Raw genomic sequence first — 230,686 nt, forward strand, 5'->3', positions numbered from 1 at the left:
TGGTAGGGTATAATAGCGGGAACGGCAGCTTTATTCCTGGCACACCTACCTTCGAGGGCGGATTTCGTCCTGCCGGCTCGGGTACTGTATCTGCAATAGACATGGCACATTTCATGATCGCGCATCTGCAGAACGGGAAATATGGCAACGGGCAGATTCTGAAGCCTGAGACGGCTGCATTCATGCATTCAACGGCATTCCAGCTCGATAAGCGCCTGCCGGGAGTAGCTCTCGGATTCGCAGAGAAGCGGGTGAACGGGGTGAGATTAATCTCTCATGGCGGCTCCGATCCCATGTTTAATACGGAATTGTATCTCGCACCAGCCAAGCAACTGGGGATTTTCTTATCCTACAATGGCGGTCAAGGCAGCGAAGCTGCGACCCATCTGGTCCAGGCCTTGTTCAACAAGTACTATCCCGCTCCTGAAGTGAAGCAGCCGGAGTTCTCCGCTTCCGCGGAATCCGTACAGAAATATGCCGGCTCTTATCAATTTACACGCCGCAACATAAGTGATATTGACAAGTTCTTTAACTTTTTTGCCCAGCTGAATGTTACGATTGTGGATAACAAGATATCCTTGGGAAGCGGTAGTGAACAACAGCTGTACAGAGCAGTCGCTCCTAACCTGTTCCAGCTGGAGGAAGGGACCGACCAGATCGGCTTCCTGACGGATGAGTCCGGCGCAGTGACACATATGCTCCTGGACATGGCTCCGGAGATGCCGCTGGAGCGTACGCCGCTTTTGGATCAAAGTAAGTTTTGGCTTATCCTGCTTGGTGTCTTGGGATTCATTTTCCTCACGGCATTGCCCGGACCTATCTTCTTCAGACGCAGGTTCAAGGCGATGACGCTCCCGGAAAAGCGGGCCATCCGATTATCTGCGGGAACTGCCGTTTGGGCGCTGTTGTCTTTTATTACTCTGTTTATGATTATTATGTCCATGGACATTATGCAGAAGCTCAGCAGTATCAGCCTTTTACTGTCTGTCAGCTTGGTTATGCCAATCATTATGGCGGGCTTGACCTTAGCAATGCTGGTCTCAGCTATACTGGTATGGAAAAATAAATATTGGACCGCCCTCAGGCGGGTGCATTACACATTAGTGATGCTTTCAGCTGCCCAACTGACTTTCTTCTTCTACTATTGGAATCTGCTCGGCTGGCAGTTTGGATAACGCTTAAGAGAGAAGGATGATCGTGGCTACTATACTGATCGCGGATGATGATGACAATATCCGGAAGCTGATGTCTCTATATCTGCGCAAAGAAGGGTTCGGCCTCGAAGAAGCCGGGGATGGTACCAAGGCGATGTCCATCATTGAGAACTCGCATGTCGATCTTGTGATTCTGGATATTATGATGCCGGGACTGAACGGCTGGGAGCTGTGCCGGAAATCCGGCGTACGGATGCCAACCTGCCCCTTCTTATGGTGACGGCCAAAGCGGAATCGGCCCACAAAGTGAAAGGATTTCAGCTCGGAACGGACGATTATCTGACCAAGCCCTTTGATCCGGTTGAGCTGGTCATGCGGGTAAAAGCACTGCTCAAACGCTCACTGGTTGTCACTTCCCAGTCCGTACAGCTTGGCAATGTGGTGCTTAACCGCCGGACTTTTCAGGTTACACGCGGTGGAATGCCGGTCACGTTACCTTTGAAGGAATTTGATCTTCTGTTTTTGCTGGTCAGCCACCCCAGGCAGATCTTCACCAGAGAACAGCTGATTCAGCAAATCTGGGGTTTGAATTATGAAGGGGACGGCAGGACTGTGGATGTGCATGTCAGCCGGCTGAGAGAGAAGTTCAGCGGCAATGGCGAGGGTTTTCATATCGAAACTGCCCGCGGTCTGGGCTACCGCCTGATTCCTGAGTCATGATCAAGACACTGTATGTTCGGGTCATACTCACATTTCTCGGCATCATTGTCTTTAGTCTGATCTGTTCCTTTTTCATCGGCTTGTATGTATTTCAGAAGCAAATAAGCTATGAGGGACAGAACGAGATGATTACAGTGGGCAGGGAGATCATTCACCGCTATGATGACGCCAGGCCTGAAGATACGGACGAGTTCCTGAATAGTATGGTTAAGGTATCAGCGCATCTTATCCATCTGTACGACCAGTCGGGGGAACATACTTTTTACGGGCTCGCGGATAGTCCGGCTGTTACCATCACTCCCGGGGCTGTCCGGCAAGTGTTGCAGGGGAAGGTCTATCGTTCTTCCACGGAAGATAATGATACGTTCATTGGAATGCCCTTTATGCTCAAGGGGGAGTGGCGTGCGATGTTCCTGCAGTACTCAGCCGAGAACGAACATATCGTCAACCGTCTGGTACTATTTGTACTGTTACTCGTGCTGTTGCTGGGAAGTGTAAGCATTCTTATTGCTGCCAGATACCTGGTGGAGCCGATTAAGGCTTTGACGAATGCTACCAAAAGACTGGCCAAGGGTGACTTTGAGGTAGATCTTAAGATGAACCGTGTAGACGAGATCGGAGAGCTGACACAGAGCTATGTGGAGATGGCGGGGGAATTGAAGCAGCTGGAGCAGATGAGGCAGGATTTCGTCTCTAATGTCTCCCACGAAATCCAGACACCGCTTACCTCCATTTCGGGTTTTGCCAAGGCGCTGCAGAACAATGATTTGATTGCGGAAGAGGAGCGTAAGGACTATCTGGATATCATCATTGCGGAGAGTGGACGTCTGTCACGGCTGAGTGATAATCTGCTGAAGCTGGCTTCCCTGGATTCCGAGCATCACCCCTTCTCGGCAGTCTCCTTCCGGCTTGATGAGCAGATTAGAACCATCGTGGTGACCTGTGAGCCGCAATGGGCAGCCCGAAGCATCGTTATCGATCTGGAGCTGCCGGAAGCGGTCTATATCATTGGCGATGAAGATCAGCTGAAGCAGGTGTGGATGAATCTGCTGGGCAACAGCATCAAGTTCACGCCTGAAGGCGGGAAGATCAGCATCCGTATAGACCACAGTGCAGCAGAAGTTGCGGTCACGATCAGCGATAATGGCATCGGGATCTCCCCGGAAGAGTGGGGTGCGGTATTCCAAAGATTCTATACCATAGACAAGTCGCGGAATGGAAGTAATAACGGGAACGGTCTGGGACTGGCCATTGTCTCAAAAATCGTCTCCCTGCATCAGGGCAGTATTGAGCTGGACGGTGCGGTAAAAGAGGGAACAACGATTATCGTCAGGTTGCCCGCACGCCAGCCATAATGAAATCCTTGAATTGCCGGTCCGCTGCCCGGTCTTCCTCCGTAACGGAACCGCCCCGCTGATGAGACAGAATTACGGATTTTTGTAAATACATGAAATACAGGTGGGTGGACTTCTGCAGAAGATCCAGCCACTTTTTTTGATACTCTGGAGCCACCGCTGCTGTCTCAAGGTTGATGTACCGGGAATACCAGACCTCCATAGCTCTCTTGAAATCAGGCAGCTCCGCCGGATTCTTGGACAGGGTGCTGTAGTAGACTCCAAAAATGGCATCATAATAGATCAGTGCCTCGTGATGATCTTTTAATGCCAGATATTGATCCAGAATCTTCTCCAGGGAGGGAACAGGCCGGGCAAAATCGAAATCAAACAGCAGCCTGCCAAACATCCGCTCCAGATTATCCACATAGAGCTTAGCGGCTAAATCTTCCTTGTCCTTATAATGAAGGTACAACGTTCGGCGGGAGACACCGGCTTGTCCGGCGATCTGTGCCATATCCGTACGTTCGATCCCTTGAGTACAGAATAGGCCCAGTGCGGCCTCCTTAATGAGCTCTTTGGTCATTTGCATTTGCTTTTCACGTAAATTCAATGATCTTCTCTCCTATCTTCCTGCGAAAATACCGCTGCTGCAGGAGCTACTCCTGAGCAGGTGCTGTTGTCCCCAAGAACTCGCTGCCTACCGAATAGCGCTTCTGCTGATTGACCGCATCCCCCAGCCACTTCACAAGCTTCACACCATCCTGCTCCGCCTGATAGAAGGTCTCCCGGGTGGAAAAAGTGTGCGGGGTTGTCCCGTTCTCAGCGTTCAGCCCGTAATCCGTCAGATAGTAATAATAATTAGGAACCGTTGCCGCTAGAGCAGCTACTGATTGCCGCATTTCCTCTGACCACTCTTTAATAAGTTTCTGGTCCCGTGGTCCGTTGTAATCGTTAATCTTGTTCTGAAAGTGGATCAGAATCTCATCATATACCGAGTAGGCTTGTAAAAGCACCGTACCTGCAGGCAGCAGCCGGCCATTCGCGCGAAAAGCAGCCCCGATGATATCTGCCTCCGGCGCATACCCGAAGGTTGCAGTGAAATCCGAGTCCCATTCCTGCTTCATCACCTGCGGCCACTTGTCTGACTTCAGGAAGGAGCTGTCTGCATATTGGAAAATCTCAGAATCCCGGTAATGTGAAGCAATCTCGGGCGCCCAGAAGGCGGACCCGAATCCCCCGGCGCTCTCGCCTGCAATCAGCAGCTTATCTGGCTTAGCCACGTTCGCATAGATCCAGTCAAGGCTGCTGCGCACATTAGTACGCCCGTTATACCGCATGGTGAAGGTGCTCCCGTCCTCTCGCGGATACGTAACGGTGCGGTTACCAATGTGGAAGTCACCTGTGGAATAAGGGAGGTAGACCACATTCCAGCCGTGAAACGGATTATCCGGGTTGTCCGTATCCATCATCCCGCCCAGCAAAGTCAGCATATAGAACGGAATGTCAGCGAAATAGTTGCCTGTATCCCCGCCTTTAATAAAGTTCATAATTTTAATAGGATGTGCAGCGCTCCGGGCATCCCAGCTGACCCCGCCGCCGGAAAAGAAGATGATCCAGTTGTTGCTCTCACCGGTCTTAGTCCATATGAAATACTCTGATCCATCACTGGAAAGGGTATTCCCGCCCAGCTTGATCTTATTCCACTCGTAGGGCTTCGCTTCTGCGATTACGGGGGTAGTGGTCACCGGCCGCTGGATTACGAAGGCGTAGACCGCAACAATGGCTATGACAACAACGCTCAACAATCCAATACCCGTAAATATCGTGATTTTCTTCATTCTGCTCATCTCATCGCCCCTTTACTAGAAGTATACGTCTAGTTAACTCATTGCACAAGGTGTATACTTAAATCTGATGAGACAAGCTGAAAATAAGCTTTTGGCGGACTGTTAAATCTATGATTATCAATATAAAAGCTTTAATTTAGATATTCCAAATATAGTATTTTATGATAGTATTATCTACAGTTCTGTCGGCCGATAGATCAATACTCCAAGAGGGATTTGAAAAAGTGAAAAAAATGAAATTGAAATCGCTGTCAATTCTGTTTAGTTCGATAATCTCCGCTTCTCTATTTGCAGGCAGCGTATACGCCGCTTCTGGAGCCCGTATTCATGACGTAACCTCCCAAGTACAACAGGGAAGCTATCTGTGCTGGGCGGCTGTATCCAGCATGGCTGGACAATATCTGGGGAAATCCAGCGCCACCCAGCAAAATATAGTGAAGGCTGCAAAGGGCATATACATGGACACGGCCGGGACGGTCTACGATGCCCAGGCAGGACTTGCCGCCTATGGCGTAAGCTCATCTGCATCACTAAGTGTGCCGTCGTACAATAGTTTAGTCAGCAATATAGATAATTACTCCAATGTTCTTGCGTTCACGAGCAAGGCTGGCTCGAGTATTGGCCATGCCTTTGTAGTTAAAGGGTATTACTACAACACCACTAACAATATTCAGAACTTATATTATATTGATCCGGCAGATGGTTCGAGCAACGTTCAAGGCTATTCTACGTTCAAGAGCAATTCCACTTATAAGTGGGTTAATACAGTAAACAATATTAATTGAAATTAATGATCTAATACAAACAACAATTGGAGGGCTTTTTTTGAAAATTCGTGCGTTGCTATTAACCGCTGTCCTGGCTCTATCACTGGTTGGAAATGCGGCATATGCCGATGCTGGTCTTGAGAAGGCTGGGGCAGAGATCAAAGGGGCCATTGAGCAGGAATATAAAGAGTATTATGCGGATAGCCTTGAAGCCCAGAAGGATAACTTTCATGGTACGGGCAAAACAAGCTTTCATGAGGCCACTCTGGGGGAAGGAATCCCCTATTACCAGTTGAATGTCCATGACAACTTCATTTCACATGAAATGGCAGGTTATAAATTTCCTCTTTATCTGGAAGAGGCCCAGGTTGGAGTGATCGAAGCTACACTGGAGTCAGGGGCATGGACCATCTATAACATCAGTAATCATAATGATTTTGACAACACCGTGAAGCGGCTGGAAGCAGAGTATGCCGGAAAGGGCACTGTAGAGCTTATTGACGACAAACGCTACGAGCTGGATTATCTCTATATAAACAATGAGGTTAACGAGACCTATATTGATTTAACGAATGAGCAGAATATCAGTCCTTCAGAGGTTAGGGATGCGGTTAGCGAATCGGCAGATGCCTTGAATTCTATGAACCGCAATTCCAATGAAGGGGCAATCCTGGTGGGTGGTGGCCATCATGCCGCTTCTTCTGACGGAGGGCATAACTCTTTAATTACAGCTATCGTCCTGTTCGGACTATCTCTTGTCTTTGCTGTCCCGCTTGTAATCTCCGCTGTCCAGAGAAGAAGAGCCTCAGACGTATTGCAATGAGATTGGGACGAAACGAATGAACCGGCTCATAGGATTATTCCTAATGCTTAGCCTGGCACTGCTGGCCATAATGGGATGCAGCAACAAGGGGGGCGCCGCCGAAGGTGAGACTGACGAGCAAATCGCCGCCAGATATGTTGAGACTCTTGGTTACAGGATCGTTGACCCTGCAGGAGAAGTTGCCCAATACACATTGGATCAGACCATGCTTGAGAATCTGGATTACATGCAGCTCTGGTCGGTGCAGAAGCAAGAACCTGATGCCTATTTCGGCAAAAAAATCATAACTTACCGATTCCTCGTAGAGAATCATCCCCTGGAACAGCAATATCCCCCGGACGAATACAGGATTGCCGTAAATGTCATGCTTGCAGATCATGAGGTCATAGGCGGAACCTCGGGTCCGCTAAGCATAATCAAGAATCTCATCGTGGCCGGCGGAGAGTACTCCATCGAAGGGAAGACGCTGAAGGAGATCAAAGGGCTGGATTATTCGCAGTGGCTGGAGCATTGGAAGGAGAGCTATGGGACTGAAGTGAAGTGAAGATAGTAAAAGGGGCTGTCCCAAAAGCCATGAAATGGCTGCTTGGGATAGCTCTTTATTTTGTAGTAGGATCAACGTGAGCACTTGGGTGGACGCTGCGCGAACGGACCGTTGTTCCAATCGCTGTGGTCTCCAGATTTTTTTCATTCCCCTTAGCGGTGAAAATCCGGAGACCAAGGCGACCGCTGCCGCTTTTACACAATCGTTCCGTCCTCTCCGCTGTTTAAGTGGGAAAAGTTTCTTCAAAAAAAGAAACCTCTCTTTTGTTAAAATGGAGTTACCACACAACCATTTCAAAGGAGAGGTTTCTTTGTACATTCAATATACCATGGACCAACTTTGCTTGCCAATGGATCTGGAAGAAGATATCCCGAAAAATCACCTCGTTCGCGTCGTGAATGCCGCCGTCAATCGGCTGGACAACGCCATTTTTGACGCGGCCTATCCCGGCGGCGGCCGTGACAGCTACCATCCTAAAATGCTCACCAAAGTCATCATCTACGCTTACACTCAGCGAATCTATTCGTCTCGCCAAATCGCCAAAGCGGTCCGGGAGAACATTCCCTTCATGTGGCTGGCCGGACGGCAGCGACCCGACTTCCGCACGCTGAATCGCTTCCGTTCCCAGCGGATGAGAAATGTCCTCGAAACGGTATTTACCGCCGTGCTTCAGTTTCTGGCTAACGAAAAATACGTGTCTCTGGAGCATTATTTTGTGGACGGAACTAAGATCGAGGCGAATGCCAATCGCTACACCTTTGTCTGGAGCAAAGCGGTCAGCAAACACAAAGCGAAACTGCAAGATAAGGTGCAGGCCCTATTCGCTGACATTGAAGCAGCGGAAGAGCAGGAAGAACAAGAGAACCAGGGCAAAGATCTGGCTGAACTCAGCACGGGTTCGGAAATGGACAGTGAGAAACTCGAACAAGCCGTGCAAAAGCTTGAAGCTCAGCTTGCCGAAAAACCGAAAGACAAGCCCCTAAACAAGACGGTTCGGACGTTGCGTAAGGATTTGCTCCCTCGACTGCAGAAGTACGAACAATATCAAAAGCTGCTTGGGGACCGGAACAGTTTCAGCAAGACCGACCCAGAGGCAACGTTTATGCGGATGAAAGAAGATCACATGCAAAATGGCCAACTGAAGCCAGGTTATAATCTACAGATTGGGACCGAAAACCAGTTTATTGTGGCCTACAGTCTCCATCAAAGACCGGGTGACCCCCGCTGTTTAGAACCACATCTGGCAAAAACAAAGCAATTCCTCGGAAAACTTCCAAAGACGGTCATTGCAGATGCCGGCTATGGAAGTGAAGAAAACTACGCCTATCTGGAAAAGAGCGGGATACAGGCCGTCGTGAAATACAGCACCTACCACAAAGAAAAGAGCAAAGCCTGGAAAGCCGACGTCGGAAAAATCGAGAACTGGACCTACGACGGATCCGAGGATCGCTGGACGTGTTTAGCTGGACACCCGCTGTATTTCCAACGAGAGAGCAAGGAAACCACAGAGAGTGGATACGAAATTAAGAAGCGTCATTACCAAAGTCAAAGCTGCGGAGGTTGTCCGCTAAAAGAAAACTGCACGAAGGGAAGCGGAAACCGGGAAATCGCAGTCAGTTTGGAGCGGCTTAGATACCAGAAACAGGCGAAAGAAATCCTCCGAAGCGAGGAAGGCTATCTATTGGCCGTACGTCGAATGACGGAGCCGGAAAGTGTATTTGGACAATTAAAGAATAACCGGGGCTTCCGGCGCTTTCTGCTTCGCGGCATGGAAAAAGTGACGCTAGAGGTCGGTTGGCTTTCGCTTGCTCACAACCTGCTGAAGCAAGCAGCGAATGACCAGAAACGCAAGGGAGCGATCCTCCAATAACGGAGAATCGCTCCCTTTCTTACAAATTCATCTTTTAAGAAGGCATGGGATTTTTCCCCACCAGTAGAGTATCTACTTTTGGGACAGCCCCTTTTAAGTTAATGTATTAACGAGTTCCACCTCAGCAATCTCTTGAATTGTATAGAAATCATTTGATTAAAAAGTTTTACTCAAGGCCGGAGTGAATTTAATATGGCGGTTTTTATGACTTCCTTGTTTAAATTACGATATAATTATCCCTAAGATTACCAGTGGAATGATAAGAACCTGGAGGGATTGTATGACACTATCCAAATGCCTCAAGCTTCCAATGATATTGTTATTTGTCTTGATCTTATGTACAGCCTGCCAAAGTCATAAGGAGCCAGGAACGAGCGGCTATATTTCGTTAAATGAATTAGAGAGCTTAGTGGACAAGGGAGCCGCACTGAATTGGAGCGATTTTGACAAGTATCCGTATGAGGATATCGGTTCAGGAGTGTATATCAGAAAGTACGAGATCGAAGGGGAAGGACAGTTGTTAGTTAGGGGGAAAAGTCTGGAAAATCCGCCTGAGCAAATTTCTATTGTGGATCAAAAGGGTGAGGAGCAGGATGTGCTGCTATGTGTTAATCCGATATGACTCATGCGGAGTTGAACCTGGCTGGAGCATTTTTATGACTTAGGTTCAATTGGCGTTCTCAATCGCACTTATCTATTCCTTAGTATCATAACCATTTGCCCATTTTTCTGTACGGGAGATTCACTGGGATTATGACATTGCTGCAGCGGGCTCCACTTGGTATGTGGCTGTCAGACTGTCGCAACCGAGCAGCAACAGCGTTGGATCATACGTACTGCCAGACGAAGAGAAGCACCGGATGAAGAGAACAAGGGTCCTTCCCCCAATTTATATCCGTTATCATTCCTGATCAAATTCTTCGCCAATACATTTCACGGAAACTAAAATGTACACGAAGCCACATGCAACAGTTAAAAACCTGCCTACAGGTGTAGAAGAATAATAAAATCCGATAAATCAACGGCAGTCTGGGACTTTTTAGTTCAAGACTGTTGTTGGTTTTTATCTTGCCATCAGGAGGGGTTGGAGAAAATATGAAGAAGAAAAACTGGATTTTAGTAATTTTATTAGTTTCTCTATTCGGAAATGCTGCATTATTTATGGATCGTATACGAGTCAACAGAAATGAAGATTTAAAATATGAAATATTGAATGCTTATATTCAACGAGATCTAGTTCAACTTGAAGAAACTATACAGTATCAACAAGATAATCAATGGAAAAATGAAACGCTTGTTACACAGAAACTAGATAATGCCATCGATTCAATTATCTTACACAGTGGTATGGAAAGAGATAAGGATAAAGAAGATATTCTTATGAAATTGTACGATTACATGAATGAGTACAAGGTTGGTGATGGTACTTTTGATGTTAGCCTAAACGATAAGCAACGTGCTGATTACATCCATTTAGCTCAAAAGCTGCGTTCTAACGGGTGGAATTATGGTGTAGGGTATGATACAAGCTGGGATTCTTTTGCATCAAAAGTAAATAAGTTCGTAGGAGAGTTAAATCTCTATTAAGATATTCCCTCAATCGCTTGAACAGCCAGCCTCAAAGCCTTAATTCTCCGCTCCAAAAGCGTTCTTTGTGGACTGCCCGCCTTTGACTTGGCATAACTGTTCTCCACGGAAGGGGTTAAACCAGTGAGAACCTTGCCGGCCTCTGCTAAATCTTCATGTGTATATGAATGAGGCTTTTGATTCCAGACATTTTCCAGAACTGCTAAGCCGATGGATACAGCATGGAGCCGTTTGGTTACCAGGGTAGTATTGGCGCCACTTTGAGTCATTTGGGACAAAGCGCTCTCAAGTTTTTTGACTGTGGATTGCATAGAGGTTATGGATTCCAATTGATCTGCATTAGATACATTTTCCATGTACACTATCCTTTCGTTGCTTCTGAATTTATAATTCATGCGAGTTTTTATTTCATAAGCTCATCGGGATAACTCAGACTATTAACCGACTCGCCGTCGCCTACAGGGTGACCGTGGATCATTTGATCGACATCTATTTTTTGTTGTGTGTTTTTCCCATTAACCTGCTTGAACGAACATTCCCGAAAGATGGACTTGCGAAGGACGTAACGTCACAGTCTACTATAGACATCATAAGAGGTCTTATTAGAGAAAAGCAAAGGAGGGTATTCGTTGGAGCTTACAATAGGGAAATTCGCCAGCGCTGTCAATACAACGATTAGGACACTTAGACATTATGAGCAACTTGAGCTGCTTGTTCCGGGTAAGCGAAATGAATTCAATCAGAAAATATATACCAGGGATGAATTGAAGAGATTCTACAATATCCAGCTGCTCAAAAGCTTGAACCTGCCTTTAGACGAAATTAAACAAAGGCTTGAAGAGCCGGAGTATTCTTTTAGCGACATGTTAGAGGTTCAAGAAGCAATGCTTCTCGATAAGAGAGATAGAATAAACGAGTCTCTCGATATGATAACCAGAATCAAGAATCTAATCCATGAGGCCGGTGACTTAACTACTGAAGATCTTATGTTACTTATGAATGCTATCCGGTTAGAAGAAGATCAAAGAGTGATATTAAATCAATATTTCTCTGCAAACACGGTAGATACTATAATACCAAAAGGTAAAGCTCAACAATCCGAATTAGATAGGTTGAATAGGAGACTGTTATCTTTCTTCCGAGCAGCAATCCAAAATGAACTAACCCCCGAAAGTCACGAAGTACAGAGAGAATTAAAAGGACTGTTAGAAAGGGTACCTGTATCTATAGATAAGCTGTCAAATTCAAATCAGTACCTGGAACAAAAGCTGGACATCTATAAAAGCTTATTGTCTGTTGATGTGGTGGAGTTTGCAGGACAAGCGATCCAAGTGTTTTATAAAAAGGGTAATGAATAAAGGGGGGACTTTAGGTATGAGTTCGTTAAGTTCGAGACAGCATTATAAGCTATTGCTGCAAATCTTGCTGGGATTAACACCATTTTTAATATTGGGTCTGATCCTTATTGGGATTTTTAGGTGGGGAGAGATCATGCCCTTTATGGTTTCGCTGTTTGTCCCGGATGAGTTCTCTTATCTTTCAGTCACCTTACTGGGCTTGATCGTCGGTACGACTATAGTATTAATTAGCATAGGTCTCATCATAAAAACAAACACAGAGCTTCCTCAATCAGGAGGCGCAGAAATGATAAATACAATCATAAGGACTCCAAGCGGTATTGCCGTTAGTTCACTGGGGGGAAGCTTTTTTGAAGAGTTTTTCTTCAGGGGTGTATTAATAGGGTTGTTTATTGGTTATAGCCCGATCATCGACGGGGTCGTAATTCTTATAAGCTCCTTTCTATTCTGGATCATACATGTACCGCAATATAAAGGTGTTTATGTAGCCTACGCGATCGTATTTATTAATGGGCTGGTCTGTGCTTTATTGTTTTATTATACGGGTTCCTTGATTCCTGCCATCCTTGTGCATGCGATTTACAATCTTGGAATAGGGATTTATTTTATAAAAAGAAGCTATTAGGTTTACCATTCATTCTCCTCTTCAAATTCCCTTTGATTACAATAAAAGGATGTTTAGTAGGGTTAGAGATTAAATAATCCATTACATAAAAGAAACACATTTATAATTTAGAGGGCAGGTGAATTAATGCGGAACTTCATATGCTCATTGCCGGAAGGAGGGTATGATTTTGAAAGAACGCTTTTTGATCCTATTCTCGAAAGGTGCCGTGCAGATTAATGAACAGGGATGAGTTATTTTCGCATGTCCAAAAATTTTCTGAAGACCAGTACTCCAATGAACACCGCTTGAATGCAAGAATACAGTTGTATCAGTATTGTGAACATAAGAGGGATTGGCATGAATGGGTATTTGAGCATTTGGGACTTACCGAGGGTTTGAAGATTGCAGAAATCGGTTGTGGGACCGGTGTGTTGTGGGAAAAAAATATGAGTAAATTACCATCCAAATCGGAGATTGTCTTGACTGATGCTTCAAGAGGAATGGTAGAGACGGCAAAAGGGAGTATCAGTGATCCCCTAAATCGGTTTCACTATGAAGTCGTTGATGCTGAGAAGATGCCTTGGCCGGATCATTCATTTGAGGTTTTGATTGCGAACCACCTGCTGTACCATTTTCAGGACCACAGGAAGATTTTCTCTGAAATCAACCGCGTATTGGTTCCTAATGGAACGGCGTACGCCTCAACTGTAAGCGCGAACAATTATAGAGAACTATTGCAGCTCATATTAGAGTTTGACGGCAGACTGTCTTTCTTTAACGAAGCTGTTAAGAACTTCAACCTGGAGAATGGCCAGGATATCCTTGGCAAATATTTTAAGGTAACAGCCCAATACGTATTGCAAAATGATATTGTCATACAATCGGCTGCGCCGCTCATTTTATATGTGGCCTCCTATTTTAGCGAAGACCAATTACATATCCTGACCGACAGGTTCAATGAACTCTGCGATTATTTACAAGGGACTCTTGAACGTTCGGGAGCAATGCGTATCACCAATCGAAATGTTTTATTTCAATATCAAAGAGTTTCAACAGGATAGTCAGGATCAGGAGTGTTTTTAAGCTCAGCTTCTGTTCCTACAAAAAAGCTCTGCACCGTAGGCCCCTCGATTGTACCGGAACTACTAACCGACTCGCCGTCACCTAAAGTGTGACCGTGGATCATTTGATCCACATCTAATTTTTGCTGCTTATTTTGTTCATCATAGTAATAAAATTCTTCGAAAGATATCCCATATTCAACATCTGGAGTGGATGTTTCTAATACTCCAGATTCAGGAATGGTAAAAATGTTTCTCCCATTATCCTGTTCGATAGCGTTAAATCCCTCTTGATTATAAATAATCTGTACCCAACCCACATAATTTTTTGGAATAAGATATGTATTTAGATTGCTTTTATTCGAGCTGCAGGATGCAAGTATCAAAATTAACGGTATTAGTAGCGAAAGTGTCTTTTTCAATTTTTTTACCTCCGGAATTTAACATTAATATATAAGATTCATAGGGAGAACCCGAAAATTATAAGTGAAGGAAAAAAATCAATTTAACAGATGTTCTTAATTGGTTGACGAGTAACCTCGTCAAAGGAGAATACAATGAAAACGAGGATGCCACAACGCTACCTTGTACCTAATACAGCATCAGATTTAAAAGGATGGATAAGCTTGTGAAACCCTATCAACTCAAAATATAACGGACCAGAGATCTTATCCCCGCGAAAACGCCACTTTTTGCAGCTTAACGGACTCAGGCGACCTTAGTGTCTCTCTATGAGACGTTTCGGAGCCGGAGTGCTAAGGATAAGGCCTTTGAAGTCCGTTACTCGCCCAAATGACGAATTCCTTCCCGAATAAGAGCGCCTCAGTCCGTTACGCCAAGCCAAGCGCCTCTCCGCATATCCGGAGGGGCGCTTGTCGTTTATAGATTAATAATAACCTTTACTCCTCAACCACCTTAGAAGAACTAGGCGTGTTCTTATTCTTATACACCCACATCGCGTACTCCAGCGGGCGGACCAGGGCTTTGCGGTAGGTGCTGCTGTCACCGGAGCGGGCGAAGACCTCGCGGGCGGGCTTAGGGTTGACTTCCAGCACGTAGATCTTGCCCTCGCGGTCAATGGCGAGATCCAGGGCCAGCTCGCAGAGGGCGCCGAAGCTGTCTTCGAGATAGGCGGCAGCCTCGATCCCCAGCTTCTCGGCAGCGCGCATGGCCTTGTCAGCCCGCTCTTCGCTGCCGAGCCACTGCTTCAGCAGCGTCTCTGCCTTCATCGCATGCCCGCCGCCATGCAGGTTCGAGGTGACGCTGCGGGCGGCACCGACCCGGCCGGCCATGCCGGTGAACTCCCAGTCGCCCTGGCCGTTCTTCTGCACCAGCATCCGGTAATCGTGAAACCGGCCGCTGGGCAGCCGCAGCGGGATGCCCTGCTGGACGAGGAATTTACCGCTGATGCACCACTGGCGGACGATGGTCTCCAGCCGATTCAGCGATACCATGCGTGGGGCGATGATCTGGCGGCTCTGGCGGCGTCCCTGGATATCGAAGAGGGACTTGCCTTCACGCTGGCGTTCGATCCGCAGGATGCCGCGCCCCCCGGTGCCGTTAATCGGCTTGACGTAGACGACGGGGCTTACTTTCAGCATCCGGTGCAGATCGGCAGAGGACTGGTAGAGCAGCGTCTCCGGCATATGGGGCCGGAAGCGGCTCCGCTGGGAGAAGGTCTGATGCACCGTCCATTTATTGCGCAGCGGGCGGTTCAGGAAGGTCAGATGGTCGTACCGCGCACGGAAGCGCAGCAGCTGCTGGAAGCGCTGGCTGCGCTGAATCCGGCAGCGGTCATAGATCATATTCGGGAAGGAACGCCATTTCCGCGACCATACTCCGCTTTTGACATCATAGACCATGGCATTGATCAGATCCTTGCTGACATGTACATCTGCCGGGGTGAACACAAAGACATCCAATCCAATCCGGCTGCCTTCAATAATCATCCTCCGGTACACACTCTTCTCTTCGAGCTGCTTGGCGTCGTTCAGATACAGGGTGAGGATGCCTAGGACGGGCTCTGGCACAGGAGTTCACCTCCTTGCGGGAGAATGGCGGGATCAACTGCGCTCCCCGGGGAACGCAAGAGCAGGGTGGGCTTGCCTGTAGGGCCGGTGACCAGATCAACAGCGGAAAGGCCGATGTTGAAGCACATCTTGAGGCTGGCTGCATTGTCGCAGGCGACATGGCATTCCAGCTGCCCGAGGCGCTCCAGCTGTGCAGCAAGCAGGGCTGTGCCCGTATGCCTGTTCCGGTACAGGGGATGGACGGCGACTACACAGGCCTCCTTGCCGAAGCCGGACACGAAGCTGACGCCTGCGAGCTGGCGGCCGTTCTGACCCCGCACCGTGGCAACGAGCAGGGAGACCCCCGGCAGGGCGAGCTGATCCGGTGTCAGCCGGGCCAGCCTCCTGCATCCGCGAAGTGTAATCCGCTGCTCCCCATACTCCCTCAGGAACTCAAGCAATCCGTTTCGCCTGGATTCCCACTGTACGGGATTGCTGTCGTAGAGTGAGGATATCTGCATGGTGTCACTTCCTTTGACGGGTAATGGATTATTTGGATTGGCGGGATAGATGATTGCCGTATTGGAAAATGCGTTCGAGTGACAGCTTGCGGATTGCCGGCTCGTCGAACTTCATCGGGCGGGAATTGGCTTCAAAAAACCATACTCCGCCTTCTTCATCGACCCCGAGGTCCATCGACATCTCGCCCAGCATGCTGGATGAAGCCCGCTCAATCTGCCGGGCCACCAGCAGCGCCGTGGTAGAGACATTCTTCAGGATAACCTCTGCCTGCTCGGGCCCGAAGGTTCCCTCCAGCATGCTGGAGGGGTCTTCAATGCTGCCGCCGCGCGGAACATGGGTGGTGATGCTGCGGGCCCCGGCCAACCGGGCGCCGATACCGGTTACCGCCCAGGCACCCCGGCCGTTCTTCTGCAGCAGCACCCGCAGATCGAAGGGGCGGCCGCGGTGTCCGGCAAGCACGATGGCTTGCTGGACAATATAGCGGGCGGACCCTTTTTCACGGCCGATTCGGGCCCATAGCCTTTCGACAGACGCTGCTTTGTAGGTGGTGTTTTTTTTGCCGCTCTGAATCTGCAGCCGGTAGGGAAGGAGAGTGTCCGGCCGGTATCCCAGCCGCATGATGCCTTTGCCCGCCTTGCCCTTCTCCGGCTTGAGATAGAGGCTCTCGTGATTCTTAAGCATCGCGGTAAGGGTCGCCGCGCTGCGCAGGCGGCGGGTTTTGGGCACATGCCTCGAGGTGGCCTTGGATTCCTTGAGCCACTCGAAGAGATTCCATTTATTGAAGAAGCTCGGATTGTACAGCGAGATCTCGGGATGCTCCAGGCACTCGGCAATTTTGCGCGCGACCGGTGCCTTCTCCTCTTCCTCGCGGTTGGGAATCCGGTTATAGATGACCTGCGGCAGCGGAACAGGAATGGCATACCAGAGCTTTCCGCTGGCGGAGGGCACGTAGCCGGTCACGGTCTGTTCATTCAGCTTCAGGTCACGGACCGTGATGACATAGACCATATAGCCCATTTCTCTGCCGGTACGGATAATGTCGCGAAAGTTATTGCGGTTACCGCGGAACTGCTTAAGCCGGTCACTGGTGGTCAGAATGGCGATTACGGGCTTGCTGGGATCGGGTATCCGGCTGTTCACAAGTCATCCCTCCTGCGGAATTTGCTGAGATACAGACAATGCTCCAGGATGTGCTCAATGGAAGCTTTGCCCTCAGCGCGCAGGGAGGGGTGGCGGAAGATAGAGCGTCCCGGTTTGGCATTGGCCTCGAACATCCAGATATCCTCATCCTGGTCAATGCCGAGGTCGAACCCGATCTCGCCGAGCAGATGGCGGTGCTGGATCTCCAGAGATTCTGCTAGCTTGACGGCAGTGGTCTTGGCGCGCTGGAGGACTTCATCTGATCTGGCCCCGAATACACGGCCGAGGGCCTGCTGCGGGGTCAATAGCGCTCCGCCGTTCTTCAGATGGGTGGTAACACTGCCCCGTCCGGCTTTTTTGGCCCCGATTCCGACGACGACCCATTGATTGCTGCCGTTCTTGTGCATGTGGAAGCGGAAATCAATCGGGCAGTTGTCAATCTCAATAAGGCGGATACCCTGCTGGACCACATAGTTCTGCATGCTCTGACCATGGCGTCCCCGCAGCATACGCATCAGGCTGTCGAAGCTGGTGAAGCGCAGCAGCACATTCTTGCCGCTTCGGCGGTACCGGGCGAAATATCCTTTCTTCGGCAGGTAGGTCAGGCGGTAGATGCCGTGTCCCAGGCTGCCGGCCGAGGGTTTATAATAGACGAAGTGGTGACGGTCGAGCATATCCCGCATTTGTTCAGAGCTGGGGTTACTGTGCGTTTCAGGCACGAAGCGGTTCGCTGCCCCGTCATTCTCCAGCAGCCGGTAGACATCCGATTTGTTGAAAAAGCTCCAGTTAAAGTACGGAATCTTCTTGCGTCCGAAGCGCTCGCGCAGCTGGTTGATGTAAGGGGAGGTCTCAGCTCTGCGGCTGGGCAGGCGGTTATAGACGACATCCGGCAGGGGCACCAGCTTGCGCTCGAAGCGGCCGCTTGCCGTCAGAAAATATCCGTTGACCTGTTCCTGCTGCCAGTCGATATCCCGCGGCATGAAGGCGAAGATGTAGCATTTGTTGCTGCCTTCGCGCAGCAGCTGCTTGATGAAGCCGGTGCGGGAGCCGAAGGGCTGCGCAGCAGAAGCGGGTCCGTCTGAGAGCACACCGACCAGCGGCCCGAGCTGCACCTCGTCATTCTGCAGATTGCGCAGGTAGATGCCGCCGGACTTCGGGACCTTGATGGCGCTTTTGACGCCCGAGGCCAGGAAGAGGTGCTTGCCGGCACGCTTGATCGGCTTGATCGTGGCCGGGATGGCATCTTTTCCGAGGCGCAGGCGGATATTTTTCTTGCCGGATAATTTCAGGCTTCTCATCAGTTCACCCGAGACATATACTACTCGATCAGGCTGCTTGGTGAAATGGACATTGCAAAAAGTGAGACCCATTTATGAATCCTCCTTTGGAACCATAGATATCATTCTCCCGTGTGAACGGAGCTGCCCGGGAGGCAGCTTGTGATGGCTGCTTGAGCTAAGCAGCAGATGGCGCGCATAGCGCAGCGGGTTCTCGGCGGCGAGTCTAGCAGCCCGGCGGTCGCCCGTCAGCCGGAACACCGTGCGCCCTGGCTTGGAATTGGCTTCCAGCAGATAGATTCTTCCTCCGGCATCGATACCAAAATCCAGGCCCAGCTCTCCGAGTCTGCCGCAGGATTCTTCCAGCAGCGGAGGCAGGAGCGCAGACGCCAGGGTCAGCTCCTCCAGCAGGTCTCTTCCTGCCGCGCCGTATTCGTCCAGCAGGAAGGGGAGAGCAGGAACGGCCGTGCCTCCGCCGTGCAGATTGGAGGTCAGTGATCCCCGGGTGCCGAGCCGGACGGCCATGCCGGTCAGGGTCCAGGCACCAGTGCCGTTCTTCTGCATCAGCACACGTACATCGAACGGCTGTCCTCCGCTGCCGGTGAGATGCAGGTAAGGTTGTATGATATAGCGGTGCTGGCCGATGAAGCGGCCGATCCAGTCCAGACCTTCGTCCAGCGAACCGAAAACATATTGAAAAGGTTTGTTATCCCGGTCTCTGCCCCGCACCTTCACTCCGCCGCCTTCGCTTCTGCCGAGCAGTACAGCGTGCAGGGTGCGCTTGCCGTGGGAGCCGGTCCGGGGCTTCAGAAAGACGCCGTATTCCCTTCCGGCGAGCATATTGCCAAGCGCTTCGCGGCTGCTGTATAACTCAGTTTCCGGCAGCAGGGGGGCGGCAGCGGGGCTGCGCCGCAGAATCTCGTAGACTCCCCATTTATCAGGAAGCCCGCGTGACCAGGGCAGACAGCGGGTCAATACAGACAGGGCAGCGGAAGCTGCCCTTTTCTCCTCCGGTGTCCGGTAGAAGCAGCGGTTATAAAGAATGTCGGGCGGCGGAGCCTGCGCAGGCTCCCATTGTCCGTTCTGCCATTGATATCCGCGGACATAGGAGCCGTCCGCAGCCACATCCTCCGGATGAAAAACAAGGACCTTCAGCTCATACAGCGGGGCCGCACGGCAGAGATGACTGCAGAACTCCGGCTCTGCGATGGGAGGAATCCCGTGGCGACGGCCTGTCATAATGCCAAGGAACCCCATTGCTGTTGTGGTCATGATGTCCTCCTTATAATCCGGCCAGATAACGGCAGTATAGAATCATTTGTTTGACTGAGGGTCTGATTTTCTGATCATTCAGGGGTGTGTTGTCGTTCTTGGACGGCTTGGAGTTGACCTCCAGCAGCCAGATCCGGCCGGATTGGTCAAGTGCAAGGTCGATGCCGAGCTCCCCGAAATGGGCGGGAATGTAGGTCTCAACCCCTCTTGCAATGGCCAGCGCCGCTCGGGGCAGCTGAATCTGGGTGCTCTCTTTGACACCGGCCGGAAGACTGCTTTTGCCGACGGCTTCCTTGACCGTACTGAGCGTGCCGCCGCGGGCAAGATTGGAGACGAAATGATTGCTTCCGGCGGTCCGGGCCACGATGGAGGTGACGCCCCATTTGCCGGTGCCGTTCTTCTGTACCAGTGCCCGGAAATCGACCGGCCGCCGTCCAAGCTCCATCAGGGAGAGACCCTGCTGGATCTGGAAGCGGGTGGTTTTCATCTTGGGGGCAATGGACTGAAATAGCTTCGCCAGGCTGGAATAGCTCTGCTTGCGAGTGCCCATAGGAGTGGTGGACAGCAGCCGGTAGCCGCCGCCTTCCTCCTTGGAAATGCGCAGAATGCCCTTGCCCAGGCTGCCGCGTACCGGCTTCAGGAACACGCTGGAGTAGCTGCTGCACATTTTTTTGAGTATGGCGAAGCCGTTCAGGGCATGCGATTCGGGCAAGTACCGCTGCAGGGCGGGGTCCAGAGCCAGCGCCTCGAATACCTCTGTCTTGTCTAGGAACTTTTCGTTGAAGAAGTGAGTTCCGTAGCGGGATTTTACATCTGCCAAAAAATGCTGTACGCTAGGTTTATTCTCTACCTTTCGCGTGGTCAGCCGATTGTTGATCACATCGGCAACAGGAAGACTCAGCTTCCGCCAGCCCTCATCGTAGACCCAGCCCTGGATGGTAGTGGTGCGTGATTCCAGCGCTTCCGGGGTGAAGAAATAGACATAGGCGCCTTGTGCATGGCAGGCATGAGTCAGCTCCCGGCAGAACATGGTGATCTGGCCGAAGACCCGCTCCGGCTGTTCGGGATGGTCCCGGCTCACCAGGACGCCAATCATCGGCCCCAGACGCAGAATGCGGCTGCCGGTGCTGTAGGAAGCGTTAAGCGTCAAGCGCTGTCTTAAGCCAAGCCGCCGGCCGAGTGCCTCACTTACACGCAGGCTGTCGGATTTGGGGACAGGAATTACGGTAACCTCCTGCCGGAAAGAGCCGAAGTTCAGCTGAATGGTTCCGTGCGCCGGTATTTTGAGCCTCTTCATGGATTTGTCGCCTAGCATTACAGCATTTTCCTGCAGGATGCCCGAGTGGACCGTTTGAACCGGGATCTTTAGCTTAGACATCGTGAATCTCCTTCCGGTAGGCAAGCATGGTGCCGGCAATATGAATCTTGAGGGTTACATATCATTCATCATATGGAGACATCTGACCCTTGGTGATTGACCTATTCCCGAAAAAGCCGTGCCGGGCGGATTAATATCGCCGGCAGCCAGGGGGCTGGCAGGCGCACCCTGGACCGGAGGGCGGGAGCACAGAAGGAAGTAGGCGTTCCCGGGAGGAACTTGCGCGGCTGTCAAATTTGGGCGCGTACAGCCCCCGGGCTGGCTGCTGGACAGGCATAGATCCGCTGCCTGCTGAATGAGCGGGGGCTTTTGAAGCGAAGCAGAGACGAACATTATTTGGAGGAGGAAATAGAATGAACGTGATTGACAAGGCGCATGAATTGGCGCGTGCCATTAAAGACAGCAGTGAGGTATCTGATATTACCAGTGCAATGAAGGTGATCGAAGCAGATCCGGAGAGCAAGCAGATGCTCGACAACTTCCGCCAGAGCCAGATTGAGCTGCAGCAGCGGATGATGAGCGGGGACATGCCTCCACAGGAGGACATGGAGAAGATGGAGAAGCTCTTTGAGGTGCTTAACCTGAACCTCGGCATCCGCCGTCTGTTCGACGCAGAACGCCGCCTCAGTGTAGTCATAGAAGATGTGAACAAAATCATCACAGACAGCCTGTCCCAAATGTACGGCGCACAATAAGCACCGGCAGCGCATCGGGGATTCTCTGATACAGAAAAAGGGTGATTTCAGGGCCATACGGCTCTGGAATCACCCTTTTTATACAGGCAGTTATAGTTTCCTTTTGTTGTGGAGTGACTTGGTTGCTGAATGTATGCTGAAAACCGGGTACAATCGGCTGGTACAGCGGCATATGGGCCGAATGTATGCGAAAAACGACATTCAATGTGCTGGCGTGCAGGTAATCTCATTCATCCGGTAGGATGATTTTAGTTTGCCGTTCCAGCATTACAGCGGGCTACAGTCTGTTAATCCTGCTTGCCCTCTACCAGACAGAGCAGAGTGGCAGCGGCCATTCCAAGGCACCGGTCTAGCACACCCTGGCGGTCATCAGAGAAGTCCGCGATGATTTTGGTGACGAACGGGTTGAAGTTCTGCCGGAAGGCATGCAGGCTAGAATCTGCCAATAATTAAGAACCGCCCTGCAGAAAAATTACGCAGCTTGTCTCATATTTCAGGCCGCAGGTTCATAGAATAGAGATATAGATTCATTCTAACAATCCTGTAGAGCGAAGGAGCGGTCCTGCAATGAGAAAAAGAAGTAAATTCAAACATTCCGTGTATCTGCTGGTTGCCCTGGCTATGCTGTTATACGCGCTGCCGAAGCTGTCTTTTCAGAATGGTTCCGGCTGGGTGCTGGGCTTCGGTCTTGTCTGGTGTGTCTTCGCGTTTCTGGTTATTGCCTCACATCTGCATTTTATTATCGGAGTGGATGAAGAGAAGCAGAAACGCCTGGATGCCGTCCGCAAGGCCAAGCTTGCACAGTGGCAGGGCCAGTGGAACGAAGAAGGCCGGGTGTCGCAGAGATCATAGTTCCGGGATTAAGCTAACGGTGCAAAAGTACCCCCGGTTTGCCTGTGCGGCGGACCGGGGGTTACCTGTGCGTGCCGCTCCTGCCGGAAGTAAGGTACGCGGTGTTATATATATATTCCCGGCTGTACTCATTGATGTCATTCCTGGGAAGGCCCGTTCTTTCCGCATACCTCCCATACATTTATAGTTGCTTGTCATAGAGCTGTCATAACTTTTGAAAGATACAGTGTAACCTGTTGTACTCCGGTGCGGACAGCATGTATAATGGGTACAGAATAGTACAGATCGGGGTATGGGGGTGTAACAGTTGGAAGGTCAAGGAGATAATATTACAAAGCATGAACAACTGCTGCAGCACATTGAGAGTCTGAAGGTGGGAACCAAGATCTCCGTCCGCAAGCTGGCGAAGGAGATGGGGGTCAGCGAAGGTACGGCTTACCGTGCAGTGAAGGAAGCGGAGAACCTGGGGATCGTCATTACCAAGGAACGGATTGGTACGGTCCGGGTGGAGAAGAAGCCGCGCAATATTTCCGAACAGCTTACCTTCGCGGATGTGGTGGATATCGTCGAGGGGCATGTGCTTGGCGGAGCAGAGGGGCTGAACAAGCATCTTCATAAATATGTGATCGGTGCGATGAAGGTCGATGCCATGATCCGGTACATCGATGCGGACAGTCTGCTGATCGTAGGGAACCGCGATGATGTGCACTCGCTTGCGCTGGAGCAGGGGGCCGGGGTGCTTGTAACGGGAGGCTTCGGCACCAGCCGCGAGGTCAAAGCGCTGGCCGATGAGCTGGATCTGCCGGTGATTTCGTCCAGGCATGATACGTTTACGGTGGCTTCGATGATTAACCGTGCGATCTTTGACCGGCTGATCAAGAAGAAGATCATGCTGGTAGAGGATATTGTGGAGGGCAAGCTGCGCCTGAATACACTCAAAATCTCCAGCACTGTAGGCGAGCTGCGTGAACTGTCGCAGGCCAGCGGCGAGCAGCGGTTTCCGGTCACGGATGAGTGGAACCGGGTTATCGGAATTGTAGGCCGGCGTGATGTGGAGGATCTCAGCGAAGGGCAAATTATTGAAAAGGCGATGGTGCGCAGTCCGGTCACCGCTGCACTCCAGACCTCGCTGGCTTCGGCGGCGCAGATTATGATGTGGGAGGGGATTGATTTTCTGCCCATTGTGGACCGCAACCGTAAGCTGGTAGGGTCGGTCACCCGGCGTGAAGTGCTGCAGAGCCTGCGCGACGCCAGTAATCAGCCGCAGCTTGGAGAGACGTTCGATCATCTGATCTGGAACGGGTTCGCGGACGAGCGGGATGAGGAGGGAAGACTATTCTTCCATGGCTTCATTACCCCGCAGATGGCAACTGATCTGGGGACGATCTCGGAAGGGGTTCTGTCCACCCTGATGACCCTGTCCGCCTTCAAAGCAGCCAAGGACATCACCGGGAACGACTATGTATTGGACAATATGTCCACCTATTTCATCCGTCCGGTACAGATTGAGCATTCCATTACCGTCATGCCGAAGCTGCTGGAGATCAGCCGCCGCACCTGCAAGCTGGAGATCGAGATCAGCTATATGGATACCATTGTTGCCAAGGCCGTTCTGATGCTCCAGTCGATTGACCATGGGTAGCGGGGATGAGCGGCTGACGATGAGCGGGTAATGCTGGGTGAATAACGATTTTCGCGAAAATATCAAAATAGACCAGGGCTGTCCTGCAGGCGATCAGGAGGGGCAACTGGTCTATTTGTATGGGCGGCGGCTGAACCCTCAGCTTCCGCTGCGCATCCTGCTGTAGTAGCTGAAGCTGCGCAGTCCCGAGAAGATATTGAACAGGCCCAGCAGCAGAAAAGCAGCCTCAATGACCACGTTAAGCGTTGAGCCGCGGAAGATGAACATTGACATTAATGAAAGCGTGACCAGCATTCCGCCCAGCAGCATATTCATGATTGAACGCCTAGTGCCTTGTATGAGCGGGTCGGCGGTTCTGCGGGAAGAGATGCTGTACGCAGCGGCGCACACCATGAAGATAACGAGCAGGGCAAACAGCAGATACTTAATGAACATAATCATGAACGGACAGCTCCTTTGTGGAAGACCGGGCAGTCAGCGTAGCCTCAGCCGGGCACTCTGTATCCTGTGATTGTGATTTGTCCACTATTGTATCATGATTTGCGCCTCAGCTGCGCTTATAAGGGCTGATTTCCACCCAGATTTGCAGCACGCCCTCCATCACCAGCATGGTGCGGATTTTGACGGTGTATTCCTTCTCGCGCGCCAGATAGATTTTGCTGTCCAGCAGCAGGCGCGCCAGCTTGCCGTCGGAATCGATATCGAACATGCTGCGCCCGCGCAGCGGCTCCAGATCGCCCGACAGCTTGCTGAGGACCTCCTTGGCTATCACCGGGTCCAGTGTCGCCGTATTGTCCTTGACCTTGCCCTCGGTACGCACCTTAATCTCACGGATGACGGTGGAGGTGTTGTTGTATTTTTTGAGCGTCAGAATGTCTTTCCGGTTCTGTTCAATCTCCAGCCGTAGAGCCTGGTTATTGACCCAGAGTATGTTATAGCCCATATGATAAATGGCGTTGTACAGGGCGGCTCCCACAATCATCCCGAGGACAAATACAGCAGCAATCTGCGAGAAACGGCGGTAGCGGTCAAACGGCGGAAGTCGCATGTATCTTTTCACCCCTTGATCTATAGGCATTTGGTTGGAGGCGTGATGGTTCTACTTGCCGCAGACCCACTTGACCAGCTCACTGCCCATATGAGCGCCCAGGAAGGCGAACACCAGATAGAGAATCTGCTTGATCGCCGGGGAGAGATTGCCTCCCAGCATATTGCTCTCAATGACCCTCATCGGGTCGATGGTTCCGCCTACAGCAGCAGCTAGTGCCCATATCTTAATCCGGTCTGCGATTTCCACCATGGTATCGGTTGGCGGTTGAAGAGAGACGACGGCTCCAATTCCGCCCAGCATCGCTCCGCCCAGCACTATGCCGAACGCGATGAAGAAGTCGAGGACGGCCTTGCTTAAGAAAATATCCATAAAAAGCTCCCTCCTTAGATCAGGCGGCGGCCTGGCTTTTGCCTGTCCATATGCTCTTAATCCATTCTATGGGCGGCTCCCCCTCTAATATGATAAAATAGTTTCATCTTATGTTTTGATTTGGAGCTGAAGGGAAGTGGGGAATATGAGCCCATTCGTGCATTTGCATGTGCACAGCGAATACAGTTTACTGGACGGGGCGGCGCGCATTACAGATCTCGTGCGCCGGGCCGGCGAATACGGCATGACATCGCTGGCGCTGACGGATCATGGTGTGATGTACGGGGCCATCCCTTTCTATAAAGCCTGCCGGGCGCAGGGAATCAAGCCGATTATCGGCTGTGAGGCTTATTTGACCGCAGGCTCGCGCCGTGAGCGGGGGAGCCGTAAGGATCAGCCGATCTATCATCTGATTCTGCTGGCGAAGAATATGACCGGCTACCAGAATCTGATGAAGCTGATTTCCATCGGCCATCTGGAGGGCCAGCATTACAAGCCGCGCATTGATATGGAGGCGCTGGCCGCACATTCCGAAGGCATTATCTGCCTCAGTGCCTGCCTGGGCGGTGAAGTACCGCAGCATCTGCTGCACAGCCGGGAGGATGAGGCGCGTAAGGCGGCGCTGCGGTATAAGGAGATTTTTGGAAGCGACTTCTATCTGGAGCTGCAGGATCACGGGATACCGGAGCAGAAGCGGGTGAATCCGCAGCTGATAGCACTTGCTGAAGAGCTCGACATTCCGCTTGTAGTGACCAATGATGTCCACTATATGGACAAGGAGGATGCTGAGGTCCAGGATGTGCTGATCTGCATCGGCACGGGCAAATCCGTAGACGATGAGGACCGGCTGAAGATCGGAACGGACCAGCTGTTCTTCAAAAGCGGAGAGCAGATGGCTGCGCTGTTTCCGCATGTGCCGCAGGCGATAGAGAACACGCAGCGGATCGCTGAAGCGTGCAATCTGGAATTGACGTTCGGCCATCATATTCTCCCGGAATTCTCGCCTCTGCCGGAAGGGCTGGATGCCGCTGCTTATCTGCGCGAGCTGTGCCGCAGCGGGCTTGCGCAGCGCTACGCGGATACTCCGCTCTGGGAGTCGCCGGAGCAGAAGGAGACGGCCGAGAAGCGGCTCGACTATGAGCTGGGAGTCATTGAGAGCATGGGGTTCAGCGATTACTTCCTGATCGTGTGGGATTTTATCGCTTTTTGTCACCGCAGCGGTATTGTTACAGGTCCGGGCCGCGGTTCCTCTGCAGGAAGTCTTACCGCGTACACACTGAAGATTACCGATGTGGACCCTCTGAAATATAATCTGCTGTTCGAGCGTTTCCTGAACCCTGAGCGGATCACGATGCCCGATATTGATATCGACTTCAGCGACGAACGCCGCGATGAGGTTATTGCCTATGTGGTGGACAAGTACGGTAAGGAGCATGTGGCGCAGATCATCACCTTCGGTACGATGGCGGCCAGGGCTGCTGTCCGTGATGTGGGCCGGGCGCTGAATCTGCCGTATAACGAGGTGGACAAGGCGGCGAAGCTGATTCCGGGCCAGCTCGGCATCAGCATCACCCGGGCGCTGGAGAGTACACCTGAGCTGAAGGCGCTGTATGAGACGAATCCGAAGACCAGAGCGCTGCTGGATACGGCGATGAAGGTGGAGGGCATGCCGCGCCATGCTTCGACGCATGCGGCTGGCGTGGTCATCTCCAAGGGGCCGCTAACCGATGCTGTTCCGCTCCAGGCGGGCAATGAGAGCACGGCGCTGACCCAGTACTCTATGGAGCATCTGGAGAGCGTTGGGCTGCTCAAGATGGACTTCCTCGGGCTGCGGACCTTGTCGATTATTGAACGCTGCATGAAATGGGTGAAGGAGATGACCGGGAGCGTGCCGGATTTCCGCTTCATCCCGGATCATGATCCGCTAACCTATGAGATGCTTGGGGCAGGCGAGACCACCGGCGTATTCCAGCTGGAATCGGCAGGCGTACGGCGGGTGCTGAAGGACCTGAAGCCGAGCGGGTTCGAGGATATTGTCTCAGTGGTAGCGCTATACCGTCCGGGTCCGATGGAATTCATCCCGAAATTCATCGGGGGCAAGCACGGGGAGTTCGAGGTCGTCTATCCGCATGCGGATCTGCAGCCGATTCTGGCCGATACGTACGGCATTATCGTCTACCAGGAGCAGATCATGCAGATTGCCTCCCTGATGGCCGGCTTCTCGCTTGGCGAAGCAGATCTGCTGCGCCGTGCAGTATCCAAGAAGAAGCGGGAGACACTCGATCAGGAGCGCAGCCACTTCGTGGAGGGCAGTCTGAAGCAGGGCTACAGCGAAGCGGATGCCCATGCGGTCTATGATATGATCGTGCGGTTCGCCAACTACGGCTTCCCGCGCGCCCATGCGGCTGCTTACGGGGTGCTGGCCTTCCAGACCGCTTATCTTAAGGCGCATTATCCGGTGCAGTTCATGGCCGCGATGCTGACTGCTGTGATGGGGAGCCACCGCAAGGTGGCGGAATATGTCCTGGAATGCCGCCGGTCCGGGATTGGCGTACTGCCGCCGGATGTCAACGAGAGCGGAGTGCTGTTCACTCCGGTGCCCGGCGAAGGCCGCGGGCATATCCGTTTCGGGCTGGCTGCGGTGAAGAATGTCGGCACGCAGGCTGTAGAGAACATTATGGCAGTCCGCAAGGAGCGGCCGTTCGACAGCCTGCTCGATTTCTGCCGCCGGGTCGATCTGCGGGTCTGCAACAAGCGCGTGATCGAATCGCTGCTGCAGACGGGGGCGTTCGATGCGCTGCCCGGACACCGGGCGCAGCTGCTGGCGATGCTGGATGAGACGGTGGACGCGGCGGCCAAATGGCGCAAGGAGCGCGATGAGCTGCAGATCCAGCTGTTCGATGACCTGATCGAAACGCCGAACTGGGAGATCCGCTACCCGGATATTCCGAGGTTCAGCGGAACCCAACAGCTGGAGCTGGAGCGTGAGCTGCTCGGGCTCTATCTCTCCGGCCACCCGCTGGATGACCATGCGGGGCTGCTGGAGGAGCCGGGAATGCAGAAGCTGATGGATCTTGGCGAAGCAGCGGATGAGAGTATGACCGTGACGGCCGGTATGGTCGTGTCGCTGAAGGAGATCACGACCAAAGCCGGTAAGGCGATGGCTTTTGTGGAGTGGGAAGACCAGATTGAGCGCTGCGAGGTCGTACTCTTCCCGGAGGTGTGGAAACGCAGCCGCGCCCTGATTGAGAAGGGCGCCCTGCTGGCCCTGCGCGCCAAGGTGCAGCAGGAGGATGAGGGCTTCAAGCTGCTGGCCGAGGAGGTAGCTCCGCTCACCTCGGACAGCGTGCGCGGCCTGCTGCAGCGCCGCAGCGCCGGGTCCCGGCCCGCCTACGGCGCGGGCCGCAGTGCCCCTGCAGGAGCGCCTGCGGCCGCTCCTGCAGCCCGCACGGGCGCCGGTGGCCCCGGCGCCCGGCCCGGCGGTGCAGCTGGCGCCGCCGCTGCACCGGGCACGCGCACACCGGCGGCACAGCCGCCCGGTGCGCGCGCTTCCGCGGCGGCTGCGCAGGCCGCGCCTAAGGTCCCGGCCGCGTCAGACGCGCGGCCGGGGAGCTCTGCCCCACTGCGCACGGGGCAGGAGCAAGCGCCTGGCGCCCAGCGTGTCTTCATCAAGATCACGCCGGGCGCTGAGCTGAAGGGTCTGCTGCCGCGCCTCCAGGCGCTGCTGCAGACCCATCCGGGACCCGCAGCGACGCTGCTGTTCTATGAGCGCAACCAGAAGGTGCTTGCGCTGAGCGACAGCTACCGGATCGAGCCCTCGGAGGAGCTGTTCGCAGCCATTGAGGAGATGCTGGGTGCCGGAACCGTCCGCCTCAGATAGGAATAGCCAAGCCATCGTAGTGCAGCGTCAGAATTAAATTTATGGATTGAATCAGTACAACGATACCACCTACAATTGTGTTCGGTTTTTCGATTACATTTGGCTTACGCTACTAACCCGGTCCAATTGCGTTTGGTTTTATGTTAAAATTTGTTAATTATATACAAACAGACGATGTTCTGTTTTTTAGCCACGCTGCTCATTTTCATGCTGGAGTTGTGCCTTGAAAGACATGTTTGTTTTCGCATACATTTGTCCCAATCCCTTCACTTTTTTAGTCGTTCAGGCCTCATCATGCCGACCCGCTTTTTTAATCTGATGCGCTACTAGGAGCATGTTCAAAGCGAAAATTCACATAGGTGTATTATGTGCAATTAAAAACCGTGAAAGGGACGGCTTTCCTCTCCTAACTGTAGTCTGTACAACTAAATCTGCCCGAATAGGTGAGAACCCGCATATAGAGGCAGTTTAGTTGTATCGATTACAGCTAAATGGATAGTCGGCAGTAAATCAGACGATTTAGTTGTACAGAATGCACTTGAGCATACCCAATGCACCATAATCGGGGCATGGCAACACTGATCTTTTTAGCACATTTGCCCCCTCTTCCGCATACATTAGGGAACCAATAGAGTGAACTTATGAATCTGTCAGGCTTCACTCTCAAGTTCAGCTAAATCATAGCGGGGCATTGTCCCGTGCGGAAGGGGAATGACATCATGTCCTATCAAATGGCGGAGGATCTGCTGGAGCGCCGGGGAGTATCACTGGATTCGATCGCAGAGATCGTCTATATCCTGCAATCGGTCTATTATCCCAGCTTAACGCAGGAGGAGTGCCTGAGCAGTGTCAAGTCGGTCTTGAACAAAAGAGAGGTCCAGTATACGCTCATGACGGGGATTGCGCTGGATGAGCTGGCCGAGAAGAAGCTGCTGCCCCAGCCGTTTCAGGCGGTAATGGAAGCAGATGAGTCGCTCTATGGGGCGGACGAGACTCTGGCGCTGGGCATCACGAGCGTGTATGGAATGATCGGTCTGACCAGCTTCGGCTACCTCGATAAAATAAAGCTTGGAATTATCGGCAAATTGAATGATGATAAGGGGAGCATTCATGTATTTCTGGATGATCTTGTGGCCGGAATTGCGGCTGCAGCTTCAGCCCGGATCGCCCACGGGCATGAGGGTGCGAAGGTCTATCCCCATGTGACCGGGACCGAATAACGGCTGCTCCTGATGCGCTGTGTGCGGCCTCCCGGGCCTGAGTCCTTCCTGCCGGGCTTGCTTGCGGGAAAAAAGAAAACTGTGTTATCATAATTTCATTATATTCAGGATACGGCTGGATTCGAGATTAGGGAGGCCTTGCAGGGCATGTGGACGGTAATCTATATAGCGCCGACCGCCAAAGTGGCGGAGATGATTGAGAGGAAGCTTACGGAAGAAGGATTTCTGATTAAATGCCGTCCCATCAATATGTCCAAGCAGCAGTTTGAGATTCTGGTTCCTTCGGGAGAGCTTGAAGAAGTGCAGGAGGTCCTCAATCTGATCCTGCATCCCTGAAGAGTATGGCGTAGAGATTCAAGAACATTCATGACAGCGGCAAGCTGCTATTTACGCAAATAAACGGCTGAAGAGGTGCGACCCTTGTTCAAAGATTTATTTCAGAAAAAACGGAAGTACGCGACTATTCCTTCAGAGCGTCTGGAGCGAAGCGGCGGACCGGCAGAAGGCGAGCGCCCCAAGCGGGAGATTCCCGAAGGCCTAATGAGCAAGTGTGCCAAATGCGGAACAATCCAGTACAGCAAGGAACTGGAGAAGAATTTGAAAGTATGCCCGTCCTGCGGCTATCATATGCGTCTGAATGCAACCGAACGGATTGCGATGATACTTGATCCGGAAGGGTTCATTGAGTTCGACAGCGAGATGGCGTCCATTGATCCGCTGAAGTTCCCCGGCTATGCTTCCAAGCTTGAGCAGCAGCAGTCCAAAACCGGACAGGTTGAGGCTGTAATCACCGGCCAGGGCAGCATCGGCGGACATCCGGTGATTGTAGCCGTGATGAACTTTGAGTTCTTCACAGGCAGCATGGGATCTGTGGTTGGAGAGAAAATTACTAGAGCGGTAGAAGAAGCGACAGAGCGGGGACTGCCGATGCTTATTTTCTCCACCTCCGGCGGGGCCAGAATGCAGGAGAGCATTCTCAGTCTTATGCAGATGGCGAAGACAAGTGCCGCGCTGGCCCGGTTCAGTGAAGCGGGCGGCCTGTATATCTCCGTCATTACTGATCCGACCACCGGTGGGGTATCGGCGAGCTTTGCCAGCCTGGGCGATATTATTATTGCCGAGCCGGGAGCGGTCTTCGGCTTTGCCGGACGGATTGTCATCGAACAGACGATCCGCCAGAAGCTGCCGGAGGATTTCCAGACGGCAGAGTTCAATCTGCAGCACGGACAGCTGGATCTGGTCGTGCACCGTAAGGAAATGCGCTCCACACTCACGAAGCTGCTGGAGCTGCATGATGTGAAAGGGGGATTTTAGGTTGGCAGGAGAGATGCCTTTTGAAATGCCTCTGGTAGAAATGCGCAAAAAAATCGCCGAGCTCAAGCAGTTCGGCGAAGAGAAGGGCATTGATTTCAGCGATGAGGTAGCCCGGCTTGAGGAGCGCTACAGCGAGCTGGAGAATGAGATCTATTCCAATATATCCCCGGCCCAGAAGATGCATCTGGCCCGGCATCACGTACGCCCGACCTCGCTGGATCTGATCGGGCTTATCTTCACGGACTTTATCGAGCTGCATGGTGACCGCCTGTACGGTGACGATCTTGCTGTAGTCGGCGGAATCGCCAAGCTGAACGGCCGGCCTGTAACTGTCATCGGTCAACAGCGCGGCAAGGATACGAAGGAGAATATTCTGCGCTTCTTCGGCAGCGCCCATCCGGAAGGCTTCCGCAAGTCACTGCGCCTGATGAAGCAGGCGGAGAAGTTCGGCCGTCCGATCATCACCTTTGTGGACACCAAGGGGGCTTACCCGGGCAATACCGCAGAGGAACGCGGACAATCGGAAGCGATTGCCCGCAATTTGTTCGAGATGTCCCAGCTGGCCGTTCCGGTCATCTGCGTGATTATCGGCGAGGGCGGCAGCGGCGGAGCCTTAGCGATGGCTGTCGGCAACCGTGTGCTGATGCTGGAGAATGCGATCTATTCGGCGATCTCCCCTAACGGTGCAGCGTCGATTCTGTGGAAGGATGCCACCAAGGCGGAGCAGGCCGCAGAGGCCATGAAGATTACGGCCACCGATCTGCTGGAGATGGAAGTGATCGAGGAGATTATTCCGGAGCCCAGAGGCGGTGCACACCGGGATTACGAAGCTGCGGCGGAGGCGGTTAAGGACACAGTCTGGCGTCACCTGCAGGAGCTGTCCGGTATGGATGCGGCGGCGCTGAAGGAAGACCGTTACCTGAAATTCCGCAAAATCGGCGAGTTTTCCGAGGCGGTGCTGGAGCAGGATGCCGATCAGGATGAAGCGCAAATTGTAGAGTAAGCAGGAGATGCTCTCCGGGGAATTAGCGGCAATGCCGGTACCGCCGGTTTGCACTTTTTAACACATTCCAGCTTATTCCAGGCCGCGAATAGGACAAGACCGGTTATACATTTATTCCCATTCTAATCATCCTGCGCTTCTTGCGGGATGGTTTTTCTTTTATCGGCCATCCTATATTATTCGACTTTAATTTACAGCAAAAACAGGCACTAACATTGATTTTGTGTTCAACATGCAGTAATATTCATAAGGGCGCAATAAAACGTGCATGTCTTTACATGTGATAAAGTTCCTATACAAAGAGCAAGCCTTATAGTAGATTTTGTAGTTGGAAAAGATGAGACAGAGAGAACGAAAAAACGGAGGAAAACCTAATGCGGAAAAGTAAAATTGTATGTACGATCGGACCTGCAAGTGAATCGTTGGAGAATATCAAAAAATTGATTTTGGCTGGTATGAATGTGGCCCGTCTGAACTTCTCCCACGGCGATTTTGATGAGCATGGAGCCCGGATCAACACGATCCGTCAAGCATCCAAGGAACTTGGCAAGACTGTTGCCATCCTGCTCGACACCAAAGGACCGGAGATTCGTACAGGCAAGCTGGAAGTAGAACCGATTGAACTGGTTCAGGATGAGTATCTGACATTGACTACGGAAGAGATCCTTGGCGACCACAACCGTATCTCCATCACTTACAACAACCTGCCTAACGATGTTCAAGTAGGATCGACGATCCTGATCGACGACGGCCTGATCGGCCTTACAGTTGTCGACATTCAAGGCACCGAAATCAAGACCCGTATTGTTAACGGCGGTACGATCAAGAGCAAGAAGGGTGTTAACGTACCAGGAGTATCCATCTCCCTGCCGGGTATTACGGAAAAAGATACCAATGATATCATTTTTGGGATCGGACAGGACATTGATTTTATTGCCGCTTCTTTCGTACGCAAAGCCAGCGACGTTCTGGAAATCCGTGAACTGCTTGCGAAGCATGATGCTTCCCACATCCAGATCATCTCCAAGATCGAGAACCAGGAAGGTGTCGATAACCTGGATGAAATCCTGGCAGTATCCGACGGCCTGATGGTTGCCCGTGGCGACCTTGGTGTAGAAATCCCTGCTGAAGATGTACCTTTGGCACAGAAGCTGATGATTCAGAAATGTAACATCGCCGGCAAACCGGTAATCACAGCTACCCAAATGCTGGATTCCATGCAGCGCAACCCGCGCCCAACCCGCGCTGAAGCAAGTGACGTAGCGAACGCAATCTTCGACGGAACTGATGCAATCATGCTGTCCGGTGAGACTGCTGCCGGGAAATATCCGGTTGAATCCGTACTGACTATGTCCCGTATTGCTGAGAAAGCAGAGTCTGCTCTGAACCACCGTGAGATCTTCATGAAGCAGCAGATTGCTCAAGAAACTACTGTAACTGAAGCGATCAGCCAATCCGTAGCGATCTCCGCTCTGGATCTGAATGCTAAAGCGATCATTTCTTCAACGGTAACTGGCCACACTGCACGCGTGGTTTCCAAATATCGTCCTAAATCACAGATCATTGCTGTTACCACCCAGGAAAGAACCATGCGTCAGCTGGCGCTGGTATGGGGCGTAACTCCTGTATTCGGCCCTGAAGCTCATTCTACTGACGAATTGCTGGAAACAGCTCTTAACGGCGGTAAAGCTTCCGGTCTGGTTAAAGCTGGCGATCTTGTAGTCATCACTGCAGGTATCCCGCTTGGACGTTCCGGTTCCACTAACCTGGTGAAGGTAGATACGATTCCAGCCGACTAGGATTTGGAAGAGCTTCTGCAGCACGAATAAGATATAATGATAAGAGCAGTGGCGCTTGATTGCCGCTGCTCTTTTTTGATATCGATCATGCAAATGGATATATTGGACCTGAGTGTCTGGAACAGGACGGCAGGTCAGGGAGTCGTATAAATAGGGTTCCTGGAATACACAGCAGGAGGACTTTTATGATAGATTCGTCTGACCGAAAAGGCGCTTCCGCAAGAGCGCGGAGGAGAAGGCACGGCCAGCAGCTTCTTATTCTGGATCATAATGCCGCCGTCGGAGACCTTTAGTCTGGGGCTGCGTCCATTGACCTGGCAACAGGTGAAGCAGACTGTGGAAAACTTGGACAGCGGAGCGATATCGAACCCCACCTGCGGCGCTTCGACAATCCATTCGGCCGAGCTTTGCGGTCCGTTATAGCGCTGTACGGTACGGAAGACCCAGCATTTGCTGAGATTGCGCAGGGTGATGCACCATTTCCCGGAACTCAGCTTGACGATGGAAGCGCGCATATGGTTGCCGGGAGAGACGGGAAGAGGAATTACGGTTTCGGAGGCGGGGAGAATCTCCCACCAGGCATAATACCGGACTTTTCCGTTCACCGACTCATGGCCGGTGCCCGTCTGAATCAGGCTGCTGTTCTTGAAGCCGTCGATGCCGATCCAGGCCGAGGAGAACGTAGGTTTTACCGTAGGCTTTACATAAGGGACGATCCAGTCGGCGGATATCTGCCGGTAGCTGCCTTTTTTGCCGGAAATGGCATAACCGCTCCAGTTGCTTGAGGTCCAGCCGAAGCCTGAACTGGCGGCTCTGCCCGTATTAAGTTTATCCTTCAGACAGGGTTTGCTTCGTGTTAATCTATTGACTTGGCCCACTTGTCCACCGCCTCATAATAGGTTGTGCTCTATTTAATGCAGCAGGCGGCTATGAAGGTTGGGTATTCTGTTAAAAAGAATGAGAGAGGACTTGTAATCCCCATGGAAAAAATAACAAAGCTGCGCGGGTTCTATCTATTTTTGGGACTGGCCGGAGGCTCCTTCGGCTCCTACCTCTCGCTGCTGCTGAAATCGAACGGACTTGAAGTCAGCCAGATCGGCGTGCTGATGGCTATAGGTACGTTGATCGCCATCTGTGTCCAGCCCTTATGGGGAATGGTCTCCGACCGGTATAACCAGGCGCGGCTGGTGCTGATTCTGAGCGTGGCGGTTCCGGCGGTGCTTGCGGTCCTGTACCGTTCGGAATATTTCATCGTGCTGATGCTGGTGTACACCGTGTCCACGATCTTCTCCTCTACACAGGCGCCTATAGCCGACTCGTACGCCATAGCGGCTGCGAACAGGGCCGGAGCCACTTACGGCAGCATCCGCATGATGATGAGCATAGGCGCCGCCGTAGGGGCCATTGCGGGGGGGCAGTATGTATCCAAGTTCTCTGTATCGACCATCTGGCTGCCGTTTCTGCTGTTGAATTGCGTCGCTGTAGTGATTGCTTTCACCCTTCCCAAGCAGGCGGAGGAGAATCATATGATGAGCCAGTCCTTCTCCCAGGGGATCAAAAAACTGCTCGGCAACCGCATCTTCCTGGCCTTCTTAGGCGGAAGCTTTCTGGTCAACCAGACCATGACGGCCTTCGGGACTTATTTTGTCATTGCCTTCCAGTCGGTCGGCGGATCGACCGGCACTGCCGGAATCGCCCTGTTCCTGGCGTCGATTACCAATGTGCCTTCTATGTTCTTCGCCTCCAAGGTGATACGCAGAATGGGGATGGAGCGGACGCTGCTACTAGGTGCGCTGATCTATGTGCTGCGTTGGGGGATTCAGGTGGCTTTCCCGTACCCTTCCGTCATGATCGGCGTACAGGTGCTTCACGGCCTCTCCTTCGGGTTCTTTTATATCGCGGCGGTTGAATATGTATCGAAGATTACCTCAGCGGAGATGCAGGCGACCGGGCAAAGTGTGTTTAACATCGTATTCTCCGGGTTAGCCGGGATTCTGGGCAATTTGTTGAACGGGATGCTGCTCAATCAGGGCGGGGTCGGACTGATGAACCTCTCCTGTATGATTAGTGCAGCTGCGGGCGCAGCCCTTCTGTTCTATGTTGCCCGAAGCTCCCGCCGCAAGCTGCCGCTGAAGTCTGCATCCGGCGGTGTCGGCGCTTAGCGGACTGCTGGCTGCCGGGTAGACTGTATTTTTAGAAAGGAGCATGAGTATGAATATGAATCCGCATCAACCTGGATGGGCCAGCCGCTGGCATAGTACCTCCATCCGTGTACGTTATCAGGAGACCGACCAGATGGGCGTCGTCTATCATGCCAACTATTTGATCTGGTTTGAGTGCGGCCGTACGGAGATGTTCCGTGAGCTGGGCTTCGACTACAAGAGGCTGGAGGGACTCGGTCTGCTGCTGCCGGTAACCTCTGCAGATTTGCAATTTAAAAGCCCCGCGCGATATGATGATCTTATTACCGTGTATGCGCGGTTAACGACCTTCTCGGCTCTGAGGGTTGTGTATGAATATGAAATCTGCAGGATGGCGGCGGGTCAGGAAGAGCAGGAGCGGACCGCAGGCGAGCTTCTGGTCAGCGGCTCGACGAGCCATGTCTGGCTGAACGGGGAATGGAGGCCGGTGCGGATCGACAGGGCACAGCCTGAGCTGTTCCATACCATCCTGGCTGCGCTGAAGGAAGAAGAATAGCGTTAACGTAAAGAAGAAGGAGGAGCAGTATGATCAGGAACAAATGGCTGTGGGCTGCCCTATTTGCAGTCCCGGCCGTGGAATTATTCGGTTTCATCTATGTCTCAAGTTTTCTTGGAGCGCCCAAGACGCTGCTGATCATGCTGGCTACTTCAGTCATCGGTTTGCTAATGATGCGGTTCGAAGGCAAGAAAGTGCTGCAGGACAGCAGAACACATATGCAGGAGGGACGGGTGCCCGGACGGACCATGCTGGACGGCTTATGTATTTTCTTCGGCGGCCTGCTGTTGATTCTGCCGGGGTTTGTCACGGATCTGATCGGCTTTACTCTGGTATTTCCGCTGACCCGGCCGCTTTACCGGGTTTTTCTGCTGAAATGGATCGAGAAGAAGATGAAGAACGGCACGTTCACCTTTTACCGCAGGTAAGCGGGTAGAGATGCAGAGCAGGCGGGCGGTTGCTGGCGGTACGAAGGAATAGTAAGCAGTGTAAGGTTACTTAGGAGCACTACGGAGTAATCAGGTTTGTCAGAAGGTGTTCAGTTGCAGGTGCTGCGGCTGGAGGCCTTTTTGGTGTCAGGGAGTTGTGTGGGAGGAGCAGCAACGGTCGCAAACAGTTGGATATTGTACACTTACTGATGTGCGCAAGAGGCATTCTCAAGTATTAGTTGGAAAAACAACACTTATTAGTCTGAAATTTTTCCCAGGGGCGGATGTTCGTAAAATTAAGTGACGGTATTCCAACTGCTACCCCAAAAAGCTCTGAAATCTCCCAAATAAGATACGTTTATCCAACTAATAGCTCACCAGATTTATAAGTGTGAGAATTATTTTTGAGAATTGCTTACTGAGGGTTTACCACGCCCCGATTAGGATGCAAGAGGTAGGCTTAATTGCAGACTATACAACTAAATCGCCGGATGTACCAACGAAGCTCTGTTTAGCTGTATTTCGTACAATTAAAATGCCTCTATACCTGGATTTTTGCCCATTTGGGCAAATGTAGTTGTACAAACTACAGTTAGAAGCGGAAAGCCTTCCGTTTCGCTGTTTTTAGTTGCACAGACTACACTTATCGCTAATGATTCGCTACGCTCAACTAGTTTCGAACGCGGCCCCCTAATGCAGCCTGCCGCTGAGGATATAAGTGCGCAGGGCGCGGAATACGCCGGCGCGGGCGAATGCGTCGAGAATAACGAGCAGCACCGGGCCGAGAATCAGGCCGAGCATGCCCATCAGCTGAAGGCCGGCGAACATGCCGATCAGCATGGCGAGCGGATCGACGCCGATGCTGCTGGCGAGTACCTTGGGCTCCAGTACCTGACGGGTGATCAGGATGATGCCGTAGAGCACCAGCAGCCCGATGGCCAGCGCCATGTTCCCGGTCATGTATGAATACAAGGCCCAGGGCAGAATGACGATACCGACACCCAGATAAGGAATCAGATCGACGATACCGATGGTCAGGCCGATGGCGAAGGCTGATTTGACCCCCAGCAGCAGCAGGCCAATGATCACAATTACCGCCGTTACGGAGATCAGCACCAGCTGGGCGCGGATGTAGCCGAACAGCGCTTTGCGCAGATCCTTCCAGATCTCCGACACCGGTCTTAGCAGCGGGGCTGGGAGCCATGCAGTCAGCTTGGCATTATGCCGTTCCCAGCCGGTGCTCAGGAAGAAGGCGGCCAATACGATGACAATCAGAATGGTGCCAAGGCTCGGCAGCGAGGAGATCAGCTTCAGGATGATATTGAAGAATCCGGTGATCATCTGCGTGACGGCTTGGCCGACCGTTTCAGTGGTCCGGTTGATATTGCTGTCAATGGTGGCATGATAACCCGGGTTGTCGTGGTAAAACTGGTTGATTTGGTTAATAATATTCTGAATGCTGGCATTACGGCTCAGGGACAGCAGCAGTTCCCGCCACTGATCGGTATGAAGATCGAAGGTCTGGAGCAGCCCGATCAGCTCTTTGACCAGCCTTGTGATGAGTGCGGTCAGGACAAGAGCAATGCCTCCGATGTAGAACAGCAGCGAGAGGGAGACGGCGAGCCAGCCGGGGAGCTTCATCCCCTTAAGGATCAGGACCAGCGGATGCATTAGATAAGCCAGCAGCCAGGCGATCAGCAGGGGGTACAGGAGCGGCAGCAGTACATATACAGCCAGCAGAATCAGGCCGGCGGCAAGCACGACCCAGAGGCCGCGCAGCAATCTTTTAAGCACAAGTGTATCGATCTTAGGTCCCTCCTACTCTGGCGGATTCCAGAAACAACGGCTCGTCTTATATATATTCATAGGGGGTGTGAAAAGACTATTAACGCTAGAAAAGGGCAGACAGCGGGCATATCCATAACCTGGAAGCGCGTTCATGAAACAGGTTTTTCGTTCGTTTTTTTCTATCCCTCCGATAAAATCATTTGATGTCCTGTAAAGCTTCCACGTTGTTCACATAACCGTCAAAATCCGGTATGATAATTAAAGGTTAAAGAGCAGAAATTTAGTTGCAATCTTCTGAGCCGGTCCTGAAGCTTTTTTTCTGAGAGAGTTGAAATACTTGGAAATGTAAATGTTTACATGAGATTTGAAGCGGCACTATACACTCTTGTTGGCAAAGGAGAGAGATACTATGACAGCTACTAAAGGACTTGAAGGCATTGTTGCAACGACCTCCTCAATCAGCTCTATCGTAGATGGAGTGCTCACTTACCGCGGCTATGATATTGACGATCTTGCGGACCATGCCACATTTGAGGAGACCGCTTATTTGCTGTGGTTCGGCAGTCTGCCGACGGTGCCGGAGCTTGAAGCTCTGCGGCGCGACCTCAGCGCTCACGCTCCGATCCCGGAGCAGGTGCTCACCCAAATGAAGCTGTATCCCAAGGAAGCCAACACCATGGCCGCTTTGCGCTCTGCCGTATCGAGTCTGGCGCTGTACGATGAAGCCGCCGATGATATGAGCAAGGAAGCGAACCAGACCAAGGCGCTGAAGCTGCAGGCGCAGATTCCGACCGTAGTTGCCGCACTGGCACGTATCCGCAAAGGCCTGGAGCCGGTAGCTCCCAAGGAAGGCTTGACCATCGCCGAGAACTTCCTCTACATGCTGTGGGGAAAAGAGCCGGATGCGGTATCCGTCAAGGCGCTGGATACGGCGCTGGTGCTGCATGCCGACCATGAGCTGAATGCTTCGACTTTTGCCGGACGGGTAACGGTTGCGACCTTGTCTGACATCTATTCCGGTGTGACCTCAGCGATCGGGGCGCTTAAGGGGCCGCTGCATGGCGGGGCGAATGAAGCTGTAATGAAGATGCTTGAGGAGATCGGCAGCCTGGACGCGGTGGAGCCGTATATCCAGGGCAAGCTGGAGCGCCGCGAGAAGATTATGGGCTTCGGACACCGTGTCTACAAGAACGGCGACCCGCGCGCCAAGCACCTGATGAAGATGTCCAGCGAGCTGGGCACGATGAAGAATGATACCAGTCTCTATGACATGTCGGTCAAGGTGGAAGAGCTGATCACCAGCCAAAAGGGGCTGAAACCAAACGTCGACTTCTATTCGGCATCGGTCTACACACAGCTGGGGATTGAACGGGAGCTGTTCACCCCGATCTTCGCGATCAGCCGCACTTCGGGCTGGACGGCGCACATTCTGGAGCAGTACGAAGACAACCGTATCATCCGTCCGCGTGCGGAATATACAGGTATGTCCGACATGAAGTACGTCCCTGTAGACGAGCGATAACAGGACGGCAGGGAGGGCGGCCCTTGCGGGCTGCTCTACCCCTTTAGTACAATGAATGATATGAATGCTTATACATCATACTTTTAGGAGGAATATCTACAAATGTTGAAACTGGAACAATACGATCTGCCCACAGAAGGCGAACAAATTACAATCGAAGACGGCAAGCTGCTGGTTCCGGATCAGCCGATCATTCCATTCATCGAGGGTGACGGGACAGGCCGTGACATTTGGAAAGCCTCCAAGCGGGTGCTGGATGCAGCTGTAGAGAAAGCGTACGGCGGCAAGAAGAAAATTGCGTGGTACGAAGTGTTTGCCGGCGAGAAGGCCTTCAATACATATGGTGAATGGCTGCCGAACGACACGCTGGAAGCGATCCGTGAGTACATTGTGGCCATCAAGGGCCCGCTGACCACTCCGATTGGAGGAGGTATCCGCTCCCTGAACGTTGCGCTGCGCCAGGAGCTTGACCTGTACGTATGTCTGCGTCCGGTGCGCTACTTCGACGGCGTTCCTTCTCCGGTGAAGCATCCTGAGCTGGTGGATATGGTTATTTTCCGTGAGAATACAGAGGATATCTATGCTGGTATTGAATATCAGGAAGGCTCTGCCGAAGTGAAGAAGGTGATCGAATTCCTGCAGAAGGAAATGGGCGTGAACAAAATCCGCTTCCCGGAAACATCCGGTATCGGTATTAAGCCTGTATCCGAGGAAGGCTCGAAACGCCTTGTTCGTTCAGCAGTAGAGTATGCGATCAAGCACGGACGCAAGAGCGTGACCCTGGTACACAAAGGCAACATCATGAAGTTCACTGAAGGAGCCTTTAAGAACTGGGGCTATGAAGTGGCTGAACAGGAGTTCGGCGATAAGGTCTTCACCTGGAACCAGTACGATGTCATCAAGGAACGCGACGGTGAAGCGGCTGCGAATGCTGCCCAGAAGGAAGCCGAAGCAGCAGGCAAGATCATCGTGAAGGATGCCATTGCCGACATTGCGCTCCAGCAGGTATTGACACGCCCGACAGACTTCGATGTCATTGCGACACTGAACCTGAACGGTGACTATCTCTCCGACGCACTGGCTGCCCAGATTGGCGGCATCGGTATCGCTCCGGGAGCGAATATTAACTATATTACGGGACATGCTATTTTCGAAGCTACACATGGTACGGCACCTAAGTATGCTGACAAGGATGTAGTGAATCCGGGCTCTGTTATTCTCTCCGGCGTTATGCTGCTTGAGCATCTGGGCTGGCAGGAAGCGGCTGACCTGATCTACCAGGGAATGAGTACGGCGATTAACAACAAGACGGTTACTTACGACTTTGCCCGCCAGATGGAAGGCGCGACTGAGCTGAAATGCTCTGCTTTTGCTGACGAGATCATCAACCATCTGTAAGAGGCCGGGCCGGTAAATACTACAGATATAAGCTGCACATCCGTGTAGCTTATATCTATGTAGGCCGCCTTCAGACTATCATCAGGTTAGGAGGGCTACCGTGGCGATCAAACGTTCAAAAATCACTGTCGTAGGTGCCGGATTCACCGGCGCGACCACGGCGCTTATGCTTGCCCAGAAGGAGCTTGGCAATGTAGTGCTGCTTGACATTCCTCATCTTGAGAATCCTACCAAGGGCAAGGTGCTGGATATGCTCCAAGCGGGACCCGTGCAGAACTTCGATGCTCAAATTACCGGAACTTCGAGCTATGAGGACGCAGCGGATTCTGACATCGTTATTATTACCGCAGGGATTGCCCGGGGGCCCGGCATGAGCCGTGAGGATCTGGTCAATACCAATGCGAATATCGTCAGATCGGTCTGCGGGAATGTGAAGCGCGTGGCCCCAGAGTCCATTGTGATCATACTGACCAATCCGGTGGATGCGATGACATACGTGGCCTATCATGCGCTCGGCTTCCCCAAGAACCGCGTCATCGGGCAATCCGGGGTGCTGGATACGGCCCGCTACTGCACCTTCATCGCTCAGGAGCTGAATGTATCGGTAGAGGATGTGCGCGGATTCGTGCTGGGCGGCCATGGCGACGATATGGTGCCGTTAGTGCGTTATTCCAGCGTAGGCGGTATTCCGATCGAGACACTTATCCCGGCAGAGCGCATCGCAGAGATTGTGCAGCGTACCCGTGTGGGCGGCGGTGAAATTGTCAGCCTGCTTGGGAACGGCAGCGCGTACTATGCTCCGGCAGCATCCCTGGTCCAGATGGCGGAGGCTATTCTCAAGGACAAGAAACGGATCATACCGGTAATCGCTCTGCTTGAGGGTGAATACGGCTATGAGAACCTGTTCATGGGAGTTCCTGCGCTTTTGGGAGCGGAGGGCATTGAGCGGATTTTTGAACTGGAGCTTACGGCGGAGGAACAGGTGGCACTCGACCAGTCCGCTGATTCGGTCCGCGCGGTGACTTCCTCTGTAACCATGTAACCCCGGCAATCTGCCGAAGCCCTCACATTCAAAATTGGAGGAGATTACAATGGGTCATATTTTCTTTTTTCTGCACATGATCGGGACGCTGGCACTCGGTTTCTATCTGGTGCTGCCGTTTATCTTAAGCGGGACGGCTAAGCTGTCCTCCCCGGCGAAGGAAGGCACGCTCAGTGCAATCGGCGGATTCAACCGTTTTGCCCAATACGGGCTGGTGATTCAGCTGCTGACCGGCGGCTACATGATGACTAAGGGCGAGTATTCTGTACCTTGGATGATCATTGTTACGGTGCTTCTGCTGGCTATGTTCGCGTTCGGCGGGATTATGACCAAGCCACTGCGCCTTGCTGCGGCAGGCATGAGAGAGAACCGCGATGTCTCTGCGGAGACTGCCAAGATCCGTACCATGAGTCTGCTGCTGATGGTCTCGCTGGTCGTCATGATCTTTTTCATGGTCTACAACACAATTATCTAAATAACCTGCTGCCGGATGGGCAGTGTGATAACAGCTCTGGAAGCCTCGGCCTCCAGGGCTGTTTCGCATGTCTGGATGCACATGGTTGGATATTGTTCCCAACGGCTATGTATTCCGCTACACTGTGATTAGGTGCTTGGTTCATTTGGCATCACATACATACTTAGGAGTGAGCGCAGTAATGATAGGAAGAAAATTAGTAACGGTCGGGCTGAGTCTGGGCTTGCTGCTGGGTTCAGCCGGGCATATGTCTGCGGCAGCCGATTATGAAGGACACTGGGCGCAGAAGCAGATGAGCCGCTGGCTGGAAAAGGGATGGCTGAAGGGATTCGCGGACGGGTCAGTCCGGCCGGATCAGGCGATCACTAGAGCGGAATTTATCGCGTTAATCAACCAGTTGGCCGGGCTGACGGCTGAGAGCAAGGTGAAGGCTGATTTCAGCGATCTGCCTAAGACGGGCTGGGCATACGAAGAAATCTCGAAAGCGCTGGAAGTGGGCATCATCAAGGGTTACGGAGGCACGATTCGTCCGGGCGATCCCGTTATGCGCCAGGAGGCGGCGATTATGGTGAGCAGAATGATGTATTTTGAGACGGGAAGCACGGAGGTATTATCCATGTTCAGCGATAAGGATCAGATTGCAGGCTGGAGTGAAGCCGATGTCGCTGCACTGATCAATGACGGAGGAATGAAGGGGTACCCGGACGGGCGGTTTGCTCCAGAACAGGCGATGACCCGGGCCGAAGCGATTGCACTGCTGGATTACTACAATGTCACAAGCGGCGGCTTGCAGAGTGTAACTATCAGCCATTCTGAGGGGCTTGGAAGCTTTGAACCAGGAGCCATCAAATACTATAACAATGTCACTGTATCCGGCTATGATGTACTGCTGCAGAATCTGAAGATTTTTGGAGACCTGGTCCTGGAGGAAGGAATCGGCAACGGAGAGGTGAACTTGGACAGTGTTGAAGTACTAGGCAAGGTCATCATACAGGGCAGCGGAGATCCCTCAGTGCAGCTCAAAAACACAACCATGAACCAAGTGATTGTGCAGAAGAATAGTGGAACTGCCCGCCTGGTCACCGAAGGTACAACCTGGGTGAAGGCATTGTCGGTACAGTCCGGTGTAAATCTGGAAGAGGGGGAGGGTACCGGAGAAGGGTTCACAGATATTGATCTGCCATCCGGCCTTGCAGCCGGGATCGTAGTGACGCTTAACGGCAATTTCGGAGATGTGAACATTGAAGCCAAGGGACCCGTCCTCCACCTGCAACAAGGCTCCATACGCACGCTTAAGACCGCTGCCACTGCAACAGGGGGTAAGATAGAGCTGGATGAAGGGACAACGGTGATGCAGGCGATTCTGAATATGTCAACAAAGGTTACGGGTGCGGGTAAGGTTCAGGATGCAATTGTGAAGGAAGATGAATAGAGTTCTGGAAATAAGGCCGCTATCCCAAGGAGTGAGGTCTTGTCATGAGGGGCGATGTACTGCTATGAAGAGATATCGACCCGATGTATGCGAAAACAAACATGTCTTTCAAGGCGCAGCTCCAGCATGAAAATGAGCAATGTGCCTAAAAACAGAATGTCCACAATTGGACCGGACGCGCCACGTAGGCCGAATGTAATCGAAAAACCGAACACAATTGGACCGGGCGCACCGCGTAGGCCGTGCGTTTATCGTATCCCGGTAATCGCCCGGTACTCCCGATCCAGTATCGCATAAAAGTATTGGTTCACCCACTGGTTGTTCCAGTGTATTTCTTCCCGGAATACGCCTTCGCGGACCATGCCTAACCTGTCCAGCAATTTGATGGATGAGGTATTGTATTCATTGCACATAGCCACAACTCTGTGGGCCTTCCATTCTTCAAAAGCAAGCTTCAAGGCCAGCTGCGCCGCTTCGGTGCAATAGCCTTGCCCCCGGTATTCAGGGAAAAGGCTGTAGCCCAGCTCCCAGCTCTCGCGCTCTTTTACATACCAGTGTATACTCAGTTCCCCTACAGGGGTTGCTTCGGGAGTGGCTAGCCGGATCAGGAATTGTCTATGCCAGTCGCTCTGGATTCGTTCCGCCACAGTCTTCCGGACGGCCTCCTTGTCGGTTGGAAGCATATCCTCGAAGGGCCAGAGCGAAGCATTGGTTTCCAGATCTGTGATGAAATCGATATCATCCGGGGTGACCGGAGATAAGGTTATTCTTGCATTCATTGTGCGATACCCTCCTGCTAGTATAATTTCAATACGATCTTGCCGTTGTTCCCCACAAAGTATAGGTCATTCCCCTTAGCGGATATAGATAATATTCTTTTTGGAAACGTTCGTTACTCACTGACTATCGTTCCGCTATAGGAACCGTTGAACGAAGATTACTTGTTTGGGCGGCTGCCAAGTGTGGTAAGTAACATAACGTAGAGCCAAGCAGGCACACTGCCTGATGCATAAACACCAGACCTTAAGCCATGCTAACATGATTGATCAACAATACTGTGGACAGCGAAAGGAGAATGGATTATGCCAGACACTAGCAAGCAACCTGTCAAAACTTTACCACCGCAGGTGCAGGATCAGCGCCCCGGAATTGAGAGTGAGATGAACCCGCTTCCGGAGTTTGAGACACCAGCGTACAAGGCAGCAGGCAAGCTGCTGGGCAAGGCTGCGCTCATTACCGGAGGCGACAGCGGGATTGGGCGTGCGGTTGCCGTTCATTTTGCCAAGGAGGGCGCGGATGTGGTGATCTCCTACTTGAACGAGCATGAGGATGCGGAAGAGACCAAGCGCCAGGTGGAGCAGGAGGGCAGAACGTGTATTCTGATCGCCGGGGATATCGGGGACGAATGCTTCTGTCAGAGCTTGATTCGTCAAACCGTTGAAGGACTCGGCAAGCTTGACATTCTAATCAACAATGCGGCGGAGCAGCATCCGCAGGATCATATTGAGGACATTACGGCGGAGCAGCTGGAGCGTACGTTCCGGACGAATATTTTCTCCATGTTCTATCTGACCAAGGCCGCCATGCCTCATCTGAAAAAAGGTGCTACGATCATTAACACCACCTCCATCACGGCGTATCGCGGCAGCCCGCAGCTGCTGGACTATTCGTCCACCAAGGGAGCCATTCTCAGCTTCACCCGGTCACTGTCGATGAATCTGGCGGATAAGGGCATCCGCGTGAATGCGGTAGCGCCCGGACCGATCTGGACCCCGCTGATCCCGTCAACCTTTGACGCTAAGAAGGTCAGTGAGTTCGGCGGCACCCAGCCGATGAAGCGCCCGGGACAGCCTGAAGAGCTGGCACCGGCGTATGTGTACCTGGCTTCGGACGATTCCTCCTATGTGAGCGGACAGGTGATGCATGTGAACGGCGGCGAGGTTGTGAACGGATGATGGGTGCAGAATAAGATCTGGATGCAGATTCTTTAATCGACATCTTCAGAAAGCAAATGGAAACGGCTTTGCCGTCCTTTTAAAGGACAGTACCGTTTCAGCGAGAAATAGAAGGATAAGTTATCGTGTGCAACATATAAATTCTCTTTTAAAAAAGCCTAACCGCTTGCCGGCAGGCTTTTTTTCAGCGCTTGTAACTATTACAATATATTTCCGTCTATTTAGATAATTTGATATGAAAGGGGATTGGGATGCTTAGAAAAAAAGGATTCATTCTATCTGCAGCGGGGATTTTAGTTTTTCTGGTAGTGTTCATTTATTTGACTCCTTTTGCAGGGAGACTTGTGGCAAATACAAGATTGGAAGGAAATGCAAAAAGCATTGGGATTAGAATTACACAGGAATCGCCACCGCTACCCCTTGTTACTTCCGGAAAAACCCAAATTCCGGTTACCCAAGGCAGCTATTGCTGGGGAAAATTAGGATGTGCGGATTATACAGGAGGACAATCCATGGTACAGGGGGTTACTCCCACTGTTATAGCCCCTGAGGGGGGGATTGATGTTGCTTTTACTTATAAACCGGCACCCGGCGGGTTAACCGTTCAGCAATTTGTCGATGATAAAGAAGTGCAAATTCCATTGAAGAACGGCTCTTTTAATGCTCCAAAAGAACATGGCGTTTATTACTACGGCATATCAGCATTCTGGACAACCGAGGATGGTAAATTTTCAGAAGGGAGTTCATCCGTGGTTTTTGTAATTGAAGTAAAATCTACGAAAGAATAGCCCTGACAGAAATAATATGCTAATATACAACAAGCAAGACGAAACAACCGCATAGAACGATCACTAGGGGTGCCGCAAGGCTGAGACGGGCGTAAGTTGTCCGGACCCTTTGAACCTGATCTGGTTTATACCAGCGTAGGGAAGTGGAGAACGAATAATGCAGCGGGGGTATACGGCTAGTACCGGTATTCCTGCTTTTATTCCAGACTGCTTCCTTTACGGGGAGCGGTCTTTTTTGTGTTTGAAGGTAGGGATCAGCGTAGCGCTGAGGAGAGGAAGGTGGACGTGTTGCACGAAATTCATGTCATCTCAGACGGGCGGCTGCCGCCTGAAGCGCTGGCCGACTGGGCCGTGGCGGTACATTCTATAGTGGATTATATCCATCTCCGGGAAAAAGCCATGCCCGCCCGGGAACTGTTGGCGGCGGCGCAGCAGATGCTTCAGGCCGGGGTTCCGCCTTCGAAGCTGGTCATTAATGACCGGATTGATGTTGCCCTGGCCGCCGGGGCAGGCGGTGTACAGTTGGCCTGGCATAGCCTTCAGCCAGCCGCAGCACGCGGGCTTGCACCGGACCTGCGGATCGGCAGATCGGTACACTCGCGGGAAGAGGCGGCGGAGGCTGGAAGGCAGGGAGCAGACTTCTGCCTCTACGGGCATGTATTCCCGACGGCCTGTAAGCCCGGACAGCAGGCACGCGGACTTGCGCAGCTGGCAGAGGCCGTCCGCTGGAGCTGCATCCCGCTGATTGCGCTTGGAGGGATTACCCCGGACAATGCCGGAGTGGTGCTGGCCCAAGGGGCGGCTGGCATTGCTGTCATGTCGGGGATCTGTGGAGCCCCGGACCCGGTGGCAGCGGCCCGGGCTTACAGGGAAGCGGTCCACAGGGCAGCAGAGCTGGCTGAAGCGCTGGATATGGCTCAAACACAGGGCACAGCAGGAGGTGAACAGGCATGAATGTGACCGTTAACGGGAAGAGGCATAGAATTGAAGAGAGCTGCCGGACACTGGAGGATCTGCTGTCCCGGCCCGAGTGGGCCGGTAAGCTGGTGATTGTCGAGCTGAACGGTGAGCTTGCCGGCAGAGAGGTTTATGGAGAGACACTGCTCAGCGAGGGGGACCGGGTGGAGTTGGTTCATTTTGTAGGCGGAGGCTAAACAAGAAGACTTATTCCAGGAGGCGTTAACATGCAAGATCCATTGATGATTTGCGGAGTGACTCTAACCAGCAGACTGTTCATTGGTACCGGAAAATACAGCCGCAACACCCTCATTCCCGAGGTGATTACGCGATCAGGCTCACAGGTCATTACCGTTGCTCTGCGCCGGGTGGACCCGGAGAGCAGTGACAATATTGTCAGCCATATTCCTTCCCATATGACCTTACTGCCTAATACCTCCGGTGCGCGCACCGCAGAGGAAGCAGTACGGATTGCCCGGCTGGCGAGATCGGCGGGGCTGGGGAACTGGGTGAAGATTGAGGTCATCAACGACCAGAAATATCTGCTGCCGGATAATACCGAGACCATCCGGGCGACCGAGATCCTTGCAGCAGAGGGCTTCGTGGTGCTTCCGTATATGAGTCCTGACCTGTCCGCCGCCCTGCGGTTGAAGGCAGCGGGGGCTGCGGCCGTGATGCCGCTGGGAGCGCCGATCGGGTCCAACCGCGGACTGCAGACCAAGGAACTGATCCGGATTCTGATCTCCGAGACGAATCTGCCGGTGATCGTGGATGCCGGAATCGGCAGACCGTCCGAGGCGGCTGAGGCGATGGAGATGGGGGCCGCAGCGGTGCTGCTTAATACAGCGATTGCCACCGCCTCAGATCCGCTGCTGATGGCAGAAGCCTTCCGTGACGCGGTAGCCGCAGGGCGCAAGGCTTATCTCGCCGGACTGGGGCCTGTGGAAGAGACGGCGGCAGCCTCTTCACCGTTGACCGGGTTCTTGGCCTGACAGATGGAATAGGGAGGAGAGAACGGTTATGAGCTTTTATGAGACGATGACCCGGCTGGAGCAGCTTCCTTACGGGACGCTATGGAGCCGGTATACGGCAGAGGATGTGAAGCGCGCGCTTCGTGCTGACCAGGTCGATGAAGAGGGGCTGATGGCCCTGCTGTCTCCGGCAGCGGAGCCTTATCTGGAGGAGATGGCGCAGAAGGCGCACCGGTTAACGCGTACGCATTTCGGCCATGTGATGCAGCTGTTTACCCCGATGTACTTGGCTGATTTTTGCGTGAATCACTGTACGTATTGCAGCTTCAGTTCTATCTATGATTTTCCGCGTAAAAAGCTGACGCTGGAGCAGGTCGCCCGGGAAGCAGAGATCATCGCAGCCACGGGCCTGCGCCACATTCTGGTCCTGACCGGAGAATCCCGGAATGACAGTCCGGCCGGTTATGTGAGGGACTGCGTGAATGTGCTGCGCCGCTATTTTTCCTCCGTCAGCATTGAAGTGAATCCGCTCTCGACAGCAGAATATGCTGAGCTCAGAGAAGCCGGTGTGGACGGTCTGACGCTCTATCAGGAGGTCTACCACCAGGAGACTTATCGTTCGCTGCATGTAAAAGGACCCAAACGCGTCTACCGCAACCGGCTGGATGCTCCCGAGCGGGGCTGTCAGGCGGGCTTCCGTTCGGTAAATATCGGAGCTCTGCTCGGCATGTACGAATGGCGCCAGGAGGCGCTGGCAACTGCGTTGCATGCGAGGTATCTGCAGGACAAGTACCCGGAATGCGAAATCGGGCTGTCGACTCCCCGATTCCGGCCGTACTTAGGCGAATTCAATCCCGCAAGTGATGTAACCGACCGTGCACTGGTGCAGATCATTCTCGCCTACCGCCTATTTCTGCCGCGCTCCGGCATCTCACTATCCACACGCGAGCCTGCCGCTCTGCGCGATCATCTGGTCCAGCTCGGCATCACGAAGATGTCCGCAGGGGTATCCACCGAAGTGGGCGGACATTCCCTGGAAGGGGGAACACCGCAGTTTGAAATTTCGGACAACCGCAGCGTGAACGAGATGGCCGAGATGCTGCGCTCGCAAGGACTCCAGCCGGTATTCAAGGACTGGGATATCCTGTCCGAGCCGGTTGGCTTGAGGTAGGCAAGCTGATTTGGCTTAGCTGGATGTGTCCAAACTGAATGTAACTTAACCAGACTAGGCAAACCGAGCTTAACTTAACCTGATCAGACTAACCGAGGAGTCTAACTTAAGCTGACCATATGCAAATAACCCGCCATGGCGGGTTATTTGCATTGTATAAGGGTTATAGGCTACGCGTGCTGACTTCTCCTTCTATAGTGAAGGCACGTGGGCCGGAACGTACTCTATCTACTCTATAGATTCAGGCTCTCCGGCAGACTGTCCCTGACTTGCGCTGGAAGACAGCTCGTCCAGCGACATTTCGAAGCCCGGAGCCATGTGTTTAAGGAAATACTCCATCTCAGGCATCTCCAGTACATGCAGCTTCGCGGCAGTCTGCTCCCTGGCAGCGGCGAATTCGCGGTTGCCTGCGGCGACTTCCCAGACGCATTTCAGGTAAGCGTCCAGCACATCCGCGGCCTTGACGTAGCGGAGCAGTCCGGCATCCTCGGAGCCGGGCGGGCTGGAGTGCGGTTGCAGGAGCGGCGCATAGACTGCGCTCAGCTCCGGCGGGATCATGGCCGCCAGCCGGTCGGCGGCCACCTGCTCCATCTCGCGGAAGCTCGACAGCAGACGCGAGTTGTTATGCTTCACCGGCGTAGCGATGTCGCCGGTGAAGACCTCGGTGGCGTCGTGGAACAGCGCCATCGTGGATGCGCGGTCGGCGTTCAGCGACCGGCCGAAATGGGCATTGCCGATGGTGCACAGCATGTGCGCCAGCAGGGCGACCTGGAACGAATGCTGCGCCACGTTCTCCGGGGCGGTGCTGCGCATGAGGCTCCAGCGCTGGATATATTGCAGCCGGTAGAGATAGGCGGAGAAATGGTAGTTCAATTTTGAAGTAACCCCTTTCATGAGCAGCTTAATGTGCTATTATAGTAACTAATTGTACCAGAGTTAGGGCCGCTTGAACCAGATGGAGAGGAGACTGAAGGAAGATGCAGCATTTTGAAGAGAGCATTTATAATTTGATTGTAGAGACCTCCACGAACCTGCCGGGCGATGTGCGCCGGGCAGTGGCCAGAGGGCGGGCGCTGGAAGACCGGGCGACACGCTCCGGACTGGCACTAACCACGATAGCGCAGAATATCGGAATGGCGGAGCAGCAAATATCGCCGATCTGCCAGGATACGGGGATGCCGACTTTTATCATTCATACGCCGGTGGGCGTGAATCAGATAGAGATGAAGAAGGATATTCACAGCGCAATTATCCGCGCTACGAAGAACGGGAAGCTGCGGCCCAATTCCGTAGATTCGCTAACCGGCGAGAACAGCGGGGATAATCTGGGGGCAGGGACTCCGGTGATTCACTTCGAGCAGTGGGAGGAAGAGAGCATTGACGTCCGGCTGATCCTGAAGGGCGGAGGCTGCGAGAATAAAAACATCCAGTACAGCCTTCCGGCAGAGCTGGAGGGACTCGGCAAAGCCGGACGCGACCTCGACGGTATCCGCAAGTGCATCCTGCATTCCGTGTACCAGGCGCAGGGCCAGGGCTGTAGCGCAGGATTCATTGGTGTAGGCATTGGCGGCGACCGTACCACGGGCTATGAGCTGGCGAAGAAGCAACTGTTCCGCAAGGTTGAGGATGTGAATCCTAATGAAGATTTGGGCAAGCTGGAGCATTACATTATGGAGAATGCCAACAAGCTCGGAATCGGCACGATGGGCTTCGGCGGTGAAGTGACGCTGCTGGGCTGCAAAATCGGAGTAATGAACAGGCTGCCTGCCAGCTTCTTTGTCTCCGTAGCCTACAACTGCTGGGCCTTCCGCCGCCAGGGCATTCTGGTTCATCCGGCTACCGGTGACATTCAGGATTGGCTGTATGAGAGCGGCACCGGGATATCTGTTGAGGGGGAAGCTGCACCGCAGCCTGTTGCTGAACCTGTGGGTGTAGCTGCGGCAGACCGGACAGCTTCCGGCGTGGTGCCAGAGGATGCTACGATTCCTGCGGCACCGGCTATTGTATCCGGGACGGGTGAAGCAGCTTCGGATGCGGCCGTCTCAGGGAATGAGGCAGCATCTGAACCGGCTGCGGCAGCTTCCGCCGGCTCAGGCGGCTCGCGCGAGATCCGCCTGACCACACCGATCAGTGAGGAGGATATCCGCAGCCTGCGCGTCGGCGATGTGGTGATCCTCTCCGGCGAGATGCACACCGGCCGCGATGCCCTGCACAAGTACCTCATGGATCACGATACCCCTGTCGATCTGAACGGTGCTGTCATCTATCACTGTGGCCCGGTCATGCTGAAGGATGATGAAGGCTGGCATGTGAAGGCGGCTGGCCCGACGACCAGTATCCGCGAGGAGCCGTATCAGGGCGATATTATTAAGAAGTTCGGTATCCGCGCCGTAATCGGCAAAGGCGGTATGGGACCCAAGACCCTAAAAGACTTAGGGGAGCACGGCGCGGTCTACCTTAACGCAATCGGCGGTGCAGCGCAGTATTACGCAGAATGTATCAAGAAGGTCAACGCGGTAGACTTCATGGAATTCGGTATTCCTGAAGCGATGTGGCATTTACAGGTGGACGGCTTCGCAGCAATTGTGACCATGGATGCCCACGGCAACAGCCTGCATGCCGATGTCGAGAAGGATTCCGCCGCCAAGCTGGCCCAGTTCCGGGAACCGGTGTTTAAGTAACAGGACCTCAAACAAAGAAACAGCGTCAGCCATGGACGAGAGTAATGTCCATAGACTGACGCTGTTTTTAAATTTAAAATATATGAATTTATAGGTTGTACACAATAACTTATCCTTAATTTCCCGCTGATACGAACGCTGTCCTGTAAATGAGCAGTGCAGCCGTTTCTGCTTATTGAATTAGCGTATACCGGAATTTTTCAATATACGACTCTTTCTTGTGCTCTACACGCTGCAAATGGTCATAGAAGCTATGGGTGAATTTAAACACGTGACCATAATCCCAATCCTGCCCGCTATAGTCCTTTTGCCAAAACTTAATGTCGGTAGGCAATACGTCCGCACGCTCAGCCGGCTTCAGGGGCAAATGATCGACAGGTGAAACCAGCTTGACGGGTTCTCCAGGTACAAGGTTACGGCTGTGGCGCAGAACTTTAATCAATTTCATTAAAGGCGGTAACCCTCTTTGAAAAAAGGAGACATGGCCAAGGTCATACAGGATGTTTAACGCGTGGGAGAAAGTCAGCATATGACCTATCAGATCATGATGTGCTTCTGCCCGGTAAATGACAGGGAAATGAGCTAATTCTTCCAGCACAAGCGAAGAAAGCTCGCCGGGCGTCGAGATGACCGGAAAGCCGTCCTCGTCTGTAACCTCCATCCTCTTCACCTCGGAAGCAGAGAAGCCAATCCATGACCGCCCCGGAATTGTCCGCTCAAATGAGCGGATAAGATCGGTTATTCCTGCAAGATCCTCTGTACTTCCCCAGCCCTTAAGTTCTTGGATGGAGAGCAGACACGATGCGCTGTAAATCACATTATGACCGACCCAGTGTAACTCATCAATCGTTGTATCGAGGGCCTCAAGAATGGCAGTTACAGCTAGCTGCTCGTCACAGCCGGTACGATGTTGTATGCCGTTCTCCCCAATTATCCTTTGGATCATCGCTTCGGTCTGCAAAGCTACAAGTCGGGCAAGCTCTGGTGCCGGATTATTCGTTTTAATAAAAAAATAACTGCCAATAGCGGCAGCACCAAAGTGAGCCTGCCAGATATCCCCTGTGTCTTTTTTACATGAAGATATGATTCTTAATCCGTCCCGCAGAATGGATGGGCTCATTATAATATCGCTCCCTTATATTGCAGCATTTTTATTTTTCAGTCTAACACTATATTTTCTGGAGACAACCGCTTCCTGAAAAGCACCTACAGCTATTCAGCTGTGCCGAATAATATTTTTTTCATGTTTTGCAGAGTCGGCAGCCCCTATAGGATGCGGCTTGTGAAAGTTATAAATTATATGTCTTGACAGCGCATACATGGACATGTTAATTTTTAGTGGGGAAACCGGTTTCCCTATGTTAGAAAGATTGAAGTTATTGACGGCAGCTTATTCGTTACTGAAAGTGTATTGCATTCGGTTTACATGAGAGGGAGATGAGGAATGAAAAGTAAACGTACACGCCTACTTGTTCCCGTTCTAATCACATCTATGATACTGTCAATCGCGATGAGCATGTTCGTTCTGCCCCCGTCCAGGGCTGAAGCAGCGAGTATTGGTACAGTAACCGAGAATGACACGATTTATCAGATTATGGTTGACCGCTTCCATGACGGGGATTCTTCCAATAATGCAACAGGCGCGGCTATCCGCTACGGGGAGAACTCGGAGGAGGACTTCCGGTATATGAAGGGCGGGGACTGGCAGGGGGTCATTGACAAGCTCCCGTATATTCACAATATGGGCTATACCGCGATCTGGATCTCACCGGTAGCTGAGCCCCAGATGACTAACCGTGAGAACAACGGAACCGGGAAGAATACAGCGTACCACGGATACAATGTCAAGGACCCCAATAAGGCCAATCCGTACTTCGGTACCAAAGAAAAGCTGAAAGAGCTCGTAGACTCCGCGCATGCGCTCGGAATTAAGGTGATCATCGATGTCGTTCCCAACCACATCGGCGATTACATGCTGGGCACCCAGGCTTATTATGATATCCCTTCCTTGCAGCCTGCCGCTCCATTCAATAATCCGGCCTGGTATCACCACAACGGTGACATTAACTGGTCGCTTGCCGATGGACGGTACGATCAGTGGGCCCAGGATTATCTGGAGAATCATGATCTGGGTGGTCTGGATGATATCGACTTCGATGTTCCTGCTGCCAAGCAGGCCATCTTCAGCTCAATTAAGGGCTGGTTTGATTATACGGGGGCAGACGGCGCCCGGGTCGATGCGGCCAAGCTGATGAAGCCGACCGATATCGGCGAGCTGCAGAATTTACTGGGCGTGAATACTTTTGGGGAGAATTTCGACGGCAATGCCGAATTCGTCTCCCGCTGGGTCGGTACCAATAAGGAGTGGGGGATGCTCGACTTCCCGTTGTTCTTCTCCGTGCTGAACAGCTTCGCGTACGGGCAGTCTTTTGACGCGAATATTAAAGGCACCCTGGCTCAAGATTCCTACTACGGCGGCAACGCTAACCATATGGTTACCTTCATCGACAATCATGACCGCAACCGCTTCCTGACCGAGGCCGGGGGCAGTGTTGAGAAGCTGCAGAATGCTTTGTCCTTTATTTTCACCGTGCGTGGAACGCCTGTGGTCTTCCAGGGAACGGAGCAGAACAAGGGCAATGGCAACGGGCAGATCATGACGGGCGGCATCGCTGATACGTGGAACCGCTGGTCGATGGTGAAGCGGGATGCAGGCGGCAATGTGCTGGAGAATTATTTCAATGAGAATGCCAGTACCTTCAAGCATGTAGCCAAGCTCAATGAGATCCGCAAAAACAACCCGGCCCTGCGCACCGGCACCCAGCGCGAAATGTGGTCCGCACAGAATCTGTACGCCTTCTCCCGGCGGATTGACAGCGGAACGAATGTCGGCCAGGAGGTCATCTCCGCATTCAGTAATGCATCCGGCGGATCACAGACGGTAACGCTGCCGCTGCGCGCCGAGAGCACACTAACCGCAGGTACGATTCTGGTGAACCAGTTGAACCCCTCCGATACTGTGACCGTGCAGGCAGGCGGTGTTACCGGAAAACAAATTACAGTTACTCTAAGTGCCAATTCGGCCAAAATCTACTCCAAAACACAGCCGGTAACCGATACGCAAGCACCAAGTGTTCCGGGAAATGTAACGGCAACTGTACAGAATGCCTCCAGCGCGCTGGTGTCCTGGTCAGCTTCCACCGATAATGTCGGGGTGAGCGGGTACGAAATCTACCGCAATGGAGTGAAGATCGGGACTTCGGCTACGACCTCTTTTACAGATAACGGACTTGTAGGCAGTACTAATTATTCTTATACGGTAAAAGCGTATGATGCCGCCATGAATCTGTCGGCCTTCAGCGCAGCCGCTCTGATCGTTACCCCTGCCGGTAACAGTGTGACGATCTACTACAAGCAGGGTTACACCAATCCATATATTCATTACCGCCCGGTGGGCGGGACTTGGACGACATCTCCGGGTGTGGCTATTCCAGCCGCTGAGGTAGCGGGCTATAACAAAATCACCATTAACATCGGCGCAGCCACCCAGCTCGAAGCCTGCTTCAATAACGGCAGCGGCACCTGGGACAGCAATGGCGGCAGTAATTATCTGTTCGGCACCGGTACCTGGACCTATACGCCTACAGGCAATATCCAGGCAGGCGGTCCGGTGACGCCAACGGCAACGCCGACGGCTACACCAACCGTAGCACCAACAGCGACACCGACCGTGACGCCTACGGTGGCACCAACCGTAGCACCGACTGCTACACCAACTGTAGCGCCGACCGCAGCTCCAACAGCATCACCGACCGTAGCGCCAACGGCGACACCTGTGCCAACCGCCACTCCGGCGGGCAACACCGCGACGATATATTACAAGAATACAGCTTTCAGTAATTCGTATATCCATTACAAGCTGGATGGGGCGACAACCTGGACGACTTCACCGGGTGTGCAGATGCAGGCCTCTACTTTCAGCGGCTACAAGTCCATTACCATTCCGCTTGGCACTGCCACAGGACTAACCGCAGCCTTCAATAACGGCAGCGGCACCTGGGATAACAATGGCGGGAATAACTATCATTTTGGCACCGGTAGCTCCAGTCTGGTTGGGGGAAGCTTGACCTCCGGGGAACCGCAGGCTGATAGCGTAACCTTCCGGGTTAGCGTACCGGGGTCCACTCCGGCGAATGCTCCGGTCTATCTGACGGGTTCGTTCAACAGCTGGAATGCGGCAGATGCAGCCTATCTGCTGACCCGTGGCAGTGACGGCGTCTATTCCATCACCTTGAGCCTTCCGGCAGGCAGCGCCGTGACGTATAAGCTGACGCGCGGAAGCTGGGGCACGGTAGAGACCGCATCCAGCGGGGCGGACATTGCGAACCGGACGCTCACACCGGCAGGCGGAGCACAGACAGTGACGCTAAGTGTGCAGCGCTGGAAGGATCAGTAGCACTTGTAGCTTGTAAGTAACTAGCAGTAACGCCTTTTCTAAATGGTGCGGTCGCCATTTAGGAGGGCGTTTTCTGGTTGGTGAGGTAAGCGGATCAAATGTAATCGAAAAACCGATCACAATGCGCAGCGGCAGGGTGAGCGGACCAAATGTAATCGAAAAACCGATTACAATGCGCGGTGGCGAGGTAAGCGGATCAAATGTAATCGAAAAACCGATCACAATGCGCCGGTCGGGGGTAAACGAGCCAAATGTAATCGAAAAACCGATTACAATGCGCACGTGCTAGGTGCAAGGGCCGATTGTAGTCGAAAAACCGAACACAATGTGCGTGTGCGAGGTGTATGGGCTGAATGTATGCAAAAACCGAATACAATGGGCAGGCGTAGGTCTGAGTGTGCTGGATATGTTCGAGGGCCTAAGGTATGCAGGGTTTTCCTGTATCTCTCACCACTCAAACAGCGTAGCGGGCGGACTGATTGTGGAGAAGCGGTAGCGTTCGCCTTTGTGTCCGGATTTTCACCGATCAGGTAAAAATAATAAAAATCTGGACACAACAGCGATCGGAACAACGGTCCGTTTGCGGAGCGTCCATTAGAACTCCCACAACGGTCCGTTTGCGGAGCGTCCATTAGAACTCCCACACCGCTCCTCCCTCGACTTAATATCCCAATCCTCCCTGGCGCTTCCTCCCAGCCCCCGCATCCCGCTGAGCCCACATTTTACACCCCGTTGATAATCGCCGCCAGAACTGGTATTTTGCCGAAAATGCAGGTAGAGTGTTCTCATGGACATAAACACGAGGGAAGAGGACCGCCGCAGATGAAACCATTCCGCATTCGACTTACCATCATACTTATGGCACTGATAGGAATATCAATGACCGGGGCCGGGATCACCATGGCTCAGCTGTTCAAGGACTCGCATATTTCCGTGCTGGAAGAGAACATGTCCCGGGAAATAAAGCTGCTCTCCGGCACCTTCTCATTCATGGATACCAGCAGCCCGGATGCCCTGAACTACTATACAGAACAGGCAGAGAGGATATCCGTCTTGACCGGATCACGTGTCACCTTCATTACGAAGCAAGGCCGGGTCATTGGGGACTCGGAGAAGAATCCGCGTGAGATGGACAACCACTCTACCCGCGAAGAGGAGCTGCTGGCTGCGAAGGAAGGGATTGGCCGGGCGATCCGTTACAGCGATACATTAGACCGTGAAATGATGTATGTGGCGGGTTCCGTGTCCTCCGATCAGGGCTTTGACGGGTATATCCGGCTGTCGATGGGGCTCGATACCGTATCCGAAGGACTGAACCGGGCGTGGATGATCATGGCAGGGGGGCTGGTGCTGCTGTTCATTGCCGCAACCTTGGTGAGCTACAAGGTGGCTTCCAGTATGACCTCACCGCTGGAGCAGATCACCAGAGTGGCGCGGCGAATTACTGATCTCGATTACGATGCCCGGGTGCCGATGAAGCGCAAGGATGAGATCGGCCAGCTGGCTACAGCCATCAACGCTATGGCCGACAGTCTGCAGGCCCAGCTGAAGACCATCCGCGACAATGAGGACCTGCTGCAGAGCGTACTCGACAATATGACCGGCGGGATCGTGATGATTAACGCTGAAGGGGAGATTGCCCTGCTTAACCGGGCCGCCGAACGGCTGCTCGATGTGAAGCACAGCGAGATGACCGGACATTCCTACAAGGAGATTAAGCATCATTATGAGCTTACCCGGCTAATTGATGATGGGGTGTCCGCAGGTGAACCTATTCACGAGGAGCGCAGCATCTATAATCCGGTGGAGCGGATTGTGCGTCTGGATGGGGTGCCGATGATTCAGGACGGCTGTTCTCGGGGCATGCTGTTCCTGCTTCAGGAGGTTACAGAGATCCGCAGGCTCGAGAAAATGCGCAGCGAATTCGTCGCCAATGTCTCCCACGAGCTGAAGACCCCTGTCGCTGCGGTAAAAGGCTTCGCCGAGACCCTTCTCGGCGGTGGCGTTACAGATGAGAAGACGGCGCGTTCGTTCCTGCAGATTATTTACGATGAGAACGAACGGCTGAACCGCCTGATCGGCGACATCCTGGAGCTGTCCAAAATAGAATCCAAACGCGTTCAGCTGGAATGCTCCCCGGTTCATCTCATCGAGTTCTTCGACTCCGTGCTGGAAACGCTCAGCAAGGTAGCGGAGAAGAAGAAGATTACGCTCAGCTCGGATGTGCCTGCAGAGCTATTCATTGAGGGAGATGAAGACAAGCTGCGCCAGATCTTCATGAATCTGCTCTCCAATGCGATCAACTACACCCAGGACGGGGGGAATGTCAGAGTCACCGCAGTGAGCATCCAGAAGAAGGATGGCACCGAGAGCGTACGCTTTACAGTCAGTGATACGGGGATGGGGATTCCGCGCAAGGATCTGCCCCGGATCTTTGAACGCTTTTACCGGGTGGACAAAGCCCGCTCCAGAAGCTCCGGCGGAACCGGCCTCGGTCTATCCATCGTGAAGCATCTGGTTGAGCTGCACCGCGGGTCCATTAACGTTGAGAGCGATCTGGGCATCGGCAGCTCGTTCATCCTTGAACTGCCGCTGCTGCAGGAAGAGAATCTATAACCCTGCGGATCATAACGGATCAATAGAGAATAAATTTATGATTTTACACCAAGTTAACATTGTGGTGCTATGATGTGCATGTGTGCAGTTTTGTAAAATTAATAACCTATGAAAAGACGGGGGAACCTATGGCACAACGATTGCTTGTCATTGAAGACGAACCGACACTGGCCCGGCTGCTGTCTTATAACCTGACACAGGAAGGCTACGAGGTGACGGTGGAGGATCATGGAACGGCAGGATATGACCGTGCGACTAGAGAACCTTTTGACTTGATCGTACTGGATCTGATGCTGCCCGGCATGAACGGCATTGACATTCTGGATAAATTACGTGGACAAGGCATCCGCACACCGGTTATTGTGCTGACGGCCAAGAATGCGGAAGAGGATGTCGTCCGCGGGCTGAAGTCCGGGGCGGATGACTATATTACGAAGCCCTTCGGCGTATCCGAGCTGCTGGCGCGGGTCAGCGCTGTACTGCGGCGGATCTCCGGTATTGCCGAAGAAGCTCCGCCCGAGACGGCGGTGTCTGCATCGACGATTATTCTCGGACAGCTGGAGATCTACCCCGAGCGTTATGAAGTCTCGCTGGGCGGACAGAGCATCAATCTGCGGCCGAAGGAATTTGAAGTACTGCTGTATCTGGCCCGCAAGCCAGGCGTTGTCCTGACACGGGATGATCTGATGAATGCGGTCTGGGGCTTCGACTATATCGGAGGCCAGCGTACCGTCGATGTGCATGTCAGCTCCCTGCGCAAGAAGCTGGAGCTTGACCCTGAATCCGTGCATATCGATTCCATCCGCGGCGTGGGCTACAAGCTGGTTGTCAACAAGAAGAGAACACCGGTCATTTAACATGACGGTGTTCTTTTCTCACAAGATAAGCTTCTTCTCCTCCGGCATTGTCTAACTGTACAAGGATTTTTACACTGCGTTAACAATTCTCTGGAGCTCTATTTACACTGAAAGCTTATCATGGGGAACGAAGATGATGAGAAGGAGACAACAGAAACTAATGAAATCCATCATTGACATAGAGAAGCTAGATCTCTACTATGAGTCATTCCATGCCCTGAAGAAGGTGGATTTGCAGATTCCGGAGAAGCAGGTGACTGCGTTTATCGGACCTTCCGGCTGCGGGAAATCCACACTGCTGCGTACCCTTAACCGTATGAACGACATGATTCCCGGAACACGTATTGAAGGTAAAGTGAATATCGGCGGCAAAAACATCTACAGCGACGAGATTGAAGTGGAGAGTCTGCGCAAGCAGGTGGGGATGGTGTTCCAGCAGCCCAATCCTTTTCCCAAGTCGATCTATGATAACGTGGCTTATGGCCCGCGTCTGCACGGTGTGAAGAGCAAAGCCGAGCTGGATGTCCTGGTAGAGCAAAGTCTGCGCCAGTCTGCACTCTGGGAGGAAGTGAAGGATTTCCTCAAAAAGTCGGCCTTAAGTCTGTCCGGAGGCCAGCAGCAGCGTCTCTGTATTGCCAGAGCCCTTGCCGTACAGCCGGATATTCTGCTGATGGATGAGGCGACTTCAGCGCTAGACCCGGTGTCCACACTCAAGATTGAGGAGCTGGTCCAGGAGCTGCGGGATAAGTATACGATTGTAATGGTCACGCATAATATGCATCAGGCCGCCCGGGTATCGGGACGCACTGTATTTTTCCTGAACGGTGTTATTGTGGAGGCTGCGGACACGGAGCTGCTGTTCTCGAACCCTAAGGATTCCCGCACAGAAGACTATATTTCCGGCCGCTTTGGCTAAGAATGGCTGATTCGTAAGTCTAAGGTTCACTCTTGTTCACCCGATATGACCAAATGTTTGTGAGGAGGATCACTTTCGATATGATTCGCAGAAAAGAATTCGATAAAGATCTGGAAGAACTGCGCTCCCTGCTGCAGCAGATGGGCGAGCATGTAACGGATGCACTCGACGGTGCGATACTGGCCCTGCAGACCCTTGATACGGTACGGGCGCAGGAGATTGTCAAAGCGGACCTGCGGCTGAACGCTATGGAAGACCGGATTATGGAGATCGGCTCGCGGCTGATCATCACCCAGCAGCCGGTGGCGAAGGACCTGCGCCGCATTATTGTAGCCTTCAAAATCTCCAGCGATCTGGAGCGTATGGGCGATCTGGCACTGGATGTAGCCAAGGTAACGATGCGCATCCAGGGACAGCAGCTGATTAAGCCGCTTGTGGATATTCCGCGCATGGCTGAGCTTGTTACGATCATGACCACGGAGGCTATTCAGTCTTATCTGGACGAGAATACGGATCTGGCCTACAAAATGGCGCAGGATGACGATCAGGTCGATGGCCTGTACAGCGCGATGATTAACGAACTGTACACTTATATGGTTCAGAAGCCTGAGACAGTGAATCAGGCGATGCTGCTCACACTGGTTGGCCGTTACATTGAGCGGATTGCCGATCATGCCACGAATATTGGCGAGAGTGTAGTGTATCTGGTTACAGGTAAACGTCCGGATTTGAACCAATAACAGTATAGACTGCCAGAGGCAAGCCTTCATTCCGGGGGCTTGTTTTTTATTTTGGCATAAAGCGGCGATTCGTGGCAGAGCCATTTCGTCTTGGTGCGGAGCATATGTTACTATGTAAGGAGAAAGCAAGAAAAAGGCGAGGTGCTAGTGTGGACAAGCTGATACTCATTGATGGAAATAATATCATTTACCGGGCGTTCTTCGCCATGCCGCCGCTGACGAATACAGCGGGACAGCAGACGAATGCGGTATACGGTTTCACGACGATGCTGCTGCGTCTGCTGGAGGAGCATAAACCGACACATATGATTGTAGCCTTCGACGCGGGGAAGATTACCTTCCGGCATGAAGGCTATGAGGAGTATAAAGGCGGGCGCCAGAAGACCCCGCCGGAGCTGTCCGAGCAGTTCCCGCTGCTCAAGGAGCTGCTGAAGGGTCTGGGGGTTCCGCAATTCGAGATTGCAGGCTACGAGGCTGACGATATTATCGGCACCATCTCCAGGGAAGCGGATGCCGCCGGCCGTCAGGTGATGATTGTGTCCGGGGATAAGGATATGCTGCAGCTGGCTTCCGAGCATACCACCATCGCACTGGTGCGCAAGGGAGTAACGGAAGTGGAGCTCTACGGGCCGCAGCAGATCCGTGACAAATATGATCTTACCCCAGAGCAGATCATTGATCTGAAGGGGCTGATGGGCGATGCCAGCGACAATATTCCCGGGGTGCCGGGAGTCGGGGAGAAGACAGCGCTTAAGCTGCTCCAGCAGTTCGGATCGGTGGAGGGCGTGCTGGCCGGAACCGGTGAGCTGAAGGGCAAGATGAAAGAGAAGCTGGAAGAGCACGCGGACAGCGCCGTCATGAGCAAAAAGTTGGCGACGATCTACCGCGAGGTTCCGCTTGAGCATACGTGGGAGGATATGGTCTTCAGCGGGATTAACACGGACACGGCTGGGCCTGCGCTCGCCAAGCTGGAATTCCGCTCGCTGCTGGAGCGCCTGTCGCTGAGCGCCTATTCACATGCGGCGGACGGCAGCCTGATGGGTTCCCCCGTGGTGGAAGCCGCAGAGCTTAATATTACAATTGTTGACGAAGCCGGAATAGGCGAGCTGGTTCAGGCACTGCCGGGCATCTCCGCCCTGCATGTGGAATCTAACGGGGAGAACCCGCACCGTGCCGAAGTGATCGGTCTGGGGCTGTCTTCGCCGGAGCAGCATTATTTTGTGCCTTTTGCCCTGCTGAAGAGTAAAGCGGCAGCACCCCTGCGTGACTGGCTCGGTGACGGGCAGGCGCCGAAGAGCGGGTATGATCTGCACCGTGCCGATCTGGCGCTGCATTGGCAGGGGCTTGCTTTTGCCGGAGCCGCTAACGATGTTCAGCTTGCCGCCTACCTGCTGGACCCGACCGAAGCCAGCCAGAATCTGAATGACCTGACCACGAAATACGGCCTGCCCCGCTTGTCGCCGGATGAGGATGTCTTCGGCAAAGGGGCCAAATACAGAATCCCTGAGCTTAAGATTCTCGGTGAGCATGTCGCCCGTAAGAGTGCGACCGTGCTAGGCATTGTGCAGAAGCAGCAGGTGGAGCTGGACAAGACGGACATGACCGGTCTGTTCCAGGACCTGGAGATGCCGCTGTCACGGATTCTCGCCGATATGGAGAAGCAGGGGATTGCTGTAAACAAGGATGATCTCGTCCAGCTCGGCAAGGAATTTGAAGCCCAGATCTCCCGGCTGGTCACTGAGATCTACGCCGCTTGCGGAACCGAATTCAATCTTAATTCTCCGAAGCAGCTGGGCGAGGTTCTGTTCGTGAAGCTCGGTCTGCCGGTCGTGAAGAAGACGAAGACCGGGTATTCGACGGATGCCGAGGTACTGGAAAAGCTTGCGCCTTATCATGACGCTGTGCGCCTGATTCTGCAATACCGTACCATTGCCAAGCTGCAATCCACGTATGTTGAAGGTCTGATGAAGGAAATCTCGCCGGAGACCGGCAAGGTACACACTTTCTACCGGCAGACGATTGCGGCCACGGGCCGGCTAAGCAGCCAGTTCCCGAACCTGCAGAATATTCCGATCCGGCTCGAAGAGGGCCGCAAGATCCGTAAGGTGTTCGTGCCCTCCGAGCCGGGCTGGTCGATACTGGCGGCGGATTACTCGCAGATCGAGCTGCGTGTGCTGGCGCATATCTCGGGCGATGAGCGGATGAAGGAAGCTTTTGTCGAGGATATGGATATTCATACTAAGACCGCCATGGACGTATTCGGCGTTCCTGCGGAGAGTGTGGACAGCAATATGCGCCGCTCTGCCAAAGCGGTTAACTTCGGCATTGTGTACGGCATCAGCGATTACGGGCTGTCTCAGAACCTGAACATTCCGCGTAAGGAAGCGGCCCGGTTCATTGAGCAGTATTTCGAGGTGTTCCAAGGTGTGCGCCGTTACATGGATGATATCGTAGTCGAGGCCCGGAAGCAGGGGTATGTTACTACTCTGCTGGAACGCCGCCGTTATCTGCCGGAGATCAATGCGAAGAACTTCAATCTGCGTTCCTTCGCAGAACGTACGGCGATGAATACGCCGATCCAGGGAACCGCTGCCGATATTATCAAGCTGGCCATGGTTCATATGGATAAGGCGCTGCATGAGCGCGGCCTGAAGAGCCGAATGCTGCTCCAAGTACACGATGAGTTAGTGTTTGAGGTGCCGGAGGAGGAGCTGGAGCAAATGAAGCAGCTTCTGCCCGAGGTGATGGCCGGAGCGCTGCAGCTGTCTGTTCCGCTCAAGGCAGAGGTAAGTTATGGCAGCAACTGGTACGAAGCGAAATAGGCTCCCCGCACATGGCAGATATCCGGTATAATGGAGTGGAGGTGAGCCATGATGCCGGAATTGCCGGAAGTCGAAACAGTCAGAAGAACACTTAATGAGTTAATTACAGGCAAGCAGATAGAGCATGTCACCGTCCGGCTGCCGCGGATAATTCAGCGCCCGGATGATATTCAGGCCTTTGCCCATATGCTGGCAGGCCATACAGTGGTAACGGTTGAGCGCAGAGGCAAGTTCCTGCGTTTCGTATTTGACGGGCTGGTGATGGTCTCCCATCTGCGGATGGAGGGCCGTTACGGGGTGTACCGTGAGGGCGAGCTGCTGGACAAGCATACGCATGTTATTTTCCATTTCACAGATGGGACGGAGCTGCGTTATACGGATGTGCGCCAGTTCGGGACGATGCATCTGTTCCAGCCGGGAGAGGATCTGCAGCTGAAGCCGCTGAACAAGCTGGGGCAGGAGCCGCTGGATGCCGATTTCACGCTGGAACGGTTCAAGGAGATTGTCGCCAAGCGGAGCACCAAGATCAAGCCGCTGCTGCTCAATCAGGAATATATAGTAGGTATCGGCAATATTTATGTAGATGAGTCCCTGCACCGTGCAGGCATCCACCCGGAGGAGACCGCGAAGTCCCTCTCGGAGGATCAGCTGGCCAGACTGCATCATGCTATTGTCGCAACACTGACGGAAGCAGTGAATGCCGGAGGCTCCTCCGTGAAGTCATATGTCAACGGCCAGGGGGAGAGCGGGAGCTACCAGGATCAGCACAAGATCTACGGACGCAAGGATCAGCCGTGTGCCAACTGCGGCACGCTGATTGAGAAGAGTGTGGTCGGCGGACGGGGAACGCATTATTGTCCCAGCTGCCAGCCGGTACCTGTACTGATTCTTTAATATTTATTTAGAGTCAGCGCTGCATTTACAGCCCGTTTCCGGGCTAGTTACATCTGAGTTATAACCGTTATGTATAAAGGCAGGCACTTCCTGCCCGTCCCGCCCATATAATGTGTGAAGATTGCTGATTATGGCGAAACGGAGCTCTGGTAAGGATCATTAATCCACCGGCTCCGGTTCTTCACGGGAGGGATTGCGGGTGCTTAGCCCATTGTTGTCACTGCTGTTGCTTGCGTTTGCGCTTAGTCTGGATGGATTTGGTGTAGGCATTACATATGGACTGCGTAAAATGAAAATTCCCCTGCTCTCCATTATCATTATCTCGCTCTGTTCAGGGGTCGTCATTTATGGTTCTATGCAGGTCGGCGTGCTGCTGGCCAAGGTAGTCTCCCCGAATGCCGCTTCCAGTGTCGGAGCGGTTATTCTCGTCTTAATGGGCTGCTGGTCCCTGTTCCAGATGCTGACGCAGAAGGAGAAGGAGCAGGAAGAGCCTGCGCCGGCAGCCGATAAAGGCTATTTGGGGCAGGAGACCAGGCAGGAGACGGCTGCTGCCGCACAACTTGCTGAGACAGAGCTGAAGCCGGCCGTATTCTCGCTGGAGCTTCGCCATCTGGGCGTGGTTATACAGATTCTCCGCACACCATCTTCTGCGGATATGGATGCCTCGGGGAGCATCTCCTCCATGGAAGCCATGATTCTGGGGATCGCGTTGTCGCTGGATGCCTTCGGAGCCGGTCTTGGTGCAGCATTGCTCGGATTCAGCCCGTGGTCCACCTCGCTGATGATCGCTGTATTCAGCGGAACCTTTCTGCTGATGGGGATGAAGACAGGACTGAGATTATCAGGCAGCTACTGGATGAAGCATGCCGCTGCGCTGCCCGCGATATTATTAATTGTAATGGGTATAATGAAGTTATTATGAGGTGAGTACATGATTATAGGCTTAACCGGAGGCATCGCTTCGGGAAAAAGCACCGTGTCTGCACTGTTTGTCCGCAAGGGAGCTGCGCTGGTGGATGCCGATGTCATCGCCCGAGAGGTGATGCTCCCCGGACACCCGGTGCTGGCGGCAGCGGTGGAGGCTTTTGGAGACCGCATCCTGCTGCCTGACGGTTCGTTGGACCGGGCAGGTCTTGGCGAGATTGTCTTCCGGGACCCGGAGGCGCTTAAGACACTGAACAACCTGACCCATCCGGCAATCCGCAGGGAGATCAAGGACAGGATGTATGCGCTTGAACAGGAGAATCCGCAACGTCTCGTCATTGTGGACATTCCGCTGCTCTACGAATCAGAGCTGGATTCCTTGTTTGATCAGATTATTGTGGTCTATGTTCCGAGGAGGGTGCAGTTAGCCCGCCTCATGGAGCGCAGCGGAATGAAGCTGGAACAGGCGGAGGACCGGCTGAGGTCCCAGATGGATATTGAACTGAAGCGCAGGAAAGCAACATTTGTGATCGACAATAGCGGTGATCTGGAGTCTGCAGAGCTTCAGGTTGCCCGGCTGTGGGACAGGCTGGGCCTGATATGATGAAGTGGCTGCGTAAAAAAAGAGTTCTGCTGCTGCTGTTCATCGGCTTCACCGCGATCCTGTTTCTTGGTTCCAACTGGATGTCATGGTTTTATCCCATTTATTATAAAGCAGAGATCCGCCAGCACAGCCAGACGTATGAGATGGACCCATTTCTGGTGGCGTCCATCATCCGTGTGGAGACCAATTATAAGACCGGCCGCGAATCCAAAAAAGGCGCACTCGGGCTCATGCAGCTCATGCCGGATACCGCCAAGTGGGCGCTCGAAAAGGCCAAGCTCCCCGACGTGTCGCTGGAGCGGCTGAAGGAAGAGCCCTCCTCCAATATTGAACTGGGCACCTGGTATTTGTCTACGCTGTCCAAGCAGTTCGACGGCAACCGTATAGCGGTCATAGCCGCCTATAATGCCGGGCCTGGTAAGGTGCAGAGCTGGTTGGATGAAGGGCAATGGGACGGAACAGAAGCCTCTGTGAAGGACATTCCGTTCGGTGAGACGCGTCACTACGTGCAGCGTGTAATTTATTATTATGATCAATACACCGAGCTCTACAGTGAGTTTTAGGGTGTTTGTTACTTCTGCTGCTGTTATGTAAAAAGAAGCATCAAACGGCCGGAGGCCGTTCGATACTTCTTAGGCAAGCTTATGTCGCGCTTAGCAGGTTATTATTTGTACTGACCTGCCAATTGCTGTTCAGCCAGGGTTACAAGACGTTTAGTGATGTAACCACCGATCGAACCGTTTTCGTAAGAAGTTTTATTGCCTTGGTATCCGTCTGGGGAGAGGGTGATACCTAGTTCCTGGGCAACTTCATATTTCAGTTGTTCCAAGGCACCGCGTGAGTTTGGAGCTACCAGGTTATTGGAGTTGTTATTTTGGCTCATTGCTGTTCACCTCCTATCGGTTGGTAACTGTATTATGTGCCGGACATGTCAGATTCATAACAACAAATAAACGGTGTTTTCTGGAAATTAAATGATGCCCGCATAGCCCTTGTGTATCAAGGGGCGGGGCCTGACCATTCTAATGATGAGGAAGTGAAGAAGCTTATGAAATGTCCTTACTGCGACCACACCAATACCAAAGTCCTGGACTCGCGCCCGGCCAATGAGAATAAGTCCATCCGCCGCAGGCGGGAATGCGAGCTGTGCAGCCGTCGTTTCACCACCTTCGAGATGATTGAAGAGACCCCCCTGATTGTGATCAAAAAAGGCGGCAGCCGTGAAGAGTTCAGCCGTGATAAAATCCTCCGTGGCCTGATCCGTGCCTGCGAGAAGCGTCCGGTCCCTGTAGAGCGCCTGGAGGTCATCGTATCTGAGGTGGAGAAAAGCCTGCGCGGCATCGCTCTCGCCGAGATCGAGAGCCGCCAGATCGGCGAGCTGGTCATGGAGCAGCTCTACCCTGTCGACGAGGTAGCCTACGTCCGCTTCGCGTCCGTGTACCGCCAGTTCAAGGACATTAACATGTTCATGAAGGAACTGAAGGGACTGCTGTCCAAGACTGAGGAGCTGGACGGGCTGTAAGCTTCACCGCTTAGAAGTGAAGGATTCGATTGGGGTAGTGGGGCTGGCCTTGAGGTTGAGAGGTCAGTTCCCGGGTGGAGTTGTATCAAAATTAATTTCGGAAAAGTGTTGACACTGAAAGCAGATTTCTGTATTATATAGAAGTCGCCTACGAAACACATTGATGAATAAGCGACTTGATCTTCTCGCTCAGATCAGATTTTAGAATACATATTGTAATTCTAAATTAGTAAAATTGTAAAAAATATGGGGCCATAGCTCAGCTGGGAGAGCGCATCGCTGGCAGCGATGAGGTCAGGGGTTCGATCCCCCTTGGCTCCACCAATTTCATACGGACTCTTAGCTCAGTTGGTAGAGCAGTAGACTCTTAATCTATTTGTCCAGGGTTCGAGCCCCTGAGAGTCCATCACATGAAGAACGGCAGAGATGCCGTTCTTTTTTTGCTTTTAATAAGATGTTTATAAATTTTGTAGACGGTTAATATATAATTTGTATTCGTCTACACATCGAATTTATTTTGACGTATAATAAATACAGACATTGATGTCGTGACATTTCTAGTTGGGGGTATGCTTCGGATGGCTAATGAAATGAATCAGGCGGCAATTGTGAAGGTGAAATCATGGATGGCGGAGAACGGCAGGTCCATTCAGTGGCTTGCTGATCAAATCAAGGTTAGCAAGGCTTTGATGGGGCATATTCTGAGCGGTGAGCGTCAGTTCCTGCCTAAACGTATGGTGCAAGTCGCCGGTGTGATGGGAATTACTATAGAACAATTACTGGCTCCTGAACAAGCGGAAGAAAAGGAATATACCCTAAGTTTAAGGGGAAATGCGGATTCGCGAATTGCTAAACGGCATTTGAATATTTTAATGACTGCTATTCAGAATAGCCGTCATTTGGAAAAGGAATATGTGGAGGTCGGACGATAATGCCCTCCATAAAACAGCAGTCTGAACAAATGGGTGAAAACTTTGCATATGAAGTGCTGACTGAACAGATTGGAGCGCTAACCTTTATTGGGTCGGGAGTCGAAGAAAAATTGCGGGAACATGCCTCTGTGATTTATCAAAATATCCCGGACCCTCTTTTTTTTGGTGCTACTGTTAGTTTTGACGATGATAAATATGTAATGCTTAATACTTATCAGCCATTGAGAACCCGTTATTATACTGCTGCACATGAGCTTTGGCATGTTCTGAATTTTGAACAACTATTACCTCAGCAGCTGGATGTCGAACGGGCAGCAGATCGATTTGCAGCGGCTCTCATGATGCCTAGGCAGATTATTCGCTTGGTATGGCCGAAGCTTAAGAAGAAGTTCAAAGAGCCGAAAGCGATTTTGATGATTGCAGATATGGCTTCTGTCCCATATGAGGCTGTTGCCAGACGAGTGAATGAATTAGAGCTGCCTATCTCTACAGAAGTATTGAAGCTGACGGATACAGAATGGAAAGAGCAGCGCAGTGCGTCTTCATTGCCAACCAGTCCGTTTGATGAAGCGTACACCGAGGAGTCTTTTGAAAGATATACTAATGTTGTTGCATCTGTTCTTGAGCAAGGGAAGCTCTCATCCTTAGAGGCGGCTAACCTCTTGGCGCATATCGCTCCAGAGCAAGCCAGGGAATATCAGGAGGCTGCATTAACGCTGATGACGACTACTGAAGCCTCAGAGGATAAGGAAGAATGACGAGGCGCAATGCACATGTGTTTATTGATGCCAATATTATTAATTTCGCTGTGACTTACCAAAAAAGTGACATACTGAGCTGGCTGGATGAACTATACGATACACTGTACGTTCACTCTGAAGTTTTGGCTGAAATATTAATCCAATCCAATAAAAAGATTGTGCTGGAATATATTGATAAAGGGAAATGGATCTTCTTCGATCCAAACGATCCAGAGCAGATAACAGATGATGAATTTCCAATCTACGAACGAATTGTTAAATATATTGAGCAAGGCTTCAAGCGACTCGACGAGAAGAAAACGCTTCAGGGCAGACGTATAAAAGGAACGAGCGATACAGGTGAAATTCATTCTCTGGCAGCAGCGATATTCCTGTCGGTTGGCTATATATGTAGTAACGATTATGATATTAGAGAAGTAATACAGGACGAGCAGTTGCTTGTGGGTTCAGATGAAGCCCTTACTCCGGGATTAATCGTACAGGATACTCTAGAGGATTTATGCTTTTTGTGTGTGAAAGAGAATATCTCTACTAAAAGAGAGGTCCGTCAGTTTTTTAAGTTTGTGTATAATCAGGACCCTGATCATAAAAGGCAGATTAAGCTGACGGCGCTTGATAGAAGAATAAATTTTTTGATAGATGAATAACTTGATTCGAATTACTGAGGTCCATCAAAAGAATGGCAAGCCTATGAATTTAACACTAAAACTTATAGTCAACGATTTGTAGGCCCACAGACTTATCTGTGGGCCTGTTTTCCGTACCAAATTCCACCAAACTTATGATATAGTAGAGAGAATCTAACCGGAATTATAGAAGTTTTAGAAGAAAAATCAATTTTATTGTCGGAAAATTTGGGTATATGGTCCTTTGAATGGATCGAATGGTTTTACTACAACATGGGATGGATACAATTATGGCTAAAGCGTATTACGCAGAAGTTAAGCAGGTAGCTTATTTCCTGCGTGGACTGTTTATTATTGGAGGTTTGGGCATTTATTTTAGCATTCCTGGGTTGCACTGGGGATTTTTCTTGGGAATCCTGTTTGGTTCCGTTATTCTCGGTGAAATATTCGGCGGTACGTGGACGCGTAAGCGGCGAAGGGAGAAGATGGAAAGGAAATCCGCCGGCACGGTGGGTGGAGTAAGGCGAGTTAGCACAACCAAAGCTAAGAGTAGCGCTCACAACATTTCGGCAAAGACACCGATGAAGAAGTTGAGTGATGCGCAGATTCTAAAAGCAAATGTTAGGACATTATCCGGTACTGATTTTGAGAGGTTAATGGAGCTGTATTACATAGATCAAGGCTATACTGTACAACGAGTAGGCGGTTCCGGCGATCATGAAGTGGATTTGATCCTCAAAGGCAAAGAGGGGTATAAAATTGCCGTGCAATGTAAGCGCTGGAAGCAGGATGTCGGAAATGACATTGTATTGCGGTTAAAGGCCGGTAAGCAGGTTCATGGCTGTTATGATGCTTGGATTGTGACAACGAGTAATTTCACGAAGGCGGCGAAAGAAGGCTGCAGATAGGCTGAATATCAAGTTGATTAATGGGGTGTCGTTGGATGATAGGTTGAGAAGGTGGAAGTATTCTTGAGAAAGATTAGTTCGATCAGACAGTATAAGGATTTTAGCAAATGAATAATAAAGGGGAAGAGGACAAAATGTCTGTAGAGAGTAAATCAAATCATATATTAGAGCTTTCAAAAGAATTATTAGATGATCTCGAACTTAATAGATTAACAGGTGAAGCGTTGATACTTAAGGTGACTAGACTCTCAAGATACGTTGGTACTGAGGAGATAAGATCTTGGTTGAGTTATGAAGTCCAAGGTTACAATAATTCTGATTCTATAGCAAAAAAGTATTTGAATATGACTGGACGTTGGATTAATAAAGAAGAGGGGAAGGCTTATTATGGACCTTTAGCACAAATAGAGGCATTAATAGAGTCACAAAAATTAAAACTTAGTGTTATGAGAATACCGGATACTAGTGGTGATAGAGCACTATTAGCAGTTAGACATATGACTGAATCAATAAGCTTAGTTGGTAATATAATTCCTAAATTAAGCGGTGTACGTAGTAGGGTGTGGGGGTTGCTACATAAATTTGTATCCGAGGTATATTACACAAAAATATTTGATAGCTTAAGTGAAAGCATTTTCGATCAATATAAAAATGAAGTTGATTCATTAATCGCTGAGTATTGTGGTTCTGTTTTAGAACAAATTCCTTCAGTGGTTGATCGCCTTTCTGAGAATACTCCAGAAGCTGTGAGTCAGGCACTTATGACTTGTCGAAGAATTATTGATTCATTTGCGGATAGTATCTTTGCTCCTTCCGATGAAACAATGGAAATCGGAGGGAACATACTTTCATTAAAAGCGGATAAATACCAAAATAGAATCAATGCTTTCATTCATTTAAACTGTGACAGTACTTCACAGAAGAAGAAGTTGAGACAGAACCTTTCAAACTTATATGAAAGAGTTTCTACTGGGGTACATAGTGAAGTGACTGAAAAAGAGGCGAGAGCATTATTTTTGAATACTTATCTTATTTTAGGAGAAGTATTGAATTTAAAGGGATAGATAAGGGATAGATATGAGGAATTCGAAATTATTCTGAAAATATAAGTCTGGAAATATATTAAGGAGGATCGAATGAAATGTCGTTCTTTAATAAGCGAGATCTACTAGCGAAGGCTGATAAAGTTATTCAGAAAAGCTTCGGAAAATCCGCTTCCACGATACTAGAAAGTGCTACTGCGAGTTTTACGTTAGAGCAGGAATTTGATATTTTTCTTTCTCATAGCTATTCAGACGATAAGATTATACTGGGGTTAAAGGAAGAGCTTGAAGATCTTGGCTTTAGCGTCTATGTTGATTGGATCGTGGATCGTCAATTAAATAGAAGTAGTGTCAATAAAGAAACAGCTCGATTGTTGCGCACGAGGATGAATAAATGTAAGTGTCTATTTTATGCAACTTCTATTAATACAACAAACTCAAAATGGATGCCTTGGGAGTTGGGCTATTTTGATGGCATTAATGGAAACGTGGCAATTATGCCAATTAGTGAACTGCCGCAAACTTCGGAACAGTACAATGGTCAAGAATATCTTGGTCTATATAATTACCTTACTAAGGATACAATAAAAAATACTAGTATTATGACTTTATGGGTACATGAGTCTTCCAAATCTTACATTAAAATAGATAGTTGGTTGAAAGGCGTGCAGCCCACAGATAAGCATAGTTAGGAGGCGGAGGATTATGACGATATATTTTTTGCACCCTGAATTGACTATCGATAGTACTGATAATGCAATTCAATTCTATGAAAAGTGTCTCGAAGAGCTTCTGGAGCATGTAGATGCTGTTCCATTACTTAAAATTAGAGCTTTACGATCTACCCAACTGAATAACGATGATTCTATTATATTTTTTAATCGGTGTGACCAAGAATATTCCGAGGCACTTATTTCTTTTTTTCAAGACTCTTGTGAATATACAGTAGATGTTTTTCCTATAGCTATCGACAAAGATTATAGAATTCCACCTCAATGTTTTGAAAAAATCCAGACCTTCGATATTATAGAGAACCTACGACATAGGTCTTTAACGAAAGAGAATTTAGCTACAGTGGCTTATGCTTTAGCTAGAAACGTTATTGCAAAACTTCAGCCAACTCTCGCAAAAGATCGAATGCGGTTATTTATCAGCCATCGTAGGTTAGATGGAGAGGAAATAGCTTCGAGTTTATGCGCTGAACTTAGAAAACGTTCTGAAAACACATTTCGTGACCTAATAGATATTCATGTTGGGGAGGATGCTCAGGAAATAATTGAATCGAGACTTCGTAATTCAGACGCTGTTATCTTCATTGATACACCAAAATCGGGGGAGTCTAAATGGATTGCAAAAGAAATACAGATTGCCCTTTCTATGAATTTACCGATCGTATGGATAAAGATAGGAGTGAGTGAAGGACGAAAATCACTTACAGTAAGGCCTTATGACCAACCTCATTATACTTTTAGTGATATTGATCCTTTGACAGGTAGTTTTCGTCCGGAGATGGTTGATGAGTTTATCCGGAAAGCATTTCATCTTTCAAGAGAACAGGCGATCATTGTGTTTGATCAAATAAGAAAATTGAGGATGCTAGCAAAACTACACGGTATACAACTTGAAGAAATTAACCGTAAGAATATGTTATTTCGTATCCAGTTTCCACGGGCAGGGTTTCGTTATAACCAGAAACCAATGACACATCTGATTCAGATTTTCGGTCGATATCCTGGACCAACCGATACAGAGCAGATTGATCCGCTTGTTCGTAGTTATGGTTACGATCCACACCCGCTCTATGGCCCTTATTATGATTCCACTTTGCTTCTGGCACCTATTCAGGGGCAGGAGGAGTGTGCTGTCTTAGGGGAACATAACTATGTTGATTCGTTTGATGAATACTTATATAGTATGGAGAAATATCTCTCTATTCCCAAAATGAACAAAACCAAAAAAGCTGTTATAATCTCGGGAGCATTTCCAGATTGTGAGCCCGGGTATCAGCAGTATTTGTTGAACGCGTTACATTCGTTCACTCAAGTGTTTCTTGATATAGGAGCAACTGTTATATTTGGTGGACATCCAACATTTCAGCATTTGATTTTTGATATGGCTAAACGTCGAAGACCTAAAGATTATATTGAGTCTATTAAATTATATATATCAAAACTTTATGTTCCCGATATTTTGGTAGAGGAGATGCAGAAACAATCAACAGTTTTTGCAATAGATGCGGAGAATGATCGTGAGAGTAGTCTTACTCGTATGCGTGAGAATATGATTAATGATGCAGATGCGGTAGGATTGATAGTACTAGGTGGAAAAATACATGTTGGTGGACATATTCCAGGGGTCGATGAAGAGATTGAACTGGCTAAAAAACGAAAACTTCCAATTTTCTTAATTGGTTCTGTGGGTGGTAGAAGTTCAGAATTGGCAACAGAATATAAAAACAATGCGTGGAAGGACATTAATAATGGTTTGAGCAATCAAAGTAATGAGCAATTACTAACTAGTCTTGATTACAGAGTGTTAGCGAAACAGGTCGCTGAACACCTGAAATTATAATTTTAATTGGTGAAATTTAGGCCTTCATATAAGTTATGTGGAGTACCTCCAGGAGGAATAACTATGGCAAGAAAAGCATTTTACAGTTTTCATTACAAACTGGATAATTGGCGTGCGTCTCAAGTTCGAAATATCGGGGCTATTGAAGGTAATGCTTCTATTTCTGATAATGACTGGGAAGAAGTAAAGAAAGGGGGCGACAAGGCTATTCAGAATTGGATCGATAATCAGTTAAAGGGGAGATCTTGCACGATAGTGCTTATTGGAGAGGAAACTGCGGGGAGAAAATGGATAAAATATGAAATGGAAAAATCATGGAACCAAAGTAAAGGTGTTTTGGGGATTTACATACACAATTTAAAAGATAGAGATGGAAATCAGTCTAGTAAAGGTAAAAATCCATTTGACGACTTTACACTTAATGGAAAAAAGTTATCAAGTATTGTTAAGGCATATGATCCACCGTACACAACTAGTGTAAATGTTTATAATTACATTAAAGAAAATATTGAAAGTTGGGTCCAAAAAGCAATTGAGATAAGAAATAGTAATTAAACTATTTTTAATCACTCGTCTTAGGGGCAGTGCCCTGACCATCACGCCAGAGCGCATCGTTGGCAGTGATGAGGTTAGGGGTTCGATCCCCCCAGGCTCCACTAATTTCATACCGACTCTTAGCTCAGTTGGTAGAGCAGCAGACTCTTAATTTATTTGCCCGGGTTTGAGCGCCCCTGAGAGTCTATAACAAAAAGAATGGCGGTGATGCCGTTCTTTTTTGCTGTCTGGTAAGGAGTATATCTAGGGTCATTACTGAACAGGTACACGAAGTGAACGGATTGAAATCAGGTGACGGGTTTAGAAATAGCGAATTTGGATAATCTATATCTGTGAATGTTGATTTAATGTTGATTTATTGAGAGCTTTTTTTATTTAAATGTCATTTCTATGGTAAAATGGGGGAGAGGTGATGAGTATGGCGATACAGGATATTTTGGAAGTACGGGAACGTCAAGCAACGTATGCGAGCAATATTTTTTCTTCGCGTCAATTACGAGAGAATATTATTACCTACCAAATGCTATGTGATGCTGTAGAGGCTTCAGGAATCAAGATTCAACGCTTATCCGATGATGAATTACTTTCTCCTGAGAAATTTCTAGTCGGCCAGCAGGACATTGTTTACCAACTTACTCAAATTCAGCATTCCTCACAGACTGTCACCTCCAAGGTCAAGCATTATCCTACCAGGGAAGTAGCGCGTATGCTGGGGGTATCTCATCAGACTATTTCCCGCTGGATTGCCCAAGGACGGTTCGACGGTGTTACTCGCACAGAGCCAGGAAAACATGTGGATATTCCTGCCAATGCGATTTTGGAGTATCCGAGTGGTGAGACTGTAAAAATTAGTGAGGTAGCGGAGTCCTATCAAGCACGTATGCAAACTGCTGTAGAGACAGAGTCTGAAGATGAATTACAGTTTATAGCTCAAAAGCTTAGTGCTTACGAAGAAAAGTATGGACCTATTGAACGTTTCATGCATAAGAGTGAATCCGGGGAACTCGTTACTTCTGATGAAGATATTGATTTGGATGTATGGACCTATTTGCTAAAAAGAAAAGAGAGCCTGCTTGGCTGAGTTCACACAGGAAGTTTTCACCTCAAATCCAGGAAACATCAAAAACGTACATCCGGAAATCGTTTTAGATGTCACGCAAGATCATCCGTCTGCGTATAATCCAAAGTTTACCATCAAGCTTAATGGATGGAATTCTTATTTGAAATGTGAAGAACACGGCGATAAGCGAGGCAATCTACAGGCTTTTTTCTACAATTGGTATAATAAGGATCATTCATTAATTATGAAGTTTCATAATCATACCCATGAGAATTATCCCGATGCGGCTGAGGAGATTACCGAGTTCGATCCCGTTCACCTTCAATTTCCGTTACTTGGGGTAACTGATTATGAGGGGAAAGTCAGGGATCATAGCATCTATCAATCGCTGGATGATGTACTGAACTTTTTGCGTCATTTACAATGGATTGAAGCGAGGAAAGTGTAAGCTTTTGGACAGGTATTTAACTTCAATTGATTCAAACAGAGGGGACATATGACCATGAATCAACAAGCCAGATTATTCAAAGTAACCTTAAGCGACTGGAACGGTGCGGTGCGTGGTCGGCCTACCCGGAAGATTGCAATTTCTGCAAAGGCGTCTCTGTACGATCTTGCGGCAGTTACGATTGAATCTTTTGATTTTGATCTGGATCATGCCTTTGGACTCTATGATAATCTCAAAAACTGGACACGCTCTGAGGAAGGCTATGAATCATTTGCTGATGTGGGGGCGGGGGATAGGTTTCCTGGAGTGCAAAAAGCGAAAATCAGTAAAGTTTTTCATACCCCCAAACAAAAGATGCTGCTCCTATTCGATTATGGCGATGAGTGGAGAATGATTGTTCAATATCTGGGAGAGACAGAAGTGAAGCCGGGACAGAAGCTGCCTATGATTAAGGAGATCGAGGGAGAGGCACCGGATCAATATAGCGGTTTTGATGATGAAGACGAAGAGGATGAAGAGGTGTAACTGGATATAAGATCCAGATCGGACAGGTATTAAAATTACGGGGGCGGGAGCCGGAGAAATGATGGAGGAATTACTCCACGTTATCCGGAACATTCCGAGCCTTTTTTTATTTACACACTAATTTACAAACCGATGGTCGGTATGTATAATCAATAGTAATCATATTCTAATTTAATCTAATCTAAACTATGCAAGGCAGAAGAGGAGAATAGCGATGAAGAACGCAGACCGGCGGGAGCAGACGATCCGGCAGCTGCTGGAGGCTACCAAGCAGCTGCTGCGGGATAAGAGCTGTCATGCCATTACCTTGAAGGACATTATGGAGCAATCGCAATTGTCGAAGGGGGCTATATTTCATTACGTGAAGAGTAAGGATGAGATTTTTGCCTGGGTCCTGGAGGAGCGGCTTGACGCTGTGAATAATCGTTTTGAGGAGGAGGTGGCAGGCAGTCCGGATAAAGCTTTTGACGGGCCGATGCTGGCCATTGCCAGAAGTCTGGCTGGTCTTGAGGACAGCCATGAAGCGACCAACAAGGTGCTCCTATATCTGCTGGGCAAGGAGAATGAACCGGCGGTAGCAGAGGTGCTTGAGCATTTTCATGAGCGGTCGGTGTCAGTCTCCAGACAGTGGATTATCACGGGGCAAAAGTACGGGGTGATCAAAGACAGCGTTAATCCTGATGAGACGGCGGAGCTGTTCGTCCTGCTGTCGCTGGGTCTGCGGGTACGCACCTCCATGCGCGCCTCTTCCGAGTCCCTGTCAGCGAAAGAGGTAGCCGGCTTTATGGCGGGTATCCTGAAGAATTAATGGTGAAGGAGGAGTATACAATGGTTCCTTTTATAGCGCTTATCGTATCCTTTTTACTGTTCCGGATGGTTGGTCTGCTGGGTTTGACTTATTGGGATGACTGGCAGACATCTCTTCAATGGGCCGTATCCATTATGCTGCTATTGGGTGCTTCTGCCCACTGGGGACGACGGCGCTCCGATTTGGTAAGAATGGTGCCGCCTGCTTTTCCGCAGAAAGAATGGATCGTGACGGTTACCGGGATTCTGGAAATGGCCGGAGCTATAGGTATCCTGCTGCCCGCTTTCTCAGCAACTGCTTCTGTATGCCTGATCTTGCTTCTTATTGCCATGCTCCCCGCCAATATCTATGCAGCACGCACTCAGTTGACGATTGGCGGCAAGCCGGTCCCGAAATTACCGGTCCGCATAGGGATTCAGCTCGTTTTTATCACTGCAGTGCTGCTCGCATCCCCGTTACTCTACCTGCCTTAATCGTGGATAGGACTCCAGCTCCTCCTTTACAAATTGCATCAAAAGCTTCTTGGATGAAGATAGATACTCATCGTTACGTAATTGCAGCAGGCCTACGGGAATGGAGGCTTCCTTCAGCGTGACCTGGAGTCTCACCACATTCGGCGGTAACGGTGTAGATTCGAGGACGGCTCCTACAAAATCGATTTGCTGGACGAAGCACGCAATGGCAGAGATTTGACTTACGGTATGCAGAAAGGGAGTTTCGGTGTACCGGGAGAACTGCTTCGATAATTGGGAATGATATAGACAGGTAGCTCCCCCGGAAATGATTGGATAACCAAGCAATTCCTCGAAAGCGATCTCATCTTTTGCGGCCAAAGGGTGGTTGTTCCCTGCGATAAAAGATATCCGCTCCTGATACAAGGGTTCGAAGTGATATGAAGATAGGTCAACAGGCTCTCCACAGATGGCAAAATCCAATTGATTCTGAAGCAGGGCATGCGAGAGCGAAGCGGTGTTACCGATCACAAAATGGCAGGATACATTAGGTTTATGCTGCATGAACCGCAGAAGCGATTTTGGCAGTACCTTTTCCGTTAACGATTCCAGCCCACCGATACTAATCGTACCGATCTCTTCTTTTTGCAGAGCTTTTGCCTGGTCCGCAACATAGTTCCAATGTCGGATCAGACTGTCGATCTCAGCGGCAAATATTCGCCCCGAAGCTGTAAGCTCAGAATCCCAGCCCCGTTTGAACAGCTTGATGCCCAGTTCCTTCTCCAGACGTTGAACCTGATTGGTGATTGTGGATTGTGCGTAGTTCAGTTTGGCGGCTGCTTTAGAGAAGTTTCCTTCTTGCAGGATGGTTTGAAATGTAGTTAGTTCTTTTAGGTCCATTAGCAGATATCTCCATCGTATAATTTGAATTTACGTATCATTTAATTCAATTATACAGAATAAGAGGCGGGGAGTACAATGAAGTTACACCAGTAAAGGAGTGAAATGACATGCCTTTTGTCAGAGTCAGTTACTTGGAGAACAAATACGATGACCAACAGCTGCCTATCATTAGCCGCGAAATTATGAGTGCTCTAAGGGAATATTTTAACGTGCCGCAAGATGATTTCTTTCAAGTCTACCATGCCCATAAAGCAAGCGAATTTTATTACAGTCCGAATTATTTAAACATAGAGCGAACGGATGGGCTGCTCTATATTCAGATTACGCTCAAATCCGGGAGAAGCAAGGAGCAGAAAAGGGGCTTTTACAGCAAGCTGGCCGAGACGTTGTCGAGTACACTGGACATCAGGAAAGAAGACGTCTTCGTCGTGCTGGTCGATACAGAATTCGAGGACTGGACGTTTGGCAATGGCATCGCACAGATGATTGAATGAATGATCCTTGAAGGAAATGGAGGTTTTGGAATGAAGCATCGGAGAATTGCATCGAATGCCCTTGAAGCATTTGGAGACATTGCACCTTCGTTCGCGCGTTATTCGGAGGAAGTGCTCTTCGGGGAGGTATGGAGAAGGGCAGAATTATCGCTTCGGGAACGCAGTCTCCTGACGATATCGGCCCTGGTTGCCGGAGGGCTTACCGAGCAGTTACCCTTTCATATCCGTCTGGCCCTGGAGAACGGTCTATCCGAAGAAGAATTGATCGAGGCCATGACTCATCTCGCCTTCTATGCAGGCTGGCCGCGTGCCGCATCGGCGATACTGATTGCCAAGGGGATTTTCGAGGAAATATAACCACAATTGCGCATGTGAGCGAAAGCTCCGTGCGCTTTTTTTGGTTTAGACAATTTTTTTGATAAGAGGTTAGAAAATCGCTGTTTTTTCATTTTTTTTAGAGCTATACCCCAATTAGGTCCTGATGAATCGGTTTTTGTCGAGAATTGTTAAGAGTTTGTTTAGAGCTGTCTGATAGAATGGGCGCAGAAATGAAATTTTCTAAGGGGGCAGATGCTAGACTCCAGCAGAACTTGCAATATAGCGCACAGGATGAATGAACAAGGGGGAACGATACATTTGTTTAAGGGTAAGGGATTGAAAAAATATTTCTCGTTGTTACTCGTGATCAGCTTGGTTTGGACCGGAGCCTTTCCGGTATATGCGGGTTCAACAGACAATGGTGAGGCAAGCTGGGACAATGTTGGTCCGCTGCCAGACGACATCAACGTAAACGGAGTTGCTATAGGCTCAGATACTTTAGTTGCAGTGGGGAAAGCAGGGAAAATTGTTACCGCAAGCAGCCCTTCGACATGGGCTGTTCGTGATTCTGGTGTAAACGAGGATTTGAATAGCATTATTCATAAGGGCACAGGCGGCGAATTCGTTGCAGTCGGTGACAATGGGATCCTCCTAACGTCAACAGATGGCGTATCCTGGACACCCTCCGATGGATCCTTCGGTATGAACTGGAATGGAGTCAGTTACGGAGATGGAAAATTAGTTATTGTTGGAGATTCAGGATTTATCATGGAGAAAAGTGACACTGGCACTGACTGGGAGATAGTATATTCAGCAACTAATGAGAATCTGAACGCTGTGGCTTACGGCAACGGTACATTTGTAGCGGTGGGTGATAACGGTACAGTGGTAATGTCCAAAGATGGATCTGATTGGACCAAGATGACAAGTAAAACAACCAACAAATTGAACGGAATCATCTTTGGCGGCGGAATGTTCGTAGCGGTTGGTGCGTCTGGAACTATTATTACCTCTCCGGAAAGTTCGAAAGGCGCAGCAAAGGTCCTTGAATCGAAAGTGAACCTGAATGGAATAACTTTCGGAAACAGCGTATTTATGGCCGCAGGAGATGGCGGGAAAGTGTTCTCCACTACCGATCTGGGGCAAACGTGGAAGCCTGAGACTACAAACGCAACGGCTAATCTTAATGGTATCGTATTTTTCCAAGGTCTTAATCAATTTATCGCAGCGGGTGATTCCGGAGAGATCATTATGTCTTATGTCGTTCCCAACATCCCGCGGGTGCTCAGTTTGACTCCAGGGAATGATGAGACGGATGTAGATATAGATAGAAATCTGGAGATCATGTTTAATCAACCAGTAGAGGCGGGAACTGAAAATATTTATATTTTCAAGGCTGCGGATACATCTACCCCCGTTGAAACCATCCCGGCGGATGACACCAGCAGAGTAACAGTAAATCCAGCTACCAATACGGTAACTATTAATCCGGGTAAGGATTTTGATGCAGGGGCTAAATATGCCGTTACAGTTGACGCGAATGCTTTTACTAATGGTGCAAGCGGCAATGCAGCAATCACAGCGGAAGAGTGGAGCTTCACGACAGTTGCCGGGCCAGGAGATACGGAAGCTCCGACTGTAAGTGATTATTCTCCTGTGCCAGGGGCGGTAGGAGTAGCCATTGACACAAATCTGACGCTCACTTTCAGTGAGGATGTAACGACAGATAGCGGCAACATTGTGATTTATGACAGTATGGACGAAGGAAACCTAATGGTAATTCCGGTTAACTCAGCGGATGTTACGGTTAAGGATAACGTGGTAACCATTGTTCCGTATGATGATTTTAAGTACAGTACTACGTACTTTGTAAACATCGATGAAGGAGCTTTCAAAGATCTAGCAGAAAACGCTAACTCTTATGCAGGTATTTCGGACAAGGAAACCTGGCAGTTCACAACAGAAGAAGCACCTGATACTACACCGCCGGTGGTGAGTGGTTTTTCTCCTAAAGATGGAGCAACGAATGAAGAGATTGGCACCAACCTTACTCTTGCCTTTAATGAGGATGTACAGAAGGGTGAAGGCCAAATTAAGATAATCAACAGCACGAACAGCGAAGTTCCTCCTGTGACGCTCCCTGTTGATTCTGATGAAGTAATCATTGACGGCAAAGTTGTAACGATTAACCCGGAGGCTGACCTTGATTACAGTACAACCTACTATGTACAGATTGAGAACAATGCATTTGCGGATATGTCGGGCAACAGCTATGCGGGTATCACTAACGATACAACCTGGCGGTTTACTACTACCAGCGAACCCGATAAGACGGCACCCATCGTAAGCACATACTCGCCTGAGAATGGGGCAACAGAGGTAGCTATCGGAGCTAACCTGGAGCTTGCTTTCAGCGAGAATGTAGTGGCAGGGGAAGGCAGCATTAAGATCTACAGCCCTGACTCCGACAAAGCGGTAGCTACTATTGCTGCCAGTGATGCAATCATTCTGAACAATAAAGCAACAATCCATCTGGCTCAACATCTGGAGTATGGTACAAGCTACTATGTGTTGATTACTGAAGATGCATTTGCAGATTCATCTGGAAATTTCTTTGCGGGAATCTTGGACAGCACAACCTGGCAGTTCACCACCCCGGCTGCGCCGGATACAACTGCACCTGTGTTAAACGCGTACTCACCTGCGAATGGTGCAACGGGTGTAGCTATTGGGACTAATCTGGAGCTTACCTTTAGCGAGAATGTAAAAGCAGGGGAAGGCAATATCGTCATCTACAATAGTGCGAATCATGCACCGGCAGCGACGATTCCTGCGGCTTCCGGAAATGTAAGCATCCAGAGCAATGTAGTGACGATTAATCCTACGGATGATCTGAAGTATGATGCGAGCTACTATGTACAGATTGGAGCCGGGGCATTTACTGATCTCGCAGGCAACAGCTATGCCGGCAATGCAGAGAGCACAGTCTGGCAGTTCACAACTACAGATGCACCCGATCGGATCTCGCCAACGGTGATTACCTATTCGCCGGAGCCATGGGCCACAGAAATAGCAGTTAACGCGAATCTGACCCTTACCTTCAGCGAAAATGTACGGGCGGCAGCGGGTACTATTGAGATTTTCCGCAGCACCGATGACATTCATCCGGTCGTTACGATTCCTGCCCTTTCGGACATGGTAACGATCCTGAACAATGTCGTAACCATCAATCCGGCGGCTAACCTGGAGCATGGGACGAGTTACTTTGTACGGGTTACAGAGGGAGCATTTACAGATAACGCGGGCAACAGCTATGCCGGCATTACAGGTATCAACGCCTGGCGGTTTGTGACTACCAGTGCGCCGGATACAGCAGCGCCTGTAGTGACCTCTTACAGTCCGGCAGGCAATGCAACGCATGTACCTGTATCGGCTGCACTCACATTGACTTTTAACGAGAATATACTTGCGGGAAAAGGCAATATTGAGATTGTAAATGCGGCGGATAATGAGACTGTGACGACAATCGAAGCGGGAGATAAGGCATTTGTCGCTATTAAGGACGCAACCGTCAGTATTAATACAAGCGGTCTCCTCAAGCAGGGCGGCAGCTATTACGTGCTTATACAACCTGGTGCTTTTACAGATGAAGCAGGTAACAGTTATGCAGGACTTGCGGATAGTAAGCTCTGGAGTTTCACAACAGTTCCTGTTCCAGTCACGCCAACTGAATCTCCTACACCGGCACCGGGCGGCAGTGGTTCAGGATCAGGTGGGGGAGCCCCGGCTCCTGTTCCAACACCAAGTCCTCAGACAGAAAGTATTAACGCAAACGTTGAAAACGGGGCTGCTGAAGGCTCCATGGTATCCTCCATTGTCATTACCCGCACCAAGGATGCGAACGGTGTGAAGAGTGATACCCTTACGTTCACATTGGAGCAGGCGATCCGGGCAGTCAATGAGCTTAAGGCGGCCGGGTCGAATATTGCCAGAATCATCGTGCCTGATAAGAATGATGAGGTCGCTGGAACCAGATTGACGATTCCGGCAGCTTCCAGCAAGCAATTTGCTGATAATCAGATCACGCTGGATCTATTCACAGTGAATGTTGAGGTGAAGGTGCCGGGCAGCTCGATGGCTGGATTCGGTACAGATATTTACTTCAACCTCGTTCCACTGAAGACATCGCAGCAGAGCGCTGAGGTAGAAGCCCTTGCCAAAGCACAGGTGCAGAGTGTATCCCGCGCTGCCTCGGTCACGCTCGTAAGCCGTCCGGTAACGATTGAGACCAATCTGCAGAGCCGTCCGGTTACGCTGGTATTGCCGCTTGGCAACAGTTCGTTAACAGCAGAGCAACTGAAGGCACTGGCGGTCTTTATCCAGCACAGCGACGGCACCAAAGAATTGGTCAAGGGCGAGATCGTACCTTTCGGCCAGACCGGAAAGTCTGGTATTCAATTCAGTATCAGCAAATTTAGTACCTTTACCGTAGTTCTTGCACAAGATCCTGCCGTACAACTGAAGGCGTATATGACGGGTTATGCGGACGGCACCTTCAAGCCGGGGAATAGCATCACCCGGGCAGAAGCGGCCAGCATCATTGCCCGCACCTTCACCCAGTCTGCAGTCACTGCTGGTGTTGCGTATTCCGATGTTCCTGCCGGACACTGGGCTGCAGACGCAATCGGTCAAGTGACGCGAAGCGGCATCATGAAAGGTTATGGGGGCGGCAGCTTCAAGCCTAACCAGACGATTACAAGAGCTGAAATGGCGACGATCTTGTCCCGCTTGATTACAAGCGCTCAAACCCAAGCGGCCGGCTTCAGTGATATTGCTGGACACTGGGCTCAGGCAGCTGTTGAGCAGATGTCCCAGGCAGGCATCATCACCGGCTACGAAGACGGCACGTTCCGTCCAGACCAGACGTTAACGCGTGCGGAAGCCGTAACCATCGTTAACCGTGCCCTTGGCATCGCTCCGCTGACCAGCGCGGCCCAGAAGTGGACGGATGTCCCGGCGAGCTATTGGGCATTCGGCAGCATCCAGGCAGCTTCTGTAGATCATTCTGCAGAATAAAATAATTACAGCAAAACAGCCCTTCCATCCGTCTTTGACGGGGAAGGGCTGTTTTGTGTGCGGCTGAAGCTATAGGCTGCCACGAGAGCATGTGGGTCCAATGTAATCGAAAAACCGACCACATTAGGCCGGCTTGAAGCGAGTGGGCCCAATGTAATCGAAAAACCGACCACATTGGGCCAGTGTGAGGCGAGTGAGCCCAATGTAATCGAAAAACCGACCACATTGGGCCAGCGTGGAGCGGGTAGGCCCAATGTAATCGAAAAACCGACCACATTGGTCCGGCGTGGAGCGAGTGAGCCCAATGTAATCGAAAAACCGACCACATTGGTCTAGCAGAAGGTGGCTCAGCGCTATAGGCGGTATCACCCGCCCGCCAGGGGACGTTGTTCCTGATCATGCTGGCGGCTACTTACTCCCTACTTGCTGCCGGCCTCCCACCGCAGATTCCAGTGGTAACGCTGGTCCAGCTCCTCGTGCCCGCTGAAATACTCTACAAGCCGTTCCACGCTGAAGCTTCCATCTGGCTGGCTGCGGAGCATGGCGATGGCGCACATCCCCTTATCGTTGTTATGCTCGTCCAGCTGCACCTTGATATTCGGCCCGCCCTGCTGGCTGATGGTTATAACAGCGCCGGCTTGTGACCAGTTCGTAACGCCTTCATAGATAAAAGCAAAGATGACGATCCGGCTGATCTCGGACAGGTGATGGCCGTTAATCCGCAGATTCTCGCCTGTAGCGATGGAGCCGGTGCGGTCATCCCCGTCCAGCGAGATGTAAGGCGGGCGGTTCAGGCTTCCGAATGATTCGCCGAGCGCCTGGACCGTACCCTTCAGCCCGTTCTTCAGCTCGAACAGACAGCCCAGATCCAGGTCAATGCCTCTGCTTCCGAACCACCCGGAGGATGGAGTCTGAAGCCAGTTCAGATTGATAAGAATCTCTTCCGAAGTTCCTGCTCCCTGCTGGAGACGGAGGGTCTCCCCGTGCCGCTTGAGAACGATGGTGTCCGGGTTCAAGGGCGAAGCGGAAGGAGCGGGTGGTGCTGCGGGAGGCAAGGAATCGACCGGCTTAGGCCGTGAGCGCAGCTCCGGAAGAACAAAGGGGGAGTTGCGGGCAGGTTCGGCTGTTCTGGAAGCTTGAACAACGGGCAGGATGTCCTTGACCTGTATTCCGTAGCTGTGGCAGAGCGCGGCTAAGCCTCCCGCATAACCGGAGCCGACCGCGCTGAATTTCCATTCGTTCTGATATCTGTAGATCTCCCCTGCCACAATGGCAGTCTCCACGGAATAACCGCCGCCCAGGCGGTACTGGAGGAGCTCCGTTCCATCCGCAGCGTTCATAATGCGCAGATAGGGATCGGAGAGCAGCGAGAAGCTCTGCTGTCTTGATTCCGCCTCATAGATCGTCAGGGCAAAGGCAATCCGCTCAACCTCCGCAGGAATTAGACTAAGCTCTACAGCAATTTGTGTATCGTCAGCGGGTCCGCTATGGACTCGTTGCGCGGGTGGCAATATCACTACAGACTGGTCCGGGGCCGCAGGATTGCCATAGAAAATAAGATCCTTCTCTGTTGCAACCTTCTGCGACGCGGTAAGTAAAAAAACGGAGAAATCAATCTCGACCCCAGCCCTTGCTTCATTCCAGCCCATGCCTACGATGATGCGGCTCATGAGAGGATTGTCTTTGGTTAAGCTGCATTTTTGCCCCTTGATAAGCTCAAGTGTCATGAGAACCAGCCTTTCCTATGAGTAGTTCAAGCATGTATAAGTGCGGGTGGCAGACTCAGAATCTGCCCCGGCTTCCGGCATCCAGATTGGGACCATTCAGATCCGTCAGGCGCTCCAGGGATTGCTCGTAGATCCGTACAATATCCTGTATCTTCTGGAACTCGGGGTCCGAGGGGCCCAGGTTGTCCATGAACATGCGCTGTAGAATTTCTTGGTAAAAGGAGATACGGCTCCCCATCAGCTTGCATTCGTAGTCAATGACCTCTTCAATCGAGTGCTGCTGAACGAATTCCATCAGGTCGTCTGCAGGATTACCGCGTGACTCGCGTTCATTGCGTGCGGCAACCGGCGCGTTGACATTATCCAGATTGACGGTGGAGCGGATATCGGTGAACAGAATCCCTTCCTTGGCCAGCATCACCTGAAATGGCTTGTGCTTGAACAGCTCCTGCGCAACCAGCGTACACATTGCCTGATTCCTCAGCAGCATCCCGTCAAACGGATGTAGCACCCACCCGCTGTCATCCCGGAACAGGTTGAATGTAAAATATTCACCTCCATACTCATATCTCAAGTTGATAGCTGTCTCAGATGTAAGCTCGTATTGAAATGCATCCATTCTATTGCGCGCCTCCTGCTTCTACTTTGGATTTCTATTAGCATAGCAGAAAATGGGGAATCTTGGAGAGAGGATTTTAGCCTAAATGGAAGAACCTCTTGCGCCGCAAGAGGTTCTTCCATTCGTTACCAATCCGTCTTCACGCCAAAGGGGGAAACTGCAGGGTGGCCCGCAGTCCGTGGCCGGCGCTGCTCTCCAGAACAAGCTTGCCCTTATGGGCTTCGGCAATGCGGGCGACCATCGGAAGGCCAAGCCCGTGGCCCTGCCGGACGGGGCGGGTCCGCTTCCCGGAGTAAGGCAGCAGGATCAGCTCCGGCAAGTGCTCCGCCGGAACACCCTGACCATTGTCCGATACGGACAAGGCGAAACAGGAGTCTTCCCCGCTGCGGAGGATGCTAACCACAATCCCGCACCCATCCGGGTTATGCCGGATGCTGTTCTGGACCAGATTGCTTACTGCACGGTAGAGCAGCTTCTCATCGCCCATCACTTGCAGGCGCTCGTCCAAAATGCACAGGTCCAGTGAATAACGCTCCTCCAGGCCGTTATTCATGAAGTCGGATACCACGGTCCGGGCCAGAGCGGATAAGCGTACCGGCTTAAGCTGCAACGGTTGCATGTCATACTCCAGCATAGAGACGAGGTTCAAGTCGCTCACCAGCGACCTTAGCTGCTCGCCTTGACGGCGGATGATGGCAGCCTGCTGGCGTTGCTCTCCGGTCAGGTTGTCTTGTTCCTCCAGATTGCTCGCGTAGCCCAGGATCATCGAGAGCGGGGTGCGGATGTCATGGGAGATCCCGGCGATCCAGTTGGAGCGGGCTTCATCCCGTGATTTCAGCTGCGAGCTCCGGGTCTGCAGGGTAGCGGAAGCCGAATTAATGCTCTCGGACAAATCACTGAAGAGTCCGGCAGTCTCCAGGTTAACCGGCTTGTCTTTGGCCAGGGCATGAATGCTGTTGATCAGGGGCCGGATATTGCGGATCAGCCGGGTGCCGATGAACAAGGAGAGGGCCACGGCCAGTACCACATTGCAGATCAGGAGCAGCAGCACTCTTAAGGGAAGGGAGCGCAGCCAGTCCGTCATGTATCCGAGCTGATATTTTTCATATGAATATTTAGGATAGCCTACGACAATAAGTCCTTCTGGATGCTCCCAGATATACACAGGATATTCCAGCAAGTAGTAGCGTGAGAACTTCGCCACCTCTACGATGTTGTAAGCGTGCGGAATCTCCGGAGGCAGCTGCTCACTCCATGTCACCTTGCCTTCCGCGTTCAGCAGCATAGCCCAGGCCCGGTTCTGCTGAAGCAGGGCACCCCCCTTGGGATTAAGGGAATACTTGCCGTCAGACCCTTGCAGAGCTGATGATATCTCCCGCACAACCTTTTCCGGTGAAGCCTCCTGATGCGTTTCCTTGAAGATCAGGGAACCCAGCAGAATCAGATTGAACAGGAGCAGAAGCGTAGAGACCAGCAGGGTAGAACCTACGAATTTGCGTAAAATACGGACCGCGCTGTCCATTAGAGCGCCTCCTGCACCAAGAGCTTATACCCAAGCCCTCTGACCGTCAGCAATTGTACCGGCTTCGAGGGATCGGCTTCGATCTTCTCGCGGATACGCCGCATATGCACCATTAAGGTATTCTCATACCCGTAGCTGTCATCTCCCCATACCGCCAGGCAGAGAGCATCGCTGGTCACAATCCGGCCGCGGTTCTCATAGAGCTTGATCAGAATGGCGTGCTCTTTAGCCGTCAGAGGCAGCTCCTGGCCGTCTCTTCGTACCACAGCGCTGTTCAGATCCACCACTTGCTCACCTGACCTGAAGACAGGCAGCCGTTCTGGAATCGGCGAGGCATATACCCGCTTCAGCACAGCGCTCAGACGCAGCATTAACTCCCTCGGCAGAAAAGGCTTGACGATATAATCGTCGGCTCCCAGGCCCAGCCCGAGCAAGCGGTCCTCATCTTCGCCCCGTGCCGACAGGAAGAGTACCGGCATATCGGAGAAGGTCCGTATGGCGGAGAGAAGCGAGAACCCGTCCCCGTCCGGCAGCATCACATCCAGAATGGCGATATCCGGCTTTTCCTGGCGGCACATGGCGAGGGCACTGCTATAATCTCCAGCCGCATAGATGCGGTAATATCCTTCTTTTCGTAAAAAGAGCTCGATCATCTCACGTATTTTTGGCTCGTCCTCAACGATCATTATTTTGCGGTTCTTCATGTTATTCAATCGTCATCACCCATGAATTAGTATACACGATCAGGCGGTGAAGAATGGGAGGTACCGGTGTATTTAAGGTAGGCGTAAGGTTATCTTCAGCCTGGAGCAAGAGAAGGCCTCTATGCTAGGAAGCAAGAGCCAACTTGACAGAAATGGAGCTGAACTGAAAACCTATGAACACTCATCCAATTATTGAGACAAGACAATTAACCAAAACCTATGGGGGAACGCCCCGGGTGGATCAAGTAAATCTGAAGGTGCAGCAGGGAGAGATCTTCGGCTTCCTCGGTCCGAATGGAGCAGGGAAGACGACTACGCTCAAGATGCTGCTGGGACTGGTGCAACCCACCCAAGGAACCGTTAAACTGTTCGGCCAAGAGCTGCGGAACCACCGGCTGGAGATTCTGAACCGGACGGGTTCGCTGATTGAGTCGCCTTCCTATTACGGACATCTGACGGGCCTTGAGAATCTGAGAGTCATGCAGCGGCTGCGCAGCCTGCCTGCCAAAAACATTGATAAGGTATTGCAGATTGTCCGGCTGGACAATCACCGGCACAAGCCTGCCGGGCAGTATTCACTCGGAATGAAGCAGCGCCTGGGTCTGGCTATGGCCTTGCTGGCTTTCCCGAGTCTGCTGATTCTGGACGAGCCTACGAATGGGCTAGATCCTGCGGGGATCGGAGAGATCCGGGAGCTGATTAAATCCTTGCCTGCCCAGTATGACATGACGATTGTGGTATCCAGCCACCTGTTGTCGGAGATTGAGCAGACTGCTACCTCGGTTGGCATCATCAGTGACGGCAAGCTGCTGTTCCAGGGGGCCATGGCTGCGCTTCAGGCGCAGAACCGGGCGGCGGTTCACTTTCGGATCAATGATCCCGCCCGGGCAGTCCGGATACTGTCGGAGCACGGGTACAGGCCCATAATGCAGGAGCAGCAGCTGGTGTTCAGCGCCATGCCGGACTCTGAGGTGGCCCGGGTCAATGAGATTCTGGTGTCCGGCCAGATTGCTGTGAGCCGGATCGTGGAGTCGAGGAAGAGTCTGGAGGATATCTTCCTGGATCTCACCGGAAAGGAGCGGAGCCTGTGATGAAAGCCTTGTTCCTGGAATATTACAAAATCCGGCGGAGAAAGGTATGGGCGATGCTGACCCTCTTTCTGGCCGCCGAGCTGGGCTGGGCGGCCATGTCCATGAGCATCTCGATCTCGCGGAGTGCGGACAATGCCACCTGGGAAGCGCTGATTTTCAGCCTCTCGTCGATGAACGGGCTGTTCCTGCCGATTCTGTCGGCGATTGTAGTGTCAAGGATTTGCGACATGGAGCATAAAGGGGATACCTGGAAAATGCTGATGACCACTTCTGTCGGACGCCAGACGGTGTATGCCGCCAAATTCGTCTGTGCCGGAAGTCTGATCCTCTACGGCATTCTGGCCCAGGTTGTTTTTATTACCGGCTTCGGCATGTTCCATAGACTCGCAGAACCGCTTCCGGCAGGCCTGCTGCTGCAGTTCACTGCGGGTACTCTGATCGCCAGTCTGCTGATTATTGCGATGCAGCAATGGATATCGCTGGCGGTGAAGAATCAGGCATTTGCCCTGTGTCTTGGCATGCTGGGCGGGTTCCTGGGGACGACCGCAAGCTTGTTCCCTGCCGCTGTCCGGCAGTTGGTCGTCTGGTCCTATTATCTGGATCTCAGTCCGGTGACTTATGTGTATAAGGCTTCATCAGGAACCTATGTTACCGGAAGCATGCCTCTGATTCAGTTAAGTGCAGCTCTGATACTGACACTGGTTCTGTATGTTGCCGGGAATACCCATGTCTCCAAACAATCGGTCTAAGGAGGAGAATTTATGCTTAGAAGTGTTGCTGCCGAATGGCCCAAGCTGCGCCGCTCGCGGATGGGATTGGTGCTGGTCAGTCTGCCTGTGGTCAGCCTGATGATCGGCTGTGCTAATTTTGTAATGAACCGGGAGGCCTTGCAGGGAGAGTGGTATAGCTTATGGACTCAGGTAAGCTTATTTTATGGAGAGTTCTTCCTGCCGATTCTGATTGCCATCTGCTGCGCCTTTGTCTGCAGGCTGGAGCATGTGAACCGGAACTGGAACATGATCCTGGCTGCTCCAGTATCCATAACCAGTCTCTTTATAGCCAAGCTTGTTATTGTTGGCGTGCTGATTGCGGGAGCGCAGGCGCTATTCCTTCTAATGTACTGGGCAGCAGGACAGATGCTGTCTTTGACGGGGGATTTTCCAATGGACATCATCCTGTGGACCCTGCGCGGCTGGGTGGCTTCGCTGAGTATTGCTGCCCTGCAGCTCGGCTTGTCCATCCGTATCCGCAGCTTTGCCACACCGATCGGAATCAGTCTATGTGCGGTTTTTGTCGGGCTGGGCCTGTATGTGCTCAAGCTGGGGCTGCTGTTCCCATATTCGCTGCTGACCATTGGCATGGGCGTGCTTACCCAGCGCGGACTGACGGCTATGGAGAATCTGCTATTCTTCCTGATGAATGGAGTGTACCTCGTAGTTCTATCGGTCTGGTCGATCCGCAGATTGAGATATAAGGATATAGGCTGATGCGTGGCGGGCAGGTGTAAAAGCATTAAGCAGCAGTAAGCGGAGGCCGGGGGCCTCCGCTTATCTTTTTTTGAAATATAATGTATATGTTTCACGCTATATATTATCCTTCTATTTCTCGCCGAAACGATACCGTCATTTTAAAGGACGGCAAAGCCTTTTCCACTTGTCCTATTTGCTCATATCGTAATCCGGCATTCCAATGGTAGAGAACCACTGACGGATCTGCTCCTGGTCCTTGGAGAAGGTAAGGCCCAGCTGAAGCAGGATTCTTGCCTTTTGCGGGAGTAAATCGCCTGCACCGATGATACCTTTGGCGCCAGTGTCGTATACTGCCCCTGAGCCTGCTCTCGTAGCGCTTACGAATAGAACACCCTTCTCGATAGCCGCCGTACGGGCTGCTTGCTGCGCGGTAGAGATCCCGCCGGCACCATGGCCCGCCGTTACAATCCCTCTAACTCCTTCATTAGCCAAGGCTGTAATGGGCGCAGCGGAGGCTTCTGTATAGCTGTATACAACATCAACCTTAGCCAAATCCTCTGGCTGGATCGTACTGAGATCAAAAGGAGTTTTCCACTTCTCTGTTCCGGCATCCCTGACGCGGGCTGGCGCACGAACCGCACGAATCCGGTTCTCGTCTACCGTTCCCAGAGCGCCGTACCGGCCCCCGTCAAAGGTATCCAGGCGCAGCGCATCCGTCTTGGTAACTTCCCTGGCTGCAAAGAATTCATCATTCATCATCAAAACTGTACCATAGTAACTGGTTTTCTGACTTGCAGCCAGCCGGATGGCATTCAGCAGATTAGCTTCTCCGTCGAAGGAGATCGTATTGGATTGTCGCATGGACCCGGTGAAGATAACGGGCTTCGGGCTGCGGACGGTGAGATCGGTCCAGTAAGCCAACTCTTCCATGATGTTGGTGCCGGTAGTAACAACTACAGCATGAACAGCCGGGTTGGCCAGTTCCTTGTCAATAGCGATGGTAAGGTTGTATAAGTCCTTGGAAGTGGTTTGCGCAGAGCTGATATTGCTTAGCTCTGTACTGGTGACATTGGCTATTTTGGATAGCTCGGGCTGTAGTCTTTGGATAATTTCATTAATGGATACCTTTGGCGTGCCATACGTCTGAAACAGCTCTCTGGAAGGAGAAGTGGAGGTAATGGTTCCTCCGACACCGACCACTACGACATTGGGAATAATTCTCCCGGGTGTGGTGACTTCGGCGGCCTTCGTGATAGAAGGGAAGGATAACATGGTGAAGAGAACCAACAGAGCGGTAAAGAGACTTAGACTTCTTTTGTGCATAAGATTCATAAGTGACCTCCTCTTAATTTGATTTCTGTGTAAGTATATATGACATTTTTCATAATTGTCAAAATGATAATTTTACTTTTATGTAAAATAAATTCATAAATATGCATAAAAATTTAATAAAAATTAATTTTATGTGAATATACAAAACATATAAATGACACATACATTACATATAAGTCCGTAACGATGAGCGATCGCCCATCAGGTGTATAGAGGGAATTTCATCTGGAGCTGCAATTGCCGCACAAAAAGGCCGCCTTCATGTCTGGCCCCTCCTTAAAAAGTGGATGGGGTAAAGCATGAAAAGCGGCCGCTGCTTCACAACCTGCCTGTGGGAATGCGGTTAATCGTCCGGATGCCCATTGCTCATCCAGCTGTCCACACGCAGATCCCCAGTATAATCCTCGCGCGCAGAGATTTCAGCAAGCTTCTGCTCAGCTTCTTCACGAGTGGTGAAGCCGCCGATGACAGCAGCGAAATCACCAGAGGCTGTCTTCAAGAAGGTAACATCGTCATCCAGATAGATCTCTTCCAGGATAGCCAGTGATTCTCCCGGAGGCATTCCTTCACTGCGTACATAGTAGACTTCCTTAGATGCAGGGGCCTTGCCCTCTGCTGTCAGCTTCAGCTCAAGCGTACCCGGATTGCTGTACTCGGTAAGGGTATGGCGGGTACCTTCCTTCAGTTCAACCACGAACCGCATGGCGGAATCATCCAGAATGATATTTCTATACACATCACTGACCAGCGGAGAGGCCAGGATATCCTGCTCCAGCGCATCATAATCGAAGCTGCGGACACCGTTAAAGGTGAAGATCAGACGGTCCGGAGCCTCCCTCTGGTCGACTGTATAGGAAGGTACACTTGCGGCTGTATCGCCTTCCTGATCGAATACAATGCGGACGGTATCCTCTGCAGTAACGGTGCTCACGGCAGCTCCGTCGGTACGCTCGCCTCCAGTCCCGAATTGCAGCACCTTCACGATGCTCCCGACTACGGGAACCTTAGACAGGGCGTTTGCTACATCGGGAATATTAACGACAAGCAGGCAGGCAATGATGGCTGCGGCCAGCGAGCTGTATCGTTTCAGCCGGACTGTTCTTCTCCGGGCCACTGCCTTTCTCTGCGCTGCCTCCAGAATGTCTCCAAGCTGTGCGGGAATTTCAATCTGTGCATAGCGGTCTTTTCCTGTCATATTCCCTCGACCTCCCCATCCTTTAAGTGAGCCTTCAGTTTGCCGATTATCTTGTAGAACCTGGTCTTGACGGTGTTCTCCGGCAGCTCCAGAATGTCCGCCATGTCCCTGAAGCGCAGATCCTCAAAAAATTTCAGGATAATATAAGCCTTCTCTTCGGGCAACAGTCTGTCCAGAGCCTGGTACAGATCCAGCTTCTCTTCCAGTGGAACTGCATGCTCATCCCCAGTATAGCTCTGCGGGTGATCCTCCATGTAAGTCACCCGTTTGTTTCGGTTAAGATGGTCAATAGCGGTGTTGATGACAATCCGGGTCATCCAGGTCTCGAAATACTGCGGTGTCTTCATCCGTCCGAACGCAAGATACCCCTTATAGGTAGCCTCCGAGACAATTTCTAGCGCTTCATGCTCGTTTTTAACATAACAGTAGGCCTTGCGGAACAGGTTGTTCCGGCAGTCTTGAAGCTGTTCAGCGAATGGTTGGTATACTTGCGGCTGGGCTTTCAGTTCTTTCACTCCTTTATTGGATTCTTGAAGCATTTGATTGACCATTAGACCCTCAAGGGGTGAAAATAGTTTCAACATCCTGCAAAAAGAATAAACCTGCGGGCACAGAGCCGCAGGCTGTAGAAGCTTCTCGCTGAAACGGTACCGTCCTTTAAAAGGACGGCAAAGCCGTTTCCATTTGTCCCGAAGGATTACTTTGTCTCCAGATAGGCGATGCCCAGCGCTCCAGTGACCGGATTGCGGTAGGTCTCACACTCCACATCGAAGACCTCGCGGATTAATTCCTTCGTTAGAATATCCTCAGGGGCTCCGCTGGCCGCGACCCGGCCTTCCTTCATGACATACAGATAGTCGCAGTATTCAGCGGCTAGGGTGAGATCATGGAGGGCGGCGAGAATGCCGATATCCAGCTTTCGGACGATATTCAGAATCTGCAGCTGGTATTTGATATCCAGATGGTTGGTCGGTTCGTCCAGGATCATGAATTCCGGCTGCTGGGCCAGCACACGCGCCAGAATGACACGCTGTTTCTCGCCGCCGGATAAGGAGTTATAGCTGCGGCCTGTGTACCCCTCCAGATTGACCTTGCGGAGTGCGGCCGAGACAATGTCAGCGTCCTGCTGGCTGTCGGTTTCCAGCATGCCCTTGTGGGGCGTCCGGCCCATCGCGACCATCTCCCGTACAGTAAAGTCGAAGCTCAGCTCGTTGAACTGGCCGACTACGCCCAGCTTCCGGGCGACAAGCTTCGGGCTGGACTTGATCACATTAAGCTCAGAGAGGAAGACCTCTCCCTGACTGGGCTTGATGACTTTGTAGATGCTTTTGAGCAGCGTCGACTTGCCGCAGCCGTTCGGGCCGATCAGACCGACGAATTGTTTATTTTGAACCCTCAGCGAGACCTCCTGCACAATCTTCGCCTCACCGAAAGAGACGCTTAACCGTTCAACATTCAGATTCATCAGCTTTTCCCTCCGAAGGCGTAGCCTTTTCTAATCAGCATGTACATGAACATCGGCGCTCCAATCAGGGCGGTAATGATCCCGATCGGCAGCTCCACATTCGGGACGATGGTCCGGGCAATGACATCCGTCCAGATCAGGAAGATCGCCCCAAACAGAATCGACGCCGGCAGCAGCCTGCGGTGGTCCGAGCCTACCAGTCCCCGCACCAGATGGGGGATAATCAGTCCCACGAAGCCGATCATCCCGCAGCTGGCTACCATAACGCCGGTAATCAGCGCTGTGAGAATCATGTAGACTCTGCGGTAGGCACCCAGATGAATGCCCAGCGTAACCGCCGCCTCATCTCCTAGCAGCATGGCATTCAGCACACGGAACTGCGAGAGGAACAGGATAACGGCGAGGAGGACGGTGACCGAGATCAGCGGCAGCTTGTCCCAGCTGGAGGCGGCCAGGCTGCCCATTGTCCAGAAGGTCACCGTCTTGATGCCTTCGGCATTGTTGGCGAAATAGACGATAAAGTTGGCAAAAGCGGTACATAGAGCGTTAATGACCATCCCGGCGAGCACCAGCTTGACGGAGGTCATTTTGCCGCCCGCACTGGCAAGTGTGAGGACCAGCAGAGAAGCGCCAACCGCCCCTGCAAAAGCCCAAAAGGCGACTCCCGACTGGCCGAGCAGCCCCATCGAGCCGAAGCCGATCAGGATGGCGAAGGTTGCGCCCAGCGAAGCGCCGGAGGAAATACCGAGTATGTATGGATCAGCCAGGGGATTCTGTACCGCCGCCTGCATGATCGTCCCGCACAGCGTAAGTCCGGCGCCGATGAACATCGCCATCAGGACACGCGGAAAGCGGATTTTCCAGATAATATCAACGAAAGAACCGTTCGTCAGCTCCTGCATATCACCAATCTGGATGCCTGTGATGTGATGAAGCAGAATCCGGTAGGATTGGGAGACAGGAATGTCCACCTGGCCGAAGGAGACCGCAGCCCCGGCAGACAGCAGGGTGATAATGAACAGGACGCCTATAACAGCCATGAAGCCGTAACGGGAATGAATGAGAGATTGCTTAGGCTGTGAAGGTACGGCTAGATCGGTATGCATGACAATAGGAAGGCTCCTTTACATTAAAAGATTAGTATGGACTGACTCATCAGAAGACACTGTGAGCAGAATATCGTAACATGTTTTTAAATATAAAGGATATTGAGAACGATTGTCAATGATAATAATTCTCATTGACATGCTGTCCAACTTTCTATATTCTACGGAGGTATCCCCTGCAAGGCTATGGGCTTAATGCCCTACCCGCAGGATAACTAACATACATACAGAAAAGGGGACTCAAAGAATGAAGAAAATATTCAAACGATATGTACCGCTGCTGGCGGTTCTGGTGATGGCGGTCATGCTGGCGGCTTGTTCTTCCGCTACAGGCAATGAGAAGGACGCGGCGGCAACGGCTGCACCTGCATCGGCCAGTCCCGCAACGGCGGAGACTGCACAGGCTGCGAAGACTGTATATCCGCTCACGATAGAAAACCACACGAATAATGGGGAAGGCACCGAATGGACGGCTAAAGCGCAGACCTTCGATAAGGCTCCTGAGAAGGTAGTAGCGAATACCCAAGGTGCGGCGGAGCTGCTGATTAAGCTGGGGCTTACCGACAAAATGGTCGGAGTAGCGGCTCTCTACGGTGCAGGTGATCCGGCGGTTCAGGAAGAGTTTAAGAAGATTCCTGTGATTTCCCAGGACTATGCCAGCAAAGAGCTGGTTGTAGGCGCAAGTCCGGATCTGGTGATGGGGCGTGGCGGCCTGTTCGCGGATGCGGATTGGGGAGTAGGGACGGTAGGCGGACTCAATGAGCTGGGCATCAAGACCTTCGTGCAGAGCACCAGTCTGCAAGGGGCAACGCTTGACAGCCTGTACAAGGATATTGAACAGCTCGGCCAGATCTTTGATGTGCAGGAGAAGGCCAATGCCTACATCGCAGAGCTGAAGGAGCGTGCGGCGAAGCTGAAGGAGGGGGCGGCAGCCACAGGCGCCAAGACCTTCGCTTATGTATCTGATGGAGGCAACGGCGCAATCGCTGTCTATAGCGGGAACGTGGATACTTTTGCGGGAGATGTGCTGGGACTGCTTGGACTGACCAACAGCTACGCGGATGTGACCGGTGAGATCAGCAAGGAGCAATTAATCGCCACCAACCCGGATGTCCTGCTGATCTCGGTGTACACAGGCGGTATTGATGCTGACCAGTCGATAAAAGCGTTCTATGCCGATCCGTCACTGCAGAGTCTGAAGGCAATCCAGAACAAAGCGATCTATAAGATTGACTTCAACCAGTTCTGGGGATATAGCTATTCCATCTTTGACGGGGCGGAGAAGCTTGAGTCTGAGCTGGCTGCCAGCAAGTAAGACGAAGCTGCCTAATGGTTAATGATAAGCGTTACTTTGTCCATAAGTGCTAATAAACACCTGAAAAACAAGCAGCCTGAGCGGTCACGGTAAAAGTGACGTTTCAGGCTGCTTGTTGGTTTATGCTTGTGCACTCTCATAAATATTCATGACCACCTGCTGGATTGGCAGCTCCTTGACCGAAATATCCGAGAAGCCGTGCTTGCGGGAGATATTCTCCAGAAAATCGCTGATCGAGATGCGGGCGGTGTCCACCTCCAGCGTAACCTGGAAGTCTGACGGCCGCTCAACCACCTTGGTGTAATCGTTGTCGAAGGGGGTGTTCTGCACAGACTCTACAAAGGTAAAGCTGACCTGCTTCTTCTCTCCCAGAAAGACTTTGAGCCGCTGCAGCGAATCATCGAACACCTTCTCGCCATGGTTAATGACGATGACCCGGTGCGCCAGCTCCTCCACATCCTCCAGATCATGGGTAGTAAGGATACAGGTCATATTCAGCTTCTTGTTCATCTGGCGGATGAATTCGCGGATCTTGACCTTGGCGATCACATCCAGCCCGATCGTCGGCTCATCCAGGAACAGGATGTCCGGCTGGTGCAGCATGGCCATGACGAATTCGCATTTCATGCGTTCGCCCAGCGACAGCACCCGGGTAGGCTTCTCAATGACCTGGGAGATTTCCAGCAGCGCCGCGAGCTCCTCCAGCCGATGATTGAAATCCGGGGTGGAGATTCCGTAGATGGCCTTGTTCATATTGAAGCTGTCGACGGGCGGAATATCCCAGATGAGCTGGGATTTCTGGCCGAAGACAGCTCCGATTTTACCGACATACCGCTTCCGGTCACGGGCCGGGGAATAGCCGAGGACCGAAATCTCCCCGCTTGTCGGGTAGAGTGCGCCGCAGAGCATTTTGATGGTCGTCGATTTGCCGGCCCCGTTAGGCCCCAGCATGCCGCAGATTTCGCCCTGCTCAATGGCAAAGCTGATATCGTTCACAGCCTGGACCGAGACTTCTTCACGCTTGAAGAAGCTCCTGAAGGTCTGCCCCATGCCTGCGCCCCGCTTATAAGTGGTGTATGTCTTCGTTAAATGCTTCACATCTATAACCGGCATCAGCCGCCAACCCCCTCATATAATCTGATCATGTGCCGGTAGACCCAAATGCCTGCCCAGAGAAAGACAAAGCAGGGCAGTATCGCTGCAAAATCACTGGCTCCTACCCGGCCAAGCAGCGCCGAGGCCGGGAGGAAGCCGACCATGCCCACTGGAATGATCATCGTCGCTGCCGCCTGCACCGCCTTCGGGAAGATCGGCAGCGGATACTTGCCGACACTCAGTACACTGTCTGCCAGTTCAGAAATCCGCGAATTACCGACCCATTTGAAAGACATCGCCGCCATCATCAGTGATAATCCGGCCAGGACTGCCGTTCCGGCGAAGAACATGCCTGCGAATTGCAGCCAGGCTAAGGCCGGAATCGCGCCTACATGCCAGGCGGAGAACACGAATAACGCCGCGCCGCCCAGGAACAGCCCGGCACTTTCGGTGGAGAAGGTCGTAGCCACAAGGTAGAACAGCGGATTCAGCGGCTTAAGCAGCACTACCTCGAAGCTGCCCTCCCGGACATGCGACATGGTGGTCCACATGACCCCTCCGAAGACAAGGCTGGAGAGGCCGCTGGACATCGTGAATACGGACTGGATCAACAAGACCTCGTATAAGCTCCAGCCGGGGAAGCTGGTGCCTGCCCGGTAGATCAGCAGGGTCACCAGCGGAAACAGTATATTACCGATGAGGGTAATCAGACTGCTGACGATGAAGTTCATCCTATAAGCCGAAGCCGTCTGCACGGCGGAGTACATGCACTGCTTGTATACATCTACATACCTTTTCATGTCAAGAATGTTCCTTTCTTCGGGGCATTCATTCACGCGCCGACCGCGGTAAACTGCTTCATGGCCCGGCGGCGGACCAGCTCATTGCACCCGAACATTACCAGCACAGCCGCTCCCTGCATGCCGACAGCCTCCGGGATGGATAACTCCAGGCCGCCGAGTGAATAATGGCCGGTGAACACCATGGCAGGCATATAAGCAATGTATTGAAATGGCAGGAACAACTGGGTCACCTGCAGCCAGTGCGGGAAGAAATCCAGCGGAATGAGCGCACCTGAGAAAATCCCCGACACCAGCATGAACGCGCTACGTATGCCCCCTGACTGCACCAGCCAGAAGGAGGTGAGGCCAATCGTATAGTTGACATAGAAATTCATCAGAAAAGCGAGCAGCACGGACACTATGGTCCACGGCAGGCTTGCCGGCCGCATATCGATGCCGAAGATAAAGATAAAAATCAGCAGGCACGGCAGAAATTCAAACACGAAGCCGAGGAAGCGGTGTCCGAGCTTCTGGAACAGCGCGAAGGAACGGTGATCGACCGGACGCAGATGGAAGGTCAGAAACTTGCCGGTGCGGACAAGCATCGACAGATTCCAGTCGGCGAAATCCATGATCAGGTAGCCAATCAGCGCCGTTGCCCCGAAGTAGCGGATCATTTGCTGGAGATCAAGCCCGCCCAGTGTAGCCTGCCCTCCATAGACTGCGGTCCAGATGAAATATTGCACCATGAAATAGACAGGACCGACGATTACGGACACCAGGGAGTGGGTGCGGTAGGCACTCCACTCCTTATAGGTTACCGCCGCTACGGAGCGGCAGATCCTCCAGTTATGCTTGAGACGGTTCATCAGATCACGCCTGACCAGATAATATTGGTGACATTGAACAACGCCTCCGCGTACCAGTTATCGTCCTTGAACGGCACGAACCATACCGCAGCAAGCTGCTCGGCAGGGTCCATCACCATACAGCAGGCTCCGGCTCCTTCATGGAAATAACTGCCCTCGGAGTAAAAGAAGGCGGGACCCTTCCGCATATCCAGTCCAATGCCGTAGCTCCGGTCTTTGACATCATTGCCCCAACAGTAGTCGGGAACCCCGTAGAGTGTACGGGTGGTGAGCTTCTCGACGGCTTTGCGGCCGAGAATGCGGGTCTCGCCCAGTCGGCCCATGCCCAGCAGCATGTTGGCGAAGCGGATCAGGTCAGCCGGTGTGGAGGACAGCCCTCCGCCGGTGCTGGATACCGTCTCCCACAGCTTTTCTGCAGCAGAGACCTCGGGCTGGATGCCTTGGGCCAGCTCATTCAACTGCTTCTCCCGCATTTCGTTGCGGATAATGAAGCGCCCCGCCAGCTCCGACGTCGGCTCCCACATCGTATCCCTCATGCCGAGCGGCTTCAGGATGTTCTCCTCTATGTACTGCTCGGCGGTAACGCCAGTCACCTTCTTGATAATCTCGCCAAGAATACAGAAGCCGAAGGAGCAGTATTGCCATTCCTCGCCTACCTTCTTATTCACGCCGCAGCTCAGCGCGGCGGTGATCCAGTCCGGCTCCCCGTCCTCCGGCCTGTAGCTGTCGAAGTATTCGCCGATGAGCTGCCAATAGCTTTTGTGATAGGGAATCATGCTGCCCGCGCAGTCGGGGAACAGGCCGGAGGTATGGGTAAGCAGGCTGTAGATATCGATTTTGGCAAAAGGCTCCACGTTAAACGGTTTCAGAAAAGTGCCGACGGGAAGGTCCAGCCGGAGCACGCCATCCTCCACAAGCTTGGCTATGGCCACGGAGGTAATGGCTTTGGTGATTGAAGCAATTCTATGAACGGTAGTCGGCAACAACGGCTCCGTCCGCTCTTCGCGGTAGGAGAGGGGGCCGATGGCGCCGTGCATGAACGTCTTGCCGTATCTGGATATACAATATGAGGCGGCTTGAATCTTTTTGTCATCGATCAGTTGCTGGAAGTGGGTATGCAATACCCCGATTCTTGTAGCGTCATAATTCACCTCTGCCGGTGAGCAGTCGGTAATGCCTGGAGTGTACAGCATAAAGGTATATGCCTCCTCGAAGGTTGTGGCGCTGAGCGAACCAGCTATGCCCAGGGAAATACGCCCAGGCTTCAGTATATCTTCCATATAGTGTTAGTTACAATGGGGAGTTTGGTTTATAACCAATTTCTCCGGCTCAAAAAGAGGGGTGAACAGGACAAATAGAGAAATAAAAGCATGATAAATATTTCACAGAACGGAAGGACAATGAATCACATCATGACAACAAAGCTGTTAACCAAAAGTATTACGTTCATGCAAGCCCTGGCCCTGGTGGTCGGGATGATTATCGGATCGGGGATTTTTTTGAAGCCCGGAATTGTATTGAATAATGCGGGTAGCCCGTGGATGAGTATTCTGGCCTGGGGTGTTGGAGGGATCATTACCCTGGCTTCGGCGCTTAGTGTGGCGGAGATCGCTGCGGCCATTCCGAAGTCGGGAGGCCTATATACTTATTTAAGTGAATTGTACGGAGGGATATTCGGCTATCTGCTCGGCTGGGTGCAGGCGGTGATCTCTTATCCGGCTTCTGTGGCGGCGCTTGCTATTGCTTTTGCTACCTATTCCGGTTACTTTCTGCCGCTGAATGCATGGCAGCAGAAGCTGCTTGCCGTGGGCATTCTGGGCTTCATTCTGTTGATGAATGTTATAGCGACGAAGTTCGGCGGGATCATTCAGACGGTGGCCACGGTTGGAAAGCTGATTCCGGTGGCGGGCATTGTGGGCGTCGGACTGTTCTCGGATCTGGCTCCCGGCTTCGGCGGCATCGGTACAGCGGCTGCGGGTGCAGGCTTCGGGGCTGCAGTGCTCGGCACACTCTGGGCTTATGACGGCTGGATCAGCGTAACCAATATGGCGGGAGAGATCAAAGACCCGGCCAGGACGCTGCCGAAGGTCATTTCGATCGGTGTTATTTTTGTCATCGCCGTGTATGTATTGTTCAATATTGCGGTGTTCCAGGCGCTGCCCTATGACCAGATTGTGTCGTCCCTGACTCCGGGTGCCGATGCAGCAGAGGCGCTGTTCGGTAGCGGCGGCGGAGCCTTTATTACGGCAGGCATTATTGTCTCTGTGCTGGGTGCACTGAACGGTTATCTCATGACCGCAGCACGGGTGCCGCAGGCGATGGGGGAGCGGGGACAGCTTCCGTTCTCCCGGGTGCTGAGCAGCATTCATCCAAAGTTCCAGACACCGGCGAATGCGCTTGTTTTTCAGAGTATACTGGCCGTGATCTATATCTTCTCCGGGACCTTCAATACGCTGACCGATCTGCTGGTGTTTGTCCTGTGGATCTTCTTCACGATGGGCGTGTTCGGCGTATTCATTCTGCGCAGGAAGCTGCCGCGCGAGCAGGGCCGCTACCGTGTGCCGCTCTATCCGTTCACCCCGATTCTCGGCGTAGCAGGAGGACTCTATATTCTGGCCAGCACGATCATCAGTGATCCGCTGCGCTCACTTATAGGGATAGGCATCACGCTTGCCGGACTCCCCGTGTATGTGGTGATGATGCGGAAGAATCGCGTGTAGACAGCTGTTCATAGCCGGGTGTGAGAAACTTTTAATAAAACAGTTGACAGCGCCCGTTCAAAAAAGTATACTATGAAAGTACTTTTGAGCGGACGCAGTCAGCTTAGAGATCATCGTCTAGAAGAATCATACATAGACACCATACGGACTCTTAGCTCAGTTGGTAGAGCAGTAGACTCTTAATCTATTTGTCCAGGGTTCGAGCCCCTGAGAGTCCATCCCTTAAAAAACGGCAGAAATGCCGTTTTTTTGCTGTACAGGAAATTATAATTCCTCCTGTTGTGGACAAGGTGAGTCTACATTTGTAGAAAAGAGCTCTTTGAATGATTCGTAGAGTGACTTGGTTGCTGAATGGGGCTGAAGGGTCGCCGAGAGAGCAGGAGTGTATCTAATTTCATCGGTAAAAGGCTGAATGTATGCTAAAAACCGAGTACAAACGGCTGGTACAGCGGTATATAGGCCAAATGTATGTGGAAAACAGCATACATTCTGTTCACATGCAGGCGCGTGGGCCAAATGAGGAGCACTAATGCATCTCATTCGGCCCAATCGCAGGTTAAATCAGCAAATCAGGTACACTAGTGCTAGTCCGTGGATAGCAAGCCCATCCGAACGCCGTTACATATGCTCCGCAAGCTGCACCTCGAAGCCGTCCGGGTCCAGGATATAGAAGAAGCGGAGGCTGGGATTCGGCGCGATGGGGCCGCGGGCTACCGGGATTCCTTCCTTGCTAAGCTCCGCCATAGCCTCGTCCAGCGACCCGACCTCGAACCCTACAGACACTCCGCATTCCGGCTTCAACGGCGGATCACTTCCCTCTATGAGCTCAAGCTTGGGCTGCCCCTCTATCCCCAGCATGACGATCTGTTTCCCTCTGCTCTCGAATCTGCGCTCCACAGGAAGCCCTAGAATCCGTTGATAGAAATCAAGGGAGGCCTCCAGATTGCGTACCCTGAGTGTAATCCAATTCATCGTGAGCTCCATCATAATCCATCCTTTGCTGTATATTTCAATTGCTGCTAAGATAAGCTATCCGCATATTTTAACATATTCGATCAGGAGGTTATAACAATGAACATAACAACTATAGAAGCTGGCGGCACGATCATCGCTGTAGTGAGCGGCAACGAAGCCGTGGTGTCTGATGTCCAGAGTGCACTGGATCTTATGGCAACGGTACGCTATGAGACCGACTGTGACCGGATCGTGATCCATAAGGCGCTGCTGAGCGAGGAGTTCTTCGACCTAAAGACTCGGCTGGCCGGTGAGATTTTGCAGAAGTTCATTAACTATCAGGTGAAGGTAGCGGTAGCGGGTGATTTCAGCAGCTATACCAGCCGCAGTCTGCGTGATTTCATCTATGAATGCAACCAGGGGAAGGATATATTTTTCGTAGCGGATGAGCAGCATGCGGTTGAGCGGTTGAGTCGGGTCTAGAATTTCGTAGCGTCAGAGCAGGAGACTCCAATTCGTTAGTCCGGCCTCTATACAACCGGTAGTGGAACCGGAAACCCCGGATATGATAAGCTCATGGAATCAGGGCAGCCCTGAACCAAGGAGGGAAAAGTTATGAGCAGCTTAATATCAGGTGAGGTCTATTCCGGGTTTGAAGTCATACGCAAGGAGTACATACGGGAAATCGAATCCTCCGTATACACGCTGGAGCATCAGCAGAGTGGCGCACGGCTGCTCTATGTACAGAATCAGGATGACAATAAGGTGTTCAGTGTCACGTTCCGGACTCCGCCTGCGGACAGCACGGGAGTGTTTCACATTCTGGAGCATTCGGTCCTCTGCGGCTCCGGCAAATTCCCGGTAAAGGAACCGTTCGTGGAGCTGCTGAAGGGCTCGATGAAGACGTTCCTGAACGCTTTTACCTTTGGCGACAAAACGATGTATCCGGTAGCCAGCCAGAATGACCAGGATTTCGCCAATCTGATGGAGGTCTATCTGGACAGCGTCTTTCAGCCGAATATCTACAGTCAGCCGGAGATCTTCGAGCAGGAGGGCTGGCACTATGAGCTGCCGCATTCCGGAGATGAGCTGATCTACAAGGGCGTTGTCTACAATGAGATGAAGGGCTCGTATTCCTCGCCGGTGACGGTGCTGATTGACCGGATCAAAAAATCGCTCTACCCGGGTACGATCTACCGTCACTCCTCCGGCGGTGATCCGCAGCATATCCCTGCATTGACCTATGAACAGTTTCTGGAGGCGCACCGGAATTATTATCACCCCTCGAACAGTTATTTCTATCTCTATGGCGACCTGAATATCGAAGCACGGCTGCAGTTTATCCATGAGGAATACCTCAGCCGCTATACCCGCAAGGCTATGGATACTTCGATTGCACTACAGGCATCGACCGGCATGACCCAGCTTACGGCGGAGTATCCCATTCTGGAGACGGAAACGGCTGCCGACAAGACATACTTGAGCTTGAATTATGTAATGGGCACCTCTTTGGACCGGGAGCTCAATCTGGCCTTTGCCATTCTGAAAAGCATGCTGATGGACAGCAACGCCGCCCCGCTGAAGCAAGCGCTGCTGGAGAGCGGCCTTGGCAAGGATGTGGTTGCTTTTTATTCGGATAGCATGGCTCAGCCTATGCTGGGTATTGCACTGACGCATTCCAACCCCGGTGTCAAGGAAGAATTCGTGAATCTCGTCAGAGCTACCTTAAGCCGCCTTGCAGCGGACGGACTGGACGAGAAGCTGGTGCTGGCTGCGGTGAACAGCAAGGAATTTGAACTGCGGGAAGCCGATTTCAGCCAATATCCGAAGGGTCTCACCTACAACATGGAAGTGATGAAGGCCTGGCTGTATGACGGCTTGCCGTCCACGTATCTGGAGTATGAAGCAGCGATTACGGCGATCCGTGAGCAAAGTGGCGAGCGGTATTTCGAGCGCCTGATTGAGACCTACCTGCTGAACAGTAACCACTGTAGTGTCGTTGTCCTCCAGCCCTCTCAGACTCTTGCGGGGGAAAAGGATGCGGCCACCCGCAGCCGTCTGGCGTCATACAAAGCGTCTTTGGCCCCGGCACAGCTGGATGAGCTGGTGCTTAGCACGCAGAAGCTGCTGGCCCGGCAGAACACTCCAGACCCCGCAGAGGAGCTGGAGAAGCTGCCGAAGCTGACCCTCCAGGATGTTAACCCTATTGCCCCGGCCGGGGTACCCACAGTGGAGGTTGCGCTGGGCGGGATTAAGGTGCTGCATCATGAAGTGGCTGCCGGTGCCATCGCCTATATCAAGCTGTACTGGGACACCAGCGTGCTTGCCGCGCAGCAGATTCCTTATCTGGAGCTGCTGGCGAGGGTGCTCGGACAGCTGGAGACGGAAGCCTACAGTATTGAGGAGCTGACCAGTGAGATCGGGATTACTACGGGCGGCATCCGTTTTCAGAATGAGGTGTTCGGAGCCGGGAAGTCTGCGGAAGGAAGCTATCAGGCCAAATTCAGCGCGAGGATCAAGGTCATGCAGGGCAACATCGGCGGTTCCCTGAAGCTGCTGCATGAGCTGCTCTACGGCAGCAATCTGGATAACCTGTCCAAGCTGCAGGAGATTGTCCGCCGGGAAGCCTCCGGGATGGAAGCGACGCTGACCCAGAAAGGCAATGAGATTGCAGCCAGCCGGGTGCTGTCCTACTTCTCGGATCGGGGGATGTACGAAGAGCAGCTTAGCGGCGTGGCGTATTACCGCTTCATCAAGGAGCTGGCCCGCACCATTGACCAGCAGGCTGAGGGGCTTGCAGATACCTTGAAGGAAATCTGCGGGCTGTTGTTCAATACGCAGAATCTGACGCTCTCCATCACCGGTACGGCGGATTCGTACGCGGAATTCGCCGCACATGTGCAGGAGCTGAACCTGAGCAGACGGGTAGTAGAGTCCCAGCCGCTCTTATCAGCACAGGGGCAGGCGGTCAACGAAGGCTTCATGTCCGCGAGCCAGGTACAGTATGTAGTCAAAGGTTATGACTATAAGAAGCTGGGCTTCGCCTATTCTGGCAAGCTGCAGGTGCTCAAGAAGATCCTCAGCCTGACCTACCTGTGGAATACGGTCCGGGTCAAGGGCGGTGCGTATGGCGGCAATCTGCTTTTGCGCCGCGACGGGGTACTCCTGTTCACTTCCTACCGCGATCCGAACCTGCTGGAGACGCTGGAGGTCTATGACCGGGCTTCCTTGTTTGCCGGAGATTATGCAGCAGATGAAGCGGAGATGGAGAGGGCGATTATCGGGACCCTGGCCATGCTGGACCAGCCGCTGAGTCCCGGTGCTTCAGGCCGTCAGGCGGACCGGCATTATTTCGAGCAGATTACGGCGGAAGACCTTCAGCAGGAGCGTAATGAAATCCTGTCGGCCACAGCCGGGGATATCAGGAGCTATGCCAGTCTGCTTGAGGCGGTAACGCAGCAGAATTACTTCTGTGTCGTCGGAGGCGAATCCAAGCTGAAATCAGCCTCCAGCGCCTTTGGCAGCCTGGAGGAGCTGGTGAAATAAGCGGAAGCGGCTACGATTAGCCAGCTAACATACAATAGGGTGCCTCAAGAGCTGTTGACACAGCCGGGGCGCCCTGTTTGCTGCGGGTTAAAGTTTTCTTTGAATATTTGACTATTTAGTTTTAGAATATAAAGATTACTGACTTCTAGGAGGAACAATGCGTGGAACTTGGAATAAGCACCTTTGTCGAGACAACGCCTGATGTGAATACCGGAGTGACTCTAAGCCATGCGGAGCGGCTGCGCGAAGTGGTGGAGGAGATCGTGCTTGCGGATCAGGTGGGACTGGATGTATACGGCGTGGGTGAGCATCACCGGCCTGATTTTGCAGCTTCATCGCCTGCTGTGCTAATGGCGGCGGCTGTACCGCTGACGACCCGAATCCGCCTGACCAGTGCAGTCATGATTCTGTCCTCAGCCGATCCGGTGCGGGTATTTCAGGATTTCGCAACACTGGACGGAATATCGGGCGGCCGTGCCGAGATTATGGTGGGCCGGGGCTCGTTCACCGAATCGTTTCCTCTATTCGGCTATGATCTGAAGGACTACGAAGAGCTGTTTGACGAGAAGCTGGACCTGCTGCTCAAGCTGCGGGAGCCCGGCAAGGTGAACTGGAGCGGCAAGCACCGTCCGGCCATAACGAATCTGGAGATCTATCCGCGTCCGGAGCAGAATCCGCTGCCGGTATGGATTGCGAGTGCGGGAACTCCGGAGTCTGCGGTCCGTGCGGGTACCCTGGGCCTGCCCTTTGCTCTGGCGATTATCGGCAATGTGAATCCTTCCGATTATGCCATGCATGTACGGCTCTATAAGGAGGCAGCGGCCAAGGCCGGTCATGATGTGTCCAAGCTTCCGATTGCCTCACACTCTCATGGTTATGTTGCGGAGACGGACGAGCTTGCGGTAGAGGGCTTCTTCCCGTCTACACATGCGCGGACGAATATCCGGGCGGTGGAGAAAGGGCTGCCTTCGTATCAACGTGCGGATTACGATGCTGCCCGCAGCTTTGACGGGGCTCTATATGTGGGCGACCCGGACACAGTTGCCCGCAAAATCATCCACCTCTACGAGCATGTAGGGATCACCCGCTTCCTGCTGCATGTCCCGCACGGCTCCATGCCGCATGCTCAGGTAATGCAGGCCATCCGTCTCTTCGGGACAGAGGTAGCGCCTAGGGTGCGGGAGGGAATTAAGCGGTTGAAGCAAGTCGAATGACGTTACGAGCTTAGGCAACAGTTAACAGCCCCCGTGCCTTATGGCTCGGGGGCTTAAGTCTGCCAATCTATGAAACCAGAGAACAGGCAGCGAGCCAGAGGGCTTAAGTAATCGAAGCCTCATAGATGGCCTGGATCGACGCAGCGAGGGTGCGGCCAAATTCGTCCTCCGTCTGCTGATCGCTGAGCCCCTGGGACAAAGCGCGGGAGAAGCTGGCAATCACTCCATGCTGCCGGGCGAGCTTCTCGTTGGCTTCAGCCTGGGTATACCCTCCTGAGAGTGCTACGATCCGAACCACATGGGGATCTGCGGCGAGCTCGCTGTATAAATTATCCTCTGTCGGGATCGACAGCTTGAGCATGACCTTCACGCCATCTGGCAGCTCAGACAAGCGTGCGGCCAGTTCATGCTTCAGCAATTGCTCTGACTCCTGCTTGTCCTTGCTGAGGATGTCTACTTCCGGTTCAATAATCGGAACGAGTCCGAAGGCGGCGATCTGCCGGGCCAGCTCGAACTGCTGCTCCACGACCTGCCGGATACCCTCCGGGTTCGCCTCATGGATTACGGAGCGCATTTTGGTGCCGAAGATATGCTTGCTGACTGCCCGCTTCAGCAGATCATCGAGGGCGGGGATAGGCTTCATGAGCTGGACTCCGTGCTGAGGAGCGGCCAGTCCCTGGTCTATTTTGAGAAAAGGCACGACGCCCTTCTGCTCCCACAGGTAATCGGCGGTATATTGCCCGTCTATGAGGCGGTCCATCGTGTTCTCGAACAGAATTGCACCGAGAATATGCTCCCGGTTAAAGGCAGGACTCTGAATAATACGTGTTCTCATGCTGTGAACCATGGTGTACATCTCTTCGTCCCCTGAATAACGGTCTTCCTTAATACCGTATTGCAGCAGTGCTTTGGGGGTGCTTCCTCCGCTCTGATCCAGAGCAGCTATAAAGCCTTGGCCAGTGTGAATCCGGTCCAATTGTTCAGTATTCATGGTTAGGTTCATTCCCTTCTGCAAAATGAGATGGTTACTGTACCCTGTCTAGTATAGCACTTGCGCATAAGGACATACATGCGGGTCCGGCAGAGCTTTCCATTTGAGTTGAGAGATATGGTATGTTACCTTGTTCAATAGGATGGTATGATAGAAAGTGGGGTGAATTTAATTATGACAAACGAAACAACCAATGAGACCACGAATGAGCCGGTGAACGGTGAAGCGGAAGCTGCCGAGCAGGCCATGACCGAAGAGAATTGGAATGAGCTGCTCAAGGCTGTTTTTCATAACGGCATTGTAGCGCTCAAAATGAGCTTCAGCGATGTGGAAGGTCAGGTGCTGAACCTGGACAACTACGGGCCGGTATTTGTATTCCGTGTGAAGGATAAAGATAACGCTGATTATTACTGCGGCTTCTTCCTTCGTGAGCTGGCTGCCCGGTTCCAGTCCGGCAACAGTCCGGAGATCTGGATGGCCTCTTTCTTCCACGAGCTGATGAAGACCAAGGGAGGCAACTCCATGCCTAAGCCGCTCGCCAGTGAAGAGGAAGCCAAGGCCGCTGTCGATAATGTGCTGGTTCCGATGTGTATCGCCGCTGTAACGGAGGAGTTCGCACCGGAGCAGGTGCATGCCGGACTGGCCTGGAACGAGGAGCATGGACCGGTCTTTGAAGCAGGCTTCCCTGCAATTACGGACGGAAATAACGTATGCGCTATCCCGCTCCATCTGTTACTGACGCATCTGCAGCTTAACCGTGATCCTTCGGAGCTGCTCGTACAAGGGATGTACAAGATCCGCGAAGAGCACGGACTCGAGTAGTACGACAATCAAGGTATCATCTTTGCAAAAGCATGAACCGCCTCCGTTGGAGAGCGGTTTTTTGCTGTGGTTGGTCTTGATGAGGCAGTGTCTTACGAAAGGACGCCCCCTCCCTTTCCGCCAGGTTCGCTGAATTGTCAAATTTCTGGTTCTTCCGGGAAGCAAAAACGATATATATGGGATGTAGCAGAAGAAGGCGCTGCCAATGTCCATGTCCGAAACCGGTTGGGTAAGGTTTCAACTGCACGAACGTACGCGTGCATTGAAATAAGGCTGGCCATTTTGAAATCAATAGAGGAGGGCAATAATGCTTAAAAGAGGTAAATTCTTAAGTCTGTTCATGCTGTTCACGTTATTCATCGCACTGGTCCCTGCGGGGAGCGCAAGCGCAGCAACCTGGAATCTGGCCTGGAGCGATGAGTTCGACGGCTCCTCCCTGAACACCGCTAACTGGACGGCTGAGATTGGCACAGGTACCGGCGGCTGGGGCAACAATGAATTGCAATACTATACGAACCGTTCACAGAACCTGAAGGTAACCGGCGGGAACTTGGTCATCACGGCGCAGAAAGAATCCTATGAAGGCATGAATTATACCTCGGCGCGGATTAAGACACAGGGACTCAAGAATTTCACCTATGGCAAAATCGAAGCCAGAATCAAGCTGCCTTCCGGCCAAGGATTATGGCCTGCGTTCTGGATGCTCGGCTCCAATATCAACACCCCGCCCGGCTGGCCGGCCTGCGGAGAGATAGATATTATGGAGCGGGTAAATAATAACGCTGCTGTCAACGGTACGGTGCACTGGGATGCAGGCGGCCATGCCGAATTCGGAAGGGTATCCGGTAATCTGGACTTCTCCCAATACCATGTATACAGTGTGGAATGGGATTCGAAGTACATCAGATGGTTCGTCGACGGCAACCAGTTCAATGAATTCTATATTGAGAACGGAACCGGCAATACGGAGGAATTCCAGAAGCCGTTCTTCCTGCTGCTGAACCTCGCGGTAGGCGGTAACTGGCCGGGCGCTCCGAACAGCTCCACCCCCTTCCCGGCGCAGATGCTTGTGGATTATGTACGCGTGTATCAGGCGGGTGCGCCTTCGACCGGCATTGTCAGCGGCGGGGTCTACACCTTAATGAACAAGGCAAGCGGCAAGGTAGTGGATGTGAAGGATGTGTCTACGGCAGACGGAGCGAAGCTGCATCAGTGGACCAATTATACCGCAGCCAATCAGCAATTCAGAGTGGAGAGCACAGGAGACGGCTTCTACAAGCTTACAGCGATGCATAGCGGCAAACTGCTGGATGTGCCGAATGCCTCCACGGCAAGCGGAGTCCAGCTCCAGCAGGCGAATGACAACGGCAGCAACGCCCAGCGGTGGAGCATCGTCGATGTGGGCGGCGGATATTACAAGCTGATCTCCAAAGCCAGCGGGCTGGCCATGGATGTCTCTAACTCCTCTACCGCAGACGGAGCGGTCGTGCAGCAATGGACGGATAACGGAACCGATGCGCAGAAGTGGCAGCTGACCAAGATTAATTAGGGTGGAACGCTTATACTGCTGTAAAAGGGCTTAAGAAAGGGAGAAGCCCCGCAAGCCTGTCGGCGAGGCCACTGAAAAAGTCCATAAAGAACTGAAAGAGACATTCGACACAAAGAATGTCTCTTTTTCTCGTTACAATAAAAGAATTAAATCAAAGGCTGGTGGTCTTCATGCTTCCTAAGCAGCAAAGTTTTATCTTGAGCCCGTATATCGAACTTTACAATATACTCATTCCAAAAGATAACTTGTTGCGGCGCATGGACGAGTTGGTGGACTTCAGCTTTGTTTATGAGGAACTAAACAAAAGCTATTGCCAAGATAATGGACGAACCGCGGTAGACCCGGTCCGAATGTTTAAATATCTATTGCTTAAATCGATTTATGACTTGTCTGACGGCGATCTTGTGGAACGCACCAAAACCGATTTGTCGTTCAAGTTTTTTCTACATATGGCGCCTGAGGAAGAGGTTATTGATTCTAGTTCACTGAGCAAGTTTCGTAAGTTGCGGCTGAAAGATATGAAGTTGCTCGACTTACTTATTGGCAAAACGGTAGAGATTGCCATTCAGCAAGGAATCATTCGCAGTAAATCTATTATTGTCGATGCTACCCACACGAAAGCCCGCTATACCCAAAAAAGTCCGCAAGAGGTGCTGCGAGAACGTTCTAAGAAGGTACGAAAAGCGATCTATGCCTTAGATGAATCCATGAAAAGTTCCTTTCCAGTTAAGCCCGTTACGAATGTACTGGAAGATGAAATCGGGTACTGCCAAGATCTCATTGAGGTCATTGAGAAGGACGGACGTTTTACCGGACTCCCCAAGGTCAAAGAACCCTTCAATCTGTTGAAAGAAACCGTTGCTGATGATGTTGAACAGTTGCAGACGTCTACTGATCCAGATGCCAAAGTGGGCCACAAAAGCGCAGATTCCTCATTTTTCGGGTACAAAACCCATATCGCGATGAGTGAAGAGCGAATCATTACGGCAGCGACTATTACCACGGGAGAACGAAACGACGGGAAGGAACTGCAAACTCTCATTGAAAAGAGCGAAGCTGCGGGCATGAGCGTAGAGACAGTCATTGGAGACACGGCCTATTCAGAAAAAGACAATATTGCTTACAGTACGGAGCAGGGCATTGAACTTGTGGCCAAATTAAATCCACAGATTACGCAAGGAAACCGAAGGAAAGAAGACGAATTCGATTTTAATAAAGATGCGGGTATGTATGTTTGCCGAGCCGGGCATCTGGCCATTCGAAGAGCACGGCAAGGCAAAAAGGGACAGGGCAAAAACCAAAAAGAAACCTACTTTTATGATATTGAAAAGTGTAAACGATGTCCTTTAAAGGAAGGGTGCTACACAGAAGGTGCTCGGAGTAAGACCTATTCGGTAAGTATAAAGAGCAACGAACACGCCAAGCAAGCTGTGTTTCAGGAAAGTGAAGCCTTTAAGGTCAAAGCGAAAGAGCGCTACAAAATAGAAGCCAAGAATAGCGAACTCAAACACAGACACGGGTACGATGTTGCATCTTCCTCGGGTTTAGTTGGCATGGAGATTCAAGGCGCCATGGCGATATTCACTGTTAATTTAAAACGAATATTGAAACTCATGGAGTAACCAAAGTTGAAGAAAGTAGGTAAGAAAAAGACGACGTCCATTCGGAGGACCGAATAGCGTCGTCTTTTTGATACGTTTTTTTACTTTTTCTAAGAACGACTAGTTTTTCAGGAGCCTCCCTGTCGGCTGGGCGGGGCTTCTTGCTGTATTCTATTTCTTTGAGAACAACTCAATACTGTGCGTCTCCAAAATTGGATTCCAAATGCGTTCAACCGATAGGGTAAGCGGCTGCGGATAATCTGCAGCTTGACTGTCAAAAGATAAACTGATCTCACTGGTTCCCGTACCATCTCTAGAGATCATGGTGCCGCCGAAGTCGATTAGTGGCGTTTCCCGATTCGTTCTATTATGCACCTGGCCGTTCGCATCGGTGAATTTGTCAGCCAGTTGTGCGCCGATGTTCTCCGCCTGTACCGCCCCTTGCGAATCGGTGAAATAAGACAGATGGGTCACCTTACGCCGGAGCAGAATCTCTGCCGCTGTTGCATGATGTTCTTCCTTGGATGTGACCATTTCCCAATCGTTTGCCGGTGCTTCAATCACCTGCTGCTTGTTCAGATCGACCACAAATTTCATACGGTCCGGCTCCAGCGCCGAGATACCGGCAATCTTTAGCGTGGTGGAGTCCGGCTGGTTAAGCTCGGTATGCCTGAACACCAGCGTGGCCTGCGAGGTGTCTTTGTACACCTCGGAATTATCGGCCGTGATTCTGCCCGGATAAACTAATTTCTCGGTTTGACTCCCGGTTGTTGCGGTCAGAACAGGATTCAGCAGGCTGAAAATCTGTTTGGTGTTTGCCTTGTCATACTCCAGATCGACATAAGTATTGAACGGAGTATACTGTACTTGGCGCACTTTGATCTTTTGACCATCCACTGTAAGCGTGCGATTCACAGGCAGCGTGTGCTCCTGGTCTTTGAACCTGCCCGGATCAAGCTGAAACGATACCTCCAGGCCGGTCCGATACTTGCTGCTGCTGGAAGCGAGTGCTTGGTCGGATGTTCCAGTGAGAATTAAAGTGAACTTCACCTCCTTGGAATCAGGGATGGAAGCCGGATAATTAGTGGAATAAATAAAATCTTTGCTCCCGCCGGGTTGAATCCGGGAGTCGCCATCGTACGCCATTTCCAGGACTGCGCCCCGATGTGGATCTGGAACCTCGAAATCACCGAATTGAAATTTCGTATGCCCAGGATTAACTTCTTGATCCGTATCGTTGTGCACGCTGAACAGGATATACACTTTACGGCCATCCGTGACGGCGCCATCCACATCCATACGGTACCCATTGTTTGTTGCGCTTTGACGGACCGGTATGACCAGATTTCGTTCCAGGATGTCGCCAACCAGCGCGTTATTTAAGCGATGCTTGCGATAGTCCGCAAAATTATTCCAGCTTTTGGTGCTGGCCGCCTGCACTGAACCGCTGAGGCCGGAATCGTCTATACCTCCAGTTGGCAAGCCGATAGATGAGACAAGCACAAAAATGGCTGCGGCCGCGGCTAATACGGCGCCGGCCCCATAGGAATAGAAACGCCGTTTGCTGCGTTTTTTCCCTTGCGTCATTCCACTGCGCATAGCATTATAAATTTTCAATTCCTGAATCTCCTCTGCATGAAGATGGACCTCATGGGCATCCTGTTTCAGGACACGCTCTTCTTTTTCCAACATTTCTGTCACCTCCGATTTGCTCACAGATATTTCCGCAACAGCCTAAGTCCTTCACGCAGCCAGGTTTTGATCGTGCCTTCGGGCTTATTCAGTACCTTGGCAATTTCAGTGGTCGTCATATCCTGGTAATACTTGAGCATCACGGCATGCCGGTATTTCGGCTTGATCCGGCTCATCGCCCGCTCCAGATCGAGACGGTCGCTGCTCCTCATCTCCTGGGTCTCCTTCTCATCCAGCTTCTCCGCCAGCACGACGCGTTTTTTACGCCTTAACTCATCCATGCAGCAGTTGATGGTAATCCGGAGTAGCCACGGTGTGAAGGCCTGCTCGTTCTTAAGCTGTTTGCGCTTCATCCAGGCCCGGCACGAGGCTTCCTGCACCGCTTCCAGGGCATCTGCTTCTGAGCGCAGATAGCTGTACGCGAGCGCATACAGTTTACGGTGCTCACTTGCAAGCCGCTCGAAGAACACCTCTTCATCCATCAGCGCCAGATCTGCTGTATTGGCTTTTTTCATTGTCTTCCCCCCATTCACCATCCCCTCTTCCTTATTGTGTTGGTCTATGGAAGAAGTCGTCCTTTAAATATGTTTTCATAAGTAAGACGGAGCTAACCGGAAAAACGATTGATTTTTATTAAAACACATATCAGATTCCTTAGGAAATACACATTGAATTTTGAAAAGCTGTGTGCTACATATAAGTTGGGCTTACTTTAACTGCGTCTATGAACCAACCCAAGGGAGATGAAGCCGAAGTGGAAAAGAACAAAGTTACCTATGAAACGGTTGACCAATATATTGCGGACTTTGCACCGGAGATCCAGGAGCTTCTGCAGAGCTTGCGTAAGGTCATTTCGGAAGCCGCCCCGGAGGCAGTGGAGAAGATCAGCTATCAGATGCCGACCTGGTTCCTGCATAAGAATCTGGTGCATTTTGCCGCCTACAAGACGCATATTGGGTTCTACCCGGCACCCAGTGGAATCGAAGCCTTCAATGAGGAACTGGCGCGGTACAAAGGAGCCAAGGGTTCGGTGCAGTTTCCCATCAAGGAGCCGCTCCCTTATGAGCTCATTACCAGAATCGTCAAATTCAGAGTGGAAGAGAATCAGCAGCAGGCCGCAGAGAAGCGGAAGAAGAAGTAAGAGGACGGGCTCATGTCGATCCAATTTAAAATAAGGGGCTGTCCCGAAGCCGTGAACTGGCTACTTGGGACAGCCCCTTTATAGTTGACGCTGTGCTTGCTGGTGCATGGAAAATTAATTGTATCTGGTGTATGAATCCCAGTCCCTACAGCGCCTTATCGTCTATGCTGTTCAGCCAGCTCTCAATCTCACCGATGACGGAGCCGATGCAGCCATCCTCGAACGGGGAGGTTAATCCGGCAAGCTTCACCAGCTCCGTGAAGGAGCGGCTGCCTCCGGCCTGGCAGAGCTTCAGATAATCCGGCCAGGCCGAGGCGAAGTCCTCATTCGAGCGTTTCCAGAACTGGAAGGCGCAGAGCTGGGCCAGGGTATAGTCGATATAGTAGAACGGAAGACGGAAGATATGGGCTTGCTTGTGCCAGAACCCGCCCTGCTCCAGGTATGCGTTGCCGTCATAATCGCGGTGCGGCAGGTATTTCCGTTCAATATCCCGCCAAGCCTGTTTGCGTTCCTGCGGCGTAGCTTCCGGATGCTCGTACACAAAATGCTGGAATTCATCGACAGATACGCCATAAGGAATGAACTCCAAACTGTCCGCCAGGTGGTTGAAACGGTACTTGTCCGCCTCCTCCTTGAAGAACAGGTCCATCCATGGCCAGGCGAAGAACTCCATACTCATCGAATGAATCTCAGCGGCTTCGGAGGTCGGGAACGTATATTCAGGAACCTCCATATTCCGGCTGGAATACGCTTGGAACGCGTGCCCTACCTCATGGGTCAGCACGTCGATATCGCCGGAGGTTCCATTGAAGTTGGAGAAAATAAACGGAGCACGGTAGTCGCTGAAGAAGGTGCAGTAGCCACCGAATTCCTTGCCTTTTTTGCTGACCAGATCCATCAGCCCGTTCTCCTGCATGAAGCTGAAGAATTCACCGGTCTCCGGGGACATCTCCTGGTACATCTTCGCACCATTCGCCACGATCCAGTCCGGGTCTCCCTTAGGGGTAGCGTTACCGGAATTGAACTTAATACCCTCATCGTAAAATTTCAGTCCGTCCAGCTGAAGGCGTTCGCGCTGGCGCTGCTTCAGCTTCCCCGCAACCGGTACGATATGCTCATGCACCTGCTTGCGGAAGCCTGCTACCATCTCAGCATTATAATCGGTACGTCCCATCCGGTCATACCCGAGCTCCACGAAGCTCTTGTATCCCAGCTTGGCAGCGATTCCCGCCCGGACCTTCACCAGCTCGTCATAGATCCGGTCGAATTCGGGTTCATGCTCTGCCATGAAGGCATTACGGGCTTCGAATACGCCTTTGCGAACTTCACGGTCCGTGGAAGAATCGAACGGAATCAGCTGTGCCAAGGTGCGTTCTTCGCCCTGGAACATGATTTTGGCGGACGCGATCAATTGGGAGTATTCGGAGGACAGCTTATTCTCCAGCTGCAGATCTTCAATCACTTCAGGGCTGAAGGTACGCAGTGAGATTTCGGCCAGGCTTAACAGCTGTGTTCCCCATTCCTGCTCGAACTCGGCTCTGTACTTGGAGTTGACGAGGGCTCTGTAATAATCCGTGATGTACTCCTGGATCACCGGTCCGGTCTCGTCCATATAATCCTGCTCTGCCTTGTAGAATGCATCCTCCGTATCAATGGAGTGGCGGACACTCACGAGCGTCTCCATCGTATCGAAGCGGCTGCGCAGCTTATTGATTGCTGCCACGGCAGCTTTTTGCTCCTCCAGATTGCCTGTCTCCAGGTCCTTCAGCAGCGTGGTGAACTCCTGCTTGAATTGCTCCACATCCGGGCGTTCGTATACATATTCTGAGAATTTCATTTGCTGTATCGCATCCTTTCTTTACCATATAGATTCTATTATATAATCGGCGCCCGCAAAAAACTAATGTTCAGGCCGTAAAGTTTGATTATAGCTAATTGTGGGTGCAGCAGCGTCTAGTGGTTGAATGGACATGGGAATTATTCTAGAATAGAGGTAATCTGCACCAATTCCAGAATCCCGGGAGGTGATGACCCATGTTTCGGATGAGTCAGTATGTGAACGGCACGCTCCATGCAAAGCCTGTGAAATAACTAAGGCGAAAGCTTGGCATGGAGCGGATTTATTCGCCTGTAGTATGTTTTAAGAAATACAGTTATTTATACACAGGCTTTGCCCTTAAAAGATTAATATATTTTAAGGAGCGAGCCAGAGATGCAATGTATAAATGCAGCAAAGCTATTGCCAGAACACCTGCTGAAGGAGATTCAGCAATATATTCAAGGGGAAGCCCTGTATATTCCAACCTGCCCGAGCAAACGCCGAAAATGGGGTGAAAGCTCAGGAGCAGCCGATTACTATAAAGTCCGCAATGCTGAGATCCGTAGCCGCTTCCAAGAAGGTGCAGAGTTGTACCAATTGTGCGAGCAATACGGGTTATCCATCGACAGCATCCGCAAAATTGTATATTCCAAGAACCCGCAGAGCTGATCTGCGGGTTTTTTGCGGTTGGGGAGGGCGTGGCTGTCCGGGAAAAGTGCCAAGCGGATGCCGTGTATGGTCAAGTGTGCATCGGCTAAACTGCTATGGCCAAGTGTTCTAAGCGGCTGCGGACTGAGATTCCGCTATTGTGGATTTACAGGGCTATATGGACCTTTGGCGGACTGACAATCCGTTATTGCTGCACAAACAGGCCGTTTGGGCGATTTCGAAGGCGGATAGTGCACTCAGTCCGCGAACAAGCGAATAAGTAGCAATTTCGGCTAAATAGCGGATTCTCAGTCCGCGGCATAAGGCTCGTGCACCTCCGTAGTATCAGCCTCACGCCTCTCCGCTCCATCCGGCTCACACATATCCGTGCCATCCGGCTTAGGCGCCTCCGCGACACCAAGCCCACGCACCTCAGCTACCAAGCTCGTCCCCACAGGCTTATGCACCCCGCCCGCAAGGCTCAGCGTACACTAGACCCGGAGCTTATACGTGCGAACCCGCGCTGAACCACTGGCAACCTCCAGGATCTGGAGATCAACGAGATGGTGAAGAATGCGTCTGGCTTGACGGTCACACACCCTCAGGTGCGCGGCGAGCTCCAGCGGAGTCAGCGGACGCAGAACACGCCGGGCCAGACGGACGGTTTCTGCCTCCAGCCAAGATAATGATGCAGCTACATCAGTAGCAGTGAATCTGCCAATGAACGCAAGCACAAGCTGCTGGCAGAGCTGAGTCTCTTCAGTAATAGATGGATAGGCAATGGGCAAAAAGATCCAGCCGTCCAACGCCAAGAGACAATGCCGTCTGCATAAGTCTTTGAACCGCCTGACATCAAGGTCCCGTGCATGCGGACCAAAGCCTTGAATCTCAATGCCGCCCTTGGCACCGCCTGGCATATACGCCAGATCTAAATAACGGTAACCGTTGTTGAAGTCACGGACCTCCCACTCCGCATATAGAGACTTGAAATTGCCGACTGCGGGAAACCAGACGGATCGCAGAAATTCAATGGTCCCGTGCCCCAACCCCTTATTAAGAAACTCCAACCGTATTGAACCTGTCTCCGCATGAATCTGTTCCTGTAGCCATTCCTCAACATGCTGCTCGAATCTTGACAATAGAGCTTCCCCTTTACAGTAGATTGGCCATGAATTCGCAGTGAACCTGAACATAAGAAAAGCCGCCCCGATACAACGTGTCCGGAGTCAGCTCCAAACGAATGTTGTATCGGGGCGGCGTGTTCTTCACGACCTATACCGGTTATTATACTATATTTCATTGACCTGCCAAACCTGCAGCTTGAAGCCGCCAGAGTGCAGCTTGCGCAAAGGCCATTGTATAAGTCATTTTACAAAAATATACTGTAGCTGTAGGGAGAGAATGCAGGAGGCGGTGGCGGTGAAAATCACAATTGAACAGGTTCCGGAGGGCGGTGAGCCTGAAATTATTCTCAGGTGCAATGACCCGGATGAAGCCTTGCTGGGGCTGATCTACTCGGTGAACGCAGGCGCAAGGAAGCTGATTGGTATGACCGGGCTGCAAATGCACATCATCCATCCGCATGAGGTCTATTATTTCGAGGCGGTGGATCATAAGGTGTTTATCTACTGCCAGGAGAAGGTGTATGAGTCAAGGCTGAAGCTGTATGAGCTGGAGACGGAGTATGAGTCTGGTGATTTTTTCAGGGCATCCAAATCCAGTATTCTGAATGTGGCCAAGATCGAGTCGCTCCGCCCGGTGCTCTACGGAAGATACGAGGCGTTGCTGCACAACGGTGAGAAGGTCTACATCTCCAGACAATACGTCCCGGTGCTCAAACGGAAGTTAGGGTTATAGCTGTGCTGTCCAAACTTGACTAGGAGGAAAACTCATGATTACAACCAGAAAGTATGTGTCTTTATTCGTGAAGGATCTGCTGGTGGCTTGCGGGGGTCTGATGGTGCTCGCGGCGGTTGTGCTGGCTCTGAATGCTACGGAGATGATCCGGGGCTCGCTGCTGGTGCAATTGTTCCTGGGGGCTGCGGCATTTACCTGCTTCCGCTATGCGCTGGTGAATACGTATGAGGTTGATCCCAAAGTGCAGACGATCAGCTTCTACCTCTGCTTCATCCTTGCTGATGTATTGGTGATTCTCTGGCTATGGCTGTTCGCTGACGGTCCGCTGATGGATAAGGGAGTGCTGGTACCGTTCGTCATTGTCATTCTGGTGGTCAAAAGTATGGTGTACGCGATGATGCACATCGACGGGAAGCGGGAAGCCAAGCAGCTTAATCAGAAGCTGTATGAGTATAAGCAGGACGGGGAGCAAAAAGAAGAAGAGCTTTAGGAATCTCTGGTGATAGGGGTTATGAAAGCCATCTTGGAGGGGAAGCGGCCCGGGTGGCTTTTTTGGTGCTAAGTAAGGTTGGGGATTTCTGTTACCTTTTGCAGACTGAACCGTAATAAGCCAAATGCAATACATAATCTTCCATGGAGATGATCTTATGCTGCTTCACAAGGTATCCCTGACAGAAATGATGAGCCGGATTCACGAACCCGGATATTCATCCGAAACTGTGCTTGACCCGTACTTGGAGCGTTACAGACAGCTTGAGCCGCATATCCATGCATTTGTCCCTGAGGATGAAGCTGAAGGGCGTCTGGATTCGGAAAAAGCTCTGCTGCAACGTACCTACAGCGGAGATGAGCGTAAACCGGCCCTATTCGGCATTCCTGTGGGCATTAAGGATCTGCTGCATGTAGACAGCCTGCCGACCCGGGCGGGATCACAGCTACCCGCTGAGCTGTTAGCCGGTGCCCAGGGATCTCTGGTCGCTAAGCTGCGTGCCCTAGGGGCCGTGATTGCAGGCAAGACGGTGACCGAGGAATTCGCCTATAACGGGCCGATTGCTACGCTTAATCCGCATAATACCGGGCATACTCCAGGAGGTTCCAGTGCAGGCTCCGCCGCAGCGGTGGCTGCGGGGCTCTGTCCGCTGGCAGTGGGCACACAGACGCTGCGTTCGGTGATCGCCCCGGCGTCCTTTTGCGGAGTGGTCGGCTTCAAGCCCAGCTACGGGAGGGTTCCGCTGGATGGGGCGCTGCTGTTCTCGCCGTCTTTTGACACGGTAGGGTTCTTCACGCAAGACTTGCCAGATATGGAGGCAGCGGCAGCCTTGCTTGTCCCGGACTGGGAGGCTCCTGCTGCTCTAATCCCCCGCAAGCCGGTTCTGGGTATCCCCAAGGGAGTCTATATGGAGCTGATGAGCGCGGAAGTCAAAGGGGTGTTCGAGGCTCAGATCACAGGACTTAAGCAGCTTGGATATGAAGTCCGTTATCTCCAAATGCCGTGGGAGGATGAACTCATCTATGGAAATGCCATGCTGCGCTTCATTGAGGGGGAGCTGGCACGGGAGCATGAGCACAGATTCGCGGAGCATAGAATGGAATACGGCCTCCCCGTGCAGGAAGCGATCCTTAGAGGACAACAGATTCCGGAGGAGGAGCTGGAGCAGTACCGTACCCGGCAACGGGAGCTACGGCAGGGTCTGATGGAGCTTATGGAGCAAGAGGGAATCGATCTGTGGGTCTCTCCGGCCCAAGGGGGGACTGCGCCGAAGATCGAGGAGCGGAATACGGGCTGGGCAGGGATGCCTGCGGTCTGGGGCTTCGCGGGAGTGCCCACGGTCAGTCTGCCTGCGGCAACGCTTGAAGGCATGCCGCTCGGCTTCCAGTGTATAGGAAGATATGGAGAAGACGAGGAGTTGTTAGCTTGGGCAGGGCAGCTATGGCCGTGTCTGGCTGAGGAGTAACCGCTCCCCGTGAAATAAGAAGCGGTTACCGGTTGGTTACGGTGCCGGTTATTTTGTTTGGGGGTCCCCGCAAAGTACCTGAATATCCTTCGAAGCTAAAGTCTCACTTTGTGGGGTTTCTTGGGGGAGCAGCGGCGCTTCAGGAACCGTACGTCGATCTCCCCGCTGCCGCCGGTATTTGGCTTCAGACGGAGAGGGAAGGCGTTACGCTTCAGCAAGAGCTTCACCTGGCGCGGCGTGAGGCATGGGCGGAGCTGGAGCAGCTGCGCGGCGGCACCGGACACGATGGGCGTGGAGATGCTGGTGCCGGACAGCTTGAAATACCGCTTGCCGACCTTATTGCGCGGCAATTCACGGACCAGCTGGGAGCCGGGGGCACGCAGCGAGATCACTGAATCGCCGGGGGCGACCAGATCCGGCTTCACCTTGCCGCCGGGAGCGGGCCCGCGGCTGGAATAGACGGCAATCCGGTCATCCTTCTGCGTCAGCGTCCGGCGGTCATTGACGGCTCCGACGGTGATCGCGGAGGGGCTGATCCCGGGGGACTCAATAGTCCGGCGCCTGGGGCCGGCATTACCGGCGGCGATGACTACGGTGAGGCCGGCTTTGACGGCTTTTTCCACCGCTTGGACGAGAAGGTCATCCTTGACATGCGGAGCCACCGGTCCGCCGAAGGACATGGAGAGGATGCGCAGCTTCAGCTTTTTGCGGCGGGTGATGCAGTATTCAATCGCCTTGATGATGGTGGAGTCATAGCCGTCCCCATACTTATCCAGCACCTTGATTCCGACAATCCCCGCTTCCGGCGCGGGTCCCCGGTACTTGCCCCGGCTGGACCAGCCGTTACCGGCGGCATCCCCGGTGATATGCGTGCCGTGTCCGTTGTCATCATACGGGCATTTCCGGTGATTGATATAATCCTTGAACGCCAGAATGCGGTTCACCGGCCGGGTCAGATCGGGATGCGGATAGACTCCGGTATCAAGTACAGCGATGTTGATGCCTTTGCCGGTAAGCCCTCTTGAGCGTCTAACCGCTGTAGCGCCTATGGATGGAGTTGCAATGTTGAGCGTAGCCTTCTTAATGCCGTCCAGATAGACTTTATGGACTCCGTTCCAGCGGCATACATGCTCCAGACATTTCAGGGATACCTGTGAAGCCACGGCCTGGTGCAGCCGCAGATGATGCTTGACCGGGAGGACATGCCGTCCCAGATGCGTCCTTAGCTCGCGGAGTCCCGCCGGAGTAATCGGTTGTCTGAACTGTATGATCACCGGTATAGCAGCATTTGCAGCACTAGTGGAATAAGCTCTGCGGATCTTATGCTTCAGGGGCCGGTTGAGCTTGGCGGCGTGACGCCTGACCCATGATGGTACACTCTTCATAATGTAATCACCTCTATGAAGCAGTGTATGCGGCAAGCTGCCTCGTGGGTACGAAACCATGAATGAGTACAGCGATACATTTATGTAAATAACAGGCAATAGTGCGTTTCGGTTGATTCTTCTCTTGCATTTACTACTGTATTCCAATAGAAAGTGGTGAAGCAAATGAAAGAATCAGAGAAGAAGGCATTGCTGGCAAAACGTCAACTGATGGCTAAAAAAGCAAGAGCAGCGGCGGTAGTAAGACCCAAGAGACGGCGGATCAGACAGGTGCTTAATAATTTCATCGTGCTTGCAGTGAACAATAACAATGTCCCTTACGATACACAGGGCTGGACAGCTACACTGACCCGGAGCTCCGGCACTGTGATCACGGCTCAGTTCGATGAATTCGGCGTCGCCCAGTTTAATACGATCAGTACGCTGACAACAGTCAGCTACACGCTCCGAATTATCGATGCGGATAATGTGCAGCGCACACAGAAGTTCGTCCCGTCGAACCGCGAGTTTTTTGTAGCACGCTTCTAAGGCGGCAGACCTATTTATATTCTATGAACAGAGCAAGATAGAGAGCTAGATTGCATAGTGTAGCTGTGAATGACTGAACGAAAGAGCTGTTTCCGGGGCCAGAGGGCGATGGGGCAGCTCTTTTTTGAAAGAATTTATATGTTTTGGGTCCCCGCAAAGTATCTGAGTCATCATCGAAACTAAAGCCTCACTTTGTGGGGTTTATTTTGCGGATAAGTGTGAGATTATATTTCGTTTGTCAAGGGGGCAGGGGCGCTGGCGTTAAAATATTGGCTCAATGTACAATCCCGTCCGCAGAATTCAGCTCTTATGACAATAAACCTTCCATCAATATTCAAAAGTGGGGGCATACCCTATATAATATCGCCATAGATGTATATCAGGGATTATGGAACAGAATGCAAAGTGAGCAGCAGCTATGAGCTGGAGATGCCCCGGAAAGGTCTGAGGAATGATGAGCCTGGAAGCCTTGAATGAACGCGTGAACACGGATCTCGCTTATCTCGCCTATGGCGGCGCGGATTGGGTCCACCCTGTGGAGCATGATGAAGGCCATGTCTATGATGTCGTCATTGTGGGCGGGGGCCAGAGCGGGCTCGGTGCGGCCTTTGGCCTGCTGCGCGAACGGATCTCGAATCTGCTGATAATCGACGAGAATCGTGACGGGCTGGAGGGGCCGTGGGAGACCTATGCCCGGATGGTGACGCTGCGCACACCCAAGCATCTGACCTCGATTGATCTGGGAATCCCGTCGCTGACCTTCCGCTCCTGGTGGGAGGCTCAGCATGGAACGGCCGCCTGGAGTGAGGTGGACAAAATCCCGCGCGGTCAGTGGATGGAGTATCTGCGCTGGTACCGGCAGATTCTGAAGCTGCCGGTACGTAACGAGGTGCAGCTAAGGCTGGTCGAGCCTGGTGACGATGGAATCTACCGTCTGCAGATTACAGAGGCGGGTAAGCCGCCTGGGACACTGCTGGCCCGTAAGGTGGTGCTGGCTACCGGCATTCAAGGCGGAGGACAGTGGCATGTTCCGCCGATGATTGCAGATCATCTGCCGGAGCGCCTGTACGCCCACACCTCCCGGCAGATTGACTTCGCTGCCCTTCGCGGCAAGCGGGTGGGGATTCTCGGCGGCGGGGCGTCCGCCTTCGACAATGCCAATTACGCGCTTCAGGAGGGCGCGGCTGAGGCCCAGGTCTTCGTCCGCCGGGCGCAGCTTCCGGGGGTGAACCCGATCCGCCAGATGGAGGGCTCGGGAATGATTGAGCGGTTCCATACCTTGACGGATGCGGACAAATATGCAGTGATCTCGCATTTCTTCCAGTATAATCAGCCGCCGACAAGCGATACCTTCCGCCGTGCAGCGGCATGGCCTGGCTTCCGGCTGCATCTCGGCTCGCCGTGGCTGAAGGTGGAGGCCTCGGGAGAGCAGGCGGTAGTGACTACGCCCGCGGGAGAGTTCAGCTTCGACTATCTGATTGTCAGCACGGGCCTGCTTAGCGATCCTGCCCTGCGGCCGGAGCTGCGGCAGGTGGAGCCTCATATTGCCCGCTGGAGCGACCGGTACACCGCGCCTGCGGGATCAGCGAATCCGCTGCTGGATGCGCACCCTTACCTTAGCCCAGGCTTTGCACTTCAAAGCCGGGACGAAGCAGGCCGCAAGCTGCTGCATGGCTTATTCGTATTCAACTATTCCGCACTGGCCAGCTGCGGGTTATCGGCATCGGCCATCTCGGGCCTGCGGAATGCGATTCCTAGACTGGTCAGCGGCGTGGCTGACCAGCTGTTCCTGGATGACCGGCAGCAGATCCTACAGGCTTATTATGAGTACGATGAGATTGAATTTACAGGCCAGTAAGACGGCCGGAAGAGGCTGTACCTGAGGCGGGCAATGACCTCTGGTGCAGCCTCTTGGCGTGCAGAGCGAATAGATGGGGCCAGTGCCTGAGAGCTGACGGGGAGCCGGGTCAGGCAGTAATTCTGGCGTACAGCGCGAAGAACAGCGCCAGCTCGCCCATGATCAGGACATTCGGTACATGGACTATAAGATCCAGCACATAGAAGCAGGCCAGAATGACGGTCAGCCCTGCCAGCGGCTTCATTCCCAGCCGATGCTGCTTATGCCTGTAGACCTGGAAGACCAGTGTCGTGGAAGCGAAGTAGAGCAGCACCGAGCCGAACAACAGGTTCAGCATCTGCCCATAATGAAGCTGATCCAGGAACAATAGCTGGATTGACGCAGCAAGCATACATAGCGATAGATAAATGAACAGATGCCCGTAGATAATGGTCTGTCCGGCAGTCTGGATATGCATATCGACCTTCTTCTCCAGGTTGTCATAGTACTGCCACCATATGGCGATGATCAGCACAAAGGTGAGCGCAGCGAAGCCGACAGATTGTCCGGTCCAGCTGCTGGATTGCAACACGGCGAGGATGCTAACCACAGATTCGCCGAGCAGGATCAAGGCGAACAGGGAGAAGCGCTCCAGCAGGTGATGGGTATTGGGGGGCGTCTTCACCAGAATCCTCCGTCCCGTCAGCGGCAGAATGATGTCCAGCATAATTCCTGCGTACAGTACCGCATACCGCAGCCAAGAATCGAAGAACAGGGAGCAGGCCGAAATCGCAAGTCCAATCCAGAAGCGTGATCCCAGATAGCGGGCGGTGCTCCGCAGATGCCCGCTTTCTCTGGAATGGCTGTAATGATACTGGACAGCGGTCATGATCCGGAGTCCGAGATAGCCAATCAGAAACGGCAGATAGTTGGCATCGAAATCTACGGACAGGCTGGCTGTCATAATCAATACGAAGAACAACTGGATAATCAGAAAAATCCGGTGCATCACCGTATCCTGACCATAGCGGTTAACGAAGAGCGTCTGGCCGACCCAGGCCCACCAGATCGGAATGAAGATCAGTACGAATTTGCCCAGTGTCTCAAGGGACAGGGTCTCGTCTTCTACATGCAGCAGCACATGGCTGGCTTTGGAGACCGCAGCGACAAACAGCAGATCGTAGAAGAGCTCCAGCCAGGTTACCTTTTTGATGATCATTACGTTAGTCCCCTTTGCTTGCCGAATGTTTGCCCGGAGCCGTCCGGTCTACAAGTATAATAATGGCTCTCCACAGAAGAAGGCAAGAATATGTGTGACAACTGGAGAGGTTGTCCTGGCGGCAATTGACCTGACGGACACACTCATTGATAATAAAGAGGTTCATATTCTTGAGAGAATGGGAGTAGAAGCATGTCATATCGCAATATGGAAGAATGTATTATTGACCTGGAGAAGCACGGGCATTTAATTCGCATACATGAAGAGGTGGACCCGCATCTGGAGATGGCGGCGATACATATGAAGGTCTATGAAGCAGGCGGTCCCGCTCTGCTGTTCGAGAAGGTCCGGGGCTCGAAGTACCGGGCGGTCTCGAATCTGTTCGGAACAATCGAGCGCAGTAAGTTCATCTTCCGCGACACGTGGGATTCATCGCAGGCGGTCATCGCCCTGCGCAGCAATCCCATGAAGGCGCTCAAGCAGCCCTTTAGATATATCGGGACCGGCCTTGCCGCCCGCAAAGCGCTGCCAATTAAGAAGGGCAGCGGCGTGCCGGCCGGGTTCGAGGAGATTCAAATCTCCGATCTTCCGCAGATTAAGCACTGGCAGGGCGACGGCGGGGCGTTCGTCACGCTTCCGCAGGTGTATTCCGAAGATCCCGATAAGCCGGGCATCATGAACTCCAATCTGGGGATGTACCGTATCCAGCTTAGCGGCAACGAATACGAGCTGAATAAGGAAGTAGGCGTCCATTACCAGATTCACCGCGGCATCGGCATTCATCAGGCCCACGCGAACAGACGCGGCGAGCCGCTGAAGGTTAGCTGCTTCATCGGCGGCCCGCCTGCGCATACGCTCTCGGCGGTGATGCCGCTGCCGGAGGGCTTAAGTGAAATGACATTTGCCGGGCTGCTCTCGGGGCGTCATTTCCGCTATAGCTATGTAGACGGCTTCTGCGTCAGCAGCGATGCTGACTTCGTGATTACCGGAGAGATTCATCCCGGGGAGACGAAGCCGGAGGGGCCGTTCGGCGATCATCTGGGCTACTATAGCCTGACTCACCCGTTTCCGGTGATGAGAGTACACAAGGTTTACGCCAAAAAAGGGGCTATCTTCCCCTTCACGGTGGTCGGTCGTCCGCCGCAGGAGGACACTGCCTTCGGAGAGCTCATCCATGAGCTGACCGGTGGGGCGATCCGCTCGGAGATTCCCGGCGTGAAGGAGGTACATGCGATAGATGCTGCGGGAGTGCACCCGCTGCTGTTCGCGATCGGCAGTGAGCGGTATACCCCGTATCAGCAGCTTAAGCAGCCTGCAGAGCTGCTGACGATCAGCAACCGGATTCTCGGAACCGGACAGCTCAGTCTGGCGAAATATCTGTTCATCACGGCAGAAGAGGACAAGCCGGTCAGCACGCATGATATCGCCGGGTTCCTGACCTACATTCTGCAGCGGATCAATCTGCGACGTGATATTCACTTCCAGACGAATACAACGATTGATACGCTGGATTATTCCGGCACCGGGATCAACAGCGGAAGCAAGGTAGTCTTCGCAGCTGTAGGGGAGCAGAAGCGGAGCTTGTGCACGGAGGTGCCTGAGGTTCTTCAGCGGGTGGAGCAGGGCTGGGGCCCGGCGGCGATGATTATGCCGGGGATTGTCGCCATGCAGGGGAAGCCGTTCCGGGATTACGCCTCGGCGGCAGAGGAAATCTCCGGCCTGAGCGCTGCGATTGCAGCGCAGGGGGCGCTTGATTCCTGCCCGATGATTATTCTGTGCGATGACAGCAGGTTCATGTCGGAGTCGCTGAACAACTTCCTGTGGGCGACCTTCACCCGCAGCAATCCGTCCCATGACATCCATGGGGTGAACAGCACGGTGGAGCATAAGCACTGGGCCTGTGATAATGTGATCATCGATGCCCGGGTGAAGCCGCATCAAGCGCCGCCGTTAATTCCTGACCCCGAGGTGCAGCGGAGGGTTGAGCGGGTATTTAGTGAAGGAGCAAGCTTGGGTGGACTGCGGAGCCGTAAGGGGTGAAGCAGCACTTCTATAACCGCTGAAAAGAGGGGTTGTATGGCTGAGCTATTCGGGGTGCTTTTCGAAGTTATGCTGGAGCTCGTATTGGGCCGTAAGGACCGCAAGCGGAGGAGAGAACGAAGAAGACAGAGGAGAATAGAGCGGAGAATGAGAAGGCAGGGGCGTTTGTAGACGCCCTGTCTTTCATTTGGTGGCTGTTGGATGTTAGACGCATAAACGTCATTTATTATAATGATGATGTTTATGCGTTTTTTTGTCGTGGCGGAAAATGTATGCGAAAACAAACATGTCTTTCAAGACACAACTCCAGCATAAAAATGCGCAGCGTGGCAAAAAAACAGAACGTCGACAATTGGACTGGAGGCACCCGCGTAGGCCGAATGTAATCGAAAAACCGACCACATTGCGCAGCACGGAGGTGTGCGGACCAAATGTAATCGAAAAACCGATCACAATGCGCAGCGTGGAGGCCGAGCAGACCAAATATAATCGAAAAACCGATCACAATTGGACTGGAGGCGCCGCGTAGGTCGTGCGTTTATCGCAAGAGACGTATTTTCACAGAAAAACAGAGTGCAATCGAATGTGAAAGTGTAGCTCCTCAGTTCTGACTGCCGGGCCATGTGTAGGTCTTGATGATGTCTTGGCTGCCGTCCATTCTGTGAAGCTTGAAGGTGAAGACATTGTCAGTACGTCCGGTGAAGTAGATATAGTCTCCCGGGAACATAAAATCGGGCTGCTCTACTTCGCGCTGGCGCTCTGCATTGAGCAGCTGCTTATATAACACTGTCTGCTTACCAGTAGCACGGTCAACAAGGGTCAGGAAGGCGGTGTCTGTAGGGCGGACGAGCAGAGCATCCGGGTATACGGCTTCGACATTGTAGTAGACATCCTGGGCAACGGTGGTACCCAGCAGTTTAGGTATATCTACGGTCTCGCTGACCGCTCCGGTCCCATCCTCAATGAGTCTTAGCGTGCGGCCGTCATTAAATACCAGCTTGCCTTCGGCCCAGACCGGGGCTGTGCCGAAGGAGGTATGGATATTCGTATGCCCCTGGCGGATCACACTGTTGTTCTTCACTAGATAGGTGTAATACTCTGCGTGTACATGGGGCTCGCCATACGAATTCACGACCTGAAGCAGAGTCAGACCGGCAGGTGTGCGCTCGAAGGTGAAATCCACTACATCCAGCCCTCTGCCGAGAACAGCCAGCTTATGCCTGGTGTTCTGCTTCGTGGTCAGATACAGCTCCCCGCTGTCCAGCGACAGGGAGTACACTCCGCCGTCGAACACTTCCGAATAACCGCGGTACATATGCAGACCGTTGGCCCGTATCGTATTCGTGGCGGCATCCCATCTTACGGGCCCGCCTTCAAGAGCCGCTACCACAAACTTGACGGGCACATACAACTGCTTATCCGCCATATAAGGTGTACCTCCAAGGGAGGTTTTCTTCCCGTCCAGTACGCCGGTGGATTGACCAAGCTTCATGCTGAAGCTTTTGTTCCACCCGCTGAAGGTGGCCGTTTTGTCCGCGTTATTCCACTTGACCTTAAGTCCCATGATTGTGACCAGGTTAGCTGGCATATAAGAGACCCCGTTCTTGATCTGTGCGGTGCCTCCGGCCATGCCTGATATTCCGCTTCCGCTGTTGTAGGTTAATTGGAGCTGCACGTCCGGGGCGGGCTTGGCCGAAGCCGGAACGGCTTCAGCTCCTCCGGCCAGAGCCAGTGCAAGTGCGGGGAGGAGTAATAACCTCCGGGTGAACTTCATGTTCATCATCCTTTCTGGGGGCGCGGCGGCTGCTAAATCAGCCGTCCCCCGTACCGTGACCCATAGGCTGAACCACGGATTGTACAGTAGCCTTTGTTACAGATTCATAACCCTCCAGGGGGTGAATAGCTATAACGGCCAAGCTACATGACACTAGAAGCATAATCATTTTTCTTATCATTGGATTCTTGCACCTCTCCAATCAGAAGTCTGTATTGTTCTGTCTGTTCCTCAGTGGCTTGATGCCGGAATTGTTCAAACAGATTCACACATTTAATGATTATGCTATCACTCTTTATTTTAGCAGAGGATTCAAGACTTTGGAGCAGGAAGCCCATTCCTTCCGGGCGGTGATTGCGTAAATAATAGTTGGCTAATTCCGCGAGAAAGGTAGAGTACTGGTCGGCCAGGATTTGCTGGTTGTGAAGCTCCCCGAAGTCCTTCAGGTTGGTCCGGTAAGGGATATAGGAAGGGAACTGTTCAAGCACCTCATCCACATTCCAGGAGAAGCGGTTGGCTGAGATCACAATATGGTACAGGGCTACAAAGATCTCACTGGCATGCGGAGCAATATAGGCCACATATTCAGGCAGCACTCCATAGTCGCCGGACATCATTCGGTAGAGGAGGGTATTGGCCGTGCCCCATTCCTGGAATTGGTCCAGGATGTGCCGGGTGTCTTCCCCTTTTTCGCGTATCCAGCTCCTATCCATATATAGAGCTACGTATTTCAGCGCCGATTCATAGTCCCGGAATTCTTCGCACACGCTTGCCCGCATCAGATGCGAATACAGCGCGTAGAAGAATACCGGCTTCTCCGGGCATTTATCCTGGCGGTCTCTGCGCTGCGACCGGTGCAGATGGTGGTAGCTGAGCATGGCAAGACGGTGCATCTCCTGAGCCAGCGCGTCCACCTTGTCCCATTTGTGCAGCGAATAATAGACATGCATCAGAGCTTTCAGTCCATCGAGCTGATCAGACACCTCAAGCCGTTCAATATAACATTCGAATAAAAGAGCAGCCTGGAGGTTGAGTGTCTGGCTGTCTCCTAGGGCAATGCGGAACAAACGGTACTGGCAGAGGGCCAGCCGCTCGGAATGCTGATACTTCTCGCTCGCGCTGATATTCTTGTACAGCACGGCTGCCGCCTGCCAGTGATGCTGCTGGAACAAGTCCTCGGCCACTTCAAAAAGCATCGGAGCATAGGTTAGGTTGTCCAGCAGATTTTTGACTACTAGCTCTATACAGTCCAGCCGCCCCAGCTCCGCCGAATTCAGGATGAAGGGGCGCAGCCGCCGCCAGGTGGGTGCCGAATATAAAAAGCACTCATCGACATACATACTATAGAAATGATCCTCCGGCAATGACATGCCCCGGGTGATCAATTTCAGGTGATTCATGGCAATCGGCTGCTGGCCGCTAAGGATACGGCTTAAGGTGCCGGAATTAACGCCGGACTGAATGGAGAACTGGTTGATGGACAACTGCTGGGAATAGAGATAAGCCTCAAGATGACTGCGAATCGTTGTGAGAGGCTTCAAGGGATCACCGCCTGACTGAATTCCATATTTTGGATTATTGTATATGTGTATAATATAAGTCATTATTCCAATGGTCAATAGAGTGATGGGGAGAAACCGTGAACAATGGAAAAAAGCATTCCCGTGGTCCCAGGAACGCTTAGTCTTCATAGGCGGGCAGACAGCGGATCAGGCGGTGTAGATCCCTGCTTCATTCTTGATCCTGCGGCGCTCGATGACTTCTTCATAATCCTTAATCAGTCTGTCAAAAATCTGCTCCCAGGAGCGCTGGAGGGCTTGGTGCCGGCCTTCACGGCCCATTGCGCTCCGCAGCAGGGGCCTGGCGGCGGCGGTGCAGATCTGCTCTGCCATAGCTGCCGGGCTGCGCGGCCCGAACAGCATGCCGGTGACACCGGGTGCGATCAGCTCCCGCGTTCCGCCTGCATCTGCGGCGATCACGGGAAGCCCCGACGCCATGGCTTCAAGCACGACGTTGCCGAAGGTCTCCGTGCAGGAGGGGAAGACGAACAGATCGGCGGAGGCGTACAGCTCTGCCAGCTCTTCGCCGTGTCTGGCACCGGTGAAGGTGACATTCTCCGGTGCCTGCCACTTCAGCTCAGGCAGCAGCGGGCCATCGCCGACAATCACCAGCTGAATCTTTGAACGCACGGACTCCGGCAGGAGCTGCATAGCCTGAAGGAGGGTGGTGAGATCTTTTTCCGGGGCAATCCGTCCGACATAGAGCATCATCAGCGCTGCCCCCTTGCCGTAACGCTCCCTGGTCTCTTCGCTTCGTCTCTCCGGTGAGTAGAGGGTACAGTCCACGCCTCTGGACCATAAGCGCAGCCGGGTGAAGCCCTCCATGCGCAAGCTGGTTAGGGTCTCGCGGGAAGGGGCCAGGACGGCATCGCAGGACCGGTGATACCACTTCATGTATTTCCAGTAGAGCGGGAGGATTCTTCTCATTTTGTAATATTCGAGGTAACGGTCGAAGTGGGTGTGATAGGAGGCGACATGGGGGAGCTGCTGCTTGCGGGCATACCGGAGGCCGGTTAAGCCGATATTGAACGGGGTGGCGAGATGGAGCAGGTCAGGCGCGAACGCAGTCAGTTCACTCTGCATGGAGGACATGCCGGGCAGGGCCAGTCTGCACTCGGGATAGAGGAAAAAGGGGATGCTGGCCACGGGTCTGACAGGATCGGGGTAGCTGCTCTCTGGAGCGGATTTTGGCGTGAACAGCAGATGTTCAATTCCCCGGCGGTGCAGGTGGCTGGTCAGCCGGCCGAGTGTACGGGCAACGCCATTTGTCTGCGGAAGAAAAGTGTCCGTGAATAGAGCCAGACGCATCGGTATCCCTCCCAGTAATCTTGTTGCCTTGATCTTAACAACCAACTATTACTTGGAGATCATCTGCAGGTTAAACAACTTGCATGAAGAGGGGATTTTGCGGGGAGGGTCAGGGAGAACCCGGGAGGACAAGGGAGGACAAGGGAAGACCAGGAGGACTAGGGAGGACTAGGGTAATAAGGTTAAAGGATGAGCGGAACGGGTATACATGAGGTATCAGGAATGAAGGAGGTATAAGGAGATGAGCAAAGATCTGCCGCCGAAGGTTGTCCCCGATGTGAAGCCGGATATCCTCCCGGAGCCGGTTGTGATCCCGCCGGAGGTTGTGCCGGAGAAGCATCCCGAAATCGTACCGCCGGAGCAGCCGGATATGGTGCCGCCGGCCCCGCCCGAGATTCTTCCGAATGATCCGCTGTAAGCTGGAATGCTGTCTGACAGAAGGATAATGTATAAATTGTGCTGAGCGCCCGGGGAACCGGGCGTTTTTATGATTGAGCATTTTGCATTAATCTAAACCCTTGCTATACAAAGGGATTTTGGATATAAAAAAGGACTTCACCCCAACTTGGAGAAGTTTTTTGGTGACCAAACCAAAACACTCAAGAGGAGGAAGCCCCCTTTGTATATTCTCCAAGAAAGTCTATTTTCCTTTGAGGAGCTTCAAAAAATCGAATCGAAAGAACGACTGCCTATCTTTTTTAGTGCACTGGACTTACGACCGTATGCCAGGCAATTGAAAAACCCTTCACCCCGAGGAGCGGATGGGCACTGCCGTCAAGGCATTCTTCGCGCATTACTCGCGGCTCCCTTAGAGAACATCGATACGTTCACTGGCCTAGCGCGTAGACTGGAGTTTGACCTTCGTTTTCGTTACCAATGTGGGCTTCGGCTGGATATCCCTGCCCCTTCCATTTCCACGTTAAGCCGGGTTTTTGCCGAATTGGCCCGTAAAAACCTTGCCCGGCAGTTATTTGAGGATCTTGTCGCTCAGTGTCAAGAAGCTGGAATCATCGACGGCACGCATGTCGCTATCGATAGCGCAGCGATTCGCGCCTATGAGAAAAAAGAACCCAAGCGGAAAAGCGAGCTCACCGGCAATGCCAACTGGGGAGTTAAACTCGATACGTTTGGCAACAAAGTCAAGTGGTTTGGCTATAAGCTGCATCTGGCCGTCGATACGAAGAGTGAACTTCCGATTGCCCTAAACGTTACGCCTGCTCATGTGAATGATGGCGATGAGGGACCCGGACTCATGAAGGAAATCGTCAAGCGATTCAAGCCTCTTTTTTTCATGCTGGATGCAGGATATGACCAAATGAAAAACTACGAAACGGCTCGCAGCGTCAACGCCCAAGCGATTATTCCCATGAATCCGCGGAACGAAAAGGAACCTCCTGCAGGCATGACAAGCAAAGGGACACCTTACTGTTCGATGGGGTTTCCAATGACGTATTGGGGACAGGAAAAGGAACGTTTGAAGTTTCGTTGTCCACACGCTACGGGGAAAGTAGATTGTCCTTTAGGCATGACGGCCTGTTCGTCGTCCAATTACGGTATGGTCGTTAAGGTCAGCAGCAAAGACGATTTACGCCGCTATTCATTACCACACCGCGAAAGCCGGAATTGGAAGGAACTCTACAACAAGCGAACGAGTGTAGAACGCTGTAATTCTCGAATGAAGACCTATCTAACGGCAGACCAATTGCATGTTTGGGGCATTCAGAAAGTTACGACTCACCAATATTTGAATGCCATTGTGCTGCTTGCTTCTGCGCTCGCTGTATCGAGACAAAGAGTTGTAACGGCCGCTTAAAATTTAGCTATTCCGCAAATTCTGCCCGTCTGTCCATTTTTGCTCTTCTTTTCCCAAAACCTAAATTTAACTTGCAGTATAGCCTTATCTTTTTCCTGCAAATGAATTATGCAAAATGCTCGATTATATAGGAAACTATAGTTTCCGGCTGCTGTGGAAAAGGTGAGTGTAAATTTGTGGATATGAGTTCTTGGAAAGAAGGAGAATGTATGTGAAAAACAGCATACATTGTGTTCGCGAGCAGGAGGGGCGTTCGGACAAGCAAGAAGTCACTGTAAAGGGAAATAGGTGGATTTTGTACACTTGCTGATGACCAAAAGCCCTCTGCTGCAACAATAGTTGGAATAACAACACTTAATTCGCACATATCCTCCAAAGTAGCGAAAAGTAACTGGAATAAATGTACAAAATGCACTTCTTACCCGATATTCTTGAGAAACCGGCGAAATTAAGATACGTTTTTCCAATTGTTTGCGGCAGGCAGCCGTCTCATCAGCTGGAAAAGGGTGCGGCGGTAATAGAGAAGTTGGCTGACGTTTGGTAGGCTCAACCTCAACTCCCAGGGAGACTTGTCCAAATGGGTTCAGCGTATTGATTCTGCAGATTCATGCTGCAATCCTTGCCGGTATCGTAGGAGCGGTTGCCCAGTGCCAGTGTGAACTGCTCAAGCTTGCGGCTTGCCGCAGCGGAGTCCTCCGTACATTCCAGCCAATCGGCAAGCGCTCCGAGCACCGTCCGTCCTTCCGCAAGGGCCGCCTCCCACAGCTCCCACACAGATTCGGTCTGCACCTCGGAATATAGTGCGGGATGCCGCCACCGGGAGTGCCGCTCATTCAGATAATCCAGCCGTTCCTCGCGGGCAGTGAGCTTCCGTGAGAACAACCGGCGGGTACGGCCCCAGGTTATAGCCTTCTTCCAGCCCTTCGGGTCATACAGGCATTTCTGAGCCAGCACCATATCGCGGTACGCGCTCTGCCAGATCTCTGCGGGCAGTCGATCCATAGTCTCCGGGTAATGCTTAAGGGCGGTGGCATGAAGAATGCGATGAACCGTCTCAGGCAGCCGGGCACCTGTGTCAATTGTAGCCCAGGCAGCGTGCTGCCAGGTGTTCATCCCGTGCAGCCGCTTCATGAACAAAGTGTCCAGGTCAATCTCAAACCGCTGATGGGCACGGTACTTATAGCCCGCCTTCCAGTTAATATAGGGATGGAGGTTGCGGTCCAGCAGGTGATGGGTCAAGAAACCGAGGAAATAGAGCTGGGCCTGGGCCGCTTCCGTTCCTTCAAGTCTCCGGGCAGCCTCCCAGAAATCAATAAGTACAGGCCCGCAGCTCTGCGTATGCATCTGGTCTCCGAGATGAAGTGCCCGGGTATCTCGTCTCCAAGGAAGAAAGCTGTGATATAACAGGAAATCTGGACCCTGACAGCCGAGATTATAGAGCCGCGGCTGTTGTTCCAGCAGATGGAGACACGGGAAACGGCTGCTGAATTCTCCGGCCAGCTGCTGACCGAATTCGATATGCATCCAAATATTGGGCATGATTGATCCTCCTACTAGTTATGATGGATACCATGCAGTGATAATCTAATCCATTGTAATGCCTATATGTTAAAACAAAATAAGAAATATGTGTGAAATTAGGCAGAGCTGTACATTCCCGTACATTAAGGTAGACATGATCACGGGCACAAGAGTATTCTTATATGGCCTTAAGACAACCATAACACTGTAATATGCAACTGGCAAAAGGAGGCTCATATCTATGAAGTCCCGTTCCTCTGAACGCGTTAAAATGCCTCCGGGATTCTGGACAGGAATAAGCCGCCTGGGGATTGCTGCCCGCGACGTAGCCCGCCAGGCACAGCTCCCTGTAACGATAACAACAGAAGCCACGGTTACCACTGCCCAATATTTCGCCATCTGGCAGGCGTATTCCGAGCTCGCCGGGGATCTTGCGTCAGGCATCACCAGGCTTGCGGCCGCCTTTGACACCGCGCAGTATCCTCCCGCCGTATTAGCGACTTATCACGCCCGTGACTACCGCGATGCCTTGCACCGCATGGTCAGGTACAAACAGATGTGTCCGCCCGAAAGCCTGCGGATGACTGAGGAGAACGGGCAGTGCACCATAGAACTGGAGTGGGGGTCTACAGGGCTGCCCGGTCCGCCGGTGCTGGCGGGGATCACGCTGGCTTTTCTCTTGGAGCTTGGAAGAAAGGGGACGGGTCAGCCCTTGAAAGCGCAGGCCGCCGAATTTGTCAACTCCATGGGCGATGAACAAGTGCTTGAAGCTTATTTCGGCTGCGCGATTCAAACAGGCGGGAAGTATAACCGGTTGACCCTGCTGCAAAGCCATCTGGACCTTCCCTTTGTTTCTTATAACAAAGAACTGCTGGAGATCCTTGCTCCTGCACTGGACCGCTCACTCGACGAACAGCTTGACAGCTTCTCTGTATCCGGGAGGGTCAAGGTGATCATTGCACACTGTCTCGCAGGTGGATGCCCCGACCTCCAGACAGTTGCGAAGGAGCTTACGATGAGCGGGCGGACCTTGCAGCGCCGGCTGACTGACGAGAAGATGACCTTCAAGCAGCTATTGACACAAGTCAGACATGAGCAGGCACGGGAGTACTTGGCAAATCCTTCGCTTGATCTTAAAGAGGTGGCGTTTCTGACCGGGTATGAGGATCAGAACTCTTTCTTCCGTGCCTTCCGTCATTGGGAAGGGGTTACGCCTTCACAGTGGCGTGCGGAACACCTGAATAGTTGAACACCTGAATGCACGAATTTGCTGAGCTGTAACTTTTGGCGTGTCCGGCAAGAAGCTTGGCGTAAGGTGCTAGTTACTGAACGATCCCAACAAGATAATATAATCACTATCCGCAACACAACAAGGAATGAATAAGGAGAAGTGCATTATGGAGATGGGATTACACAATACAACAGCGCTAGTTACAGGATCAACGAAGGGTATAGGAAAAGCTATCGCGATAGAGCTTGCCAAGGAAGGCGTCAACGTATTGGTCAATGGTCGGAATAGGGAAGAGGTAGAACAGATTGTCCGTGAATTGAAGTTGAATTACCCAGCCACCGCTCCTCAGAATGCCGCAGCCGATCTTGCCGATCCTGAACAAAGACAAGCCTTATTCGCCCAATTCCCCAGCGTTGATATTCTGATCAACAGTATGGGCATTTATGAATTGATGCCGTATGAGGAAGTGGACGAGGATATCTGGGAGAAGTATTTCCGCACGAATGTGCTGGCTGCAAACGGATTAACGAAATTATATTTACCTGGAATGTTGAGCAGGAATTATGGCCGCGTGATCTTCATTGCCAGCGAAGAGGCGGTCATGCCCTCAGGACAAATGCCTCAATATGCGATGACCAAATCCATGCTGCTGTCCCTGTCCAAAAGTATCTCTAAAGTGACAGCAGGAACAGAGGTTACAGTGAATACCATTATGCCTGGACCAACACTCTCTGAAAAAGTGCATCACATCATTGAGGGAATGTATCCTGACGAAAATTTAACTTTTGCAGAAAAAGAGCAGAAATTCATGGCGGCCAACCTGCCGCAATCGGAATTACAGCGTTTCATCAAGCCGGTGGAAATCGGCAGGCTGGCTGCCTTCGTATGCAGTCCTTATGCGGCGGCCTTTAAAGGTTCTCCCATCCGCATGGATGGAGGGATGGTGCCGACTATATATTGATGGAGGTGTACATGCTCAACAGCAAACAGCGGCACCCGGGACGGTTAAGCCCCGGGATGCCGCTGTTTTGCTGTATCAGGGCCGGATTCAGCCCAGTTTGATCATGTCCCGGAATACACCGGGAAAAGAGTCAGGGATCGCTATCGCACCGACGGTCTTCTCATAGAACGGCTGTGCGTCCTCGACCCAGCCGATGACGGCGTAGCCGTAGCCGTTCTGGTGCATCGCGGACAGGCATTCCAGCAGCAGGGCCTTCCCGATGCCCAGCCCCCGGTAATCGTCCAGCACGCCGGTCGGGCCGAAGAAATTCTTCATTACAACCTCGTGACAGGCGAAGCCGATCACCTCGCCCTGCTTCACTGCGATATAGCAGTGGACGGGCAGGTGGGCGAAGGCTACCTCGCATTCATTCCGCCAGCTCTCCGTGAAATGGCGGCCGACAAAATCCACAATGGCCTGCTTATCTCCGGTCATCGCCCGTTTAATAACAATGCCTTGTCCACGCAGACGCTCCAGCAGCGCCCCGTTGTCCGGCAGATCGTACAGCTTCACAAGCATATCAGGCATCAGCTATCCCCCGCTTTCTGTTCTATGATCTCAAGATCGGTAATCATGGCATGCAGGTCTGCTTCAAACAGTTCCGGCCGGTAGAAGCGGGAGCGGATGAACAGCTCCGCCATCTGCGGCGGAAGCAGCTCGGCAAGCACGGTCTGCATTCTTAGCTTGGCTCTCCGCAGATCTCCATATCCGCTCCTGTATTTGTCCCGGAGGAAGGTCAGCACTTCCTCACTGCCCGGCGACATCGCGCCCCGGAAGAGGAAGGTATGCAGCGGGGAACGGCGCTGCGCCGGAATCTCATACTGGATCATGGCGTCGATCAGCTCGGCGGTCAAGCGGTTCTTCCTCACCTCAGGCAGCAGTTGCGGGATCATGGCATAATAGTCGGTTACCGCATAATCTGCCCATTCTTCCCCGCTAAGGAGAGCGGCGGGCAGTCCGTGGAAGCGGTGCAGAAACCGGACCAGGAAGGTAGAGAGATCTGCCCCGGCATTCCAGCTCTGCTCTGCGGCCAGGAAGGCCGGATAACGCGAGGTCTCGAACAGCCCGTAAGGACTGCCCAGCGAGAACGGGCAACCCCAATTCGTATGAATAATGCCGCCCAGCTGCTCGGAGCGTGCGAGCTCAATCCAATCCAGCACATTCTTGACCCGGTTATGGATGACCGGATAATTCTGGTCCCCGTTATCATCCCAGCAGCGGACAGAGGAAGCGCCGAGGGTCTCGATGCCCGCATCCCGCAGCTTATGGAGAATCAGCCGGGCATCAGCCTTCATCCGGTGTCCGCCATAGATCCAGACGACAACCACAATCCGTTTGTCCAGCGCCGCAATCTCTTCCGCAGTAGCGTGCATAATCATATCATGCCAGATCATCGGCTGCTTGCCAAGGCTGACCGTCTTCTCCGCCAGTTGATTGACGAAGCGGATGAACGAAGCCTCCGGGGTAAGCCCGGACCGCTTGCAGTCTTCACAGGTGCCGAGGGTCCAGACCTCATCGCAGCCCAGGTGAAGATAGTCGCTGTGGGGATGAAGGGCAGCCACTTCCTCCAGAATGCCGGCCATCATCTCGAAGGAGCCTGGGCGGTGCGGGCACAGCTCCGAGACTGTCTCCGGGACCTCGCGCAGACCGATATAAGCCGGATGCTTCAGGATATATTCCAGATGGCCGAAGGACTGCTGCTTCGGAATCACGGTGACGAAGTGGTCATGTGCGGCCTTCAGCAGCCGCTGGTGTTCTTCTTCGCTGAAGGCAAGCTCAGGATGGCGCAGGAAGCCCAGCTTACGGAAGGGCAGCTTGTCTTCATATTCGATGACCAGCGTATTGATCTTATAATCGGCCAGCTCCGCGATATACTCCAGGATATGCTCATAGGTCGGATAGACCGTGCGCAGATCGAGATAATCGCTGCGCAGCTTCAGCTCCGCCCAGTCGGCAACCGTAAGTGCAGGCACAGTGCCTTTGCCGGAGGTTATCAGCTGCTCCAGCGTCTTAATGCCGTAGAACAGGCCGGACGCACTGAGCGCATACAGCTCAATCCGGTCCGTGTCTGTAATCAGCACGTAGCCGTCATGCTTGCCCTCAACCCGCCGGGCCATCAGCGGGTTGAGCGGGGTACCGCCCGTGACCAGGGAGAATACACCGCTGCCGTCATGCGTAGTACGCACCGTCACCTCTGTGAATATCCTTTGCGCTGCCGTGAGCAGCCGGACATCCTTCATGGGGAGCTGAAGCTGCACCGTCCAGCCGCGAATACCGCTGACCGGCTCCGGTCCCCGGCTCTGCACCACCTGAGGCTCTGGAATCAGCTGAAGGTTCATAGCCAGCGGACCCGGCCTTTGAAGCGTTCAATGAAGCGGTTATTCCACTCATCCCCGCCGGGAGCGTTGCCGCTGCGCCAGACCGGCACCTCGATCCCTTTCGCTCCGAGACAGGCCGCTGTAGTCATCATCAGGGAATTGAGCAGAAAAGCGTTGGCGAAGGTGGAGGTCGAACCCATCTTCGGTTCAATCCCGTCAATATGCAGCGCAGCGTCACCGGGCTTCACCTTGCTGTCCAGGACATAGTCGCACAGCTCATACAGATTCTGCCCTGAAGGGTGGCGGGCAATATGATCCTTAGGCGTAGCTTCAGCATGACCGACCGAAGTAACGGCAATCGTTGTGACTCCCCGGCGCCGGGCTTCTACAGCCGCATCGACACAGGCGGTGTTAATGCCGTAAGCATTGGCAAGAATCAGAATATCGCCCTCGCCTAGCCGGTTGTCTTCAATAACAAGCGTTCCGTAGCCGGGAGTGCGTTCAACGGCCATCGAGCGCAGGGCGCCGTTTGAGATCATTGTGCCTTCATCTAATATGGCGCTAATATGCATCAGGCCGCCGGCGCGGAAGAAGACCTCAGTCGCATTCATATTGGAATGGCCGCCCGGGCCGTAGAGGTAGACCAGCTTGTCCTGTGCGATATGATCCGCAAGCAGCTCTGCCACCTGCTGCAGCTTGTCCTGCGGTTCGTTCCGGATCTCATTCAGCAGCTCAACAATAGTATCCATATAAGCGGACATAATATCTGGCTTGGCGTTCATCTGGATTCCTCCTAAAAGTTTATAAGTACAAGCCCGTGTGTGCTTGCCTAGAAGATAACAAAGCGGGCAAACCAAGTAAATCAACTATTTTGCGCAAATCTGCACCGTTTTTGACCGATTTGGCCAACCGGATGTCATAGAGCAGCATCAGATGTAATCTGTGAATAGGATCAGATCCCTGAGGTTCCGTAAAATGAAACTGCACCGGCCGATGAGTTTGCTTCTAACGGACCTGAGAGCCCCTACTCCCTGGAAAACGCCACTTTTTGCGGTTTAACGGACGGAGTAGCCCTTATCGTCTCTCTATAAGATGTTTTCAAGTAGAAATTCCAAGAATAAGGACCATGGGGTCCGTTCCTTGGCCAAAGTGGAGACTTTCATCCGGAATAAGCGCGCCTCAGTCCGTTATGCCGGGCCAGACGCTCTAATGGACAACTCCCGTCAGCGGCAGGTAAAAATTTTTCTGAACGGGTCAGGATCGTGACTTATGTAAAATTCTTTGCTTTTCTATAATGAGAGATAAGATCACGCAAGAGGGGGGACAGAGCCTTTGAAGACGTCAGTTACCTTACCGCAGTCCCATCAGACACCAACTGCCGGCAGCAGAAAAAGAAAACGGATAGAAGCGGGGATGGGCTACTTTTTCACCGGTCCCATGCTGCTGGGGGTGCTGGTATTTACGCTTATTCCGATGATATTCTCCTTCATGCTCAGCTTCACCAAATGGTCGTTCGTTACCGGGTTTGATAAGATCCGCTGGAGCGGCCTCGATAATTTCCGCCAGCTGTTCCAGGATGAGGTGTTCCTGAAGTCGCTGGGCAATAACTTCATTATGCTGCTGGCCGTACCCGTCGGGATGGCGATCGCGCTGATCCTCGGGGTAATTATCACGAGTCATGTATATGCGCCGGGTGCCTTCAAGGTCATCTACTTCATGCCCCAGATATCCAGTGTAGTTGCTGTGGCGGTAGTGTGGCAGGTACTCTTCCATCCTTCGTACGGTCCGGTCAACGGTTTCCTGTCGGCGATCGGGGTGGACAATCCGCCCAAATGGCTGGCCGATCCCACGTATGCGCTTCCATCGGTCATGCTGCTGATGATCTGGATTGACCTTGGGGTCTCGCTGATTATCTACATTGCCGGGATCAAGAATATCCCTGCCGACCTGTATGAAGCGGCGACGATTGACGGCGCCTCCAAGCTCGCCCAGTTCCGCTCAATTACCTTTCCGCTGCTGACGCCGACGACCTTTTTCCTGCTGGTGACCGGGATTATCGGCAATTTCAAATCCTTCGCCCTGGTCAAGGTGCTGACGGACGGCGGACCGGCTAACTCCACTTCTGTCGTAGTGTACGATATGTACCAGACCGCATTTGTCGATCTTCAGACCGGTTATGCTTCATCCATGGTCATGATTCTGTTCGTCATCGTGCTTGCCATTACCGGCCTGCAGTGGCTGGGACAGCGTTATTGGGTCAATTACTAGATAAGGGAGGCACATACCTGTGAGAATAGGCAATCTGGACTGGGGAAAAGCCATCATCACCCTGATCATGGCACTGCTGGGCATTGTGTTTCTGCTCCCTTTTATATGGATGCTGTCCGCTTCGCTCAAGCCTGAGGCCGATGTGTTCAAATATCCGATCGAATGGATTCCGCAGACATGGAGGGCGGCGTTCAACTATCATTCCGTCTGGTTCGGCAAAGCAAACTTCACCCTGTATTACTGGAACTCGATTAAAGTCACGGCGCTCACAACACTTCTCTCCGTAGCGGTGTCCAGCATGGCGGCCTATGGCTTCACCAAAATCCGCTTCCCCGGCAGAAATGCACTTTTCGTACTGGTGCTGGCCACTTATATGATTCCTGCGGAAGCCACCCTGGTGCCGCTGTTCATTATCTTCCGCTCCACCGGCCTGTACGATACGCATCTGGGCCTGATCCTGCTTGGCGGGTTCAGCGTGCTGGGCACCTTTCTGCTCCGCCAGTTTTTTGCCTCACTCTCGAATGAGTATATCGAATCGGCGCAGATCGACGGCGCGGGACATATCCGTATCTTCCTCTCGATTCTGTTCCCGCTGGTCCGTCCCGCCATTGCCACTTATGCCATTCTGCGGTTCATCTGGACCTGGAATGATTTTCAGACGCCGCTGGTCTTCCTGAACAGCAAGACACTCTATACGCTTCAGCTTGGCATGAATGCCTTCGCTGACCGCAACGGCGCCTTCTATTCGCTCATCATGGCGGCTTCGGTCTCGGCGATTGTCCCGCTGCTGGTCGTGTTCATCCTCGGGCAGAAGCAGGTGATCGAAGGTATTTCCTTGGGGGGGGTGAAGGGGTGAGGGCTGGCAAGTTCCCGGAAGCTGCATAACCGGAAGACAGGCGGGCGGATAGGACGGTCAGGATGTGCATGAGAACTGCATGGAACTGTAGACCACATTAGAAGGGGTGTTAGTTATGAAAAAGAATGTGTTCGCTCTGGTATGGATCATCGTGCTTCTGGTAGCCCTGGCGGGCTGCGGCAACTCAAACAACACAAATGGTGCATCTCCCACTTCCGGCAGCACGGCTGCACCGGAGGCGGGGGAGAGTGCCGCACCTTCAGCAGAACCGGTAACGATCAAAGTCGCCAACTGGTCGCCTGCGGCGGATATGGAACCGATTCTGCAGGCGTACGAGGATTCCCATCCGGGAATTACACTGGAATACGTGGAGCTGGCTGACAACGGTGATTCCGTGGCCGGAATGAAGAAGCTGGATCTGCTCGTCGCGTCCGGCGAGAACCTGGATGTGGTATTCATGCCGGGGGCAACCGATTATTCACAGCGTGCCGGACTCGGACTGCTGGCTCCGCTGAATGACCTGATCAGCAAGGAAGGCATTACGCTGACAGACGAGTATACGGTTGATCCATCCGTTGACGGCAAGGTATATGCACTTCCGGATACGCTGGAGAATTATTTCGTCCTGCTGAACAAGGACAAGCTGGATGCGGCAGGCTTAGCCGTTCCCACTGAATGGAGCTGGGACGATTACCTTGATTACGCAGCCAAGCTGACCAGCGGCACCGGGCCGTCCAAGACCTTCGGTACGTATTTCCATACCTGGGCCATGTACTGGGAGCTGGCCGTCATCAACCAGGAGAAGGACAATAATCTGGTCAACAATGGTGTCCTTAATATTGATAGTGCGGGTATCCGCCAGTCCCTGGAGCTGCGCAGCAAGGCAGAGGCATCGGGAGTAGCGGTGCCGTATGCCGACACCATCTCCCAGAAGCTCGCGTACCGCTCGGAATTCTTCACCGGACATGCCGCGATGATCGTGACCGGCAACTGGATGATCGGCGAAGCAGGCGGGTCGGAAGAATTCCCTGCAACCTTCACTACCGCGTTCGCTCCGATGCCGTCCAATAGTGCCGGACAACCTGCGGGAGTCAGCATTGCCAACGGCAACTATGTAGGAATTCTGGAGAAGTCGGCACATCAGCAGGAAGCCTATGATTTCATCCGCTGGTACTCCACAGAGGGCGAGCAGATGCAGAATGTATATTCGGCGTGGAAGAAGCAGGATGTGGACAAGTTCATTGCCGGCGTCAAATCGGGTGCCATGAGCCCCGACAAGATTGACGAAGCCTCACTGGCCTATGTAATTAAGAATGCCAAGCCCGCACCGCTCAGCGTGCCGCCGACCTATCAAGGCGAGCTGGAAACAGCCTTTACCAAAGAAACCGAGCTGTACATCCTGAAACAGCAGGATCTGGAGACTACCATCAAGAAGGCGCAGGCTGAGCTGCAGAAGATTGTAGACGCCAACAAGTAAAAATTGGAAGCGCTGAATAGCCCTTTTTTACCCGGAATAATAGATTGAAATGAGCTGCTGGAGGCGGAAAGCTGATATGATAGAGGCATAGAAAACGATAGTCTGATTGTGAAGGAGGATTGCCATTGCTGCCTAGAGGATGGAGACTCGGTTTTCGCAATAAGCTGCTCGTCGCTTCTCTGCTCTGTCTGCTGCTTCCCGCCTCTATTACCTTGTATATCTCCAATTCCTACACCGAGCATATCCTCCGCTCCCAGGTGATTCAGAATGAACGCCGTTCGCTGGAGCAGGAGAGCCTATATATCTCTAACCTTTTCAGCAATATGGTGCTGGTGGCGAATTATATCCAGTTCGACCCCGGCATCACTCTTATTCTCAAAGAAAACTGGCAGCGCAATAAGCTGCACGAGCCTGATACCGCCAAGCATATTCTCGATTTCAAAGAGGTGACGGACAAGCTGAACAGTGTCACCTCCATGATGGAAAAAACGTTCGTCACCGTCCTCACCTCAGATGGACAATATTATTCAAACTATGCTTACGCCAAGCTGGATGTCGGGGCACTGCTGAGGCAGCCCTGGATGGAGCAAGCCCGCCGGCAGCCTGCCTTCGAGCTGTATTGGGCGGGTGTGCTCGCCAACTATATCCCGACCGCTGCCCCAAGCAGCCCGCAGGTGCTGACCATTGCCAGGAATCTCAAGCTGTCTTCCAATTCAACCTATGCTACCTTGGTGATCAGTATCGGCGAGAGCCGGATCAGCCAGATTTTTAATGACAACCGGGAGGGCCAGGAGACGCTGCTGATTGCGCCTGACGGAACCGTTCTTGCCGCCAGGGACAAGACCCGGCTGGGCCAGCCGTTCGCGCTTATGGATGCTGTGAAGCATTCAAAAGGTTCCGGGTTTATGGATTACCGGGGCGAGCAATATCTGCTGAGCAGCCTGGAGATTCCTTACGGGAATTACCGGATTGTCAGCCTGTCGCCATACCGTGAGGCCGTGAGCCAGATCAGTGCCACCCACCGCTGGAGCAGTGCCGTGCAGATCGTATCGGGCGCTTTTTTCCTGCTGATCCTGGTTCTGCTGGTCCGGCAGTTCACGAAGCCGGTGATCCGGCTGGATCAGGTGGCGGCGAGGGTGGACAGAGGAGAGCTGGGCATCCGCTCAGGCGTTCGCGGCTATGATGAGATCGGACGGCTGGGCAAATCCTTCGACCATATGCTGGACCGGGTGGAGCGGATGATTATCCAGATCAAGGTGGAGCAGGCGCAGAAGCGCAAGGCCGAGCTGGCGATGCTGCAATCGCAGATCAATCCCCATTTCCTGTTCAATATTCTGAATTCGATCCGCCTGCGCATCATGATGCGGGGCGATGAGGAGAATGCGGAGCTGCTGTTCTCGCTCTCCCGGCTGCTGCGGATGACCATTCAGCAGCGGGACGAGTACACCACCCTGCATGATGAGCTGCATATTGTCAGGAGTTATGTGGAGCTGCTGAATTTCCGCCAGTCCGAGGAGGTGTCGCTGGATACAGACTGTACTTCGGAGAGCCTTGGCGTGAAGATCCCCCGATTCCTGCTGCAGCCGGTCATCGAGAATGCCTACATTCATGGTCTGCATCAGGAGAGCGGACGTATTCTGATCCGGACCCGGACGCAGGATCACCGGCTGCTCATCGAGATCGAAGACAACGGGCAGGGGATGGATGAGGTGACCCTGGACCGCCTGCGCGCCGAGTTAAGCTCTGAATGGCAAGAGAAGGAAGCTATGCCGTCCAGCAGATTGGCCCATATCGGCATGTCCAATGTCTATGAGCGGCTGTATCTGACTTACGGTGCAGCCTTCCAGATCACGATTGACAGCCTGCCCGGACAAGGGACGACCTTCCGGTTCGTGCTGCCTGAAGAGATTCCGGATCAAGGCTATGAAAGGGAGCGTGGAAGCGATGTATAGCGTAATGCTGGTGGATGATGATCAGCCGGTACTGGACTTTCTCTCGGCAATGATTCCTTGGGACGAGCTTGGATTAACGCTGCATTCGGCCTGCAAGAATGGTCTGGTTGCCCTGGAGAAAGCGCAGGCCGATATGCCCGATATTGTCATTACGGATATTGGCATGCCCTATATCGATGGTCTGGAGCTGATCCGCGAGCTGAAGCTACGCAGCGAAGAGCTGCGTGTGGTGGTACTGTCCTGCATGGATGATTTCACATATGCCCAGCAGGCGGTGAAGCTGATGGTGAGCGACTATATCCTGAAGGAGATGATCAGCCGCGAGCTGATTACCGGGCTGCTGCGGGAGCTGGGTGAGGACCTGCGCCGCAGGGATGCGGACAAGGCCCAAACGCTGAAGTGGAAAAGCATGGCCGAGCATCAGAAGGTGCTGCTGAAGCAAAGTGTGCTGAGGCGCATCGCTGCCCGCGAGCTGCCGGACAGCGAATGGCGGGCAGACGCCGCCGAGCTGGGAATTATGCCGGATCTCACGGCCCATGTAGCCGTACTCTGCCGGATTAGCGGCAACGCCGGGGAGAGCGAACCGGAGGAGCTTGCGCTAATGTCATGGGTGGAATCCGCCGCCGAAGCCGTGCGGCAGGAGGATACCGCTGTCGTGTGCCTGCCCTACAGCGGCCGCGATTGTGTGCTGGTCTTCAGCGGCGGTATGGGCAATGGAGCGGACTCAGGCCATATCTCCATGCTGGGCAGCCTGCGTTCCGCCATTCAAGCGCTGCCGGGAGTTAAGGCTTCCTTTCAATATTTGTGTATACCGGCGGGCGGCGGGCATTTCCGGGAGGGTATTATTGATCTGCTTAGCCAAGGCCGCGAATATGCCTTCTATCTGAAGCCGGGAGAGCTGAACGGCCTGAAGACGCTCCCGCCGTTCACGGAGGAGGATCTGTTTCTCCATTATGCCGAAGCCGCACAGGAGATCCGTGAGGCCTTCCTGGAGGAAGCTGCCGACAGGCTTGCGGCCTTGCTGTCGAAATGGATGGATACCATCCGTGCCAGACGGTATGCGCCGCGCCAGGTGAAGGAGTGGATGCTCAAGCTGCTCTACGATAACCAGATGCGTCTGATGGCCCGCCAGCAATACCAGTCCACCTTTTCCCTGGAGCTGCTGCATGATACCCTGACGGCCATTGATCATATTGATCATCTGGAGGAATGGTCTCAGCAGTTCTTCAGCGAACGGCTGCCGGTGATCCGGGAGATGTACCAGGAGACCCGCCGGGATGAGATCAAGAAGGTGAAGCAGTATGTAGACCGCCATCTGAACCGCAAAATCACCCTGGAGGAGGTGGCGGAATACACGCATTTGAATTCGAGCTATTTCAGCCGCCTGTTCAAAAAAGAAACCGGAATGAGCTTCATCCACTATGTCACCCATACCAAAATGGAGCAAGCTAAAGAATGGCTGGACCAGTCTCCGCAAAGTGTGGAGCAGGTAGCGGAGCAGCTTGGATATGAGAATAAAAGCTATTTTACGAAGCTCTTCAAGCTGCATACAGGCACTACGCCCGGAGAGTTCCGGGGGGAGGAAGGCAGCCGGTCTGCACAGACATTAGGCACAAGGAGGCACTACCCATGCTGAGCATCAAACCGATTCATACGGAACTGTCGGGCGCTATGCTTGTCCGCGTATACAAGAACCGCTCGCAGCTCGGAGCTGCTGCCGGGCGTGAGGCAGCGGCGGCCATCCGGGCGCTGCTGGCCTCCAAGGCACAGGTGCGGATCGTGTTCGCCGCTGCACCCTCCCAGAATGAATTTCTTGCAGAGCTTGCCGCTGCGCCGGATCTGGACTGGAGCCGGATTACCGCGTTCCATATGGATGAATATATCGGCCTGCCGGCAGGCTCTCCGCAGAGCTTCGGCAGCTTCCTCCGGGAGGCGCTGTTCGGCAAGGTACGGCCGGGAACGGTCCATTATCTGAACCCTGCCGCCAGCCCGGAAGCCGAATGCAAGCGTTACGGACGGCTGCTGGCGGAAGCGCCGATCGATATCGTCTGCCTTGGCATCGGGGAGAATGGTCACCTGGCCTTCAATGATCCGCCCGTGGCAGATTTCAATGACCCGCTTCCTGTGAAGCTGGTGGTACTGGATGAGGTCTGCCGGAACCAGCAGGTGAATGACGGGTGCTTCCCCAGCCTGGCGGAAGTACCGCAGCAGGCCTTAACGTTGACGATTCCGGTCCTGCTGTCTGCGCAATGGCTGTTCTGCATGGTGCCGGGCGCTTCCAAGCGCGGTGCAGTTACCCGCACGCTGCATGAATCTGTCTCTACGGCATGTCCGTCCACGATCTTGCGCGAACACGGGGATTGCCGGATGTTCGTGGACACCGACTCCTTTGGGGCGGTCCTCTCATGAACATTGACGCGCTGCATTACCGGACAGGGGAACACGTTCGGGTTCACGTGGAGGATGGGGCGATTGCTGCCATTGAAGCCTTGGGCATACGGGAGCTGCCGCTGGAGGAACGGGAGGGGCTTCCAATTGTTGCGCCGGGCCTGGTGGATCTGCAGATCAACGGCTATGGCGGATATGATTTCAATCATCCGGCACTGGGGGCAGAGGATGTCAAGAAGGCGGTCCGTGCGGTGTGGCGGGAGGGAGTGACCGGCTTCTACCCGACTGTAATTACCGGCGCTCCGTATACGATTCTCGGAGCGATGCGGGCGATTGCCCGGGCCTGTGAGGATGATGAGGCCAGCGCTGCGACGATCAAGGGCATCCATCTGGAAGGCCCGTTTCTCTCGCCGGAGGACGGGCCGCGCGGGGCACACGCGCTGGAGCATATCCGTCCGCCGGATACGGCCTTGTTCGACCAGTGGCAGGAGGCTTCGGGCGGACGAATCTCCATTGTGACGCTGGCCCCCGAGTGGGAGGGGAGCGCGGAATTCATCCGCCACTGCGTACGGCAGGGAGTGACGGTCTCTATCGGGCATACGTCTGCGGATGCCGCGCAGATTGCCGGGGCGGTGGCCGCCGGAGCGCGGCTGTCCACGCATCTGGGCAATGGCGCCCATGCTATGCTGCCGCGCCATCCGAACTATCTGTGGGCCCAGCTCGCCGCAGATGAGCTGTGGTGCACATTGATCGCCGACGGCTTCCACCTCCCGGATGAGGTGTTGAAGGTGGCGATGAAGGTCAAGGGCCAGCGGGCGCTGCTGGTCAGCGATGCCGTTGCCCTCGCCGGGCTGCCGCCCGGCAGCTATGACACGCCGGTCGGCGGCCGTGTCGTGCTGACCCCGGCGGGCCGGCTGCATCTCGCCGGCGAGCCCGGGCTGCTGGCGGGTTCGGCGCAGATGCTGCTGCGCCACATCGCGCGCCTTAGCGCCGCGGGCCTGGCCTGCCTGCCGGACGCCTGGGACATGGCGTCCGTGCATCCGGCAGGCTTCATGGCCCTGCCTGCGGCCGCAGGCCTGGCCGCCGGAGCGCCGGCGGATCTGGCGCTGATCCGCCGCACCGGGCCGGGCGGCGGCGGGCTTGCGCTGACGGCGCTGTGCCAGGCCGGCGGCTGGGTGTACCGGCGGGAGTGAGTGAGCGGCGGTAGGGTGAGCACAGGCCCCCGGTTACGGGGGCCTGTTATGATTTGGAAGTGAATCGCTCAAGTTGAACGATTACAGGCGGAGGGTGCGGCATGGGCTGGGCATGGGTATGGCTATTGCGCCAACGTCTGCTCCACGCCAGTAACATTAATAGTAAATGTATTCGGTTTTCCGTATACATGCACCCCGATCGCCTTCACGCAGCGAAATGTATTCGGTTTTCAACATACATCCGCCCTGATTACCTTTGCGCAGCACATTGTATTCGGTTTTCCGCCTACACTCGCACTATGTCCGCACTAGAGTCAACGTCTGCGCCAGCGCCTGGACCAGCAGCTGCATCAGCATTTAAAAATGTATCTGCATTAGCCTCAGCACCAGCCTCACCGTCTGCATCAGCCCCATTCTCAGGAAATAGTTGGATTTTAGGCACTTGTTCAGGGGCGGAAGGGGCCACACCCAATCGTAGTTGGAAAAATAGCACTTAATATGCTGGCATCAGAGCCATAGATGGAGTTTGCACGAAAATAAATGTCATAAATCCAATTAATTTCCGCGAGCACTCCAAAGGACCTAGAATAAGATACGTTTTTCCAACTATATAGATTTAACTTTTGCTTTTCTGTTAAGGGATGACCATGACTCCAGTGAATGTTTGGCCCTCCGGCAACCCCAGTTACTTTCAATGTACCCATCTCATATCTCCACACTTGCCGTTTGCGCAAACCATTCGGGAACTACATGCCCCACCTGTCAGGACAATTTGTCCGAAATCAAACTCACCAACAGAACTAATAATCCACCAGAACTACACTCCAACCGAACTAATCCTCCAGCAGACGCCCGTTGTCATGCCACTGGCCGTACATTTTGTTAACTCTGGTGTTCTCTATGAATTTGTTCAATCTACGTTGGAACAGCTCCGGCTGGCGGATATAGCTCTGAATGGTGTCGATCCGCACCCGCTGATATAGCGCCGGAAAGGCCAGGAAATTCTCATACACCTGCGCATCCTCCTGGAGCTTTTGTAGGATACCGGGATCTATCTTAAAAGAACGGATATCCATATCCGGCAGGACTCTGCATCCCTCCCCGCGCATTAATCCCAGCTTCTCAAGGCGGCGGACCCGCTCTTTATTAAGCTCGGTCCATGAGCTCCGCCGTCTCCGGGGAGACAGCCGCTGTAACAGCTTCCCTCCAGGGTTCACCTTCTTCACCCCATCAATCCACCCGAAGCACAAGGCTTCTTCAACTGCATCCAGATACAGCAGAGTATCCGGGAGAGGCTTCAAGCTAACCTCTACTTGGCAAAAGGGTTCTACCGTGCTGTTCGCCAGCAGCCACTGCCTCAGTTCTTCTCTTGTTTTGGCTGCCACCCAATTTTCGTTACCCATTGGTAAGCCCCCCCTTTAATGATCTGTCCTTTACGTATTCCTTGTTTAACCTATCGTTTCACTTACCATTTCACTCACCGTCTAACCTATCCTCTAACTTATCCCCTAAGCGCACCCGCTCTCTAATTCAATCCCTCCGTACACTTAACCTATTTTCTCCCCGATAACTGTATCTCCTTACACATTATATACAATAAAAAGTGACAACAGCCTGTCATATATTCTTCAGCTATTTCCACTGGTGCGGGACTATTTTCACGGTTGTTAACACTTTCGCAACACATTCTTTACGCTGCGCATACACAACTTGAGAGAGTAATTAATATCCGGCTTTTACAATGAGGTTATTAGCATAATATACCTATTGCCAAGACAAGCTTGATATGAAGGGATGATACTTTTGAAGGGGAACCCGCTGCACTTTTCGATGAAATGGAAGCTGATCTTAAGTTTCTCGGCGATTACGCTCATTTTCCTGGGCGTGGCTGTGTACCAGGGACATAAAATCAAGCAGGTCGAGCGATCCATGGAACGGCAGAAGAGCGAAATGGAGAATAGAATTACGGTCTCAACCATCACCCAGCAGCTGCAGGAGCTGAACCGTGCGGAGACTTCCTTGGCGGATTCCAGTGACCTGGAGCAGGCAGAGCCCTTGAAGGAGAAGCAGCAGCAGCTGTCCACGGAGCTGGCCAAGGTAAGTTTTGAGCTGGGTACGCCTGCTTCTGCGAGCTATAAGCTGCTGTCTGCCCAGGCCGCAGAATACAGCGCTCTGACGAAGGAACTGGTAACCACAATGTCGGACGAGACCCTTGACCCGCTAAGTGTTTTGGAGAAAATCGATGGTATACATACGAAGGCGCTTGCGCTGAATCAGGACATGCTGAAGACTAACGGTGAGCTGTACACCGCTGCTGCTGCCAATGCTGATCAGGCCCAGGGAGTCTCCTTCGCCCTGCTGGATGATACGGTATCCATCGTGACGTACGCTGCAATCGCAGTGTCCCTGTTCATGCTGGTGCTCGCCTGGCTGCTGATCCGCTCGTTCCTGTCACCGGTGCGCAAGCTGCAGGCGGCGCTCAGACAGATCGCGGAGGGCGATCTGCGGCAGCAGATTAACTCCCCGTACAATGATGAGCTGGGACAGCTGAGCCATCATTTCGACCATATGGTGGGCAGGGTACAGGGGATGCTGCGGCAGACGTTGTCTGCTGCGGGTTCGCTTGCCGATTACGCGCAATCTTTTCAGGGGTCTTCGGCGGTTACAGCGCATACGAACCAGAATATTGTCAGAACCATACAGGAGATTTCGCTTGGAGCAGACCAGCAGGCCAGCCAGTCGGAGCAGAGCACCCAGCTCCTTGAGGAGCTGGTCTCCGGGGTTCAGGAGATTACTGACTATACCGATGTCATGCTGACTACGAGTGAAGCCGCTAACCGGAACAGGCAGCAAGGCTCGGATACCGTTACGGCGCTGCGCCAGAGCTCCCAGCATTCCCGGCAGTCCATCAGCAAGGTCTACGGGGCGCTGGACAAGCTGGTGAACCAGTCCAAGGATATCTCACGCATTATTCATTCGATCACCGAAATCTCGAAGCAGACGAATATTCTCTCACTGAACGCAGCGATTGAAGCTGCCAGGGCGGGGGCAGCAGGCAAAGGCTTCGCCGTGATTGCCGATGAAGTGCGGCAGTTGTCCATACAGACGAATGATTCCTCGGTGCATATCAGCAGGATTATTCAGGAGCTTGGGGCCGGTATGGCGGATTTCCAGGGACATATGATGGAGACCCGGGACCGTCTGGAGCAGCAGGACCATCAGGTGGAACAGACCCTGGCTTCCTTCGCTGCTATCGACGAATCGATTACAGGCATCAGCATACAGATCGGGCAAATTCACCACAAGGTGGAACAGACGCGTACCCTCAATTCGCGGCTTGCTGAATCTGTACATTCTGTTGCGGCTGTAGCTGAGCAGACGGCGGCCGGAGTTCAGGAGGTGAACGCTTCCAGCACCCAGCAGGATCAGGCCATCAGCGACATTGCAAGGCAGGCCGGGGAGATTAATGAAATCTCGCAGCGGCTGTTCCGGGAGATCAATGTGTTCAAAATATCGAAGGCTGCTGAGGCCGGATTCGAGCTGGGAGCAGCGTCTGAGCTAGAGCCAGACCCAGATTCCGATTCAGATTCAAATGCAAGTTCAGCACATGCAGATACAACGGTTCGCGGGATGGTGCAGGAATCGGAAGAGCAGCAGGAAGCGGAGATAGCCGGCGAAATCCAGCCCAAGCTACAGCGGGAGATGCATACGAAGCAGACGGAACAGACAGCAAAAAGGGCAGAAGCCGGAATTCACCAGCCCCTGCCTGCGGGAATACCGGTGCAAGATAAGCCTGCGCCCGGCCTGAGTACGCTTGTTAACGAACCTGATAAAGAGATCTCCAAAGAGCTGGAGGAGGAGCTACTGGTCTTGGCGAAGTGAATGGGTCAGCGAAGAGACCAGCTCCGGGAACCACTCTGATAAGGACAGGAAGCTGAAGCCCGCGCTGCGGGCTTTTGCCGTATCCATGAACCAGGATGCACCGATGCCAAAAGGCGATTGGTCCGCTTCCGCCGCCTCCCTCTGGATGATAGCCGCCCTTCCGGTGATTTGTTCAATGATGGAGATCACTCCGCCGATGGTTAATGTACCATCCGAGCAGGCGTTCACCGGTCCCGTGACGGCTGAGCCTTCCCGGCCCAGCCAATGCAGGAAATCAGCCGCTTCATCCGAACGGATGAACGAGATCTCCGCCTGCGGATTAGGGATGTCAACCGGCCTTCCCGCCAGAACATGCTCGATGTGATAATGCAACCGGCGCGTATAATCATCCGTGCCCAGCACAATCGGAAAACGTACCGCAGCCACCGGGAAATCGGCTGTCTGGAGCAGAACGGCTTCGGCTTGTCTTTTGCCTTCCTGGTAACTGATATCCGTCTTCCCGCCAGACTTCAGCGGATAATGCCAAGGATCGAAGTCCGTTTCAGCCAGCGCCTCCGGCTGCGGATCGTACACGGATAAGCTGGAAGTCAGGATATACCGCTTGGCTCGCCCCGCCCAGATCCGCACAGCTGCCGCCGCCTCATCCGGCGTGTAGCAAATGTTATCGTAGACGATATCCCATACAGTGTCCCCGACAGCCTGCTCAAGCGCCGCTTCATCCGTCCGGTCCGCGGCCAGCCGGGTGACACGCTCACCGAAGGAATCCTCTGTTAGGCCCCGGGTCAGAATGGTGACCTCGCTGTCCTGGTCCTGAAGCAGCAGCTCCACCAGCCTTTTGCCGAAAAATCTCGTCCCTCCAAGCACAAGCACCTTCTTCATGGAATCACCTCTCCTAAGTTATAGTCAGAGCTACTGCTCCATTCATCCGTATTATGCAGCCATCCGAAGCTCACCGTATGCAGGCGCTCCATGGGTATAGGCGTATCTCGCGTTGTCTGTATACATGGAATACAAGGACTGAACCGTAAACGTGCTTACAGCAGCGGTTACCTCCCCGGCGTTCTCCTGGCGGAGCAGCTCCAGCAATACTGGAATCCGCCCTTGCTCATAAGCCTCAGCTAGAGCCCGCAAATACCCCCGGTAATCGGCATCCTGCGGAAGCGCGGGGCCTTCATGCTGGATCAGCTCCTCCCGGACCTTGCTCAAGGCCTGGCGTGCACGGTGAAGCGCCGCTTTTACCGCGCCTTCCGTGGTTGCCAAGAGTCCGGCGGACTCGGCGGCTGAATACCCCAGCACATCGCGGAGGACCCAGGCGGTCCGCTGCGGCGGCGAGAGATGGGCGAGCAGCGCCTGAAAGGTCAGCTCCGTCTCGGTCAGCTCCTCTAGGGCTGCCGCCGCAGAAGCTGGATCGGATGACACTCCAGACCTTTCCATGGCACGGATGAGCGACCCCTGGCGGCGGGAGGCGTCAATCCAGGTATTCTTGGCAATCCGTAGCAGCAGGGCTTCGGGATTGGGGCTGATGGTGAACTTGCGGTAGCCGAGCGCTTTGGCCCAGGTCTCCTGCGCCAGATCGTCGGCGTCGAAGCGGGAGCGGGTGAGCGACAGGCAGTAGCGCTGCAGCGTTTTTCCCAGCTCCTGCAGATGTCTTGTCTCCATAGCTATCGTATCCGGTGTCCGGTGATGTTCAAGCGTCGTCATAGTAGCCCTCTCCTTCGATGGATTGTGTTGCTTCTATTATATAAACGAACGGCACAATGTAAAAGATACGCACTCCCGCTATTTCCGCACATACTGCGTCTTCCGTATCTTTTCGGGCAGGCTGACCGTTTACAGGGTATCCACACTAAGACAGGTCAGAGGAGGCACACCAGAATGAGTGTAATACCCTATGTGATTGAACAGACGGCTAGAGGAGAGCGGTCCTACGACATCTATTCCCGGCTGCTGAAGGACCGGATTGTATTCGTAGGTGCGGCAATCGATGACGGGCTGGCCAATAGCATTATCGCGCAGTTGCTGTTCCTCGCGGCGGATGAGCCGGAGAAGGATATTCAGATGTTCATTAACAGCCCCGGAGGTTCGACTACCGCAGGCTTCGGTATTTATGATACGATGCAGGTAATTAAACCTCAAGTCAACACAATCTGCACCGGTTTTGCTGCTTCGTTCGCTTCTCTACTGCTGTTGTCAGGCGCTACCGGCAAACGGTCGGCCCTGCCGAACAGCGAGATTATGATCCATCAGCCGCATGGCGGAGCGCAGGGGCAGGCGAGCGATATTGCCATCAGCGCCAGACGTATTCTTCAGATCCGTAAGAAAATTGTCGGCATCACCGCGCAGCGGACCGGCCAGCCGCCGGAGAAGGTGGAGAAGGATATGGACCGGGATTATTTCATGTCGGCTGAGGAGGCACTGGAATACGGAATTATTGACACCATCATCACCCATTTGTGAGACGAAGGAGAGGAAGAGCATGCTGGAAGCGCTGAAGGGACAGGAAGTTCATATTCATTTTTTGGATGGTACAAGTGTTAGGGGAGGCGTACTGGAGGAACTGGATGATCGGTTCGTGAAATACAGTACGGAGTATCAGACCCTCTACATTCCCATTACCTCGATCCGGGCGGTAGAAGTGCAGACCAAGGAACGCGAGCGTCCGCGCGTCGGCTTCGGGCAATAGTCGTTCGGGAGCTGCAGGTAAAAGCGTACAACACCCCGTCATCTCTGCTCATAACGAGCGGGGATGACGGGGTGTTTGCGCTTGTTTGGGAAATTACAGTTTCCACAACCGAATACAATAGGCTAACGCTACGGCGCATGGCCCGAATGTATGTGAAAAACAGCATACATTGTGGTGGCGCGCAGGCGCATGCATTGTGGCGGCACGCAGGCGCATGGGCCGAATGTATGCGAAAAACAGCATACATTGTGGCGGCACGCAGGCGCATGGGCCGAATGTATGCGAAAAACAGCATACATTGTGGCGGCACGCAGGCGCATGGGCCGAATGTATGTGAAAAACAGCATACATTGTGGCGGCACGCAGGCGCATGGCCCGAATGTATGTGAAAAACAGCATACATTTGCTGGCGCGCAGGTAATCTCATTCACCCGCAGGGTGATTTTGTTCAAAGATAATGCTTCGCGCTATACAGTATCCTTATCTTTCTCGCTGAAACGGTACCGCCTTTTAAAAGGACGACAAAGCCGTTTCCACTTGTGCGCGTAAGTTCTGGCCGCCTTGTGGGCGCAAGCCACGCTTATACGGATAACGAGAAGGCAGGCTCCAGGCGGTGCACTCCCTTCGGGGAGTAGACCAGGGCTGAGCTTAACCCGCACAAGTCCGCCAGCAGATAGATAATGCTTAGCCACATCTCCGTGCCTTGCAGGCCGGTCTCCTGCTGCCGGGACAGCTGGAAGGCGAAGCCGCACCCGGGAACCCAGAAGGGCAGCACTTCGTCGAGCAGCTTCTCCGCCCAAGCGCGGATCTCCGCCTGCCGGTAATCACTCTGCTTCTGGCAGAGCCAGAGCGGGTGGACGACATCCAGCACGTTGCAGGCATTGAGCGCGTCCAGGCGGAAGAAGCGGCGGTCCCGGCTGTGAGCCAGCACGGTATCAATGCTGCGCTCCGGGTACGGCAGGGGCAGACCGAACTGGGCGTAGGTAGCGCGGGTAAGCCGGTAAAAGCCGTTCACCGGCTGCAGCCACCCCTCCTTCGCAGTAGGCAGACCCCACAGCCCGGAGTCCCGGCGGCAATGTGTCGCCAGCCAGCCGAACAGATCATCCGGGCGCTTGCCGGAGCCGAAGGACTTCAGATTGTGATACAGGCCGGTAGCATAGCAATCGATCCAGTCGCCAGCGCCCCAGGCATTGTCCGCCCATGGCAGACTATTAAGCTGCTGGTACAGTGTCACGGTATCCAGATTCTCGGCCACGGCAACGGGGTAGGGCAGAGCAGAACCTAACACCTCCAGTGCGTAGCCTACAGCAAGAAGATGATAACGCGAGAGATGATCAGCTAACCGCTCCGGCTGATCCTCCGGTCCCGGCGGCGACCACGGGTCGGGCAATAATCCGGTCCGGCTATCCTGGAACTGCTGTAATGTGGCGATCAGCTCCTCCTTCGTCCAGCCAGGCGGCAGGCTGCCGAACATCGCCGCAATCTCCACCGCATCGCAGTAAGCCCGGACTGTCCGCTTATATCCCGGCCGGTCCCGGAATAGCTTCTCTCCCTCTAACGTTTCGGAGTAGAACTCCAGCAGGGGAGTTAGCTGCTCCTGCACCTGCTTGCTGAAGTCTGCCAACAGTCCATAAAGTGTCCTAAAAGAGGGGGCAACTCCATCACCCGGCCCTGCGTTATCTCCCGCTGGCTCAACGCCCTCGCCGAACAGTTCAACGCCTGTCTCCAACCGCTCACCGTTTTTCCCCAGCCCCTTACTTCCTTCCTCCCTCTGCCCAGATTCTCCCCCCAAATTAGCCTCCTCAATTCCCATTCCATCCTTCATCTTCATCACTGATTCCTCCTTGTCCTTGGTGGCCTCAGCCGTTGCAGCTGCCTCCCCGGCCAGCCGGCTGCGGATCAGCTTGGCCGGATTGCCGCCTACAATGCTGTACTCAGGTACATCGCGGGTTACTACCGCCCCCGCCGCAACAATGCTGTGCGACCCGATCCGCACTCCGTCAAGAATCACAGCATTAGCCCCGATCCACACATCATCTCCAATGACAATGCCCTTGACTGTCAAAGGCTGACGGAAGACAGGAACATCCGTCAGAGCATAGCCGTGATTGAAGCCGTATAGACTTGCATGGGAAGCGATCCGTACGCCATTCCCCATGGTAATATCGCCTGACAATATGCTATAGCTGTTCATAGAGCAGTCGCTGCCTGTGACCAGCCGTGTGCTGCGGATAATCGCACCTCCTGCAATGTAGCTCCGGTCGCCGAGCGCCAGCTGATCCGGCAGCACGATGGCTTGCGGCGAGACGAAGCAGGCTTCCCCGAAGGTGCAGGGATAATCCGCAGCAAGCTGCTGCTGGTGGCGGTCCTGCTGAAGCCGTTCTTGTTCGGACAGGCCAATCCAAGGCATGTAATCCAGGGCTTGTGCTTGAGTGGACAAGGTTTCAGTCATCTGGTATCTCTCCTTCATCATTCCAGCCGTTAATGTCCTAAGTGTAGCAATGAATGCAAGGGAGTGGCATGGTATAATGAACAGAATCGGCATGTCAAAAACGCTTCAGTATTAATCTCTGGTTGATCCCATTCCTGATTGATCCCATCTCAGGTAAATGGCAAGCCGAGAAACGGAGGAGCTATACATGGAGGAGATTCCACAGAATCTGGTGATGGATATCCATTGGATTCATGATAAGACTACCTTCCCGCACTGGAAGGATATCCGTCAGAATAGACATGTACACAGTCTGTACTGGATTCAGGAGGGGGAGGGAGTGTTCCGGATAGACGCAGAGGAGCATCCGGTGTCGCCGGACATGCTGTTCTATCTGCGGCCGGGTCTGTCCTTGGAGATGAGCAGCGGAGGCGGGGAGCCGCTGCGGATCACCATGATCCTGCTCTCGCTGTATACGTTGTCTCCGTCTGCGGACAATCAGGGCAGGGTGGAGCCGCTTCATGCGCTGCCCTTGCCGTTCCGCCTGAAGCCCGGGAGGGATCCGGGCAGACAGTTGGGTCAACTCTTCCGCCGGATTGCTGACGGCTGGGTTCCCGGAAGCCAGCTTAAGACTCAGGCGCTGATCTATCAGCTTTTGTACGAAATATTTCAGGCTAAGGATGGCGGCCATCCAGACCGTGGACAGGGCTATGAACTGTTCGTACGTATGAAGGAGGAACTTGAACGGCGCTACAGTGAACCCTTGCAGATCCATGAGCTGGCGGTGCGCTACGGCATCTCCTCCTCGTATGTGCGCAGTCTTTTTCAGCAATATCTGCACAAGAGTCCCAAAGGGTATTTAAGTGAAATCCGCTATGAGCATGCGAAGAAGCAGCTGCTGTATACCAGGCTAACCCTGAAGGAGATTGCTGCCGCCTGCGGATACAGCGATGAGTTTCATTTCAGCAAAGCCTTCAAGCAGCTCAGCGGACAGCCGCCGTCTGCGATGAGGTCCCGCTAATCCCGCAACGGCTAGGCACGACAGAGGTATGGGATAGAGAGGGTTACGCATAATAAACGGATGGACAAGATCAGAGTAGTCCACACTGGGCGGCCTTTACAATGATCAGTTAACAGCAGCGAAAAACGGGTAATTTATTATCATGTGTATCATTTGCACTTTTGTCCGGCTGACCTTGCTTAAATTTGAAATAAATAAGTTGAACAACACCGCCGTTGTGATATAATTATCCGGTTGGCCTGATGGACTGAAATGTGGAAGGGACCCTAAGCTGGTTTTCAATTTATTAAGCTTAAAAGCGAAGGGAAATGAAGGATTTCAGTGCAATGAAGTGAATTACAGAGTATTAATGTAGAAAACTGCAGATTTTACACGGAAGATCACAGTTTTTGTCGGATTTTATTGATTTATTGAGAAAGTTTCTGTATAATCAGCGTTGTTGATTTTTCATAGGATGTAGCCTGTTCCAGAGTGCAAGGCTAATAACTAATAACTTAAGCATAATTAGGGGGTTATTAATTTGGGAAAAGCGTTAATTATTGGCGCTGGCGGTGTAGCGAGCGTTGTTGTTCATAAATGCTGCCAGAACCCGGATGTATTCGAAGAGATCTGCATTGCCAGCCGTACGGTGTCGAAGTGCGATGCGCTCAAGGAGAAGCTGGACGGGGGCCTGACTAAGATTTCTACGGCCAAGCTGGATGCTGACAACACGGAAGAGGTTATTGAACTGATCAAGAGCTTCCAGCCGGATGTCGTGATTAATGTGGCTCTTCCTTACCAGGATCTGACGATCATGGATGCCTGCCTGGATACCGGAGTGCACTATGTGGATACAGCGAATTATGAACCGCAGGATACGGCGAAGTTCGAATATTCATGGCAATGGGCTTACAAGGAAAGATTCGAGAAGGCCGGAATTACAGCGCTGCTCGGCAGCGGCTTCGACCCTGGCGTAACCGGTGTATTCACGGCTTATGCGCAGAAGCATTATTTTGACGAGATCCATACGATTGATATTGTGGATGCGAATGCGGGCGACCATGGTTATCCGTTCGCAACCAACTTCAATCCTGAGATTAATATCCGCGAGATTACTGCGAACGGACGTTACTTCGAGAACGGCGAGTGGATTGAGACAGCGCCGCTGTCAGAGAAGAAAGTATACGATCTCCCGGAGATCGGCCCGAAGGATATTTACCTTTTGTACCATGAAGAGTTAGAATCCTTGGCAGTTAACATTCCTGGTGTGAAGAAGATCCGCTTCTGGATGACCTTCTCGCAGAACTATCTGACCCACCTGAAGGTGCTTGAGAATGTCGGCATGACTTCTATTGAGCCTATTAATTATGAAGGTAAAGAGATTATTCCTTTGCAGTTCCTGAAGGCCATTCTGCCTGACCCGGCTTCCCTGGGACCAAGAACCAAAGGTAAAACCAATATCGGCTGTATCATTCAAGGAACCAAAGACGGCCAGCCTAAGACCTATTATGTCTACAATGTCTGCGATCATGAAGAGTGCTATAGAGAGGTTGGCTCACAGGCCATTTCCTACACTACCGGCGTTCCTGCGATGATTGGGGCAATGATGATTATCAAAGGCATCTGGAACAAACCGGGCGTACACAATATCGAAGAGTTCGATCCAGATCCGTTCATGGATGCTCTTAACAAACACGGCCTGCCTTGGCAAGAAGATTTCTCGCCGACGCTGCTGGATTAAGGCGCATGACCATGAAGAACAAGGACATCGATATTGATATCAGCAATCTGCCGTCCCCGGCGTATCTGGTGGATGAACGGCTGCTGACGAAGAACCTGGAGACCCTGAATTATGTGCAGGAGAAGAGCGGAGCCAAGATTCTTCTTGCGCAAAAAGGCTTCTCCATGCACGCCATGTACCCGCTGGTAGGCAAATACCTGCATGGCGTAACCTCCAGCTCCCTGTTCGAAGCCCGGCTGGGCTTCGAGGAGATGGGTAAAGAGGTCCATGTCTATGCTCCGGCTTATGTGGACCGCGAGTTCGATGAGCTGCTTCGCTACAGCGATCATATGGTGTTCAACTCTTTTGATCAATGGAAACGATTCAAGGAACGGGTACAGAACGCACCGAAGCAGATTAGCTGCGGCATCCGCGTCAATCCAGAGTATTCCGAGATTGAAGTGCCGCTGTATGATCCTTGCTACAATTACTCCCGCATGGGCGTAACCCTGCCGAACTTCCGGCCGGAAGAGCTGGACGGCATTGACGGCCTGCATTTCCATACGATGTGCGAACAGAACTCGGATACGCTGGAGCGTACGCTTAAGGTCGTAGAGGAGAAGTTCGGCCAATATCTGCACGGTATGAAATGGCTGAACTTCGGCGGCGGGCATCATATTACCCGTCCTGACTATGATCTCGACACCTTGATCAAGTGTATTCTGCACATGAAAGAGACTTATAATGTAGAGATCTATCTGGAGCCGGGCGAGGCCGTTGCCTTGAATACCGGTTATCTGATTGCAACGGTACTCGACACCATGCATAACGGCATGGATATCGCGATTCTCGATACTTCGGCGGAATGCCATATGCCGGATGTGCTGGCGATGCCTTACCGTCCGGGCATTATCGGTGCCGGAGAACCGGGCGAATTCGCCTATACCTACCGGCTCGGCGGCATGACCTGCCTGGCAGGGGATGTCATCGGGGATTATTCCTTCCCGGAGCCGCTCAAGTACGGCGACAAGCTGATCTTCACCGACATGGCGCATTACTCCATGGTGAAGAACCACATGTTCAACGGCGTCAACCTCCCGGCCATCGCTTCCTATAATGAAGCAGAAGGACTCAAGGTGATCCGCGAGTTCGAATATAGTGATTTTAGCGGCCGGTTGTCTTAAGGAATAGCGGCAATAAATAGATTGGAATAAATAGATGCACAATAGAAGTGCCCCTTCAGCTTTGGCTGAGGGGGCGTTTTTGTGCCAACAGGGCAAGTGGGGCAAATCCTGCACAAAATGCAACAATGCTGCTCCCGATCCGATCATCTGCCTGAAATCCTGCATAAAATGCAACAATAGGCTGGTCTGACCCGGCAAACGGCGGGAAATCCTGCAAAAAGTGCAACAATCCCTACCCTTACTCCTGAGACAGCCAGAAATCCTGCATTTTGTGCAACATTTGGATGCTATCTCGAACCCTGGTTTCCTTCTATCCCCTTACTCCATACTAATCGCAATTCTGCTCTCCTGCGGCAGCCAGTCAACCTTCGCCCCAAGCTGTTCGCTGATGAAGCGCAGCGGCAGGTAGACGGTGCCATTAACTACAAACGGCGGCGTGGCCAGAGTGACACTTTTGCCATTGACGGTGGTGGCTCCGTTCACGGTATTGATGATGATGGATAGCGGAGTTTTATCGGCAGCGGTACCGGTGATCGTTACTACTTTGTCCATGGAATAACCGACAGTAGCGCCCATCTTGCTGAACAGCGAACGTAGCGGAATGAAATTCTGTCCGTTACGGGTAATTACTCCGTTCGTGAAGGCGATGGATTCGCTATTCAGGGTAACGGAGATCGGCTTCTGCATCGGGACAGGCTGCTTATAGCTGAATTCATAAGTGCCGTACCCTAGTTGAGCATTCTTGTTCACGCCCCAGCCCCAGAGCGTGCCGTCGTTTTTCTGCATAATAACATGTCTTCCGCCGCCTTTTATCGACTGAATATCGGAAGCAAGTAAGGTGAACTTTGCATTCGGCGACATAAGCTCTGCAGCAATCGAAGCTGCATAGACTTTGCCGTCTGAGGTCAGGGCGACAATAGATTGTTCAACAATGTAGGCATCGGTCACCTTGCTGATTCCTGAGAAGACAACCGGAACGGGTTCATCCTGATACGTGGTTCCATCCGAATATCCGGTGACCGTGGAGCCCCAGAACCATAGACGGGATTGCTTGTCAATCGCGAGCCGGCTGCGCCCGTTGTTGTACAGCGCCCGAATATCTTTTAAGCCGGAAAAAGGAGTTGCAGTTATCTGCGCCGGGTCACTATAGGTTTCCGGTAAATAACTATCCTGGTCCGGCCAGGTCCAGACGCTGCCATCCTTGCTGAGCGCATAATTCTGTTCGAGCTGCACAATATCCTTCAGATTGGGGACTGGTGTAAAAGTGGCAAGTTCGTCAACGCTGGTCCAGACCGTCCCGTCTGTCTTCAGGAACAGATAACGATCCCAGCTGCTAACCTTATCGTTAAGCTTATTGCTCTCGTAATATTGAGAGATAGCTGCAACGTGATCCAGGCCCGGAACAGGCGCAAACGGTGGGGTCGTATTATCGTCAGTTGACGTAACTGAAGTATATACCGTACCCTCTCCGGTGACTGCTAAATGACGTGGGTATACTCTTTGGAAACTGGTTATATTCTTCAATTCCGGCACTGGCGTAACTTCGATGGCCATCGTCCGGGCGTTGCTCTCCCACTTCCAGACCGAGCCATCCTTGGTGGTTACCATTGCGCTGTAATATAGCGGGAAAGAAGACTGTACATCACTTAGTCCGTGTACCTGCGTAGGTACGGACTTTGTCTCACCCCAGACCCACAGGGAACCGTCATCCTTGATCAGATAATCGGGTCCGTAGGAAGCGATGCCGGAGCCACCACCACTAGCTGCTGCTGTTGCAGCCTCGGGAGTCCCAACAGTCAGACACGCCGTCAAACCCATCACCATGCTCACAAGCAAATTTCTTTTTTTCATCAAGATATCCTCTACTCTCTTTAGGAAATTACTGAATTAGGTAAATAAATGAATATATTACCTTGAATATAGACGCTGCATAGGTGCGAAAAGTTTCTTTGAAAATTAACCGTTGCTGGCGGCGCTCCTGTGGTACAATAATTTAGTCTGTTTTTTGGAATTGTCCGTACTTGAGGAGGAAATTAGCGTTAATGAAACATGCACCTTTTATAGCCGTGGAAGGCCCGATTGGAGCCGGTAAAACCACCCTCGCCACGATGCTCTCCACCGAATTGCAGCTTCCGGTCATTAAAGAAATTGTCGACGAGAATCCGTTTCTGGACAAGTTCTATCAGAATATGGACGACTGGAGCTTCCAGCTTGAGATGTTCTTTCTCTGCAACCGGTTCAAGCAGCTGGAAGACACGACTGTGCAGTACATAGATCAAGGGAAGCCGGTCATTTCGGATTATCATATCTATAAGAATCTGATCTTCGGGGAACGGACGCTGAAGGGATCGAAACGGGACAAATACCGTGAGATCTATCATATTCTGACCGATGATTTCCCCAAGCCGAACATTATTCTGTATATCCGAGCGGATCTGGATACGCTGCTGGCCCGGATTGCCAAGCGTGCGCGTACCTTCGAAGAGATCATTGCCCCTGCCTACCTCCAGCAGTTAATTGAGGATTACGACGATGCGATGGCATCACTGGCCCTCCGCGAACCGTCCACCGTAATCGTCACGATCGACGGAAATCAGGTGGATTTCGTGGAGAACCCGGAAGATTTCACCGCCATCGCGGAACAAGTAAAGGAGCTTATGAAATGAACACATATAACATCCCGGATCACGCCATTATTACGGTAGCCGGTACGGTCGGCGTCGGCAAATCGACACTGACCGCAGCACTGGCGGGGCGCCTGGGCTTCCAGACCTCACTGGAGCAGGTAGATCATAACCCGTACCTGGAGAAGTTCTATCACGACTTCGAGCGGTGGAGCTTCCACCTGCAGATCTATTTCCTGGCGGAGCGCTTCAAGGAGCAGAAGAAGATGTTCGAGCTGGGCGGCGGTTTCGTGCAGGACCGTTCGATTTATGAAGACACCGGGATTTTCGCCAAAATGCACGCCGACCAAGGCACCATGTCCCCGACCGATTATGCCACTTACACCAGCCTCTATGAGGCCATGGTGATGACGCCATACTTCCCGCATCCCGATGTGCTGATCTATATTGAAGGCAGCCTGCCTTCGATCCTGACCCGGATCAATGAGCGCGGGCGTGAGATGGAGATCCAGACCGACGTCTACTACTGGGAGCATATGCACGGCCGGTATTCCCAGTGGATCAACGAATTCAGCGCCTGCCCGGTGCTGCGGCTGAATATTGATGAGTATGATGTGAAGGACCCGGCTTCCATGTCGGAGATTCTGACCCGGGTCAGCGCGGTAATTAACCGGACTGCGGTGGGGAAATAAATAGTTAGATCAAAAAAGCAGCACCAGGGGGTTATCCTGGAGCTGCTTTTTTGATCCACCTTCCTGCAATGAGGCCACATCCATCACGGAATGTTAAAATACAATGGTTTCGGGGGCTACTCCATTGGGATATTCTTCCTCCCATACGGTTTTGTCCATATAGGCTTGATACCACATGTCGCCAATCACATCCGGATCATTGATTGCGCCAGTACCCGACTCCTTAATCAACAAGCCTAAAGAACGGTGACCAACAAAAATGCCTTGAGCAGCCAATGAAGTATGAAGATTAGCTACATAATTGCGCAGCCCTGAAAGAGCAATACCGATATTCCCCATCTTTGGGACGGGGTACATGGCAGATAATCCTGTGGTAAATAGTATGGAACCCTCATTCTTAGCGAGCATATCAGGGAGAACGGCATTGACAACTTGGATGGCACTGACCACATTGGCCTCAAATGCGTCCCTTACATTCTCTACGGTTAACTCCAATACAGAGGTGGGAGGATAGTTGCCTGCTGTAGGACTGAATTCCAGCACATCAATCTGGCCATACTGTGCTTTAATGTTACTGATCGCCTGTTCAATTTGTTCTTTACTGAAAATATCCGCTATGAAATAAGAGGCCTTAATACCCTCCGCTTTCAAGTCATTCACCATTTCTTGCAGCTTTGCGGCGTTTCTTGCGACTAAAGCTACTTGGAAGTTATTTTTTCCAAAGCTTTTCGCAATAGACATTCCTAATCCCTTACCTGCACCAATGATCGCTAGTGTTTTCATATCTGATTCTCCTTTTATGAATACGTGAGTGTAATTGACAACTATAATAGTAAAATATACAATTACAATGCTCAATGGTTGATATAATGCAGAATGACATTTAAACATCATTTTATATAAATTTGACTATTATTTATGAAGGAGTGGCTTATTATTGGGTAAGGATAAGGTGGATCTGCGTATTCTTAAAACGCGAAAAGCGATTAAGGAAGCCTTCTTGAGACTAGTGCAAACCAAAGGCTACGAACGAATTACTGTACAAGACATTGCCGACGAAGCGATGATAAACCGAAACACATTTTATTTACACTATGTAGATAAACCTGAGTTCATGGACAAGTTATTTCAGGAGAGCGTACAGAATTTGAATGCTTGCTTGAGCCTGGAGGTGAGCTCGATCCATGAGATGAACAAGGATATGTTCGGTACGATGATAAAAACGATTTTCGACAATATCGATGCAAACATGATATTCTTTAAAACCATGCTCACTCAAAACATTCACCCAAACTTCCCCATCTACTTAAAAGACGCTTTTAAAACGTTTATCTTCGCCGGAATCGGTGATTATCACCACGATGAAAAGCTGAAAATTGGTCTCGAGTACATGATATCGGGATTGGTAGGTGTGATTTGTCTATGGATTGTTGAACGTGAGAATTATAAGATGGATGACTTTATCGACCATCTGAGTGAAATTCATTATCATAACATGGTTGACTTGCTGAAGAATACTAGGTAGCAAAAACTGGGGAACCTGGGGCGAGATCACCATTGAGGTGTCAAGGGACAAGGGAGTCAATACGTTAAAAGTGATCACTACGGGCACAGAGGGCCCAAACCTGGATAGTATTACTGTTTGTGCGAAGTAAGCACGTATGAATCATTTTGAAGATTAATGAAGTAAAAGCGTCTTGGGAGCCTTAGGCTCTTGGGGCGCTTTTGTTATAATTTGGAATCTGTGATTTATCAAAACGATTTCACTGCATCTGAGATATGGGCAGTTTTTTGTGTTTGCTGCAGAAATAGAGAAATGGCTTAGATGAGCATAGTTCACAGGAAAAAGCTAGAAAAATAAATGCTACCGATGGATATTTCTCTTGTTTTACGCCTGTTTTAGGAGATTTAGTGAAGTCATTTGAAATAGTACATAAATACTTACAAATAAGATAAAATCGGATAATTTGTTTAGAGTTTGTTTAGAATAGCGTGATAAGTTAATTTGGGCAAATAAGGAAACGATTGAAGAAAGGAGTAATAGGATTTTAAAGAAGAGTAAGAAATAATGATAAGGGGATAAAGAAGAATGAGATTACAAGAGAAGAAGGTATCGGGAAGGCAAAGCGTACAAAGAATAATGCATAAGTTATTACTTTCTGTATTACTGGCTGTATTAATTGTAGTCGTTCCAAAAGTGGCAGTTGCGGCAAATAGTGATTTTACTTCAACACAGTTGAGGTTACCTGGGGCAAGTACTTTCAAGACTATAATTTCAACCTCAGATGGTGGATTTATCGCTGCAGGTCAGAATTCGACTAGAATATTGGTTAAATATGACTCCAATAAAAATATCATATGGCAAAAAGAATTTGGAAAATTCAGGACTATTACAGGTGTTTATCAAATAGACTCGGGCTATATTGTAGTAGGAGACAATTCTTCAGAAGGTTTAGTAAGTAAAATTGACTCGAATGGATCACAAGTTTGGATTAAAAATTTTGGTGGAAGGGCTCTTGATACTTTTACGGGTGTAGTAGTAAAAAACGATCGTGATATTTATATTGTAGGAAAATCTAATTCGACAGATTCTGAACTTCTCAATCTAAACAAAGGTAGTTATGACGCAGTAATAGTAAAGTACAATATGTACGGAAGTACTGAATGGATCAAAACATTTGGTGGTACAAAAGATGATAATTTTAATGCTATTCAATTACTGACAGATGGAAGTTTGGTTGCTGTTGGGGAGTCTTTATCTAATGATGGAGATATGTCTAGTGATCAATCGAACAGTGGAACAGCTATTGCTATTGTCTATGACGAAGATGGAAATGTACTCAAAAAGAACAGATTTGGCGGTTCTGCAAAAGAAACTTTAATTGGGGTTTCAAGAACTACCGATGGAGGTTTTATAGCAGCGGGTAAAGCAACCTCAAGTGACGGAGATTTGTCAGGATATACAACAGATGCTTCAGGAGCAGCTCTCTTAATTAAATATGATGCTAATGGCACTAGGCAATGGATAAAATTGTTGAATGGTGAAGGGATTGATAGTTTCAATTCAGTTACACAAATTACAACAGGAAACTATATTGTGGTTGGAAATAGTAATTCTATGAATGGAGTTTTTCAAAATTTAAATTATGGAAGAAATGATGGAATAATTACTGAAATTGATGATAAGGGGAATTTAGTGAGACTTGGAACTGAAGGAGGAGAAGGACAAGAATATTTCTATACAGGAGCAATTCTTAAAGACGGAAATACGTATGTAGCTGGAGGAGATACTTCATCTGGTTTAGATAAGTCATATCTAGGGAGTTCTACTAAAGAAGGATTTATTCATATCTTTGATTTGGGAATTGCAAGCAAAATTCCAACTTTCCTGCTAAGTACGTACAATACAACCAATAAGGATGTGGTTGTGAGCATTAATTATCCTGTTGGTTCATTTAATCCTCAGTACAAAATTGGTCTGAATGGATTTTGGACTAATTATATGCTACCATTCGAAATCAAATCTAATGATGTAGTGTATACCCACTATACCAATTCATCTGGAATTCAATCTGAAGATTTTAATTATGAAATTACAAACATTCATAAGCCCAAAATTCCTAAGCCAATAATAACTCCAAATATTCAAACAGCGACCAATGATAAAGTAACGATTTCCCTTAATGACAATTATGAATACAAACGTGAGTATCGTATTGATGGTGGGGAATGGATTAGATATTTTAATGACGATGAAATATCTGTATATGGTAATTTTTTATTTGAAGCTAGATCAATAGATGATTTAGGTAATATGTCGGATATAAGTTCTTATAAAATAAACAATATTATTCTTCCTACAGATGCAATATTTAGTTTAAGTACAACAGAACCTACTAATCAAGATGTGAAAGTAACTATAACCTACCCGGAAAATTCATATAAAAAAGAATTTAAGCTAGGAGATATCGACTACTGGTATTCCTATGTATCGACTTTTCCGATAGGTGAAGATACTACTCTTTACGCTCGTAGTGAAAGTATCTTAGGGATTAAATCAAACATTTCTTCAGTTAAAATTGCAAACATAGATAAAATTCCTCCAGGAAAACCAGTAATAACAGTTGATAAAACTGCTCCAACCAATACTGATGTCACTGTAACCATAAAGTACGCTGAGGATGCTGTGAAAAAACAATATCGTGTTGGAGGTAAACAGTTAGATTACACCGGTCCGATAACTATAAAAGATAACGATGTAATCTATGCTTATAGCTGGGATACAGTGGGCAATGCTTCAGGAGAGGTCTTTTATAGAATTGATAATATTGATAAAACTATTCCGTCAAGACCTACCTTTGAGGCAGACACGACCTATATACAAAAAGGTGATGTTACAGTAACGATCTTTTTCTCTAAGGATACAGTGTTAAAGGAGTATCGTGTTAATGGTGGTGCATGGACTGAATATCAGAATCCGGTTATTTTCACCCAAAATGGAAAATTGGAAGCGCGTGGAGCAAATAAGTATAATAAAATGTCCGATATTGGAAGTTATAGTGTTACTAATATTGACAAGGTACGCCCAGTTAAGCCTACAATCACCGCTGATATTACAACTCCGACTAATAAAGATGTGATAGTAACAGTAACTGCTTCAAGTTTTGAACCTACTGATAAACTTTATGTACAGAAAGATCACGGGCAATATATAGTTTATCCAATGGGTAGCAAATTTACTTTTTCAGTTAACGGCAGTATTGCTGCGTATATTATAGATGAGGCAAAAAACCAGTCACCAACTGCAAGTTACAGTGTGAATTGGATTTACAAAACTCCTCCACCGAAACCACAATTCACTGCTGATATTAAAACACCAACAGAATCTGAGGTGAACGTGACTATCCAAGCTAATGTTGAGGATAAATACTATTACCGCAAAGACCAAGAAGAGTGGTCAAGTTATACAAGAGGAACAAAAATAAAATTCACTTCCAACGGTTTTATTGAAGCAAAATCAATTGATCCAGCAGGTAATGAATCGCCTATTGGCAGATATGAAGTCAATAATATTGATATAATTCCACCTCCCGTGCCAGTGATAAGTCTGAGTACAACTAAACCAGCAAAAGGACTTACAGTCACAGCAGATTTTGGAGGAGAAACTAGATTGTATAAATCCTACAGAATAAATTCAGGGCAATGGGATTCATTTGGTGATCATATTTATCTGGAGGAAAATTGTTTTTTTGAAGTCAAGTCTACAGATTTAGCTGGGAATTCTTCGATTGGATCCTATAATATTACAAACATTGATAGAGTAAAACCTAAATTAACAAGGTTTGATGTATCAACTGAATACCCTACACCTACAAAAGATAATGTTATCATAACCCTTGCCTATGATGAAGAGGTAGTTACTGAATATCGGAATATAAAGATACAAGGTGATCCATTTAAGGCTTTTTCTGGTCCAAGCTTAATTTCAGAAAATGGGAACTATGAGTTTCGTGCAATAGATTTGGCTGGAAATGTATCAAAATCAAAGTTTTTTGTTGTTACAAATATAGATAAGACGGCTCCAACTGACGCTATCTTTAAAGCAGATAATATTTATCCAACTAATAAACCTGTAATTGTTAAAATTATATTTCCTCCAGATGCCATGTTCACAGAATACAAACTAGGAACCGGGGATAAGTGGTTGAAGATGGTGGGCTCCTATATAGAAGTGACAGAAAATACTACAGTATATGCACGTTCCAAAGATCAGGCTGGTAATATCTCAAATGTCACTTCTTATACAGTCTCAAATATTATATCGGATAGCAGTATGGTTTATAAGTATAATTATAATCCAATTAATGGAAGACTTGAATCCATTGAATATCCTTTAGGGGTTATCTACAAATTTGTATATGATAAAAATGGAAATTTAATTTCTTCGCAGCTTCAACCATAACTTTAATCAATGATATCGGAGGGTTTATATTGAGAAACAATCTATTTCTACGTAGATTATTAACCGCTTTTTTATGTATTACGATATTAATGCCGAATTATGAAATGAATGCCGAAACAATTAATCCTCAATACGAAAATAGTGAAAATATTCTAGGAATAGACCAGCCTAAGGGGGAGAAAGATTTATACAAAACCGTTGAAGATACGTTACCTCTATCTCCTCCCGACAATGTTGTTTCAGCAGTATATACTACAAGTAAAATTGATATACCAGTTGAACTGAAACAAATCGAGTTATTATCTTTAAAAAGAGCCAACCATAAAAATCAAAAACGAAGCAATAAATCTGTTAGTAGAAGAGTAACTGACTTAAGCAAAAATGAAATTGAAGAATTAGCTTCTGCTGGTGCGAGTATTGAAGATGTATATTGGATTAATTTAATAGTAAAAGAATCTCAAATCACTCCATTAAACCTACTAGAAATAAAGAAGAATGAATTTGAAAAGTGGGAAGAAATTAAATATGGAATCTTTAATAATGATTTTGATTTACCGGAGACTGTAAAAGAGACGGTTTATCAAAGTGAATTTAACAAAGATTTATCTTTAATACAACCATCAACTGTTAGCTATGATGTTTACAATGTGCAATCGCTTGAAGGAAAACTCAATATGGTATTAAGTACAAATGATATAAGTAGTTTTGCTTCCAATGTCAACAATGTATTTTATGGATTAGCAACGCAGCAGCAAATTAATCAGACAAACAAGCAACAATACTCTGATAGAAGCGCTTCTAGCGAACTAATTGATCCTACGTCTGGAGCATTAACCTGGAAAGAAAATGAAATCAGCTTGCCTGGAAGAGACGGTCTGGATCTTAATATAGGGATAATGTACAATTCAAACCAATCCTTTAGCTATATGCGAGATTATGAATCTAATGGACAAATCAAAAAATATAATTATCTTATCTCACGATATGATTTAGGTATGGGCTGGTCTTTTCAATTTCCTTCAGTCCAGTTAGAAGGGGGTTACATTTATTATCATAATGGACAAGGGGCGGTATACCGGGTTGATTTTAATGGGGGAGATAGTTTAAGTAGCTACACACACTTGGTAGGTTATCAGGGAAAGGATATACAGTTTTTACAAGATAACGGAAGCTATAGTAATGGTTTAGTGAGTTCATCTTATTATTTGCAGTATAGCGATAAAAAACGTGAATACTTTGCAAGTGACGGGCGCTTATTAGGAATTGTCGATCGATTTGGGAATGCGATCAAGTTTGAACACATAGATCGAATGACTTATGATGGACAAACTAATAAAGTTATTTCTGTTATTACGGATACCTTGGGAAGAAAAGTGAAATTTGATTACGAAAGTAATCTAAATGCAATAGAACCTTTTTATGGAGAAAACATTGTTCTAAGTACAATCAATACTGACGGAACGGAAGCTCAAAAGATAACCTTAACGAAGTCTCGAAGTAGTAATACATTTAATGGTAATCCTGATGGTTATTCACCTGCATTATGGAGGATAAAAGATCAAATTGGCCAAGTAACTACATTTGATTATGATACTACGACTTTCGCGAAATTTCAGTATGATCAAAAGAATGTAAGTAGTTACTCGGGTTATAATTCTTACGCTAGACTAGTAGGAATAAATTATCCTATTTCAATCACAAAGTACCAATATGAATTGGTTACAAGAAATCTTGGTGCTTACGGTTTTGGAGAAGAGTTTCGGATAAAAGCAAGAAATGATGTTGTGAAAAATACCTATAATCAGGTCAACTATACGTACAGTGGAGATTATACCGGATACCCTACGTATTCTGATCCTAATTTTTTGCCGGAATTTTATAAATTTTCATCTACTTCTACAATTCAAAGTCAATCAGCAACCAATGGATTATCAACGACAACACAATATAATGGATTGATGCAGGATGTAGCGACGATCTCACAAGCACAAAATGGCGAAAGAAAAGAGTTGCGTAACTCAGCATTTCATCCGGTTTATAAATATTTGCCGATAAGATCTTCAAGCGCTGACTTCGCAGTCGGTGACGACGAGAATACAGCAAATACTTTATATTCTGATATCACCTATACAGATTGGGGGGCAGTGGAGAGTCAGACTCAACCTTTAACACAGAGTCAAATCAATAATTCTAATACAAAGAACAAGTATACTACAACATTTACTTATGAACCTAATTATCATTTAATTAATTCGAAATCTTGGTATCAGAACGATTCCACCGGGCTTACTGAAAGTTACGAATACTATGAGAATGGCCGAATTAAGAGCTATACTAACCCTAATAATGAAATAACTACTTATTCTTATGAAGGCATGCCAGGTGATACAGCAAAAATTATTAGTGCTACTGAAGAAACCCTTACAGGCAATGGACTTAAAACTAGGACAACTACTGTTTACAGTTCAGACAGCAGTTATGCATATCCAACTAGCATAATTCAAAATTTCACTAATATTTCTGTTAGTGGTCAGAAGACACCTGTTACTATTGAAAAAAGTATGAAATATGATATGGGGACGGGACTCTTAAAAGAAGAAACTATAGACGGTAAGACAACGAAATATACCTATGACCTTATTGGAAGGGTTAAAAGCATTGTTTATCCAACCGTAACTAATCAAAAGGGTATAAAGTATGAAATCGAAGATCAATTTGAATATACAACTGGTATTTTTAGTTCTTCATTATTTGATCCTGAGAATCAATCAGTTTCAATGCTTCGGGTGAATTCCAAACGTAAATATACTCTTCAATATAATTGGAATACTACGTATTTATCCAACGAAAATGAGTATTATGATGGATTTGGTCTACTAAGATTGAAAGAAGTTAAAGATACAGGAGCAATTACCCAATATCATATTGATGATATGTCCAGAGCCATTTATGTAAAAGATCCAGTTGGGATTGATACTTCTGTAAAGTATGGTGCTTGGGGACAGCAGAATGAGGTATTAGATACTGACGGGAACCTTTATATCAATGAGCATAACCTTAAGCTTCGTAAAGAAACAAACTATATGGTAGAAGCATCTAAAGTTGCAGCATATCGCCAGACTAATGATGCACAATTTAAGAGTAGCTATATAGAAAAAAATTATGATCAATGGGGTCATTTACTCTTTAACGTTACGTTTAAAGAATGGCCCGTGCAAAGTGAGTCTTCAAAAATTTCCGAATTGTATAGTTACGATTTTGCAGGTAATATCATGACTTATACAGATCCTAACAACAATCAGAATAACGAAGGTGTGACAACTAGTTATTCTTACGATAAGTTGAATCGGTTAAAATCTGTAAAAGATTCACTCAATCAAATTACCAGTTATCAATATAATCGTAGTGGTCAAATTACGAATACTACCATTAAAGATAGTATAAACGGAACAGAGGTTACATTAAATAATAAAGATTATAATGAAATGGGCTTACTTTATAACAAGAGCGATTCTGAATCTTTTAAAGAGAACCAAACCTTTAATCAATCGGGATTACTGTCCCAAAAGATTGATCGCAATGGTACGGTTTTCAATTATCAGTATGATGAAAGGAATCAGGTAGTCAATAGTTTGTTGTCTGGAGCTGACGGAAAGACTCAACAAAATAAAGTCATTTTTGGAAGCGATGGAATTCTAAATGATACACTTGAACTCTACCAAGATGGGATAAATACAGCTTCACAGACGGCAACCATAGATACATCCAAGCGAGTTACAGCACTCTCTTCTAAAGCACCAACGGCAAACTACTCTACAGTGACTTCTTATATTTTTGATCCAATTAATCGTACTACAAGAATGGCAGGCAACCAAAATGGATTGAGCAGTTTTTATGTTAACTATCAGTATACTAAGCAACGTCTGAAAAAAGTACAAACCGATGGATTGGCTAATATAAATGATACTTCAACAGCAAACGTCAGCTACGAATACTTTCCTACAGGTAAAGTTAAAAGCATTATTTATCCAACCTTAGCAGATGGGAACATAATAAAATCAGAATATGATTATAATAGCTTGAATCAGTTGCGGACCTTAACGAATTATAAAGGTTCGAGTGTTATTTCTTCGTACACCTATCTTTACGACAACAATGGAAATATAACCACTGTGAGTGAAGTATTAGCAAACGGAGAAAGTAAGACTACAAGATATGAATATGATAAGCTAAATCGAATAAAAAGTATTATACCATCCGATGGAGGAAAAGCGGTAAGCTATGAATATGATCTGAGGGGGAATCGAAAGCCTGGTTCTAGTTATTTACCAGATCTGTTGAAAACTGCAAATATTAGCTATACTTATGATCTGCAAAATACGCTAACAGGAGTTACAAAAAATGATAGTTCAACGTTAATAAACTATCTGCCTAATGGATTAAGATATCAGAAGACAAGTGGTACTCTAAAAACACAATATAATTACAATGGGAATTCAGAAGTGATCTCTGAGACTAAGAGCAATGGGGAAAAGGCGATTTACGTCAGAGGAGATCGATTGCTAATAAAGAAAGATGTTACTAGCTCATCAACAAAAGACTACTATTATTTATACAATGGCCATGGCGATGTGGTACAGATTATCGACACCAATGGTGAAGTGGTTAACTCTTATTCCTATGACGTATGGGGCAATATCACAAGTCAGCAAGAGAGAATCCCCAATTCATTTAAATATGCTGGGGAAATTTATGATGAGGAAACTGGGCTTTATTATCTTCGCGCAAGGTACTATGATCCATCTATAGGGCGCTTTATAAATGAGGATACAGATGAAGGGCAAATAAATAATCCGCTTAGTCAGAATCTTTATATTTATGTGGATAACAATCCGTTGATTTATAATGATCCGTCAGGACATAGAAAAGATGCTGTAGGTCCTTCTGGCGGATCGGGTGGAGGAGTATTGCTGCCCCCTATAGTTACTGGTACGGTTATAAAAAAACTTGTGGATGGTTTGACCACGGGATTTGCTATAAATGCAGCGAGAATTGAAATAAATAAAGCTATTAAAAACAAAAAGAAAAAAGATGATCAAGTAATTCTTTATCATGCAACTAGAGCTGGGAATGTGGATTCTATACTTAAAGCGGTAAACGTTAAGGCTGGGAGAGAAAACACCGATTTTGGACAGGGATTTTATTTGACAAATGATCCCAAACAAGCGGAGAATTGGGCCCAAAGATCTCAAGGGGTTGTAATGGCTTTTGTTGTTGATGAAGATCTGTTTAAAGATTATAATGGAAAAAAATTTAGTACAGCATTTTCTCCGGGAGTAACAGGATTAACTGATTTTGTATATATGAACAGAAACCAACTCGGTACACATAGCTATGATTATGTAACAGGACCAATGTTGGGAAATCCTAAAACAAGGATAGGTACTAATGATAGGGGGGAGCCTATTGTGATTAATACTCCTCCTGAAAATTACAAATTTTGGGGAAATCAAATTAGTATTCATAACCAGCAGTTAGCATCTAGAATAGTACAAGGTTATATAGGTTCAAGATACTATGGTAAATAGGGGGAAACAAAAAATTATGATGGTGAAAAATCAATTGAAGTTTCCAACGTGCATTACAACGGAGATCTATTGTCTTGACATTGTGTTAAACATGATGAATATTGCAAAGATATCTGAAGATGAAGCATTTCAAAGAATTAATTTGTACTGGGAAGGAAGAGATTTCACTTCTGAAAATGATATTGTATTTCATGAGGGTCCAGATTATTGGGCCAAAACGATTTATTATGAAGAGTGGAATTGGTGGGATTTAAAACCAGAAGACCTTACCCCAAAGAAGATTTAACTAATTACGACATGTAAGGTTTAGGACTAAGTAAAATTAGGTTCGAAACTAATTTCAAGGGTAAAAGCCAGTCGCGATAATTCAATGGGACTGGCTTTTTTATTTAAGAAAAGAAGTATGTACACTCTTTATGCGCTATGTAATAGCATTTCTCGTCTTTGAGAAACTTATCTTTTTTCACCCTAATGCTGTATTAGAATTCATAATGCTCATATTTTTGTGTTAATTTATTCACAATTAGTTCTGTGATTTTTCATGCTCCTACAGAATTTTAGGTGTACTAATCCTCCGAATGTTCTCTACCATCTGATTCGTTTCGAGCGACTTGATTCAGGTGACCTCCTCTCCTCCGACTATTTTATAATCTTATCGAACTCCTGTCATATTTTACTTAGTTACTTTTTAAGTACTTCAAGAGATTTAGACATTTTCTCTTAAAATTCAGGACTTTTTTCGTTTTCCGAGTGTATTAACCCTATTTTGGGGCGTTTGACGCAGCTTTTGTCGAGATTTGTTAAGAGTTTGTTTAGAGCTGCCTGATAGAATAAACGCAGATATGAAAAAATAGGTAGTTTATAACTAGTATTTTTTGTCCACGGGAGGGCAGGGCGAAAGGAGAATGCGGAAGCATAGGGAGTGAATCTTAGACTACAGCGAAGCTTGCTGCATGCCGGACAGGAAATGATGAACGAATAAGGGGGAGCACCAATTGTTAATGAGCAGGAGATTGAAGAGATATACCTCGCTAAGCTTGATTCTTAGTATGTTGTTATCGTTAATGCCCAGTTCCTTTAGTGGACTGGCAGAGGCTGCGGGTGATGATTTTGAGGTCACGTTTCCAAACGGACAACATGTCGGAAATCTAAGCTACCCTGCGGACAATACGTTTCTTAACTTTTATACCAAGGTTGACGGTTTTGTCCAGACAGAGACAAGTGCAAATGCCAAATATGATTGGGCCAAGGGCGATATTTTTGCCGGTGTCAATGATAAAAAGACCACGGTTCGATTCCAGGTGAAGGTAGCAGATAACCCGATTCTAAAAAATATGGCCGAGAGCGGGCATGCTGAGATGCTTACAGGATTTTCTGTGCTGCGGCGTCACTCCGGGTTCATATGGACGCGCCATTCTGAAATTACAGTAAACATTGACGGAAAAGATATTATCAATGAACGGACCGGCAGCAGCCAGCGGTATAACAAGTCGGCTAAGGCCCTCATCAAACCTGATTCTATTATTAACATTAGGGTCTGGGGCGAAGGCGATGACGACGGTGAAGCAGCCGGTGTCCGCGGATTCTACCTCAAGTTCCAGGATCTCAAGCGTCCGGTCATCGATAACTATACCTTCACCGGCAACGGTGCAGAACGACTCAACGAGAATATTAACCAGAAAGAGCTGTATGTCAAAAGAGACGAGAACATCACGCTCAGCTATAACTTCAGCGAGCCGGTCAGACCGACTTCGGTAGTGAAGGCGAATTCTGATTATTTCCTGCGTCACAAGCTGTTCATTAATGATCCGGATACTGGACTCCCAGCAGCCGGACAGCAGCAGTATCTGCAGAATATATCCTTTAATGAGAATAATCTGGATTCCTATCAGAAAAAAATTGCCTACAGATATACTGGCGTTCCTTTCCATAACAGCAGCAACCTTCCGCTGAGACCGCTAATTACCGGGGGAACCACCGGCGGGGCACAGATGGATCTGTCGCTGGATAATAAATTGAAGGATGCCGTGCTTAGTGATGCGGCAGGCAATAAAGCGGTTGTCAATCTCAATACCGTACCGAGCAGCGGCAGCAATGCCTGGCTGGACCGGAAGAGCGGGAACCCGTTTGACTTCGACCGGGGCGGCTTCCGTGTCATTGTCGATGCCGTGCGTCCGAAGTATTCCAAGACCGCGAACGGCATTCAGCCGGAGATTCTGACGGGAGTTACGCTGAATAAGGGAGATGTGATTGACTTCACCCTCCAGATGACGGAAGAGGCGATTGCCAAAACCGGCTGGGAGGAGAAGAAAACCTTCATCCTCTTCAATAACGGAATGAAAGCCTATTATGTTATAGGCAGAAATACACCGAATTGGACGTTCCGCATGACCGTGCCTGACGGGCTGACTGTGGAAACTCCGCTGCTCAAGGCCGTAGCCATATCCAATGATGCGAAGGGCGGCAGTGAGCCGATCCAGATGGATACCGATGTTATCCAGGATTACGCAGGTAACTTGCTGATTCAGCCTGCGAACTTCGATGGAATCCATGAAGAGAAGTTTCCTAATATTGAAGGCGGCGACTTCTCACTCGCCAACTCCAAGATTGACTGGGCGAACCTGTTCATCGACAACACGGAGCCGGTGATCGGTTACCGGTTCGAGACAGGCGGTGCGACGGATACAACCTATGCCAAAAAAGGCAAGGTCACCATCGACGCCAACGATCCTTCCATTAAAGTACCGCATCTTGATCCTACTGTAGCTGACCGTGGAACAGAGCGGCCGAGCCGCGGGATCTACCGCCCTTCCAATATGAGTGCGGAAGCCTCACCTTCGGTAGGTCTGGTGTACTACTGGTGGAGCCAGGATAAGGCTGATCCATTCGCTGGTGTAGCCGGAGATCATTATGCAGCGCTTAAGCGTTACGCACTCTCCGCCAAGCAGCCGTCGGAAGAGCTGTATCCGGGAGAATTCGAGAATGTAGAGCTGTCGGTAGTGAATAACAAGACGAACCTGCTCGCTCCTCCGGCGGAAGCCTTCGAGGAAGGGAACAGCGGCGAGTGGTATCTGCATACATGGACTGCCGATATGTCTTGGGATTCTGCCAGAGAATTGATGCAGCATAAGAAGAAAGACATTTACAAGAATACCCATCAGGCGCAGTATGACGCTTGGATAGAAGAAGCACCGGGTTCCAAGGCAGATAAAATCTTCTATGCCGATAATCAGGCGCTGGCGGCTGTTGGACAATACGGCGATAAGAGTGTCTGGCCGCTTGAGGATTTCAAGAATGACGACTCTAACTGGAAGCACGAAGTTGGCGTGCTGAAGCTGGACAACCAGGGACCTGCCATTACGCTGGCCGCAGAGGATACAGCTACGGTACAGGCTCTTGTGAAGGACCTGCATAGCGGCGTCAAAAGTGTGCAGTATCAATGGGTGAAGGACGGGGATTCCCCGGCGGACGGAAAGTGGGCGGATACGACCTACACCGGTTCAACCGTAACCCGGTCTACCTATGAGGATATTGATGAGGACGGATCATACTGGCTCTATCTGAAGGCGCTGGATCATGCGGGCAATGAGACGATTAAGACTCCGCAGGAAAGAGCGGTAGTCGTGAGTTCTGAGGCGGCAATTCCGACACAGTTCACACCGGAAGCCAATCCTAACTATGTGAAGAGTCATGATGTTACCTTCCAGATTAGCGGTGTGCATCCCGATTATGTGGGCTATGCCATCAGCGACAGCTCGCTTCGTCCAAAGGATAGTGATTTCACCGGACTGGAGGTTTCCGAGTCATCCGGCATATCTCCACTGTCTGAAAAAAGCTTGATTGAAGACGGTTCGGAACCGGGAGCATCTGGTGCCCCTACAGAGCCAAGTCCTCCGGGCAAGCCGGAAGTTACAGCGAGCATCGGGCCGGTGGCCCTTATGAAGTTCTTGTCCTCAGGGCCGGCAGCACCTTCGCTGACGCCGCTTGAACCGGAAGAGACTCCGGCACCGGATAACAGTGCTGAGCCGGTAACGACTCCTGCTGCTTCGGCCGAAGCAACTGAACCGGCAGTAACACATGCGGTTTCGCCAGAAGCATCTGAACCGTCGGCGACACCGGAAGCCAGCCCCGATGCCAAGCTGGCAGCCAAGGGTCTTGGCGCTTCTGTAAGTGAGGCCACTTACAGCTATGTCATTCCAGTTAGCGATAAATTGAACGGCACGCAATACATTCATCTTATGGTGAAGCATAGCGACAAAACGTACTACTACTCGAAGGCTTATTATTTTGATAATGAAGCACCGGTAGTATATTTCAGCCCTGATAGTGTTGCTTACCCGCTCCCGTTGCAGAAGACGAAGATTAGCGTGTCGGAATTCTACAGCAAAACAGGACTGGTCAGCAAGTATCAATGGGTCAGACAAGATGCAGGTGCAAAAGTACCTACAGAGTCTTCCACAGAATGGAAAGATGTTCCGGCAGGCGGCTCAGTATCCATCGACGACAACTCGCTAAAATCGGGAGAAATCTCTGAGTTCCGCTTATATGTACTAGCGGTTGACGGAGCAGGCAACAGCGCAATTACAGCAAGCGCAGGAACCTTCAAGGTCTCGGCAACGACCAAGCCGGATGCGCCGGTGTCGGATGCTAAGTCTTCTCTGATCTATCTGTCCGGTGATACAGCGGACGGCTACACAGCCATTATGAAGCTGAGTCTCGAAACGGAAGACAAGACCGGTTACGAATATTCAGTCTCACCGGATAACGGAGTGAGCTGGCTGAACTGGAAGCCTTATACGAACTTCGTAGCCGTGAAGGTTCCGACGAGTAAGGCTGAGGAGCTTCAGGTGTGGGTCAAGTACAGAACGCCTGGCGGTCTGATCAGCAAGCCGGCCCAGCTTGAAATCAAGCTTCCTCTTACTACCGTACAGCCGGTCTATGCGCTTGCTTCGCTCAGCGTGAACAGCCCGGTTAATGCCAAGGTGGGTGCAGATATTGAGATTACGCTTCCGCCGGGTATCCGCGTCATGCCATCGAAGATTAATCCTTCGGTGCCTGTGCGGACCGGCAATTCATTCAAGATCTACGAGAACGGCTACTACAGCTTCGATCTGACCGATCTTAGTGATCCGGACCGGACAGATACGCTGTATCTGGTCGTGAAGAATATTGACGGCACTAAGCCTGAAGGAACCATTGAATATTCATACATGGAGAGTACGAACGGTAATGTGGTTGCCCTTCTCCAGAGCACCTCTGAGCCGGTTACGGTGGTGAACAATGGCGGCAAGACAGCCTACACCTTCACGGAGAACGGCAAGTTCGAATTCGAAATTAAGGATGCGGCCGGAAATGTCAATACGGTTGAAGCAACGGTTGCGAACATTAACAAGGAAGTCCCTAGGGTGAAAGTAGTCCGTTCCTACCAATATGGCGAGAATGGAAGCCAGAACTTCGGCACCCTGAAGGATAACAGCGGCAATGTGCTGTTCTCCACAGGTGTAACACTTAACGTAGAGAAGGCAGATGCATCGGCTAAGGCATTCAATGTCATCAGTGCCGATAAGAGCATTACACTCATGGAGAATGGAACGGCTTCATTCACTGTGACGGATGTGTACGGCAATACAACAGTTATCAAAGAGAAGGTAACCAATATTCTCTCTGCGCCGCCGGTACCGGACAAAGTGGCCTATACCTTTGTAGATGCCGAAGGCAAAGCGGTTCCGGCCGATCAGATTGTGACCATCGGCGGACAGAAATATGCCAAAGGCAAAGTGAAGGTTACGCTTAGCGGCACCGTTGCTGCCCCTAACCACATGTTCTCAGGCGTAAGACCTATTTCAGATGGAGCCGCCTATACGAACCAGATCAGTAAAGCGGATGGAACGTACAGCTACTCGCGTGCTTTTGAGAGCAGCGGTTCAGCGGTTATTGCCATCTCGGATCTGCTGGGCAATGTGAACAAGGTTCCGGTGACCATTGCCGGACTTGATAACACAGCACCTGAGCTGACACTGAATAAGGAAACCGTAGGGATTGTTCAGAACAAGAAAGACTTTAGCTTCCGTACGGATCTGGGCGGGTTCACCGTATCTGATAATGTATCGGCTGAGGCTAACGTGAAAGTATCGGTAAGCGGGCTGGATCTGAGCAAGCTTGGACGCCAGCGCGTAGCGTATACAGCAGTTGACCAGGTAGGTAATAAGACGGTGGTCTATCAGGATGTGGTGGTCGTGAAGGACGGCGGATTGCTGGTCTTCGGTAACGATACCTTAATCTCGGCTTCATCCGGCGAATCCGCATTGTTCAATACCAACACCATTACCTTCAAGGTATCCGGCTTCAACCTGATGAAGGTAGGCGGAGTAGACAAGGTCAATCAGGCAGGAACGTTCGATATTCTGTATTACCCTGGTCTGTACCGTGAAGGACAGCTGAAGCTGGTGAAGCAGAAGCTGACCTATGCTGAACTGGTGAGCAGTAATTTCAAGGTCACCTTCCCGAAAACAGGCTGGTACACCATTTTGGTGAGAACCCAGGAGCGGGACCGTGAATTTGCTACCTTCTTTGTCGGCAATCTGAAATAGTTGAAACAAGAACAGGGGGAATACTTGGTGAAGTTGTTGAAACGCACAGTAGCGGTAATGCTCACCTTAATCATGGTATTTCTGTCCACCTCCGAGAGCTTCCATGCTCTCGTCGAGGCGGCCAGCAGTACCAAGACAACCATGATTCAGAATGACTTTATTAAGGTCACTGTGGATAACGAAACGGGCCGCTACGGCATTCGCACTGTAGAGGGTCAACCGATCCGCAAGAACGACAATAATGTTAACCTGCTGTTCCAGGGAGATGACCCGGAGACGTCGTTCACGACGTTCCGGATCGATGGAACGGATTATATTTACGGTAATAAATATAAGTTTGACGCCAGCCACTATTCAGAGACTAGTGCACCTAAAGTGGTGGAGAATTCAAATGGCACCAAGCAGCTGGAGATGATCTGGAAGATTAAAGGCGTAGAGATCAAGCAGATTCTGATGCTCTACACCGACAGCAAGGATGCTGTGAATTCCGGTAACGTCAACATCCGCTATGAAGTGAATAACAAGAGCGGGGCGCAGGTGCAGATCGGCAGCCGGATTCTGCTGGATACAATGGTCGGCGGCAACGACGGACCGCAGTTCCAGATTGGCACGGCCTACAAGTCACCGCTGCAGGTGGAGCGGAAGCTGGTGCATAATCCGGAGGACGATAAGGGGATTCCCTTTGAAGATAGAGCTTACTTCAAGATTCCTGCTTATTGGGTGATGCGCGACAAGCTGGATCTGACGAATCCTCAGGCAACCAATGTGGTGGCCTACGGCTTCAATAACTTTGCCGAACAGAATATTAATATTGTGGATGAAATGATCGTCGGGCACTGGAACGGCCTGGCGAATACGAAATGGGATTATAAAATTAATCCGAATCTGGACTTCACCAGAGATACCAATGATTTCGGTACGGCGGATTCCGCCGTTGCCTTCTACTGGAACCCGGAGAAGCTGGCACCGGGAGGCTTCCAGAGCTTCGAGACCGTATACGGCCTGGGTGAACTCACAGCCCCGGATAAAGTGTTCTCGATCCGTTATGTAGATCAGGTTCAGCAGCTGGCGACAGCTTCGCTGGGAACGGGGGAGACCGTTCCGTCGAAGTATGTGGATAATGGTGTCTTCACGATTACAGCCGAAGTAGAAAACTTGCAGGCCTACAATATGGAGCACTCCAAGATTGAAGTGGAGATGACGCTGGAGAGTGGTCTCAGCTTCGTCAGGCAGGATGAGTTGGGCCAGGATGTTAAGGATGCCAATGGCAATCCGGTCCTGGAGAATTCCCGCAGCAAAATGCTGGAGTTCAAAAAGTCAGCCACACCTGATGAAGCAGCCATGGGCATTGAGCCGAAGTACAAGCCGGGTGACGCGATTACCGCGACCTTCCGCGTTCAGGCCAAAGGCAGACCTTGGCCGGTTACCCGGGAATATATGATTTCCGCGAGAAGCCCGGAAACGCAAGGTAAAATCGAAGGCGTGAAGGATGAGGGCATTAAAGCCCAGTATGAATCGACCCGCACTAATTTCATTCTTTTGCCGCCGGTGGGAGAAGCAACAGCTACGTATTCCTACGCACTAGCACCGGCAGAGCTGTATAGCACAGATGTGAAATATCTGACGGTCAATCTGTCGAATATTGAAGCTTACAATACGGGCAATGCAACGACCGCTCCGAACTTTGACCTGTACCTCAAGAATAAAGCAGACGGTAACCGGTATAAAGTCAATGTCCAGGATGCAGTGGTGATGCAGCCGACGGATGACGGATTCTCCGGCGCCATGCGGATTACGTACCGCGGCGGTGATAAGGTGGATTCAGGCGGCAATGTGCTGGAAGCCGGGCTTGGACCGGAATTGCCGCTTGGTGAATATCAGGTGGAGATTGATTACAAAGGCGACGCCGGAGGGGACGAGGAAGTAGCGGCTCTATATGATATGACGACTCCGCAATCCTTCCTGGTCACCGATAATAACGACACACGAATCCGTGAGGCCGGAGTGATGGCGGTCTATAAGGAAGCTGTAGATATCAGCGGCCTTGCGAACGGTGCTTCGGTAAAGGATGAGCTGGTGGATCAGCTGAACTCTCTGTTCCCGGGCAAGCCTTTCAAGGATGGTTCGTTCCTGTACAAGGCTGTTACCGAATATAAGAAAACCAAAGCCTTATTCGGCGCAGCGAGCAAAGCGGTTGATCCGAAGTTCGATATCAGCGAATTCATGGATGATGAAGCGCTGAAAGAGACTCCAATGTATGCTTACAAGCTGTTTGCAACGGAAGAGGACTTTGAGGAATTCAAAGAAGAAGCGGAAGCCAAGGACCCGGAATTCGACCGTGAGATTCTGGTTACCGTCCGCGGCATGATCAAGCAGGTGGGTACAGGTGATGAAGAGCAGGTCATCGTGGATACCAAGACAGAACCGGCCATTATTAATGATGCTGTAGCTTATAAAGGTAAAGATCTGTCTTTTGTACGCGGCAAGCTGGATATCTTCGGCAACACCCTGCCTGGCGATCTGCCCTTCCTGGATACCCTGTTTGTCAAGGGTGAAGGAACGCTGAGCGTAGCAAGCAGCGGATTCGTCTTCCATAAGGGCGAATGGACGCTCGACTTCTTCAACGGCTTCAACAAGTCGCTTGGAGAAGAGGACTTCGATCCGACGAAGGAAAAAGAGGAAGAGGATAAGGGCAAGGATGACGATAAGAAGGACGAGAAGGGCAATGACGGCAATCCGGAAGACGACAGTCAGAACGGCAGCCTGAAATGGGCCATCGGCGGTGTAGGTGACAGATTGAACCCGCTGCGCCAGATCATGATTGAGGATGTGTACTTCAACAAGCAGTCTTTGTTCGGGGCACCAAGCTTCTCGATCGACGGCTTTGGCTTCTCCTTCAATGACTTCATTCTTAGAGAGAATGGGATTTCCTTCGGCGGCTCATTGTCCCTGAAGATCATTAACTCCGAAATTAAGAATGTCATCTTCAACAGTGCAGGCTTCTATGGCGTCGATGCCTCCCTGGGCTTCGATCTCAATCAGGAGATGGGCTTGTTCGGACCGGATAAGAAGAAGGATGCGGATAAGAAAAAAGGTCCGGATGCCCCAAGCGGCAAAGTTACAATCAAGCACGCTGTGCAAGGCGGGGGCGTAGGCAATGAATACGGCCTGGAGTTCGCCGCACAGCTGAAGAATATGATGGGCGTGGAGATTGAATTCTCGCTCAAAAAGGTAAAAGACGGCCGGATTCTTCCGGATGTGATTGCCTTCGGGGCAGAGCTTCCGCAGCCGGGTATCCTGGTGACGGGTGCAACGTACCTGACAGCTATACGGGGAGCAGTACGTGAACTGGCGGACACTATTGCCGGCGGCACGGCAGAGGACCCGTTCCCGTTAACCATTCAAGCAGGCGTAGGCATGCGGTTCGGGATTGCTCCGGCGTATTTCTTCGGCGATGTGGACCTGACAGTGAAGCGTACCGGCCTTAAGGTGGAAGGCAGGCTGGATTTCGCTGCCAAAGCCGATGCGGAGAAAGATGACCGGCTTCCGATGCTGACCAAAGCGCTGCTCGAGGCGCAGTGGGTAACCCCATGGTTCGTGCGCGTGGAAGCAGAGATGGATATCGGCGGATGGGATATCATCATCGGGAAGGCGGGTATCTTCGTCGGACAGAATCTGGAGAAGAACCGTACGGATTTTGAAGGCTATATCAGCTCCAAGGTGCAGATTCCGAACGATGTACCGGTTGTCGGCGGCATGCCGCTGTCCAGTATGTTCCTTGGGGTCAACAATGACAAGGTCTGGGGTAGCATTGGCATTCTGCTGATCTCCTTAGGCATTACCTACTACTGGAGTGGAGGCATTGAATTCGGTACTTCTACAGATCAGCTGCCGGAAGGTATGATCCATCTGGTGGTGGATGATCCTGAGCTTGGACCGCGCCTGATGGTGATTGGGGCAGGCGTGCAGACGCTGGCCACCTCCAAGGTAGCTTCCGAGGAAGAGAATCAGGAGATTATCTACCGTGAGGTAGAAGAAGGCGTTAAATATGTCGAGAACGGCTCGATCAATGTCGGCGTAGGTGGCATTACGGTCAAGAACGGCGGCAGAATCCATGAGATTCCGATGGACGGCGTAGCCGGCAATGCCATCATTGAGATGGAGTACAGCAGCAAGGAAATGCCGGAATTCAAGCTGCAGGATGCATCAGGCAAATTGTATCCGGTGAAATTCGATAACACGAACACGGATCCTACGGCAAATGCTTTTACACAATATATTCCTGCAAGCTATAAAACGGATAATGTGTCTAAACTCAGCAGTGAAGTGGACATTCGCAGAGCATATATCATTATTCCTGAGAATGAAGCCACCAAAGGCGGCACTTGGAAGCTGACAGCCGTCTCGGCGGTTGACACCAAGCTGTTGAACGTTCCTACCCTGCCTACTCTGGGTGAAGTTAACCTGGCGAAGGACAGCTCCAATGCGAATAAGTTCACAGCCTCCTGGAAAGTGGCCAACGCAGCCGAAGGCGATACCGTGAACCTGTATCTGGCTGAGGATGCGGTGACAAACCGCAAGGAAATGCTGAATGGCCAGGAGATTCTGCAGACGGGTGACCCGGGTATGCTGATCGCCAAGGATGTGCCGGTCGGAGCAGGCGGCTCGGTCAGCGGCGGAATCACGAGCGGCAGCAAAGTGATCGATGTAACCAATGTAACCTTGATGGGGAACCCGGAAGATATCCGCGGGCTGCTCAGACAGGGCAACTATTACCTGCGGGCCGAGCTGAAATCCAGCTCGAACTTCGGGACGAAGACATCGCCGCAGCGCTTTGAAATCATTGATCCGCTGGCACCGCAGAGTGTCAGTGATGTCATTGTTGAGCCTGCCGGCAACGGATTGTTCTCACTCTCCTTCAAGCCGGGAGCGAAGAAACCGGGACACAGCGCCTACGAGCACAGCTATGTGGTCGATGCGAAGCTGGATGATGGAAGCAAACTGGGTGAATATGCTCCGTTTGGAGAGCTTTTGTATACCGAACAGGAGCTTAAGCCTTACTGGAATGCCTCCACAGGCAAATACGAAGGTCTGTTGATTGGCGGCTGGAAGGCTGTATCTACAACAGATGAAGTCTATAAGGGCAGCCTTGAAGGCTCAGTGATTGATCTGAGCAAGGTGAAATATGTCGGTCTGGAAGTGAAGAAGAATTACGTCATCGGCGTCAGTGCCGCAACGGTTCCAACCGAGGATGCCGACAAGCATCAGAACTATCATTATGCCGAGCGGCGAGAGAGCAGCAGCACCTTGCTGCCGGTTCCGGATCTGCCGAAGCTGACGGTATTGAGTTCATCGGGGACGGTAGATGCCTCCTCCGGGAACTACGTGAACCTGTTAACGAATGAAACGAAGCAGAAGCTGACGCTCTCTTCAGGCCAGTCCAATGTGACAGTGGAAGCATTCTATGCTGATAAATCCATTGCGACTGTAGCCCTGACGAACAAGGCCGGCGGCGGAAGCGAAGGCACCTTGAATCTCGACCAGTTCCAGACGGACGGGCCGTATGCGATTGAACTCAGGGCCAGAAATACGGTGACCAAGGATATCTCAGTGACCATGCTGTATCTGACGGTAGATACGATCGCACCGGTCCTGTATCTCACAGAGCCGGTAACGGGCGAACGTACTGCACAGGGTGCCGTTCGTGTAGCCGGAACGACAACTACGGGAACGAAGCTAAGTGCAGTTTATACCGTGAGTCAGTTGCAGTCTGACGGCAAATACAAAGACAAGGTCATCTCCAAGGAGCTTACGGTAGATCCGAAGACGGGAGATTTCAATGGAATGGTGGAAGTGAATTCTGAGGAGCCTTCAGTGGCGCTAAGCATTGTCGCAACTGACGGTGCTACTAATCAGAACACAGCCATTGTGGATATTACGAATGCCGGATTCAAAGTACCGGTTGCCCTGGTTCTCAAGGGTGCGGAGACGCTGACGCCGGGTGCGGCAGGCCTAATCCAGGCTTATCTCAAGGTTTCGGATGGCAAGGACGACAATGGCAAGCCGAAATTCAAGGAAGAGCCAGTTACCGGTAAGGATCTGGCTAATCTGACTTATGAAGTGGCCGTAGGCGATTCGGTATCCCTGTCGGCACAAGGCAATGTTACTGCACTGGCTACAGGCTCCAGTCTGATTGAAGCCGAGTATAAAGTGTCTGAGGGTGTTACGCTCAAAGGCATGGCTGTGACGACTGTAGCTGTCCCTGAATCGAATGATTTGGGTACTGTGCAAGCTGTATCCTCTCCGATTAACGGAGACAGCAACCATACGAAGATTACGGTGACTTCCGCCGGAGATATGACTGGACAACAGATCGCTTACAAGGTCTTCTCGTCCAATCCGGCAGAACTGAAAAGGGATGACAATGTAAGCTCATGGAGCCTGCTTCCTCTCGATGGTATCGTGTCCGCTCATCCGGGCGCCACCGTTGTGCTGGCCAAGCGTACCTCCTTGGACAAGCTGGTTAGGGCTTCCGGCAGTGTAGCTGCATCGGTCTGGACCAGCAGCGGTTCAGGCGGAGGCGGCGGTGCTGGCGGTGGTGGCGGAGGCGGTGGTGCCGTACCGGGAGTTGTTGAAGAACAAGCACCGGAACAGGCAGCCCGGATTACCGTCAACGGCCAGGCCGTGACAGCAGAGTGGGATGGACTTACAGCTATCGTCCGGATTACGGATAAAGAAGCTGTAGCAGGCAGTGACCTCACAGTAAGCTCCGCCGATCCGAATGCCAAAGCATTCAGTATCCGTGTAGACCAGAGTGTGGTTCAGCAGCAACTGAGTGCGAAGAAGAAGATTGTGATTGAAGTTCCTATGGGACAACTGGTGATTGCTCCTGAGAATCTTGCAGGTATAACTGCCGGACTTACTATCGGTATTGGTGCCAACAGTGCTGCTGATCAGCAGGCTATGAAGGCTATCGCCGATCAGCAAGGCTTCACCCTGATGGGGGCAGGCCAAGGTGTAACGGTGAACGTTAACCTGCCGAAGGGCAGCTGGACGCCTACGCTTGCAGCCAAGATCACGATTCCTGCGCCGCTTGCGGCCAAGGAGATTACGGCCATGGTGCTTAAGGACAAAGACGGCAACTGGACAACGGTACCGTGGAAGCTGGACAGCAGCGGTACGGCAGTGAATGTACAGCTGACCGGCGAAGGCAGCCTCTTCTTCATCCGCAACCAGAAGGCCTTCAAGGATATGCCTTCAGGCTGGGGCAAGGAAGGCATCGCAGCGGCATCTGCCAAGCTGTTCGTGCTAGGGAAATCTGCGGAACTGTTCGATCCGTCAGGTAAAGTGACCCGGGCAGAATATCCGACCATTCTGTTGCGTGTTGCAGGTCTGATGAATAAGCAGGCAGCTTCGGCAGGCTTCAGTGATGTCAGCGCCAGCAGCTGGTATAACCGTAGCGTCTCCATTGCTACAGAGCTGGGTATTGTCACTGGTCTTGAAGGCGGCAAGTATGCGCCTAAGGATACGCTGACAAGAGTTGAAGCGATGACGATGCTCGGAAGATTGCTGAATCAGGTTAATCCGGGCAGTGAACTTAGCGAGGACGAAGTCACTTCGATCCTCAGCGGTTTCACTGACAAGGGCAAGGTTCCGGCATGGGCAAGACAAGCAGTGGCAATGAGCATCAAGAACGGCATTATTCTCGGAGAAGGCAATAAGGTGAACCCGTCCACTCCGCTTACGCGTGAGCAGGCGGCAGCCATTGCCATCCGTCTGGATCAATTCATTACAGCCAAGCAATAACAAGGATGTGCCCGTTCCGCTCGCAAGCGGGCGGGCACGCTCTGCTGGGAAATCCTTAAGTCACAATACTATTCAGGTGGTGTCAATATGGCTTTGAAGCGAAGATCATGGATAGGTTATCTTATAGCACTGGCGGTAATTGTCGTTGCCGCAGTTGCCGGAGGCATCATGGCCAAGGCTGATCCGCAGACCTGGGACAGCGCGGCCGATACCAGGTGGTATGTGCCAACGAATGATACCTTCAAAATTAAGAATGCTGAAGAGCTGGCAGGTGTTGCCAAGCTCGTCAATGAAGGCACCGTAAACGGTCTAAGCGGTAAAATTCTGGAGATTACGGACAACCTGAATCTCTCTGCTTACCAGTGGGTGCCCATCGGTACCGCTGAGCATCCATTCCGGGGAACCTTGATTACCGAGAACGGGTTAATGAAGAAGATTAACGGGTTGAATGTAGTAGCAAACCGTTCTTATCAGGGTCTGGTAGGGAACATGGCAGGCGGTACAGTAGGCGGCCTGATTTTTGAAACAGGCACCATCTCTGTTACCGGAGTTACCTATGATGTGTATGCTGGCTCCGCTGTAGGTAAAATGAGCGGCAGCAGCATTGTGTTTGACATTACTAACCAGATCAATATCACTTCGGACGCTTCTCCGTACCACTCCTACGCGGGCGGTATTGTCGGCATGGGCGAAGGGATGATCTCGAACTCTATCAATAACGCAGCGGTGACAGCATATGGTTCAGCCGATGTGGGCGGAATTATGGGCTATGGTGACACCAGAGGCATTATCATTAAAAAAGTGGTCAATAACGGGGCTCTTCTTGCCCAGGGAACGGACAGTTCTGTGCTTACCGCAGGCGGGATCGCAGGACACACCACAGGACCGCTTCGTCTAAATGATGAAGACACTCCAATCATTAATACGGCTCCTGTCACCATCGCTGGCGGTAATCAGGTTGCGGCAGGCGGGATTGCCGGTAAAGTAGACAACACCGTCGTGTTCTCTAACATGACCACCAATAATGGTGCAATTACCGTGAATGCAGCAGCGGCAGTGAATTCGGCAGCCGGGGCGCTGGTAGGTGCAACAGGTACGGTAGCAAGCGAAGCGGCTTCCATTACCTTTGTAAATACAGCGCCGGTTACCAATAACGGCGGCAAGAACGTATATACAGGCGGGATTGCCGGATATACCGGCAGCAAATTCACCTGGACGCATCCTTATGCGAATACTCAGCAGATTACAGCAACAGGCGCAGAGAATGTAGCTACCGGCGGATTCGTCGGATATGCCGCAGGCGGCTTGGTTACCAGCAACGCTACGGCAGGAGTATTCGAGAATAGAAAACTGATCTCAGTTAACGGCGGTAAAGGAGTCTACACAGGCGGAATTGCCGGTTACGATGCAGGCGGGAACATCACCCAGACCTCTTCCACAGGCGAACTGAAGGTTAAAGGTACTGCGGATGTGTATACCGGCGGTACCGTGGGTTACGAAATCGGCGGAACCATTGCATCGTCAGTGACTGGCAAGACGGAAGGAGAGCATCTGGCTATCACTTCCGATGGTACCATCGGCGGAATCGCCGGCTATCTGGAAGGAACCGTGACTAATTCTTCTATTAAATATGCAACACTGCAGGTTACTTCGGCTGGCGGGGTTGTCGGCGGGATCGCCGGTAACGCACAAGGAACGGTAAGTGGAGTTACTGCCGGTGATGCTGAATCGGCAGGCTACAGCACTTTGGTGCTTCAGGCTGCAGTAGCGGATGCGGCAGACGGGCAGGACAATATCACGTTCGGCGGACTCGTGGGTGTGAACACCAAGCCGCTGACGCTGACCGGCGGTAAGGCCTCGCGGATCAGCTTCCTGAATGAAGCCGGAAGAAGCGGCTATACCATCGGCGGCGCAGCAGGTAAGCTGAACGCTGATGCGGTAGTCGGGTCTGCTGCTGTGCCTGTGGATGTTCAGGATATTGTTACAGAGCTGAAGGCCGACAAGGTGAGCTTCGGCGGCGGCGCGGGGCATAACTCGGCTGCTCAGTTCAACGGGCACACGAATCTTATTGAGATCAAGGCTACAGGCGCTTCGGTAAAAGCCGGCGGTATGTTCGGCGAGAACCATTCGGCCGCAGCCGCTCCGTTCAATCATGCGGAGAATGTAGTTATCACTGCAAGCGGTGCGGATAACCAGCTCGGCGGGAATACCGGCTTCAATGCCGGACAGCTGGTTAACGCTACAGTGACTCAGTTGTCTATTCAAGCAAAAGGTGTACGCGCTGTAGCTGGCGGGATCACCGGATATTCGGCGGGGACAGAGACTCCTGAAGCACGTGCAGGAATTACATCCGCTGTGCTGAATGTTCCCGGTGCTGAACCGATGATTACGCTGACAGCGGCGGATGCCAAAGCGGGGGCGATCGTTGGAGCAGCTACAACAACAGATATTACAACGCCGGAAGTGAACGCTGAAGATGGCGCCTTGATGCTCATCCAGGCGCAGGCTGCGAAGCCTTCAGTCGGCGGCCTGGCAGGTACCCTTACGAACAGTACCATCAGCAGTGACAGCAAAGTCGTCAATGTAGAGAATATGCTCATTCTGGCAGGGCCAACGGCTACAGATGCCTATGTTGGCGGTATTGTAGGCTACAATGAGTCCTCCAGGCTGGACCGTCTGGTAGGATCAGCGATTAGTCTGACGCTTAACGCGCCACGCGCTACTGCAGGCGGGGTGGCCGGATATAATCACGGCAGCGCTTCGGGCATTATTACGGGCACTTACATCAGCGGTCTGAATCTGAAGGCTAACGACGGTGCAGTGTCCTCATATGCCGGGGGCATTGTGGGCCTCAATGCGGCCCAGAGTATTGATCCGGTACTGAATCCTGTAACCTCGGTCAGCACGATTCAGAATACCCGGACACTGGGTACGGTCTCGGCTACTTCCGCAAATGCCATTGTGGGCGGTATGGTCGGTGAGAACCGCACGTTGATTGCCAACAACAGTATTACCGATAAAATCTCGGTGATCTCAAGAGGCAATTCCTCCATCATCGGCGGTCTGGCCGGTGTGAATACGGCATCAGGAACACTCTACTACACGTATTCCAATGCGAACCTGACCATTGAAGGGACAGGCACACATGCCGGAGGATTAGTAGGCAGCAATGCCGGTGCAGTCATTGGCTCTTATGTAGATATTGATGTGACGGGCAATGCCCAAGGAACATCAAGCGGTTCGGTCTACCTGGGCGGACTGATCGGCAGAAATACAGCCGGTACGGTGGAGCAATCCTACTCCGCTTCCAAGGTTACAGCGAACAAAGTCTATACTATTGTCGGCGGTCTGATCGGAGAGCTGTCCGGCGGAACGGTTAAGAATTCCTATGTGGCGAAAAGTGTTAACGCCGCGGAGAATAATTCTTATGCCGGGGGCTTCGTTGGCCGAATTACAAACGGTAAAATAAGCAACGTCTACTCAGCAGCAGAGGTTAATGTAGCGGAGAAAAAGACCGCGTATGCTGGCGGCTTCGCCGGACGTTATGATAATGCAAGTAAAGAACTGCTCTATAAATCCTACTATATTAAAGATGAAGGACTGAATATCAACCGCGATCTGCCTGATTTCGCAGAGGGCAATCACCGCTGGCTGAATGTGCATGTCCGGCTGACCACCATTCTGTCGGAGACACTGAAGGACAGAACGGTATTCCCGGGCTTGTCGGGCTGGGATTTCGAGGGAGCCTGGAAATACGGCTCGCTCAGCGCGGCATACCGCTATCCTGAAGTCAACCGCACTGCCAATACCGGTGGCGGAGACAACGGCAATAACGTGAATGCCAATATCAACTGGTACACGAAGGATAAGGATGCAATCGGCTTCGAGATCACCTCGGAGGCTGAGCTTGCCGGTCTGGCGGGAATTGTCAACGGCACGATTGCCGGTGTGGAGCAATTCAGCTTCAAGGACAGAACGGTGACTGTGATGAATCCGATCCATATCCAATCCAAGCAGTGGGTGCCTATCGGTGACAAGGAGGCTAATCCGTTTGAAGGAATGTTCGACGGGAAAAGCCTGCTAATCGACGGCCTGACCCTGCAGCCGGTATACACGCATTCCGGGCTGTTCGGAATCATTGGAGCGAATGCTACAGTGCAGAACATGAACCTTGAGCCGCTCGCGGTTGGCGGCAACGGCTACACCGGCGTACTGGCCGGGACGAATCTGGGTACAGTTAAGAATGTTGACCTTAAGCTGCTTGGCGGCGTGAAGGTCAGCGGCAGCATTGTCGGCGGCATCATCGGCCAGAACTCAGGCAGTGTTGCCGGTCTGCAGCTTACGCTGGACGGCGGAAGCCGGATTGAGACGGTAGCTGAAGGCGGTATCGCCGGCGGTCTGATCGGCGACAACACAGCGGATATTACAGCTGACACTTATGTTATTCACGATAAGGACGGCAGCATCGGCAGCGCGGCTGACCATGCCGTTATCGGCGGAGTTATCGGGGTTCAGAATGGTAATGTGACAGGCCTGGCCCTTGAAGTGAACTCAAGATACCGGATCTCTTCAACAGGAATGGAAGCCACTGTTGGCGGACTGGTTGGACATTACCAGATGGGTCAAGCTGAAGGGCTGACCGTGAGCTTTGCAGACGGAACCCTGGAAGCGCGGGGGCTTGGCTCCATCCTGGGCGGTATGATCGGTCAATCCGATCAAGGGAACACCATCCGCAATGTAATCGTAACCGGCTCCGGAAGCGGCATACAGCTGACAGCTAATGGTACGGCTGGCGGTGTTGTGGGCGTGAAGGAAGGCAGACTCGGCGGAATGCTGGCCCGTTCTGTGGATAACGGCAGCAGCTTCGATATTGAACATGCAGCAGTATCAGGCGTGAAGCTGGCTACAACAGGCGACAGCTTGAAGGCTGTGCTCGGCGGGATTGCCGGATCGGCTTCCCGGACGGCGATCAATGACGCCAAGTTCAAGGCTTCGTTGCAGGCAGCCGGTGAAGTGATCACTGCCGGAGGTATTGTGGGAGAGAGTGATAACTCCATCATCTATAATGCAGATTCGTCACCTGAGCTTCAGGCGGCGGCGAAGAGCGGTGAGGTCGCGGTCGGCGGAATCGCCGGAACGATCTCAGCGGATGATATCGATCAAGGCTTTGACTTTGGCAAGGCATATCCGCTGTATAAGGGGATTTACATTGCGAAGGTTCATGATGGCCAGATCACAGTCACCGGAACAGATCATCGTGCAGATCTCTATGCGGGCGGTCTGACCGGCAAGAATACGGATGCCTCCATCTATAGCTCCGAAGTTGCCTCCGGTCTCAAGGTAACCGGCGGTAATACCGTGAGTGCAGGCGGAGTAGCCGGATACAGCAACGGTATCATTGTAGATACCATTGTCAGAAGCGGTGTGAACACGGATAACAGCAGAGTAATCAATGCCGGCGGACTTGTCGGCTGGGGAGACGGCGGAGAGATTCATTACAGTAAAGTCATCTCCGGCTCAGGACAGTCCATCAACGTCGGATCAGCAGTTACTCTGGGTGAATCAGTACCGAATACACGCGTTGGCGGAGTGATCGGTATGGCTGATCATGTCCTGATTACGAATACCCATACGGATATTCCGGTAGTGATTACAGATACCAATCAGGATAATACGATGTATGCAGGCGGTTTTGCCGGACTCTTGGGTGAGAACGGTACTACTGCGGGAGCAATCAAGAATTCCTATGCCACAGGCAAGCTGAATGTCAGCGGCAGATTAGGCTCCTATGTCGGCGGATTCGCCGGCTCTGTAGATCATTATTCGATCACGGATTCCTATGCCTCCGGAGACATCAGCAATACCGGCTTCGACACACGCAGCGGCGGCTTCGCCGCATCCGTGGAGAGAAGCGGCAGCATCAGCAAGTCTTACGCTTTACAGAGCAAGATTTCTACTGTCGGGGTGAAGTCCTCGACCCGTTCCTATAATGGCGGCTTCGCCGGATATAATGATGGAACGCTTACTAGTGTGTACGCGAATGTGCCGCAGATTAGCGTTACAGTTGCAGGGGACAATGTCTCCAAAGGCGCACTGGTCGGCTACAACTTCCGGGACGGCAAAATTCTTAGCTCATCCTATACAGGCACACTGGATGCTGTAGGCCGTAATTCGGGTGCAGCCGCAGCTGCCGTAAGTACAGCAGCAGTTGATCCGCTGACTTCAGGACTCTGGAGTATCGACTATGATACTACCTTCCTGAACGACCTGACGGATGGGGCCATTACAGTGCAGACTCCGCTGCAGCTCGCAGGGGCAGTCATGTTCTATAACGAGACAGGACTGAATTATTACAAGCTGTTCAATAGAACGGCTGAGAACAAGCCGGAGCTGGCAACGATCCTGCTTGGAGCGGATATCGACCTTGCCGGACGCTACTGGACGGCATTCGACAGCTTCACGGGCGTGTTCGACGGTCAAGGCCATACGTTAAGCGGACTTTCACTGAAAGCCTCCGGCCAGCAGACAGCCGGATTCATCAAGGATAACCGTGGACAGCTCCTGAATGTGAACTTTACCGGAGCAGAACTCTCCGGTGCAGTGAATGCAGGTATTGCTGCCGGGATCAACCATAAGGGTGCAGTCATCCAGAATGTGAAGGTCAGCGGTTCCGTGGCTGCCAGTGCTGCCGCAGGCGGGGCAGCTGGTGTGAATCAGGGCACTCTGGAGAAGGTCACGAATGAAGGAGTGAAGCTTGCCGGAGCAGGCCGGATTGGCGGCATTGCCGGAAGCAACGCTGGTGTGATTCACCAGGCTGTATCGAAGGGCAACATTGATGTATCATCTGTACTGGCCGCAGGCGGAATTGCCGGTGAGAACAGTGCGGAAGGCTCCATCACTGAATCGCTTGTATATGGCGATATCCGTGTAGCTTCAGCCCAGGCTATCGCTGGCGGGATCAGCGGACTGAATGCTGGAGAGATCAAGAACAGCTACTCTGCCGCCACGGTCCTCGCCGAAGGCATGTCTACTGCATGGGCTGGCGGTATTGCCGGTCTGGCAGAGAGCGGATCGATTATTACTTCCCTGAACACCGGAGAAGTGAAGGCTGGAGTGAAGGGCAAGATTCAACCGCTGCAAGCCTTCTTCGGCGGGATTGCCGGACAGAAATCGGACAAGGCCACGATCAGCGGCTCCTTGTTCAACAGACAAATGCTGAAGAATAATATTGCGTACTACAATCTGAATGGCCAGGCAGTGTCCGGCAATGCCAGCAGTGCCATGGGGCTGCCGGGTGCAGAGCTTACTGGCGCGAATCTGCCGGCAGGCCTGGATGCCGGAATCTGGACAGCCCAGAACACATTCTATCCGCTGCCTCAGGCCTTTAACGGAACAAATGAAGGGACTCTGGCTTCAGCCGCTGTTATCCTGAACCCGCAGGATCTGATTAACCGCGTGGGTTCGGCATTCCACATGAGCAGCGGCGGAGCACTCTCCTGGAGCGCTGATCCGTCCAAGGCTGTAGTGAACGGTACAACCGGCAGCCTGATATCAGGTGGCAGTGCAGTGCTGAAGGCAACCGCTGGAGGACAGAGCAGAAGTATTGCTATTAATACAGCTGCATTCCAGTACCCGAGCGCAGCAGTTGCACCAACTGCAACTCCTGCAGATAAGAATTTCACTACTGAAGTGAAGGTGGAGCTGGCAACAGGCGAGCAGGGAGGAAGCATCTACTATACACTGGACGGTACAACACCTACAGAGACCTCCCAGGTGTACAGCGGACCTATCGATTTTAAGAGCACAACAACGGTTAGAGCCATTACGATTGTACCCGGCAAAGAGTACAGCCCGGTTGCAGCCTGGACCTGGACGCTTGTAGTCCCTAATCCGAGCCCTAATCCAAACCCTGGTACGGGCAATGGCGGCGGAGGCGGTGGTGGTGGCGGTCCAATAGCTCCGCTTCCAAGCCCGACACCAGCACCGGCAGCTCCGTCGATCACAGCGGTGGCTGGCACAACAACGGTAAATGGCGACAGTGAAGCTCCGGTCAAGATTGCCAAGAACAGCAAGCTGGAGCTGAAGGCTCCAGAAGGGCAGACGATCTATTACACAACGGACGGCAGTATTCCGACTGCCAAGAGCACGAAGTACACCGGTGAGCTGCTGATTACCAAGAGCATGACGGTCAAAGCGATTACGGACAAAGACGATAAAGTCATTACCATCGAGTATGCGGTGGAGAATGCGAAGTACAGCCTGAAGAGTAACAGCGGTGAGATCAAGTATATGGCAGCCTATCCGAACGGTCTGTTCATGCCGAACGCAGCCATCACCCGGTATGAGCTGATCCAGTCTCTTGCACCGCTGCTTGACATGGAAGAAGTGAATGTAGGCAATCTGTTCAATGATGTCAATGCCGAGAATGAAGGACTGACTGGATTCTTCGCATCGGCCGGCATTATTGAGGGCTTCCCGGATGGCGGATTCGGCGGAACGAAGAGCTTAACCAGAGCCGAGTTCTCCAAAATCATGACAACTGTGCTGAAGCTTGATGTAACTGAGACAGGCGTAACGAAGCAGAAGGATCTGAAGGGACACTGGGCAGAAAAATATGTCAATGCCCTATCGCAGGCAGGTTATGTGCAAGGCTTCCCTGACGGAACCTTCAAGCCGGGAACACCGATTACCCGTGCGCAGGCTGTAGTGCTGATTAACCGGATTGCCGGCACGAAGAAGCTGACGGTAACGGCTGTACAATTCAAGGATCTTCCGGCTACCCACTGGGCTTATAAAGACATCATGTCGGTTGTGAAATAACAGAAATTCATAAGTGAAGGAGATCGGCGGATGAAAACAAAGCTGCTTGCCGTAAGCCTGATCCTCTCATTGATCTCGGCGATACTCTTCTATTCGGGCACCACCAGTGCGGATACACCTGAGGCTTACAACGCTGAACAAAGCTATGGAATAGCGAGTAAGGCGATCTTTTATCTGCGGGTGCTGAAAAGCGACGGTACTGCAAGCTCCACCGGAACAGGAGTGATCCTGTCTCCGGCCGGTACTGCAGCAACGGCGTATCATGTGGTCAAAAACGCACAGCGCATCGAAGGGATCATGGCGGACGGAACGGTGATCAGTCCGATTAAAGTAACGAAGTCCGACGAGCTGAAGGATGTGGCCATTCTTGAACTGCCAAGTCCCGCTGCGATGAAGCAAAAGGATAATGCCTATGCTTTTCTGCCGTTGCGGGGGGACAAGCTGAGACATGGTGAAGCGGTGTATGCTCTGGGCTATCCGCTCAAGAATACAGCGATCATCACGGAGGGGATTGTGAACACTCCGGCAGCCGACATTAACGGCAGAAGCCGGATTCTGACCTCGGCCCAGGTGGCAAGCGGAATGTCCGGTGGTCCTCTGCTGGATACGCATGGCGAGCTGGCGGGTATTATCTCCGGTTCCCTGCGGACGATGACTAACATTCATTTGATTGTGAATACGGAGGATCTGCGCAGCCTGCTGCCAGCTTCCTTCAACTAGAAGCATTACCAGAAGCAGCTTACACTTGAGGCTGCAATATAATACCGACTATGGCTGTCCTCAGGCGTTTCGTTGAAAACGCGGGGACAGCAATTTTTTTAAAATTAGAATGTATGGGCTGCTCTATAACCGCAATTCACCGTATGGAAGGAGGAGGAACCCGGGTGATTAAGGCCTATTTGCTGGATGTGAATCAGAAGGATCTCTATAAGCTGTCATCGATGCTTCAGCATACAGGCAAGGTGAATGTGATCGGCATGTCAGCCTATCCCGAGAATGTTGTGGACCAGATTGTCCTGCTGCAGCCCGATGTGCTGTTTCTGGATCTTCAGCTGCCCGGCCACCAAGGAGTCGTCGTAGCCGAGCTGGTGAAGAAAAGGCTGCCGGATATTCAGATTGTGGTGGTTACAGAGACGAAGCAGCATGCCCTGTGGGCCTTCGACCAGGACATTGTGGATTATGTGCTGAAGCCGCTGGAGGAGGTCCGGCTGGGCCAGTCTCTGGAGCGGCTGCGCAAGGGAAGCTGAAGCAGGCTGGCGGATGGAATCAGGATGCCGGATGTTGTCTGCCCATGGTACAATGTACGGACAAGCAGAAAGGATGGGTGATTTTAGTTGAAGTATGATTTTAACCGTATCATTGACCGCCGCAATACCCGTTCCTACAAATGGGACCAGTCCGAGAAGCTGTTCGGAGACAAGGAGATTCTTCCGCTGTGGGTAGCAGATATGGACTTTGCAAGCCCTCCTGCGGTACAGGAAGCGATTCTGCGCCGCGTGCAGGCTGGAATATACGGCTATAGCGTGACGGGCGACTCTTACAAAAAGGCGATTGCCGGCTGGTACCGCAGACGCCATGACTGGGAGATTCAGGAGGAGTGGATCTCGGATTCTCCGGGAATTGTAACCTCACTCAGCCTCTCTGTGGAGCTGTTCAGCCAGCCGGGAGATCAGGTGATTCTGCAATCGCCGGTCTACTATCCTTTCTATGATGTGATCCGGATGAATGACCGCAAGGTGGCGGTAAATCCGCTGAAGCTGGAAGCAGGCCGTTATGTCATGGATTACGCCCAGCTGGAAAAGCTGATGGCCGGCGGCGCCAAGCTGCTGCTGCTGTGCAACCCGCATAATCCGGGCGGCAGAGTGTGGGAACGGGAGGAATTGCTGCGTCTGGGCGACCTATGCCTGCGGTACGGGGTAACGGTGATCTCGGACGATATCCACTGCGACATGATCATGCCCGGGCACGAGTATATCCCGTTCGCTTCCCTGTCCCCAGAGCTGTCAGACATCACGCTGACCACACTGGCGGCTACCAAAACCTTCAATCTGCCGGGGCTGCAGACCTCCTACATCGTCACCTCCAACCCGGAGCTGAAACGGAAGTTCGACTATAAGATTAAGACGCTCAGCCTGCATATGTCGGCGTTCTTCTCGCCGGAGGCTGTGGAAGCGGCGTATAACGAGGGCGGAGAATGGCTGGATGAGGTGATCTTGCATATTAGCGGCAATGCTGACTACGCCATCTCTTACCTTGCCGAGCATCTTCCGCAGGTGAAGCCTATGAACCCGGAAGCCACCTATCTGCTGTGGATCGACTGCCGGGCGCTCGGACTCGATGCGGACGGCCTCAAGCAGCTGATGTACCGCGAGGCTAAGGTAGCGTTCAACGAAGGGTCTGTGTTCGGTGCGGAAGGCCAGGGTCATCTGCGGATCAATCTCGCCTGCCCGCGCTCCCTGCTGGCTGAAGCGCTGGAGCGGTTCGTCAAGGCTGCGGCGGCTTACGTGAAGAATTAAGGCTTAATAAAGAATCCGTTGGCTTATGAAGCTGGCGGATTCTTTGTTGTGTGGAAACCATATTGAGCAGCAGCTAACCCCATGTTAAGATGGGCAGTGCGACAAGGCAGAGAGCAAAGTAAATATAGAGAGTGGGAGAGATAGAGATGAGCACCAGCACAACTAGAATCATCATCGATTGTGACACAGGAATAGACGACGCACTGGCCATATTGTATGCGCTCCGGGCGCCGGGGGTAGTGGTTGAGGGGATTACGACGGTGTTCGGCAACATTGATGTGCAGCAGGCGGCGGATAACACGCTGCGCCTGCTTGAGCTTGCGGCTCCGGGCTATGAAATCCCGGTAGCGCTCGGAGCTTCCCGGGCGCTGGTACGCGAGCTGACCGGCTTCTCCACCCATGTTCACGGGGAGAACGGCATTGGCGGCGTTCAGCTGCCGCCCTCCCGGCAGGTGCCGGTTCAAGAGACGGCAGCAGAGTTCATTGCGCGGATGGCGGATACGAATCCGGGAGAACTGGTCCTGGTGACGCTCGGACGGCTGACGAACCTGTCGCTGGCACTGGATCTGGACCCGCAGCTGACCTCCAAGCTGAAGAAGGTAGTGGTTATGGGCGGTACGGTATATAAGCCGGGTAATGTCACACCGGTGGCTGAAGCCAATCTGTGGGGCGACCCGGAAGCGGCTGACCGAGTATTCACCTCAGGGCTGCCTGTAATGATGATCGGGCTGGATGTGACTCTTCAGACGCGGATCACTTCTGAGCATGTGGAGCTGCTGAAGCGGCATGGACGGGAAGAGAATAAGGCGGTCATCGAGTTTATGGAAGAGTCGCTGGCGTATTATTTTAAATTTTACCGCGAGGCGAACTATCTCATTAACAGCGCTCCGCTGCATGATCCGCTGGCCCTGATGGCTGCCTTGCAGCCGGATCTGGTAACCTGCCGCCGGATGAAGGTCCGTGTAGAGCATCAGGGGGCGTTCACCTCCGGTATGGTCGTAGCAGACTTGCGGGCACAACCCAAAGAAGGCGAGTTCATCGAAGTGGCTGTAGAGGTGGATGCTGAGCGGGCGGTTGGTGTCTTTTTGAGCGTGTTCATATAGGTGTTAAGGGAACCCCGGACGGGTGAATCTGCAATGGTTACAATACCTTCATTTGCTATATTTATCTAGTTTGCTAGAATAGTAGGGGATGTAAGGTTGAGAGATTCACAATCTATTTAAGAGAATGGGGAACCTACTTATATGAAGCATTTGGCCAAAATAGTATTATGCGCAGCGATCTCACTCGGCAGCCTCTCGGCACTTCCGGCAAGCGCGGTCCATGCGGCACCTGCGGGTGTAAGTATCATGCTGGATGGATATCCGCTGCCGTTCCCGGTGGAGCCGGTGATGATGAACGGAACGACCATGGTGCCCTTCCGCGCCATCTCTGAAGCCTTGGGAATTCAGGTGGAATGGAATCAGAAGGCCCGCAAAATCACGGCCACCCGGAAGGACGCAGCTGGCACCGCTCCAACCGTAGTGGTCCTGACCCTCGGCAGCAAAAATGCCGTCGTGAACGGGACGGTAGTGAAGCTTGCGGCAGCGCCGCAGGATATCCGCGGAACGACGATGCTGCCGCTCAAATTCTTCAGCCAGCAGTTCGGAGCGGCAGCCTCCTGGGATCAGGCATCCAAGACCGTATCCATTACCTCCCCGAAACGGGACATGTACACCTTGGGCTTCTACGCGCAGAAGGCCTACAGTGAGGTCTCGCTTATTCCAAGCTTCGATGCGGTTGCTTTTGGCTGGGCGCGGATTGACAAGGACGGCCAGTTCACCACCACCGGCAAGGATTTCTGGTGGCCAGAGGCGGCAGGCGAGGTTACGCCGGAATCGATTGTACAGAATGCGGCAGCGGGAGGGACCGCTCCCTACCTGATGGTCTATTCCAGTGACTCGTCACTGGAGCTGAGCAAGAATCTGGAGGACGCGCAGCTCCAGCAGCAGACGATCGCCAGTATTGTCGATTTGGCCACGCAGAAGGGCTTCAAGGGCATCGGACTGGATCTGGAAGGGCTGGGACTGACGGGGGATAAGGCGCTGGTGCAGAGCCAATATAACGCTTTTGTCAAAAATCTCTCTACAGCCGCCCGCGCCGCCAGCCTCAAGCTGACCGTCATTCTGCATCCGCTGAACAGCTCTTACAAGGGGTATGATTACAAGACGCTAGGGACACTTGCCGACGATTTGGTTATCATGGCTTACGCCTATGAAGGAGAGACCGGGCCGGAGCCGATGAATAAGGTTGATGAGAGCATCCGGCTGGCGCTTGATCAGGTCAGCAAGGAGAAGCTGATTCTCGGGATATCGGTCTACAGTGAGAACGAAGCCTCCGTCAATGCCAAGATCGGCCTGGCTAAACGGTACGGCCTTAAGGGGATTGCGATCTGGCGTCTGGGGATCATCGGCCAGCCGGTGCTGAACCGGATGGGAGAAGCTATCGAGCTGTAGCAGGTACATCTATCCTAATAAAGACTGCTGTATGGTGAGCCTATAACCGTGCAGCAGTCTTTTTGCAAAGATCAAATATCAAATGTCACATTAACCTCGCGGGCAAACCTGTATAATTCTATAGTTGACCTTAGAACAGATGGATTGAACAACCAAGGAGGACTATAGAAGATGAGCACGAAATATAAAGCACTGGAACTGGATAAGCCGATGACGTATGAGCTGGAAGGGCTGGAAGTCGGCGTGACCTCGAACTGCAATTTCCGCTGTGATTACTGCTGCGCTTATAATAGAAATGATGGCCAGACCCTTGACGGTAAGGAGGTCATCCGCATTTTGGAGGAGCTGCCTAATCTTAAGCGGGTGCGCCTGTCGGGCGGAGAGGTTACACTGAAGTTTCAGGATTGCGTGGAGATTGTGGCGTACTGCTCCTCGCGCGGCATTCAGACCCAGCTGAACTCGAACGGCAGTCTGCTGAATGAGCAGCGGATCGGGCAGCTGGTGGATGCAGGTCTGACGACGATTCATATTTCATTTAATTTCACCACGGCTGAAGGCTTCTCGCGGTATTATAATATTCATCCGAGTATCTATCACAAAATCAGAGAGAACATCACTATGTTCGCCAAAACCAATGTCAATGTGGTGCTGGAGACACTGCTGTTCAATGAAACACAGGATCATATGCAGGAAATCAGTGAGCATGTCTATTCGATGGGCGTAAGAACGCATGAAATTCAGAATAGTATTATCATGGGACATACCGGCTGGAAAGCGATTGCCGCCCGCGAGCAGTTGAAGAATGCCGTCAATGAGCTGATTGCGCGGAAGCCGGAGGATACCACTCTCTACTTCACTTGTATGGACCGGTTCATGGAGGCGATGGGCTTCGAGGAGCAGCCGGGCGTTTACTTCCCGCATTGTATCGAAGGGATGAAGCAGCTTCATCTGCACGGCAACGGCGACATTCTGATCTCCGAGCTGTGCCATCCGGTCATTATCGGCAATATTTATAACGGAACGTCACTTAAGGACTTGTACAGCAATATGCCGGCACCGTTGTCGGACTATCTGGAGAAACGGCCTTGCCCGGCGCTGGACGCCTTGTTCCCGCAAGGGGTATAGTTCCCTTACCGGACCTTGCAGCAGAGACAGTCAGTGCAGCAGAGTATAATGGCATAGTTCACACAGGGGGTTGAAATACATGCTTGGTGCAGTAAGACGCGGATTAGTATCTTCCAATACAGTGCTGGAGCGGATCATGCCGCTGCTAACACCCGCAGCCATCGTGGTTGGCGTGCTGAATGAGGCGTCGCTGCTTCCGTTAACGTGGCTGGTGCCCTGGATCTTCGCCGGGATGACGCTGATCGGCAGTCTGAAATCCAATTTCCGGGATCTGCTTGCCGTGCTGGTCAAGCCGCAGAAGCTGATTCTTCTGCTGGTGATCCTGCATGTAGTAATGCCGCTGATCGGCTGGCTGGCAGCGATGCTTTTTTTTCCAGGCGATCCTTATACGGTTACCGGTTATGTGCTGCTCTTCGCCATTCCGACCGGAGTGGTCAGTGTAGTCTGGGTATCGATGCATGGCGGGAATATCGCCCTGACTCTGGCGCTGATCCTGATCGATACGCTGCTGTCGCCATTGATTGTACCAGCTACGCTGTATCTCCTGATGGGGGCAAGCGTGCAGATGGACGCCGGCGAGATGATGCGGGGCCTGCTCTGGATGGTCGTCCTGCCTTCCGTAGCGGGGATGCTGCTGAATCAATTCACTAAAGGCAAGATCAGCACTGTCTGCGGGCCTCCGCTGGCCCCGTTTGTCAAGGTGGGCTTGTTCACCGTGGTCTCCATTAATGGGGCCAGCATTGCCCGGTATCTGAAGCATCCGGACGGCCAGCTTGCTCTGATCATTGCCGTAACCTTCGTTACTGTTGCCCTCGGCTATGTTATTGGAGCCGTAGTCTCGCGCCGCCTGCACTATGATCATGCGAATGCTGTAGCCGTTCAGTTCAACTCCGGTATGCGCAATCTCAGTGCGGGAGCGGTGCTGGCGGTGCGGTATTTTCCGCCGGCAGTGGCCCTGCCTGTAATCTCCGGGATGCTATTCCAGCAGATTCTGGCTGCCTGCTCCGGCATGTTCCTCCGCAGCAGGGCCAGACGCCTGCAGCAGGCCCGTTCGGCAGCAGTGCTGCCGGGTGCCTCAGCTTCGCCGGACAGCCCGGGCATGTAGTAGAATACCAACTTCATAGGCGGAATGCGAACCCGCTTTTCCTTACTCATCCGCTGAGTGCGGTTGTTAAGGAGGGCGGTTTTTTTACTATGTAAGAAAATAGATATATTATGTTATCATACGACAAAAATCGATATTTTTTCTGAAAATCCAACATTCCATTATTCATTACGTTTGAGGAAAATCCGATAATTATTGTAAAAAAGCAATCTTTTTGGTTGTTTAAAGGCTAAGGAAAGACAACGGGGCGGAAGGAAGTAGAAGAAGATGAAGATTCGTATGAAGCTATCGGTTATGATGATTGTCGTTACACTTATTTCTACAGCATTAATGGGGATTTTTACGTACACCAAATCCACGGGCACCATCATGAATCTGACCGAATCTTCCATGGCGCAGGTGGGCAGCAACAAAGCGCAGACCATTGCTGCCATGATCGATAAAGAGAAGCGGAGTATGCAGCTGGTTGCCGGGGACAACGAGATTGTGCAGCTTTTGGCGCAGGCTGGTAAAAACGGATGGAGCGGCGGGAATCCCCTGCAGAATCAAGTGAATGTGAAGCTTCAGGGTCTGGTGAAGGATGCAGGCAATCTGGAGCATATGTTCGTGGTTGATCTGAAGGGAACGGCGGTAGCGGATAGCGATACCAAGCTGGTGGGCGCCAACTTCAGCGATAGAAATTATACGAAGAATGTCTTGAAGACCGGGATGCCTGTAATCAGCGAGACGCTGAAATCCAAGTCAACAGGGGCTTATATTCTGGCTTTTGTCCATCCGGTGATTAGCGGAGAGAAGATGATCGGGTTCGTCGCTTCGGCGGTTAGGGCGGACAGTCTGGTGACCTATCTGGCCGATGCCAAGGTGGCGGGTGCACCTTCCTCTTATGCCTACCTGGTGGATGAAACGGGGAATACGCTGTACCACCCCGACGACAAGAAGATAGGTTCACTGGTGGAGAACGAATCCATCAAAGCCGTGGTCGAGCAGGTGAAGGCGGGGCAGACGGTACCGGACGGGAATGTAGAATACACTTTCAACGGAGCCAAGAAAAAAGCGGCTTTCACCGTGCTCCCGGAGACGAAGTGGACCTTGGTGCTGGCCGGAGATGTGGACGAGGTACTGCAGCCAGTGAGCGAAATGACGAACTTCATTCTGCTGCTGGGCCTGGGAAGCCTGCTGCTTACTCTGCTGATCGGGACTACGGTGGCAACCCGGATCTCCTCGCCGATCATCAAGCTCACGGAGCTGGTGAACCGCACGGCAGAGCTTGATCTCAAGTATGATCATCAATATGAATATTTGACTAAGAATACAGACGAGACAGGAACCATTGCCAAGGCCATGTTCAGTACCCGCGCGGCGCTGCGTGAGATGGCGGGCAGTCTGATTGCGATCTCCTCCAAGGTGCTGGACAATGCCGAGACGCTGGAGAAGCTGTCGAACGAGGTCAGAGAGAATGCGCATGATAATTCAGCCACGACAGAGGAGCTGTCCGCTGGGATGGAGGAGACGGCGGCTTCTACCGAGGAGATGACGGCGGCTATACACGAGACCCTGAGCAATGTCAGAATGATCAGTGCTAAGGTAAAAGAAGGCGCGGATGTATCGGGCCAGATTACGCAACGGGCCCTGGAGCTTCAGCATGATGCAGTGACATCCACCGGGAATGCGAAGCAGATCTACAGCTCGGTCCGCAGTGAGATGCAGAAGGCTATTGAAGAGTCAGGAGCGATCCACGAGATCAATATATTGGCCGATACGATCCTCTCCATTACAAGCCAGACCAACCTTCTGGCGCTGAATGCGGCGATTGAAGCCGCGCGGGCCGGCGAGGCGGGCCGGGGCTTCGCCGTAGTGGCCGGGGAGATCCGCAAGCTCGCGGAGAAGTCCTCCGAGACGGCGTCAGGCATTCAAGAGGTGGTCAAAAATGTCTATGCCTCTGTGGAGCAGATGACCCGGCATTCCGAGGCCGTGCTGACCTTCATTGACCGCAATGTGCTGGGCGATTATGAGCGCCTGACCGAGGTCAGCCAGCAGTACAACGATGATGCTGCTACGATTAATGAGCTGATGAATCAGTTCGAGACGGCAGCCGATCACCTGAACGAGACCGTCTCCAGTATCGCCGTCGCTGTCAATGAAGTAGCGGCTACCGTGAACGAGGGAGCGGTCGGGGTGCAGGATATCGCCGAGAAGACGGCGGAGATTGTGGAGAAGACTCTTCATGAAGCCGCCATGGCCGATGAGAATACGCAGAGCGCCAAAGAGATGCAGCAGCTGGTAGAGAAATTCAAAATCTAGGCCGGTTTCAGCAGATCTTTACCTGCCCTTCATCTTATTTTAAGCTTAGGGGGGTATAGTACTCACATACCCCCCTTTAATATAACTTTTGGCCCCGCCGGACGCTGGCGGGGTCCCTTTTTTATTCCAGCTGTTTAAGAGCGGCTTGCCGTCTCCAGCATAGCGGCCATTTCTGTATAGCCCTGCGACTGGGCATGCGCCAGCGGTGTGACACCCTCGCGGTCGGCGATGGCTGGATCGGCTCCGTGCGTCAGCAGCAGCTTGACGATTGTCTGATGCCGCTCCCCGCCGTCGCCGAGGATGACGGCCTCCAGCAACGCGGTCCACCCCAGATTGTTGATATGGTCGATGTCGACATCCGAATGCTCCAGCAGATACTTGACGACCTCGACATGCCCTCGATCTGCGGCGGGGATCAGCGCAGTCCCGCCATAGCGGTTGGTCAGCGTCGTATCCGCTCCCGCCTCAACCGCCATTTTCACGATGTCCAGATATCCGGATGCTCCGGCATATAGCAGCACATTATTAAGCATACGGTTGCGAATGTTGATATCGGCACCTTGGGCAATAAGCGCCTCGACTGTCCCGGCATGGTTGCCATAGGCCGCGGCGACCACCGCCGTTCGGCCGCTTTCGTCCTGTGCCTGAATATCCGCTCCGGCCTCCAGCAGCCGCAACACCTCAGCGGTATCCCCGCGCTCCGCCGCTGCGATTAATTGTTTATTCATGATTATGACCTCATCTCCCCTGTCGCCTCATCTAGAATACTAACAATGGCAATTGGTTCTGCCTTATTTATTGGTATTATGGACAAATCTATGATGAAATGTCAAAAGTCACGAGTAAACAGCATTTGCGCAAAGGCCGTGGCGTCCGGTATGCTATATGTAAGTATTATACTGGAGGGAGGAAACTTCATGAGCAGATTAATGCTCAGCTCTGCGCAGAGTCTATGGACCCACACACAGCGGTTAATGTGCAGAGCGGATAGCAATACTCCGCTGTAACGATTCACCAGTTCCTCTGTGAACACCTGTCCGATAGACTCTGCTGCCTTGATAAGTTGAAATAACTTAAGAGGAGCGGAGCAAGTAATGAAATATGTAAATGCAGATGTGGTATTGCCGCAGCAGCTGCTGCAGGAGATTCAGAAATACATGCAGGGCGGGATGCTGTATATCCCGAAGCCTGAGGGACAGCACAAGCGGTGGGGTGAGAATTCAGGCGGCAGATCCTACTTAAGCGCCCGGAACCAGTCCATTCGTGAGCATTATGCCAGCGGATTGAGCGTAACTGAGCTGGCGGAGCAATTCTGCCTGTCAGCCGACAGCATCAAGAAGATTGTGTATGGAAGCAAGCAGAGAAAGTAGAGGTCTAAGGCCGCGTGACGCAGCCATTTCTTCTTGTGAGATTCAGCCACGAGCTGGCTTCGATTGCACTATATACACTAGATTCCTCCAAAACCTCCCGAAAAATAGCATCTGCTGCACTCTGTACAGTAGAATTTTGCGTTGGCGGCCTTTTGGAGCATATATGCAGAAATCTAGTGTATGAAATACAGCAGAATGAGTTTTTGGACCAATGAAATCATAATCTATTGCAGAAAATACAATCGCAGCGTCCACACACACGTGCTAACACACAAGCGCCAACTCAAGAGCATCCACCCTGAACAGTCGGGCTGTCCCAAGAAGTCGCATTATGACTCTTGGAGCAGCCTCTTTGTTTTGTGCAAAAGTCAGGTTATACCTGTCTATTATCTATGTCCGCTGCCGCCGCCAACCCTATAATGAATGCAGACATCCATATGAGGGGGCAGGAAGATGAAGATAGAACCGGCAACAAGGGATAGAGTACTGCGGGCGCTCAAGGCATATGAGTTGGATTGGACAAAAATTGAATATATTAAGCAGTCCGACAGTATCACGTTCAAGGTAGAGACGGAAACTGCGGGCAAGCTGCTGCTGCGGATTCATGGCGAACGGTGCAGCCGGGAGGAGATTCTGTCGGAGCTGGAGTGGCTTAGCCATCTCAGTCAGACGGCGAAGCTGATTGTCCCCGTGGGGCTGCCCAATTCAAGCGGCAGATATATCCTTGAGGCTGGCAATGAAGCTGGCAATGAAGCTGGCGGCGAAAAACAGCAGCTTAGCTATGTTACCCTGATGCGCTGGGTCGAAGGTGAACATGCAGCGGGCAATCTGACAGATGAGCAGCTCCACGCTGTAGGCGTGATGCTGGCCAGGATGCATGAAGCGGGCGAACAGTTTGTACCATCGGCGGAGTTCATCCGTCCAGTGTGGGGAGCGGACAGCTTCCGTAAGGATTGGGATAAGCTGGAGAAGCATCATGAGGCTCTGGTGCCGGAACCGGGGTGGAAGCTCTATCAGGCTGCCGCCGCCAGAATCCCGGGTGAACTCGAGGCCATGACGCCAGACCCCGGCAGTTATGGCCTGATCCATGGTGACCTGCACTTTGGGAATGTGGTGTTCGCTGACGGCCAGCCCCGGGCGATTGATTTCGGCCTCTGCGGCTACGGCTTCTACCTGTATGATCTGGCCGCCGCTCTGCTGGAGCTGTCCACGGAGCAACGCAGGAGCCTAATTCGAGGCTACAGCAGTGTCCGTGCGCTGGAGCCGGATTATGAACGGAAGCTGGAATGCTTCTTTGTCAAGATCATGATCGGGAACTATAGCCACCACATCTCTAATCCCGATGAACTGCCCAGCTTGCGCGAAGAACAGCCGTATGCGCTGGCCTATCTAAAGGAATATCTGGCGGACTCCCGCTTTTTGTTCAAGAGAATCGAACCTGTGCAAGTAGAATGAAGCTGTGCAATCTGTAAATATGTCCACTGAACCTAGTCTGAGGACATTTATTGCCCTCCCCTGCGGCGGTAACATAAAGACATCAAAGAGCAGTCAGCTTTGAATCACCGGTCAAAGGGGAGTATACAGATGAAGCGATCTATGCAAAAGGGAGCATCACTATTACTGATGGTTATGATGCTGGCACTGGTTGTAACCGCTTGCGGCGGTAACAATGGAAAGAATAAAGGCGCGAACGGTGGAGAGGCCACACAGGGGGCGGACAGCGGCAGCGGCAAAAAGACAGAGCTTCTGTTCTGGTCACCCTTCTCCGGCTCGGATGGCCCGTTCATGAAAAAAATCGTTGATAAATACAACAGCTCCCAGGATCAATACAAAGTGAATTTCGTGATCCAGCCGAATGGCGAATATTACAAGCAGCTTGATGTAGCGCTCAGTACCGGCAAGGAACAGCCAGACCTGATGATTATGCATGTCGATCAGGTGCCGACGTACCAGAGCAAGGAGCAACTGCAGCCTGTGGATGAGCTGGCGGCTGCGGCCGGGATCAACCCGGCTGATTTTGCCGAAGCTCCGGTGAAATATGCCACGATCGACAACAAGCTGTATACGATCCCGCTGGACATTCATCCGGTCGTTATGTATTACAACAAGGATCTGTTCGAGAAGGCGGGCATCACTGCGCCTCCAGCGAACCGCGCCGAATTCGATGCCGCTGTGCTGAAGCTGACGGACAAATCCAAGGGGGTCTACGGATACGTAGTGCCGACCCTCTGGCCGCAGCAGTTCATCTTCCCGTCCCTCGTCTGGCAGAATGGCGGGGAGCTCTGGAACGGGACGGATGTAGCCTACAATTCTCCTGAAGCGGTGGAGATGGTGCAGTGGCTGCGCGATATGGTAGACAAGGGAGTCTCCCCGGCCAATGTGCAGCAGGATGGTGAGAATACCCTGTTCTTGCAGGGCAAGAACGCCATTCAGTTCAACGGACCGTGGATGAAATCCCAGTTCGATGAAGCCGGACTTAATTATGGCGTCGCTGTCATGCCGCAGATCGGCAAGGCGAAGCAGGCGATTTATGCAGGCTCGCATGGCTTCGTCGTTCCCAAGTCCGTGACAGATAGCACCAAGCTGGCCGGGATCGGCGATTTCCTGAAATATGTCTCCGGCAACTCGCTGGACTGGGCGGAATCCGGGCAGGCGGTAGCTTCCAAGACCGTGATGGACAGCGCTGAATTCAAGGCGATGGAGTTCCAGAGTACGGTATCGCAGAGCTTCTCCTCCGTACAGTTCGCACCGAATGTGCTGAATTGGGGGACCATTATCGAGCCGGTATGGGGAGAGCTGAGCAGTGCCCTTCTTGGCAAAAAATCACCGCAGCAGGCGATGGATGATGCTGTAGCCAAATCCCGTCAGGCGATGAAATAGCTCCGTGGAGCGGATCTTTCGGTTGGTATGGCGGGGAGCGGGAGCTTCCCGCTTTTCCTTATCCTTATGCTAAGGAGGAATCACTTTTGAAAACCCTATGGACTTCACGCTTGACCTCATTTCTGTTCGTGCTGCCCTATCTGGCTGCCTTCGCGCTGTTTCTGCTTTTCCCGATTCTGTATGGCTTTGTCATCAGCCTGCAGGACTTCGAGCTGCTGTCTGCCGCCCACCCCTTTGTGGGGCTGCGTAATTACATGACCATTTTCACCCCGGGGACCTATGAGAACAGTATTTTCTTCCGCGGTCTGTGGACCACCCTCCAGTTTGTCCTGTACTCGGTTCCGCTGCTGATCGTTACGGGGCTGGGGATAGCGATGCTGGTCAATGCGCTGCCGGCGAAGCTCCGGGGTCTGTTCCGGACCTTCTATTTCCTGCCCTACGCGCTGTCAGCTTCCGTGATGGCTGTTATCTGGCTGATGATGTTCGATACGAATGCCGGGTTCATTAACAGTCTGCTGCAAAAGCTGGGCCTCACCGCCATTCCGTGGCTGACCGCTACGCCCTGGGCCTGGATTGCGCTGGTGCTTACGACACTCTGGTGGACGATCGGCTTCAATATGATTATTTTTGTGAATGCGCTTAATGAGGTGCCGGAGGATTATTATGAGGCGGCTTCCATGGACGGGGCGAATGCCTGGATGCGGTTCGTGTCGATTACTTTGCCTTCGATCCGGCCGGTTATGCTGTTCGTGATGATCACCTCAACCATTGCCTCCTTCAATATTTACGCCCAGCCGTTCCTGCTGACGCGCGGGGGGCCGGGAGATACCACCCGGGTGCTACTGATCAATGTGCTGGACCAGGCGTTCGTGCGCAAGGATATCGGTTCGGCTTCGGCGATGGCGATTCTGATGGCGCTGCTGATCATGCTGGTGTCTATCGTGCAGTTCCGTCTTACGAACCGGAAGGAGAAGGTATAGATGGGAAAAGCCAAAAAAACAGGCCTGCTGCTGCTGGCCATCCTGATTGCGCTGTTCGTGCTGCTGCCGCTGGTCTGGATGCTGTCGACTGCGTTCAAAAATGATTTTGAAGCCCTCTCGGGGCGGATGAACTTCCTGCCGAAGAAACCGACGCTTGATAATTTCGTCCAGGGGCTGAGCGGGGAGCTGATGAATACCCCGATTCTGCGCTGGATTGTCAATTCCCTGTCGGTGGGGATTGCGGGCACAGCGATCGTACTGCTGATCGATTCCATGGCGGCGTTTGCCCTGGCCCGTCTGCCGGATCTGCCGCTGCGCCGCACGCTGCTGGCGATGTTCATTGCTTCGCTGATGATTCCAGGCGTATTGACCTTTCTGCCGATGTACATCGAATTCAATACACTCGGTCTGATCAACACGTATCAGGCGCTGATCCTCCCGGCTACCGCCGGGGCATTCGGGGTATTCCTGCTGTACCAGTTCTTTGTCTCCTTCCCGAAGGAGATCGAGGAAGCGGCCCGGATCGACGGGGTGAACAAATGGAATCTGTATCGGAGAATTCTGCTGCCTTCAGCGGTTTCGATCATGACGACACTGGGGATTTTCACCTTTATGGGGATTTATAATGATTTTGTCTGGCCGTTGTACGCGACCACCTCTCCGGAGATGCGGACGATCACCGCAGGGATTGCCATGATGGCCACCGGCAGCTATACCCAGAGCTATGGTAAATTAATGGCCATGACCACCATTGCGGCGCTGCCGGTGCTGATCCTGTTCATTGCCGGCCAGAAGTCGTTCGTTAGAGCGATTACCAGCTCGGGAGTGAAATAGCGGGAGACGGGGAGGGAAGCAGATGAGCACGAAACCAGATATACCGCAGAAGGCATGGGCAGGCAAACATTCACGTAGAATAATCTACTCCCTTGCGGCGCTTCTGTTCCTTATACTCGCAGGAGGTGCATACTTGTTGCTGAAGCCCAATAACGGCGTTAAGGATGAAGTCTATAAGGGGCATGGGGGAACATTCAAGAACACGCTGGCCGAGATCGATACGCCTGATCCGAGTGTGATCTACAAGGATGGATATTATTATATGACCTTCACCCATAACGGAACGGATATTATGGTGATGAAGTCGCTCACCCTGGATTTCCGCCAGGCGGAGCGGAAGGTCGTATGGTACCCGCCGGCGGAGACGGCCTACTCGGCGAATCTCTGGGCCCCCGAGCTGCAGTATATTCGTGGAAGCTGGTATATCTATTTTGCCGCAGATGACGGACAGAACGAGAACCACCGGATGTATGTGCTGCAAGCGGACAGCGGTGATCCGCTGGGCAGTTATACCTTCAAGGGCCAGGTAACTGACAGCAGTAATAAATGGGCGATCGACGGGCTGGCGATGGAGGTGGACGGGGAGCTGTATTTCGTCTGGTCCGGCTGGGATGGGGAGGTAAACGCTGCGCAGAATACCTATATTGCTCCGATGAGTGACCCGCTGACGATCAGCGGACCGCGGGTGCTGCTTAGCGAGCCGCTGCTTCCCTGGGAGCAGGCCGGAGGCCCGCCTTATATTAATGAGGGCCAGTCCGTCCTTCATCATAACGGCCGTGTCTTCATTGTCTATTCCGGTGCGGGAAGCTGGACTCCGTACTACAGTCTGGGGTTGCTTGCGCTGAAGACCGGGGGCAACCCGCTGGAGGCTGCAGACTGGATCAAGTCGCAAGAGCCCCTGCTGACTATGGATGAAGCCGCCGGAGTATACGGACCGGGGCATAATTCATTCACGGTCTCGCCGGACGGAAGCGAGCAGTGGATCGTCTATCATGCCACGACAGGGGCGGAGGACGGCTGGAATAACCGCAAGGCACGGGCCCAGCCGGTTAGCTGGGACGATGACGGCCTGCCGGTCTTCGGGAAGCCGCTGCCGCTGAGTGAGGCCATCCCGGTTCCCGCAGGCATGGGCGTGTTCCGGGCGGAAGCGGCTCTGCGCAGCGGGAACAAGCTGGAATTCCCGTCCCTGCCGTCCACGGTGGACAGCATGCTCCCGCTGCTGGTGCATTATGTGAATCCGGGAGGAGAACCGGCCGGGGCGGCAGTCTCGGTGAATGGCGGGCCGGCGGCGGCGCTTCCAATGCCGCCATCCGGTGAGGGCCAGACCCGCTATGCTTATGTGAGCCTGCCGTTCACAGCCGGGAAGAATACAGTAGCCATAGAGCTGCCCGAGGGTGCTGTGACGGAGGTGAAAGCGATTGAAATTCCGCGATATGAAGGCGAGGACCAGGCTATGGAGGGGAACGCTGCGGCAGAGGATAATCCTTATGCCTCGGGAGGGGCAGCGGCTGTCCTAAGCGGAAGCGGTGCTGCGCTGAAGTTCAGTCATATTCAGGTCCCGCACAGCGGAACCTACACGGTTCTGGCGGCGGTGATGAATGCTTCGCCGGACGCGGAGCTGAAGCTGTCGGTGAACGGAGGTGCGAAGACGGTCTATTCCCCCCTCCCGCAGGAACGCAATCAGCCTTCCCTGTGGCAACTGGAGCTGAAATTACAGAGGGGAGAGAACGAGATCATTCTTTTTGACAGACAAGGCAGCTTCAGTATAGATTATATGGATATATGGCAGAAGAGTGAATGAGCCGGGAGATTCATAGACGGGAAGCAAGACGGGGGCTTACTCATATGAGAGATACGAGCTGCAAGACCGGATACAGACGGAATAAACTGATTACGCTTTCAATTTTGCTGATTGTACTGCCGCTGCTGGGCGGGTGTGGTGCAGAGAGGAAGGAGACGCCGCCGGCACCTGCTGTCCAGCCGGTGATTCTTGAATACTGGACCCCATTCAGCGGGGGAGACAATATCTTCATGACCGGGCTGGTGGAGCAGTTCAACAAGGAACATCAGGATATCCGGGTCGATCAGATCAACTCCCGGCTGGATGATTACTATTCCCGGCTGCGGACAGCCATTCTGTCCGGCAATGCGCCGGATCTGGCGGTGATCCATGCCACCAATCTCCCGCAGTTCGTGCAGAACGGTTATATTGAGCCCCTTGACGGAGTGGCTGCGGAGACGGGCCTGGACTGGGGCCAGTTCAGCACCAAAATTGCCGAATCCACCGTCTACGGAGGCGCTCATTACGCGGTACCTCTGGATACGCACACCTTGGTGCTCTACTATAACAAGAAATATTTAAGAGCGGCCGGGCTGCTGGACACAGCGGATAAACCGGTGATCGGCCGGGGAGAGCAAGGCTTTACCGCTTTTCTGCAAAAGCTGAAGCAATCCGTTCCGCCCGGTGTCGCGCCGTTGGCTCTGCCCAGCACGCGGATTGATTCCGTGTGGTTATGGTGGAGCCTGTATAATCAGATCGAGGGCGGTGGTGTCTTTTACAATCCGGACGGCACACAGGCGGTCTTCAATAATAAGGCATCGTTACAGGCGCTGGAGTTCGTCAACAGTCTGTACCAGCGGGAGCTGATTCCGCCAGGGATCAATGATGCCTTCAAGCTGTTCTATGACGGGGAGGCGGCGGTGCTGATTACCGGGGTATGGGGCACGGGCGCTTTTGAGAAGGCTGAGAAGCTGGAGCTGGGGGTTGTGCCGGTTCCGGTCATATATGATCATCCGGCAGTCTGGGGAGACTCGCATACGCTGGCGATTCCGGCTCAAAGTGAGATGAGTGCGGAGAAACGGAGGGCGGCGATGGTTTTTGCCCGCTGGGCCGTGGAGCACGGGGTGATGTGGGCGGAGGCGGGCCATGTCCCGAGCTCCCGGAAGGTCGTGGAGAGCGGGGCGTATTCCGCGCTGAAATTCCGCAGTGACTATGCGAATACCGCCAACTCCGTAGTCTACTGGCCGCGAAATATGAGGCAGTGGAGTATTAATGAAGAGATTATCCGGCAGTTTGAGCGGATGATCTACAAGGAGCAAAGTCCGGCGCAGGCGCTGCAGCAGGCGGTGGACAGCATCAACCTTCAACTGAAGAAATGACTGTAAGGGAGCAAGGGGGGGAATGCGGTTGAAATCCTTTCGCGGCTGGTTCAGGAACCTGGCGCTTGCGCGCAAGCTTATTCTTATCAATGTCGTATTCATTGTGCTTCCGCTGGGACTGATGGGCTATTTCGCCTTTGCCCGTTTCACCGAAACGACGGAGCGCAAGGTAGGCGATTACCAGCTTCAGACGCTGAAGCAGCTTACCCTGAATATCGATACCTATATGAATGAGCTGAACCGGCTGACCGTGATGCCCTATCAATATCCCAAGGTGACCGATTATCTGGCCACGAAGCGTGCTCCCGGCGAACCCCTGACGCTGGATGAGATCAGCGGACTCAACAGCTTCGTCACCCAGGTGTTTCTGAACGGCCGGGTCGATATTCTGGGCGTATCCCTGTACGGTACGGGTGGAGCTTCCTATGTGGTCATGCCGGAGAGCCAGTATGTCACGACTTACAAGCTGGATGAGAATGTAAGCTGGCTGAATAAGTTCAAGGGGCATTATGGACAGCCAGTCTATGTGGCCACGCATGATTTAAGGTCCAGCGGCGGAAATGTATATCAGGCTTTCTCCATCGTAAGGGAGCTGCGCAGCTTCGATGACGGCGTCACGCTCGGGTACATTGTCATTGATGTGGACCCCAAGTTCATCCGTGAGATTCTGTCGAAGGTAACGCTGGACCCCCAGGAGCTGCTGTACATTACGGATGATTCCGGCAACCTGGTTACCGGCAAGGATCACGGAATTCCGCAGGGAGTAGCGGATGGTTCCTTCGGCAGAACGGGCGAAGGGGTCAGCCATGTGAAGTCGGAGGGGGAAGGGCTGCTGGTGGCTCATGTAACCTCTGAAATTACTGGCTGGACAACGGTGGGCGTGGTGCCGGTAGCCAGTCTAATGAAGGAGACCGAGGTTCTGCGCACGTATATTATTCTTACGGGCATTATCTGCGTAGGACTGGCCCTGCTGCTCTATGTGTTCATTGCCTACCGGATCACGCAGCCGCTGCGCAAGCTGAGCCGGCTCATGCGCAGTGTGGAGCGCGGAGACCTCAGCATGGCTTTTCCGGTGAGCGGCAGGGATGAAGTGGGTATGCTCGGCCATTCGTTCAACGGCATGCTTGCCAAGCTCAGCGAGCTGGGTTATCTGCTCTATGAGACGGAAATCCGCGAGAAGGATGCGCAGATTGCCGCGCTGCAGAGCAAGATCAATCCGCATTTTCTATACAATACACTGGGCTCGATCAGCATGTACGCCGAGCTTGAGGGCAGCCCGGAGATTATAACCATGTCCAATAATCTGAGCAAGCTGCTGCGTTACAGTCTCAGCGGGCGCAAGGAGCATGTGACGCTTCAGGATGAGCTGGATCATGTAGGCGGCTATATGGCCATCCAGCAGATGCGCTATGAGGAACGGATTCAATTTACGATGAATATTGAACCATCTCTGCTGGACTGCGAGGTCATTCCGCTGATGATCCAGCCGCTGGTTGAGAATGCGATTAATCATGCGCTGGACCAGGGGGCGGGCCGGGGCGTGATTACATTGACCACAGGCAGCAGCAATCAGGTGCTTACAATTACGGTCGAGGATGACGGCATCGGTATGAATGCGGAGGCGCTGGAGGCGCTCCGGCAGCATCTGCGGAATACGGAGGAGCTCGGCGGGCGCTCCGGCAACGGGCTGCTGAATGTCCACCGCCGGATCGTGCTGCATTACGGGGAGGAATACGGCCTCTCACTGGAGAGTATGCCGTATCAGGGCTTCAAGGCCGTGCTCAAGCTGCCGGTCATTCATCATCAGGGCATTGCAAGGGAGGATGACGGGGTTGCCTAAAATATTGATTGTGGACGATGAATCGGTCTTCCGCAAAGGACTGCGCAAAATGATCACCAGCCTGGACAGCAACTGGGAGGTGGTCGGTGAAGCCAGCGACGGTTATGATGCACTCGACAAGCTGGCCGAGCTGTCTCCGGAGGTGCTGCTCACCGATATCCGCATGCCGCGGATGGACGGTATCCAGCTGCAGCAATTGGCTGCGGGTCGCTTCAAGGATCTGATGACCATCGTGGTCAGCGGTTTTGATGAATTCGCTTATGTGCAGCAGTCCATGCGCCAGGGGGCGAAGGACTATCTGATGAAGCCGGTGGAACGCCAGGAGCTGGGCCGTGTGCTGGAGCGGCTGGGGCAGGAGCTGGCCGAGCGTCACAAGCAGTCTGCGCGAAGCGATCAGCCGTGGCAGGTGCAGCCTGTGCTGAAACGGCATGTGGCCGGTCATCTGGCGGACAGTCTGCTGAAAGGCAAGACGGAAGATAGCGACTTGCGGCTGCTGCGTGAGCTGGGCTTCGCCTTCGGTCATCCCTATTTCATCTGCATGGTCATCAAGCTGGATAAGCATTCCGTGGAGAAGGAGCGTTATCAGCGGGGAGATGCGTCGTTGTTCCTCCTGTATATCCAGCAGGTCGTCCAGGAGATGATCGATCGTCAGGCCGTAGGGATAAGCTTCGTGCAGTCGGATACTGAGGTGGTTGCCCTGCTGAATACAGCAGATCCGCAGCATTCCCTGTCAGCGCCTGGGGCACTGGGGGACCTGATCCGCAGGCAGATCCGTTCCTTGTCCAATCTGACGGTGACGATCGGGGTCAGCAATCCGGCAGAAGGGCTGCCGGGAATCCCCAGAGCCTACAACGAGGCCGGAATTGCCCTCCTGTACAGGTTGATTGAAGGTGGTGACAAGCTGCTGGATTATGCCAAAATGAAGCAGCGCCCCAACGAAGGCAGCGGCCCCCTGAAGTGGTCCTGGGAGATCCTGGAGAAGTCGATTACCGGCGGAAGAGGAGCCGGCATCGGCCCGATTGTGGAGCATATGATCGAAGAGCTGTGCAGCACAGCGGAATCACCTGAGAGCATTCACCAGCAAATCTGCAAGCTGCTGCTGTACTACTACGAGTTGTCCGAGGAGCTTGAGGTGACCGAAGCGTGGCTGGGGTCGAAGGATATCCGCAAGGTGCTGTTCGATGTCTGCAGCCTCTCCTCGCGGCAGGAGCTGGCTGAGAAATGCCGGGGGCTGCTGCTCACACTGACTGGCTGCATTGCGGAGTCCAGAGAGATGAAGGATATCGATCCGGTCACTGTGGCCCAGCGCTACATTTCACAGCATTATCATCATCCGCTGAGCCTCAAGGAGGTAGCGGATAAGGTATATTTGAACCCGGTGTATTTCAGCAATCTGTTCAAGCAGAGGACCGGCGTCACCTTTAGCGAATTTGTCACGCACATCCGCATGGAGGAGGCCCGCCGGAAGTTGGCCTTCACCGGGGAGAAGATCAGCAGAATCGCCGAGGAGACGGGCTTCGGCAACGTGCGCCACTTCAACCGTGTGTTCAAGAATTGCAGCGGTCTATCGCCCAAAGCGTACAGGGACAGCTCGCGCAGGGTACAGACAGTTTCTATGGATCATAAGGACGGATCATAGAGACTGCTTGCAGCTTCTTTACTTTTTAACTGTGGAGCGATACGAAATCCTGCTAAAAGTGCAACAATATGTTGTCGCCACGCGTAATCTGAAACTGATCCTATACTGATAGCCAAACAGGCGAGGGGAGATACTCCAATTTACTTAACAACCATCATTGCGAAGTCAAGCGAACCGCCGCCTCCAATGTAACCAGCTGCTCGCTCCCCAGCGACATATCCTTCAGCCGCAGCTTCTGCTCAGCGGCTTCGCTCTCTCCGACCATAATCACATAGCGGATGCCCTTGGCGCTGGCTGTGGCCAGCGTTTTTTTGAGCTTGCGCATGCCGGTGTCCACCGTGACCCGGATGCCTGCCGAACGCAGCGCAGCAGCAGCAACCAGCGCCTGCGGCATATACCCGCCGATCGGAACGATCAGAACGCCGGAACGCTCCGCCGCTGCCTGCTCCTGGCGTTCGCCTAACAGGGCCATGATCGACTCCATGCCGAAGGAGATGCCGACTGTAGGGTATTCGATATCATCACGCCCCACGAGCTTGCCGATGATCGCGTCATATCTGCCCCCGCCGCCCAGGCTTGAGGGATAGCTGCCTGTAGCATCGAAGATCTCATAGACTGTCCCCGTGTAGAATGACAGCCCGCGTGACAGAAATGGATCGAAGACGCACATGTCCGCAAGTCCAACCGCATCAATCAGCTGCTGCAAGGCCTGCACTTCGAGCGTCCCCGGCAGCCCTTCAAGCTTATACCGCTCCACCA

Annotated in this window: 183 protein-coding genes, 4 tRNA genes, 1 pseudogene and 1 riboswitch (2 of these 189 cut by a window edge); of the genes and pseudogenes, 130 read left to right on the plus strand and 58 right to left on the minus strand. The window is 51.8% G+C overall.

Annotation, left to right across the window (positions count from 1 at the left end; translation table 11 throughout):
- From MKY86_RS08485 to MKY86_RS08495, 3 genes and pseudogenes are all read left to right on the plus strand, one after another.
- Window positions 1-1,175 carry the 3' portion of a serine hydrolase domain-containing protein gene (locus tag MKY86_RS08485; protein ID WP_340826701.1) on the plus strand. Its footprint begins 787 nt before the window's first position, so 1,175 of the gene's 1,962 nt are visible here — the last part of the coding sequence; its start codon lies beyond the left edge, outside the window; it ends in the stop codon at window positions 1,173-1,175.
- 22 nt (window positions 1,176-1,197) lie between these two features.
- Window positions 1,198-1,874: pseudogene (locus tag MKY86_RS08490) on the plus strand (response regulator transcription factor).
- A complete protein-coding gene (locus MKY86_RS08495; RefSeq protein WP_076079015.1) occupies window positions 1,871-3,229 on the plus strand; it encodes a HAMP domain-containing sensor histidine kinase in 1,359 nt (452 codons plus the stop codon). Before MKY86_RS08490 ends, MKY86_RS08495 begins: the two are co-directional and overlap by 4 nt.
- Here the strand turns inward: MKY86_RS08495 and MKY86_RS08500 are convergent.
- Both MKY86_RS08500 and MKY86_RS08505 read right to left on the minus strand, forming a co-directional pair.
- A complete protein-coding gene (locus MKY86_RS08500; RefSeq protein ID WP_076079014.1) occupies window positions 3,204-3,821 on the minus strand; it encodes a TetR/AcrR family transcriptional regulator in 618 nt (205 codons plus the stop codon). The genes MKY86_RS08495 and MKY86_RS08500 overlap by 26 nt on opposite strands.
- 46 nt (window positions 3,822-3,867) lie before the next feature.
- Entirely contained in the window at window positions 3,868-5,058 is a 1,191-nt protein-coding gene (locus MKY86_RS08505) for a pectin acetylesterase-family hydrolase (protein ID WP_076079013.1), read from the minus strand.
- A 233-nt stretch (window positions 5,059-5,291) separates the two neighbouring features.
- On the opposite strand from MKY86_RS08505, the gene MKY86_RS08510 reads away from it, so the two are divergent.
- The 6 genes from MKY86_RS08510 to MKY86_RS08535 all read left to right on the plus strand — a co-directional run bounded on the left by MKY86_RS08510 (window position 5,292) and on the right by MKY86_RS08535 (window position 10,649).
- A complete protein-coding gene (locus MKY86_RS08510) occupies window positions 5,292-5,843 on the plus strand; it encodes a papain-like cysteine protease family protein (RefSeq protein ID WP_245368169.1) in 552 nt (183 codons plus the stop codon).
- Between the two features lie 40 nt (window positions 5,844-5,883).
- Window positions 5,884-6,648 (plus strand): hypothetical protein, encoded by a 765-nt coding sequence (locus MKY86_RS08515; RefSeq protein WP_076079011.1) that lies wholly within the window; start codon window positions 5,884-5,886, stop codon window positions 6,646-6,648.
- A 43-nt stretch (window positions 6,649-6,691) separates the two neighbouring features.
- Entirely contained in the window at window positions 6,692-7,192 is a 501-nt protein-coding gene (locus MKY86_RS08520) for a hypothetical protein (protein ID WP_076079010.1), read from the plus strand.
- A gap of 310 nt (window positions 7,193-7,502) precedes the next feature.
- Window positions 7,503-9,062 carry an IS1182 family transposase gene (locus MKY86_RS08525; RefSeq protein ID WP_340827783.1) on the plus strand — a complete coding sequence of 520 codons (1,560 nt, stop codon included), beginning with the start codon at window positions 7,503-7,505 and terminating at the stop codon, window positions 9,060-9,062.
- Window positions 9,063-9,342: 280 nt separating this feature from the next.
- Window positions 9,343-9,684 carry a hypothetical protein gene (locus MKY86_RS08530; RefSeq protein WP_076082981.1) on the plus strand — a complete coding sequence of 114 codons (342 nt, stop codon included), beginning with the start codon at window positions 9,343-9,345 and terminating at the stop codon, window positions 9,682-9,684.
- A gap of 473 nt (window positions 9,685-10,157) precedes the next feature.
- The gene (locus MKY86_RS08535; RefSeq protein WP_076082978.1) at window positions 10,158-10,649 is read left to right on the plus strand and encodes a hypothetical protein; all 492 of its coding nucleotides are present in this window, start codon (window positions 10,158-10,160) and stop codon (window positions 10,647-10,649) included.
- Here MKY86_RS08535 and MKY86_RS08540 read toward each other — a convergent pair.
- Window positions 10,646-11,005 (minus strand): hypothetical protein, encoded by a 360-nt coding sequence (locus MKY86_RS08540; protein ID WP_076082975.1) that lies wholly within the window; start codon window positions 11,003-11,005, stop codon window positions 10,646-10,648. The two genes, MKY86_RS08535 and MKY86_RS08540, sit on opposite strands and share 4 nt — an antisense overlap.
- Before the next feature lie 273 nt (window positions 11,006-11,278).
- Here MKY86_RS08540 and MKY86_RS08545 point away from each other — a divergent pair, with 273 nt between their 5' ends.
- The 3 genes from MKY86_RS08545 (at window position 11,279) to MKY86_RS08555 (ending at window position 13,675) form a co-directional block, all read left to right on the plus strand.
- Window positions 11,279-12,007 (plus strand): MerR family transcriptional regulator, encoded by a 729-nt coding sequence (locus MKY86_RS08545; protein WP_076082972.1) that lies wholly within the window; start codon window positions 11,279-11,281, stop codon window positions 12,005-12,007.
- A 16-nt stretch (window positions 12,008-12,023) separates the two neighbouring features.
- Entirely contained in the window at window positions 12,024-12,632 is a 609-nt protein-coding gene (locus MKY86_RS08550) for a CPBP family intramembrane glutamic endopeptidase (protein ID WP_076082969.1), read from the plus strand.
- Window positions 12,633-12,850: 218 nt separating this feature from the next.
- The gene (locus tag MKY86_RS08555; RefSeq protein WP_076082966.1) at window positions 12,851-13,675 is read left to right on the plus strand and encodes a class I SAM-dependent methyltransferase; all 825 of its coding nucleotides are present in this window, start codon (window positions 12,851-12,853) and stop codon (window positions 13,673-13,675) included.
- Here the strand turns inward: MKY86_RS08555 and MKY86_RS08560 are convergent.
- The 7 genes from MKY86_RS08560 to MKY86_RS08590 all read right to left on the minus strand — a co-directional run bounded on the left by MKY86_RS08560 (window position 13,654) and on the right by MKY86_RS08590 (window position 21,273).
- The gene (locus MKY86_RS08560; RefSeq protein WP_076082963.1) at window positions 13,654-14,097 is read right to left on the minus strand and encodes a DUF6843 domain-containing protein; all 444 of its coding nucleotides are present in this window, start codon (window positions 14,095-14,097) and stop codon (window positions 13,654-13,656) included. The two genes, MKY86_RS08555 and MKY86_RS08560, sit on opposite strands and share 22 nt — an antisense overlap.
- Before the next feature lie 477 nt (window positions 14,098-14,574).
- Window positions 14,575-15,705, minus strand: coding sequence for a YheC/YheD family endospore coat-associated protein (locus MKY86_RS08565; RefSeq protein WP_076082960.1), 1,131 nt, complete (start codon window positions 15,703-15,705; stop codon window positions 14,575-14,577).
- Window positions 15,687-16,205 carry an N-acetyltransferase gene (locus MKY86_RS08570; protein ID WP_076082957.1) on the minus strand — a complete coding sequence of 173 codons (519 nt, stop codon included), beginning with the start codon at window positions 16,203-16,205 and terminating at the stop codon, window positions 15,687-15,689. The genes MKY86_RS08565 and MKY86_RS08570 overlap by 19 nt, the downstream gene beginning before the upstream one ends.
- A 28-nt stretch (window positions 16,206-16,233) precedes the next feature.
- Window positions 16,234-17,346: a YheC/YheD family endospore coat-associated protein gene (locus MKY86_RS08575; protein WP_076082954.1), complete on the minus strand. Its 1,113-nt coding sequence runs from the start codon at window positions 17,344-17,346 to the stop codon at window positions 16,234-16,236.
- Window positions 17,343-18,716 (minus strand): YheC/YheD family endospore coat-associated protein, encoded by a 1,374-nt coding sequence (locus MKY86_RS08580; protein WP_036721599.1) that lies wholly within the window; start codon window positions 18,714-18,716, stop codon window positions 17,343-17,345. The genes MKY86_RS08575 and MKY86_RS08580 overlap by 4 nt, the downstream gene beginning before the upstream one ends.
- Window positions 18,717-19,895 (minus strand): YheC/YheD family endospore coat-associated protein, encoded by a 1,179-nt coding sequence (locus tag MKY86_RS08585; protein WP_076082951.1) that lies wholly within the window; start codon window positions 19,893-19,895, stop codon window positions 18,717-18,719.
- A gap of 10 nt (window positions 19,896-19,905) precedes the next feature.
- Entirely contained in the window at window positions 19,906-21,273 is a 1,368-nt protein-coding gene (locus tag MKY86_RS08590) for a YheC/YheD family endospore coat-associated protein (RefSeq protein WP_076082948.1), read from the minus strand.
- 353 nt (window positions 21,274-21,626) lie between these two features.
- Between MKY86_RS08590 and MKY86_RS08595 the strand changes: the two genes are divergently transcribed.
- Window positions 21,627-21,968, plus strand: coding sequence for a YlbF family regulator (locus MKY86_RS08595; RefSeq protein WP_036691219.1), 342 nt, complete (start codon window positions 21,627-21,629; stop codon window positions 21,966-21,968).
- 287 nt (window positions 21,969-22,255) lie between these two features.
- On the opposite strand, the gene MKY86_RS08600 is transcribed toward MKY86_RS08595, so the two are convergent.
- Complete coding sequence (locus MKY86_RS08600; protein WP_340826705.1) at window positions 22,256-22,414, minus strand: hypothetical protein; 159 nt, start codon at window positions 22,412-22,414, stop codon at window positions 22,256-22,258.
- Between the two features lie 121 nt (window positions 22,415-22,535).
- On the opposite strand from MKY86_RS08600, the gene MKY86_RS08605 reads away from it, so the two are divergent.
- From MKY86_RS08605 to MKY86_RS08615, 3 genes are all read left to right on the plus strand, one after another.
- Window positions 22,536-22,820 carry a hypothetical protein gene (locus tag MKY86_RS08605; protein WP_036721603.1) on the plus strand — a complete coding sequence of 95 codons (285 nt, stop codon included), beginning with the start codon at window positions 22,536-22,538 and terminating at the stop codon, window positions 22,818-22,820.
- Between the two features lie 307 nt (window positions 22,821-23,127).
- Window positions 23,128-24,462, plus strand: a complete 1,335-nt coding sequence (locus MKY86_RS08610) for a DRTGG domain-containing protein (protein ID WP_076082944.1) — start codon at window positions 23,128-23,130, stop codon at window positions 24,460-24,462.
- A gap of 37 nt (window positions 24,463-24,499) precedes the next feature.
- The gene (locus MKY86_RS08615; protein ID WP_340826706.1) at window positions 24,500-24,628 is read left to right on the plus strand and encodes a hypothetical protein; all 129 of its coding nucleotides are present in this window, start codon (window positions 24,500-24,502) and stop codon (window positions 24,626-24,628) included.
- Here the strand turns inward: MKY86_RS08615 and MKY86_RS08620 are convergent.
- From MKY86_RS08620 to MKY86_RS08630, 3 genes are all read right to left on the minus strand, one after another.
- Window positions 24,601-24,903: a YtpI family protein gene (locus MKY86_RS08620; protein ID WP_076082940.1), complete on the minus strand. Its 303-nt coding sequence runs from the start codon at window positions 24,901-24,903 to the stop codon at window positions 24,601-24,603. The two genes, MKY86_RS08615 and MKY86_RS08620, sit on opposite strands and share 28 nt — an antisense overlap.
- A gap of 106 nt (window positions 24,904-25,009) precedes the next feature.
- A complete protein-coding gene (locus MKY86_RS08625; protein ID WP_076082937.1) occupies window positions 25,010-25,510 on the minus strand; it encodes a hypothetical protein in 501 nt (166 codons plus the stop codon).
- Between the two features lie 51 nt (window positions 25,511-25,561).
- A complete protein-coding gene (locus tag MKY86_RS08630) occupies window positions 25,562-25,882 on the minus strand; it encodes a YtrH family sporulation protein (protein ID WP_036721610.1) in 321 nt (106 codons plus the stop codon).
- 145 nt (window positions 25,883-26,027) lie between these two features.
- On the opposite strand from MKY86_RS08630, the gene MKY86_RS08635 reads away from it, so the two are divergent.
- The 6 genes from MKY86_RS08635 (at window position 26,028) to pyk (ending at window position 35,098) form a co-directional block, all read left to right on the plus strand.
- A complete protein-coding gene (locus MKY86_RS08635; RefSeq protein WP_076082933.1) occupies window positions 26,028-29,762 on the plus strand; it encodes a DNA polymerase III subunit alpha in 3,735 nt (1,244 codons plus the stop codon).
- Between the two features lie 719 nt (window positions 29,763-30,481).
- A complete protein-coding gene (locus MKY86_RS08640; RefSeq protein ID WP_036725608.1) occupies window positions 30,482-30,982 on the plus strand; it encodes a phosphatidylglycerophosphatase A family protein in 501 nt (166 codons plus the stop codon).
- Window positions 30,983-31,129: 147 nt separating this feature from the next.
- Complete coding sequence (locus tag MKY86_RS08645; protein WP_036725605.1) at window positions 31,130-31,318, plus strand: hypothetical protein; 189 nt, start codon at window positions 31,130-31,132, stop codon at window positions 31,316-31,318.
- An 84-nt stretch (window positions 31,319-31,402) separates the two neighbouring features.
- Window positions 31,403-32,296, plus strand: coding sequence for an acetyl-CoA carboxylase, carboxyltransferase subunit beta (accD, locus tag MKY86_RS08650; protein ID WP_076082930.1), 894 nt, complete (start codon window positions 31,403-31,405; stop codon window positions 32,294-32,296).
- Window position 32,297: 1 nt separating this feature from the next.
- Window positions 32,298-33,299 (plus strand): acetyl-CoA carboxylase carboxyltransferase subunit alpha, encoded by a 1,002-nt coding sequence (locus MKY86_RS08655; protein WP_076082927.1) that lies wholly within the window; start codon window positions 32,298-32,300, stop codon window positions 33,297-33,299.
- A gap of 374 nt (window positions 33,300-33,673) precedes the next feature.
- A complete protein-coding gene (pyk, locus tag MKY86_RS08660) occupies window positions 33,674-35,098 on the plus strand; it encodes a pyruvate kinase (protein ID WP_036725599.1) in 1,425 nt (474 codons plus the stop codon).
- A gap of 134 nt (window positions 35,099-35,232) precedes the next feature.
- Here the strand turns inward: pyk and MKY86_RS08665 are convergent, their stop codons facing one another.
- Window positions 35,233-35,976, minus strand: a complete 744-nt coding sequence (locus MKY86_RS08665) for a G1 family glutamic endopeptidase (RefSeq protein ID WP_083685585.1) — start codon at window positions 35,974-35,976, stop codon at window positions 35,233-35,235.
- Window positions 35,977-36,078: 102 nt separating this feature from the next.
- Between MKY86_RS08665 and MKY86_RS08670 the strand changes: the two genes are divergently transcribed.
- Genes MKY86_RS08670 through MKY86_RS08680 form a run of 3 tightly spaced genes read left to right on the plus strand, consistent with a single transcriptional unit; the run spans window position 36,079 to window position 38,223 of the window.
- Window positions 36,079-37,260 (plus strand): MFS transporter, encoded by a 1,182-nt coding sequence (locus MKY86_RS08670; protein WP_076083010.1) that lies wholly within the window; start codon window positions 36,079-36,081, stop codon window positions 37,258-37,260.
- A 55-nt stretch (window positions 37,261-37,315) separates the two neighbouring features.
- Window positions 37,316-37,795 carry an acyl-CoA thioesterase gene (locus MKY86_RS08675; RefSeq protein WP_076082988.1) on the plus strand — a complete coding sequence of 160 codons (480 nt, stop codon included), beginning with the start codon at window positions 37,316-37,318 and terminating at the stop codon, window positions 37,793-37,795.
- A 29-nt stretch (window positions 37,796-37,824) separates the two neighbouring features.
- Entirely contained in the window at window positions 37,825-38,223 is a 399-nt protein-coding gene (locus tag MKY86_RS08680; RefSeq protein ID WP_036695825.1) for an FxsA family protein, read from the plus strand.
- Window positions 38,224-38,913: 690 nt separating this feature from the next.
- On the opposite strand, the gene ytvI is transcribed toward MKY86_RS08680, so the two are convergent.
- On the minus strand, window positions 38,914-40,029 hold the full coding sequence (gene ytvI / locus MKY86_RS08685) for a sporulation integral membrane protein YtvI (protein WP_076082924.1): 1,116 nt from the start codon (window positions 40,027-40,029) through the stop codon (window positions 38,914-38,916).
- Between the two features lie 391 nt (window positions 40,030-40,420).
- On the opposite strand from ytvI, the gene citZ reads away from it, so the two are divergent.
- From citZ to MKY86_RS08710, 5 genes are all read left to right on the plus strand, one after another.
- Window positions 40,421-41,533: a citrate synthase gene (citZ, locus tag MKY86_RS08690; protein WP_036725592.1), complete on the plus strand. Its 1,113-nt coding sequence runs from the start codon at window positions 40,421-40,423 to the stop codon at window positions 41,531-41,533.
- A 102-nt stretch (window positions 41,534-41,635) separates the two neighbouring features.
- A complete protein-coding gene (gene icd, locus MKY86_RS08695; protein WP_036725590.1) occupies window positions 41,636-42,931 on the plus strand; it encodes an NADP-dependent isocitrate dehydrogenase in 1,296 nt (431 codons plus the stop codon).
- 100 nt (window positions 42,932-43,031) lie between these two features.
- Window positions 43,032-43,973 (plus strand): malate dehydrogenase, encoded by a 942-nt coding sequence (gene mdh, locus MKY86_RS08700; RefSeq protein WP_076082921.1) that lies wholly within the window; start codon window positions 43,032-43,034, stop codon window positions 43,971-43,973.
- A 49-nt stretch (window positions 43,974-44,022) separates the two neighbouring features.
- A complete protein-coding gene (locus tag MKY86_RS08705; protein ID WP_076082918.1) occupies window positions 44,023-44,448 on the plus strand; it encodes a hypothetical protein in 426 nt (141 codons plus the stop codon).
- A gap of 181 nt (window positions 44,449-44,629) precedes the next feature.
- The gene (locus tag MKY86_RS08710) at window positions 44,630-45,880 is read left to right on the plus strand and encodes an S-layer homology domain-containing protein (protein WP_076082915.1); all 1,251 of its coding nucleotides are present in this window, start codon (window positions 44,630-44,632) and stop codon (window positions 45,878-45,880) included.
- A 248-nt stretch (window positions 45,881-46,128) separates the two neighbouring features.
- On the opposite strand, the gene MKY86_RS08715 is transcribed toward MKY86_RS08710, so the two are convergent.
- Window positions 46,129-46,659, minus strand: coding sequence for a GNAT family N-acetyltransferase (locus MKY86_RS08715; RefSeq protein ID WP_076082912.1), 531 nt, complete (start codon window positions 46,657-46,659; stop codon window positions 46,129-46,131).
- A gap of 303 nt (window positions 46,660-46,962) precedes the next feature.
- On the opposite strand from MKY86_RS08715, the gene MKY86_RS08720 reads away from it, so the two are divergent.
- The 6 genes from MKY86_RS08720 (at window position 46,963) to thiH (ending at window position 51,722) form a co-directional block, all read left to right on the plus strand.
- The gene (locus tag MKY86_RS08720; protein WP_076082909.1) at window positions 46,963-47,835 is read left to right on the plus strand and encodes an SDR family oxidoreductase; all 873 of its coding nucleotides are present in this window, start codon (window positions 46,963-46,965) and stop codon (window positions 47,833-47,835) included.
- Window positions 47,836-48,086: 251 nt separating this feature from the next.
- The gene (locus MKY86_RS08725; RefSeq protein ID WP_143803847.1) at window positions 48,087-48,623 is read left to right on the plus strand and encodes a hypothetical protein; all 537 of its coding nucleotides are present in this window, start codon (window positions 48,087-48,089) and stop codon (window positions 48,621-48,623) included.
- Between the two features lie 55 nt (window positions 48,624-48,678).
- Window positions 48,679-48,782: riboswitch (TPP riboswitch) on the plus strand.
- A 120-nt stretch (window positions 48,783-48,902) separates the two neighbouring features.
- Window positions 48,903-49,577: a thiamine phosphate synthase gene (locus MKY86_RS08730; protein ID WP_076082901.1), complete on the plus strand. Its 675-nt coding sequence runs from the start codon at window positions 48,903-48,905 to the stop codon at window positions 49,575-49,577.
- Window positions 49,574-49,777 (plus strand): sulfur carrier protein ThiS, encoded by a 204-nt coding sequence (gene thiS, locus MKY86_RS08735; RefSeq protein ID WP_076082896.1) that lies wholly within the window; start codon window positions 49,574-49,576, stop codon window positions 49,775-49,777. Before MKY86_RS08730 ends, thiS begins: the two co-directional genes overlap by 4 nt.
- A 30-nt stretch (window positions 49,778-49,807) precedes the next feature.
- The gene (locus tag MKY86_RS08740) at window positions 49,808-50,572 is read left to right on the plus strand and encodes a thiazole synthase (RefSeq protein WP_076082891.1); all 765 of its coding nucleotides are present in this window, start codon (window positions 49,808-49,810) and stop codon (window positions 50,570-50,572) included.
- Window positions 50,573-50,600: 28 nt separating this feature from the next.
- A complete protein-coding gene (thiH, locus tag MKY86_RS08745; RefSeq protein ID WP_076082887.1) occupies window positions 50,601-51,722 on the plus strand; it encodes a 2-iminoacetate synthase ThiH in 1,122 nt (373 codons plus the stop codon).
- A 228-nt stretch (window positions 51,723-51,950) separates the two neighbouring features.
- Here thiH and yfbR read toward each other — a convergent pair whose 3' ends face one another.
- Window positions 51,951-52,595: a 5'-deoxynucleotidase gene (yfbR, locus tag MKY86_RS08750; RefSeq protein ID WP_083685579.1), complete on the minus strand. Its 645-nt coding sequence runs from the start codon at window positions 52,593-52,595 to the stop codon at window positions 51,951-51,953.
- A 104-nt stretch (window positions 52,596-52,699) separates the two neighbouring features.
- On the opposite strand from yfbR, the gene MKY86_RS08755 reads away from it, so the two are divergent.
- Window positions 52,700-54,403, plus strand: coding sequence for a fumarate hydratase (locus tag MKY86_RS08755; protein ID WP_076082879.1), 1,704 nt, complete (start codon window positions 52,700-52,702; stop codon window positions 54,401-54,403).
- Window positions 54,404-54,575: 172 nt separating this feature from the next.
- Here MKY86_RS08755 and MKY86_RS08760 read toward each other — a convergent pair whose 3' ends face one another.
- Window positions 54,576-55,526 carry a hypothetical protein gene (locus tag MKY86_RS08760; RefSeq protein WP_076082875.1) on the minus strand — a complete coding sequence of 317 codons (951 nt, stop codon included), beginning with the start codon at window positions 55,524-55,526 and terminating at the stop codon, window positions 54,576-54,578.
- 321 nt (window positions 55,527-55,847) lie between these two features.
- Between MKY86_RS08760 and MKY86_RS08765 the strand changes: the two genes are divergently transcribed.
- From MKY86_RS08765 to MKY86_RS08810, 10 genes are all read left to right on the plus strand, one after another.
- The gene (locus MKY86_RS08765) at window positions 55,848-58,859 is read left to right on the plus strand and encodes a carbohydrate binding domain-containing protein (RefSeq protein ID WP_076082871.1); all 3,012 of its coding nucleotides are present in this window, start codon (window positions 55,848-55,850) and stop codon (window positions 58,857-58,859) included.
- Between the two features lie 822 nt (window positions 58,860-59,681).
- Window positions 59,682-61,475 carry a two-component system histidine kinase PnpS gene (pnpS, locus tag MKY86_RS08770; RefSeq protein ID WP_076082866.1) on the plus strand — a complete coding sequence of 598 codons (1,794 nt, stop codon included), beginning with the start codon at window positions 59,682-59,684 and terminating at the stop codon, window positions 61,473-61,475.
- A gap of 128 nt (window positions 61,476-61,603) precedes the next feature.
- Window positions 61,604-62,332 (plus strand): response regulator transcription factor, encoded by a 729-nt coding sequence (locus MKY86_RS08775; protein WP_076082862.1) that lies wholly within the window; start codon window positions 61,604-61,606, stop codon window positions 62,330-62,332.
- A 160-nt stretch (window positions 62,333-62,492) separates the two neighbouring features.
- On the plus strand, window positions 62,493-63,248 hold the full coding sequence (gene pstB, locus MKY86_RS08780) for a phosphate ABC transporter ATP-binding protein PstB (RefSeq protein WP_036725565.1): 756 nt from the start codon (window positions 62,493-62,495) through the stop codon (window positions 63,246-63,248).
- An 80-nt stretch (window positions 63,249-63,328) separates the two neighbouring features.
- On the plus strand, window positions 63,329-63,988 hold the full coding sequence (phoU, locus tag MKY86_RS08785; RefSeq protein ID WP_076082856.1) for a phosphate signaling complex protein PhoU: 660 nt from the start codon (window positions 63,329-63,331) through the stop codon (window positions 63,986-63,988).
- A 149-nt stretch (window positions 63,989-64,137) separates the two neighbouring features.
- A complete protein-coding gene (gene polA / locus MKY86_RS08790) occupies window positions 64,138-66,810 on the plus strand; it encodes a DNA polymerase I (protein ID WP_076082853.1) in 2,673 nt (890 codons plus the stop codon).
- A 51-nt stretch (window positions 66,811-66,861) separates the two neighbouring features.
- Complete coding sequence (gene mutM / locus MKY86_RS08795; protein WP_076082984.1) at window positions 66,862-67,704, plus strand: DNA-formamidopyrimidine glycosylase; 843 nt, start codon at window positions 66,862-66,864, stop codon at window positions 67,702-67,704.
- Between the two features lie 199 nt (window positions 67,705-67,903).
- Window positions 67,904-68,626: a manganese efflux pump gene (locus MKY86_RS08800; RefSeq protein ID WP_076082850.1), complete on the plus strand. Its 723-nt coding sequence runs from the start codon at window positions 67,904-67,906 to the stop codon at window positions 68,624-68,626.
- A gap of 9 nt (window positions 68,627-68,635) precedes the next feature.
- On the plus strand, window positions 68,636-69,232 hold the full coding sequence (gene coaE, locus MKY86_RS08805; protein ID WP_076082848.1) for a dephospho-CoA kinase: 597 nt from the start codon (window positions 68,636-68,638) through the stop codon (window positions 69,230-69,232).
- The gene (locus MKY86_RS08810; protein WP_036725612.1) at window positions 69,232-69,795 is read left to right on the plus strand and encodes a lytic transglycosylase domain-containing protein; all 564 of its coding nucleotides are present in this window, start codon (window positions 69,232-69,234) and stop codon (window positions 69,793-69,795) included. The genes coaE and MKY86_RS08810 overlap by 1 nt, the downstream gene beginning before the upstream one ends.
- Before the next feature lie 101 nt (window positions 69,796-69,896).
- On the opposite strand, the gene MKY86_RS08815 is transcribed toward MKY86_RS08810, so the two are convergent.
- The gene (locus MKY86_RS08815) at window positions 69,897-70,115 is read right to left on the minus strand and encodes an alpha/beta-type small acid-soluble spore protein (protein ID WP_036695868.1); all 219 of its coding nucleotides are present in this window, start codon (window positions 70,113-70,115) and stop codon (window positions 69,897-69,899) included.
- A 165-nt stretch (window positions 70,116-70,280) separates the two neighbouring features.
- Here MKY86_RS08815 and nrdR point away from each other — a divergent pair, with 165 nt between their 5' ends.
- The 17 genes from nrdR (at window position 70,281) to MKY86_RS08900 (ending at window position 81,464) form a co-directional block, all read left to right on the plus strand.
- Window positions 70,281-70,754 carry a transcriptional regulator NrdR gene (nrdR, locus tag MKY86_RS08820; protein WP_036725557.1) on the plus strand — a complete coding sequence of 158 codons (474 nt, stop codon included), beginning with the start codon at window positions 70,281-70,283 and terminating at the stop codon, window positions 70,752-70,754.
- Window positions 70,755-71,002: 248 nt separating this feature from the next.
- Window positions 71,003-71,078, plus strand: a tRNA-Ala gene (locus MKY86_RS08825).
- Between the two features lie 9 nt (window positions 71,079-71,087).
- Window positions 71,088-71,160 (plus strand) — tRNA-Lys (locus MKY86_RS08830).
- Between the two features lie 172 nt (window positions 71,161-71,332).
- Window positions 71,333-71,686 (plus strand): helix-turn-helix domain-containing protein, encoded by a 354-nt coding sequence (locus tag MKY86_RS08835; protein ID WP_076085155.1) that lies wholly within the window; start codon window positions 71,333-71,335, stop codon window positions 71,684-71,686.
- Entirely contained in the window at window positions 71,686-72,444 is a 759-nt protein-coding gene (locus MKY86_RS08840; RefSeq protein ID WP_076085152.1) for an ImmA/IrrE family metallo-endopeptidase, read from the plus strand. The genes MKY86_RS08835 and MKY86_RS08840 overlap by 1 nt, the downstream gene beginning before the upstream one ends.
- Window positions 72,441-73,094: a type II toxin-antitoxin system VapC family toxin gene (locus MKY86_RS08845; protein ID WP_076085149.1), complete on the plus strand. Its 654-nt coding sequence runs from the start codon at window positions 72,441-72,443 to the stop codon at window positions 73,092-73,094. Before MKY86_RS08840 ends, MKY86_RS08845 begins: the two co-directional genes overlap by 4 nt.
- Window positions 73,095-73,363: 269 nt before the next feature.
- Window positions 73,364-73,981, plus strand: a complete 618-nt coding sequence (locus MKY86_RS08850; RefSeq protein WP_340826710.1) for a restriction endonuclease — start codon at window positions 73,364-73,366, stop codon at window positions 73,979-73,981.
- A gap of 107 nt (window positions 73,982-74,088) precedes the next feature.
- Entirely contained in the window at window positions 74,089-75,045 is a 957-nt protein-coding gene (locus MKY86_RS08855; RefSeq protein WP_340826712.1) for an AbiTii domain-containing protein, read from the plus strand.
- A 77-nt stretch (window positions 75,046-75,122) separates the two neighbouring features.
- A complete protein-coding gene (locus MKY86_RS08860) occupies window positions 75,123-75,716 on the plus strand; it encodes a TIR domain-containing protein (RefSeq protein WP_076085146.1) in 594 nt (197 codons plus the stop codon).
- Between the two features lie 13 nt (window positions 75,717-75,729).
- Window positions 75,730-77,595 carry a TIR domain-containing protein gene (locus tag MKY86_RS08865; RefSeq protein WP_076085143.1) on the plus strand — a complete coding sequence of 622 codons (1,866 nt, stop codon included), beginning with the start codon at window positions 75,730-75,732 and terminating at the stop codon, window positions 77,593-77,595.
- Window positions 77,596-77,658: 63 nt separating this feature from the next.
- A complete protein-coding gene (locus tag MKY86_RS08870; RefSeq protein ID WP_076085140.1) occupies window positions 77,659-78,150 on the plus strand; it encodes a TIR domain-containing protein in 492 nt (163 codons plus the stop codon).
- 113 nt (window positions 78,151-78,263) lie between these two features.
- Window positions 78,264-78,337 (plus strand) — tRNA-Lys (locus tag MKY86_RS08875).
- A 225-nt stretch (window positions 78,338-78,562) separates the two neighbouring features.
- A complete protein-coding gene (locus MKY86_RS08880) occupies window positions 78,563-79,231 on the plus strand; it encodes a helix-turn-helix domain-containing protein (protein ID WP_076085137.1) in 669 nt (222 codons plus the stop codon).
- Entirely contained in the window at window positions 79,224-79,658 is a 435-nt protein-coding gene (locus MKY86_RS08885) for a hypothetical protein (protein WP_076085133.1), read from the plus strand. The genes MKY86_RS08880 and MKY86_RS08885 overlap by 8 nt, the downstream gene beginning before the upstream one ends.
- A gap of 54 nt (window positions 79,659-79,712) precedes the next feature.
- Window positions 79,713-80,183, plus strand: a complete 471-nt coding sequence (locus MKY86_RS08890; protein ID WP_076085130.1) for an IS1096 element passenger TnpR family protein — start codon at window positions 79,713-79,715, stop codon at window positions 80,181-80,183.
- A gap of 214 nt (window positions 80,184-80,397) precedes the next feature.
- Window positions 80,398-80,991, plus strand: a complete 594-nt coding sequence (locus tag MKY86_RS08895; protein WP_076085127.1) for a TetR/AcrR family transcriptional regulator — start codon at window positions 80,398-80,400, stop codon at window positions 80,989-80,991.
- Between the two features lie 20 nt (window positions 80,992-81,011).
- A complete protein-coding gene (locus MKY86_RS08900) occupies window positions 81,012-81,464 on the plus strand; it encodes a DoxX family protein (RefSeq protein ID WP_076085124.1) in 453 nt (150 codons plus the stop codon).
- Here the strand turns inward: MKY86_RS08900 and MKY86_RS08905 are convergent.
- A complete protein-coding gene (locus tag MKY86_RS08905) occupies window positions 81,447-82,343 on the minus strand; it encodes a LysR family transcriptional regulator (protein ID WP_076085121.1) in 897 nt (298 codons plus the stop codon). The genes MKY86_RS08900 and MKY86_RS08905 overlap by 18 nt on opposite strands.
- Window positions 82,344-82,453: 110 nt before the next feature.
- Here MKY86_RS08905 and MKY86_RS08910 point away from each other — a divergent pair, with 110 nt between their 5' ends.
- From MKY86_RS08910 to MKY86_RS08920, 3 genes are all read left to right on the plus strand, one after another.
- A complete protein-coding gene (locus MKY86_RS08910; RefSeq protein WP_076085118.1) occupies window positions 82,454-82,840 on the plus strand; it encodes a tautomerase family protein in 387 nt (128 codons plus the stop codon).
- Window positions 82,841-82,870: 30 nt separating this feature from the next.
- Window positions 82,871-83,197 carry a carboxymuconolactone decarboxylase family protein gene (locus MKY86_RS08915; protein WP_076085114.1) on the plus strand — a complete coding sequence of 109 codons (327 nt, stop codon included), beginning with the start codon at window positions 82,871-82,873 and terminating at the stop codon, window positions 83,195-83,197.
- Window positions 83,198-83,449: 252 nt separating this feature from the next.
- A complete protein-coding gene (locus MKY86_RS08920) occupies window positions 83,450-88,234 on the plus strand; it encodes an Ig-like domain-containing protein (protein ID WP_340826713.1) in 4,785 nt (1,594 codons plus the stop codon).
- A gap of 419 nt (window positions 88,235-88,653) precedes the next feature.
- Here MKY86_RS08920 and MKY86_RS08925 read toward each other — a convergent pair whose 3' ends face one another.
- The 4 genes from MKY86_RS08925 to MKY86_RS08940 all read right to left on the minus strand — a co-directional run bounded on the left by MKY86_RS08925 (window position 88,654) and on the right by MKY86_RS08940 (window position 92,815).
- Entirely contained in the window at window positions 88,654-89,961 is a 1,308-nt protein-coding gene (locus MKY86_RS08925; protein WP_076085108.1) for a TerD family protein, read from the minus strand.
- A 55-nt stretch (window positions 89,962-90,016) separates the two neighbouring features.
- Window positions 90,017-90,580, minus strand: a complete 564-nt coding sequence (locus tag MKY86_RS08930) for a hypothetical protein (RefSeq protein WP_076085105.1) — start codon at window positions 90,578-90,580, stop codon at window positions 90,017-90,019.
- Between the two features lie 139 nt (window positions 90,581-90,719).
- Window positions 90,720-92,102: a sensor histidine kinase gene (locus tag MKY86_RS08935; protein ID WP_076085102.1), complete on the minus strand. Its 1,383-nt coding sequence runs from the start codon at window positions 92,100-92,102 to the stop codon at window positions 90,720-90,722.
- Window positions 92,102-92,815 carry a response regulator transcription factor gene (locus tag MKY86_RS08940; protein ID WP_076085099.1) on the minus strand — a complete coding sequence of 238 codons (714 nt, stop codon included), beginning with the start codon at window positions 92,813-92,815 and terminating at the stop codon, window positions 92,102-92,104. The genes MKY86_RS08935 and MKY86_RS08940 overlap by 1 nt, the downstream gene beginning before the upstream one ends.
- 164 nt (window positions 92,816-92,979) lie before the next feature.
- Between MKY86_RS08940 and MKY86_RS08945 the strand changes: the two genes are divergently transcribed.
- The 3 genes from MKY86_RS08945 to MKY86_RS08955 are packed head-to-tail and all read left to right on the plus strand — an operon-like array spanning window position 92,980 to window position 95,384.
- Entirely contained in the window at window positions 92,980-93,897 is a 918-nt protein-coding gene (locus MKY86_RS08945) for an ABC transporter ATP-binding protein (RefSeq protein WP_076085096.1), read from the plus strand.
- Window positions 93,894-94,646, plus strand: coding sequence for an ABC transporter permease (locus tag MKY86_RS08950; RefSeq protein WP_076085093.1), 753 nt, complete (start codon window positions 93,894-93,896; stop codon window positions 94,644-94,646). Before MKY86_RS08945 ends, MKY86_RS08950 begins: the two co-directional genes overlap by 4 nt.
- A gap of 12 nt (window positions 94,647-94,658) precedes the next feature.
- Complete coding sequence (locus tag MKY86_RS08955) at window positions 94,659-95,384, plus strand: ABC transporter permease (RefSeq protein ID WP_076085090.1); 726 nt, start codon at window positions 94,659-94,661, stop codon at window positions 95,382-95,384.
- A 171-nt stretch (window positions 95,385-95,555) separates the two neighbouring features.
- Here MKY86_RS08955 and MKY86_RS08960 read toward each other — a convergent pair whose 3' ends face one another.
- The 5 genes from MKY86_RS08960 to MKY86_RS08980 all read right to left on the minus strand — a co-directional run bounded on the left by MKY86_RS08960 (window position 95,556) and on the right by MKY86_RS08980 (window position 100,464).
- The gene (locus MKY86_RS08960; RefSeq protein ID WP_076085087.1) at window positions 95,556-96,698 is read right to left on the minus strand and encodes an asparaginase; all 1,143 of its coding nucleotides are present in this window, start codon (window positions 96,696-96,698) and stop codon (window positions 95,556-95,558) included.
- 343 nt (window positions 96,699-97,041) lie between these two features.
- Window positions 97,042-97,893 carry a hypothetical protein gene (locus tag MKY86_RS08965; RefSeq protein WP_076085084.1) on the minus strand — a complete coding sequence of 284 codons (852 nt, stop codon included), beginning with the start codon at window positions 97,891-97,893 and terminating at the stop codon, window positions 97,042-97,044.
- On the minus strand, window positions 97,890-98,444 hold the full coding sequence (locus MKY86_RS08970) for a sigma-70 family RNA polymerase sigma factor (protein ID WP_340826716.1): 555 nt from the start codon (window positions 98,442-98,444) through the stop codon (window positions 97,890-97,892). Before MKY86_RS08970 ends, MKY86_RS08965 begins: the two co-directional genes overlap by 4 nt.
- Window positions 98,445-98,590: 146 nt before the next feature.
- Complete coding sequence (locus MKY86_RS08975; protein WP_076085081.1) at window positions 98,591-99,358, minus strand: ABC transporter ATP-binding protein; 768 nt, start codon at window positions 99,356-99,358, stop codon at window positions 98,591-98,593.
- Complete coding sequence (locus tag MKY86_RS08980; RefSeq protein ID WP_076085078.1) at window positions 99,358-100,464, minus strand: FecCD family ABC transporter permease; 1,107 nt, start codon at window positions 100,462-100,464, stop codon at window positions 99,358-99,360. The genes MKY86_RS08975 and MKY86_RS08980 overlap by 1 nt, the downstream gene beginning before the upstream one ends.
- 247 nt (window positions 100,465-100,711) lie before the next feature.
- Here MKY86_RS08980 and MKY86_RS08985 point away from each other — a divergent pair, with 247 nt between their 5' ends.
- Window positions 100,712-101,779, plus strand: a complete 1,068-nt coding sequence (locus tag MKY86_RS08985; RefSeq protein WP_076085075.1) for an ABC transporter substrate-binding protein — start codon at window positions 100,712-100,714, stop codon at window positions 101,777-101,779.
- Between the two features lie 120 nt (window positions 101,780-101,899).
- Here the strand turns inward: MKY86_RS08985 and MKY86_RS08990 are convergent, their stop codons facing one another.
- Genes MKY86_RS08990 through MKY86_RS09005 form a run of 4 tightly spaced genes read right to left on the minus strand, consistent with a single transcriptional unit; the run spans window position 101,900 to window position 105,718 of the window.
- Complete coding sequence (locus MKY86_RS08990; RefSeq protein ID WP_076085073.1) at window positions 101,900-102,892, minus strand: ABC transporter ATP-binding protein; 993 nt, start codon at window positions 102,890-102,892, stop codon at window positions 101,900-101,902.
- Window positions 102,892-103,674: an ABC transporter permease gene (locus MKY86_RS08995; protein ID WP_076085070.1), complete on the minus strand. Its 783-nt coding sequence runs from the start codon at window positions 103,672-103,674 to the stop codon at window positions 102,892-102,894. The genes MKY86_RS08990 and MKY86_RS08995 overlap by 1 nt, the downstream gene beginning before the upstream one ends.
- 32 nt (window positions 103,675-103,706) lie before the next feature.
- Window positions 103,707-104,525 (minus strand): ABC transporter permease, encoded by an 819-nt coding sequence (locus MKY86_RS09000; RefSeq protein ID WP_076085067.1) that lies wholly within the window; start codon window positions 104,523-104,525, stop codon window positions 103,707-103,709.
- On the minus strand, window positions 104,525-105,718 hold the full coding sequence (locus tag MKY86_RS09005; RefSeq protein WP_076085064.1) for a serine hydrolase domain-containing protein: 1,194 nt from the start codon (window positions 105,716-105,718) through the stop codon (window positions 104,525-104,527). Before MKY86_RS09005 ends, MKY86_RS09000 begins: the two co-directional genes overlap by 1 nt.
- Window positions 105,719-105,937: 219 nt before the next feature.
- Between MKY86_RS09005 and MKY86_RS09010 the strand changes: the two genes are divergently transcribed.
- Together MKY86_RS09010 and MKY86_RS09015 are read left to right on the plus strand one after the other, a co-directional pair.
- Window positions 105,938-107,245, plus strand: coding sequence for an APC family permease (locus tag MKY86_RS09010; RefSeq protein WP_076085158.1), 1,308 nt, complete (start codon window positions 105,938-105,940; stop codon window positions 107,243-107,245).
- 145 nt (window positions 107,246-107,390) lie between these two features.
- A tRNA-Lys gene (locus tag MKY86_RS09015) sits at window positions 107,391-107,463 on the plus strand.
- A 400-nt stretch (window positions 107,464-107,863) separates the two neighbouring features.
- On the opposite strand, the gene MKY86_RS09020 is transcribed toward MKY86_RS09015, so the two are convergent.
- Window positions 107,864-108,217: a VOC family protein gene (locus MKY86_RS09020; RefSeq protein WP_340826717.1), complete on the minus strand. Its 354-nt coding sequence runs from the start codon at window positions 108,215-108,217 to the stop codon at window positions 107,864-107,866.
- A 99-nt stretch (window positions 108,218-108,316) separates the two neighbouring features.
- Between MKY86_RS09020 and MKY86_RS09025 the strand changes: the two genes are divergently transcribed.
- From MKY86_RS09025 to MKY86_RS09035, 3 genes are all read left to right on the plus strand, one after another.
- Window positions 108,317-108,682, plus strand: a complete 366-nt coding sequence (locus MKY86_RS09025; RefSeq protein ID WP_076086799.1) for a DUF4180 domain-containing protein — start codon at window positions 108,317-108,319, stop codon at window positions 108,680-108,682.
- Between the two features lie 132 nt (window positions 108,683-108,814).
- Entirely contained in the window at window positions 108,815-111,745 is a 2,931-nt protein-coding gene (locus tag MKY86_RS09030) for an insulinase family protein (RefSeq protein ID WP_076086796.1), read from the plus strand.
- Between the two features lie 161 nt (window positions 111,746-111,906).
- Complete coding sequence (locus MKY86_RS09035) at window positions 111,907-112,959, plus strand: LLM class flavin-dependent oxidoreductase (protein WP_076086793.1); 1,053 nt, start codon at window positions 111,907-111,909, stop codon at window positions 112,957-112,959.
- 103 nt (window positions 112,960-113,062) lie between these two features.
- Here MKY86_RS09035 and MKY86_RS09040 read toward each other — a convergent pair whose 3' ends face one another.
- A complete protein-coding gene (locus MKY86_RS09040) occupies window positions 113,063-113,950 on the minus strand; it encodes a fructose bisphosphate aldolase (protein WP_076086790.1) in 888 nt (295 codons plus the stop codon).
- Window positions 113,951-114,124: 174 nt separating this feature from the next.
- Between MKY86_RS09040 and MKY86_RS09045 the strand changes: the two genes are divergently transcribed.
- The 3 genes from MKY86_RS09045 (at window position 114,125) to MKY86_RS09055 (ending at window position 117,943) form a co-directional block, all read left to right on the plus strand.
- Window positions 114,125-114,772, plus strand: a complete 648-nt coding sequence (locus MKY86_RS09045) for a hypothetical protein (protein WP_076086787.1) — start codon at window positions 114,125-114,127, stop codon at window positions 114,770-114,772.
- 307 nt (window positions 114,773-115,079) lie between these two features.
- Window positions 115,080-116,321, plus strand: coding sequence for an RICIN domain-containing protein (locus tag MKY86_RS09050; protein WP_076086784.1), 1,242 nt, complete (start codon window positions 115,080-115,082; stop codon window positions 116,319-116,321).
- A gap of 170 nt (window positions 116,322-116,491) precedes the next feature.
- On the plus strand, window positions 116,492-117,943 hold the full coding sequence (locus MKY86_RS09055) for an IS1182 family transposase (RefSeq protein WP_340825740.1): 1,452 nt from the start codon (window positions 116,492-116,494) through the stop codon (window positions 117,941-117,943).
- 150 nt (window positions 117,944-118,093) lie between these two features.
- Here MKY86_RS09055 and MKY86_RS09060 read toward each other — a convergent pair whose 3' ends face one another.
- Together MKY86_RS09060 and MKY86_RS09065 are read right to left on the minus strand one after the other, a co-directional pair.
- The gene (locus MKY86_RS09060) at window positions 118,094-119,614 is read right to left on the minus strand and encodes a DUF4179 domain-containing protein (RefSeq protein ID WP_076086336.1); all 1,521 of its coding nucleotides are present in this window, start codon (window positions 119,612-119,614) and stop codon (window positions 118,094-118,096) included.
- A gap of 20 nt (window positions 119,615-119,634) precedes the next feature.
- The gene (locus tag MKY86_RS09065) at window positions 119,635-120,129 is read right to left on the minus strand and encodes a sigma-70 family RNA polymerase sigma factor (RefSeq protein ID WP_076086375.1); all 495 of its coding nucleotides are present in this window, start codon (window positions 120,127-120,129) and stop codon (window positions 119,635-119,637) included.
- Window positions 120,130-120,368: 239 nt separating this feature from the next.
- Between MKY86_RS09065 and MKY86_RS09070 the strand changes: the two genes are divergently transcribed.
- A complete protein-coding gene (locus MKY86_RS09070; protein WP_076086339.1) occupies window positions 120,369-120,755 on the plus strand; it encodes an iron chaperone in 387 nt (128 codons plus the stop codon).
- A gap of 145 nt (window positions 120,756-120,900) precedes the next feature.
- Here MKY86_RS09070 and MKY86_RS09075 read toward each other — a convergent pair whose 3' ends face one another.
- Window positions 120,901-122,592 carry a M3 family oligoendopeptidase gene (locus MKY86_RS09075; protein ID WP_076086342.1) on the minus strand — a complete coding sequence of 564 codons (1,692 nt, stop codon included), beginning with the start codon at window positions 122,590-122,592 and terminating at the stop codon, window positions 120,901-120,903.
- Window positions 122,593-122,967: 375 nt separating this feature from the next.
- On the opposite strand from MKY86_RS09075, the gene MKY86_RS09080 reads away from it, so the two are divergent.
- The gene (locus MKY86_RS09080) at window positions 122,968-123,243 is read left to right on the plus strand and encodes a CD3324 family protein (RefSeq protein ID WP_076086345.1); all 276 of its coding nucleotides are present in this window, start codon (window positions 122,968-122,970) and stop codon (window positions 123,241-123,243) included.
- A gap of 287 nt (window positions 123,244-123,530) precedes the next feature.
- Here the strand turns inward: MKY86_RS09080 and MKY86_RS09085 are convergent, their stop codons facing one another.
- Window positions 123,531-123,677, minus strand: a complete 147-nt coding sequence (locus MKY86_RS09085) for a hypothetical protein (protein WP_340826720.1) — start codon at window positions 123,675-123,677, stop codon at window positions 123,531-123,533.
- Window positions 123,678-123,713: 36 nt separating this feature from the next.
- Window positions 123,714-124,361 carry a transcriptional regulator gene (locus MKY86_RS09090; RefSeq protein ID WP_076086347.1) on the minus strand — a complete coding sequence of 216 codons (648 nt, stop codon included), beginning with the start codon at window positions 124,359-124,361 and terminating at the stop codon, window positions 123,714-123,716.
- Window positions 124,362-124,641: 280 nt separating this feature from the next.
- On the opposite strand from MKY86_RS09090, the gene MKY86_RS09095 reads away from it, so the two are divergent.
- The 3 genes from MKY86_RS09095 to MKY86_RS09105 all read left to right on the plus strand — a co-directional run bounded on the left by MKY86_RS09095 (window position 124,642) and on the right by MKY86_RS09105 (window position 127,034).
- Entirely contained in the window at window positions 124,642-125,079 is a 438-nt protein-coding gene (locus MKY86_RS09095; RefSeq protein ID WP_076086378.1) for a LytTR family DNA-binding domain-containing protein, read from the plus strand.
- Window positions 125,080-125,113: 34 nt separating this feature from the next.
- Window positions 125,114-125,569, plus strand: a complete 456-nt coding sequence (locus MKY86_RS09100; RefSeq protein WP_076086350.1) for a hypothetical protein — start codon at window positions 125,114-125,116, stop codon at window positions 125,567-125,569.
- A gap of 157 nt (window positions 125,570-125,726) precedes the next feature.
- Entirely contained in the window at window positions 125,727-127,034 is a 1,308-nt protein-coding gene (locus tag MKY86_RS09105; protein ID WP_076086354.1) for an amidase, read from the plus strand.
- Between the two features lie 95 nt (window positions 127,035-127,129).
- Here MKY86_RS09105 and MKY86_RS09110 read toward each other — a convergent pair whose 3' ends face one another.
- Window positions 127,130-128,419, minus strand: a complete 1,290-nt coding sequence (locus MKY86_RS09110; protein WP_076086357.1) for a S8 family peptidase — start codon at window positions 128,417-128,419, stop codon at window positions 127,130-127,132.
- 165 nt (window positions 128,420-128,584) lie between these two features.
- Between MKY86_RS09110 and MKY86_RS09115 the strand changes: the two genes are divergently transcribed.
- Window positions 128,585-128,947 carry a hypothetical protein gene (locus MKY86_RS09115; RefSeq protein ID WP_076086360.1) on the plus strand — a complete coding sequence of 121 codons (363 nt, stop codon included), beginning with the start codon at window positions 128,585-128,587 and terminating at the stop codon, window positions 128,945-128,947.
- Window positions 128,948-129,401: 454 nt separating this feature from the next.
- Window positions 129,402-130,805 (plus strand): NAD(P)-binding domain-containing protein, encoded by a 1,404-nt coding sequence (locus tag MKY86_RS09120; protein WP_076086363.1) that lies wholly within the window; start codon window positions 129,402-129,404, stop codon window positions 130,803-130,805.
- Window positions 130,806-130,914: 109 nt separating this feature from the next.
- Here MKY86_RS09120 and MKY86_RS09125 read toward each other — a convergent pair whose 3' ends face one another.
- Complete coding sequence (locus tag MKY86_RS09125) at window positions 130,915-132,003, minus strand: low temperature requirement protein A (protein ID WP_076086367.1); 1,089 nt, start codon at window positions 132,001-132,003, stop codon at window positions 130,915-130,917.
- Window positions 132,004-132,195: 192 nt separating this feature from the next.
- Between MKY86_RS09125 and MKY86_RS09130 the strand changes: the two genes are divergently transcribed.
- Complete coding sequence (locus MKY86_RS09130; protein WP_076086369.1) at window positions 132,196-134,043, plus strand: UbiD family decarboxylase; 1,848 nt, start codon at window positions 132,196-132,198, stop codon at window positions 134,041-134,043.
- 601 nt (window positions 134,044-134,644) lie between these two features.
- Here MKY86_RS09130 and MKY86_RS09135 read toward each other — a convergent pair.
- The 3 genes from MKY86_RS09135 to MKY86_RS09145 form a co-directional block, all read right to left on the minus strand.
- Window positions 134,645-135,817: a copper amine oxidase N-terminal domain-containing protein gene (locus MKY86_RS09135; RefSeq protein WP_340826723.1), complete on the minus strand. Its 1,173-nt coding sequence runs from the start codon at window positions 135,815-135,817 to the stop codon at window positions 134,645-134,647.
- Window positions 135,818-135,960: 143 nt separating this feature from the next.
- Window positions 135,961-137,358: a transcriptional regulator gene (locus MKY86_RS09140; protein ID WP_083685810.1), complete on the minus strand. Its 1,398-nt coding sequence runs from the start codon at window positions 137,356-137,358 to the stop codon at window positions 135,961-135,963.
- A gap of 168 nt (window positions 137,359-137,526) precedes the next feature.
- Window positions 137,527-138,684, minus strand: coding sequence for a glycosyltransferase family 4 protein (locus tag MKY86_RS09145; protein WP_076086372.1), 1,158 nt, complete (start codon window positions 138,682-138,684; stop codon window positions 137,527-137,529).
- Window positions 138,685-138,925: 241 nt separating this feature from the next.
- Here MKY86_RS09145 and MKY86_RS09150 point away from each other — a divergent pair, with 241 nt between their 5' ends.
- Window positions 138,926-139,102, plus strand: coding sequence for a hypothetical protein (locus MKY86_RS09150; protein WP_340826726.1), 177 nt, complete (start codon window positions 138,926-138,928; stop codon window positions 139,100-139,102).
- 201 nt (window positions 139,103-139,303) lie between these two features.
- Window positions 139,304-140,497, plus strand: a complete 1,194-nt coding sequence (locus tag MKY86_RS09155) for a transposase (protein WP_076078203.1) — start codon at window positions 139,304-139,306, stop codon at window positions 140,495-140,497.
- Window positions 140,498-141,049: 552 nt separating this feature from the next.
- Here MKY86_RS09155 and MKY86_RS09160 read toward each other — a convergent pair.
- Window positions 141,050-142,036 (minus strand): zinc dependent phospholipase C family protein, encoded by a 987-nt coding sequence (locus MKY86_RS09160; RefSeq protein ID WP_076078206.1) that lies wholly within the window; start codon window positions 142,034-142,036, stop codon window positions 141,050-141,052.
- Between the two features lie 223 nt (window positions 142,037-142,259).
- Between MKY86_RS09160 and MKY86_RS09165 the strand changes: the two genes are divergently transcribed.
- Together MKY86_RS09165 and MKY86_RS09170 are read left to right on the plus strand one after the other, a co-directional pair.
- Entirely contained in the window at window positions 142,260-143,267 is a 1,008-nt protein-coding gene (locus MKY86_RS09165; RefSeq protein WP_076078208.1) for an AraC family transcriptional regulator, read from the plus strand.
- A 148-nt stretch (window positions 143,268-143,415) separates the two neighbouring features.
- Window positions 143,416-144,210 carry an SDR family NAD(P)-dependent oxidoreductase gene (locus MKY86_RS09170; protein WP_076078211.1) on the plus strand — a complete coding sequence of 265 codons (795 nt, stop codon included), beginning with the start codon at window positions 143,416-143,418 and terminating at the stop codon, window positions 144,208-144,210.
- An 87-nt stretch (window positions 144,211-144,297) separates the two neighbouring features.
- On the opposite strand, the gene MKY86_RS09175 is transcribed toward MKY86_RS09170, so the two are convergent.
- The 3 genes from MKY86_RS09175 to MKY86_RS09185 are packed head-to-tail and all read right to left on the minus strand — an operon-like array spanning window position 144,298 to window position 147,349.
- Entirely contained in the window at window positions 144,298-144,777 is a 480-nt protein-coding gene (locus MKY86_RS09175; RefSeq protein ID WP_076078214.1) for a GNAT family N-acetyltransferase, read from the minus strand.
- Window positions 144,777-146,588 (minus strand): family 20 glycosylhydrolase, encoded by a 1,812-nt coding sequence (locus MKY86_RS09180; RefSeq protein ID WP_076078216.1) that lies wholly within the window; start codon window positions 146,586-146,588, stop codon window positions 144,777-144,779. The genes MKY86_RS09175 and MKY86_RS09180 overlap by 1 nt, the downstream gene beginning before the upstream one ends.
- A complete protein-coding gene (locus tag MKY86_RS09185) occupies window positions 146,585-147,349 on the minus strand; it encodes a sugar isomerase domain-containing protein (RefSeq protein WP_081751153.1) in 765 nt (254 codons plus the stop codon). Before MKY86_RS09185 ends, MKY86_RS09180 begins: the two co-directional genes overlap by 4 nt.
- Window positions 147,350-147,980: 631 nt before the next feature.
- On the opposite strand from MKY86_RS09185, the gene MKY86_RS09190 reads away from it, so the two are divergent.
- The 7 genes from MKY86_RS09190 (at window position 147,981) to MKY86_RS09220 (ending at window position 156,701) form a co-directional block, all read left to right on the plus strand.
- On the plus strand, window positions 147,981-148,835 hold the full coding sequence (locus MKY86_RS09190) for a carbohydrate ABC transporter permease (protein ID WP_083684876.1): 855 nt from the start codon (window positions 147,981-147,983) through the stop codon (window positions 148,833-148,835).
- A 67-nt stretch (window positions 148,836-148,902) separates the two neighbouring features.
- Window positions 148,903-149,691, plus strand: a complete 789-nt coding sequence (locus MKY86_RS09195; RefSeq protein ID WP_051478036.1) for a carbohydrate ABC transporter permease — start codon at window positions 148,903-148,905, stop codon at window positions 149,689-149,691.
- A 115-nt stretch (window positions 149,692-149,806) separates the two neighbouring features.
- Window positions 149,807-151,168: an ABC transporter substrate-binding protein gene (locus MKY86_RS09200; protein ID WP_076078222.1), complete on the plus strand. Its 1,362-nt coding sequence runs from the start codon at window positions 149,807-149,809 to the stop codon at window positions 151,166-151,168.
- A gap of 125 nt (window positions 151,169-151,293) precedes the next feature.
- Window positions 151,294-153,120, plus strand: coding sequence for a cache domain-containing sensor histidine kinase (locus MKY86_RS09205; RefSeq protein WP_076078224.1), 1,827 nt, complete (start codon window positions 151,294-151,296; stop codon window positions 153,118-153,120).
- On the plus strand, window positions 153,113-154,756 hold the full coding sequence (locus tag MKY86_RS09210; protein ID WP_076078226.1) for a response regulator transcription factor: 1,644 nt from the start codon (window positions 153,113-153,115) through the stop codon (window positions 154,754-154,756). Before MKY86_RS09205 ends, MKY86_RS09210 begins: the two co-directional genes overlap by 8 nt.
- Window positions 154,750-155,529, plus strand: coding sequence for a glucosamine-6-phosphate deaminase (locus tag MKY86_RS09215; RefSeq protein ID WP_051478021.1), 780 nt, complete (start codon window positions 154,750-154,752; stop codon window positions 155,527-155,529). Before MKY86_RS09210 ends, MKY86_RS09215 begins: the two co-directional genes overlap by 7 nt.
- Window positions 155,526-156,701 (plus strand): N-acetylglucosamine-6-phosphate deacetylase, encoded by a 1,176-nt coding sequence (locus MKY86_RS09220; protein ID WP_076078228.1) that lies wholly within the window; start codon window positions 155,526-155,528, stop codon window positions 156,699-156,701. The genes MKY86_RS09215 and MKY86_RS09220 overlap by 4 nt, the downstream gene beginning before the upstream one ends.
- An 833-nt stretch (window positions 156,702-157,534) precedes the next feature.
- Here the strand turns inward: MKY86_RS09220 and MKY86_RS09225 are convergent.
- Window positions 157,535-158,104 carry a YdeI/OmpD-associated family protein gene (locus tag MKY86_RS09225; protein WP_076078230.1) on the minus strand — a complete coding sequence of 190 codons (570 nt, stop codon included), beginning with the start codon at window positions 158,102-158,104 and terminating at the stop codon, window positions 157,535-157,537.
- A 400-nt stretch (window positions 158,105-158,504) separates the two neighbouring features.
- Here MKY86_RS09225 and MKY86_RS09230 point away from each other — a divergent pair, with 400 nt between their 5' ends.
- A complete protein-coding gene (locus MKY86_RS09230; protein ID WP_076078238.1) occupies window positions 158,505-160,583 on the plus strand; it encodes a methyl-accepting chemotaxis protein in 2,079 nt (692 codons plus the stop codon).
- Here the strand turns inward: MKY86_RS09230 and MKY86_RS09235 are convergent.
- Window positions 160,563-161,462 carry an NAD-dependent epimerase/dehydratase family protein gene (locus tag MKY86_RS09235; protein WP_076078240.1) on the minus strand — a complete coding sequence of 300 codons (900 nt, stop codon included), beginning with the start codon at window positions 161,460-161,462 and terminating at the stop codon, window positions 160,563-160,565. The two genes, MKY86_RS09230 and MKY86_RS09235, sit on opposite strands and share 21 nt — an antisense overlap.
- 51 nt (window positions 161,463-161,513) lie before the next feature.
- Entirely contained in the window at window positions 161,514-162,284 is a 771-nt protein-coding gene (locus tag MKY86_RS09240) for an RNA polymerase sigma factor (RefSeq protein ID WP_076078241.1), read from the minus strand.
- On the opposite strand from MKY86_RS09240, the gene MKY86_RS09245 reads away from it, so the two are divergent.
- Window positions 162,267-163,040 (plus strand): ATP-dependent Clp protease proteolytic subunit, encoded by a 774-nt coding sequence (locus MKY86_RS09245; RefSeq protein WP_340826738.1) that lies wholly within the window; start codon window positions 162,267-162,269, stop codon window positions 163,038-163,040. The genes MKY86_RS09240 and MKY86_RS09245 overlap by 18 nt on opposite strands.
- Window positions 163,041-163,059: 19 nt before the next feature.
- Entirely contained in the window at window positions 163,060-163,266 is a 207-nt protein-coding gene (locus tag MKY86_RS09250) for a hypothetical protein (protein ID WP_076078250.1), read from the plus strand.
- Between the two features lie 580 nt (window positions 163,267-163,846).
- Here MKY86_RS09250 and MKY86_RS09255 read toward each other — a convergent pair.
- The gene (locus MKY86_RS09255; protein ID WP_340826741.1) at window positions 163,847-165,718 is read right to left on the minus strand and encodes an acyltransferase; all 1,872 of its coding nucleotides are present in this window, start codon (window positions 165,716-165,718) and stop codon (window positions 163,847-163,849) included.
- 187 nt (window positions 165,719-165,905) lie between these two features.
- On the opposite strand from MKY86_RS09255, the gene MKY86_RS09260 reads away from it, so the two are divergent.
- The 3 genes from MKY86_RS09260 to nspC all read left to right on the plus strand — a co-directional run bounded on the left by MKY86_RS09260 (window position 165,906) and on the right by nspC (window position 169,601).
- Window positions 165,906-166,718, plus strand: a complete 813-nt coding sequence (locus MKY86_RS09260) for a helix-turn-helix transcriptional regulator (protein WP_076078252.1) — start codon at window positions 165,906-165,908, stop codon at window positions 166,716-166,718.
- Window positions 166,719-167,238: 520 nt separating this feature from the next.
- On the plus strand, window positions 167,239-168,438 hold the full coding sequence (locus MKY86_RS09265; RefSeq protein WP_076078253.1) for a saccharopine dehydrogenase family protein: 1,200 nt from the start codon (window positions 167,239-167,241) through the stop codon (window positions 168,436-168,438).
- A 26-nt stretch (window positions 168,439-168,464) separates the two neighbouring features.
- A complete protein-coding gene (gene nspC, locus MKY86_RS09270; RefSeq protein ID WP_340827785.1) occupies window positions 168,465-169,601 on the plus strand; it encodes a carboxynorspermidine decarboxylase in 1,137 nt (378 codons plus the stop codon).
- Between the two features lie 318 nt (window positions 169,602-169,919).
- Here nspC and MKY86_RS09275 read toward each other — a convergent pair whose 3' ends face one another.
- The gene (locus MKY86_RS09275) at window positions 169,920-171,452 is read right to left on the minus strand and encodes a stalk domain-containing protein (protein ID WP_076078255.1); all 1,533 of its coding nucleotides are present in this window, start codon (window positions 171,450-171,452) and stop codon (window positions 169,920-169,922) included.
- 191 nt (window positions 171,453-171,643) lie between these two features.
- Here MKY86_RS09275 and MKY86_RS09280 point away from each other — a divergent pair, with 191 nt between their 5' ends.
- A complete protein-coding gene (locus MKY86_RS09280; protein ID WP_076078256.1) occupies window positions 171,644-172,267 on the plus strand; it encodes a deoxynucleoside kinase in 624 nt (207 codons plus the stop codon).
- Window positions 172,264-172,917, plus strand: a complete 654-nt coding sequence (locus MKY86_RS09285) for a deoxynucleoside kinase (RefSeq protein WP_076078258.1) — start codon at window positions 172,264-172,266, stop codon at window positions 172,915-172,917. Before MKY86_RS09280 ends, MKY86_RS09285 begins: the two co-directional genes overlap by 4 nt.
- Window positions 172,918-173,010: 93 nt before the next feature.
- On the opposite strand, the gene MKY86_RS09290 is transcribed toward MKY86_RS09285, so the two are convergent.
- Window positions 173,011-173,700, minus strand: coding sequence for an SDR family NAD(P)-dependent oxidoreductase (locus MKY86_RS09290; RefSeq protein WP_076078260.1), 690 nt, complete (start codon window positions 173,698-173,700; stop codon window positions 173,011-173,013).
- A 154-nt stretch (window positions 173,701-173,854) separates the two neighbouring features.
- Between MKY86_RS09290 and MKY86_RS09295 the strand changes: the two genes are divergently transcribed.
- From MKY86_RS09295 to MKY86_RS09365, 15 genes are all read left to right on the plus strand, one after another.
- Window positions 173,855-174,442 (plus strand): TetR/AcrR family transcriptional regulator, encoded by a 588-nt coding sequence (locus MKY86_RS09295; RefSeq protein ID WP_076078261.1) that lies wholly within the window; start codon window positions 173,855-173,857, stop codon window positions 174,440-174,442.
- 564 nt (window positions 174,443-175,006) lie between these two features.
- Window positions 175,007-178,879 carry a hypothetical protein gene (locus tag MKY86_RS09300; RefSeq protein WP_076078263.1) on the plus strand — a complete coding sequence of 1,291 codons (3,873 nt, stop codon included), beginning with the start codon at window positions 175,007-175,009 and terminating at the stop codon, window positions 178,877-178,879.
- 29 nt (window positions 178,880-178,908) lie between these two features.
- The gene (locus MKY86_RS09305; RefSeq protein ID WP_076078264.1) at window positions 178,909-184,467 is read left to right on the plus strand and encodes an RHS repeat-associated core domain-containing protein; all 5,559 of its coding nucleotides are present in this window, start codon (window positions 178,909-178,911) and stop codon (window positions 184,465-184,467) included.
- A 16-nt stretch (window positions 184,468-184,483) separates the two neighbouring features.
- Window positions 184,484-184,753, plus strand: a complete 270-nt coding sequence (locus MKY86_RS09310; protein ID WP_076078266.1) for a hypothetical protein — start codon at window positions 184,484-184,486, stop codon at window positions 184,751-184,753.
- Between the two features lie 715 nt (window positions 184,754-185,468).
- The gene (locus MKY86_RS09315; RefSeq protein ID WP_340826746.1) at window positions 185,469-191,057 is read left to right on the plus strand and encodes a hypothetical protein; all 5,589 of its coding nucleotides are present in this window, start codon (window positions 185,469-185,471) and stop codon (window positions 191,055-191,057) included.
- Between the two features lie 27 nt (window positions 191,058-191,084).
- Window positions 191,085-198,863 carry an S-layer homology domain-containing protein gene (locus MKY86_RS09320; protein ID WP_076078269.1) on the plus strand — a complete coding sequence of 2,593 codons (7,779 nt, stop codon included), beginning with the start codon at window positions 191,085-191,087 and terminating at the stop codon, window positions 198,861-198,863.
- A gap of 87 nt (window positions 198,864-198,950) precedes the next feature.
- Window positions 198,951-207,683 (plus strand): chitobiase/beta-hexosaminidase C-terminal domain-containing protein, encoded by an 8,733-nt coding sequence (locus MKY86_RS09325; protein ID WP_076078271.1) that lies wholly within the window; start codon window positions 198,951-198,953, stop codon window positions 207,681-207,683.
- A 30-nt stretch (window positions 207,684-207,713) separates the two neighbouring features.
- Window positions 207,714-208,403 carry a S1 family peptidase gene (locus MKY86_RS09330; protein ID WP_076078273.1) on the plus strand — a complete coding sequence of 230 codons (690 nt, stop codon included), beginning with the start codon at window positions 207,714-207,716 and terminating at the stop codon, window positions 208,401-208,403.
- Between the two features lie 164 nt (window positions 208,404-208,567).
- Window positions 208,568-208,930, plus strand: coding sequence for a LytR/AlgR family response regulator transcription factor (locus tag MKY86_RS09335; RefSeq protein WP_076078275.1), 363 nt, complete (start codon window positions 208,568-208,570; stop codon window positions 208,928-208,930).
- An 87-nt stretch (window positions 208,931-209,017) separates the two neighbouring features.
- Window positions 209,018-210,199, plus strand: a complete 1,182-nt coding sequence (locus MKY86_RS09340; RefSeq protein WP_076078277.1) for a MalY/PatB family protein — start codon at window positions 209,018-209,020, stop codon at window positions 210,197-210,199.
- A 146-nt stretch (window positions 210,200-210,345) separates the two neighbouring features.
- Window positions 210,346-211,302 carry a nucleoside hydrolase gene (locus tag MKY86_RS09345; RefSeq protein WP_076078279.1) on the plus strand — a complete coding sequence of 319 codons (957 nt, stop codon included), beginning with the start codon at window positions 210,346-210,348 and terminating at the stop codon, window positions 211,300-211,302.
- A 141-nt stretch (window positions 211,303-211,443) separates the two neighbouring features.
- A complete protein-coding gene (locus MKY86_RS09350) occupies window positions 211,444-212,694 on the plus strand; it encodes a stalk domain-containing protein (RefSeq protein WP_076078281.1) in 1,251 nt (416 codons plus the stop codon).
- A gap of 171 nt (window positions 212,695-212,865) precedes the next feature.
- Window positions 212,866-213,819, plus strand: a complete 954-nt coding sequence (locus MKY86_RS09355; protein WP_076078283.1) for a radical SAM protein — start codon at window positions 212,866-212,868, stop codon at window positions 213,817-213,819.
- A 79-nt stretch (window positions 213,820-213,898) separates the two neighbouring features.
- A complete protein-coding gene (locus MKY86_RS09360; RefSeq protein WP_076078285.1) occupies window positions 213,899-214,924 on the plus strand; it encodes a bile acid:sodium symporter family protein in 1,026 nt (341 codons plus the stop codon).
- A gap of 267 nt (window positions 214,925-215,191) precedes the next feature.
- Window positions 215,192-217,225 carry a methyl-accepting chemotaxis protein gene (locus tag MKY86_RS09365; RefSeq protein WP_076078287.1) on the plus strand — a complete coding sequence of 678 codons (2,034 nt, stop codon included), beginning with the start codon at window positions 215,192-215,194 and terminating at the stop codon, window positions 217,223-217,225.
- 134 nt (window positions 217,226-217,359) lie between these two features.
- Here MKY86_RS09365 and MKY86_RS09370 read toward each other — a convergent pair whose 3' ends face one another.
- Window positions 217,360-217,953, minus strand: a complete 594-nt coding sequence (locus tag MKY86_RS09370; protein WP_076078294.1) for an ankyrin repeat domain-containing protein — start codon at window positions 217,951-217,953, stop codon at window positions 217,360-217,362.
- Between the two features lie 366 nt (window positions 217,954-218,319).
- Between MKY86_RS09370 and MKY86_RS09375 the strand changes: the two genes are divergently transcribed.
- The 9 genes from MKY86_RS09375 (at window position 218,320) to MKY86_RS09415 (ending at window position 229,927) form a co-directional block, all read left to right on the plus strand.
- Complete coding sequence (locus MKY86_RS09375) at window positions 218,320-218,595, plus strand: CD3324 family protein (RefSeq protein WP_036725355.1); 276 nt, start codon at window positions 218,320-218,322, stop codon at window positions 218,593-218,595.
- Window positions 218,596-219,048: 453 nt separating this feature from the next.
- Window positions 219,049-220,050, plus strand: coding sequence for a phosphotransferase enzyme family protein (locus MKY86_RS09380; protein WP_076078296.1), 1,002 nt, complete (start codon window positions 219,049-219,051; stop codon window positions 220,048-220,050).
- Between the two features lie 129 nt (window positions 220,051-220,179).
- On the plus strand, window positions 220,180-221,475 hold the full coding sequence (locus MKY86_RS09385; RefSeq protein ID WP_076078297.1) for an ABC transporter substrate-binding protein: 1,296 nt from the start codon (window positions 220,180-220,182) through the stop codon (window positions 221,473-221,475).
- An 86-nt stretch (window positions 221,476-221,561) separates the two neighbouring features.
- Entirely contained in the window at window positions 221,562-222,455 is an 894-nt protein-coding gene (locus MKY86_RS09390; RefSeq protein ID WP_076078299.1) for a carbohydrate ABC transporter permease, read from the plus strand.
- Window positions 222,456-223,289 (plus strand): carbohydrate ABC transporter permease, encoded by an 834-nt coding sequence (locus tag MKY86_RS09395; RefSeq protein WP_036725349.1) that lies wholly within the window; start codon window positions 222,456-222,458, stop codon window positions 223,287-223,289.
- A 22-nt stretch (window positions 223,290-223,311) separates the two neighbouring features.
- Entirely contained in the window at window positions 223,312-225,090 is a 1,779-nt protein-coding gene (locus MKY86_RS09400; RefSeq protein ID WP_076078300.1) for a family 43 glycosylhydrolase, read from the plus strand.
- A gap of 44 nt (window positions 225,091-225,134) precedes the next feature.
- The gene (locus MKY86_RS09405) at window positions 225,135-226,448 is read left to right on the plus strand and encodes an ABC transporter substrate-binding protein (RefSeq protein ID WP_076078301.1); all 1,314 of its coding nucleotides are present in this window, start codon (window positions 225,135-225,137) and stop codon (window positions 226,446-226,448) included.
- A gap of 28 nt (window positions 226,449-226,476) precedes the next feature.
- Window positions 226,477-228,288 carry a cache domain-containing sensor histidine kinase gene (locus MKY86_RS09410; RefSeq protein ID WP_340826755.1) on the plus strand — a complete coding sequence of 604 codons (1,812 nt, stop codon included), beginning with the start codon at window positions 226,477-226,479 and terminating at the stop codon, window positions 228,286-228,288.
- On the plus strand, window positions 228,281-229,927 hold the full coding sequence (locus MKY86_RS09415; protein WP_076078304.1) for a response regulator: 1,647 nt from the start codon (window positions 228,281-228,283) through the stop codon (window positions 229,925-229,927). The genes MKY86_RS09410 and MKY86_RS09415 overlap by 8 nt, the downstream gene beginning before the upstream one ends.
- Window positions 229,928-230,081: 154 nt before the next feature.
- On the opposite strand, the gene MKY86_RS09420 is transcribed toward MKY86_RS09415, so the two are convergent.
- Window positions 230,082-230,686 carry the final stretch of a histidine--tRNA ligase gene (locus MKY86_RS09420; protein WP_076078306.1) on the minus strand. The gene runs 676 nt beyond the window's last position, so the window shows 605 of its 1,281 coding nt (coding positions 677-1,281); its start codon lies off the right edge, out of view; its stop codon occupies window positions 230,082-230,084.

This window comes from Paenibacillus sp. FSL R7-0333, from assembly GCF_038000365.1.
Classification (GTDB): domain Bacteria; phylum Bacillota; class Bacilli; order Paenibacillales; family Paenibacillaceae; genus Paenibacillus_AQ; species Paenibacillus_AQ silagei.

Bases quoted from the DNA above. Each gene is read 5' to 3' on its own strand.
- coaE (WP_076082848.1), top strand. From the start codon at position 68,636: ATGATTATAGGCTTAACCGGAGGCATCGCTTCGGGAAAAAGCACCGTG.
- MKY86_RS08530 (WP_076082981.1), top strand. From the start codon at position 9,343: ATGACACTATCCAAATGCCTCAAGCTTCCAATGATATTGTTATTTGTC.
- MKY86_RS09210 (WP_076078226.1), top strand. From the start codon at position 153,113: ATGTATAGCGTAATGCTGGTGGATGATGATCAGCCGGTACTGGACTTT.
- MKY86_RS08990 (WP_076085073.1), bottom strand. From the start codon at position 102,892: ATGCCGGTTATAGATGTGAAGCATTTAACGAAGACATACACCACTTAT.
- MKY86_RS08935 (WP_076085102.1), bottom strand. From the start codon at position 92,102: ATGGACAGCGCGGTCCGTATTTTACGCAAATTCGTAGGTTCTACCCTG.
- nrdR (WP_036725557.1), top strand. From the start codon at position 70,281: ATGAAATGTCCTTACTGCGACCACACCAATACCAAAGTCCTGGACTCG.
- MKY86_RS08835 (WP_076085155.1), top strand. From the start codon at position 71,333: ATGGCTAATGAAATGAATCAGGCGGCAATTGTGAAGGTGAAATCATGG.
- MKY86_RS09235 (WP_076078240.1), bottom strand. From the start codon at position 161,462: ATGAAGAAGGTGCTTGTGCTTGGAGGGACGAGATTTTTCGGCAAAAGG.
- MKY86_RS08635 (WP_076082933.1), top strand. From the start codon at position 26,028: ATGAGCCCATTCGTGCATTTGCATGTGCACAGCGAATACAGTTTACTG.
- MKY86_RS09170 (WP_076078211.1), top strand. From the start codon at position 143,416: ATGGAGATGGGATTACACAATACAACAGCGCTAGTTACAGGATCAACG.
- MKY86_RS09395 (WP_036725349.1), top strand. From the start codon at position 222,456: ATGGGAAAAGCCAAAAAAACAGGCCTGCTGCTGCTGGCCATCCTGATT.
- MKY86_RS09055 (WP_340825740.1), top strand. From the start codon at position 116,492: ATGCTTCCTAAGCAGCAAAGTTTTATCTTGAGCCCGTATATCGAACTT.
- MKY86_RS09185 (WP_081751153.1), bottom strand. From the start codon at position 147,349: ATGAACGCCAAGCCAGATATTATGTCCGCTTATATGGATACTATTGTT.
- MKY86_RS09010 (WP_076085158.1), top strand. From the start codon at position 105,938: ATGACAACAAAGCTGTTAACCAAAAGTATTACGTTCATGCAAGCCCTG.
- phoU (WP_076082856.1), top strand. From the start codon at position 63,329: ATGATTCGCAGAAAAGAATTCGATAAAGATCTGGAAGAACTGCGCTCC.
- MKY86_RS09020 (WP_340826717.1), bottom strand. From the start codon at position 108,217: ATGAATTGGATTACACTCAGGGTACGCAATCTGGAGGCCTCCCTTGAT.
- MKY86_RS09120 (WP_076086363.1), top strand. From the start codon at position 129,402: ATGAGCCTGGAAGCCTTGAATGAACGCGTGAACACGGATCTCGCTTAT.
- MKY86_RS09405 (WP_076078301.1), top strand. From the start codon at position 225,135: ATGAGAGATACGAGCTGCAAGACCGGATACAGACGGAATAAACTGATT.
- MKY86_RS08880 (WP_076085137.1), top strand. From the start codon at position 78,563: ATGAGTATGGCGATACAGGATATTTTGGAAGTACGGGAACGTCAAGCA.
- MKY86_RS08640 (WP_036725608.1), top strand. From the start codon at position 30,482: ATGTCCTATCAAATGGCGGAGGATCTGCTGGAGCGCCGGGGAGTATCA.
- MKY86_RS08720 (WP_076082909.1), top strand. From the start codon at position 46,963: ATGCCAGACACTAGCAAGCAACCTGTCAAAACTTTACCACCGCAGGTG.
- MKY86_RS08840 (WP_076085152.1), top strand. From the start codon at position 71,686: ATGCCCTCCATAAAACAGCAGTCTGAACAAATGGGTGAAAACTTTGCA.
- MKY86_RS08890 (WP_076085130.1), top strand. From the start codon at position 79,713: ATGAATCAACAAGCCAGATTATTCAAAGTAACCTTAAGCGACTGGAAC.
- MKY86_RS09180 (WP_076078216.1), bottom strand. From the start codon at position 146,588: ATGAACCTTCAGCTGATTCCAGAGCCTCAGGTGGTGCAGAGCCGGGGA.
- MKY86_RS09300 (WP_076078263.1), top strand. From the start codon at position 175,007: ATGAGATTACAAGAGAAGAAGGTATCGGGAAGGCAAAGCGTACAAAGA.
- MKY86_RS08870 (WP_076085140.1), top strand. From the start codon at position 77,659: ATGGCAAGAAAAGCATTTTACAGTTTTCATTACAAACTGGATAATTGG.
- MKY86_RS08725 (WP_143803847.1), top strand. From the start codon at position 48,087: ATGCTTAGAAAAAAAGGATTCATTCTATCTGCAGCGGGGATTTTAGTT.
- MKY86_RS08535 (WP_076082978.1), top strand. From the start codon at position 10,158: ATGAAGAAGAAAAACTGGATTTTAGTAATTTTATTAGTTTCTCTATTC.
- MKY86_RS08680 (WP_036695825.1), top strand. From the start codon at position 37,825: ATGATCAGGAACAAATGGCTGTGGGCTGCCCTATTTGCAGTCCCGGCC.
- MKY86_RS08710 (WP_076082915.1), top strand. From the start codon at position 44,630: ATGATAGGAAGAAAATTAGTAACGGTCGGGCTGAGTCTGGGCTTGCTG.
- MKY86_RS08675 (WP_076082988.1), top strand. From the start codon at position 37,316: ATGAATCCGCATCAACCTGGATGGGCCAGCCGCTGGCATAGTACCTCC.
- MKY86_RS09075 (WP_076086342.1), bottom strand. From the start codon at position 122,592: ATGAAATTCTCAGAATATGTATACGAACGCCCGGATGTGGAGCAATTC.
- MKY86_RS08620 (WP_076082940.1), bottom strand. From the start codon at position 24,903: ATGATTATGTTCATTAAGTATCTGCTGTTTGCCCTGCTCGTTATCTTC.
- MKY86_RS08985 (WP_076085075.1), top strand. From the start codon at position 100,712: ATGAAGAAAATATTCAAACGATATGTACCGCTGCTGGCGGTTCTGGTG.
- MKY86_RS08775 (WP_076082862.1), top strand. From the start codon at position 61,604: ATGGCACAACGATTGCTTGTCATTGAAGACGAACCGACACTGGCCCGG.
- MKY86_RS08755 (WP_076082879.1), top strand. From the start codon at position 52,700: ATGCAGCATTTTGAAGAGAGCATTTATAATTTGATTGTAGAGACCTCC.
- MKY86_RS09150 (WP_340826726.1), top strand. From the start codon at position 138,926: ATGAGCAAAGATCTGCCGCCGAAGGTTGTCCCCGATGTGAAGCCGGAT.
- MKY86_RS09285 (WP_076078258.1), top strand. From the start codon at position 172,264: ATGAACACATATAACATCCCGGATCACGCCATTATTACGGTAGCCGGT.
- MKY86_RS09065 (WP_076086375.1), bottom strand. From the start codon at position 120,129: ATGAAAAAAGCCAATACAGCAGATCTGGCGCTGATGGATGAAGAGGTG.
- MKY86_RS09190 (WP_083684876.1), top strand. From the start codon at position 147,981: ATGGGCTACTTTTTCACCGGTCCCATGCTGCTGGGGGTGCTGGTATTT.
- MKY86_RS09330 (WP_076078273.1), top strand. From the start codon at position 207,714: ATGAAAACAAAGCTGCTTGCCGTAAGCCTGATCCTCTCATTGATCTCG.
- MKY86_RS09165 (WP_076078208.1), top strand. From the start codon at position 142,260: ATGAAGTCCCGTTCCTCTGAACGCGTTAAAATGCCTCCGGGATTCTGG.
- MKY86_RS08630 (WP_036721610.1), bottom strand. From the start codon at position 25,882: ATGGATATTTTCTTAAGCAAGGCCGTCCTCGACTTCTTCATCGCGTTC.
- MKY86_RS08495 (WP_076079015.1), top strand. From the start codon at position 1,871: ATGATCAAGACACTGTATGTTCGGGTCATACTCACATTTCTCGGCATC.
- MKY86_RS09110 (WP_076086357.1), bottom strand. From the start codon at position 128,419: ATGAAGAGTGTACCATCATGGGTCAGGCGTCACGCCGCCAAGCTCAAC.
- MKY86_RS08970 (WP_340826716.1), bottom strand. From the start codon at position 98,444: ATGGTCAATCAAATGCTTCAAGAATCCAATAAAGGAGTGAAAGAACTG.
- MKY86_RS09250 (WP_076078250.1), top strand. From the start codon at position 163,060: ATGCTGGAAGCGCTGAAGGGACAGGAAGTTCATATTCATTTTTTGGAT.
- MKY86_RS08550 (WP_076082969.1), top strand. From the start codon at position 12,024: ATGAGTTCGTTAAGTTCGAGACAGCATTATAAGCTATTGCTGCAAATC.
- MKY86_RS09080 (WP_076086345.1), top strand. From the start codon at position 122,968: ATGCAATGTATAAATGCAGCAAAGCTATTGCCAGAACACCTGCTGAAG.
- MKY86_RS09130 (WP_076086369.1), top strand. From the start codon at position 132,196: ATGTCATATCGCAATATGGAAGAATGTATTATTGACCTGGAGAAGCAC.
- MKY86_RS08955 (WP_076085090.1), top strand. From the start codon at position 94,659: ATGCTTAGAAGTGTTGCTGCCGAATGGCCCAAGCTGCGCCGCTCGCGG.
- MKY86_RS09310 (WP_076078266.1), top strand. From the start codon at position 184,484: ATGATGGTGAAAAATCAATTGAAGTTTCCAACGTGCATTACAACGGAG.
- MKY86_RS08645 (WP_036725605.1), top strand. From the start codon at position 31,130: ATGTGGACGGTAATCTATATAGCGCCGACCGCCAAAGTGGCGGAGATG.
- MKY86_RS09125 (WP_076086367.1), bottom strand. From the start codon at position 132,003: ATGATCATCAAAAAGGTAACCTGGCTGGAGCTCTTCTACGATCTGCTG.
- MKY86_RS09100 (WP_076086350.1), top strand. From the start codon at position 125,114: ATGATTACAACCAGAAAGTATGTGTCTTTATTCGTGAAGGATCTGCTG.
- MKY86_RS08900 (WP_076085124.1), top strand. From the start codon at position 81,012: ATGGTTCCTTTTATAGCGCTTATCGTATCCTTTTTACTGTTCCGGATG.
- MKY86_RS08595 (WP_036691219.1), top strand. From the start codon at position 21,627: ATGAACGTGATTGACAAGGCGCATGAATTGGCGCGTGCCATTAAAGAC.
- MKY86_RS08765 (WP_076082871.1), top strand. From the start codon at position 55,848: ATGAAAAGTAAACGTACACGCCTACTTGTTCCCGTTCTAATCACATCT.
- MKY86_RS09045 (WP_076086787.1), top strand. From the start codon at position 114,125: ATGACAAACGAAACAACCAATGAGACCACGAATGAGCCGGTGAACGGT.
- MKY86_RS08860 (WP_076085146.1), top strand. From the start codon at position 75,123: ATGTCGTTCTTTAATAAGCGAGATCTACTAGCGAAGGCTGATAAAGTT.
- MKY86_RS09135 (WP_340826723.1), bottom strand. From the start codon at position 135,817: ATGAAGTTCACCCGGAGGTTATTACTCCTCCCCGCACTTGCACTGGCT.
- MKY86_RS09275 (WP_076078255.1), bottom strand. From the start codon at position 171,452: ATGAAAAAAAGAAATTTGCTTGTGAGCATGGTGATGGGTTTGACGGCG.
- pyk (WP_036725599.1), top strand. From the start codon at position 33,674: ATGCGGAAAAGTAAAATTGTATGTACGATCGGACCTGCAAGTGAATCG.
- MKY86_RS08895 (WP_076085127.1), top strand. From the start codon at position 80,398: ATGAAGAACGCAGACCGGCGGGAGCAGACGATCCGGCAGCTGCTGGAG.
- MKY86_RS09355 (WP_076078283.1), top strand. From the start codon at position 212,866: ATGAGCACGAAATATAAAGCACTGGAACTGGATAAGCCGATGACGTAT.
- MKY86_RS08960 (WP_076085087.1), bottom strand. From the start codon at position 96,698: ATGAATCTTATGCACAAAAGAAGTCTAAGTCTCTTTACCGCTCTGTTG.
- MKY86_RS09145 (WP_076086372.1), bottom strand. From the start codon at position 138,684: ATGCGTCTGGCTCTATTCACGGACACTTTTCTTCCGCAGACAAATGGC.
- MKY86_RS08930 (WP_076085105.1), bottom strand. From the start codon at position 90,580: ATGGATGCATTTCAATACGAGCTTACATCTGAGACAGCTATCAACTTG.
- MKY86_RS08845 (WP_076085149.1), top strand. From the start codon at position 72,441: ATGACGAGGCGCAATGCACATGTGTTTATTGATGCCAATATTATTAAT.
- MKY86_RS09220 (WP_076078228.1), top strand. From the start codon at position 155,526: ATGAACATTGACGCGCTGCATTACCGGACAGGGGAACACGTTCGGGTT.
- MKY86_RS09005 (WP_076085064.1), bottom strand. From the start codon at position 105,718: ATGCTGTACACTCCAGGCATTACCGACTGCTCACCGGCAGAGGTGAAT.
- MKY86_RS09025 (WP_076086799.1), top strand. From the start codon at position 108,317: ATGAACATAACAACTATAGAAGCTGGCGGCACGATCATCGCTGTAGTG.
- MKY86_RS09365 (WP_076078287.1), top strand. From the start codon at position 215,192: ATGAAGATTCGTATGAAGCTATCGGTTATGATGATTGTCGTTACACTT.
- MKY86_RS08850 (WP_340826710.1), top strand. From the start codon at position 73,364: ATGGCTAAAGCGTATTACGCAGAAGTTAAGCAGGTAGCTTATTTCCTG.
- MKY86_RS08510 (WP_245368169.1), top strand. From the start codon at position 5,292: ATGAAATTGAAATCGCTGTCAATTCTGTTTAGTTCGATAATCTCCGCT.
- MKY86_RS09245 (WP_340826738.1), top strand. From the start codon at position 162,267: ATGTTCAAGCGTCGTCATAGTAGCCCTCTCCTTCGATGGATTGTGTTG.
- MKY86_RS09240 (WP_076078241.1), bottom strand. From the start codon at position 162,284: ATGACGACGCTTGAACATCACCGGACACCGGATACGATAGCTATGGAG.
- MKY86_RS08995 (WP_076085070.1), bottom strand. From the start codon at position 103,674: ATGAAAAGGTATGTAGATGTATACAAGCAGTGCATGTACTCCGCCGTG.
- MKY86_RS09400 (WP_076078300.1), top strand. From the start codon at position 223,312: ATGAGCACGAAACCAGATATACCGCAGAAGGCATGGGCAGGCAAACAT.
- MKY86_RS09215 (WP_051478021.1), top strand. From the start codon at position 154,750: ATGCTGAGCATCAAACCGATTCATACGGAACTGTCGGGCGCTATGCTT.
- MKY86_RS09000 (WP_076085067.1), bottom strand. From the start codon at position 104,525: ATGAACCGTCTCAAGCATAACTGGAGGATCTGCCGCTCCGTAGCGGCG.
- MKY86_RS09195 (WP_051478036.1), top strand. From the start codon at position 148,903: ATGGCACTGCTGGGCATTGTGTTTCTGCTCCCTTTTATATGGATGCTG.
- MKY86_RS08540 (WP_076082975.1), bottom strand. From the start codon at position 11,005: ATGGAAAATGTATCTAATGCAGATCAATTGGAATCCATAACCTCTATG.
- MKY86_RS09260 (WP_076078252.1), top strand. From the start codon at position 165,906: ATGGAGGAGATTCCACAGAATCTGGTGATGGATATCCATTGGATTCAT.
- MKY86_RS09225 (WP_076078230.1), bottom strand. From the start codon at position 158,104: ATGGGTAACGAAAATTGGGTGGCAGCCAAAACAAGAGAAGAACTGAGG.
- MKY86_RS08855 (WP_340826712.1), top strand. From the start codon at position 74,089: ATGAATAATAAAGGGGAAGAGGACAAAATGTCTGTAGAGAGTAAATCA.
- MKY86_RS08740 (WP_076082891.1), top strand. From the start codon at position 49,808: ATGCAAGATCCATTGATGATTTGCGGAGTGACTCTAACCAGCAGACTG.
- MKY86_RS09030 (WP_076086796.1), top strand. From the start codon at position 108,815: ATGAGCAGCTTAATATCAGGTGAGGTCTATTCCGGGTTTGAAGTCATA.
- mutM (WP_076082984.1), top strand. From the start codon at position 66,862: ATGCCGGAATTGCCGGAAGTCGAAACAGTCAGAAGAACACTTAATGAG.
- MKY86_RS08925 (WP_076085108.1), bottom strand. From the start codon at position 89,961: ATGACACTTGAGCTTATCAAGGGGCAAAAATGCAGCTTAACCAAAGAC.
- MKY86_RS09200 (WP_076078222.1), top strand. From the start codon at position 149,807: ATGAAAAAGAATGTGTTCGCTCTGGTATGGATCATCGTGCTTCTGGTA.
- MKY86_RS08910 (WP_076085118.1), top strand. From the start codon at position 82,454: ATGCCTTTTGTCAGAGTCAGTTACTTGGAGAACAAATACGATGACCAA.
- MKY86_RS09380 (WP_076078296.1), top strand. From the start codon at position 219,049: ATGAAGATAGAACCGGCAACAAGGGATAGAGTACTGCGGGCGCTCAAG.
- MKY86_RS08980 (WP_076085078.1), bottom strand. From the start codon at position 100,464: ATGCATACCGATCTAGCCGTACCTTCACAGCCTAAGCAATCTCTCATT.
- pstB (WP_036725565.1), top strand. From the start codon at position 62,493: ATGAAATCCATCATTGACATAGAGAAGCTAGATCTCTACTATGAGTCA.
- MKY86_RS08570 (WP_076082957.1), bottom strand. From the start codon at position 16,205: ATGCAGATATCCTCACTCTACGACAGCAATCCCGTACAGTGGGAATCC.
- MKY86_RS08580 (WP_036721599.1), bottom strand. From the start codon at position 18,716: ATGGGTCTCACTTTTTGCAATGTCCATTTCACCAAGCAGCCTGATCGA.
- MKY86_RS08625 (WP_076082937.1), bottom strand. From the start codon at position 25,510: ATGCGACTTCCGCCGTTTGACCGCTACCGCCGTTTCTCGCAGATTGCT.
- MKY86_RS09290 (WP_076078260.1), bottom strand. From the start codon at position 173,700: ATGAAAACACTAGCGATCATTGGTGCAGGTAAGGGATTAGGAATGTCT.
- MKY86_RS09375 (WP_036725355.1), top strand. From the start codon at position 218,320: ATGAAATATGTAAATGCAGATGTGGTATTGCCGCAGCAGCTGCTGCAG.
- MKY86_RS09175 (WP_076078214.1), bottom strand. From the start codon at position 144,777: ATGCCTGATATGCTTGTGAAGCTGTACGATCTGCCGGACAACGGGGCG.
- MKY86_RS09040 (WP_076086790.1), bottom strand. From the start codon at position 113,950: ATGAATACTGAACAATTGGACCGGATTCACACTGGCCAAGGCTTTATA.
- MKY86_RS08965 (WP_076085084.1), bottom strand. From the start codon at position 97,893: ATGACAGGAAAAGACCGCTATGCACAGATTGAAATTCCCGCACAGCTT.
- MKY86_RS08915 (WP_076085114.1), top strand. From the start codon at position 82,871: ATGAAGCATCGGAGAATTGCATCGAATGCCCTTGAAGCATTTGGAGAC.
- MKY86_RS09385 (WP_076078297.1), top strand. From the start codon at position 220,180: ATGAAGCGATCTATGCAAAAGGGAGCATCACTATTACTGATGGTTATG.
- MKY86_RS08815 (WP_036695868.1), bottom strand. From the start codon at position 70,115: ATGAGCCAAAATAACAACTCCAATAACCTGGTAGCTCCAAACTCACGC.
- MKY86_RS08905 (WP_076085121.1), bottom strand. From the start codon at position 82,343: ATGGACCTAAAAGAACTAACTACATTTCAAACCATCCTGCAAGAAGGA.
- MKY86_RS08590 (WP_076082948.1), bottom strand. From the start codon at position 21,273: ATGTCTAAGCTAAAGATCCCGGTTCAAACGGTCCACTCGGGCATCCTG.
- MKY86_RS08670 (WP_076083010.1), top strand. From the start codon at position 36,079: ATGGAAAAAATAACAAAGCTGCGCGGGTTCTATCTATTTTTGGGACTG.
- MKY86_RS09060 (WP_076086336.1), bottom strand. From the start codon at position 119,614: ATGTTGGAAAAAGAAGAGCGTGTCCTGAAACAGGATGCCCATGAGGTC.
- MKY86_RS08810 (WP_036725612.1), top strand. From the start codon at position 69,232: ATGAAGTGGCTGCGTAAAAAAAGAGTTCTGCTGCTGCTGTTCATCGGC.
- MKY86_RS08920 (WP_340826713.1), top strand. From the start codon at position 83,450: ATGAATGAACAAGGGGGAACGATACATTTGTTTAAGGGTAAGGGATTG.
- MKY86_RS09255 (WP_340826741.1), bottom strand. From the start codon at position 165,718: ATGACTGAAACCTTGTCCACTCAAGCACAAGCCCTGGATTACATGCCT.
- MKY86_RS09345 (WP_076078279.1), top strand. From the start codon at position 210,346: ATGAGCACCAGCACAACTAGAATCATCATCGATTGTGACACAGGAATA.
- MKY86_RS09360 (WP_076078285.1), top strand. From the start codon at position 213,899: ATGCTTGGTGCAGTAAGACGCGGATTAGTATCTTCCAATACAGTGCTG.
- MKY86_RS09325 (WP_076078271.1), top strand. From the start codon at position 198,951: ATGGCTTTGAAGCGAAGATCATGGATAGGTTATCTTATAGCACTGGCG.
- MKY86_RS09050 (WP_076086784.1), top strand. From the start codon at position 115,080: ATGCTTAAAAGAGGTAAATTCTTAAGTCTGTTCATGCTGTTCACGTTA.
- MKY86_RS09105 (WP_076086354.1), top strand. From the start codon at position 125,727: ATGCTGCTTCACAAGGTATCCCTGACAGAAATGATGAGCCGGATTCAC.
- thiS (WP_076082896.1), top strand. From the start codon at position 49,574: ATGAATGTGACCGTTAACGGGAAGAGGCATAGAATTGAAGAGAGCTGC.
- MKY86_RS09315 (WP_340826746.1), top strand. From the start codon at position 185,469: ATGAGCAGGAGATTGAAGAGATATACCTCGCTAAGCTTGATTCTTAGT.
- MKY86_RS08520 (WP_076079010.1), top strand. From the start codon at position 6,692: ATGCTTAGCCTGGCACTGCTGGCCATAATGGGATGCAGCAACAAGGGG.
- MKY86_RS08945 (WP_076085096.1), top strand. From the start codon at position 92,980: ATGAACACTCATCCAATTATTGAGACAAGACAATTAACCAAAACCTAT.
- MKY86_RS09350 (WP_076078281.1), top strand. From the start codon at position 211,444: ATGAAGCATTTGGCCAAAATAGTATTATGCGCAGCGATCTCACTCGGC.
- thiH (WP_076082887.1), top strand. From the start codon at position 50,601: ATGAGCTTTTATGAGACGATGACCCGGCTGGAGCAGCTTCCTTACGGG.
- MKY86_RS08705 (WP_076082918.1), top strand. From the start codon at position 44,023: ATGGGTCATATTTTCTTTTTTCTGCACATGATCGGGACGCTGGCACTC.
- icd (WP_036725590.1), top strand. From the start codon at position 41,636: ATGTTGAAACTGGAACAATACGATCTGCCCACAGAAGGCGAACAAATT.
- citZ (WP_036725592.1), top strand. From the start codon at position 40,421: ATGACAGCTACTAAAGGACTTGAAGGCATTGTTGCAACGACCTCCTCA.
- MKY86_RS08975 (WP_076085081.1), bottom strand. From the start codon at position 99,358: ATGAATCTGAATGTTGAACGGTTAAGCGTCTCTTTCGGTGAGGCGAAG.
- MKY86_RS08605 (WP_036721603.1), top strand. From the start codon at position 22,536: ATGAGAAAAAGAAGTAAATTCAAACATTCCGTGTATCTGCTGGTTGCC.
- MKY86_RS08505 (WP_076079013.1), bottom strand. From the start codon at position 5,058: ATGAGCAGAATGAAGAAAATCACGATATTTACGGGTATTGGATTGTTG.
- MKY86_RS08715 (WP_076082912.1), bottom strand. From the start codon at position 46,659: ATGAATGCAAGAATAACCTTATCTCCGGTCACCCCGGATGATATCGAT.
- MKY86_RS08865 (WP_076085143.1), top strand. From the start codon at position 75,730: ATGACGATATATTTTTTGCACCCTGAATTGACTATCGATAGTACTGAT.
- MKY86_RS08555 (WP_076082966.1), top strand. From the start codon at position 12,851: ATGAACAGGGATGAGTTATTTTCGCATGTCCAAAAATTTTCTGAAGAC.
- MKY86_RS09370 (WP_076078294.1), bottom strand. From the start codon at position 217,953: ATGAATAAACAATTAATCGCAGCGGCGGAGCGCGGGGATACCGCTGAG.
- MKY86_RS09115 (WP_076086360.1), top strand. From the start codon at position 128,585: ATGAAAGAATCAGAGAAGAAGGCATTGCTGGCAAAACGTCAACTGATG.
- pnpS (WP_076082866.1), top strand. From the start codon at position 59,682: ATGAAACCATTCCGCATTCGACTTACCATCATACTTATGGCACTGATA.
- MKY86_RS09280 (WP_076078256.1), top strand. From the start codon at position 171,644: ATGAAACATGCACCTTTTATAGCCGTGGAAGGCCCGATTGGAGCCGGT.
- MKY86_RS08585 (WP_076082951.1), bottom strand. From the start codon at position 19,895: ATGACCACAACAGCAATGGGGTTCCTTGGCATTATGACAGGCCGTCGC.
- MKY86_RS09160 (WP_076078206.1), bottom strand. From the start codon at position 142,036: ATGCCCAATATTTGGATGCATATCGAATTCGGTCAGCAGCTGGCCGGA.